General features: G+C 70.8%; 187 protein-coding genes and 5 pseudogenes (1 of these 192 running past the window's edge). 82 read left to right on the top strand and 110 right to left on the bottom strand.

Annotated elements, in window-relative coordinates; translation table 11 throughout:
- Positions 1–856 precede the first annotated feature (856 nt).
- Together ACZ6S6_RS30225 and ACZ6S6_RS30220 are read left to right on the top strand one after the other, a co-directional pair.
- The gene (locus tag ACZ6S6_RS30225) at positions 857–1,408 is read left to right on the top strand and encodes a peroxiredoxin (protein ID WP_362967228.1); all 552 of its coding nucleotides are present in this window, start codon (positions 857–859) and stop codon (positions 1,406–1,408) included.
- Positions 1,409–1,420: 12 nt separating this feature from the next.
- Complete coding sequence (locus ACZ6S6_RS30220; protein WP_362967226.1) at positions 1,421–1,954, top strand: alkyl hydroperoxide reductase; 534 nt, start codon at positions 1,421–1,423, stop codon at positions 1,952–1,954.
- Between the two features lie 90 nt (positions 1,955–2,044).
- Here ACZ6S6_RS30220 and ACZ6S6_RS30215 read toward each other — a convergent pair whose 3' ends face one another.
- The 4 genes from ACZ6S6_RS30215 to ACZ6S6_RS30200 all read right to left on the bottom strand — a co-directional run bounded on the left by ACZ6S6_RS30215 (position 2,045) and on the right by ACZ6S6_RS30200 (position 7,194).
- Positions 2,045–3,463 carry an AI-2E family transporter gene (locus ACZ6S6_RS30215; RefSeq protein ID WP_469707878.1) on the bottom strand — a complete coding sequence of 473 codons (1,419 nt, stop codon included), beginning with the start codon at positions 3,461–3,463 and terminating at the stop codon, positions 2,045–2,047.
- A gap of 140 nt (positions 3,464–3,603) precedes the next feature.
- The gene (locus ACZ6S6_RS30210; protein ID WP_362967222.1) at positions 3,604–4,314 is read right to left on the bottom strand and encodes an aggregation-promoting factor C-terminal-like domain-containing protein; all 711 of its coding nucleotides are present in this window, start codon (positions 4,312–4,314) and stop codon (positions 3,604–3,606) included.
- Positions 4,315–4,705: 391 nt separating this feature from the next.
- The gene (locus ACZ6S6_RS30205; RefSeq protein WP_362967220.1) at positions 4,706–6,028 is read right to left on the bottom strand and encodes a PhoH family protein; all 1,323 of its coding nucleotides are present in this window, start codon (positions 6,026–6,028) and stop codon (positions 4,706–4,708) included.
- Between the two features lie 404 nt (positions 6,029–6,432).
- Positions 6,433–7,194, bottom strand: coding sequence for an isoprenyl transferase (locus ACZ6S6_RS30200; RefSeq protein ID WP_362967218.1), 762 nt, complete (start codon positions 7,192–7,194; stop codon positions 6,433–6,435).
- A 190-nt stretch (positions 7,195–7,384) separates the two neighbouring features.
- Here ACZ6S6_RS30200 and mgrA point away from each other — a divergent pair, with 190 nt between their 5' ends.
- A complete protein-coding gene (mgrA, locus tag ACZ6S6_RS30195; RefSeq protein WP_469707874.1) occupies positions 7,385–8,425 on the top strand; it encodes an L-glyceraldehyde 3-phosphate reductase in 1,041 nt (346 codons plus the stop codon).
- A gap of 338 nt (positions 8,426–8,763) precedes the next feature.
- Here mgrA and ACZ6S6_RS30190 read toward each other — a convergent pair whose 3' ends face one another.
- The 3 genes from ACZ6S6_RS30190 to ACZ6S6_RS30180 form a co-directional block, all read right to left on the bottom strand.
- Positions 8,764–9,222: a hypothetical protein gene (locus tag ACZ6S6_RS30190; protein WP_362967213.1), complete on the bottom strand. Its 459-nt coding sequence runs from the start codon at positions 9,220–9,222 to the stop codon at positions 8,764–8,766.
- A 69-nt stretch (positions 9,223–9,291) separates the two neighbouring features.
- Positions 9,292–10,101: a class I SAM-dependent methyltransferase gene (locus tag ACZ6S6_RS30185; RefSeq protein ID WP_469707871.1), complete on the bottom strand. Its 810-nt coding sequence runs from the start codon at positions 10,099–10,101 to the stop codon at positions 9,292–9,294.
- A gap of 65 nt (positions 10,102–10,166) precedes the next feature.
- Entirely contained in the window at positions 10,167–11,054 is an 888-nt protein-coding gene (locus ACZ6S6_RS30180; protein WP_469707869.1) for a prepilin peptidase, read from the bottom strand.
- A 103-nt stretch (positions 11,055–11,157) separates the two neighbouring features.
- Here ACZ6S6_RS30180 and ACZ6S6_RS30175 point away from each other — a divergent pair, with 103 nt between their 5' ends.
- Positions 11,158–11,541 (top strand): DUF192 domain-containing protein, encoded by a 384-nt coding sequence (locus tag ACZ6S6_RS30175; RefSeq protein ID WP_469707867.1) that lies wholly within the window; start codon positions 11,158–11,160, stop codon positions 11,539–11,541.
- Between the two features lie 119 nt (positions 11,542–11,660).
- Here the strand turns inward: ACZ6S6_RS30175 and ACZ6S6_RS30170 are convergent, their stop codons facing one another.
- Entirely contained in the window at positions 11,661–12,866 is a 1,206-nt protein-coding gene (locus tag ACZ6S6_RS30170) for a hypothetical protein (protein WP_469707865.1), read from the bottom strand.
- A 76-nt stretch (positions 12,867–12,942) separates the two neighbouring features.
- On the bottom strand, positions 12,943–13,287 hold the full coding sequence (locus ACZ6S6_RS30165; RefSeq protein ID WP_469707863.1) for a hypothetical protein: 345 nt from the start codon (positions 13,285–13,287) through the stop codon (positions 12,943–12,945).
- Positions 13,288–13,487: 200 nt separating this feature from the next.
- On the opposite strand from ACZ6S6_RS30165, the gene ACZ6S6_RS30160 reads away from it, so the two are divergent.
- A complete protein-coding gene (locus ACZ6S6_RS30160) occupies positions 13,488–14,078 on the top strand; it encodes a hypothetical protein (protein WP_362967201.1) in 591 nt (196 codons plus the stop codon).
- A 58-nt stretch (positions 14,079–14,136) separates the two neighbouring features.
- On the opposite strand, the gene ACZ6S6_RS30155 is transcribed toward ACZ6S6_RS30160, so the two are convergent.
- Both ACZ6S6_RS30155 and ACZ6S6_RS30150 read right to left on the bottom strand, forming a co-directional pair.
- Positions 14,137–14,847, bottom strand: a complete 711-nt coding sequence (locus ACZ6S6_RS30155; protein WP_469707859.1) for an Imm52 family immunity protein — start codon at positions 14,845–14,847, stop codon at positions 14,137–14,139.
- A 17-nt stretch (positions 14,848–14,864) separates the two neighbouring features.
- Positions 14,865–15,458, bottom strand: a complete 594-nt coding sequence (locus tag ACZ6S6_RS30150; RefSeq protein ID WP_362967196.1) for a hypothetical protein — start codon at positions 15,456–15,458, stop codon at positions 14,865–14,867.
- A 362-nt stretch (positions 15,459–15,820) separates the two neighbouring features.
- On the opposite strand from ACZ6S6_RS30150, the gene ACZ6S6_RS30145 reads away from it, so the two are divergent.
- On the top strand, positions 15,821–16,324 hold the full coding sequence (locus tag ACZ6S6_RS30145; protein ID WP_362967193.1) for a DinB family protein: 504 nt from the start codon (positions 15,821–15,823) through the stop codon (positions 16,322–16,324).
- On the opposite strand, the gene ACZ6S6_RS30140 is transcribed toward ACZ6S6_RS30145, so the two are convergent.
- From ACZ6S6_RS30140 to ACZ6S6_RS30130, 3 genes are all read right to left on the bottom strand, one after another.
- A complete protein-coding gene (locus ACZ6S6_RS30140) occupies positions 16,321–17,250 on the bottom strand; it encodes a YihY/virulence factor BrkB family protein (protein ID WP_469707856.1) in 930 nt (309 codons plus the stop codon). The genes ACZ6S6_RS30145 and ACZ6S6_RS30140 overlap by 4 nt on opposite strands.
- A gap of 316 nt (positions 17,251–17,566) precedes the next feature.
- Positions 17,567–18,007, bottom strand: a complete 441-nt coding sequence (locus ACZ6S6_RS30135; RefSeq protein ID WP_469707854.1) for a cupin domain-containing protein — start codon at positions 18,005–18,007, stop codon at positions 17,567–17,569.
- The gene (locus tag ACZ6S6_RS30130; RefSeq protein WP_469707852.1) at positions 18,000–18,731 is read right to left on the bottom strand and encodes a DUF2249 domain-containing protein; all 732 of its coding nucleotides are present in this window, start codon (positions 18,729–18,731) and stop codon (positions 18,000–18,002) included. Before ACZ6S6_RS30130 ends, ACZ6S6_RS30135 begins: the two co-directional genes overlap by 8 nt.
- Before the next feature lie 117 nt (positions 18,732–18,848).
- On the opposite strand from ACZ6S6_RS30130, the gene ACZ6S6_RS30125 reads away from it, so the two are divergent.
- Positions 18,849–19,550 (top strand): helix-turn-helix transcriptional regulator, encoded by a 702-nt coding sequence (locus tag ACZ6S6_RS30125; protein WP_469707850.1) that lies wholly within the window; start codon positions 18,849–18,851, stop codon positions 19,548–19,550.
- The gene (locus ACZ6S6_RS30120) at positions 19,547–19,975 is read left to right on the top strand and encodes a hypothetical protein (protein WP_469707848.1); all 429 of its coding nucleotides are present in this window, start codon (positions 19,547–19,549) and stop codon (positions 19,973–19,975) included. Before ACZ6S6_RS30125 ends, ACZ6S6_RS30120 begins: the two co-directional genes overlap by 4 nt.
- Positions 19,976–20,071: 96 nt before the next feature.
- On the opposite strand, the gene ACZ6S6_RS30115 is transcribed toward ACZ6S6_RS30120, so the two are convergent.
- From ACZ6S6_RS30115 to ACZ6S6_RS30105, 3 genes are all read right to left on the bottom strand, one after another.
- Positions 20,072–21,217, bottom strand: coding sequence for a PP2C family protein-serine/threonine phosphatase (locus ACZ6S6_RS30115; protein WP_362965995.1), 1,146 nt, complete (start codon positions 21,215–21,217; stop codon positions 20,072–20,074).
- A gap of 436 nt (positions 21,218–21,653) precedes the next feature.
- Positions 21,654–22,166, bottom strand: a complete 513-nt coding sequence (locus ACZ6S6_RS30110) for an SRPBCC family protein (RefSeq protein WP_469707846.1) — start codon at positions 22,164–22,166, stop codon at positions 21,654–21,656.
- A 66-nt stretch (positions 22,167–22,232) separates the two neighbouring features.
- Positions 22,233–23,207 carry an SMP-30/gluconolactonase/LRE family protein gene (locus ACZ6S6_RS30105; protein ID WP_362965991.1) on the bottom strand — a complete coding sequence of 325 codons (975 nt, stop codon included), beginning with the start codon at positions 23,205–23,207 and terminating at the stop codon, positions 22,233–22,235.
- A 183-nt stretch (positions 23,208–23,390) separates the two neighbouring features.
- On the opposite strand from ACZ6S6_RS30105, the gene ACZ6S6_RS30100 reads away from it, so the two are divergent.
- Positions 23,391–24,323, top strand: coding sequence for a helix-turn-helix domain-containing protein (locus tag ACZ6S6_RS30100; RefSeq protein WP_469707843.1), 933 nt, complete (start codon positions 23,391–23,393; stop codon positions 24,321–24,323).
- Here the strand turns inward: ACZ6S6_RS30100 and ACZ6S6_RS30095 are convergent.
- Complete coding sequence (locus ACZ6S6_RS30095; protein ID WP_469707841.1) at positions 24,289–25,311, bottom strand: hypothetical protein; 1,023 nt, start codon at positions 25,309–25,311, stop codon at positions 24,289–24,291. The genes ACZ6S6_RS30100 and ACZ6S6_RS30095 overlap by 35 nt on opposite strands.
- A gap of 121 nt (positions 25,312–25,432) precedes the next feature.
- Here ACZ6S6_RS30095 and ACZ6S6_RS30090 point away from each other — a divergent pair, with 121 nt between their 5' ends.
- Entirely contained in the window at positions 25,433–26,059 is a 627-nt protein-coding gene (locus tag ACZ6S6_RS30090; RefSeq protein ID WP_362965985.1) for a TetR/AcrR family transcriptional regulator, read from the top strand.
- 24 nt (positions 26,060–26,083) lie between these two features.
- Here ACZ6S6_RS30090 and ACZ6S6_RS30085 read toward each other — a convergent pair whose 3' ends face one another.
- From ACZ6S6_RS30085 to ACZ6S6_RS30075, 3 genes are all read right to left on the bottom strand, one after another.
- On the bottom strand, positions 26,084–27,004 hold the full coding sequence (locus ACZ6S6_RS30085; protein ID WP_469707839.1) for a nitroreductase/quinone reductase family protein: 921 nt from the start codon (positions 27,002–27,004) through the stop codon (positions 26,084–26,086).
- Between the two features lie 743 nt (positions 27,005–27,747).
- Entirely contained in the window at positions 27,748–28,140 is a 393-nt protein-coding gene (locus tag ACZ6S6_RS30080; RefSeq protein WP_469707838.1) for a hypothetical protein, read from the bottom strand.
- 97 nt (positions 28,141–28,237) lie between these two features.
- Positions 28,238–28,750, bottom strand: coding sequence for an ATP-binding protein (locus ACZ6S6_RS30075; protein WP_469707836.1), 513 nt, complete (start codon positions 28,748–28,750; stop codon positions 28,238–28,240).
- 307 nt (positions 28,751–29,057) lie between these two features.
- Here ACZ6S6_RS30075 and ACZ6S6_RS30070 point away from each other — a divergent pair, with 307 nt between their 5' ends.
- The gene (locus ACZ6S6_RS30070) at positions 29,058–29,909 is read left to right on the top strand and encodes a helix-turn-helix domain-containing protein (RefSeq protein ID WP_469707834.1); all 852 of its coding nucleotides are present in this window, start codon (positions 29,058–29,060) and stop codon (positions 29,907–29,909) included.
- An 11-nt stretch (positions 29,910–29,920) separates the two neighbouring features.
- Positions 29,921–30,112, top strand: a complete 192-nt coding sequence (locus ACZ6S6_RS30065) for a hypothetical protein (RefSeq protein ID WP_469707832.1) — start codon at positions 29,921–29,923, stop codon at positions 30,110–30,112.
- Positions 30,113–30,184: 72 nt separating this feature from the next.
- On the opposite strand, the gene ACZ6S6_RS30060 is transcribed toward ACZ6S6_RS30065, so the two are convergent.
- Positions 30,185–31,654 carry an MFS transporter gene (locus ACZ6S6_RS30060; protein ID WP_469707830.1) on the bottom strand — a complete coding sequence of 490 codons (1,470 nt, stop codon included), beginning with the start codon at positions 31,652–31,654 and terminating at the stop codon, positions 30,185–30,187.
- Between the two features lie 141 nt (positions 31,655–31,795).
- Between ACZ6S6_RS30060 and ACZ6S6_RS30055 the strand changes: the two genes are divergently transcribed.
- Together ACZ6S6_RS30055 and ACZ6S6_RS30050 are read left to right on the top strand one after the other, a co-directional pair.
- Positions 31,796–32,749 carry a LysR family transcriptional regulator gene (locus ACZ6S6_RS30055; RefSeq protein WP_469707828.1) on the top strand — a complete coding sequence of 318 codons (954 nt, stop codon included), beginning with the start codon at positions 31,796–31,798 and terminating at the stop codon, positions 32,747–32,749.
- A 147-nt stretch (positions 32,750–32,896) separates the two neighbouring features.
- On the top strand, positions 32,897–34,426 hold the full coding sequence (locus ACZ6S6_RS30050; protein WP_469707826.1) for a S1 RNA-binding domain-containing protein: 1,530 nt from the start codon (positions 32,897–32,899) through the stop codon (positions 34,424–34,426).
- Between the two features lie 155 nt (positions 34,427–34,581).
- On the opposite strand, the gene ACZ6S6_RS30045 is transcribed toward ACZ6S6_RS30050, so the two are convergent.
- The 14 genes from ACZ6S6_RS30045 to ACZ6S6_RS29980 all read right to left on the bottom strand — a co-directional run bounded on the left by ACZ6S6_RS30045 (position 34,582) and on the right by ACZ6S6_RS29980 (position 46,605).
- Complete coding sequence (locus tag ACZ6S6_RS30045) at positions 34,582–35,232, bottom strand: OmpA family protein (RefSeq protein ID WP_469707824.1); 651 nt, start codon at positions 35,230–35,232, stop codon at positions 34,582–34,584.
- 8 nt (positions 35,233–35,240) lie between these two features.
- Positions 35,241–35,846 (bottom strand): hypothetical protein, encoded by a 606-nt coding sequence (locus tag ACZ6S6_RS30040; protein ID WP_469707822.1) that lies wholly within the window; start codon positions 35,844–35,846, stop codon positions 35,241–35,243.
- A gap of 31 nt (positions 35,847–35,877) precedes the next feature.
- Entirely contained in the window at positions 35,878–36,561 is a 684-nt protein-coding gene (locus ACZ6S6_RS30035) for a pilus assembly protein TadG-related protein (protein ID WP_469707820.1), read from the bottom strand.
- A complete protein-coding gene (locus ACZ6S6_RS30030; protein WP_469707818.1) occupies positions 36,561–36,791 on the bottom strand; it encodes a hypothetical protein in 231 nt (76 codons plus the stop codon). Before ACZ6S6_RS30030 ends, ACZ6S6_RS30035 begins: the two co-directional genes overlap by 1 nt.
- A gap of 252 nt (positions 36,792–37,043) precedes the next feature.
- Entirely contained in the window at positions 37,044–38,129 is a 1,086-nt protein-coding gene (locus ACZ6S6_RS30025; protein ID WP_469707816.1) for a response regulator, read from the bottom strand.
- 46 nt (positions 38,130–38,175) lie between these two features.
- Complete coding sequence (locus ACZ6S6_RS30020; RefSeq protein ID WP_362965958.1) at positions 38,176–39,492, bottom strand: sensor histidine kinase; 1,317 nt, start codon at positions 39,490–39,492, stop codon at positions 38,176–38,178.
- 51 nt (positions 39,493–39,543) lie between these two features.
- Entirely contained in the window at positions 39,544–40,428 is an 885-nt protein-coding gene (locus tag ACZ6S6_RS30015) for a DUF5936 domain-containing protein (RefSeq protein WP_362965956.1), read from the bottom strand.
- Positions 40,429–40,442: 14 nt separating this feature from the next.
- Positions 40,443–41,381 (bottom strand): type II secretion system F family protein, encoded by a 939-nt coding sequence (locus tag ACZ6S6_RS30010; RefSeq protein ID WP_362965954.1) that lies wholly within the window; start codon positions 41,379–41,381, stop codon positions 40,443–40,445.
- A gap of 10 nt (positions 41,382–41,391) precedes the next feature.
- Positions 41,392–42,729, bottom strand: a complete 1,338-nt coding sequence (locus ACZ6S6_RS30005) for a CpaF family protein (protein ID WP_362965952.1) — start codon at positions 42,727–42,729, stop codon at positions 41,392–41,394.
- Positions 42,730–42,781: 52 nt separating this feature from the next.
- Positions 42,782–43,162, bottom strand: a complete 381-nt coding sequence (locus tag ACZ6S6_RS30000; RefSeq protein WP_469707813.1) for a TadE/TadG family type IV pilus assembly protein — start codon at positions 43,160–43,162, stop codon at positions 42,782–42,784.
- A gap of 3 nt (positions 43,163–43,165) precedes the next feature.
- Positions 43,166–43,567, bottom strand: a complete 402-nt coding sequence (locus ACZ6S6_RS29995) for a TadE family protein (protein ID WP_469707811.1) — start codon at positions 43,565–43,567, stop codon at positions 43,166–43,168.
- A 16-nt stretch (positions 43,568–43,583) separates the two neighbouring features.
- Positions 43,584–44,855, bottom strand: a complete 1,272-nt coding sequence (locus tag ACZ6S6_RS29990; protein WP_362965947.1) for a CpaE/TadZ family protein — start codon at positions 44,853–44,855, stop codon at positions 43,584–43,586.
- Positions 44,856–44,862: 7 nt separating this feature from the next.
- Positions 44,863–45,570 (bottom strand): Flp pilus assembly protein CpaB, encoded by a 708-nt coding sequence (gene cpaB / locus ACZ6S6_RS29985; RefSeq protein WP_362965945.1) that lies wholly within the window; start codon positions 45,568–45,570, stop codon positions 44,863–44,865.
- Between the two features lie 168 nt (positions 45,571–45,738).
- The gene (locus ACZ6S6_RS29980) at positions 45,739–46,605 is read right to left on the bottom strand and encodes a hypothetical protein (protein ID WP_362966005.1); all 867 of its coding nucleotides are present in this window, start codon (positions 46,603–46,605) and stop codon (positions 45,739–45,741) included.
- A gap of 669 nt (positions 46,606–47,274) precedes the next feature.
- Between ACZ6S6_RS29980 and ACZ6S6_RS29975 the strand changes: the two genes are divergently transcribed.
- Positions 47,275–49,008: a chitinase gene (locus ACZ6S6_RS29975; RefSeq protein WP_362965942.1), complete on the top strand. Its 1,734-nt coding sequence runs from the start codon at positions 47,275–47,277 to the stop codon at positions 49,006–49,008.
- Between the two features lie 94 nt (positions 49,009–49,102).
- Here the strand turns inward: ACZ6S6_RS29975 and ACZ6S6_RS29970 are convergent, their stop codons facing one another.
- The 4 genes from ACZ6S6_RS29970 to ACZ6S6_RS29955 all read right to left on the bottom strand — a co-directional run bounded on the left by ACZ6S6_RS29970 (position 49,103) and on the right by ACZ6S6_RS29955 (position 52,943).
- Positions 49,103–50,578 (bottom strand): GntP family permease, encoded by a 1,476-nt coding sequence (locus ACZ6S6_RS29970; RefSeq protein WP_469707808.1) that lies wholly within the window; start codon positions 50,576–50,578, stop codon positions 49,103–49,105.
- Positions 50,579–50,709: 131 nt separating this feature from the next.
- Positions 50,710–51,120, bottom strand: a complete 411-nt coding sequence (locus ACZ6S6_RS29965) for a RidA family protein (protein WP_469707806.1) — start codon at positions 51,118–51,120, stop codon at positions 50,710–50,712.
- Positions 51,121–51,126: 6 nt separating this feature from the next.
- On the bottom strand, positions 51,127–51,885 hold the full coding sequence (locus tag ACZ6S6_RS29960; protein ID WP_362965936.1) for an IclR family transcriptional regulator: 759 nt from the start codon (positions 51,883–51,885) through the stop codon (positions 51,127–51,129).
- A complete protein-coding gene (locus tag ACZ6S6_RS29955) occupies positions 51,882–52,943 on the bottom strand; it encodes a sugar kinase (protein WP_469707804.1) in 1,062 nt (353 codons plus the stop codon). Before ACZ6S6_RS29955 ends, ACZ6S6_RS29960 begins: the two co-directional genes overlap by 4 nt.
- 209 nt (positions 52,944–53,152) lie before the next feature.
- Here ACZ6S6_RS29955 and ACZ6S6_RS29950 point away from each other — a divergent pair, with 209 nt between their 5' ends.
- Positions 53,153–54,451: an amino acid deaminase gene (locus ACZ6S6_RS29950; RefSeq protein ID WP_469707802.1), complete on the top strand. Its 1,299-nt coding sequence runs from the start codon at positions 53,153–53,155 to the stop codon at positions 54,449–54,451.
- Positions 54,452–54,536: 85 nt separating this feature from the next.
- The gene (locus tag ACZ6S6_RS29945; protein WP_362953823.1) at positions 54,537–56,156 is read left to right on the top strand and encodes an N-acyl-D-amino-acid deacylase family protein; all 1,620 of its coding nucleotides are present in this window, start codon (positions 54,537–54,539) and stop codon (positions 56,154–56,156) included.
- A gap of 34 nt (positions 56,157–56,190) precedes the next feature.
- Here the strand turns inward: ACZ6S6_RS29945 and ACZ6S6_RS29940 are convergent, their stop codons facing one another.
- Positions 56,191–57,027 carry a siderophore-interacting protein gene (locus tag ACZ6S6_RS29940; protein WP_469707895.1) on the bottom strand — a complete coding sequence of 279 codons (837 nt, stop codon included), beginning with the start codon at positions 57,025–57,027 and terminating at the stop codon, positions 56,191–56,193.
- A gap of 94 nt (positions 57,028–57,121) precedes the next feature.
- Between ACZ6S6_RS29940 and ACZ6S6_RS29935 the strand changes: the two genes are divergently transcribed.
- Positions 57,122–57,952 carry a TetR/AcrR family transcriptional regulator gene (locus ACZ6S6_RS29935; RefSeq protein WP_469707800.1) on the top strand — a complete coding sequence of 277 codons (831 nt, stop codon included), beginning with the start codon at positions 57,122–57,124 and terminating at the stop codon, positions 57,950–57,952.
- 10 nt (positions 57,953–57,962) lie between these two features.
- Here ACZ6S6_RS29935 and ACZ6S6_RS29930 read toward each other — a convergent pair whose 3' ends face one another.
- Positions 57,963–58,130, bottom strand: coding sequence for a hydrophobic protein (locus tag ACZ6S6_RS29930; RefSeq protein WP_362953826.1), 168 nt, complete (start codon positions 58,128–58,130; stop codon positions 57,963–57,965).
- A gap of 121 nt (positions 58,131–58,251) precedes the next feature.
- Here ACZ6S6_RS29930 and ACZ6S6_RS29925 point away from each other — a divergent pair, with 121 nt between their 5' ends.
- Positions 58,252–59,112 (top strand): DUF1206 domain-containing protein, encoded by an 861-nt coding sequence (locus ACZ6S6_RS29925; protein ID WP_469707798.1) that lies wholly within the window; start codon positions 58,252–58,254, stop codon positions 59,110–59,112.
- Between the two features lie 83 nt (positions 59,113–59,195).
- On the opposite strand, the gene ACZ6S6_RS29920 is transcribed toward ACZ6S6_RS29925, so the two are convergent.
- The 4 genes from ACZ6S6_RS29920 to ACZ6S6_RS29905 form a co-directional block, all read right to left on the bottom strand.
- Positions 59,196–60,089: a S1 family peptidase gene (locus ACZ6S6_RS29920; protein WP_469707796.1), complete on the bottom strand. Its 894-nt coding sequence runs from the start codon at positions 60,087–60,089 to the stop codon at positions 59,196–59,198.
- A gap of 156 nt (positions 60,090–60,245) precedes the next feature.
- Positions 60,246–60,905 (bottom strand): response regulator, encoded by a 660-nt coding sequence (locus ACZ6S6_RS29915; RefSeq protein ID WP_469707794.1) that lies wholly within the window; start codon positions 60,903–60,905, stop codon positions 60,246–60,248.
- Positions 60,902–62,056, bottom strand: coding sequence for a sensor histidine kinase (locus ACZ6S6_RS29910; RefSeq protein ID WP_469707792.1), 1,155 nt, complete (start codon positions 62,054–62,056; stop codon positions 60,902–60,904). The genes ACZ6S6_RS29915 and ACZ6S6_RS29910 overlap by 4 nt, the downstream gene beginning before the upstream one ends.
- Positions 62,053–62,895, bottom strand: coding sequence for a CPBP family intramembrane glutamic endopeptidase (locus ACZ6S6_RS29905; RefSeq protein WP_362953835.1), 843 nt, complete (start codon positions 62,893–62,895; stop codon positions 62,053–62,055). The genes ACZ6S6_RS29910 and ACZ6S6_RS29905 overlap by 4 nt, the downstream gene beginning before the upstream one ends.
- 238 nt (positions 62,896–63,133) lie before the next feature.
- Here ACZ6S6_RS29905 and ACZ6S6_RS29900 point away from each other — a divergent pair, with 238 nt between their 5' ends.
- The 5 genes and pseudogenes from ACZ6S6_RS29900 (at position 63,134) to ACZ6S6_RS29880 (ending at position 65,593) form a co-directional block, all read left to right on the top strand.
- Positions 63,134–63,346: a DUF4287 domain-containing protein gene (locus ACZ6S6_RS29900; protein WP_362953836.1), complete on the top strand. Its 213-nt coding sequence runs from the start codon at positions 63,134–63,136 to the stop codon at positions 63,344–63,346.
- Positions 63,347–63,349: 3 nt separating this feature from the next.
- A pseudogene (locus tag ACZ6S6_RS29895) lies at positions 63,350–63,463 on the top strand (arylamine N-acetyltransferase); the annotation flags it as partial.
- Positions 63,446–63,631: an arylamine N-acetyltransferase gene (locus tag ACZ6S6_RS29890; RefSeq protein WP_469707893.1), complete on the top strand. Its 186-nt coding sequence runs from the start codon at positions 63,446–63,448 to the stop codon at positions 63,629–63,631. The pseudogene ACZ6S6_RS29895 and the gene ACZ6S6_RS29890, both read left to right, overlap by 18 nt.
- Positions 63,632–63,856: 225 nt before the next feature.
- Entirely contained in the window at positions 63,857–65,068 is a 1,212-nt protein-coding gene (locus ACZ6S6_RS29885) for a pyridoxal phosphate-dependent aminotransferase (protein ID WP_362953838.1), read from the top strand.
- Positions 65,069–65,170: 102 nt separating this feature from the next.
- On the top strand, positions 65,171–65,593 hold the full coding sequence (locus ACZ6S6_RS29880) for an SCO4983 family protein (RefSeq protein WP_362953840.1): 423 nt from the start codon (positions 65,171–65,173) through the stop codon (positions 65,591–65,593).
- A gap of 106 nt (positions 65,594–65,699) precedes the next feature.
- Here ACZ6S6_RS29880 and ACZ6S6_RS29875 read toward each other — a convergent pair whose 3' ends face one another.
- A complete protein-coding gene (locus tag ACZ6S6_RS29875; protein ID WP_362953842.1) occupies positions 65,700–67,526 on the bottom strand; it encodes a phosphoenolpyruvate carboxykinase (GTP) in 1,827 nt (608 codons plus the stop codon).
- 213 nt (positions 67,527–67,739) lie between these two features.
- Here ACZ6S6_RS29875 and trhA point away from each other — a divergent pair, with 213 nt between their 5' ends.
- The 3 genes from trhA to ACZ6S6_RS29860 all read left to right on the top strand — a co-directional run bounded on the left by trhA (position 67,740) and on the right by ACZ6S6_RS29860 (position 70,798).
- Entirely contained in the window at positions 67,740–68,441 is a 702-nt protein-coding gene (gene trhA, locus ACZ6S6_RS29870) for a PAQR family membrane homeostasis protein TrhA (RefSeq protein ID WP_362953844.1), read from the top strand.
- A gap of 195 nt (positions 68,442–68,636) precedes the next feature.
- Positions 68,637–70,154: an MFS transporter gene (locus tag ACZ6S6_RS29865; RefSeq protein ID WP_469707788.1), complete on the top strand. Its 1,518-nt coding sequence runs from the start codon at positions 68,637–68,639 to the stop codon at positions 70,152–70,154.
- Positions 70,155–70,165: 11 nt separating this feature from the next.
- Positions 70,166–70,798 (top strand): TetR/AcrR family transcriptional regulator, encoded by a 633-nt coding sequence (locus ACZ6S6_RS29860; protein ID WP_469707786.1) that lies wholly within the window; start codon positions 70,166–70,168, stop codon positions 70,796–70,798.
- A gap of 6 nt (positions 70,799–70,804) precedes the next feature.
- Here the strand turns inward: ACZ6S6_RS29860 and ACZ6S6_RS29855 are convergent, their stop codons facing one another.
- Entirely contained in the window at positions 70,805–72,850 is a 2,046-nt protein-coding gene (locus tag ACZ6S6_RS29855) for a thioredoxin domain-containing protein (protein WP_469707784.1), read from the bottom strand.
- 192 nt (positions 72,851–73,042) lie between these two features.
- On the opposite strand from ACZ6S6_RS29855, the pseudogene ACZ6S6_RS29850 reads away from it, so the two are divergent.
- A pseudogene (locus ACZ6S6_RS29850) lies at positions 73,043–73,225 on the top strand (Uma2 family endonuclease); the annotation flags it as partial.
- A 152-nt stretch (positions 73,226–73,377) separates the two neighbouring features.
- Positions 73,378–76,638 carry a tetratricopeptide repeat protein gene (locus ACZ6S6_RS29845; protein WP_469707782.1) on the top strand — a complete coding sequence of 1,087 codons (3,261 nt, stop codon included), beginning with the start codon at positions 73,378–73,380 and terminating at the stop codon, positions 76,636–76,638.
- Between the two features lie 110 nt (positions 76,639–76,748).
- Here the strand turns inward: ACZ6S6_RS29845 and ACZ6S6_RS29840 are convergent, their stop codons facing one another.
- Complete coding sequence (locus tag ACZ6S6_RS29840) at positions 76,749–77,006, bottom strand: hypothetical protein (protein WP_362953853.1); 258 nt, start codon at positions 77,004–77,006, stop codon at positions 76,749–76,751.
- A gap of 1 nt (position 77,007) precedes the next feature.
- A complete protein-coding gene (mca, locus tag ACZ6S6_RS29835) occupies positions 77,008–77,889 on the bottom strand; it encodes a mycothiol conjugate amidase Mca (RefSeq protein WP_362953855.1) in 882 nt (293 codons plus the stop codon).
- A gap of 149 nt (positions 77,890–78,038) precedes the next feature.
- On the opposite strand from mca, the gene ACZ6S6_RS29830 reads away from it, so the two are divergent.
- The 3 genes from ACZ6S6_RS29830 (at position 78,039) to ACZ6S6_RS29820 (ending at position 80,265) form a co-directional block, all read left to right on the top strand.
- Positions 78,039–78,455, top strand: a complete 417-nt coding sequence (locus ACZ6S6_RS29830) for a DUF4307 domain-containing protein (protein ID WP_362953857.1) — start codon at positions 78,039–78,041, stop codon at positions 78,453–78,455.
- Positions 78,456–78,638: 183 nt separating this feature from the next.
- Positions 78,639–79,136 carry a transcription elongation factor GreA gene (greA, locus tag ACZ6S6_RS29825; RefSeq protein ID WP_362953859.1) on the top strand — a complete coding sequence of 166 codons (498 nt, stop codon included), beginning with the start codon at positions 78,639–78,641 and terminating at the stop codon, positions 79,134–79,136.
- A gap of 208 nt (positions 79,137–79,344) precedes the next feature.
- Positions 79,345–80,265, top strand: coding sequence for a pentapeptide repeat-containing protein (locus ACZ6S6_RS29820; protein ID WP_362953860.1), 921 nt, complete (start codon positions 79,345–79,347; stop codon positions 80,263–80,265).
- A gap of 207 nt (positions 80,266–80,472) precedes the next feature.
- On the opposite strand, the pseudogene ACZ6S6_RS29815 reads toward ACZ6S6_RS29820, so the two are convergent.
- A pseudogene (locus tag ACZ6S6_RS29815) lies at positions 80,473–80,782 on the bottom strand (ABC transporter permease); the annotation flags it as partial.
- Positions 80,783–80,981: 199 nt separating this feature from the next.
- Here ACZ6S6_RS29815 and ACZ6S6_RS29810 point away from each other — a divergent pair.
- The gene (locus ACZ6S6_RS29810) at positions 80,982–81,380 is read left to right on the top strand and encodes a hypothetical protein (RefSeq protein WP_362953862.1); all 399 of its coding nucleotides are present in this window, start codon (positions 80,982–80,984) and stop codon (positions 81,378–81,380) included.
- Between the two features lie 94 nt (positions 81,381–81,474).
- On the opposite strand, the gene ACZ6S6_RS29805 is transcribed toward ACZ6S6_RS29810, so the two are convergent.
- The 3 genes from ACZ6S6_RS29805 to ilvA all read right to left on the bottom strand — a co-directional run bounded on the left by ACZ6S6_RS29805 (position 81,475) and on the right by ilvA (position 84,746).
- On the bottom strand, positions 81,475–82,338 hold the full coding sequence (locus tag ACZ6S6_RS29805) for an ABC transporter permease (RefSeq protein ID WP_362953864.1): 864 nt from the start codon (positions 82,336–82,338) through the stop codon (positions 81,475–81,477).
- Positions 82,335–83,342, bottom strand: a complete 1,008-nt coding sequence (locus ACZ6S6_RS29800) for an ATP-binding cassette domain-containing protein (protein WP_362953866.1) — start codon at positions 83,340–83,342, stop codon at positions 82,335–82,337. The genes ACZ6S6_RS29805 and ACZ6S6_RS29800 overlap by 4 nt, the downstream gene beginning before the upstream one ends.
- A 174-nt stretch (positions 83,343–83,516) precedes the next feature.
- Positions 83,517–84,746, bottom strand: a complete 1,230-nt coding sequence (gene ilvA / locus ACZ6S6_RS29795; RefSeq protein ID WP_362953867.1) for a threonine ammonia-lyase — start codon at positions 84,744–84,746, stop codon at positions 83,517–83,519.
- 156 nt (positions 84,747–84,902) lie between these two features.
- Between ilvA and ACZ6S6_RS29790 the strand changes: the two genes are divergently transcribed.
- Positions 84,903–85,433: a MarR family winged helix-turn-helix transcriptional regulator gene (locus tag ACZ6S6_RS29790; RefSeq protein WP_469707777.1), complete on the top strand. Its 531-nt coding sequence runs from the start codon at positions 84,903–84,905 to the stop codon at positions 85,431–85,433.
- 42 nt (positions 85,434–85,475) lie between these two features.
- Here ACZ6S6_RS29790 and ACZ6S6_RS29785 read toward each other — a convergent pair whose 3' ends face one another.
- The 6 genes from ACZ6S6_RS29785 to ACZ6S6_RS29760 all read right to left on the bottom strand — a co-directional run bounded on the left by ACZ6S6_RS29785 (position 85,476) and on the right by ACZ6S6_RS29760 (position 95,039).
- Positions 85,476–87,383: an FAD/NAD(P)-binding protein gene (locus ACZ6S6_RS29785; RefSeq protein WP_469707775.1), complete on the bottom strand. Its 1,908-nt coding sequence runs from the start codon at positions 87,381–87,383 to the stop codon at positions 85,476–85,478.
- Positions 87,384–87,491: 108 nt separating this feature from the next.
- Positions 87,492–88,853 (bottom strand): lanthionine synthetase C family protein, encoded by a 1,362-nt coding sequence (locus ACZ6S6_RS29780; RefSeq protein ID WP_469707773.1) that lies wholly within the window; start codon positions 88,851–88,853, stop codon positions 87,492–87,494.
- 43 nt (positions 88,854–88,896) lie between these two features.
- Complete coding sequence (locus tag ACZ6S6_RS29775) at positions 88,897–92,064, bottom strand: lantibiotic dehydratase (protein WP_469707771.1); 3,168 nt, start codon at positions 92,062–92,064, stop codon at positions 88,897–88,899.
- 254 nt (positions 92,065–92,318) lie between these two features.
- On the bottom strand, positions 92,319–93,041 hold the full coding sequence (locus ACZ6S6_RS29770) for an ABC transporter permease (protein WP_469707769.1): 723 nt from the start codon (positions 93,039–93,041) through the stop codon (positions 92,319–92,321).
- A 281-nt stretch (positions 93,042–93,322) separates the two neighbouring features.
- Positions 93,323–94,501, bottom strand: coding sequence for an ATP-binding cassette domain-containing protein (locus ACZ6S6_RS29765; RefSeq protein WP_362953879.1), 1,179 nt, complete (start codon positions 94,499–94,501; stop codon positions 93,323–93,325).
- 352 nt (positions 94,502–94,853) lie between these two features.
- Positions 94,854–95,039 carry a hypothetical protein gene (locus tag ACZ6S6_RS29760; protein WP_362953881.1) on the bottom strand — a complete coding sequence of 62 codons (186 nt, stop codon included), beginning with the start codon at positions 95,037–95,039 and terminating at the stop codon, positions 94,854–94,856.
- 433 nt (positions 95,040–95,472) lie between these two features.
- On the opposite strand from ACZ6S6_RS29760, the gene ACZ6S6_RS29755 reads away from it, so the two are divergent.
- On the top strand, positions 95,473–95,949 hold the full coding sequence (locus ACZ6S6_RS29755; RefSeq protein ID WP_362953883.1) for a sigma factor-like helix-turn-helix DNA-binding protein: 477 nt from the start codon (positions 95,473–95,475) through the stop codon (positions 95,947–95,949).
- Complete coding sequence (locus ACZ6S6_RS29750) at positions 95,946–96,197, top strand: hypothetical protein (RefSeq protein ID WP_362953885.1); 252 nt, start codon at positions 95,946–95,948, stop codon at positions 96,195–96,197. Before ACZ6S6_RS29755 ends, ACZ6S6_RS29750 begins: the two co-directional genes overlap by 4 nt.
- Positions 96,198–96,427: 230 nt before the next feature.
- On the opposite strand, the gene ACZ6S6_RS29745 is transcribed toward ACZ6S6_RS29750, so the two are convergent.
- Complete coding sequence (locus ACZ6S6_RS29745) at positions 96,428–97,573, bottom strand: cystathionine gamma-synthase (RefSeq protein ID WP_362953887.1); 1,146 nt, start codon at positions 97,571–97,573, stop codon at positions 96,428–96,430.
- Positions 97,574–97,639: 66 nt separating this feature from the next.
- On the opposite strand from ACZ6S6_RS29745, the gene ACZ6S6_RS29740 reads away from it, so the two are divergent.
- The 6 genes from ACZ6S6_RS29740 to ACZ6S6_RS29715 all read left to right on the top strand — a co-directional run bounded on the left by ACZ6S6_RS29740 (position 97,640) and on the right by ACZ6S6_RS29715 (position 100,726).
- Entirely contained in the window at positions 97,640–98,743 is a 1,104-nt protein-coding gene (locus ACZ6S6_RS29740; RefSeq protein ID WP_469707766.1) for a hypothetical protein, read from the top strand.
- 84 nt (positions 98,744–98,827) lie between these two features.
- Positions 98,828–98,950, top strand: a complete 123-nt coding sequence (locus tag ACZ6S6_RS29735; RefSeq protein ID WP_362953891.1) for a hypothetical protein — start codon at positions 98,828–98,830, stop codon at positions 98,948–98,950.
- Between the two features lie 84 nt (positions 98,951–99,034).
- Positions 99,035–99,697, top strand: a complete 663-nt coding sequence (gene msrA / locus ACZ6S6_RS29730; protein WP_469707764.1) for a peptide-methionine (S)-S-oxide reductase MsrA — start codon at positions 99,035–99,037, stop codon at positions 99,695–99,697.
- Positions 99,698–100,009: 312 nt separating this feature from the next.
- Entirely contained in the window at positions 100,010–100,213 is a 204-nt protein-coding gene (locus tag ACZ6S6_RS29725; protein ID WP_469707762.1) for a hypothetical protein, read from the top strand.
- On the top strand, positions 100,203–100,436 hold the full coding sequence (locus ACZ6S6_RS29720; RefSeq protein WP_469707760.1) for a DUF6879 family protein: 234 nt from the start codon (positions 100,203–100,205) through the stop codon (positions 100,434–100,436). Before ACZ6S6_RS29725 ends, ACZ6S6_RS29720 begins: the two co-directional genes overlap by 11 nt.
- Positions 100,436–100,726, top strand: a complete 291-nt coding sequence (locus ACZ6S6_RS29715; protein ID WP_469707758.1) for a DUF6087 family protein — start codon at positions 100,436–100,438, stop codon at positions 100,724–100,726. Before ACZ6S6_RS29720 ends, ACZ6S6_RS29715 begins: the two co-directional genes overlap by 1 nt.
- 133 nt (positions 100,727–100,859) lie before the next feature.
- Here the strand turns inward: ACZ6S6_RS29715 and ACZ6S6_RS29710 are convergent, their stop codons facing one another.
- Positions 100,860–101,585, bottom strand: a complete 726-nt coding sequence (locus tag ACZ6S6_RS29710; protein WP_469707756.1) for a dienelactone hydrolase family protein — start codon at positions 101,583–101,585, stop codon at positions 100,860–100,862.
- A gap of 160 nt (positions 101,586–101,745) precedes the next feature.
- On the opposite strand from ACZ6S6_RS29710, the gene ACZ6S6_RS29705 reads away from it, so the two are divergent.
- Together ACZ6S6_RS29705 and ACZ6S6_RS29700 are read left to right on the top strand one after the other, a co-directional pair.
- The gene (locus ACZ6S6_RS29705; protein ID WP_469707755.1) at positions 101,746–102,267 is read left to right on the top strand and encodes a methyltransferase domain-containing protein; all 522 of its coding nucleotides are present in this window, start codon (positions 101,746–101,748) and stop codon (positions 102,265–102,267) included.
- Between the two features lie 16 nt (positions 102,268–102,283).
- Entirely contained in the window at positions 102,284–102,688 is a 405-nt protein-coding gene (locus tag ACZ6S6_RS29700; RefSeq protein ID WP_469707753.1) for a YrdB family protein, read from the top strand.
- An 85-nt stretch (positions 102,689–102,773) separates the two neighbouring features.
- On the opposite strand, the gene gdhA is transcribed toward ACZ6S6_RS29700, so the two are convergent.
- Positions 102,774–104,150 carry an NADP-specific glutamate dehydrogenase gene (gene gdhA / locus ACZ6S6_RS29695; protein ID WP_469707891.1) on the bottom strand — a complete coding sequence of 459 codons (1,377 nt, stop codon included), beginning with the start codon at positions 104,148–104,150 and terminating at the stop codon, positions 102,774–102,776.
- Between the two features lie 349 nt (positions 104,151–104,499).
- Positions 104,500–104,688 carry a hypothetical protein gene (locus ACZ6S6_RS29690; RefSeq protein WP_469707751.1) on the bottom strand — a complete coding sequence of 63 codons (189 nt, stop codon included), beginning with the start codon at positions 104,686–104,688 and terminating at the stop codon, positions 104,500–104,502.
- Between the two features lie 471 nt (positions 104,689–105,159).
- Between ACZ6S6_RS29690 and ACZ6S6_RS29685 the strand changes: the two genes are divergently transcribed.
- A complete protein-coding gene (locus tag ACZ6S6_RS29685) occupies positions 105,160–105,648 on the top strand; it encodes an RDD family protein (protein WP_469707889.1) in 489 nt (162 codons plus the stop codon).
- Positions 105,649–105,681: 33 nt separating this feature from the next.
- Here ACZ6S6_RS29685 and ACZ6S6_RS29680 read toward each other — a convergent pair whose 3' ends face one another.
- The 4 genes from ACZ6S6_RS29680 to ACZ6S6_RS29665 form a co-directional block, all read right to left on the bottom strand.
- A complete protein-coding gene (locus ACZ6S6_RS29680; protein ID WP_469707749.1) occupies positions 105,682–106,365 on the bottom strand; it encodes an ABC transporter ATP-binding protein in 684 nt (227 codons plus the stop codon).
- Between the two features lie 223 nt (positions 106,366–106,588).
- The gene (locus tag ACZ6S6_RS29675; protein ID WP_469707747.1) at positions 106,589–108,061 is read right to left on the bottom strand and encodes an ABC transporter permease; all 1,473 of its coding nucleotides are present in this window, start codon (positions 108,059–108,061) and stop codon (positions 106,589–106,591) included.
- 177 nt (positions 108,062–108,238) lie between these two features.
- On the bottom strand, positions 108,239–109,507 hold the full coding sequence (locus tag ACZ6S6_RS29670) for a L,D-transpeptidase (protein ID WP_362953913.1): 1,269 nt from the start codon (positions 109,505–109,507) through the stop codon (positions 108,239–108,241).
- 283 nt (positions 109,508–109,790) lie between these two features.
- Positions 109,791–110,204 carry a hypothetical protein gene (locus tag ACZ6S6_RS29665; protein WP_469707745.1) on the bottom strand — a complete coding sequence of 138 codons (414 nt, stop codon included), beginning with the start codon at positions 110,202–110,204 and terminating at the stop codon, positions 109,791–109,793.
- A 107-nt stretch (positions 110,205–110,311) separates the two neighbouring features.
- Here ACZ6S6_RS29665 and ACZ6S6_RS29660 point away from each other — a divergent pair, with 107 nt between their 5' ends.
- A complete protein-coding gene (locus ACZ6S6_RS29660) occupies positions 110,312–110,602 on the top strand; it encodes a hypothetical protein (RefSeq protein ID WP_469707743.1) in 291 nt (96 codons plus the stop codon).
- Between the two features lie 100 nt (positions 110,603–110,702).
- Here ACZ6S6_RS29660 and hutH read toward each other — a convergent pair whose 3' ends face one another.
- The 5 genes from hutH to ACZ6S6_RS29635 form a co-directional block, all read right to left on the bottom strand.
- Positions 110,703–112,253, bottom strand: coding sequence for a histidine ammonia-lyase (hutH, locus tag ACZ6S6_RS29655; RefSeq protein WP_469707741.1), 1,551 nt, complete (start codon positions 112,251–112,253; stop codon positions 110,703–110,705).
- A gap of 79 nt (positions 112,254–112,332) precedes the next feature.
- Positions 112,333–113,520, bottom strand: coding sequence for a GGDEF domain-containing protein (locus tag ACZ6S6_RS29650; protein ID WP_362953920.1), 1,188 nt, complete (start codon positions 113,518–113,520; stop codon positions 112,333–112,335).
- Between the two features lie 122 nt (positions 113,521–113,642).
- Entirely contained in the window at positions 113,643–114,455 is an 813-nt protein-coding gene (locus ACZ6S6_RS29645) for an enoyl-CoA hydratase/isomerase family protein (RefSeq protein ID WP_362953921.1), read from the bottom strand.
- An 88-nt stretch (positions 114,456–114,543) separates the two neighbouring features.
- A complete protein-coding gene (locus ACZ6S6_RS29640; protein ID WP_362953922.1) occupies positions 114,544–115,728 on the bottom strand; it encodes an adenylate/guanylate cyclase domain-containing protein in 1,185 nt (394 codons plus the stop codon).
- Between the two features lie 121 nt (positions 115,729–115,849).
- Positions 115,850–116,752 carry a biotin--[acetyl-CoA-carboxylase] ligase gene (locus ACZ6S6_RS29635; protein WP_469707738.1) on the bottom strand — a complete coding sequence of 301 codons (903 nt, stop codon included), beginning with the start codon at positions 116,750–116,752 and terminating at the stop codon, positions 115,850–115,852.
- Positions 116,753–116,885: 133 nt separating this feature from the next.
- On the opposite strand from ACZ6S6_RS29635, the gene ACZ6S6_RS29630 reads away from it, so the two are divergent.
- From ACZ6S6_RS29630 to ACZ6S6_RS29615, 4 genes are all read left to right on the top strand, one after another.
- A complete protein-coding gene (locus ACZ6S6_RS29630; RefSeq protein WP_469707736.1) occupies positions 116,886–118,478 on the top strand; it encodes an acyl-CoA carboxylase subunit beta in 1,593 nt (530 codons plus the stop codon).
- A gap of 14 nt (positions 118,479–118,492) precedes the next feature.
- Complete coding sequence (locus ACZ6S6_RS29625; protein ID WP_469707734.1) at positions 118,493–118,699, top strand: acyl-CoA carboxylase epsilon subunit; 207 nt, start codon at positions 118,493–118,495, stop codon at positions 118,697–118,699.
- A 76-nt stretch (positions 118,700–118,775) separates the two neighbouring features.
- Positions 118,776–118,904: a morphogenic membrane protein MmpB gene (mmpB, locus tag ACZ6S6_RS29620; protein WP_280118751.1), complete on the top strand. Its 129-nt coding sequence runs from the start codon at positions 118,776–118,778 to the stop codon at positions 118,902–118,904.
- A 31-nt stretch (positions 118,905–118,935) separates the two neighbouring features.
- Positions 118,936–119,553: a nucleoside triphosphate pyrophosphatase gene (locus ACZ6S6_RS29615; protein ID WP_362953930.1), complete on the top strand. Its 618-nt coding sequence runs from the start codon at positions 118,936–118,938 to the stop codon at positions 119,551–119,553.
- A 28-nt stretch (positions 119,554–119,581) separates the two neighbouring features.
- Here ACZ6S6_RS29615 and ACZ6S6_RS29610 read toward each other — a convergent pair whose 3' ends face one another.
- Positions 119,582–120,031 carry a hypothetical protein gene (locus tag ACZ6S6_RS29610; RefSeq protein ID WP_362954200.1) on the bottom strand — a complete coding sequence of 150 codons (450 nt, stop codon included), beginning with the start codon at positions 120,029–120,031 and terminating at the stop codon, positions 119,582–119,584.
- 398 nt (positions 120,032–120,429) lie between these two features.
- Between ACZ6S6_RS29610 and ACZ6S6_RS29605 the strand changes: the two genes are divergently transcribed.
- On the top strand, positions 120,430–122,184 hold the full coding sequence (locus ACZ6S6_RS29605; RefSeq protein WP_362953931.1) for an acetyl/propionyl/methylcrotonyl-CoA carboxylase subunit alpha: 1,755 nt from the start codon (positions 120,430–120,432) through the stop codon (positions 122,182–122,184).
- Between the two features lie 155 nt (positions 122,185–122,339).
- Entirely contained in the window at positions 122,340–122,924 is a 585-nt protein-coding gene (locus ACZ6S6_RS29600) for a TetR/AcrR family transcriptional regulator (RefSeq protein WP_469707731.1), read from the top strand.
- 56 nt (positions 122,925–122,980) lie between these two features.
- Here the strand turns inward: ACZ6S6_RS29600 and ACZ6S6_RS29595 are convergent, their stop codons facing one another.
- Both ACZ6S6_RS29595 and ACZ6S6_RS29590 read right to left on the bottom strand, forming a co-directional pair.
- A complete protein-coding gene (locus ACZ6S6_RS29595; RefSeq protein ID WP_469707729.1) occupies positions 122,981–123,937 on the bottom strand; it encodes a DeoR/GlpR family DNA-binding transcription regulator in 957 nt (318 codons plus the stop codon).
- 186 nt (positions 123,938–124,123) lie between these two features.
- Complete coding sequence (locus tag ACZ6S6_RS29590) at positions 124,124–125,563, bottom strand: NAD(P)H-quinone dehydrogenase (RefSeq protein ID WP_362953937.1); 1,440 nt, start codon at positions 125,561–125,563, stop codon at positions 124,124–124,126.
- A 249-nt stretch (positions 125,564–125,812) separates the two neighbouring features.
- On the opposite strand from ACZ6S6_RS29590, the gene ACZ6S6_RS29585 reads away from it, so the two are divergent.
- The 3 genes from ACZ6S6_RS29585 to ACZ6S6_RS29575 all read left to right on the top strand — a co-directional run bounded on the left by ACZ6S6_RS29585 (position 125,813) and on the right by ACZ6S6_RS29575 (position 129,066).
- On the top strand, positions 125,813–126,250 hold the full coding sequence (locus ACZ6S6_RS29585) for a gamma-glutamylcyclotransferase family protein (protein ID WP_024490113.1): 438 nt from the start codon (positions 125,813–125,815) through the stop codon (positions 126,248–126,250).
- Between the two features lie 136 nt (positions 126,251–126,386).
- Positions 126,387–127,211: a purine-nucleoside phosphorylase gene (locus ACZ6S6_RS29580; RefSeq protein ID WP_362953939.1), complete on the top strand. Its 825-nt coding sequence runs from the start codon at positions 126,387–126,389 to the stop codon at positions 127,209–127,211.
- Between the two features lie 214 nt (positions 127,212–127,425).
- Positions 127,426–129,066 carry a phospho-sugar mutase gene (locus tag ACZ6S6_RS29575; protein ID WP_469707726.1) on the top strand — a complete coding sequence of 547 codons (1,641 nt, stop codon included), beginning with the start codon at positions 127,426–127,428 and terminating at the stop codon, positions 129,064–129,066.
- Positions 129,067–129,188: 122 nt separating this feature from the next.
- Here ACZ6S6_RS29575 and ACZ6S6_RS29570 read toward each other — a convergent pair whose 3' ends face one another.
- Positions 129,189–130,601 carry an aminopeptidase P family protein gene (locus ACZ6S6_RS29570; protein ID WP_469707724.1) on the bottom strand — a complete coding sequence of 471 codons (1,413 nt, stop codon included), beginning with the start codon at positions 130,599–130,601 and terminating at the stop codon, positions 129,189–129,191.
- Between the two features lie 193 nt (positions 130,602–130,794).
- On the opposite strand from ACZ6S6_RS29570, the gene ACZ6S6_RS29565 reads away from it, so the two are divergent.
- On the top strand, positions 130,795–131,778 hold the full coding sequence (locus tag ACZ6S6_RS29565) for a LuxR family transcriptional regulator (RefSeq protein ID WP_362953943.1): 984 nt from the start codon (positions 130,795–130,797) through the stop codon (positions 131,776–131,778).
- 30 nt (positions 131,779–131,808) lie between these two features.
- On the opposite strand, the gene ACZ6S6_RS29560 is transcribed toward ACZ6S6_RS29565, so the two are convergent.
- Entirely contained in the window at positions 131,809–132,447 is a 639-nt protein-coding gene (locus tag ACZ6S6_RS29560) for a PH domain-containing protein (RefSeq protein ID WP_362953945.1), read from the bottom strand.
- A 146-nt stretch (positions 132,448–132,593) separates the two neighbouring features.
- Here ACZ6S6_RS29560 and deoC point away from each other — a divergent pair, with 146 nt between their 5' ends.
- From deoC to ACZ6S6_RS29545, 3 genes are read left to right on the top strand one after another with little or no spacing between them, the layout of a single operon-like run.
- Positions 132,594–133,541, top strand: coding sequence for a deoxyribose-phosphate aldolase (gene deoC, locus ACZ6S6_RS29555; protein ID WP_362954201.1), 948 nt, complete (start codon positions 132,594–132,596; stop codon positions 133,539–133,541).
- Between the two features lie 5 nt (positions 133,542–133,546).
- The gene (locus tag ACZ6S6_RS29550; RefSeq protein ID WP_469707721.1) at positions 133,547–134,983 is read left to right on the top strand and encodes an aldehyde dehydrogenase family protein; all 1,437 of its coding nucleotides are present in this window, start codon (positions 133,547–133,549) and stop codon (positions 134,981–134,983) included.
- Positions 134,976–135,872 carry an aldehyde dehydrogenase family protein gene (locus ACZ6S6_RS29545; RefSeq protein WP_469707719.1) on the top strand — a complete coding sequence of 299 codons (897 nt, stop codon included), beginning with the start codon at positions 134,976–134,978 and terminating at the stop codon, positions 135,870–135,872. The genes ACZ6S6_RS29550 and ACZ6S6_RS29545 overlap by 8 nt, the downstream gene beginning before the upstream one ends.
- 83 nt (positions 135,873–135,955) lie before the next feature.
- Here ACZ6S6_RS29545 and ACZ6S6_RS29540 read toward each other — a convergent pair whose 3' ends face one another.
- Positions 135,956–136,363 carry a hypothetical protein gene (locus ACZ6S6_RS29540; protein WP_469707718.1) on the bottom strand — a complete coding sequence of 136 codons (408 nt, stop codon included), beginning with the start codon at positions 136,361–136,363 and terminating at the stop codon, positions 135,956–135,958.
- Positions 136,364–136,474: 111 nt separating this feature from the next.
- On the opposite strand from ACZ6S6_RS29540, the gene ACZ6S6_RS29535 reads away from it, so the two are divergent.
- Positions 136,475–137,176, top strand: a complete 702-nt coding sequence (locus ACZ6S6_RS29535) for a uridine kinase (RefSeq protein ID WP_469707716.1) — start codon at positions 136,475–136,477, stop codon at positions 137,174–137,176.
- Between the two features lie 178 nt (positions 137,177–137,354).
- Here ACZ6S6_RS29535 and ACZ6S6_RS29530 read toward each other — a convergent pair whose 3' ends face one another.
- Positions 137,355–138,116: a SigE family RNA polymerase sigma factor gene (locus ACZ6S6_RS29530; protein ID WP_362953953.1), complete on the bottom strand. Its 762-nt coding sequence runs from the start codon at positions 138,114–138,116 to the stop codon at positions 137,355–137,357.
- Positions 138,117–138,308: 192 nt separating this feature from the next.
- Between ACZ6S6_RS29530 and afsQ1 the strand changes: the two genes are divergently transcribed.
- The 5 genes from afsQ1 (at position 138,309) to ACZ6S6_RS29505 (ending at position 142,169) form a co-directional block, all read left to right on the top strand.
- Positions 138,309–138,986 (top strand): two-component system response regulator AfsQ1, encoded by a 678-nt coding sequence (afsQ1, locus tag ACZ6S6_RS29525; RefSeq protein WP_026171255.1) that lies wholly within the window; start codon positions 138,309–138,311, stop codon positions 138,984–138,986.
- Positions 138,983–140,521 carry a HAMP domain-containing sensor histidine kinase gene (locus tag ACZ6S6_RS29520; protein WP_362953955.1) on the top strand — a complete coding sequence of 513 codons (1,539 nt, stop codon included), beginning with the start codon at positions 138,983–138,985 and terminating at the stop codon, positions 140,519–140,521. Before afsQ1 ends, ACZ6S6_RS29520 begins: the two co-directional genes overlap by 4 nt.
- Positions 140,521–141,135 carry a hypothetical protein gene (locus ACZ6S6_RS29515; protein ID WP_469707713.1) on the top strand — a complete coding sequence of 205 codons (615 nt, stop codon included), beginning with the start codon at positions 140,521–140,523 and terminating at the stop codon, positions 141,133–141,135. The genes ACZ6S6_RS29520 and ACZ6S6_RS29515 overlap by 1 nt, the downstream gene beginning before the upstream one ends.
- Positions 141,136–141,320: 185 nt before the next feature.
- A complete protein-coding gene (locus ACZ6S6_RS29510) occupies positions 141,321–141,869 on the top strand; it encodes a VanZ family protein (protein ID WP_362953958.1) in 549 nt (182 codons plus the stop codon).
- Positions 141,870–141,962: 93 nt separating this feature from the next.
- Positions 141,963–142,169 (top strand): PspC domain-containing protein, encoded by a 207-nt coding sequence (locus ACZ6S6_RS29505; RefSeq protein WP_362953960.1) that lies wholly within the window; start codon positions 141,963–141,965, stop codon positions 142,167–142,169.
- Between the two features lie 70 nt (positions 142,170–142,239).
- Here the strand turns inward: ACZ6S6_RS29505 and ACZ6S6_RS29500 are convergent, their stop codons facing one another.
- Both ACZ6S6_RS29500 and ACZ6S6_RS29495 read right to left on the bottom strand, forming a co-directional pair.
- On the bottom strand, positions 142,240–142,551 hold the full coding sequence (locus tag ACZ6S6_RS29500; RefSeq protein ID WP_362953962.1) for a hypothetical protein: 312 nt from the start codon (positions 142,549–142,551) through the stop codon (positions 142,240–142,242).
- A gap of 134 nt (positions 142,552–142,685) precedes the next feature.
- Complete coding sequence (locus ACZ6S6_RS29495) at positions 142,686–143,840, bottom strand: adenosine deaminase (RefSeq protein WP_469707710.1); 1,155 nt, start codon at positions 143,838–143,840, stop codon at positions 142,686–142,688.
- A gap of 197 nt (positions 143,841–144,037) precedes the next feature.
- Between ACZ6S6_RS29495 and ACZ6S6_RS29490 the strand changes: the two genes are divergently transcribed.
- From ACZ6S6_RS29490 to ACZ6S6_RS29475, 4 genes are all read left to right on the top strand, one after another.
- Positions 144,038–144,715, top strand: coding sequence for an alpha/beta hydrolase (locus tag ACZ6S6_RS29490; RefSeq protein WP_469707886.1), 678 nt, complete (start codon positions 144,038–144,040; stop codon positions 144,713–144,715).
- Between the two features lie 37 nt (positions 144,716–144,752).
- Positions 144,753–145,220, top strand: a complete 468-nt coding sequence (locus ACZ6S6_RS29485) for an NUDIX hydrolase (RefSeq protein WP_362953966.1) — start codon at positions 144,753–144,755, stop codon at positions 145,218–145,220.
- Positions 145,221–145,417: 197 nt separating this feature from the next.
- The gene (locus ACZ6S6_RS29480) at positions 145,418–147,073 is read left to right on the top strand and encodes a hypothetical protein (protein WP_469707707.1); all 1,656 of its coding nucleotides are present in this window, start codon (positions 145,418–145,420) and stop codon (positions 147,071–147,073) included.
- A gap of 244 nt (positions 147,074–147,317) precedes the next feature.
- Positions 147,318–148,955, top strand: coding sequence for a hypothetical protein (locus ACZ6S6_RS29475; protein ID WP_469707705.1), 1,638 nt, complete (start codon positions 147,318–147,320; stop codon positions 148,953–148,955).
- 803 nt (positions 148,956–149,758) lie between these two features.
- Here ACZ6S6_RS29475 and ACZ6S6_RS29470 read toward each other — a convergent pair.
- Positions 149,759–150,169 carry an ATP-binding protein gene (locus ACZ6S6_RS29470; protein ID WP_469707704.1) on the bottom strand — a complete coding sequence of 137 codons (411 nt, stop codon included), beginning with the start codon at positions 150,167–150,169 and terminating at the stop codon, positions 149,759–149,761.
- A 183-nt stretch (positions 150,170–150,352) separates the two neighbouring features.
- Here ACZ6S6_RS29470 and ACZ6S6_RS29465 point away from each other — a divergent pair, with 183 nt between their 5' ends.
- Together ACZ6S6_RS29465 and ACZ6S6_RS29460 are read left to right on the top strand one after the other, a co-directional pair.
- A complete protein-coding gene (locus ACZ6S6_RS29465; protein ID WP_362953972.1) occupies positions 150,353–151,201 on the top strand; it encodes a helix-turn-helix domain-containing protein in 849 nt (282 codons plus the stop codon).
- Positions 151,198–151,413 (top strand): DUF397 domain-containing protein, encoded by a 216-nt coding sequence (locus ACZ6S6_RS29460; protein ID WP_469707701.1) that lies wholly within the window; start codon positions 151,198–151,200, stop codon positions 151,411–151,413. The genes ACZ6S6_RS29465 and ACZ6S6_RS29460 overlap by 4 nt, the downstream gene beginning before the upstream one ends.
- An 18-nt stretch (positions 151,414–151,431) precedes the next feature.
- Here the strand turns inward: ACZ6S6_RS29460 and ACZ6S6_RS29455 are convergent, their stop codons facing one another.
- Positions 151,432–152,385 carry a LysR family transcriptional regulator gene (locus tag ACZ6S6_RS29455; protein ID WP_469707699.1) on the bottom strand — a complete coding sequence of 318 codons (954 nt, stop codon included), beginning with the start codon at positions 152,383–152,385 and terminating at the stop codon, positions 151,432–151,434.
- A gap of 63 nt (positions 152,386–152,448) precedes the next feature.
- Between ACZ6S6_RS29455 and ACZ6S6_RS29450 the strand changes: the two genes are divergently transcribed.
- From ACZ6S6_RS29450 to ACZ6S6_RS29440, 3 genes are all read left to right on the top strand, one after another.
- Positions 152,449–153,768, top strand: a complete 1,320-nt coding sequence (locus ACZ6S6_RS29450; RefSeq protein WP_469707697.1) for an MFS transporter — start codon at positions 152,449–152,451, stop codon at positions 153,766–153,768.
- A 189-nt stretch (positions 153,769–153,957) separates the two neighbouring features.
- Positions 153,958–154,641, top strand: a complete 684-nt coding sequence (locus tag ACZ6S6_RS29445; protein ID WP_362954205.1) for a L,D-transpeptidase family protein — start codon at positions 153,958–153,960, stop codon at positions 154,639–154,641.
- Positions 154,642–154,741: 100 nt separating this feature from the next.
- Positions 154,742–155,734, top strand: coding sequence for a sigma-70 family RNA polymerase sigma factor (locus tag ACZ6S6_RS29440; RefSeq protein ID WP_469707695.1), 993 nt, complete (start codon positions 154,742–154,744; stop codon positions 155,732–155,734).
- Between the two features lie 152 nt (positions 155,735–155,886).
- On the opposite strand, the pseudogene ACZ6S6_RS29435 reads toward ACZ6S6_RS29440, so the two are convergent.
- The 12 genes and pseudogenes from ACZ6S6_RS29435 to ACZ6S6_RS29380 form a co-directional block, all read right to left on the bottom strand.
- Positions 155,887–156,863, bottom strand: a pseudogene (locus ACZ6S6_RS29435) (peptidoglycan-binding protein).
- 256 nt (positions 156,864–157,119) lie between these two features.
- Positions 157,120–157,425, bottom strand: a complete 306-nt coding sequence (locus ACZ6S6_RS29430) for an STAS domain-containing protein (protein WP_362953984.1) — start codon at positions 157,423–157,425, stop codon at positions 157,120–157,122.
- A 73-nt stretch (positions 157,426–157,498) separates the two neighbouring features.
- Positions 157,499–157,660 (bottom strand): annotated as a pseudogene (locus ACZ6S6_RS29425) (Uma2 family endonuclease); the annotation flags it as partial.
- 101 nt (positions 157,661–157,761) lie between these two features.
- Complete coding sequence (locus tag ACZ6S6_RS29420; protein WP_469707693.1) at positions 157,762–159,039, bottom strand: thymidine phosphorylase; 1,278 nt, start codon at positions 159,037–159,039, stop codon at positions 157,762–157,764.
- A 127-nt stretch (positions 159,040–159,166) separates the two neighbouring features.
- A complete protein-coding gene (locus ACZ6S6_RS29415; protein ID WP_362953988.1) occupies positions 159,167–159,589 on the bottom strand; it encodes a cytidine deaminase in 423 nt (140 codons plus the stop codon).
- Entirely contained in the window at positions 159,586–160,875 is a 1,290-nt protein-coding gene (locus ACZ6S6_RS29410) for an ABC transporter permease (protein ID WP_469707689.1), read from the bottom strand. Before ACZ6S6_RS29410 ends, ACZ6S6_RS29415 begins: the two co-directional genes overlap by 4 nt.
- The gene (locus ACZ6S6_RS29405) at positions 160,872–161,987 is read right to left on the bottom strand and encodes an ABC transporter permease (protein ID WP_362953991.1); all 1,116 of its coding nucleotides are present in this window, start codon (positions 161,985–161,987) and stop codon (positions 160,872–160,874) included. Before ACZ6S6_RS29405 ends, ACZ6S6_RS29410 begins: the two co-directional genes overlap by 4 nt.
- The gene (locus ACZ6S6_RS29400) at positions 161,984–163,570 is read right to left on the bottom strand and encodes an ABC transporter ATP-binding protein (RefSeq protein ID WP_469707685.1); all 1,587 of its coding nucleotides are present in this window, start codon (positions 163,568–163,570) and stop codon (positions 161,984–161,986) included. Before ACZ6S6_RS29400 ends, ACZ6S6_RS29405 begins: the two co-directional genes overlap by 4 nt.
- Before the next feature lie 260 nt (positions 163,571–163,830).
- Entirely contained in the window at positions 163,831–164,871 is a 1,041-nt protein-coding gene (locus tag ACZ6S6_RS29395) for a BMP family lipoprotein (protein ID WP_362953995.1), read from the bottom strand.
- A gap of 138 nt (positions 164,872–165,009) precedes the next feature.
- Positions 165,010–166,248, bottom strand: a complete 1,239-nt coding sequence (locus ACZ6S6_RS29390) for an amidohydrolase (protein ID WP_469707683.1) — start codon at positions 166,246–166,248, stop codon at positions 165,010–165,012.
- A 282-nt stretch (positions 166,249–166,530) separates the two neighbouring features.
- The gene (locus tag ACZ6S6_RS29385; RefSeq protein WP_469707681.1) at positions 166,531–167,742 is read right to left on the bottom strand and encodes a helix-turn-helix domain-containing protein; all 1,212 of its coding nucleotides are present in this window, start codon (positions 167,740–167,742) and stop codon (positions 166,531–166,533) included.
- Between the two features lie 207 nt (positions 167,743–167,949).
- On the bottom strand, positions 167,950–168,558 hold the full coding sequence (locus tag ACZ6S6_RS29380) for a hypothetical protein (RefSeq protein ID WP_469707679.1): 609 nt from the start codon (positions 168,556–168,558) through the stop codon (positions 167,950–167,952).
- Between the two features lie 209 nt (positions 168,559–168,767).
- Here ACZ6S6_RS29380 and ACZ6S6_RS29375 point away from each other — a divergent pair, with 209 nt between their 5' ends.
- Both ACZ6S6_RS29375 and ACZ6S6_RS29370 read left to right on the top strand, forming a co-directional pair.
- Positions 168,768–169,013: a type II toxin-antitoxin system Phd/YefM family antitoxin gene (locus ACZ6S6_RS29375; RefSeq protein ID WP_469707678.1), complete on the top strand. Its 246-nt coding sequence runs from the start codon at positions 168,768–168,770 to the stop codon at positions 169,011–169,013.
- Entirely contained in the window at positions 169,010–169,384 is a 375-nt protein-coding gene (locus tag ACZ6S6_RS29370; RefSeq protein ID WP_469707676.1) for a type II toxin-antitoxin system VapC family toxin, read from the top strand. The genes ACZ6S6_RS29375 and ACZ6S6_RS29370 overlap by 4 nt, the downstream gene beginning before the upstream one ends.
- Before the next feature lie 33 nt (positions 169,385–169,417).
- On the opposite strand, the gene ACZ6S6_RS29365 is transcribed toward ACZ6S6_RS29370, so the two are convergent.
- From ACZ6S6_RS29365 to ACZ6S6_RS29350, 4 genes are all read right to left on the bottom strand, one after another.
- On the bottom strand, positions 169,418–170,476 hold the full coding sequence (locus ACZ6S6_RS29365; RefSeq protein WP_469707674.1) for a hypothetical protein: 1,059 nt from the start codon (positions 170,474–170,476) through the stop codon (positions 169,418–169,420).
- A gap of 11 nt (positions 170,477–170,487) precedes the next feature.
- Positions 170,488–171,423 carry an N-acetylneuraminate synthase family protein gene (locus tag ACZ6S6_RS29360; RefSeq protein ID WP_362954010.1) on the bottom strand — a complete coding sequence of 312 codons (936 nt, stop codon included), beginning with the start codon at positions 171,421–171,423 and terminating at the stop codon, positions 170,488–170,490.
- 10 nt (positions 171,424–171,433) lie between these two features.
- Positions 171,434–172,693, bottom strand: a complete 1,260-nt coding sequence (locus tag ACZ6S6_RS29355; RefSeq protein ID WP_362954012.1) for an acylneuraminate cytidylyltransferase — start codon at positions 172,691–172,693, stop codon at positions 171,434–171,436.
- Between the two features lie 65 nt (positions 172,694–172,758).
- On the bottom strand, positions 172,759–174,147 hold the full coding sequence (locus tag ACZ6S6_RS29350; protein WP_469707671.1) for a DUF6716 putative glycosyltransferase: 1,389 nt from the start codon (positions 174,145–174,147) through the stop codon (positions 172,759–172,761).
- A gap of 220 nt (positions 174,148–174,367) precedes the next feature.
- On the opposite strand from ACZ6S6_RS29350, the gene ACZ6S6_RS29345 reads away from it, so the two are divergent.
- A complete protein-coding gene (locus ACZ6S6_RS29345) occupies positions 174,368–175,348 on the top strand; it encodes a glycosyltransferase family 2 protein (RefSeq protein ID WP_469707669.1) in 981 nt (326 codons plus the stop codon).
- Positions 175,345–176,718, top strand: coding sequence for a polysialyltransferase family glycosyltransferase (locus tag ACZ6S6_RS29340; protein ID WP_469707667.1), 1,374 nt, complete (start codon positions 175,345–175,347; stop codon positions 176,716–176,718). Before ACZ6S6_RS29345 ends, ACZ6S6_RS29340 begins: the two co-directional genes overlap by 4 nt.
- 58 nt (positions 176,719–176,776) lie before the next feature.
- Here the strand turns inward: ACZ6S6_RS29340 and ACZ6S6_RS29335 are convergent, their stop codons facing one another.
- Together ACZ6S6_RS29335 and ACZ6S6_RS29330 are read right to left on the bottom strand one after the other, a co-directional pair.
- Entirely contained in the window at positions 176,777–179,146 is a 2,370-nt protein-coding gene (locus ACZ6S6_RS29335) for a glycosyltransferase (RefSeq protein ID WP_469707665.1), read from the bottom strand.
- Positions 179,143–180,696 carry a MalT transcriptional regulator family protein gene (locus ACZ6S6_RS29330; RefSeq protein WP_469707663.1) on the bottom strand — a complete coding sequence of 518 codons (1,554 nt, stop codon included), beginning with the start codon at positions 180,694–180,696 and terminating at the stop codon, positions 179,143–179,145. The genes ACZ6S6_RS29335 and ACZ6S6_RS29330 overlap by 4 nt, the downstream gene beginning before the upstream one ends.
- 282 nt (positions 180,697–180,978) lie before the next feature.
- On the opposite strand from ACZ6S6_RS29330, the gene ACZ6S6_RS29325 reads away from it, so the two are divergent.
- Positions 180,979–183,489, top strand: coding sequence for a YfhO family protein (locus ACZ6S6_RS29325; RefSeq protein WP_469707660.1), 2,511 nt, complete (start codon positions 180,979–180,981; stop codon positions 183,487–183,489).
- Positions 183,490–183,510: 21 nt separating this feature from the next.
- Here the strand turns inward: ACZ6S6_RS29325 and ACZ6S6_RS29320 are convergent, their stop codons facing one another.
- Positions 183,511–184,155, bottom strand: coding sequence for a TetR/AcrR family transcriptional regulator C-terminal domain-containing protein (locus ACZ6S6_RS29320; RefSeq protein WP_469707658.1), 645 nt, complete (start codon positions 184,153–184,155; stop codon positions 183,511–183,513).
- 61 nt (positions 184,156–184,216) lie between these two features.
- Here ACZ6S6_RS29320 and ACZ6S6_RS29315 point away from each other — a divergent pair, with 61 nt between their 5' ends.
- Entirely contained in the window at positions 184,217–185,638 is a 1,422-nt protein-coding gene (locus ACZ6S6_RS29315) for an FAD-dependent monooxygenase (protein WP_469707655.1), read from the top strand.
- Positions 185,639–185,704: 66 nt separating this feature from the next.
- The gene (locus ACZ6S6_RS29310; RefSeq protein ID WP_469707884.1) at positions 185,705–186,175 is read left to right on the top strand and encodes a MarR family winged helix-turn-helix transcriptional regulator; all 471 of its coding nucleotides are present in this window, start codon (positions 185,705–185,707) and stop codon (positions 186,173–186,175) included.
- A 24-nt stretch (positions 186,176–186,199) separates the two neighbouring features.
- Here the strand turns inward: ACZ6S6_RS29310 and leuE are convergent, their stop codons facing one another.
- The 4 genes from leuE to ACZ6S6_RS29290 form a co-directional block, all read right to left on the bottom strand.
- The gene (gene leuE, locus ACZ6S6_RS29305) at positions 186,200–186,868 is read right to left on the bottom strand and encodes a leucine efflux protein LeuE (RefSeq protein ID WP_469707653.1); all 669 of its coding nucleotides are present in this window, start codon (positions 186,866–186,868) and stop codon (positions 186,200–186,202) included.
- Positions 186,869–187,019: 151 nt separating this feature from the next.
- Positions 187,020–187,649 (bottom strand): class F sortase, encoded by a 630-nt coding sequence (locus ACZ6S6_RS29300; RefSeq protein WP_362954029.1) that lies wholly within the window; start codon positions 187,647–187,649, stop codon positions 187,020–187,022.
- 88 nt (positions 187,650–187,737) lie between these two features.
- Complete coding sequence (locus ACZ6S6_RS29295) at positions 187,738–188,805, bottom strand: hypothetical protein (RefSeq protein WP_469707651.1); 1,068 nt, start codon at positions 188,803–188,805, stop codon at positions 187,738–187,740.
- A 223-nt stretch (positions 188,806–189,028) separates the two neighbouring features.
- The gene (locus tag ACZ6S6_RS29290; protein WP_469707649.1) at positions 189,029–190,609 is read right to left on the bottom strand and encodes an acyl-CoA mutase large subunit family protein; all 1,581 of its coding nucleotides are present in this window, start codon (positions 190,607–190,609) and stop codon (positions 189,029–189,031) included.
- Between the two features lie 167 nt (positions 190,610–190,776).
- On the opposite strand from ACZ6S6_RS29290, the gene ACZ6S6_RS29285 reads away from it, so the two are divergent.
- Positions 190,777–191,733 (top strand): L,D-transpeptidase family protein, encoded by a 957-nt coding sequence (locus tag ACZ6S6_RS29285; RefSeq protein WP_469707647.1) that lies wholly within the window; start codon positions 190,777–190,779, stop codon positions 191,731–191,733.
- Positions 191,734–191,926: 193 nt separating this feature from the next.
- Here the strand turns inward: ACZ6S6_RS29285 and ACZ6S6_RS29280 are convergent, their stop codons facing one another.
- The 3 genes from ACZ6S6_RS29280 to ACZ6S6_RS29270 all read right to left on the bottom strand — a co-directional run.
- Positions 191,927–193,165 carry a hypothetical protein gene (locus tag ACZ6S6_RS29280; RefSeq protein ID WP_469707645.1) on the bottom strand — a complete coding sequence of 413 codons (1,239 nt, stop codon included), beginning with the start codon at positions 193,163–193,165 and terminating at the stop codon, positions 191,927–191,929.
- Entirely contained in the window at positions 193,165–194,052 is an 888-nt protein-coding gene (locus tag ACZ6S6_RS29275; protein WP_362954210.1) for an RNA polymerase sigma factor, read from the bottom strand. Before ACZ6S6_RS29275 ends, ACZ6S6_RS29280 begins: the two co-directional genes overlap by 1 nt.
- A gap of 340 nt (positions 194,053–194,392) precedes the next feature.
- Positions 194,393–194,446, bottom strand: partial view of a hypothetical protein gene (locus ACZ6S6_RS29270; RefSeq protein WP_362954039.1) — the final stretch only. Its footprint extends 492 nt past the window's final position; 54 of the gene's 546 nt are visible here — the last part of the coding sequence; its start codon lies beyond the right edge, outside the window; its stop codon occupies positions 194,393–194,395.

Below are 194,446 nucleotides of genomic sequence, written 5' to 3'. Positions count from 1 at the left end.
CACCCACGGCCCTCGCCGCCCTTCAGGCCCGGGTCCAGGCACAGACCAGCGAGGACAACAAGATCAAGACGACGTGTTAATGATCTGCAAGCCCTTAGCTGTCGCACCCGTTGGGGATCGTCTCCCGGGTGCGGCAGCGGTGGTGCACGAGCCAGCCGATCGGGTCGGTCTCGACTATGAAACCCGCCTGCACCGCTCCGAAGCCATGATCCGGCTTGAGGAGTACTTGCACCGTTCGCCAGAGGGCCAGAAGCTCGATCAGAACAGCGTCATTGCCTCACCGGTCTCCACGGACACTGCCTGTTACCCCTCGAGCTCCAACTGCCAAGCAGCAGCCTGCGCAAGCGGCACATGGGTCTCCGAACCGGCGCACAGCGTCAGCGACTTCCGCTCGCGTTTGTGGTCGACGACCGCACCGTGCCCCAGCCTCTTCGTGAGCATGAGGGCGACGGAACGACCGCAGGCGGGGCAGGAAGCTCGGGGCAGCGCCATATCACCAGGATGGCTTGCCCCGAGAGCGCGGCAGGCGACGGTGTGCGGCGGGCAGGCCACCTCAAACCCATACGCGACCAAAAGGGCGATCTTGCAGCGAGGGTGAACCGGAGAACAGGGCCCCGGAAATGGTGATGAACACAATTTCCCGCACCATGATCGAACCCGGCGGGACCGAAAAATGCGGCCCACTCTGTTCTCCTGGGCAGGGGCCTCAGAGCGGGCCGCTGAGCCGAGCATCCCACGCATAGCACTGATCCCCTACTCCTATCAATCCCTTCGGCGTGGCCGATTTCCGTGATCAATGGGGCATGTGGGACTGTGCTTAGGTCCAACCCCGAGCAACACAGGAGTGCCCCGAATCATGCTCACTGTCGGTGACCAGTTTCCCCAGTTCGAACTGACTGCTTGCGTCTCCCTGGAGAAGGGCAAGGAGTTCGAGACCATCACCCACAAGTCGTATGAGGGCTGGAAAGTGATTTTCGCGTGGCCGAAGGACTTCACCTTCGTGTGCCCCACCGAGATCGCCGCCTTCGGGAAGCTGAACGAGGAGTTCGCCGACCGCGACGCCCAGGTTCTCGGCTTCTCCGGTGACTCCGAGTTCGTGCACCACGCCTGGCGCAAGGACCACCCGGACCTGACCGACCTGCCGTTCCCGATGCTGGCCGACTCCAAGCACGAGCTCATGCGGGACCTCGGCATCGAGGGCGAGGACGGCTTCGCGCAGCGCGCCGTCTTCATCGTCGACCAGAACAACGAGATCCAGTTCACGATGGTGACCGCCGGTTCCGTGGGCCGTAACCCCAAGGAGGTCCTGCGGGTCCTCGACGCCCTGCAGACCGACGAGCTGTGCCCCTGTAACTGGACCAAGGGTGAGACCACCCTGGACCCGGTCGCGCTCCTCTCGGGCGAGTGAGCTGACACCGACATGGCACTCGACGAACTGAAGGCCGCTCTTCCGGACTTCGCCAAGGACCTGAAGCTGAACCTCGGTTCGGTCATCGGGAACAGCGAACTGCCGCAGCAGCAGCTCTGGGGCACCGTCCTCGCCTGCGCGATCGCCTCGCGCTCGCCGAAGGTGCTGCGCGAGCTGGAGCCGGAGGCGAAGGCCGCCCTCTCCGCGGAGGCGTACACCGCCGCGAAGTCGGCCGCCGCCATCATGGCGATGAACAACGTCTTCTACCGGACCCGGCACCTGCTGTCGGACCCCGAGTACGGGACGCTCCGTGCGGGCCTGCGGATGAACGTGATCGGCAAGCCGGGCGTGGAGAAGGTCGACTTCGAGCTGTGGTCGCTCGCCGTCTCCGCGATCAACGGCTGCGGCCAGTGCCTGGACTCCCACGAGCAGGTGCTGCGCCAGGCCGGCGTGGACCGTGAGACCATTCAGGAAGCCGTCAAGATCGCCTCGGTGATCCAGGCGGTCGGCGTGACGCTTGAGGCCGAGGCCGTCCTCGCCGAGTAACACCCGCAGTACCCCTGTACGAGAAGGGCCCCGAGGACGACCGACCGTCCACGGGGCCCTTCTTTCTGTGCCCGCTTCTTCTGTGCCTGTTCAGGGTTCCTTCGGCGCGTCCGCCACCGGCTCCTTGTCGCTGCGGTCGCCGTTCCCCTCCGGCGGCGATCCGGGCGCCGGGGTCGGCGCCACGTCCAGTGCGGTCGAGCCGTGCGGGGGCGGCGAATGGCGCCGGGACTCCTCCTGCCCGTACGCGCGCAGATAGCCGACCACGGTATTGGTGACCGCGACCAGCGGCACCGCGACGACAGCGCCCCCGATACCCGCGATCATGCCGCCCGCGGCGACCGAGAGCACCACGGCCAGCGGGTGCACGCGCACCGCGCGGCCCAGGATGAACGGCTGCAGGATGTGGCCCTCGATCTGCTGCACCGCCAGGACCACCACCAGCACCATCAGCGCGGTGAACACGCCCTCGGTGACCAGCGCCACCACCACGGCCAGCGCCCCGGAGACCACCGCTCCGACGAGCGGGATGAAAGCGAAGAGGAAGATGAAGACGGCCAGCGGTACGGCCATCGGCACCTTGAGGAAGTAGATCCCGAGGCCGATGAAGATCGCGTCGATCAGCGCGACTATGACCGTGCCCCGCACATACGCGGTCAGTGTGCGCCAGGCGCGCGGACCGGCGCCGGCGACGCCCGGCCGGGCCTGGGCGGGCACGAGCTTGAGCACCCAGTGCCAGATGCGTTTGCCGTCGTACAGCAGGAAGAGCGTGGAGAACATCGCCAGCAGCATCCCGGTGAGGAGCTCCACCATCACCGTGACGCCCTGGAGTCCGGCGGAGGTTATGGCCTCGGTGTTGGTGCCGACGGTGTCGCTGAGGTTCTTCGCGACGTCGTTGATCTGCTGGTCGGTGACATGGAACGGGCTGTCCAGCAGCCAGTTCTTCAGGTCCTCGATACCCGTGCGCACCTTGTCGGAGAGGGTGTCGATGTTGTCCATCACCTGCCAGACGACGAACCAGCCGACCAGGCCCATGATCACGAAGCCCAGGACCGCGGTGACCGCGGTGGCCAGTCCGCGCGGCAGCCCGTACCGCCTCAGCCGGGCGACCGTCGGCTGGAGCATCGCGGTGACGAGCAGCGCGGCGACGAAGGCCAGCACCACCAACTGCACGGCGCTGATGACCCGCATGAGCACCCAGAGGGTGCCCGCGAGCACGAGCAGCCGCCAGCCGGCCTCGGCGGCCACCCGCATCCCCCAGGGGATCGCGGCGACCGGATCGGGGCGAGCGGCGACCGAGGGGGCGTACGCGGGCGGCGGCGGCACATGGTCGACGGCGGCGGCGCCCTTCGCGAGCCCGTCCCCCGGCTCCGTGCCGGCCATCGCCGGTGAACCCTCGCGCGCCGCCTTGTCGTCCTCGTCATCGGCCTCGACGCGGCGTTCCTCCAGGCGCTCACCCAGCCTGCTCAGTTCAGCACCCAGTTGTCCGAGCCATCCCGGCAGTTTTGACATAACGGTTCCTCTACCCCCGTCCGTTCTCCCCACCGCTCCCCCCTGGAACGGTCCCGCACGACCGTACATGCGCGAAGCCCCCCACCGTAGGACGGCGAGGGGCTTCGTGCGGTTGAGACCGGAACGAACCGGCGAGGGCTCTAGTACGACTGGTGCTCCAGCCAGAAGGACCAGGCACCGCACGGGCTGCCGTAGCGGCCGTTCATGTAGCTGAGGCCCCACTTGATCTGCGTGGCCGGGTTGGTCTGCCAGTCGGCACCGGCGGACGCCATCTTCGAGCCGGGATACGCCTGGACGAGGCCGTAGGCGCCGGAAGACGGGTTGGTCGCCCGGTAGTTCCAGGTCGACTCGTGGTCCACGATGTTGCTGAAGCACTGGAACTGGTCGGCGGGCACGATCTGACGCGCGAGCGCCTGGATCTCGGCCACGCTGTACGAGCTCTGGGCGGTGAAGGAGGGGGAGGAGGCAGTGCGGACCTCGGAACGGCTGGCGCGTTCGGCTTCGTCCTTCTTGTCCTGCCGCTCCTTCGCCAGCTGGTCCTCGGCCGCCTGCTTCTTCGTCTTGGCGTCCTTGGCGGCCTGGATACGGGCCGACTCCTCGGCGGACTTCTTCGCCGTCGCGTCGGCCGCCGACGCCTGGGCGTCGGCCTGCTGCGTCAGAGAAGCGGTCTGCACCTGGGCCTGCTGGCCCGCGGGGATGTCGGCGAGCAGCGTGGTGTCGGCTGCGGTGGCCTCGAAGTTGTTGTCGTCGACAGCGGGAGTACTGCCCGCCGCAACTCCTACGACGGCGCCTACGGTGGTTACCGCTGTGGCAGATGCCACGGCGAACCCCCGGACCGAGATCCGGCTCACACGGTGTCCTTCCAGCATCGCCCGCTTAGGTGACCTCGCGGGCGCAATCGTGCCCCTGAACGCTGGCCTCCCTACTGCTTGGGTCACGGGAGACACGGGCCCGGTGGGCGACTCCCCGGAGGGAGCGCCGCGTGGTGCTCGCGGGCGGCATACGGACGGCGGTTGTTGAGTTGTGTGGTGCCTTGCACCTCGGGAGGTGCGGGGGTGCCGTATGCGGGGCCTGACGGAAGCAAGACTCTGCCGGAACGGGACGCCGTGAAGCAATTCTCTGTTGCGTGTGAAAGCTCACACCTCGTTTGGAGCATGTGAATTACGGAAATGGCACCGCAACACGATGCCGCCCGGCTAGGCTCCTTGGCTCGCCGGGCGGCACCAACTGTCCTATCCCGTGTCAGATCTGGCCTTCCTCCAGCATTTCGGTCACCAGCGCGGCGATGGGGGAACGCTCGGACCGGGTGAGCGTGATGTGCGCGAAGAGCGGATGGCCCTTCAGCTTCTCGACCACGGCGACCACTCCGTCGAACCGGCCGACCCGGAGGTTGTCCCGCTGGGCCACGTCATGCGTGAGCACCACCCGGGAATTAGCCCCGATCCGGGACAACACGGTCAGCAGCACGTTCCGTTCCAGCGACTGGGCCTCGTCCACGATCACGAAGGCGTCGTGGAGCGACCGGCCCCGGATGTGGGTGAGCGGCAGCACCTCCAGCATCCCCCGCCCCAGGACCTCTTCGATGACCTCGCGCCCGGCGACCGCCGAGAGCGTGTCGAAGACGGCCTGCGCCCAGGGACCCATCTTCTCGGCCTCGGAACCGGGCAGATAGCCGAGATCCTGCCCGCCGACCGCGTACAGCGGACGGAAGACCATCACCTTCTTGTGCTGCCCCCGCTCCAGCACTGCCTCCAGACCGGCGCAGAGCGCCAGGGCGGATTTGCCGGTGCCGGCCCGGCCGCCGAGCGAGACGATGCCGACTTCCTGGTCCAGCAGCAGATCCAGGGCGATGCGCTGTTCGGCGCTGCGGCCGTGGATGCCGAAGGCCTCCCGGTCGCCGCGGACGAGCCGGACATTGCCCTCCGGCGTCACCCGGCCGAGCGCCTTGCCGCGCTCGGACTGGAGGACCAGACCGGTGTGCACGGGCAGATCGGCGGCCTCGGGAACGTACAGCGTCTCCTCTCCGAAGAGCAGGTCCACCTGTTCGGCGGCGAGGGGCAGTTCGCCCATCCCCGTCCAGCCCGAGTCGGTGATGGCGAGTTCGGCGCGGTACTCCTCGGCCAGGAGGCCGACCGACGACGCCTTGATGCGCAGCGGCAGGTCCTTGGAGACGACCGTGACGTCGTACCCCTCGGCCTGGAGATTGCGCGCGACCGCGAGAATCCGTGAGTCGTTGTCCCCCAACCGGTAGCCGGCGGGCAGTACGCCGGGATCGGAATGGTTGAGTTCGACGCGCAGCGTCCCGCCGAGATCCCCGAGCGGGATCGGGGCATCCAGCCGGCCGTACCGGACCCGGAAGTCGTCCAGCAGGCGCAGGGCCTGCCGGGCGAAGTACCCCAGCTCAGGATGGTGCCGTTTGGCCTCCAGTTCCGTGACCACGACGATCGGGAGCACGACTTCGTGCTCGTCGAAGCGGGACATGGCGTTCGGATCGGCCAGCAGGACGCTGGTGTCGAGAACATAGGTGCGCCTGTCGGGCATGCGGCGCTTTGTGCTGGTCACCACGGAAGGACGTACCCCCTCGGACGAGGTTGGGGTGCGACGACGTCGCGGAGCATCCCAAAGGGAGAGGACGGACCGGGCTTCGGCCACCTTGCGCGGGCCGAGCGCCGGCCCTCGACGTCAGCCGCACTGTATGTACGGTCCTTCGTGTGCAAAGGGCCTCCCGGGCGAGCGGACTCGATGCCGCTCACTTGGTGACGACATCCGCCTGGTTCCTGACCGGACGTCGACCTGTCAGGGGTATTCCCTCGAACACGCGAAGCCATGCCGCCGGGGGCGGGCGGGGTGGGAGAGTGCACCGCCTACGGGGCCACCGGCCAAGAACACCACCCGAACGGTGGCTTCCGCTGCCGTCCCCGGCACACGCGGAACGGACCGGGCGGGGGCGGGCCGCCGGGAGAGTGGTGTCAGCCGCCGTAGCGGCGGTGACGGGCCGCGTAGTCACGCAGGGCCCGCAGGAAGTCGACCCGGCGGAAGGCCGGCCAGAAGACCTCGCAGAAGTAGTACTCCGAGTGCGCGCTCTGCCAGAGCATGAAGCCGGACAGGCGCTGCTCCCCGCTGGTCCGGATCACCAGGTCCGGGTCGGGCTGGCCACGGGTGTAGAGGTGCTCGGAGATCAGGTCGGTCGAGACGATCTCCGCCAGGTCCTCGAAGGAGGTGCCCTTCGAGGAGTGGTCGAGCAGCAGTGACCGCACCGCGTCCGCGATCTCCTGCCGGCCCCCGTAGCCGACGGCGACGTTGACCAGTATTCCGTCGACCCCGATCGTGTCCTGCTCGGCCTCTTTGAGGACCATCTGTGTGTGCGCGGGCAGCAGGTCGAGCGTGCCGACGTGGTGGACCCGCCAGCGGCCGTCCGCGACGAGGTCGCGCACGGTGTTCTCGATGATGCCGAGGAGCGGGATCAGCTCCGACTCGGGCCGGTCGAAGTTGTCCGTGGACAGCATCCAGAGGGTGACGACCTCGACGTCGGTCTCACTGCACCAGCCGAGGAGCTCCTTGATCTTGTCCGCGCCGGCCTGGTGGCCCTCGGCGGCCGTACCACCGGAGGCCTTCGCCCAGCGCCGGTTCCCGTCGAGGATGACACCGATGTGCTTGGGCACCTGGGTGTGATCGAGGCGGGCCTCCACCCGGCGGGCGTAGAGCCCGTACACCAGGTCGCGCAAGTTCACTGAGTCCACCTCTCGGTTCGGTGCGGGCCCGCCCGCCGCCTCGCCCGGGGCTGTCCCCCTGGGGATCGTCGCACCGGTAGGGGGCTGATCGCCCCGCCGTGCCGTGGCAGTCCCGAAGCCGCCACATTACTGCGCAGGCGTCGCACCGGCCCAACCCGGCCTGTCACAGGTCCGTGATAAAGAGGGAAACGTGACTGATTCCTCTTCCTCTTACCAGGCCGCCGGCACGCGCTACGACTCCATGGAGTACCGGCGCACCGGCCGCAGCGGCCTCAAGCTCCCGGCCGTCTCGCTCGGCCTCTGGCACAACTTCGGCGACGACCGCGCGCTCGACTCGCAGCGCGCCATCCTGCGCCGCGCCTTCGACCTCGGCGTGACCCATTTCGACCTGGCCAACAACTACGGACCGCCGCCCGGCTCGGCCGAGCTCAACTTCGGCAAGCTCTTCCGGCAGGACTTCGCCCCGTACCGCGACGAGCTGGTGATCTCCACCAAGGCCGGGTACGACATGCACCCCGGCCCCTACGGCGAGTGGGGCTCGCGCAAGTACCTGCTGTCGTCGCTCGACGCCTCCCTCGGGCGGATGGGCCTCGACCACGTCGACATCTTCTACTCGCACCGCTTCGACCCGGACACCCCGCTGGAGGAGACGATGGGGGCCCTGGCCTCCGCCGTGCGGCAGGGCAAGGCGCTGTACGTCGGGGTGTCCTCGTACAACTCCGGGCAGACCGCCGAGGCGGCCCGGCTGCTCAGGGAGATGGGCGTGCCGGCCCTGATCCACCAGCCGTCCTACTCGATGATCAACCGCTGGACCGAGGACGACGGACTGCTGGACACGCTGGAGGCGGCCGGCATGGGCTGCATCTCCTTCGTGCCGCTCGCCCAGGGGCTGCTGACCAACAAGTACCTGAAGGGCATCCCGGAGGGTTCGCGCGCCACCCAGGGCAAGTCCCTCGACCCGGACCTGCTCTCGGACGAGGTGGTGCGCCGGCTCAACGGGCTGAACGACATCGCACGGGGGCGCGGCCAGTCGCTGGCCCAGCTGGCCCTCAACTGGGTGCTGCGCGACAGCCGCATGACGTCGGCTCTGATCGGCGCGTCGAGCGTGAAGCAGCTGGAGGAGAACGTCGCGGCGCTGGCCGGTCCGGCTCTGTCCGCAGCGGAGTTGAAGGAGATCGACACCTTCGCCGTGGACACCGCGGGCACCAACATCTGGGCCGGACGGTCCTGACGGACCACACATCGGCGGGTGCCACGCGCCCCGTCTGCGCCGGAGCACAAAAAAACGGGCCGGTCCGTGGGGGGGGTTACGGACCGGCCCGAGGGGGGGTTTCCACCATAACCCTTCGTAAGTGATGCTGTGTGCATCGCCGCCGAATAATTACTCTCCGAATGTGCGGGACTCCGTTGTGAGCACGGAATACGGGGCTCCGGAGCCCTTGGACCTGCACGGACACCCGGGAGTGTCGCCTTGACGCCGGAACCGTCCACGAGACATGCACAGGACGTACACATTCCGGCTGCGCGCGGCGGCCGGCGAGGTCGGGGCCTCTCGTTTGGATCATGCCGTCAGGTCGCGGACGCCGCGCCCCGGTGGCCCCGGGTGAACCTGATTCCCACGGTGTCGCCGCCGATGACCACGAAGCGGCCGCCCTCGCAGCGGATGACGGCCTCGTGGACCTCGCCCCGCTCGTCCCGGCGCTCCTCGGTACTCAGCACCGTCCAGCCGCCGTCGGGCGGTTGCGGCAGGTTCGCCATCGTCGCGAACTCCCACTGCGCGGCCGGTACGCACCAGTCGGGCAGACGCGGCCAGGTACCGGCGCCGACGTGCAGGGTGCCGTCGGATGCACACGTCAGAAGCACCGACTGGCTGTCGGACAGCAGGAATTCAACGGCCTCCGGCTCACCCATCCGCCCCTCGGGGCGGTAGAAGACACCCAGGACACCGACGATCCGTGCGCCTCTGAGCCATTCGGAGTTCCCCTGCCGCGGGCTGCGCGTGGCTTCCTCGTCGCTGCCGACCCTCATGGCCTGCTCCTTCCCCGTGGGCTCAGCGACCAGAGTGCCATCCTTCGGGCGCCGGAAGGGAATACGGCCTCAGAGAAGCCGCCCCGGTTTGCGGGCCTCGATCAGAAAGCGGGTGGTGTGCGCGACGAACGGGCCCTCGTTCTCGATCTGCTGGTGCAGCGCGGCCAGTTGTGGCCGGTACCGCTCGACGGTGAAGCCCGGCACCATCCAGATCACCTTGCGCAGGAAGTAGACGACGGCGCCGATGTCGAAGAACTCGGTACGCAGTCGCTCGGGCCGCAGGGCGACGACTTCGAGACCGGCCGCCTCGGCGGCGGCGCGCGCCTGTTCCGGGTCGCGTGCGCCACGCACCCGCGGCGGCTGCGGGCCGAGGAAGTACTCGACGAGTTCGAAGACGCTGGCGGGGCCGACCTGCTGCGAGAAGTACGTGCCGCCGGGTGCCAGGACCCGGGCGATCTCGTCCCACCAGGTGGTCACAGGATGCCGGCTGACGACGAGGTCGAAGGCCGCGTCACCGAACGGCAGCGGCGGCTCGTCCGCGTCCGCGACGACGGCCGCGCCGAGCGGGTGCAGCAGGGCGGTGGCGCGGGCGATGTTCGGCGGCCAGGACTCGGTGGCGACGGTCAGCGGAGGCAGCTTCGGCGCGGAGGCGAGGACCTCGCCCCCGCCGGTCTGGATGTCGAGCGCGGCGCCCGCCCGGCCCAGCCGCTCCCCCATGGCACGGGCGTAACCCCAGGAGGGCCGTTCCTCGGTGGCCCGGCCGTCGAGCCAGGAGAAGTCCCATCCGGCCACGGAGACGGTGTCCGCCTCGGTGACCAGGGCGTCGAACCGGGCGCGGGCCGCCTCCGCCGCTTGCGTGTCTTCGGGTGTTCCGGGCATACGGCATGGTCCCAGCCGGGCACCGCCACACGCGACCGTAATAGGGCGGGGTCAGCCGGGCGGGCTCAGGCGGCCAGGCCGCCGACGAGGATTCCCAGCAGCGCTCCGGCGATCATGAACGGGCCGAACGGGATGCCCGTCTTGCGCCCGGCGCGGCGCATGAGCATCAGCCCGAGGCCGTACACCGCGCCGAACAGGAACCCGGCGAAGCCGCCGGCGAACACGACGGCCCAGCCGTACCAGCCGAGCGCCACGCCCAGCGACAGCGCGAGCTTCACGTCGCCGAAGCCCATTCCGCTCGGGTTGATGAGGAAGAGCAGGAAGTAGAACCCGCCGAGGGCGACGCCACCCAGCAGGGCGGACAGCCAGGAGCCGCCGTGTTCCGGGAGCAGTACGGCGACGCCCAGGAGGACGGCGGCGGCCCCGGCGGCCGGCAGCGTCAGCTCGTCCGGCAGCCGGTGGACGCGGCGGTCGATGGTCGCGAGGAGTACGGCGACGGGGGCGAGCAGCAGCCATACGGCGAGCTCGGGGCGGGCCCCGGTGGTCGCGGCGACGGCGGCGCAGCCGAGGGCGGAGACGACGGGGACGAGGCGGGCGGGCGCGTAGCGCGGGCCGCTCCGGTGCGGCGTGGTGCCGGCGGCACGCGTGTCCGTGTCCGGGCCGGTGTCCGTACGGGAGTCCGCGTCCGTAACAGCATCCGGCCCCGGACGGGCGGCCTCGGCCTCGGTCCTGGTGGCCGTGTGCACGGCGACGGCCGCCCCCACCTCCGCGCAGGTCACACAGCGCGTGGAGCCGAGCCAGCCGCGGCCCGGCCCGGTGAGGGCGTGGCCGGCCGGGCAGGCGTCACGCCACGCGTCCTCGGGTTCGACGGAGAACCGGTAGGCAGCGCGCGGAACCAGCAGTCCGGTCGCGGCACCCCAGAGGGCGGCGACCCCTATCAGGATGGCGTACACGTCACCGACCCTAGGCTCCGGGCACACAGCGGTCATGGGCCCTGGGGCCCATCGCACGCCGTTACGGGCCCAGAGGCCGTCACGTGGCGCTACCGTCATGGCCATGGCTCGATGGCGCAATGGCACAGGAACACTCACGATCACGGACCGAGAGGGGGAACGGGAGACAGCGATACCGCTGCGGATCGCGGCGTCGTACCGTCACCGGAGCCGTGGGCTGCTCGGACAGGACGGCATCGACGGCGCGCTGCTGATCACACCGTGCGGGAGTGTGCACTCCTTCCGCATGCGGTTCACGATCGATGTGGCCTATCTGGACCGGAAGTTGAATGTGGTGGCGGTCCACACGATGAAGCCGGGACGGCTGGGCCTCCCCCGGCTCCGGGCCCGGCACGTGATCGAGTCGGAGGCCGGCGCGATGGCGGAGTGGGGGCTGCGGCCGGGCGTGAAGGTGGGGATCGCCCAGAGCGACGGGCCGGTCGGCTGAACGACGGGACGCCCGGCTGAACGGCGGCCGCTGAGCCCGGAGATGGGGCCGGGGGCCCACGGCAATCGGGCGGCCCGGACCTTGGTGTCGAAAACATGTCGTGGGTCCGTGAGCCCAGCTCACGGCGGGCCGGAGCCGAGCAGCGTCCACGCCCCGTACGCCGCCGAGGCCGCGGCGAGCACCGCGAGGACCGTCGCCGCGCGGGCCGTGGAGCGCAGCCGCAGCAGTGCGACGGCGGGCGGCAGCAGGAGCGGGAACGCGGGCATCATCAGCCGGGGCCGGGAGCCGAAGTAGCCGGATCCGATCAGCGAGATGACGACGACGGCGATGCCGTAGACGAGTACGGGGAGCGGCTGGCGCTGCCGTACGCACAGGTACACCAGCCACCCCAGACCGGCCAGCGCCGCGCACAGCCCGAGCGCTCCGGGCAGCGGAAGGCCGACGATGAACGAGGCGAGGGCCGCGCCGCCGTCGATGCTGTTGCCCCACTGCGCCTGGACGTCGAAGTAGGCGAACGGGCTGCCTTCGCGCACGGCGACGAAGACCACGTAGGCAAGCCAGCCCAGCGGCGCCACGATCACCCCGGCCAGCATCCGGCCGTTGCGGCGGACGATGCCGTCGGTGGCGCCGGCCCGGTACTCGCGCACGAGGGTGGCGGCGGCGGTGATCGCGAGGGCGGCGATGAGCGCGGCGGCGGACGGCCGGGTCAGCCCGGCGAGTACGCACAGCGCACCGGCCACGATCCAGCGCCGGGTCAGCACGGCGTACAGCGACCAGGCGGCGAGCGCGGTGAACAGGGTCTCGGTGTACGCCATCGACTGGACGAACGCCGTCGGGTACACCCCCCACAGCGCGGCCAGCGCCACCCCGGCGCGGCGCCCGTACAGCCGCGCGCCGACGGCGAAGATCCCCCAGGCGGCCAGGAGACCCGCCACCCAGGCGACCAGCAGTCCGGCGCCCGCGAGACCGAGCGGGGTCACCTCCGCGATGCCCCGCTCCAACGCGGGCAGGAGCGGGAAGAAGGCCAGGTCGGAGTGGATGCCGCCGTCGGCGAGCGGGACGGTGTACCCGTAGCCGTTCTCGGCGACCCGCTGGTACCAGACGGAGTCCCAGCGCTCGGCGAGCAGATGGAAGGCGTCCTTCCCGGCGCCGGCCGCGGCCCCCCAGAAGACGACGAGCCCGATGGCACGCACGGCCGCGTAGGCGCCGAGCGCCGGGGCGGCCGAGGCGAGGGCGGCGGCGGCACGTCCGCGGACCGGCCGGTGCTCCGGGGGCCGCGGGTGCGCCCGGAAGCGGGTGGCCTGTGGGGAAGGTTCTGCGGACATACGGCCGATTATCACCGTGCCGGGGTCCTCGGCGGTGGCCGCCCCTGGCCGGGTGCCGGTCCCCGGTGGGCCCGGCTCACCGGCCCTGGCCGGCGGGCGGTGCGGCGAATCCGCGCCGGAGTCCGAGAGCGATCATCGCCGCATGGTCGCGGTAGTGGCCGGTCCGCTCCATGAAGGCCCGCTCCGACGGGATGAGCGCGAGCAGGGTGACCAGCAGGGTGTGCGCCGCGCGCAGCCCGTCCTCCGTCACCGGCAGGCCGGCATCGGCGGCCGCCACCGGATCCGCCGCGAAGAGGACCGGCAGGCTCTCGCCGCACTCCCCCAGCACGAACTCCCGCTGCTCACGGTCGGGCATCGCCGTGCGGAACGCCTCGGTGCACCGGCGCAGCAGCGCCAGCTGATCGGACCCCGGCCTCAGCACCCAGCCCGCCCCGTCGTCCGCCCGCCGGACCCGCGGTCGCGCCCACCACGCAACCCCGTCTCACGTATTTGGGCCCGACTTTGGGGCCAACGGCCCAGGTCACCCGGGCCCGTACGCCGTACGCTCGTGCCGCGCCCGGTGGTCGGGGCGTGCCAGGCACAGGCCGTGCGAGTGGATGTCGGAGAGTGAGAGGGAGAACCGTGAGCGGTGGCAGCGGCTGGGGAAGCGGCAGCACGGGGCAGGTACCTCCCGGGCGTGGTCGCGGCAGACCCGGTGGCAGCGGCTCGCTCCTTTCGCTGGCCCGTAGCTGGGCCGTGGGCGCCCTCGTCCACCTCATCGCCGGGTATCTGATCGCGCGCGGGCTCGTCGATCAGCTGGACACCGACGGGCGGCTCGACGTGTTCACCTGGCGCCTGGCCCTGGTGTACGTGCCCGCCGTCATCATCACCGCGCTGGCGGTTCTCGCCGCCGCCCGCGTCCTGCCCGACGAGCAGCGCTCGTCCCGTCTGCTGTACCCGCTCGCCTCGCTCGCCGTTCCGCTGGCCGCGCTCGGCTACGGATACACCGTTCCGTCGGAGGCCGTGGGGGTCGAGGGCGTGCTGCTGCCGGTCGTCACCCTGGTGACCGGTTCGGCCGTGGGCCTGGCCGTCGACCGGCTGATGGAGGACGAAGGGACGCAGTCGGCCGTTTCCGGCTCGTACTCCTGGCGCGACGACGGCGCCGCCGCCATGGGCTACCTGGGGATCATCCTGCTCGTCGTGACCACGGTCGGCGTCGGCAGCGGCATCTGACCCCGGCCGGGTGCGCCATCAGCGAGCAGCCGTCGAGGTCAGGCTCTCGCTCCGCGCGTCAGAACCTGTCGCGGTCGAAGGGTACGGGGAGCGGCTCAAGCGCACCGGCGGCGCGCAGCACGCGGTTGGCCTCGACGATCGACGCGAGGGATGGTTCCGCCGTACCGCCACGGGTGAGGTCGATGACGAGGCCGCCGGCAGCGGTGCGCGTGTACGTCCCCGGCAGCCCCTCGGGGGCGAGTGCCGCGCGGCCGGGCGAGAGGTACACGGACCGGCCACCGCGTGGAACCGTCACCGAGAGGCCGAACTCGTCGGCCACGGCGTCGTACTCGTCGTCGTCGTAGACCTCGCCCCAGTCGGCGTCCCAGCTCGCACCGACCGCGGCCATCACCTCTCCGGAGCGGCGCACCAGGTCCGCCGACTCGTCGAGCTCCTGCGAACGGAGCTTGACGACGCAGCTGTCAGGAACACGGCTGGCCGAACCTCCCGCGTTGATCCATGTCCCCACCTGGGGCCGGCCGGGGCCGCCGGCGGCCGTGCTCAGCGACGCCACCCGCCCGATGTAGTCCGCGTCGGGCTCGGGATTCCGCCGGTCGATGTACGCGGCGACGGCCGAGTCGGTGAGCTGAACGGCGGGCGGTGTCTCGTCGTATTCGGCCGCCTCGTGCCACTGGCCGCAGGTGTCGCCGTCGATCGCCGCCAGCGCGCGAAGCAGCACGAGCCATCGCTCCGCCAGCTGATCGGGGCTCTGCTCGCGAACACCCCACATGGCGTGAACTATTACCGTCACCGGCTGGGGACTTCGCTGCCGTAGACGACCCAGGGGGACTGCTCGAACGAGCTCACCCCGGACAACTGAGGCTGCATGGACGCGACTTCGGAGCGCACCGCGAGCGTGTCCGGCCAGCAGTCGAAGTACACCGCCCCCTTCACGATGAAGCCCCTCCAGTCGGTCGCCGCCGACGCGCCCTCCCGGTCGACGACGAAGCCGATACAGAGTACCGAGGCCCTGCCTATCGCCTCCCGGATCGCGCGGACGACCGTTTCCCGCTCGTCGCGGCTCAGCGCGCCGAGGGCGAACTGCAGCGCGACCGTCCCGTCGTCCGTCCGCCGGACCCGGGTGGGTATCTCGGCTCCGCTGCTCACCCAGAGCAGGAAGTCGACCTGGTCCAGCCGTTGCAGGCCGGCCAGCAGCACCAGTTGGTCCCTGGTCACCCACGACTGGGTGCCCGATGGTTCGGCGCCCGGACTGATGAGCGTGATGCGCCGAGTGGCCGGGTGCGCGGGACGGACGCCGGACGCCTCCAGGTCCCCGAGCAGCGACTCGGCATCGGGGCGGCTCCAGCCCACGTGGTACGAGTAGAAGAATCCGTCACTCATGACACCGCACCCCATAAAAGTGTGGGCACCCGCTTCGTCCGGACACGCCGGCCGAGAGGTGACCGCCCTGCAGATCAGGTAGAGCGTGAAGATCCCTGCGCACCGGAGCGCGCCTGATCGGCCCGCCTGGTGGCGGTGGCGTCGGACGGCTCGCAGTCGGTCACTCATGAGCGTAATCAGCCCTGCCGCCCGAGGCGTGGGCCCACGGGCCCACGCGTGGACCCCAAGGCAGCTCCCCGGTGGCGGGGGCCCGGCCCGGAGTGCTTCCGGCAGTTCACATCAGCCCCAGCAGTAACAAGGAAGGGCCGCCTCACGGGTTAAGCGGTGGACAGGCCGTCGGTGAGCCACGAGGGTGTACCGCGATGACACGCACCGATTCGCCTCCCGCCTGGGACGAGCGCACACAGCTGACCACTTTCCTCGACTACACCCGCGCGACCGCGCTGGCCAAGTGCGAGGGCCTCGCTCAGGAGGACGCGCGCAAGGCCCTGCTGCCGGGCTCGCCCCTGATGACGCTCGCGGGTGTGCTCAACCATCTCCGCTGGGTCGAGTACGCGTGGTTCGAGATCGACTTCCTCGGCGGGGAGGACGAGGGCCCGTGGACCGACGAGGATCCGGACCGCGAGATGCGCATCGCCGTCGACATGCCGCTCGCCGACGTGATGGCGGAGTACGAGGAGCAGTGCGCCCGCTACCGGGAGCTCGTCGCCGCCCATGACCTGGACACCCCGGCGAAGCGTCCGCGATCCGACGGCCACCACCCCGATCTGCGCTGGATCCTGCTGCACCTCATCGAGGAGACCGCCCGGCACAACGGCCACCTCGACATCATCCGGGAGCTCGTCGACGGCAGCACGGGGGCCTAGGGCCTCTCGTTTGGATCATGCTGGGCTCGCGGGGGCCGGCACCGCACCCGGCTCAGCTCCACGTTGAACTGGGCGCCCGTCAGCAGGGCCAGGTTGGTGAACCACACCCAGATCAGGAACACCACCAGCCCCGCCAGTGACCCGTACAGCCGGCTGTAGGAGCCGATGTACGTCGCGTACACCGCGAATCCCGCCGAGGCCACCAGCCACAGGAGCGCCGCCAGCACCCCGCCCGGCAGCGCCCGGCTCGAACCGCGCGCCGATGCCGGACCGGTCCGGAAGAGGACCGTGATCAGGCAGGCGACCAGACAGAGCAGCACGGGCCACTTCAGCACCGCCCACACCGCGTCCCCCAGATGCGCCAGGCCGATCCGGTGCCCGAGCCAGCGGGCCAGCGGGCCGGAGAGCACCAGGGCGAACGCACTGGTCATCAGGAGCAGCAGCAGCCCGATCGCCGTCGCCACGATGATGTGCGCCTTGCGCAGGGCGGGCCGGGTGTCCCGTACCCCGTGCATCGCGTGCAGCGCCCGCCGGAACACGGCCAGATAGCTGGACGCCGACCAGACCGCGCTGACGGTCCCGGTCGCGACCAGCAGCCAGACCGCGGTCCGCTGCTGCGTGGCCGCCTCCAGGGGCTGGCGCAGCGCGGCGCCGGACTCCGCCGGCGCGAAGGCGGTGATGTCGGCGATCAGGGCGTCCGTGGCCCGGGGATTGGCCAGCCCGATGACGGACACCGTCACCAGGAGCGCCGGGAGCAGCGCGAGGATGGCGTAGTACGTCAGGGCCGCCGCCCAGTCCGAGAGGTCGTCGTTCCACAGGGAGACGGGCGTCCGCCGCAGCGCGACGGACCAGCGCCGCGTGGGCCCGGGATGCCCGGCTGCCCGGCGCGGCGCCCCGGTGGCGGTGTCGCTGATCTTGCTGGACAAGGATGAGCCTCCGGGGACGTAGGGAGGTGGGCGAGCACAGTCGGACGCCTCCCGCCGCGTGGACGCGGGGGGACGCGGAAGACGCCCTGTGCCGTCTATCCTCTTCTGCTCCGGTTTGCCGACCGTACTCCGTGCGTCTCCGCTCCGGTTCTCCGGTACCCGGCCGGGTGCGCCGAGCGCCTGCCGAACCGTGCGTCGAGCCGCCGCACCGCCGGACGGCTCACCCGCGCGAACCGGTCGCCCGCCCCTGTCCAGGTCGTGTCCGCGAAGTCCCGCCGTACGCCGCGCGCCGGACGGGGCTTCGCGGACGGAACACCTAGGGCCGCTCCCGGCGCGAGCGGATGGTCATGCCGGGGCGCCGGCGGTGGACCGTGAGGTAGGACAGACCGTCCGCGCCTGCCGTGATGCGGCGCGTCGAACCGTGCGGCAGCCAGAACAGCCCACTCGCGGCGAGCTGTTCGGCACTGTCGGTCCCCTCCAGGGTGCCGCGACCGGCGACGACCAGCAGAAGTACGTCGAGATCGGGCTCGGTGTGCGTCTCGACCCGCTGACCGGGCGGCAGGTGAACGACGTTGGCGTCGAGCTGGCGCCCCGGCTCGGCAAGCCTCCACCGCGCACCCGCGGATGACGGACCTTCCCCGGGAAGCCCGGCGACTGCGGCGACGTCGCACAGCAGGCTCGGCGCCGGCCCGAGCGGGCTCCCCGCACCGGCTGCGCCGCCCGCCGGTCCCGGACGGCCGGGGTGTACGTCACGCATCCGCCGTCACCCTTCCGATCCGGACCCGCCAGACGTCGGGACCGGACTCGACGTAGTCCCAGGTGTGCGCGCCGGGGTGGGCGGCCTCGAACTCGCGGCGCAACGGCTTGGGGTCGTGGTTGTTGACCAGGGTGAAGGCCTCTCCCGGACCGAGCCGGCCGAAGCGGGCGAAGATCCGCGGGTGCCTGCGTCCGTGCGGGATCTCACGGACGTCGATGACCGCGGGGGTGTCCAGCCGGCCGCCGTCCAGCAGGGTGCGCAGGTCCGCGACGAGGGCCGGCAGGTCCGCGCCGGGCAGCGTGGCCAGCGCGGGCAGCAGAACCGACTCCTCGACCTCCAGATGCACCGCCAGTACGGCCTCGACCGCGCGTGCGAGCGGCACGGCGGCCGCGGCGTCGCCGGTGGCGGCGACTGCGTCGATACGGGCGTCGAGCGCGGCGAGGCCGCTGCGCAGGGCCCGTACGAGCAGGCGCGTATCAGCGGCCCCGGAGGCGGCGGCGTACAGCGTCCCGTCGGTGGCGGCCAGGTGGCGGCGCAGCTCGCCGGTGCAGAAGCCGGTCAGTTCCGCGTGTACGGAGTCCCCGTACCCCGCGGCCGGTTCGGGCCCGGTGAACGCGGCGAGTCCGGCGAGCAGTTCCCGGTGTCCGCGGTGGATCGCGGTCCGGGCACGGACAGCGGGGTCGGTCTCGGTGGCCTCGATGTGGATGTCGTCTGACGGTGCCATGGCTGAGTGCTCCTGTTCGCCTTCCGGAACTCGGTTCACGATTATTACATGTACAATTTGGAAAAATTCTTCCTCCGGCGGTGCGTCGCCTCCCCGGAGCCGGAAAGGGTGACCGACATGACCCGTGACGACACGGCTGCGCCGCAGACACCGCGGCGCCGGGCGGTCCTCGACGCGCTGCGCGCCTCCGACAGCCCGCTGGGCGTCACCGAGGTGGCCGGACAGCTCGGCGTCCACCCCAACACGGTGCGTTTCCACCTGGACGCCCTCGTGACGGAGGGTGCCGTCGAGTGCAGTCGGCGGGAGTCCTCCGGGCGGGGGCGTCCCCGTACGGTCTACGCGCCCCGGCCCGGAATGGACCGCGGCGGGATCCGGGGCTACCGCCTGCTCGCCCGGATGCTCGTCAGTGAGCTGGCCGCGTCCGGCGCGGACGCCGGGGTGAAGGCCACCCGGACCGGCCGCGCCTGGGGCAGGCACCTGATCGACCGGGTGCCCCCGTTTCACCGGCCGGCCCACGGCGAGTCCGTCGCCCGGCTGACCGCGATGCTCACCGACCTCGGTTTCGCCCCCGAGACATCGGGGGACGACGAGGCGGCGCCCGACCTGATCCGGCTGCGCCACTGCCCCTTCCTCGAACTCGCGGAGGAGTACGGGCCGATCGTCTGCCCGCTCCATCTCGGGCTGATGCAGGGTGCGTTGACGGAGCTGGACGCCCCCGTCCGGGCCACCCGGCTCGAACCGTTCGCCGAACCCGACGTCTGCCTGGCCCACCTCGCCCCGGCCGGCGCCGCACCCGAGGAAGCGGCATCGCCACGATGAACGCGGAAGCAGCGGCCACGGCAGGGGCCGTGACCTTCGTCTGGCTCGGGATGGTGCTGGCGATCTCGTTCATCGAGGCGCCACTGAAGTTCCGGGCGCCGGGGGTGACCGTCCCCATCGGGCTCGGCATCGGCCGGCTCGTCTTCCGTGCGCTCAACCTCGCCGAAGCCGCTCTGGCGCTGGTGCTGATCGCCGCGGTGGCCGTCGGCACGCCCACGGTGGCCGTCGTCGTCCTCACGGCGGTCGCCGTGTGCGTACTGGCCGGCCAGCTCGCGGTCGTCCGCCCCCGCCTGAACCGGCGCTCCGACCGCGTCCTGGCCGGCGAGGACCTTCCGCGCTCGACGACGCATCTGTACTACATCGCCCTTGAGGCCGCCAAGGTCCTCGCCCTGATCTCCCTCGGCGCCGTGCTCCTGACCGACTGACAGCCGGGGCAGCTCACTGAGAGTTGAGGGTGAGCGTGCGGACCGGGAGCGTGGGGGCAGCGCGTCAACTGACGGCGCGCCGAAGGGGGCCGGTCCTTACGGTGCCTGATGCGGGGCACGGCGTACCGCGAGAACCGCCAGGTCATCCTGCTGCACTCCGGCGGTGAAGTTCCGCACGTCGTCGACGAGTGAACCGATCAGCCGGCCGGCGGTGATGTCGACGCGGCCGCCGAGACGCGCCTCCAGCGGATAGAAGGCGCCGTCGCGCGAACGGGCCTCGGTCAGGCCGTCGGTGCACAGCAGCAGCGTGGCCCCGGCGGGGAAGGCGAACCATGCCACCGTGCGTGGTTCGTCGACCAGATCGTCCAGGCCCAGCGGTACGTGTTCCTCCCCTGTGCCGACGACGGTGACGACGCCCTCGTGCAGCAGGTAGGGCGGAATGTGGCCGCAGCCGACGACCTGGGTGTCGGTACCCGCGTCCACTCCCAGAACGAGGGCGGTGACGAACCGTTCGGGCTCACCGCGCTGTCCGGCGTAGTCGTTGTGCCGGACGACCGCCGCTTCCAGCGCGTCGACGAGCGCGGTCACCGTCGGCTCCCGGTGGGCGGCTTCCCGGAACGCCCCCACCACGTCGATGGCCATCCCGATGGCGGCCAGCCCCTTCCCCTGGACGTCACCGATGAGGACCCGGGTGCCCCACGCGGTGGCCGCCACGTCGTAGATGTCGCCCCCGACCAGCTTGTCCTCCTGCAAGGGCTCGTACACGCCGTCCACCAGGACATCGTCGGTGAGCAGCGGCAACGGCCGCAGGATCTGCCTCTGCATCGCCGCGGCGGTGGACCGCAGCCGCACCAGGGCGTCCTCACGCATGACGCGCGCCCGGGTGCCGTAGACGGCCAGCGCGCCGAAGCCGACGGCGAACACCGCCAGGATCACCCGGTTGAGGATCCGCTCCCCGGGCTGGAAGACCACCGGCGCGACGACGACGAGGCTCACCCAGGCGGAGACCAGCGCCGTCTGGCGCGGGCTGCACAGGGCGGCGGCGAACGCCGGCAGGAACACCAGCAGCCCGAGAAGGAGCACCGCGGTCCCGGTCAGCAGACCGAGGACGACCACAACGGCCGTCGTCGCCAAGGTCGCCAGGACGACATCGCGGGTGGCTGGTGTCCGGATGGCAGTGGTGTCGTCGTGGTCGGCCGGACCTGGTGCCGAGGACATCGCTGCACGCAGCGGACGGAACATGCGGGCACCCTCCAGCGGCGATGTGGTCGCGCATGCACGTGCCGCCCACGGCAGCGGACCCGGGGCATCGATCGTCCAATCCCGGCGGGGCGGCGTAGGGAGGCTGGCCGCCACCCCGGTGAAGTGCGCCCGTACGAGTGGCGCCCGGACCGCTCCCGCGACCGCCCGGCCGGAGGGTGTGGTGCGGATACCGCACGTCGCAGGCGCGGGTGATGGTCTGCGTGACCGCGTCGTGGTGGGAGTCGGTGAGACCGGCCTTCAGCATGACCTGGCCGAGCGGTACTGCTCGGCCAGCTTGGAGAACGCGGTCTCAGCCAGGTGCAGGGCGCTGGGGCGCCGCGCGCGGGGCCGGTCCGACGTCAGTCCGCGCGGACCGCCGCCCGCATCGAGCTCAACCCATTGGCAAGCCCACCGGGCGGCTGACCGAACGGCATTGTTAAAAGGCCGCGCCGTCACCGCCCTCCTCGGCGACCCAGCGTCCCAGGGCGACCAGTGTGGTCTCCGCACTGTCCGCCATGTGCGCGAGCAGCGCGTCCAGCTCCGCGCGGGTGGTGCCCAGCACCGGTTCCAGGCCCAGCAGCTGCCAGGACTGCTCCGCGACGGTGCCGGTTCCGAGCGGGCGGAAGGTCCAGCACCATTGGACGAGTCCCTCCACGACGAAGGCGAACGTCTCGCCGGGCTCGGCCCTCAGCACTTGTGAGCGGCTGGTCCACTCGCGGTCGCCGCGCCGGTTGCGTCCGCTGAACCAGGCCCCGGCACGAGGGCCGGCTCCGTCGTCGTAACTCACCTCGCTCGCGCTCGGACTCCAGGTGCCGATCATCGATACCTCGCTCACCAGGTCGTAGGCCCGCGAGGGGGTGGCCGCGATCCACGCCTTCCTGGTGAAGCGGAAGTCCTGGGGGTCGAGGTGTTCGAGTGCGGTGCGGTCCGGGGTGGTGGTGATGCTCATGGAATCTCCCTGGGCGGGGGTGCGGCAGGGGCGCGGCAGGCGCCGGCCGCCGACCGTGACGGTTCGTCAGTGGCGGTGGTGGATACGGGCGGTGAGCAGGTTGGGGTCCTCCTCGGTGAGGTAGGCGGCCGAGGTCACGTACACGGTGTCGCCGCGCACGGCGACGGCCGTGGGGTTCTGCAGGCCGTCCTGGGCGCTGAGCACGATGGTGTGGGTGCCGTCGGGCTCGATCAGGGCCACCTCGTCGGTCTGGTCGAGGGCGGCGAGGATCCGGTCGCTGCGCCCGACGAAGGCGAAGTCGTCGATTCCGGCGAGCTGTTCGGCCTTGATCCGGGCGGGGCCCGCCGTGCCGTTCCTCCTCACCTGGTAACGGACCACGGTGCCCTTGTCCAGGTTGGACACCCAGACTGCGCCGTTGTGCACCTTCAGGCCGTTGGCGCCGAGGAAGCCGGTCGAGGCGAGCTCGGGGCCGTCCGCCCAGACCTTCGCGGTGCCGCCGCCGGCCGGTACGCGCCAGATGACGCCGCGGACCGAGTCGGTGATGTAGAGCCGGCCGGAGTCCAGTGCCAGTCCGTTGGGCAGGCCGTCGGCCGGCAGTGCGGCGATCCGCTCCGGGGTGCCGCCGGGCCTGAGCCGCCAGACGCCGGTGAGGTCGGCGGTACCCGTGGCGTACAGGAAGTACAGCGTGCCGTGCGCGTCCCTGACCAGGCCGGTGACCAGGGGGAAGCCGAGCGCCGGGGTGTGCACGCCGTCGTCGGCCGGCGCGGGCAGGGTCGCCAGCACCCGTACCTTGCCGTTGCGGGTGACCTGGGCGATCTGTCGTGCGGCGGACAAGGACAGATCGACGCTGCCGTCGGGTTCCAGGACGATGTTCTCCGGCATCTGCTTGCCGTCCAGGTCGAAGTGCTGGGTGATGCGTGCGTGTGACAGCGGCGCCGTGGCAGCTGTTGCCGAACCGGGCAGGCCTACGGCGAGGGAGGCGGCGAGGGAGGCCGTCGCGATGGCGGCGACCAGTACGTTCCGTGCGAACTTCGCTGACACGTTGCTTCCTTGCGTAGTGCGTAGTGGACGGTGGTGCGGTGCGAGGCGGCCCTGTCGCTCGGCGACGGGGGTTCGCTCGTGGCCCCAACTCTGTGTCCGGTCGGCATGGGCAACCAGCCCCGGTTCTGCCTATCCCTGGCAGGGGCAGGCTGCGGGCGGGCCCGGCACTGGATACTCGGGGCCATGGACGCACACGGACAGCTCGGGGCCTTTCTGCAAGCGCGACGGGCCCAGTTGCAGCCCCGGGACGTCGGGCTGCCGACCTACGGGGACCGCCGGCGGGTTCCGGGGCTCCGGCGTGAGGAGCTGGCCCTGCTGGCGGGCGTCAGCGCCTCGTACTACACGCGTCTGGAGCAGGGCGCCTCCTGCCACGCCTCCACCGAGGTGCTGGACGCGATCTCCCGGGCCCTGTGCCTGGAGGAGACGGAGCGGCTGCACCTGCACGACCTGGCCACCGCCTGCCGGCACCGGGTCACGGCCCGCCGTCCCCCGGCCGAGCGGCCGGGCCCGGCCGTGCGCGAACTGGTGCGGTCGCTGGAGGAGGTGCCCGTCGTGGTGACCGGGCGGCGCAGCGACGTACTGGCCTGGAACACGGCGGGGCACGCGCTGCTGGCCGGGCACGTGGACGCGACGGGCCCGGAGCGCCCGGCCGACCGGCCGAACATGGCGCGGCTGGTCTTCCTGGACGCCCACATCCGGGAGCTCTACGTCGACTGGACGGCGAAGGCCCGAGCCGTGGTCGGCAATCTGCGTCTGGTCGCGGGGAGGCATCCGCAGGACGCCCGGCTGACCCAGCTCATCGGTGAACTGACGACCCGGAGCCCGGAGTTCGCGCGCATGTGGGCGGACCACCGGGTACGGGCGTGCGACACCGCCGAGTACGAGCTACGGCACCCGCTCGTCGGTTCCCTGACGGTCACGCAGCAGACGCTGACCGTGCCGTCCGAACCCGAGCAGTCCCTGGTCATGGTGACCGCCGCCCCCGGCTCGGCCTCCCAGGCCGCGCTGAAACTCCTCGTCCAGGCCACCGCGACCGGGGGCGGGGATGTGGACAGGGGGCGGCGCGCCGCCACGACGGACTTCAGCGCTCCCGGTACTGATCGGCGACGGCCGTGAACGCCGCCTTCGGCTCCCACGGCAGCCCGGGGAAGGTGACCCCGAGGCGGTCCTCGTACACCTTGACGATGCCGTAGCCGGCCCGGTCCAGGTCCTCCCGGGGGTCGCCGTCGGGGCGGTGCACATGGTCGTACAGGGCGAAGGTGAACACGAAGGCGCTGTCGACGCCTCCGGCCTCGAAGACCTCCAGCAGCTCACGCAGGTACGCGGCCTGACCGGCCTCGTCGCGGGCGTATTCACCGTTCAGCCGGACAGGGGCGCCATCCTCGCCGCACTCGACGATCTCCAGCCCCTCCGCGCCCCGGTCCCCCGCGCCCAGGTAGCCGGCCGAGCCGAACTCCGTGATCGCGACCGGCTTCCCCTGCGCTACGAGGTCACGGACTCCGTCGGCGAACCGGTCGGCGGTTTCAGCGGACCTGTAGAGGTCCATGGACACGATGTCGAAGGGCGCCCAGTCGACACGTTCGAACGGCACGGCGGCGTAGGTGACCTTGCCGCCGAAGCGCTCGCGGACGAGCGCCACGGCCTGGCCGAGGAAGTCGTTGACGTGTGCGCTCACCGCGCCCAGGTGCTCGCGCGCGAAGTCCGGCCGGCGGAGAGCGGCGACCCGTTCGCCGGTGCTGTCACCGGGCAGGAACCCCTTGTTCATCAGGCTCAGTTCGGCACCGCTGACGAACACGACCTCGGCTCCCCGCAGCCTGAGCCGCTCCGCCCGCTCGGCGCAGTCGGCGAAGAGCGCCAGCGTCTCGCCGGCGGTCAGTTCGAGCGGATAGGGGGAGAACCAGACCTCGATGCCGAGGTCGGCGGCGTACGTCGCCGCGAGTTCCACCCGGTCCGGGTCACCGCCCATGACACGGACCGCGTTGCAGTGCAGATCGTCACGGATGATGCGCAGCTCGCGCTCGACCTCCGCCGGGTCGAAGGACTTGCGGGACGTCGTCCCGTTGTTGACGAAACCGGTGTCGTAACTGATTCCCCTGGCTCGCATACGTCGCACCCTCTCCCGCCCATCCCGCACAATTACGGTACTGACCGTACCCTATTTGTGGCTGCGCGGGGCGGGCGAGCAAAATGGAAGGGTACGAGCGGTACCGCTAGCAGGAGGCGCCATGGCAGGGGACGCGACGGGGCAGCCGGCCGCCGCCGGGCAGACGCGGCGACGCGGAGCCGTCCTGGAGGAGGCGATCCTGCGCGCCGCCGTGGCCGAGCTCACCGAGTCCGGGTTCGCCGCCCTGACCATGGACAAGGTCGCCGCCCGCGCGGGCACCAACAAGAACGCCATCTACCGCCGCTGGCCGAACCGCCTCGCCCTCGGTATCGCCGCCTACCGGCAACTGGCCAGGACCGTCCAGCCCCCCGACACCGGCTCACTGCGCGGCGACGCCCTTGAGCTGCTGCGCCGGGCGAACCGCAACTGGAGCTCCCCCTTCGGCGCGATCCTGCGCGAGCTGCTCTCCGCGGCGGGCGGCGCGTCCGAGCTGCTGGCACAGCTCCAGGACCAGTCCGGCGACGCCGCGGCCGCCCCCTGGCTGACGATCCTGGGCCGCGCGGTCGCACGCGGCGAGGCCTCCCCGGAGGCGCTCCACCCCAGGGTCGCCACCGTGGCCATGGTCCTGCTGCGCAATGAATTCGTGGTGCGCGGGCTGCCTACCGCGCCCGACGACGTCCTCGTCGAGATCGTCGACGAGGTGTACCTGCCGCTGGTACGGCAACGGGACCCGGCGACGACGGACTGAGCCGGTGAACCCCCACCATCCCGGTCACCGGCCGGGGTTCACCGGCGGAACCGGCGGCCAGGGAACCTCGGCCAGGAGGGGGACGATCACCTCCTCCTCGTAGTCGAGATGCGCGTTCAGCTCGGCCGACATCCGCGCCAACTCGCCCCGGAAGCGCGCCGGTTCCGCGATCCCGATACCGGCGAGCAGCTCCACGAGCGCCGCCTGAATCCGTGCGACGGTGCGGTGCTCGTCCGTAAGCCGGGCGAAGGTGTCGCCCAGGTGCGGGTGGTAGCGGGCGATCCCGGGGAACAGGTGCCCGTCCTCGCTGGTGTGGTGGAACTCCAGGGCCTGGCAGAACGCCAGGCAGCGCTGCCGGATCTGCAGCCCGAGGCTGGGCGCCGGCGGCTCACCGGGCCCCTGATAAGCCGCGCGCTCGGCGAAGTGGACCTCCACCTCGGCCGCCACCTCACGCAGTTGGCCGCGCAGCCAGGTGTGAACCTCCATGACCTTGTCGGCCAGAGTGCGGACCTCGCCGGGTCCCTGCCACCCATCGGGATCGGCGCGCTCCAGCACGACGACGGGCAGGACCCGGGTGGTCCGGGCCTGGTAGTCGCCGTACCCGGGGGCGATCCGCACGGCGTGCGCGAACAGTTCGTCGCGCCTGTTCCCCTCGGCGGGGACCGCGAGGGCCTGGAAGGTGCGGGTCCCGATCTCCACCCGCACCACCGGGTGGGCGAGCAGGTTGTGGTACCAGCCGGGGTGGCTCGGGGCGCCGAGGCTGGACCCGACGAGCAGGAGCAGCCCGCCGTGGCGGACGTACCCGAGGGGCGTGGTCCGCTCGGCCCCCGACCTCGCGCCGGTGGTCGTCAGCAGGAGGAGATCGCCGCCCGCGAAGGGGCCACCGACCTTCCCCTCGTTGGCGCGGAACTCCTCGATGATCGTTTCATTGAAAGACGTGGGCATACGGATGCGTATCTCCGGGAGCTTCAGTGATTCCGCAGCGACTGCGGGTCATGGCGTGTGGTGACGTGCCCAGGACGAAGCGACCGCACGGCCTCGCGCCGGACACGGCGGCACGCGGGACGAAGGGGTGCGGTTGCGTTACGTCAGGTACAGGGCGCGGAGTATGAACTCATGACGGACCCTTGAGTGAAGGGTGCTCGCCCGATCACCGGCCGGCCCACTGCTCTTTGGCCAGCGTCACGCGACACCGCCGCCTATTACACGCACCCGCCGACCGCCTGTCAACGCGAGCTCACTCAGTACCGCGTCGACCTGGATGGCCGTGGCCGGGGAAGGCGGACGGAGCACCGCGGAAACACGCGGCCAGCACCATCACCCAGGGTTATCCACAAGCGCGTACGCCTCCGCGCCATCCGAGGAATCGTGGCTCCATGAACACAGCCGGCATCACCCCGCCGCCCCGGAGGCCGCGGGCGCAACAGCGAGCAGCCGACGTACGGGTGTTGGCGGATCTCGCACCGGACGGGGTCCTCTTCACCGCCAGGGCCGTCGCGGCGGGCTGGACGCGGCGGCAGCTCTCCCACCGGCTCCGGTACGAGCGGTGGCAGCCGATCCACCGAGGCGCCTGGGCCGCCCCGGAGCTCAGGGTCGACTGGTTCATCCGGGCCCGGGTCTTACAGAACCTCCAGCCGAACCTCGTGTGCAGTCACCGCACCGCAGCGGCTCTTCACCGCCTGGAGCTTCTACGCGACAGCCCAGACCGCGCCGCCGAGAACGAGTTCACCGACCCGCGCCCCGGCCCGTACCGCGGGCGTCCCGGAACCCGTATCCACCGGCTCCCCCTCTCCCCCGCCGACCGGACCGTTCGACGAGGGCTCCACGTCACGTCCCCGGTCCGCACGGTCGGTGACCTGATGCGGCACCTCCCCCGTGACGAGGCGGTCGTCCTCGCGGACTCCGCCCTCTCCGCACGCCGGGTCGGGGGAACCCGCCGCCCCGCACTCATCCGGCTCCGGGCGCTCCACGCCGAACTCGCGAGCCCCCGGAACGGCGCGGCTCGCGCCCGGAGCCTCCTCCCCCTCCTCGACCCCCGCTCCGGCTCCCCCGCCGAAACGGTCGCCCGCCTCCTGATCCACGACGCCGGACTCCACCCCGAGACACAGGCGACCCTCCGCCGCGCGCCTATACCTCTCCCGATTGGCCTTCCCCCGTTTTGCTCGACGACGACGCGGGTCAACGAGGCAGGGCCACCCAGGCTTTGGTGCCCTGCTGCGACTGCGGCGCCTCGCACACACCCCACTCGCCTCCCCAGTCGTCCACGACAGCGGCCAACAGCCAGAGCGCCCGCCGTCGCCGCTCTTCGCAGAGTGCGGCGAGGTCCGGTTCGACGTGGTGCGGGTGCTGGTCCCAGACGAGGAGGCGAACGGCGTCGTCGCGGTGCCGCAGGGATACGTAGAGCTCCCTGCCGGGGCTCATCCTGGCGGTCACCGCGATGAGTTCGGACGCGGCATGTGTGGTCGGCCAGGCGAACCGGACGAGCCCGTGCGCCTCCAGCGCGGCGGCGATCGCGGTGCGCCCGATGTACGCGCTGCGGATCTCGCCGGGGAGCGTGAAGCTCAACGTGAGCCCGCGCTCCCGCCCGCTCCCGGTGCGTACTTTCGGGCGCAGGTAGGGGTGCGGGCGTGGCGGTGTCCACGTCTCGGCGACGGCGGCCGGGCAGAGTGCGGTGAGCGGAGATGAGTGCATGGCTGACTCCCCTGATTCGGGTGGCGAGTTGGCGGATCTCTCTTTCGCGTCGATGCGCACAAGTGGCTCGCGTCGAGTCCGATGAGCAGTGGCCTGTCTCCCTGGCGCGGCACCCCCTCCCAGGGCAGGAGACAGCGGGCAGCACCGCGCGATGCACTTCCGGCTCATCGGAACGTGAGCTGTGCGTCACCGAATGTAGCCCAAGCGTGGCACTAGTGTCGTCCAGTCAGAGGCAATTGCCCCCAACTGGCTGGACTCACATGCCGGTACAGCGGCAGACTGGAGCCACCCGCGAGAAGAGAGACCCATGCCCAGCAGTTCCACGCCGACTGAACGACAGAGACGGCTCGGTGCCGAGCTGCGCAAGATGCGCCTGGCTGCCGAGGCCACCACGTCCTATGCGGCGGGCCTGTTGGGCATAGACCGAACCAAGATCTCCAACATGGAGTCCGGGGTCCGCCCGATCACACCGGCACGCGTGCGCACGCTTGCCTGCAACTTCGCTTGCGCGGATCGGCTGTACATCGATGCCCTCGTAGAGATGGCCGAGCAGCGGAAACGCGGCTGGTGGGAGGAGTACCGGGGCAAGCTGCCGTCAGGGCTGCTGGACATCGCCGAACTCGAATGGCATGCCGTCCACATCCGTACCGCGCAGACGGTCCATCTCCCCGGCCTGTTGCATACAGACGACTATGCCCGCGCAGTCTTCGGTGCCGTTTTGCCCGCGCTGTCGCGGCTGGAAGTCGAGTTGCGGGTAGCCCATCGCATGGACCGGCAACAGATCCTCGACCGTGAACCGGCGGTCGACTACGTCGGATACGTGCACGAGGCCGCGCTACGCATGCAGTTCGGCGGACGAAGCGTCGCCCGGGAGCAGTTGCTCCACCTCTGCCACGCATCCGAGCGCGAGCACATCGATGTCCGAGTGATTCCGGTCGAGCGAGGAGCATTCCCAGGGGCGGGACACGCGCTGCTCTACGCCCATGGCGTCGTGCCCCAACTCGACACCGTGCAACTGGATTCCGCCCATCGGCCCGAGTTCATGCACGCGGAAGCCCAACTCACCAAGTACCGGGCGCATCTGGACTGGATGGAAGCCGAATCGCTCTCCACCGCCGCCTCCCGGGATTTCATACACGCCATCTCACGACAACTCTAAGGACGTCCGGCATGAACGGGATCGACTGGGAAGCGCCCTTCTGCGGCGAGGGAAACAACTGCTTCAGGCTCGGGACGGACGCTGAAGGAAACAGCTACATCACCGTCCTCGGCTCCGAGGACCACTTCCTCACCGACACCCGCGAGGCGCTCCAGCAGCTCATCCTCGACATCAAGGCCGGCAAGGCCGACCACCTGCTGTGACACAGCACGCGGGCCTGGCACCGGTCACGGTGCCAGGCAGGGTCTCGCCGCTCGTGGCCGGAGAGCCCTGTCTCACGAACGCGTCGTTTCCCAGGGGGAGACAGGGGCGTCGATTCGCTCACCCGCAGCGTCCACCGCGGCGGACGGCGCGCCGCCCCGCCGAGAGAGCAGGCCGAAGGCGCTGATGACAGCTGCGACGACGGCTGCCGCGAACGGGACAAGCAGACCGGCCCGGTAGCCGTCCAGCAGGGCGGCAGGAGTCTCCCCGTGCGTGGCGGCCACGCTGACGGCGGTGACCGCGGCGAGTCCGAGGGCGGCGCCGAACTGGAAGGCGGTGTAGAGGAGGCCGCCCGCGAGCCCCTGCTCCTCCTCCGCGACCCCGTCCGTGGCAGCGATGGTGAGCGGGCCGTACGCCAGGGAGAACGCGAGACCGAGGATGAGCAGGCTCGGGAACATCGCCGCGTAACTCCAGTCCGCTCCCACCGGGAGGAACAGCCCGTAGGAAATCACCGCGAGCAGGAGACCCCCGAAGATCACCCTGGCGTTGCCGAAGCGATTGACCAGCCGTGGGGTGAGAGTCGGCGAAAGGACCGCGTCGACGCCGATGACCAGCATCGCGAAGCTCGTCTGCAATGTTGACCAGCCAAGCAACTCCTGGAGATACAGCACCACGAGGAACTGGAAACCGAAGAATCCGGCGGCGAACAGCATCGCCGCAAGGTTGGCCCGCACCAGGGAGCCGTTGCGGAAGATGCCCATGCGTACCAGGGGCTCGGCAGACCGCCGTTCGATGATGAGGAAGGCCGCGAGGAACACCAGTCCGGCCAGCAACGTGCCGGCGCTGGCGGTGATCCCCGCGTGGGCCGCACGCTCGACGCCGAGCACGATCAGCACCAGAGCAGCGGTGACGGTGAGCGCGCCGGCAGCGTCGACGCGCATGCCGGATCTGTCGGGGCGCGCCGACTTGGGGACGAACACGAGGGCCGCCACGAGGATGAGGGAGGAAAGCATGACCGGGGCGAAGAAGACCCACCGCCAGCCGACGGCAGTGAGCAGCCCGCCGGCGACCAGACCGATCGTGAAGCCCCCTGCGGCGGTGCCCGAGTAGATGAGCAGTGCCTTGTTCCGCTCCGGCCCCTCGGCAAAGCCTGTGGTGATGATGGAGAGACCTGCCGGAGTCATGAAGGCTGCGGCGACGCCGGTGATGAACCGCGCGGCAATCAGCATCCACCCCTCGGTGGCAAAGCCGCCGAGCCCGGAAAACAGCAGGAAGACAGTGAGCCAGAAGACGAACATCTGACGGCGTCCGAACAGATCGGCCGCCCGGCCGCCGAGGAGCATGAAGCCGCCGTAGCCGAGTACGTAGGCGCTCATGACCCACTGCAGCTCACCGGTGGAAAGTCCGAGGTCGGCGCGGATCGACGGCAGCGCCACATTGAGCATGGCCACATCGATGCCTTCGAGGAAGATCGCGCCGCACAGCACGAGCAGGATGCCCCACTTGTGTGTGCTCAGCCCGCCCGAAGTATTCAAGGCACTCATGCCGATGAACCCCTTACGGAGTGGTGTGTGTTGGTGGTGCCTCAAGCCTTCGCCACAACCCGGCCGGGAACAACGGCGGTGATCGCGACGTTCGGAAAGCCGGGCTTACCGATCCATGCCCGCGCGGATCCCGGAGACGTCGTGGACCAGAACGAACTCGACTGCTTTCTCGTACTCGCCGAAGAACTGCACTTCGGCCGCACCGCAACCCGCCTGCATCTCTCCCGCGCCCGGGTGAGTCAACTCATTCAGAAGCTGGAACGCCGCGTCGGAGCACCTCTGTTCACGCGCACGAGCCGACGTGTGGCCCTCACCGGCCTGGGCAGCCGCCTCCGTGACGACCTCGAACCGCACTACCGCGGCATCGAGAACGCCCTGGCGCGTGCCGTCGCCTCGGCGCGCGGCATCGAAGGAGTCCTGCACGTCGGCTTCTCCACATCCTTGGCCGGGGAGATGGTGATGAAGACGGCCGAGAAGCTGCGCACCACCCATCCCGAACTTGCCGTCGAGGCATGCGAGGTGCCGTTCTCCGACCCGTACGGGATGCTACGAAAAGGAGATTTCGACCTCCAGCTGACGGACTTCCCCGTGCACGAGGACGACCTGACCCGCGGCGCCACACTCCTGGCCGAGGGCAGGGTGCTGGCTGTCGCGGCCGGGCATCCCCTGGCCGGACGGAACACGGTGACGCTTGAGGACCTGGCCCGCGTGCCGTTGCTGACGATCGCGGGCGACATCCCGGAGTACTGGCTGGAGCATCAGCTGCCGACGCGCACACCCAGCGGCAGGCCGATCCGGCAGGGGCCGTCCGTCACCAACTTCCAGGAGGCACTGACGCTCGTCGCCGGCGGCAAGGGAGTCCTGCTTGCAGGGGCCCACATCGCCCTGTACCACGGCCGTCCCGGTATCTCCTACGTCCCGGTGGAGGAGGACAAGCCCCTCGGATACGGTCTGATGTGGCGGTCCGACGGCTGCAACCGGGCCATAGAACTCTTCGGTCGCACAGCACGCGAGATCGCACGGGACATGGCTCCGGCCGATCCCGGGACGCGCTCAGGCTCTCGCCGTGGATTGCGTCGAGCACCAACGGCGTAGGCGGTCCGGACGCTGCGATCGTCACGGCACCCGCTTAACCCGCGGGTCTCACGGCGGCGACATGAATGCCGCCGCCGTGCAGAGCTCGCTGAGATTGGGCAGCGACCGGTGAGGCCCTGCAACACTGCGCGTTGCCGCGTCCGAACCATGCTGGAAGATGGGGGCGTGCTGTCCTACGTCTATCGCGTCACCAAGTACGACCCCGCCGACCGTGATGAACACGGCTACTACACCGGCGCCGAGGACACGGTCAGCGACCACGGCCAGGTCGAGGGCGCCTACCTTCAAGCAATCGAGGCGTTCGCCGCGGACACCGGCATCGAGCGCCTGGCGGTGCGCGAGCCGCAGCTCCCGGTGCCATTCGTGAACTTCGGGCTGGAGCCACCGATGGACGGCTTCGGGCTGGACGGTCTCTTCCCGACCGGGCCGGACGGTTTCCACGATGGTGCGGAGGTCTCGGTCGGCACCGCGATGGATCTTGTACGGGTCATGCTGCGCGACGGTGGCGCCTGGTGTCGGCTGGAGGTGGAGGACACCTTCGCCGTGCACGTGGGCTGGGACCAGTACATGTACATCGGCAGCAGTCGGCCCTGCGAAACCGCGGTGGCCCGGACCCGCGCGCTCGGGTTGTTCCCAGAGCGGATCGACGCCTCGCCGTACGACTTCGAAGCCGAGGGCGAAGGCCCCCAGCGGCCGGCCGACGACGAGTTCTGGGCCCAGTTGCGCTGGTCGATGGCGGGGACCAACGCCAGGGTCCTGGAGGAGCGGTCCGCCTGCAACTCCGGGCGATGGCACCGTCTCACCCCCGACAACATCGACACGATCCGCGCCGGGCTCGTTCCCCGAGCCCGGCTGGCTATCTGGCCGGACCTGTCCTCCGACCTCGACGCGGTACTCGCCACGCTCCCCGCCGCGGGCCACGCCGAGTGTGTCTGGCAGGGCCGAGACGGGCGGATGCACAGCGCCACCGCCGACGAAGATGAGTTCCCGGAGCTGGCCGCCCGTCTCTCCAGCGCTTCCGCCGCGATGATCCTGTCCATGGATGCCGACGACCGCGTCCCGCTGCTCGCCGCCGTCATGCCCGACAGCGACGGAGTGGTGCGCGCCCGCTGGGAGATCGACCCCACCCCGAGCACCCGGAAATGGGCCTTCCTCAAGACCCTTCACCGAGGTGAGATCATCACCGGCCGGGTAACCCTGATCGCCGATTTCCTGGTCACTTTCGTGGACATCGGCGGCTTCGAAGCGATGATCAATATCCCCGAGCTGTCATGGCGCCCCGTCAACCATCCCTCCGAGGTCGTTGCCGTCGGCCAGGAGATCAGTGCCGAAATTCTCGACGTAGACCCGATCCGCGAACGCGTGTCGCTGTCGCTCAGGGCCCTGCACGAAGATCCGATGCCACTGCTCGCCGGGCAGATCGGCCAGACCATCGTCGGCCGCGTCACCAAGCTCGTGCCGTTCGGCGTGTTCGTACGCATCGAAGAGAAGGAGAACGGCTTCGAGGGGCTGGTACACAACGCCGAACTGGGCGACGGGCGACCAGACCATCCACAGTTGGCTGTCAACGTCGGCGACGCACTGCCAGTCAAGATCCTGGACTTCGACCCGGCCCAGCGCCGCATCTCCCTCTCGCACCGGCAAGCTATGCCAGCCGCCCCGGCCGAACGTGACTAAGCGACAGATCAGGGCGTCGGTGCTGCACTCAACGCCGGACGGGACGGGGTCTACTACCGCTCACGGCGGCGGCATAAATGCCGCCGCCGTGCAGAACTCGCTGAGATTGTGCAGCGAGCTCTGAGACCCCACAACAGGCCCTGATGCAGGTCGGGTCAGGAGGAACTGCCGCGCGGGAAGGAGACCTCCACGCGGCGGTTCTTCTTCCGGCCCTCTTCCGTGGCGTTGCTGGCGATCGGGTACTGCTCGCCGTAGCCGCGGATCTCGAACGTGATGTCTGAGCCTGTGGACTTCACCAGCACCGACTGCACGGCGTCGGCACGCTGCTTGGAGAGCACGTCGCCGTGTGCCGACGAGCCGAGGTTGTCGGTGAAGCCGAAGACGCGCACCTTCGAGGAGTTCTGCTTCTTGATCTCGGCGGCGATGGCCGCGATACGGGAGTTGGCGGCGGAGCTCAGCTTGGCGCTGTCCTTGCCGAAGAGCACTTCGGACTGGAGCGCGAACTTGATGTCCGCGTTCGTGTCCTCGCGCCGCTCTTCGCCGCCCTCGTCCTCGACGACCTGGATGATGTCGAGGACCTTGCCGGGCGCGAGGGTGCCGCCGTCCGGCATCTTGAGGTCCGGGTCGTTGCTGTCCAGCTTGACGGGCGGCTCGGACGAGGCTTCTGTGCCTGGAGGAACGCTCGGGCCGTCGTCTGCCAGGGCCGTTGTCGCACCGAATACCGTGGTGCCGGCGAGCAGTACCGCGACAGCGATGGCCCGGCCCGCGAGATGACCTGGCCTGTGCCGCGTGTGAATGCTGTTCATATCCGCCATCACCCGGAGATCTTCAGCGAGGTGGTGGCGAAGGTGGGCAGGGTGAAGTCGACCTCGGTCGTGGCCTCCGGAGGGGTCGGGAACTGCATGAAGACGGGCGTCGACTTGCCCGGCTGAATCGGCAGAATCCCTGTGGTGCAGAGGCAACGCGATTCCGTGTCGCGAAGGATGTAGTAACGCTTCTTACCAGCCTTGTCCACGAGCGTGGCTCCGGCGACAGAGTTCGGGTTGTTCGCCACAACAGCGTTCTCGGCACCTGCCCAGCCTGCGGTGTTCTTGGCCTGGTCACCCTCGTTCTTGATCTCGCCCTGAACCGTGATGAAGCCGCCGGAGTCACGCTTGACCTGATTGACGACGAGCGTCAGCCCGCCCTGCCCCTTGGCCTCGGCGAGCTTCGCATTCGAGTCCACGTTGTCCCCTGCGGCGGTGTCCTCACCGGCGGCCCCCTTGTCTCCGTCGGAGGGCTTGGCGGACGAGGAAGAGCCGGTGTCCTCGGTCTTCCCGCCGTCGTCGCCGCCGCAGCCGGTGACGATCAGGGCCAGGGCAGCCGCCATGGAGGCCGCTGCCACCACCCTTCGGGATTTCGTGGTGCGCCGAATGCTCATGGGTTCAGATTCCTTTACTCGTCGTTCGCTGTCAGTCGTCGATCAGGTGCACGGCAAAGATGGTCTTGGCCAGGGCATCCCACAACTCCGGATGGGCAGGGTCGACATCAAGACCGCCCCCGTGACAATCAAGAGTGGGGATCGGCAGCTCCGGCTTGTCGCCCGTGTCGTCCTTGTCGCCCTCGTCGTCGGAGCCGGGGTCAGCACTCGGCACGTCCTTGAGCTGCGGCGAACACCGGAACTCGATCACGGCAGTGGCCGTGGCCGTGGCGTGCTTGGTCTTCGTGCTGGGGATCACCGAGGAGCCCACCGTGTAACGGGTCTTGACGCTGACCGTGACCTTGTCCTGGAGGAATCCCTCGTCCCAGCGGCAACGAGGCCGGCCGACGGGGTCATCGGTGTAGAGGTCCGAACGATTGGCGGATGCCAGTTGCTGCGCGTCCGAACATCCGGCTCTGAAGTACCGATGATTCGCCAGGAACTCGGTGAGACCGTCCGGTGTCCGCAGAGCGTCGAGGAACGGTACTCCGAGGTCCTTCCGGGCTTCCTGAGCGGCAGCGAGCGCGGCGGCGTCCGCAGCACCCTGGGCGCCGTTACGCGTGGCGGAGGCCTGACCAACAGCAAAGAAAGCGAACGCGAGGAAGAGCAGGCCCGCCACCATCACAATGTAGATGGGGAAAGCCTGCCCTGCATCGCTGCGTCGGCGCGGTTCCACTAGCCGGCGGTGATGGAGCTCACCAGGCCGGTGATGCGGTCGGTGATCGCGCCGCCGATGCCCGCGGCCACCATGCCACCGATGATCGCGACGACCACCAGGATGATGCCGAGGTACTCGAAGGCCGTCTGGCCGCGGTCCGCGGTCTCGTAGCGCTTCTGGATCTTCGAGATGGCGGTGTTGGCCCAGCCGTTGACGCGGACGGCGGACTTCAGGGTGATGTTCGACATGGTGTTCCCCTCCAGATTCGGCCGACCGACTGCCGGCCGACTCGCACGTTCCTTCGTTGTCGCTCCCGTAACCGGCTTCCTCCTGGCCGGTGCCGTTTGCGATATGAGAAACATACGGCGGAACACCATGCCCACCAGAGGGCCCCAGGGCCCATTCCCGGGCCCAATCGAGCAGTTGGGCCCTGGGCTTCGCGGGCTGGGCCCTCTGGACCGAGCCCACCGCGTCTCGTTCACTCCCCCGGTCAGCCATGACTACCTGTCCCCCTGTGCGCCAGGACCCGCAGCCGGCGCCGTGCCGAGCCAGCGGGCGATGGCCTCGCTGCGGCTGCCGCTGTGCAGTTTGGTGAAGATGCGGTTGATGTGGTTCTTGACCGTCTTCTCGCTGATGAAGCACGTGGCGGCGATCTGCCGATTGCTCATGCCGGACGCGATCAGCTCCATGACCTCCACCTCCCGTGAACTCAGCCCGTACTGCTGCCTGTTAGGAGGCGCGCCGACACCCCCGGACAGTGAAGACTGTCCCACACCTGGTTGCAGATGCGAAAGACCCTGGGATTGTCCTACCGGTCGCGCCCCAGGTGGGGCCACTTCAGGAAAGGGCAAATGTGCATACGCATCGTATTGTTGCAACGGCCCGGGGCCGTGACCGTCGTATCCGGGCTGCTGGTAGGGAACGCCGGAGGTCAGCGCCGCGCCCAGGCCCTCCGGGAGCGGCCCACCCGGCGATCCGGGCCCCTGCCGCATGTGGGCCAGGAGTGCGTTCGCCGCTGTGGCGGTGAAGTGGGCCCGGCCGCTCTTCGTGTCACGTACGGCCTGTACGAGCTGGTCCGCCGTGAACTCCCCGTGGACCAGATAGCCGCCCGCGCCCAGCCGGAGCGCCTCGTGGACGATCTCGTTCTCGCGGCTGTAGGTCAGCATCATCACCGGCGCGACCCGGACCAGGTGGGGCAGGGCGGAGATGCCGTCGACACCCGGCATCCGGACGTCGAGCAGCACGACGTCCGGGCGGTGCCGCACGGCCATGTCGTAGGCCTCCCGGCCATCCGCGGCCTCTGCGACGACTTCGATGTCGTCGCGGCCGGAGAGCAGGACGCTCAGGCCCGCCCGGACCACGGGGTTGTCGTCGGCGACGACGACCCGCAGCGGGCCGGGGGCGGGAACGTCGGGGGCGGAGGGGAAGGCGGGCATGGCTCCGGATGCCGCGGTCTGCTGGGGGGCGGGGAACCCTGGGGAACTGGATTCGGAATTGATGGGCGTGGCATGCGGGGACGTGTGCTGGGAGGCGTGGTGCGTTGCGGCCCAGTTCTGGCCCGATGCGCGCGAGACGTCGTCCGGCATTCTGCGACCTCCTCTCAAGATCTGTGGGGGGACGGTGTGGAGCGGGTCAGTTGAACTGCTGTGCGGGTGGTGCTTGGGACAGGGCCGCCATCGGCAGCTCCAGGCGTACTTCGGTGCCCGTGGCCGCCTTGCCCTTGCCGATCCGGATGCGTGCCCCGATGGACGCGGCGCGTTCGACCATGCCGACGAGCCCGAAGTGGCCGGCCCGCTTGAGGTCGTCGAGCGTGGTGCCCGCGGGGAGGCCCCGCCCGTCGTCGTACACGCTGATCCGCAGGACCTCGCCCTTCACCCCCGCGAGGACGACGAGGTACGTGGGGTGGGCGTGGCGGCCGGCGTTCTCCATCGCCTCGGACGCGATGGTGAGCAGTTGCCGGGCCACCACCTGGGGAACGGGCGGGACCGGGGTCTCGTTGAGCAGCCGGAATCCGGCGGTGAGGCCGTGCCGGCGGGTGAAGTCGTCGGCACGGGCGCGGAGTTCCTCCACCACGTCCACGCCACCGTCGAGTCCCGAATCGCGTCGCAGGTCCGAGAGCAGCTCACGCGACTCCGCTGCCGCGCGGCGGGCGGACCGGGCGACCAGCTCGGCCTGGTGCTTGACGGTCAGCGGGTCCATCCGGTCGGAGGAGCCGGCCAGTCCGTCGGCGGCCAGTGCCAGACCGTGCAGGGTCTTGGCCACGGAGTCGTGCATCTCCCTGGCCAGCCGGGTGCGCTCCCTCTCCACCGCCTCGTTCACGGCCAGCCGTGCCCGGGTCTCGGTGAGAGCCTGGCTCGCTGTTCCGAAGCGGAGCAGCAGGTTGCGCAGGGTCACGCCGACCGCACCGGAGATCACGCAGAAACCGGGCAGGAGCAGCGCGGTGGCGGTGCCTGCCTCAAGCGTCGTGTCGGTGCCGTACACCCCGAAGATGATCAGCGTCTGTATCGCGGCGAAGACCGCCGCGCCCCGCCACCCGTAGACGAGCCCGGCGAGCAGCGGCGTGCAGACCGTGACGTACGCCAGGGTCGACTCCGGGGTTGCCGTGATCAGCAGCAGCGCGCCGAACAACGCGTCGACGCCGAGCAGCCAGCGGTGGCGCAGGAAGACCGGGCCGAAGCGCTCCCAGTCCCGGAACAGGACGTAGGAGCCCATGAACGTGACGAGGATGGCCGAACCGATCAGCCAGGTCGCGACGCCCGGTGCCGTGCGGGCGATGGCGAACGGTGTCGCCATCGCCGTCATCGCGAGACGGAACCCGAAGACCTGGCGGCACATGGCCTGGAGCGCGTTGAGCTGGATCGCGAAGGCCGGCTGGGCACCCGGATTGGCCAGCGCCTGGCGCACCTCGCTCGTCAGTCCCGGTTGTGAGTCGCTGAGTTGGAATGCCATGCGCCTGTCACCTCCCCCTGCTCGTGATGCTCATCATCCCCGTCATGCGTGTCATCCGCCGAGGAACGAGAAGTCGACGTCGGCCCCGTACACGAATCCGACCGTCAGCAGCAGCAGGGTGCCCGGAAGGAGGAAGGAGGTGACCGCGAAGGTCGCCTTCGGGACGGCCTTGGCCGCCTTCCGGCGGGCGTTCTGGGCATCCGTGCGGCGCATGTCGTTGGCGATCTGGATCAGCGTCTCGACGATCGGCGCACCCAGTTCCTCGCCCTGCTGGAGTGTCGTCACGAACATCGCCACCTGCTCCGAGTCGTTCCGCTTGCGGAGCTCCTCGAAGGCCTGACGGCGGCTGACGCCCATGTCCATCTGGCGCAGGGTGATGCGCAGTTCGTCGGCCCAGGGGCCCTCGTACTTCTCCGCGACGCGTTCCAGCGCCTGGCGGAAGCCGAGGCCCGCCGACACGACGACCGCGAGGACGTCGAGGAAGTCGGGGAGCGTGCGCTCGATGTGCTCCTTGCGGACCCGGATGGCCGACCAGATGCCGACCTCGACCCAGAAGGCGCCGAAGGCGAGCAGCAGGATGGCGAGGAAGAGCTGGCCGCGCATGAGCATCGACAGGGCGCCGAACGCGCCGAGCGCTCCGTAGACGGCCCGGCGGGCGGCGTACCGGTCGATGGTGAGCCCGCCGGGGTTACCAGCCATGTCGATCTGACGGCGCTTCTTGTTGACCGACTTGGGGCCCATCATCCTGAGCACCGCGGGGGCCCACCGCATGCCCATCCGGTCGATGCCGGAGCCGACCGCGCTGGTGCGGGTGGAGCCGACCTCCAGGGCGATGGCGAGATCGCCGGGGAGCTTGGCGTCGGCCCGGTACATCCGGATGCCGGCGATCACTCCATAAACAGCGAGACCTACAACGAGTGCGAGCAACAGGTCCATGTCCGCTCCTCCCCTCAGACGTCGATACGGGACAGGCGGCGGATCACTATGAACCCGATCGCGTACAGGATGAGCGAGACGATGACCGCGGCCTGGCCGACCAGGGCGCCGGTCATGCGGTCCAGTGCGCCCGGCATGACGGCGTTCATCAGGAGCATCGCGCCGAAGCCGAAGCCCGGAACGGCGTACGCCGTGACGGTCACCTGGGACAGCTGGGTCTTGACCTCGCGCCGGGTCTCCTTGCGCTCCTCCAGCGTCTCCGTGAGGTTGCGCAGGGAGCTGACGACCGTACCGCCGGCCCGGTTGGACAGGACGAGGGTCGTGACGAGGACGACGAGTTCGCGGGACGGCAGCCGCTGGGTCAGCTCGCTCAGGGCGTCGTCGAGCGACTCGCCGACGCCGAGGCGGCGGGCGACCCGGGCGAGTTCCTCACCGGCCGGGGCCTCCAGCTCGTCCGCGGCCATCGCCAGCGCGGTACGCAGGGCCAGTCCGGCCTGGGTGGCGTTGGCGAGGATGCGGGAGAGCTCGGGGAGCTGGTTGATGAAGCGGTCGGTGCGCTTGGTCCGCTGCCAGTTCAGGAAGGCGTTGGTGCCCCAGAGCCCGATCAGAGCGGCGATGGGGCCGAAGAAGGCGGCCAGGATCGACGAGGCCGTCAGCCAGAGTCCCGCCATGGCGACCAGGGCGTAGACGAAGAACTCGCCCGGCGTGATCTCCAGCCCGGTGGCCGCGAGCTTGAGCTCGATCCTGCGCCCCAGGCCGGTCTTGCGCAGCCTGCGGTCGATGCCCCGGAAGCGGCGGTGGCGTCCTGCGGTCTCTATCTGGCCGGTGTGCGAGAGGCGGTCGACGAGGGCGTCGCGGTCGGCCTTGCCACCGGAGTACGCGTGCAGGCCCATGACGCCGAGCACGCAGCAGATGAGCGTGACGCCGATCGTGAGAAGGGGGAGATTGGTCATGGCGCGGTACCTACTTGGCCTCTCGGGTGGCGAGCTGTTCGTCGGACGAGGCGACGCCGAACGCCTGGGGAATCGGCTGACTGGCCATGTAGAGGCGCTCGGCGATCTTGCGCGGGAGCGGAAGGTACTGGAACTGGCCGTAGATCCGCCCGTCGGCGGCCATCGGCTGAGGGATGAAGCGGGCCACGCTGACGATGCGGTAGTGGTCCCGGCCGTGCGAGTCGAGGATCGCGATCTCGGTGATCTTCCGACCACCGTCGGCGAACCGGGTGAGCTGGACGATCACGTCGACCGCGCTGTTGATCTGGTCGTGCAGTGCCTCGAAGGGGATCTTGATCTCGGACATCGAGGCGAGGGTCTGCAGACGCATCAGCGCGTCCTCGGCGTTGTTCGCGTGAACGGTCGCGAGGGACCCGTCGTGACCGGTCGACATCGCCTGGAGCATGTCGAGCGATTCACCGCCACGGACCTCACCGACGACGATGCGGTCGGGGCGCATACGCAGGGAGTTTCGGACCAGGTCGCGGATGCTGATCTGCCCCTTGCCCTCGACGTTCGCCGGGCGGGACTCCAGCCGGATGACGTGGTTCTGCTGGAGCTGGAGCTCGGCGGAGTCCTCGATGGTGACGATGCGCTCGTGGTTCGGGATCAGTCCGGACAGTGCGTTGAGCAGGGTCGTCTTGCCCGTGCCGGTGGCACCGGAGACGATGATGTTGAGCTTGGCCTGGACGAGGCCCGAGAGCAGGATCAGCATCTGCTCGTCCAGCGAGCCGAACTCGATCATCTCCTGGAGGGTGAAGGCCCTCGGGAACCGTCGGATGGTGAGGGTCGCGCCGGTCAGCGAGAGCGGCGGGATGATCACGTTGACACGCTCGCCGCTGGGGAGGCGGGCGTCCACCATCGGGTTCGCCTCGTCCACCCGCCGGTTGACGGTCGACACGATGCGCTCGATGGTCTGCATCAGCTGTTCGTGCGAGCCGAAGCGCATCGGGAGCTGTTCGACCTTGCCGCTGCGCTCGACGAAGATCTGGTCCGGTCCGTTCACCATGATCTCGGTGATGGACGCGTCTTCGAGAAGTGGTTCCAGGATGCCGAGGCCGAGGGCCTCGTCGACGACGCGGCGGATCAGCTGTGAGCGTTCGAGGGTCGAGAGGACCGGCCCCTCGCGGCTGATGATGTGCCCGAGTACGCGCTCCAGGCGGGCCCGCCGGTCGGCGGCGGCCAGCGAGGACATCTCCGCGAGGTCGATCTCCTCAAGCAGCTTGGCCCGGTAGGAGGCGACCATGTGGCCGTCCTCCCGCCCCCCACCGTGCTCCTCGGGGGCGGTGATGCGTGCCCGCAGGCTCATTTTGCTGACTCCTAGGTCCGGCGTGCCGGTGGTGCGGTGTGGGGGGACGCGGTCACTTGCGGGGCATGGTGGAGCTGCGCTCGGCGTAACCGAAGGCGTCCTGCATCCACGGGATGATCGAGGGGACCTTGACTCTGGCGGTGTAGGTCACCGTGCCGTCGCCGGGGTAGTGGCGGAAGGTGGTGTGGTTCTGCTTGGTGAGCCAGCTGCTCATGGCGGACCTGCCCGCCTGTTCCGGCCCCAGCTCCCGCTGGTCCTGGCTGGCTGTACGCGCTGCCGCGCGGGCACCGGTGCCCGCCTGGTTGGTGGCGTACGCGGCGATGCCCAGCTGGATGGCGCAGAGGCCGACCAGCAGCATCAGGGGGATGAACCCCATGTACTCGATGGCCACCTGGCCGCGGTCGCGAGCGGACCTTCGCTTGGTTCCGGTCATGGATCAGCCCTCCTTCGCCGAGGCGGCGTTGCCGGTGACGCTCGGGCCGAAGTCGAGGATGCCGGGCACGAGGACGGGTACGGCGAGTTCGACCCTGGCCCGGTAGAGGCCACGTTCAGGCGCGCACGTGATGTTGTCGGTCTGCCAGGCGTCGGGCAGGTCCTTCTTCGCCGCCCGTATGCAGGCAGCCTCCGAGCTCCGCTGCGCGCCGTTCCCCGCCCGTGCCGCCACGTCCGCCGCGTTGCCGGCCAGGCTGAACGTGTAGCCGATCAGGGCGCACTGCCAGAGCGCGACCAGCAGCAGGATGATCAGTGGCGTGACCCCGACGAATTCGATCGCGGTCTGTCCGCGGTCGCGGTCACGCCTCCTGCCTATGCCTGTTTCCGCCATCTCCATGGTTGCCATGGATCAACCTGCCCCCTCAGTCGGTCTTGCCACGGCCCGTGGAGTCGCCGCGCCTGCGCGGGCGGCCGATCGAGCCTCGGTCGTTTCGTTCCTTGGCCCCGCTCTCGGCCCGGTCCGGTGTCTTCACCAGACCGAGCTCGCCCGCCAGAGCCCAGAGTGCCTGCTTCACGACGCTCTTCGAGTCGAGTTCGTGCATGCGACCCGCATCGACGGCGCTCTGAAGTTCCTTGAAGTTAGCGGGAATTGCCGTACTCGCGATTTTGGTGCCGGTGATCTTCTGGATCAGCGGCGGCTGGATCTCGGTGTTGCGGTTGTACCGGTTGACGAGGGTCGTCGTCTCCTCCGCCTTGCGGATCTGGAGCCGGTCCCACATCCGTACGATGCGCTTCGCGCCGCGCACCGCGACCACGTCCGGGGTCGTGACCAGCAGCGCGGTGTCGGCCATCTCGATGGCGGCGGCGTTGGCACCGTTCATCTGGCCGCCGCAGTCGATGACCACGATCTCGTACCGCGAGCGCAGTGCGCTGACGATCTGCCGGGCCGCCCGGTCGCTGACCTCTTCGCCGCGCTCGCCCTCGCCCGGTGCGAGGAGCAGCGCGATTCCGGTGCTGTGGCTGAACACCGCGTCGGACAGGACGCGCGGCGAGATGTCGCTGATCGCCGCGAGGTCGACGATGGACCGGCGGAACTGCACGTCCAGGTACGAGGCGATGTCCCCGGACTGGAGGTCCATGTCGACCAGCGCGACGGTCCGGCCGGAGGCCTGGGCGGCGAGGGCCAGCTGCACGGCGGCCACCGTCGCGCCGACCCCGCCCTTGGCCCCGCTGACCGTCACCACCGTGCCGCCGGGCCCGGTGAAGACGTCCCCGCCGGCGCCGAGGTGCCGGCGTACGCCGACGGACCACTGGGCGGCGGACTGGACCCGGTTGACCAGTTCCTCGTAGCTCAGCGGCAGCGTGACCAGGCCACGGGCGCCGGAGTCCATCGCCGCGGAGAACAGCCCGGGGCTCGCGTCGGCGGTGATGAGCACGACCCCGACGGCGGGGAAGCGCAGGGATACCTCCCGGATCAGTTCCAGGGCCGGCACCGGACCGATCCGCTCGTGGACCAGCACGACCTCGGGCAGCTCGTCGAGCGACTCGCCCGCGAGGCGCGCGAGCGTGTCGATGAGCTGGGTCGAGTCACCGACCGGAGCGGCCGGCTCCGCGTCGGGGAGCTGGCTGAGCAGAGTGGTGACGGATCTGGCCGCGTCGGCGTCACCGACGGCCGGGAGGATCCTCGTGGTCATCCAATCCTCACTTGTCCTTGTCGAGCGTGTAGGTGCGGTCGCCCGGTCGGATGGAGCTGTCGCTGCCACTGGCGATGAGTGCGAGGCGTACGTGCATCGCGAACGACTCCGCGTACGCGATGCGCTGGGTGTCGAGCGTGTTCAGCGCGAAGGTGATCGGAACGGCTTCGGTGGCCTGGCTGCCCTTGCCGTCGCTGCTCGGGTCCAGGGCGGTCAGCTTGCCGACCTCCAGCACCTTCGCGTTGGAGACGATGACCTTGGACTGCGCACGGCCGTCCTGGCCCTCGCCCGCGAAGGTCGCGTAGACGTTGACCGTGGCGCCGGGGGTGATCTTGCCCGCGACGCCGGTGGCGGCGTCGATCATGATCGCGATCTCCTGCTCACCGGGCTGCAGGGCGGGGCGCGACTCCATCATGTCGGACTGGAGGAGCGAGCCCTCCTTGAGCGTGGTGAGGGCGATCTTGCCGTTGACCTCGGAGAGGTCGGTCACCGCGTTGGTCGAGAGCCACCGCTTCGGCATCGAGACCTTCTCGAACTTGTCCGGAGTCAAGTTGGTGAAGGGTGCGACGTTGCTCTTCAGCTTGTAGGCCGAGACCTCGGGGCCGACCTTCGAGTTGACGTCGCTGATCACCGAGAGCACTCCGGCGAAGGCGCCGAAGGCGCACAGGACCGAGAGGAGCAGGAGTATCACGCCGCGGCGCTGGCGGGAGTTCATGGGCCGGACAACCTCGTTCGGGTCGGATGCGTGGGGCAGCGGACAGAAGAATGCGCGGGGGGTGTTCGGGCTGTTCGGGCTGTTGTCTGGAGGGCGGACTGAGCCGGGTGTGCGGCACGGACGGCGTCCGGACCGCGAGGGCTTCCGCGGAGGAGGAATCCGCGGTTGCTACGACCGTGGCGGTGCGGGCGCTCCATGGTTCAGGACACCGGACGACGGCATTCGGTTCTCGGTGGCGGGAAGCGGTGAGGAACAGAACCCGCAACGATCGCCGATCAGCTCCATTCCGCACCAGTGACAGGTCTCTCGTCTTACTGAGGAAACGAGTTGGTACAGGACGGAGATATCCGGAAGATAAGCGGCGAATTCGATCAACTTCCCGGTTCCCCACCATCGGGAGGAATCAGCGGGAAGCGTCGCATCCTGAATCGCCTGCACCTTCCAGGCGGGCGCCAGGGTCTGCTGCACCCACTCGGACTGCAACTGCCCCTTGGCGACCAGCAGGTGCGTACCGAACTCCGGTCCCGCCAGGGGTTCCGCCGACGGGCCGATCTTGATGAGCTGGGGGTTCGGTCCCGCGAGTACGGCGAACTGGGAGCCGGGCACCCAGGACTTGGCGTGCGTCTTCAGGCTGACGGGGACGCGGTCGAGCTTGGTCACCGAGCTCATCAGGGCGCCCGCATGGATGTAATGGGACAGAAGCCGCGCGGAGGAGGCAACCACTCCGGGGCTGAAGTCGCAGATGGACAGCTGCCGCAACTGCCGCACCAGCACGGCGACGCCCAGTGGCGGCAGATCCACCTTGAGCAGCGCGATGCGATCGCTCTCCAGCACGGACCGAACGGCGTGAAGTCGCCGTTCGTGCGCGAGTGCGATGCCCGTCGGATACACGGCGATCACATACCCGTGCTGCTCCAGCATCACGTGCATGTCGCCGATCGCCAGGTCCATCGCCTGGGCGTCCGGCGCCTGCAGCAGGGCCGCTGTCGGCGTCTGCTGATCGGTCGGCGGTAGGACCAGATCAGCACTGGTCACTGCTATTGCGGTCGGCACGCTGTTCCCCGTTCGGCTCCGGCCGGCGTCGCCATGACGTCGGCCGCAATCGCTCCTGCTCCGTGCTTCTGCCTCAGCTTCTGCTCCAGCACTTTAACCGCGTCCTACACGGCAGAGAACACCCAGCGGAACCCGGTACGGCAACACCCCTGCATCAGCCACCCGACACCCCTGTACGAAATCAGACCAAACCGATAGTTGTTAACTTCTGTACCACTGCGGAGGGTTACCGTCAGGCATTCCCATTTCCCGTCCGTTGAAATTCATTTGCGCACGTCAATGCAGATTCTGACATGTTCGCGCCATGAATGGGTGGCCGAAAACCGTTACTGACAGGCCATGTTGCTCACGTCACCCGTGCGTGGACACCCACGCCGGGCCGGCGGTTGCCGTCCACGCACGCGCGACGCGTGCGCGCGCCGTGCAGACCCTGTGCAGATAGCGCGCAGACGGCGCACCGACCGTTCGCGCGCCGCCCGCGTGACGCGCTCGGGGCGAAGCCTCGTGTACCCGTCGCTGCCAGAGGTCTTGACAACTCGATTGGTCTGGACCAGTTTATCGGCCAGCGGTGGCCACCGTTCCTGGATTCCACACCCCCGACATCCCCGTGTCGCTCCCCCGCCATCATCAACTCCCCCACGGAGGCAGCAAGTGGAACGTTCCCCCGTCACCAGCCGCAGACGGCGCCGCACCCGCCAGGGACTGGGCGCCGCCGTGGCGGTCGTCGCCGCGGGCGCCCTGACCGTCACCGGCCTCGCCAGCAGCGCGCAGGCCGCCGACGTCAACGTAGCCAAGAACGCGGGCTTCGAGTCCGGCCTCGCCAACTGGACCTGTTCCGGCGGCTCCGGCTCCATCGTCTCCTCCCCCGTGCACGGCGGCGCCTCGGCACTCAAGGCGACCCCGGCCGGCCAGGACAACGCCCAGTGCACGCAGACCGTGGCCGTGAAGCCCAACTCGACCTACGCGCTCAGCTCCTGGGTCCAGGGCGGGTACGCCTACCTGGGCGTCAGCGGCACCGGCACCACCGACGTGTCCACCTGGACCCCCGACTCCAGCAGCTGGTCCCAGCTCTCGACCAGCTTCAAGACCGGGGCGAACACCACCTCGGTCACCGTGTACACGCACGGCTGGTACGGCCAGGCGGCCTACTTCGTCGACGACCTCTCGGTCAGCGGCCCCGACGGCGGCGGTGGCACCGACCCCGGCCCGTCGATCCCCGGCGCCCCGGCCGGTCTCGCGGTCGGCACGACCACGTCGTCCTCCGTCTCGCTGTCCTGGGGCGCGGTGTCCGGCGCGACCGGCTACACCGTCTACAAGGACGGCGCGAAGGCGACCACCGCCACCGGCAACTCGGCGACCGTCACCGGGCTCGCGGCCAACACCGCGTACCAGTTCACGGTGACCGCCACCAACGCGGCCGGTGAGTCCGTCAAGTCCCCGGCCGTCAGCGGCCGTACGGCCGTAGGCGGCGGCACCGACCCGGGTGGCCCGTCCACCTCGGTGCCCAAGCACGCGGTCACCGGCTACTGGCAGAACTTCAACAACGGCGCGACCGTGCAGAAGCTCAGCGACGTGCCCGCGAACTACGACATCATCGCGGTCTCCTTCGCCGACGCCACGACCACGCCCGGCGCGGTCACCTTCAACCTGGACTCGGCGGGCCTGAACGGCTACACGGTCGACCAGTTCAAGGCCGACATCAAGGCGAAGCAGGCGGCCGGGAAGAACGTCATCATCTCGGTCGGCGGCGAGAAGGGCTCGGTCTCGGTCAACAGCGACGCGTCCGCGACCAACTTCGCGAACTCCGTCTACTCGCTCATCCAGGAGTACGGCTTCAACGGTGTCGACATCGACCTGGAGAACGGCGTCAACTCCACCTACATGACGAAGGCGCTGCGCTCGCTGTCGCAGAAGGCGGGCTCCGGTCTCGTCATCACGATGGCACCGCAGACCATCGACATGCAGTCCACCGCCGGTGAGTACTTCAAGACGGCTCTCGGCATCAAGGACATCCTGACCGTCGTCAACATGCAGTACTACAACAGCGGTTCGATGCTCGGCTGCGACGGCAAGGTCTACTCGCAGGGTTCGGTGGACTTCCTCACCGCACTGGCCTGCATCCAGCTGGAGGGCGGCCTCGACCCGTCGCAGGTCGGCCTCGGCGTCCCCGCCTCCACCAGTGGCGCGGGCAGCGGTTACGTGTCCCCCTCGGTCGTGAACGCGGCCCTGGACTGCCTGGCCAAGGGCACCGGCTGCGGCAGCTTCAAGCCGTCGAAGACCTACCCCGGGGTGCGCGGCGCGATGACCTGGTCGACCAACTGGGACGCCAAGTCGGGCAACGCCTGGTCGAACGCGGTCGGCCCGCACGTGCACGGCCTGCCGTAACCGTCCACGGTCCGGCATCCGAGGACCAGCGTCCATGACCAGCAGCGCCGCCGCTCCCCCGGCGGCGCTGCTGCGTGTCAGGCCATAACCCGCCCTAGATCACCAGGCTCAGCAGCGCCGCGACGACGAACCCCGCCACCGACAGGACCGTCTCCAGCACCGTCCAGGACTTCAGGGTGTCGCGCTCCGAGATGCCGAAGTACTTCGACACCATCCAGAAGCCGCCGTCATTGACGTGCGAGGCGATGATCGAACCGGCCGAGATCGCCATGATGATCAGCGCCAGATGCGGCTGCGACATGCCCTGGCCCTCGACCAGCGGGACGACGATGCCCGCGGTGGTGACGATGGCGACCGTCGCGGAACCCTGGGCGATGCGCAGCACCGCGGAGATCAGCCAGGCCAGCAGGATGACCGGCAGGCCGACGTCGTTGAACGTGTCCGCGAGCGCGTCCGCGATCCCGCTGCTCTTGAGCACGGCGCCGAAGATCCCGCCCGCGCCGACGACCAGCAGGATGTTGCCGACCGGCTTGAGGGATGAGGTCGACACCGACTCCAGGGACTTGCGGGACCAGCCGCGCCGGATGCCGAGCAGGTAGTACGCGAGCAGCAGCGCGATCGTCAGGGCGACGAACGGGTTACCGAAGAACTCGACGACCGAGCGGAGCGTCGAGGGGTCCAGCGCGATGGAGGAGAACGTCGCGGCGAGGATCAGCACCAGCGGGGTGCCGATGATCGTGAGTACGGTGCCGAGCCCGACCGGGGCCTCGTGCGGGGTGACTCCGGCGGCGCGCTGCTCCGCGACGACCGCGGCCTTCGCCTCCGCGGCGGCCTCGACCATGTCCTGCGGGACCTCGACGAAGATCCGCTTTCCGATCCAGGCGGCGTATCCCCAGGCGGCCAGTACGGACGGGATGCCGACGACGGCGCCCATCAGGATGACCCAGCCGAGGGAGACGTGGAAGAGGCCGGCGGCGGCGACCGGGCCGGGGTGCGGCGGCAGGAACGCGTGGGTCATGGACAGACCCGCCAGCAGCGGCATCGCGTACAGCAGGATCGATTTGCCGGAGCCCTTGGCCGCGGCGTACACGATCGGTGCGAGGACGAAGATGCCGACGTCGAAGAAGACCGGGATACCGAAGATCAGACCGGTCAGGCCCATGGCGAGCGGGGCGCGCTTCTCACCGAAGAGGTTCAGCAGCCGGGCGCTCAGCACCTCGGCTCCGCCGGAGACTTCGAGGATCGCGCCGAGCATCGTGCCGAGGCCGATGATGATCGCGACATGGCCGAGGATGCCGCCCATGCCGGATTCGATGACGGAGACGGCGGCGGACTTCTGCACCGTGCCGAACAGCTCCGTGACGGAGAGTCCGGCGCCCAGGCCGACGGCTATGGAGACGGCGAGCAGCGCGACGAACGGCTGCAGCCTGATCTTGATGATCAGGAAGAGGAGGAGGGCGATTCCGAGTACGGCGACGGTCAGCAGACCGGCCGTGCCGTCTATCAGGAGGAGGAGTCCACCGGTGTGGGGTGGTGTCCCTACCGGTGGGGGGCTCGCGGCGAGCAGCATGGGTAACTCCGTTGTCGGCCATGGGGCTTCGGGCATGGGCTTCGGGCATGGGGGGAGCGCGACACGGCGCCCCGGTGGGGCGGGGCGCCGTGCCGTGGTGCAGGGTGCGGGGGGGGCGGCTAGGGCCGGTGTCAGCCGAGGACCGCGAGGGCGTCGATCTCGATGAGCAGGCCCTTGGGCAGTCCGACGTAGACCGTCGTACGGGCGGCGGGGGCGGCCTTGAGGTTCTGCTCGCCGAAGTAGGTGTTGTAGATCTCGTTCATCTCGGCGAAGTGGTCGACGTCGGTGAGGTAGACGCGCATCATCATCACGTCGTCCCAGCTCGCGCCGCCCTCCTCCAGGATCGCCTTGACGTTGGCGAAGGTCTGGAGGGTCTGCTCGCGCAGGGTGGGACCGGCGGGGGTCGGTGCCTGGCCCTCCGCGGCGGGCAGGAAGCCGACCTGGCCGGCGACCTGGAGGATGTTCCCCTTCTTCACTCCGTGCGAGAACTTCGCGGGCGGGGTGGTGTGGGTGCTCGGGGTGAGTGCGGTCTTGTCGGTCATCGCTGATCAGGCTCTCTTGGGTCGGGTGGTGCCGGAGTACTCCCGGCTGATGGTGTCGGCGGTGCGCCGGACCAGCGGGAGCAGGGTGAGGAGTTCCTCCGCCGTGACGACCACGTTCGGCGCGGAGACCGACATGGCGGCGACGACGCGCCCGTCGGCGCCGCGGATGGGGGCGCCGACGCAGTTGATGGACTCCTCGTGGCCGCCGAGGTCGGTGGCCCAGCCCTGTTCGCGTACGGCGGCGAGTTCCTTGAGGAACGCACCGGCGCCGGGGGTCGAACGGGACGTGTACATGGGGTAGTCGAGCTTCTCGGCGACGGCGCGCCGTTCCGGCTCGGTCAGGTCGGCGAGCAGCAGCTTGGCCACGGCGGCGACGGTGATCGCGACGGGTTTGCCGATCCGGGAGTACATCCGTACCGGGTAGCGGCTCTCGACCTTGTCGATGTAGAGGACCTCGTTCTCCTCGTACACCGCGAGATGGATGGTGTGTCCGCAGTTCCCGTTGAGTTCGGCGAGGTGCGGGTGGGCGATCTCCCGGACGTCGAGGTTCTCGACGGCCTCCTGGGCGAGCGCGAAGAGCCGCGCGCCGAGGCGGTAGCGCTGGTCCTGCTGGCGGTAGACCAGTCCGTGCTCGTGGAGCGTACGGAGCAGCCGCAGCGCGGTGGACTTGTGGACGCCGAGCCGCTCGGCCACCTGTCCGAGGTCGGCGGGTCCCTGCGCGAGCAGCGGCAGGATGCTCAGCGCCCGGTCGACTGTCTGACTCATGTACTGCGTACCTCCGTGTCGTCCCCCGTCCAGCCGGGGCCGAGACGCAGTCTCCCCCAGGCGGCGTCGTCCAGGGCCGCGAGGTGGTCGGCCCGGTCGCGGGCGGGCGGGTCTGTGAGGTCACCGGCGACGGTGAGGACGGCGGCGGCCATCAGGTGACCGTGCCGGGCGCGGTCGCGGACGGGCAGTCCGCGCAGGGTCGCGGAGAGGAATCCGGCCGCGAAGGCGTCACCGGCGCCGACGGGCGCGACGACGTCCACGCGCAGGGCGGGGACGTCGGTCACCACGTCAGTGCATCCGGCTTCGGGGCGGGAGAAGACCGTGGCCCCGTCCGCGCCCCGCTTCACGACGAGCACCGCCGGTTCCGGCAGGGCCTCGCGGATCGCCTCGGCCCCGGCCGTGATCCCCCAGGCCTCCTCCGCCTCGTCCTCCCCGACGAAGACGAGGTCCGCGCCGCGGGCGAGCTCCAGCAGGACGTCGGGGGTGGCGTCGCCGCCCCGCCACAGTCCCGGCCGGTGGTTGACGTCGAAGGAGACGAGCGGGCGGCCGGGCCGCGGGGCCGTCAGCTCGCGCAGCAGCGCCAGGCAGTCGGCGGAGAGCGCGGCCGTGATGCCGGACAGGTGCAGGACCCGGCCGGCGAGCAGGGCCTCGCGGGGGACGTTGGCGGGCGACATCGCGGAGGCCGCGGATCCGGCCCGGTAGTACGCCACCTCGTGGACGTCGGCCGCGCGGTCCGTCGCCGTGCGGAAGTAGATGCCGGTGGGCCGGGCGGGGTCGCGCCGCACCGCGGAGGTGTCGACCCCGTAGGCGGAGATCGCGTCGACGAGGTGGTCGCCGAAGCCGTCCGCCCCGACCCGGCTCACCCAGGCGGCCCGGTGCCCCGCCCTGGCGAGCGCGCAGGCGACGTTGGACTCGGCGCCCCCGATCCCCCGGCCGAAGGACGGTACGTCGGCGAGGCGTCCTGGCTGCGAGGGCAGGAACGTCACCATGGACTCGCCGAGGCACACGACATCAGCGGTCGCGGCGTCGGCGGCGGTCCTGGCCGGGGTTCCGGACACTCGGGGCTCCTCTTGGTCTGGGGCGGCACCGGTTCTCACCATTGACCGGGCATCGGCTCGGATGTTAGACAACCCTGAGCGATATACGCAATGGGTGTTGCATATGTTGCAACGCAATGCAGTACAGGCGGCTGACAGACGGCGGAACGACGACTGGCAGACGACTGACAGACGACTGAACACGACCTACTTCGATCGAGGAGGCACCCATGGCTGCCGACCGTCCCGTGGCCGGACTGGCCGGACTCGCCGATGAGCGGGTCGACCACCGGTTCAAGGCGCTCCCGCCCGACGCGGAGGGGCTGACCGTCGGTGCGCTGGCCGCCGAGCGGCGCAACCTCTTCACCGGCGGGTTCACCACCCCGGTGCTCGCCCTGTCGGCCGAGTCCGTCGAGCACAACCTCACCCTGCTGGAGACGTACGCGCAGCGCCACGGTCTCGCGTTCGCCCCGCACGGCAAGACGTCGATGTCCCCGCAGCTGTTCGCCCGCCAGCTGGAGCGCGGCGCGTGGGGCATCACCGCGGCGGTGCCCCATCAGGCGCGGGTCTACCGGGCGTACGGGATCCAGCGGATCTTCCTCGCCAACGAGCTCGTCGACGCCGCCGCGCTGCGGTGGCTCGCGGGCGAGCTGGACGCCGACCCCGGCTTCCGGTTCGTCTGTTACGTCGACTCGGTGCGCGGCGTCGAGCTGATGGACGAGGCCCTGCGGGCGGCCCGCGCCTCCCGCCCGGTCGACGTCGTCGTGGAGCTCGGCGCGGGCGAGGGCGCCCGCACCGGTGCCCGTACCGAGGCCGACTGCTCCGCGGTCGCCGACGCGGTGGCCTCGGCCGGGAGCCTGCGCCTGGTGGGCGTGGCCGGTTACGAGGGCGAGGTGCCGGAGGCGTCCGGCGAGCGGGTACGGGACTGGCTGCGCCGGCTCGTCGCGCTGGCCGTGGCCTTCGACGCGGAGGGACGGTTCGCGGCGCTGGACGCCGGTGAGCCGGTCGTGATCAGCGCGGGCGGCAGCGCGTGGTTCGACGCGGTGGCGGACGTGTTCGCGGAGATCCCGCAACTGTCGCACCCCGTACTCAAGTTGCTCCGCTCGGGGGCGTACGTCTCGCACGACGACGGCCACTACCGCGATGTGACGCCCTTCAACCGGGTCCCCGAGGAGGGCGCGCTGCAACCCGCCTTCCGGCTGTGGGCGCAGGTCGTCTCCCGCCCGGCCCCCGGGCAGGCGTTCCTCAACGCGGGCAAGCGGGACGCGGCGTACGACCTCGATCTGCCGGAGGCACAGGTCGTGCGGTCGGGGCGGGACGGCTCCGTACGGGAAGCCACGGGCATCGAGGTCACCAAGCTGTCGGACCAGCACGCGTGGGTGGAGACCGAGGAAGGGACCGGGCTGGAGATCGGGGACTGGGTCGGGATGGGCCTTTCGCACCCGTGCACCAGCTTCGACAAGTGGCAGCTCATCCCGCTGGTGAAGGCGGACGGCACGGTCACGGACTACATCCGCACGTTCTTCTGATCCCGCACCCCAGCCCCTCCGGCGATTGAGGAGCGGGTGTGGGGGGGCAGCGCCCCCGCACACCCGTCCCGAAAGGCACCCCCCCATGGACCTCGTCATCCGCGACGCCCGCGTCATCGACGGCACCGCCACCCCCTCCTACCGCGCCGACGTCGCCGTCCGCGACGGCCGCATCGCGGAGATCCACCCGGAGCACGCCCCGGGCCCGCGCCCCTCCGCCGCCCGCACGCTCGACGCCGACGGTCTCGCCCTCTCCCCCGGCTTCGTCGACATGCACGCCCACAGCGACCTCGCCCTGCTCCGCGACCCCGACCACAGCGCGAAGGCCGCGCAGGGCGTCACCCTCGAAGTCCTCGGCCAGGACGGGCTGTCGTACGCCCCCGTCGACGACCGCACCCTGGCCGAGGTCCGCCGGTCCATCACCGGCTGGAACGGTGACGGGAGCGACATCGACTTCGACTGGCGCACCGTCGGCGAGTACCTGGACCGGCTCGACCGCAACTTCGGCGGCCAGGGCATCGCCGTCAACGCCGCCTATCTGATCCCGCAGGGCACCGTCCGGATGTACGCGGTCGGCTGGGACGACCGGCCCGCCACCGACGCCGAGCTGACCCGGATGAAGGAACTCGTCGCCCGCTCCATGGCCGAGGGCGCCGTCGGCATGTCCTCCGGGCTCACCTACACCCCGGGCATGTACGCGGACGACGCCGAACTCACCGAACTCTGCCGGGTGGTGGCCGAGCACGGCGGCTACTACTGCCCGCACCACCGCTCCTACGGGGCGGGCGCACTGGCCGCGTACGAGGAGATGGTGCGGCTCACCCGCACCGCCGGCTGCGCCCTCCATCTCGCGCACGCCACCATGAACTTCGGGGTGAACGAGGGGAAGGCGCCGGAACTGCTCGGCCTCCTCGACCGGGCCCTGGACGCGGGCGCCGACATCTCCCTCGACACCTACCCGTACACCCCGGGCTGCACGACGCTGGTCGCCATGCTGCCGAGCTGGGCCAGCGAGGGCGGACCGGAGTCGATCCTGTCCCGCCTCGCCGACGACCCGACGGCCGCGAGGATCCGCCACGACATGGAGGTCGTCGGGGCGGACGGCTGCCACGGCGTGCCGATGGAGTGGGACACCATCGAGATCTCCGGCGTGAGCGTGCCCGGCCTCGACGCGTACGTCGGCCGTACGGTGGCCGAGTCCGCGCGGCTGCGCGGCGAGGAGCCCTGGGTGACCGCGCGGCGGCTGCTCCTCGACGACCGGTTGGGCACGACGATCCTCCAGCACGTGGGCCACGAGGAGAACGTCCGGCAGATCATGCGCCACCGCGTCCACACCGGCGGCAGCGACGGCATCCTCCAGGGCGACAAGCCGCATCCGCGCGCGTACGGCACCTTCCCGCAGTATCTCGGCCGGTACACGCGGGAGCTTGGCATCCTCTCGCTGGAGGAGTGCGTCGCCCACCTCACGTCCCGCCCGGCGGCCCGGCTGCGGCTGGCCGACCGCGGTCAGGTGCGTGAGGGGTACCGCGCCGACCTGGTGCTCTTCGACCCGTCGACGGTGGCCGCGGGCTCGACGTTCGACGCGCCGCGCACCCTGCCGTTCGGCATCCCGCACGTACTGATCGACGGCCGCTTCGTCATCGAGGACGGCAGGCGGACCCAGGTCCTGGCCGGCCGGTCGGTGCGCTCCGCGCCCCGCCGGTAGCGGCCGCTCCCCTCAGAGGGCACCCGGCCTACGCTCAGCCCCCGGCCGCCCGCTCCCGTGCCCACGCCAGGTCCTCCTCGGTGGGCGCGTCGTCCTGGGTGAGCGCCCGCCGCCAGTAGCCGCTGAACTCGACGGCGGACCTGGGCAGTCCGCGTTCCTCGACGAGGTGGCGGCGCAGCGCACGGACCGTGCCGGCCTCGCCCGCGAGCCAGGCGGCCGCGCTCTCCCCGGGCAGCGCGGCCGACCGGACGGCGTCCAGCAGCGATTCGCCCCGGTCCCGGTGCACCCAGCGCACGGTGAGTGCGGCCGCGGTGTCGAACCGCTGCTCCTCCGCGGCGTCGGCGACCTCGGCGCAGACCGTCGCCCGCGCGCCGGCCGGCAGCGATTCGAGGATCGTCCCGATCGCCGGGAGCGCCGACTCGTCGCCGGCCAGCAGCAGGTGCCCGGCCTCGGGCAGCGGCCGCGCGTACGCCGAGGACGGGCCGACCATGCCGGCCACGTCCCCGGGCCCGGCGGCGCGGGCCCAGCGGGTGGCGGGCCCTCCGTCGCCGTGGAGCACGAAGTCGACGGCCATGAGCCCGGAGCCGGGGTCGTACGCGCGGACGGTGAAGCTCCGCATGATCGGCCGCTCCGGTTCGGGGATCGCGAGGCAGGCCTCGTACCAGCGCATTCCGTAGGTGTCCTCGGCGTCCGGTTCCGGCAGCCGGGGCACGCGCTGCCCCTGCCTCGGGAAGCAGAGCTTCATCTGCTGGTCGGGCCGGTCCTCCATGAGCGACGCCAGCGCGTCCCCGGAGAAGGCGATCCGCAGCATCCGCGGGCTGATCCGCTCGACATCCGCGACCCGCACGTACGACACAGCCAAGGTCCGCACCACCACCGCGACACCACCCTCTCACCGGGGTTTGATACTTTACGCCATAAGGAGTTGCCGGACCGAAGTTACTTTATGGCGTAAGGAGTCGCAAGTGGTGGTCTATGCCGGGCAGGGCGATGCCCGACGGTCGATGTCCCTGCTGTGGCGCTCGGCCGTACCGGAGGAGCCGGGCCGCACCCCCGGTCCCGGCCCCAGGCCCGGACTGACGGTCGACGCGATCGTGGCCGCCGCGGTCGCCGTGGCCGACGAGGACGGCATGGCCGCGCTCTCGATGCGGGCGGTGGGCGAGCGGCTCGGGCGCACGGCGATGGCGCTCTACACCCATGTTCCCGGCAAGAGCGAACTGCTGGACCTGATGTACGACGCGGTGCACGCGGAACTCCCCGGCGCCCGCTCCGGAGCCGCCGACTGGCGTACGGATCTGACGCATTGGGCGCGGGACACGCTCGCGTTCTACCTGCGCCACCCCTGGGTGCTCCAGGTCTCCCGGGCCCGTCCGGTGCTCGGCCCGCACGAGTACGCCGCCCTGGACACACTCGTGCGCCGCCTCTACGGCACGGGGCTCGACGCCGGGGTCCTCAGGCGCCTGGTCGGGACCCTGTTCCACTTCGTACGGGGCGCCGCGCAGACCGTCGCCGACGCACGCGAGGCGGCGTCGGCGACGGGGCGGCCGGACGAGGAGTGGTGGTACGCCCGCTCGGCGGCGCTCGTCGAGCTGGTCCCGGATTTCGCGGACCGCTACCCGGAGTTGAGCCGGATGGAGCGGGAGTCGGCGCCCCCGGAGCCGGCCGGGGACGACACGGTCCCGTATCCGGAGCGGGAGGCGCGCGAGACGTTCGCCGCGGGCCTGGACGTGCTGCTGGACGGCATCGGGGCTGCGGTCCTGCGTAACCGGGGGTCAGGGCGTACGGACACGCCCTGACCCCCTCGGTTCACCAGCGGTACCACCGGCCGCGACTGGCTCCGGAACCCGAACGCATGAGAAAACCGAGCAGCCAGACGACGAGCACGATGCCCGCTATCCACCAGAGCAGATTGAGCGCGAAACCGGCACCGAACAGCACCAGGACGAGCAGAAGAACGACTATCAGGGGAACCATTTTTATCAACCTCCAGAAATTCGAGTTCCCGGACTCCGCCGATCCACACCTCTGAATAAGAACTCTTTCCGGACCCGGGCGAAAATGTTTCCCCTCCGTTTTCCGGGGCACCCGGGAGCGCATGAATATTTCTGCGACAGCCCGAAAAGGACACGGAAAGGCAAGACGCGCAGGAAATGGTTCAGCGGTCGAGGCGGGCGGCCGTGCGGGATTCGTGGCCCGTGGGGTGATCTACTTCCTGATCGGCGTCCTGGCGCTGCGCATAGCGTTCAGCGCCACCGGCGGTGACGGTGGCGGTGGCGGAAAGACGGCGGACCGGGGCGGGGCGCTCACCGAGATCGGGCAGAAGCCCTTCGGGTCCGTCCTGTTGTGGGTGCTGGGTGTCGCACTGGCGGGAATGGCCCTGTGGCGGCTGTCCGAGGCCGCGTTCGGGGCCGCGGGCGGCGACGGACAGAAGGCGGCCAAGCGGCTGGCATCGGCCGGGCGCGCCGTCTTCTACGGCTTCGTGTCCTACTCGGTCCTGATGTTCGCGGCGGGTGACAAGGGCAGCGGCAGCGGTGCCGGCGACGCGCGGTCGCGGGACGTCACGGCCAGGGTCCTGGAGATGCCGGGCGGCCGCTGGCTGGTGGGAGCGGGCGGTGTGGCCGTCGCGTGCGTGGGCCTGTGGATCGCCGGCCGGGCCGCGCTCCGCAAGTTCCACAAGCATCTGCGCACGGGCGAGATGTCACGCACCGAACGACGTGCCGTGGACATCACCGGCGTCTTCGGCGGGGTCTCGCGCGGGCTGGTCTTCACGGTGGCGGGCGGTTTCGCCGTGGCCGCCGCGGTGCGGGCCCGGTCCGGCGAGGCGAAGGGCATGGACGACACGCTGCGGTCCTTCACCACGACGCCGGCCGGCCCATGGCTGCTGGCTCTGATCGCGGTGGGGCTGGCGGCCTTCGGCCTCTTCTCCTGCGCGAACGCCCGGTGGCGCCGGATCTGAGGGGGCGGGGCGGACTGCGGGCGGGGCGGGCATGCGGGCGGGGCGGGAGTTCTCTCCCGCCCCGCCCGGCTGTGCTCCCGCCGTTACGGCTTGGGCAGTTCGCACCCGGCCGCGTCCAGGTCGAACACGTTGCCGGCCCCGATGCACGGCACGATTCCGTAGGTCTCCTGGGCGTAGTTGATGCCCTCGCGGACCGTCACCTGGCCGTTCTCATCGACCTCGCACGGGTTGTTGTCCGTGCACTCCTGCCCGTCCTCGTTACCGGTGTTGTTGACGGCGACGACCTTGCCGGTGGCGTTGTCGATCACCGGCGAGCCGGACGTGCCGCCGATGGTCTGGCAGGCGGAGGTGTAGCGGACCGAGTCCTTCCAGGTCCACTCCCCCTCCTTGAGGCGGTAGACGAACCCGTCGACGTTGCAGCTGTACGTGCGCTTCCAGTACCCGGACGCCACCGTGATCGCGGTGCCCTGCACCGGGTGCGCGGTGTTGAGCTCCAGCGCCTTGATGCCGTAGCTGCTCTCGATCTGGGCGTACGTGGAGGTGAGTTGGTACACCGATATATCGGTGTCCGTCATCGTCCCGTACGCGATCTTGCTCGCCCGCAGTGTGCCGACGCCGCTGCCCGCGTTGTTCAGCAGGGTGAAGGTGCGGGTGGACGGCTGGTCGCGCACGACCTCGCCGGGACCGGGGAAGCCGGACTCCATGCAGTGCCCGTTGGAGAGCACGAGCGCGGGATCGCCCGGCTGGGAGCCGGGCGTACGGACGACCGATCCCGAACAGTTGCTGAGCGCCACGGTCCCGGCGAAGCCGACGGCCTTGGGCCTGGCCTTCGCGCCGACTGCCGCGTGGCTCGATGATGCCGCCGCCTTGACCGTGCCGGGCGCTGCCGCGTCGTGGCTTGTGGCCGCGGTCGCGGGTGCGGTGCCGGCTCCCAGGAGCAGGACGGCGAAGAGCGCACCGACGAGAGGCTTCTTCATGTGGGGGTCCCCTCTAGTGACCTGTGCAGAGCGCGTGGGGCCTCTGCGACCGGAGTTCTTCCGGTTTTGACATGCGCATGGTGGCGTATCGGGGGGAGCCGCACAAGGGGCGGATTCCGGCCGCTCGGGCCGTCCGCCTCACCACGCCCGGCCCGCTCAGGTCACCAGGCCCTGGCGGTAGGCGTAGACGACCGCCTGGACCCGGTCACGGAGTCCGAGCTTGCTGAGGATGCGTGACACGAAGGTCTTGACGGTCTCGTGGCTGATCAGAAGGGTCACCGCGATCTCGCTGTTGGAGAAGCCGTCCGCGATGAGGCGGAGCACCTCCAGTTCGCGCGGGGTCAGCGGGATGTCGTTCGGGGCGCCGTCGGCGGGCCGGATCCGGGCGGCGTACCTGCCCACCAGCCGGCGGGTCACCTCGGGGTCCAGCAGCGCCGAGCCCGTCTCCACCGTTCGTATCCCGTGCAGCAGTTGGGCCGGCGGCGCGTCCTTGAGCAGAAACCCGCTCGCCCCGGCGCGCAGCGCCTCGTAGACGTACTCGTCCAGGTTGAACGTGGTCACCACGAGCACCTTGACGGGATGCGCCACCCCGGCGCCGGCCAGCAGCCGGGTGGCCTCGATGCCGTCGAGCACCGGCATGCGGATGTCCATGACGACGACGTCCGGGCTCAGTTCGCCCGCCATGTCGACCGCGGTCCGCCCGTCCCCGCACTCGCCCACCACCTCCAGGTCGGGCTGGGCGTCGATGATCGTGGCGAGACCGGTACGCACCAGGATCTGGTCGTCGCAGATCAGGACCCGGATCGGCGTGGTCACGAGGGGCTCCCGGCGGGTATGCGCGCCCGGACGACGAAGCCGCCGCCGGCGCGGGGGTCCGCGCTGAAGTCGCCGCCCAGGACGTCGACCCGGTCACGGAGACCGGCCAGGCCCCGCCCGCTGCCGCCGGGGACCTTCGCCCTCGATCCGGACCCGTCCGTGCTGACCTCCACCGTGATCTCTCTCTCGCTGTGCTGCACCTGGACCGAAGTCCGGCTGCCATGGGCGTACTTGAGGGCGTTCGTCAGGGCCTCCTGCACGACCCGGTAGGCCACGAGGTCGGCGCTGCCGGTCGATGCGGCCGGGGTGCCCTGCTCGGTGAACTCCACCGGCTGCCCGGCGCGGCGGGTCTGCTCCACGAGGGTGAGGACCCTGCCGACGGTCGGCGTCCTGGCCTCGGTGCCGTGGTCGGGGTTGAGCAGGTCGAGCAGGTGACGCAGATCGGTGATGGCCCGCCGGCCGGTGTCGGTGACCGTGGTCAGGGTCTGGTCGAGACGGTCGGGCGCGGCGGTCAGATAGCGTGCCGCCTCGGTCTGCACGACCATCGCCGTCACATGATGGGTCACCACGTCGTGCAGCTCACGGGCGATACGGGTGCGTTCGGCGACCCGGGTGTCCTCGGCGACGCGGCGGCGGCGTTCGGCCTCCAGGGTGCGGGTGTAGCGCAGCCACGAGCCGGCTCCCCAGGCGAGGGCGAGAGCCAGGTAGAACGCCACGTAGTCGGCCACGCTCTCGCCGGGCCCGATCCGGGCGAGCGCGACCGCCAGTGCCACGTACGCCCCGGAGAGCACGAGCACGACGGGGCGCCGGTGCCGTTCCAGATGGGACCCCGCGCTCAGCAGGGCGATGGGCAACACGGTGCCCGCAAGCAGGTGGTAGCCGCGGAGTTGGTCCAGGGCGAAGCCGAGCGGCACCAGCGCGAGGCAGACCATCGGCAGCCGCCGCCGCACGGCGAGCGGGAGGCTCTGGAGGGCGATGGCGAGGACGGCCAGCGCGTCGAAGGAACGCCCCGGCAGGCCGCCGATCTCCGTCCCGCGGTTGTGAAAGGCCGGCATGAACGACGCGCCGAAGAAGAGCAGCCCGAGGGGGAGATCGCGGACCGTGACGTCCAACCGGTGCCACAGCTCGGGGAACTTACGGAGACTGGTCACCGGGAGACTGTAGTGGCGTCGGCAGCGGCCTCGACAACACGCCGGCTGCGCCGGGGCACCAGGTTGCCGCGCCGGTGGGCCAGCCACATGAACGCGATCGTCAGCAGCACACCGAACAGCACGGAGTACACGCTCCCCTCGGGGCCGAAGTCACCGCCGGTGATCCACTTCGAGCCCGAGGTGGTGGAGTCGAGTATCCCCTTCGGGGTGTCGTTGCCCGAGACCTCCGTACTGAAGATGCCGGACGCGGCGAAGTTCCAGCCGAAGTGCAGGCCCATGGGCAGCCACAGCTTGCGGGTCGCGGCATACGCCGCGGCCAGCATGCCGCCGGCCTCGATGGCGATGGCGACGGCGCCCCACAGGCTGGCGTTCGGGTTGAGCAGATGCATCAGACCGAACAGCGCGCCGGTCAGCACCAGCGAGAGCCAGGTGCCGCCCCACTCCTCGACGAGCCGGAACAGGACGCCTCGGAACACCAGTTCCTCCGTCACGGCGGCGGCCGCCATGAAGCCGAACAGCCCCACCGCGCCGGTGACCGAGCCCAGGCCGTTGACCTCGTAGTCACCGGCGAAGGCCAGGTTGGTGATGACGGCCGCGAACAGGGCGACACCGATCAGCACGCCACGGCCGGTCGCCGGCCCGGCACCCTCTGCGGACAGCTCCGTGACCGCGCGGCGCTCGGTCCGCCCCACCACCCACTTGTACGTACCCACCGCGAGCACGACCGCCAGGAGGCCGACAACGAGCGTGAGCCACGGGTTCCCGTCCACCGCGGCGACGCAACGGCCACCGATCATCCAGGCGGCGACGACGGCCAAAAGCTGCCAGACGACTCTCATCAGAACTCCCTTTCCGGGCCGGCGGACCCCTCGCCGCGGCTTCGCTCGAACGCTACGGATCGGGGGGCCCGGAATCGTCACCGCACGGTGGACACCTGCGCGTAGCTCGCACGGGGGACAGCGCCCGCGTACGGCACCGCGGCGGGGGCCACGCGGCTGTCGGCTTTCCCGAGCTTTCCCCAGGCATTCGCCGGGCTTTCGCCGGGTGACTGTCAGACCTGCCTGCCAGACTTCCGTCATGACTGATGCAGTGAAGGGACCCGCCTCCTACTTCCCGTCGATCGAGCAGAAGTACGGCCGCCCGGTCGCGGAGTGGAAGGACCTCATCCGCGCCTCGCCGCTGACCAAGCACATGGAGATCGTGGCGTGGCTCAAGTCCGAGCACGCGATGGGGCACGGCCATGCCAACGCCCTGGTCGCTCACACGCTCGCCGAGGACAAGGGCGAGTAGGACATGCTCGACCTCGACGCCTATCTCGCCCGCATCGGCTGGAGCGGGGAGCGCCGGCCCACCGCGGCCGTGCTGCGCTCGGTGCACCGTGCGCACGCGCTGGGCATCCCCTTCGAGCGCACCACCGAGGACGCCCATCTGGCGCTCACCGGCCGCACCCTCGTGGTGACGTCGAACGGCGGCGGGCGCGAGGAGCGGGAGCTGACGGACGCGGCCGAGGTGGAGCGGGTCCTCGCGGACGCCTTCGCGATCCGGCTGCCGGAGGGGACCCGGCTGCCGGAGTGACGGTCCGCCCCGGCGCCCCGTGGCGCATCTCACCCGTGCTGGTCCGTCACGTCCCGCCCCCACCCCTTTCCAAGCCCGGCCCCCGTCCGCGCCCAGGGTTCCCACGGTGCGCGGGCGGTGGGCGCATGGGATGGAAGCCGGGGCGGGCGGGCCGGGCTACCCGGGTGGGTCAACCTGCGGGGAAAGGCCGGGCACCCCGCGAAACACAGTCGTAAGCTCGCAGACATGCAGGTCATCCAGTCCACGAAGCTCGCCAACGTCTGTTACGAAATCCGGGGCCCCGTGCTTGAGGAGGCCATGCGGCTGGAGGCAGCGGGCCATCGCATCCTCAAGCTGAACACCGGCAACCCCGCCGCGTTCGGTTTCGAGTGCCCGCCGGAGATCCTCGAGGACATCCTGCGCAACCTCTCCGGGGCGCACGGCTACGGCGACGCGAAGGGGCTGCTGTCCGCGCGGCGGGCGGTGATGCAGCACTACCAGACCAAGGGGATCGACCTCGACATCGAGGACATCTACCTGGGCAACGGCGTCTCGGAGCTGATCCAGATGTCGATGCAGGCGCTGCTCGACGACGGGGACGAGGTGCTCGTACCGGCTCCGGACTATCCGCTGTGGACCGCGTCGGTCTCGCTGGCCGGCGGGACGGCCGTGCACTACCGCTGCGACGAGCAGGCCGACTGGATGCCGGACCTCGCCGACATCGAGCGGAGGATCACCGACCGCACCAAGGCCATCGTGATCATCAACCCGAACAATCCGACGGGTGCGGTGTACGACGACGAGATGCTGCGCGGGCTGACGGAGATCGCCCGGCGCCACAACCTGGTCGTCTGCTCCGACGAGATCTACGACCGGATCCTGTACGACGGGGCGACCCACACCCCGACCGCCGCCATCGCGCCCGATCTGATGGTCCTCACCTTCAACGGGCTCTCCAAGAACTACCGGGTGGCCGGGTTCCGCTCCGGCTGGATGGCGGTCTGCGGGCCGAAGGCGCACGCCTCCTCGTACATCGAGGGGCTGACGATCCTGGCCAACATGCGGCTGTGCGCCAACATGCCCTCGCAGCACGCCGTGGCCACCGCGCTCGGCGGGCGGCAGTCGATCAACGAACTGGTGCTGCCGGGCGGCCGCATCCTGGAGCAGCGGGACGTGGCGTACGACCTGCTGACGCGGATCCCGGGCGTGACCTGTGTGAAGCCGAAGGGGGCGCTGTACCTCTTCCCGCGGCTCGACCCCAAGGTCTACAAGATCAAGGACGACCGGCAGATGGTCCTCGACCTGCTGCGGGCCGAGAAGATCATGGTGGTGCAGGGGACGGGGTTCAACTGGCCGGAGCCCGATCACTTCCGGGTCGTGACGCTTCCCACGACCGAGGATCTGACGGATGCGATCGACCGGATCGCCCGCTTCCTGGACGGGTACGGCCAGGTGTAAACCCGGTCCCTGCGATGGCCCCCATCGCCTGGCCGCGAATCTGGACAACTTTAGACTGAATCCAAGCTAGGATGGATCCACAGCATCACCAGGAGGCCATCCATGTACGAACCGATCCGCACCAAATCGGTCCACACACCGGCCGACCATGCCGACGACTTCCCGCGCCGCACCCGTGAGGAAGAGCTGGACATCCAGCTCGCCGGACATCTGGCCGCACTGCTCGCGGTCACCGACGAACTGGGACTCGGCGAGGCGGGCGACCACATCGCCGAACAGGTCGCACGGTTGCGCGGTACGCCGCCCACCCGGCACGCCGGTCTGACCGAAGCCCCCGCCCCCGCCCTGCACCGCCGCGCCCACGCCCTCGCGGGCCGCGCGCTGGTGGTGGCCGCGTCCCGCGCCGACACGGCCGTCGCGATCCTCTCGGCCGAGCGCATGGACGCCCACGCCGCAGCGGCCCCGGCCGCTGCCTCCGCCGCCGACTCCCCCGCGACCCCGTCGCACCTGATCGGCGCCCTCTGACGGCCCCGGTCCACGGGCCGTAGAGGCGCGTGGACCGGGTGCCACCTACCCGCGGCCGTGCCGCGGCCACCGCCGGCGCGGCGGCCCGGCGCCTGCGGCGTGAGGATCAGCCCAGCCGCTGGACCAGGGCGCGGTACTCGTCCCACAGTTCCTTCGGCGCGTGGTCACCGAAGGTGTTGAGGTGCTCGGGGACCAGCGCCGCCTCCTCGCGCCAGACCTCCTTGTCGACCTTGAGCAGGAAGTCCAGGTCCGACTCGGAGAGGTCCAGGCCCTCGGTGTCGATCGAGCCCTTGGCCGGCAGGATGCCGATCGGGGTCTCGACGCCCTCGGCCTTGCCCTCCAGGCGCTCCACGATCCACTTCAGGACGCGGCTGTTCTCGCCGAAGCCGGGCCAGACGAACTTGCCCGCCTCGTTCTTGCGGAACCAGTTCACGTAGTAGATCTTCGGAAGCTTCGACTGGTCCGGCTTGTCCGCGCCGACCTTGATCCAGTGCTTCATGTAGTCGCCCATGTTGTAGCCGCAGAACGGCAGCATGGCGAACGGGTCGCGGCGCAGCTCCCCGACCTTGCCCTCGGCGGCGGCGGTCTTCTCGGAGGCGACGTTGGCTCCGAGGAAGACACCGTGCTGCCAGGTGAAGGACTCGGTGACCAGCGGTACGGCCGAGGCGCGGCGTCCGCCGAAGAGGATGGCCGAGATCGGCACGCCCCTGGGGTCCTCCCACTCGGGCGCGATGATCGGGCACTGCCCGGCCGGGACGGTGAACCGGGCGTTGGGGTGGGCGGCGGGCGTACCGGACTCGGGGGTCCAGTCGTTGCCCTTCCAGTCCGTGAGGTGCTCGGGCAGCTCCTCGGTCATGCCCTCCCACCAGACGTCGCCGTCGTCGGTGAGGGCGACGTTGGTGAAGACGGAGTTGCCCCACATGGTCTTCATGGCGTTGGCGTTGGTGTGCTCGCCGGTGCCGGGTGCGACGCCGAAGAAGCCGGCCTCGGGGTTGATCGCGTAGAGCCGGCCGTCCTCGCCGAACCGCATCCAGGCGATGTCGTCGCCGATGGTCTCGACGGTCCAGCCGGAGATCGTGGGCTCCAGCATGGCGAGGTTCGTCTTGCCGCAGGCGCTCGGGAACGCCGCCGCGACGTACTTCGACTCACCGCGCGGCGGGGTGAGCTTGAGGATCAGCATGTGCTCGGCGAGCCAGCCCTCGTCGCGCGCCATGACGGAGGCGATGCGCAGCGCGTAGCACTTCTTGCCGAGCAGGGCGTTGCCGCCGTAGCCGGAGCCGTAGGACCAGATCTCGCGGTCCTCGGGGAAGTGCGAGATGTACTTGGTGGAGTTGCAGGGCCACGGGACGTCCTCCTGGCCCTCCGCCAGGGGGGCGCCCAGGGTGTGGACGGCCTTGACGAAGAATCCGTCGGTGCCCAGCTCGTCGAGGACGAGCTGCCCCATGCGCGTCATGGTGCGCATCGAGACGGCGACGTACGCGGAGTCGGTGATCTCCACACCGATCGCGGAGAGCGGCGAGCCGACGGGGCCCATGCAGAAGGGCACGACGTACATGGTGCGGCCGCGCATGGAGCCGCGGAAGACGCCCTTGTCCCCCACGAAGATCTCCCGCATCTCGGCGGGGTCCTTCCAGTGGTTCGTCGGACCGGCGTCCTCCTCCTTCTCGGAGCAGATGAACGTACGGGTCTCGACCCGCGCGACATCGCTCGGGTCGGAGGCGGCGTAGTAGGAGTTCGGGCGCTTGATCGCGTCGAGTTTGGTGAACGTGCCCTTGGCCACGAGCTCCCCGCACAGGCGCTCGTACTCGGCCTCGGAGCCGTCGCACCAGACCACCCGGTCCGGTTCGGTGAGGGCTGCGATCTCGTCGACCCAGGAGACGAGCTCCTGGTGGTTGGTGGGGACAGTGAGGGGAGCCGCGATGTCGCGCGCCACGATCGCTCCTTGATGAGGGTGTCTGTCTGGAAGGTGCCCCGTGGGGGCTGCGACCCGGATGCTTCTACCCCTTCGGATTACCCCTGGCGCTCATCCGGTGCCGACCGCACTCATTTGATCATCCGGCCGTTCCGCCCATATGTCCAGAGGGCCGCCCACGTGAGCATCACCACTCATATCTGCAACCTACGGTGGCGTAGGTACGATGCGGGAATGACTGCCGCTGCCGCCGCCGCACCCGAACCTGCCGGGCTGGAACCAGCCGGGACCCACGAAGCCGAGCTGAAACCGCGGATGCGCGGCTGGCTGCACGCCGGCATGTTCCCCGCGGTCGTCGTCGCGGGCATCGTGCTCATCGCGCTCACGGACACCACCCGCGGCCGGATCGCCTGCGGCGTCTACATCCTGACCGCGTGCCTGCTGTTCGGCGTGAGCGCCGTCTACCACCGCGGCACCTGGGGACCGCGCGGCGAGGCGGTGCTGCGCAGGCTCGACCACGCCAACATCTTCCTGATCATCGCGGGCACCTACACCCCGCTGACCCTGCTCCTGCTGCCCCGCTCCACCGGGACGCCACTCCTGTGGGCGGTCTGGGGCGCGGCGGTCGCGGGCATCGCCTTCCGGGTGTTCTGGGTCGGCGCCCCGCGCTGGCTCTACACGCCCTGCTACATCGCGATGGGCTGGGCGGCGGTCTTCTTCCTGCCGGACTTCATGCGGACCGGCGGGATCGCGGTGCTCGTGCTGGTGGTCGTCGGCGGACTGCTTTACAGCGCAGGCGGCGTCATCTACGGCATCAAGCGGCCGAACCCGTCACCGCGCTGGTTCGGATTCCACGAGGTCTTCCACTCCCTGACCCTGGCGGCGTTCGTCGTGCACTACGTCGGCATCTCCCTGGTGGCCTACAGCCAGAACTGAGCCCCGCCACCCCCTCACCCCGTCCCCCTCATGGCCGTGACTTCCGAGTCACGGCCATGACGCGTGTCCGGGCACATCCCCTGCCGCACCCACTCGCCACCCCGCCCACCGCCCTACCCACCCCACCCCCACATTGACACTCACAATCTTTTGAGAGTTACTGTCATTTGACTGACACTCTCAAAGGAGAACACCGTGAACCGACGCTGGTGGGCCCTGGGCGCGCTGGTGGCGAGCATGCTCGTCCTCGGCTTCGACATGACGATCCTCAACGTGGCGCTCCCGACCATGGCCGGTGAGCTGGGCGCCACCACCGGCCAGCAGCAGTGGATGGCCGACGCGTACGTCGTCGTGTTCGCCGCGCTGATGCTTCCGGCCGGACTGCTCGGCGACCGGTTCGGCCGCCGGCGGATGCTCATCACCGGCCTCGGCGTCTTCCTCGTCGGCTCGCTCATCGGAACGCTCGCCGATGACGTGCCGACCGTGATCGCCGCCCGCAGCGTGATGGGCGTCGGCGGTGCCCTCGTGATGCCGCTCGCCCTCGCCGTACTGCCCTCGCTGTTCGGCGAGCCGAAGGACCGGATGAAGGCCATCGGCATCGTCTCGGCCGCCTCCGCGCTCGGCATGCCGCTCGGCCCGATCCTGGGCGGCTGGCTGCTCGACCACTTCTGGTGGGGCTCGGTCTTCCTGGTCAACATCCCGATGGTGGGCATCGGCATCACCGCCTGCGTGTTCCTGCTCCCGGAGACCCGCGACCCGGCGGCCCCCAGGGTCGACATCGTCTCCACCGTGCTCACCGCGACCGGCCTCGGCGCCCTGATCTACGCGGTCATCGAGGCGCCGGGCCGCGGCTGGGGCGACCCGCTGGTGCTCGCCGTGCTGGCCGCGGGCGTGGCCCTGATCACCGCACTCGTCCTGCGCGAGCGCAGGGCCACCCGCCCGATGCTCGACATGTCCCTGCTCCGGCAGCGGACGTTCCTGCTCAGCACGCTCGCGGCGACGCTCGTGATGTTCGTCCTGGCGGGGCTGATGTTCATCCTGCCCGGGTACTTCCAGGCCGTGCTGGGCAACGACGCCTTCGGCACCGGGGTGCGGATGCTGCCGATGATGGGCGGGCTGATCCTCGCCACGCGGGCGGGCGGCCCGCTCAACGCACGCTTCGGGGCCCGCGCCACGATGTCGGCGGGACTCGTCGTACTCGCCTTCGCAGCGCTGCTCGGCAGCCGCACGACGGTCGACAGCGGCTACGGCTTCACCGCGCTGTGGCTCTCCGTCGCAGGGGTCGGCTTCGGCTTCGCCGTCGTCCCGGCCATGGACGCCGCGCTGGGCGCCCTGCCCCCGGACCGGGCCGGCAGTGGATCGGGGCTGCTGATGACCGTGCGCCAGACGGGCGGCGCCCTCGGGATCGCCCTGCTGGGCAGCCTGCTCGCCGGTGCCTACAGCGGGCGGCTCGACACCACGGGAGTGCCGGCCGCCGCCGCGGACACCGCCGGGGACTCGGTCGTCGCCGCCCACGCCGTCGCGGCCAGGCTCGGTGCGCAGCGGCTCGCGGACTCCGCCGACGCCGCCTATCTGCACGGCATGAGCCTGGTCATGCTGGTCATCGGCGCCACCGCACTGGTCAGCGCCCTGCTGGTCGGGGCCTTCATGACCGGCCCCGAGCAGAAGCGGAGCGAACCGGCCGACGTGGCCGCCACCCCCGTCGATGCCTGACAATGACGACCATGGCCGCCACCCCCCGTACCCCGTCCTCCACCGCACCCGGCGCGCAGCCCCCGATGGGGCTGCGCGAGCGCAAGAAGCTCAGGACCCGGGTCGCGATCCGGCAGGCGACCTACCGGCTGATCTCCGAGCAGGGGTACGACGCGACGACCATCGAGCAGATCGCGGAGGCGGCCGAGGTGTCTCCGAGCACGGTGTTCCGGTACTTCGCGACGAAGGAGGACATCGTCCTCACCGACGAGTACGACCCGCTCATGGCGGCCGTGCTCCGGAGCCGTCCGCTGGACGAACCTCCGCTGGAGTCCCTGCGGTTGATGATGCGGGAGGCGCTGTCGTCGTTCGCCATCGAGGAGGACGAGGAACTGCGTCAGCGCACCCGGCTGATGGTGGAGGTCCCCGCCATCCGGGCGCGGATGACGGAGACCATGTCGGACACGGCGAAGCTCCTCTCCGAGGTGCTCGCCGGCCGCGCCGGCCGCAGCCCGGACGACCTGCCGATCCGGGTCTTCGTCGCGGCGGTGCTGGGCGCACTGCGCGAGGTGACGCTGTACTGGGGCGAGCACGGCCTGGAGGGCGACCTCGTGGAGATGGTCGACGCGGCTCTGGACACGCTGGAGGGCGGCCTGCGGCTGTGACGCCGGTCAGGACGCGGCGCCCCCGAGTGCGTCCGCCAGCACCGCCGGGTCCGTCGTCGGCGCGTCGCAGACGAAGTGCCTGCACACGTACGCGGTCGGCGCGCCGTCCACCATCGGACGGTCCGCCAGCAGCGGGAACTCCGACCCCGCCGTCTCCCCCGCCGCGACCACCGCGCCGGGCGCCCGTCCCAGCAGCGCCGTACGGTGCAGCTCACCGCCGACCGGTCCGGCGACGGCCACCTCGCGCGGTCCGTCGAGCAGCGCCTCGGCCACCGCGAGCCCCCAGCCGATGAACCGCGGCGCCTTCGGCCCGAGCGCCTTCACCACGCCCAACGCGCCCTCGGCGGCGGTGCGGTGGGGCTCCGATCCGGTGTACGCGGCGTACGAGAGCAGCGCCCCCGCCGCCGCCGTCCAGCCGGCCGGGGTGGCGCTGTCGGTGGGGTCCTGCGGGCGGCGGATCAGCTGCTCGGCGTCGTCCGCGGTGTCGTACAGCTGACCGCCCTCGCGGGTGAAGTGCTGGAGCACGATGTCCAGCAGGAAGCCCGCGAACTCCAGCCAGACGCCCTCGCCGGTGACCGCGCCCAGCGCGAGGAAGCCCTCCGCCACATCGCCGTAGTCCTCCAGCACCCCGGCGTGCTCACCGGCCCTGCCGTCCCTGGAGGTACGGGCCAGCCGGGCGACCGGGCCCATGTGGAGCCGCACCAGCAGGTCCGCGGCCTCGGTGGCGCGCTCGATCAGGTCGGGGCGGTCGAAGTACGCGCCCACCTCGGCGAGCGCGGCGATGGCCAGCCCGTTCCACGCGGCGACCACCTTGTCGTCCCGCCCCGGCCGCTTGCGCAGCTCACGGGCGGCGAGCAGCCGGACCCGCACATCGGCGGCCCGCGCGTCGTCCACGACCTGGCCCGTCCGCGGCGGGTGGAGCGGGCCCTTCGGCGGGAGCCGGAGCACCGAGGAACCCTCCTCGAAGGTGCCCTCCTCGGTCACCCCGAAGTGCTCGGCCGCGAACACCGCGTCGTCCTCGCCCAGCACCTCGCGCAACTGCGCCGGCGTCCAGACGTAGTACGCGCCCTCGACGTGCCTGCCGTGGGCGTCCTCACTGTCCGCGTCGAGCGCCGAGGCGAAGCCGCCCTCGGTCGTACGCAGCTCCCGGACCATGAAGTCGGCGGTCTCCAGGGCCACCCGGCGGGCCAGCTCCGAACCGGTCGAACGCCACAGGTGGGCGTATACCCGGCAGAGCAGCGCGTTGTCGTAGAGCATCTTCTCGAAGTGCGGTACGACCCACTCCCGGTCCACCGAGTAGCGGGCGAAACCGCCGCCGAGCTGATCGTACATCCCGCCCCTGGCCATCGCCTCGCAGGTGTCGGCCGCCATCTGGAGCGCACCGTCCGCGCCGGTACGGGCGTGGTGGCGCAGCAGGAACTCGATCGTCATCGACGGCGGGAACTTGGGGGCGCCGCCGAAGCCGCGGTTCTTCTCGTCGTACTCACGGGTCAGCCCGAGCAGGGCCTGCGCCAGCTCCGACTCGGCGGGCAGCCCCTCGCCGCCGTGCGCGAGTGAGCGCTCCGACAGATCGCGGACGATGCGCCCGGCGACCTCGCCGACCTCGTCGCGCCGGTCGGTCCAGGCGGCCACGACACCTTCGAGCACCTGCCGGAAGGACGGCAGGCCGTGGCGGGACTCGGGCGGGAAGTACGTCCCGAAGTAGAAGGGTTCGGCGTCGGCGGTGAGGAAGACGGTCATCGGCCAGCCGCCCTGCCCGGTCGCCGCCTGCACGGCCTCCATATAGACGGCGTCGACATCGGGGCGCTCCTCGCGGTCGACCTTGACGGGCACGAAGTGCTCGTTCAGGTACGCCGCGACGTCCTCGTCCTCGAACGACTCATGAGCCATCACATGGCACCAGTGGCACGCGGAGTAGCCGACCGACAGCAGAACGGGGACATCGCGCCGCCGCGCCTCCTCGAAGGCGTCCTGCCCCCAGGGCCACCAGTCGACCGGATTGTCAGCGTGCTGCAGCAGATAAGGCGAGGTCACACCAGCCAGCCGGTTCATACTGCCCAGCCTCTCACAGTGCCCAATCGTGCCGCCGAAACCCGCGCGGCCCCGCCTCGCTTCTGCCGGTTCGCACGTGTGCGCCATCAGAGAAGAGGCAGAGGAGAGGCAGAAGAGAGGCGCCCGTCACGCTCTTCCGCATCAGGCGCCCCGGCAGCACGGGACAGTAGGCTGAAACCGGCAGCGCCGGGACAGTACGCCAAGGCCGGCATCCCCTTCTGCTGGCGGGTCGAACAGGCCGCCACCGGCGTCCCGATCGTCTATACGTACGTCCTCGACCCCGCCACCAAGGCCTACCGGGACGGCGAGATGTTCACCGGCGCGGTCAAGGCCGCCGTGCCCTTCTCCGTGACGGTCGACCTGGGTGCCCTCTGACGACGCCGGCCGGCGCCCTGCTCCCGCTCCCCCGTACCGCTTGTCGGCGCAGTCTCGCGGACGCCCTGTCGCACACCGGCCCGAGGCAGGAGACTGGTACTCCGTGCTGCCGGGTGCCGGTCCGGCCGACGGGCGGGAACCGAGGGGGACTCATGCGGATGCGGGACAGCCACCGGGCTGATGCCGAGAGGCTGTTGGTGCGGGCCGTGGAGGAAGAGGCGCGGCGCACCGGCGGGCGGACGGACTCCGGCGTGCTGATGACGCGTGCGCGGGGCGCCCTGGACACCATGGCGGCGGGTGCGGCCGAGGAGTACGCCTCGTACGTCCAGGCGCTCGACGCGGCGGCGGCCGGTCAGACGCCGCTGGCGGACCGGCTCAACCGGGCGACGCTCGGAACGCCGTTACTGGTCACCGGAGTTGCCGCGACCGCCGCCTTCGGCGCGGATCTGGCGCTCGGTACGGCGTCGGGCCTGGCGCTCGGCGCGGGGGCCGTCGTCGCGGTCGCGGGCGCCACCGCGACGGTCGCCAAGGTCACCGCTTCGCACTGGCCGGCCGCGTCCCGCCGGGCGGGCGCCCTCGGACAGCCGGGCGGTACCGAGCAGTTGCGGCTCCAGTGGCTGACGGCACTGGAGGTACGGGGCATCCGGCCGTTCCTCGACCAGCAGCGGATGCTGACCGCCTCGTCCCGTACCCCGGCGAAGAAGGCCGCCGCCGTACAGGCCCGCAAGGCCCCGGCCCTGCGCGGCGGGGACCGCAGCGCGGCAGCGCGGATGCGCTCGCTCCTTGAGCAGTCGTTCGGCCATCTCCCCTCGGCCGAGGCCCGGTTCGCGGGGCGCCGGGCCGAGCTGGCGCGGATCGCCCAGTGGGTGCACGCGGCACGCGCGTCGACGGAGACGAAGCCGACCGTGGTCGTGCTGCACGGCCCGCCGGGCGCCGGGCGCACCACCCTCGCGGTGCGGGCGGCGCACGATCTGAAGGACCAGTTCCGGGGCGCGTGCGTGGTGGACCTGCGCGGCGGCGCGGACGGCGAGCCGCCGCTGCCGACCCGTGACGCGCTGCTCCATCTGCTCAACCGGCTGGGGGCGCCCCGCGAGCAGCTGCTGTTCCGGGACGGGGGCTCCGCCGGCCGGTCGGCCGGGTCCTCCGCCGAGCAGCAGGTGCGCCGGCTCAGCGAGCTGTACCACCAGCACCTGACCGGGACGCCGGTGACGATCGTCCTCGACGACGCCAGTGACGTGGAGCAGGTCCGCACGCTGATCCCGGAGCGCTCCGACAGCCTCGTCCTGGTCACCGCCCGCGAGCCGCTCGACCTGCCCGGATCCCTCCCGGCATGGGTGCATCAGCTGGAGGTCGGGGCGCTGGACCCGGCCGGCGCGGAGGAGCTGCTGCGCGAGGCCTCCCCGGAGGAGGGGCAGGGCCTGTACGACTACCCGTCGAGCGAGGCGATCACCGAACTGTGCGGCGGGCTGCCGCTGGCCCTGCGGATCGCGGGTTCCTCGCTCGGGGCGCGTACCCCCGGCGCGCTGGCCGCCGATCTCGCCGCGTACGGCCCGGTGCCACCGGTCGAGCGGGCGCTGTGGCTGCGCTACACCGACCAGTCCGAGCAGGCCCGGCGGCTGCTGCGCCGGCTCGCGCTGGCCGGGCGGGCCAGTCTGGGCGCCGCGGCGGCCGCCGCGCTGCTGTCGGCCGACGAGCAGGAGGCCGGGCGGCTGCTGACCGACCTGTCCGGGGCGGGCCTGCTGGACCACGTACGCGGTTCGCGCTACCGGCTGCACGACCTCGTACGGGGCTTCGCCCTGGCCCGGCTGCTCGACGAGGAGGAGCCGGCCGAGCGCACGGCCGCGCAGGAGCGGCTGATCGTCAACTACGCGGAGCTGGCCGGTGCGGTGATCCGGATGGTGGACGGCAAGATGTCCACCCGGGCCGGGCAGTTCGGCTCGCACGGCTTCACCTCCCTGGACGCGGCGCTGCGCTGGCTGGACGAGGAGTCGAGCTTCATCACGTCCGCGCTGCGGCACGCCGAGGGCGTCGACCAGTCGGCGGTGCTCGATCTGCTGGGCGCGCTGTGCGACTACTGCCTGCTGCGCGGCGACCTCTACCGGCTGGGCGAGATCAGCGAGCTGACGCAGGCGGTCGACCAGGGGCTGCTGGAGCGGTCGGTGCAGTGGCGTACCGGGATCGCGGCCCGCCAGCTCGGCGAGCTGGACAAGGCCCGCACCACGCTGTCCTCCGTCGTCGGCCTGTACCGCGAGGCGCAGAACGACTCGGGTACGGCGCTGGCGCTCTGTTCGCTCGGCATCACCCTGCACCACCAGGGCAATCTGACGGAGGCGGCGGCGCGGCTGCGGGAGGCGCTCGAACTGCAGACCTCCGAGGACCAGGCCGAGGACCGGGCCTGGTCGCTGCACGCGCTGGCCGCGGTGGAGCGCGACCGGGCGCACCCGGCCGAGGCGCTGGCGCTCCTGGACACGGCACTGGTCCTGCACCGCGAGGGCGAGTCGCTGCACGGGGAGGCCTGGACGCAGTTCCAGCTGGGTCAGGTGCTGCTGCGGATGGGCGATGTGGAGCGGGCCGAGCTCGCGCTGCGTACGGCCCTGGATCTGTACGGGCGCACCCGCGACGAGCGCGGCGAGGCCTGGGCGCTGACCCAGCTGGCCCGTGCCAGGCTGCTGGACGGCGATCCGGCACCCGCGGTCGAGCAGCTGAACGCGGCGCTGTCCCGGCACCGCGACAACGAGGACGCGCGGGGCGAGGCGTGGACGCTCTACTACCTGGGCCAGGCCCTGGAGGAGACCGGCGACACCGATCAGGCGGTACGGCAGCTGGAGCGGTCCCGCACGATGTTCTCCCGGATGCGGGACGTGTACGGGCTTGCGTGCGCCCGGCACCACTCGGGCCGGGTCACCCGCGACCAGCGGGCCGCGCAGACGGGCAACCTGCGCAACTCCGGTTTCGCCCGCCAGCTCCTGGTGGACGCGCGGGCCGACTTCCGGCGCATCGGGGTCGCCCACGGGGAGGCGTGGACGTGTCTGGAGCTGGCCCTGATCGACGCGGGCAACCATCGCGCGCCGCAGGCGCTGGACCTGTGCGGTGAGGCGGCCGAGCTGTTCGACTCGTACGGCGACGCGCGCGGCGCGGACTGGGCCCGCTTCCTGCGCTGCACGCTGCTGCCGTACGCGTCACCGGGCGGCACCGAGGTGGGCACGGTGGTGGCGCAGCAGGAACTCGCCGACCTGATCGCGGCCGGCCACCCGACCCGGGACGGCAGGCTGGAGGACTGCGCGGAGGCGTTCCGGGTGGTCCTGAACCGCGGAGTGGACCTGGAGGACGGCTGGCAGGCCTGGCGCCTGGGCCTGACCCCGGCCCGTCACGCCCGGGAGATCATGGGCGTACCGATCCCGGCGAGGCCGTAGGGTCCTACGTTTGGATCAGGCCGGGCACCCGAGGGCGGAGCGGCCACCGGTCCCCCGGCGCCGCCCCGCCCGCCCCACTGCTTCACTGCTCCCGCTTCACTGCTCCCGCTTCACTGCTCCCGCTTCGCGGACCCCGCGGAACCCGGGGCCCCGGCCGCGGCCGGCACAGCCGCCGCATCGCCGGGCGCCTCCGGAGCCTCCTCGAAGTCGACCTTCCCCATGTGCCGGTTCATCGACTTCATCAGCAGCCACACGCCGATGGCGAGCGCGGCGAAAACAATGAAGCCGAGGACCCCGGGGGTCACCTTGTTCTTGTCCAGTTCCTCGGCGAGCGGGACGAGGTGCGTCAGTGCCTGAGTCGCGTACATATCAGGCATTGTCGCGGATGCCCGCGAAGAGGTCGCTCTCGGGGAGGGAGGTATCGACGAGGGACTTCGCCAGCTCGTACTCCTCGGTCGGCCAGACCTCCCGCTGGATGTCCATCGGAACCCGGAACCAGCCGCCCTCCGGATCGATCTGCGTCGCGTGCGCGATGAGCGCCTTGTCACGGATCTCGTAGAAGTCCGCGCACGGAACATGCGTGGTCAGCGTGCGTTCGGCGCGCTCGAACTCCTTCCAGCGCTCCAGCCAGTCCGCGTACGGGGACTCCATTCCACGGGCCAGCAGCGCCTCGTGCAGGGCGACCGTGCGCGGCTTGTTGAAGCCCTGGTTGTAGTAGAGCTTCCGCGGCGCCCAGACCGGGCCGAACTCCGCCTCGGGGAACCGCTCGGCGTCCGCCGCGCCCTCGAAGGCGATCATCGAGATCGTGTGGGTCATGATGTGGTCGGGGTGCGGGTAGCCCCCGTTCTCGTCGTACGTGGTGATGACCTGCGGCCGGAACGCACGGATCTTCGCGACGAGACGCCCCGCCGCCGTCTCCGCGTCCTCCAGCGCGAAGCAGCCCTCGGGCAGCGGCGGCAGCGGGTCGCCCTCGGGCAGCCCGGAGTCGACGAAGCCGAGCCACTCCTGCTTCACGCCCAGGATCTCCCGGGCCTCGTCCATCTCCTTCTTGCGGACCTCGTGGATGTTCTCCTCGATGTACGCGTCGCCCTGGAGTTTCGGATTGAGGATGGAGCCGCGCTCACCGCCCGTGCAGGTCACTACCAGCACGTCCACCCCCTCGGACACGTACTTGGCCATGGTGGCCGCGCCCTTGCTCGACTCGTCGTCGGGGTGGGCGTGCACGGCCATCAGTCGAAGCTGCTCAGTCAAGACTCGATCCTCAGTGATTGGTCGCCATCAGGGTGCCGTCCCGCAGGGACGTCGGTGTGGGGTGGCGGTCGGGTGGCGGGTGGAGGCTTCTATAGTGACCGAACCGGGGGGCGGAAAATTCCTCAATCCCCGGTACGGGAGGAACGATCATGACCGCGGTGCGCGAAGCGCCCTCCGAGAACCGCTACGGCCGCTCAGCGGACCAGCGTGCGGACCGCAAACTCAAGATCATCGGCTCGGCGCTCGGCATTGCTCTGCTCGGCGTGATCGGCTGGATCGGTTACGACTACATCGCAGGCCAGGGCGTCAGTGCCGAGGTGATCAAGTTCAAGGTCGTCTCGGACGACCGGGTCGAGGTGCACCTGGAGGTCCGCAAGGACCGGGACGCCAAGGGCTACTGCACGATCCGCTCGCAGCGCGAGGACGGCACCGACGTCGCCCGCAAGGACTTCCGCTTCGACGAGGACACCAGCCGGATCGACCGCGTCCTCTCCCTGCGTACGACGTCCAGGGCGACCAGCGTCGAGCTGCTGGGCTGCACGGACGACGGCGGGGCGTCGCATTGACCGCCGCACGCACCTTCTGACCCGCTATTGGCGGCGCTGACCTGCGGTTCGATACTCGCGGTCGGTTACCTTCTCCCCCTTTTCCTGGGGAATTGTTAGGCTCGTGGTTTCGCCCACCCGTGGAAGCGCATGCTTCGGGGTAGGGCGATGCTTTGTATTCCCAGTACCGACGAGGAGCACCCTGTGACCCAGACCAGCGAAAACGTCACCTGGCTCACGCAGGAGGCGTACAACCAGCTGAAGGCCGAGCTGGAGCACCTGTCTGGTCCCGCGCGCACGGAGATCGCCGTAAAGATCGCGGCGGCCCGTGAGGAGGGGGACCTGCGTGAGAACGGCGGGTACCACGCGGCCAAGGAGGAGCAGGGCAAGATGGAGCTCCGGGTGCGCCAGCTGACCCAGCTCCTGGAACACGCGAAGGTCGGCGAGCCGCCGGCGGACGACGGCGTGGTCGAGCCCGGCATGGTCGTGACGCTCGCCTTCGACGGCGATGACGACGACACGATGACCTTCCTCCTGGCCTCCCGTGAGTACGCGAGCGGCGACATCGAGACGTATTCCCCGCAGTCCCCGCTCGGCATGGGCGTGAACGGCAAGAAGATGGGCGAGACCGCGGACTACGAGCTGCCGAACGGCAAGACCGCGACGGTGAAGATCCTTTCGGCGAAGCCGTACACCGGCTGATCCCCGCACAGTGAAAGGAGCCTCCCGCCCGATGGGCGGGAGGCTTCGTCGTGCTGTGCGTCAGCTCCAGGTCAGCCGCTCGCCGTCCTCATCGGCGTGATGAGTCATCCGTCACGTCGAGGGTGAGCCGCGAGGCGCGGCGGACCGGGTGACGAAGCGAGGGATACGTCACGCGTACGGCCACTCCTGCGAGGACATGCTCCTGCGTATGAAATGGAGCCGAACGCGTGCCCTGGTGCTTGCTCTGCTGGCCGCCGCCTTCGTCGGCTACGCCCTGCTGTTGTGGCAGGGCCCGTGGTGGCTGGACGGCGATCGGCTCCGTCAACGGGATCTCCAACCTGCCGACGGTGTGGTGATCACGGGGTTCCGCACGACACTCGTCGCCCTCGGCGCCGGTGCGGTCGCCGGGGCAGGCCTCTACTACACCGACCGTACGCTGCGACACACTCGCAACCGGGACCGCGAGCAGGCCGAAATCGCCCGGGACGGCCAGGTGACTGCCCACTATGTGGAAGCCATCAAGCTGCTTGCGTCCCAGCGCACAGTCGAGCGCCTGGGCGGTATCTACGCTCTGGAGCGGATCATGCGGGAGTCCGCCAAGGACCACCTCACAGTGGTCGAGGTCCTCGCCGCGTTCGTCCGGGACCAGGCGCCGGTGGCGCCCGACACAGAGTCGGTCTCCTCTGCGAAGCCGGAGGAGACCGTCCAGGCCGCCTTGACGGTTCTGGGAAGACGGCCACCGCTGGATGAGCCGTTCCGCATAGACCTGCGGCGTACAAACCTACGCGGAGCGGACCTCCGGGGCGCCCGGCTGGAGCGCGTACGCCTCGCCGGTGCGCGCCTGGAGGGAGCCAACCTGACCGGCGCCCACCTGGAGAAGGCATGGCTGGGGGAGATCCGACTCGATGGCGCGTGGCTTGATCACGCCCACCTTGAAGGGGCCAGCCTGAAAGGTGCCGACCTACGCGGCGCCCATCTCAAGGAAGCTCATCTCAAGGGAACCGGCCTGTTCAGGGCAGACCTGTCAACAGCGATCAGCCTGACTCCGGATCAGGTGGGCGAGGCGGTGCTCGATGCGGGGACGAAGCTGCCCCTCGCGATGGAGAGCACGATTCGAGCAGCCCCGTGACACTCGATGTGGTGGTGCCCAGTGCTCGGGCGAGCATGTGAAGCACCTCGGCCTGGGCGTTCCCGCCCTGCTCGGCCTTGCGGACCACATCGACGGACAAACCGGCTTCCTCGGACAGCGACGACAGCGAGTCACCTCCTTGTCAGGGTATGCCCTTCCGGGTAACGACGAAGCCCCCACCGGGGGTTGCCTGATGGGGGCCTCAACTCACGGCGCTCGGTTGGCCGTCAGCCGGTACCTGCGGACCGCCGGCGTGCGGAAGGCCGCGATGATGACGACGGAGCCGGATCAGCGAGGCCCAGACGGGATGCCGCATCGGCCAGGCGTCGGAGTGGGAGACGCCCGGGTTCCCGAACAGCACGCGGCACGTCTGGACGGTGGCACTGAACGGGTTCCAGCCCGCGATCGGCTGGAGTCAGGAGGCCATCACGCTTGAGTCAACGAAGGCGTTCGAGATGAAGGAGACCGGAAACAGCCAGATCCGTCCGCCCGAGGTAGCGGCCTCTGGCGATTCCACTTATAACCACGCATGCTCGAACGGCTCAGGAGAACTTTACGATCAAAGCAGAGCAGTATTCGAACGCGCTCGAATACTCAACTCCTTCCACTTGACTCCGAATTCACCCATACCACTCTGTCCGGGGCCAGAAATCCTCTGTTCTCACCTGGCCACCCTCTATAGCGTCAGGGCCTGATCGAGCACAAAGAGGTCATCGATGCACGAGGGGTTGATCCTGATCAAAATATTGACGAAGGTGCTCGGAACGGGCGCGGCAGCGGCGACTCTGGTGATGGGCACGGCCTTCTCGGCCCAAGCCGGTGCCCAGGTGACCGCCCAGGCCAACGTCCCCTATCTGTCCGGCGGCAGGGTTTACGCCTCGGCGACCCTGTGGGGACCCAATCCGGTCGGCACAAAGCTCTGCGTCTACCTCAACACGCAGCACCCGTACTACCCCGACATCACGGTCGCGTCCGGATGCGAGTCTCTCAACGCCGGCACGTTCAGTGTTTCCACTCCGAAGCCGGCTTGCGGCAACATGACCACGTATGCCGCCGTGGTCTATGACGGGAAGAGCAAGTGGACGGGCAGCACCAAGTACAAGCTGTTCTGCTGACGCCACAGGCAGAAGGAGGCCCGGAGCTTGCTTGCCGTGCTCCGGGCCTCTTGCTGTTCTTCTGATTCGCGCCGGACGCGGCCTGGATTTGGGCTCAGTTCGCCGCCGAGCGGTACTTGCGCACCGCCAGCGCCCGGAAGACAGCGATGATCAGCACGGACCAGATGATCGAGGCCCAGATCGGGTGCTCCATCGGCCACGCACCGGTGACCGTCTTCGGGACGCCCGGCATCGTGTTCCCGAAGAGTTCACGGGCGCCCGCCACAGTGGCACTGAACGGGTTCCACTCGGCGACATGCTGAAGGAACGCCGGCATACCGGTGACCGGCACAAAGGCGTTCGAGATGAACGTCAGGGGGAACAGCCAGATGAGCCCGCCGGAGGTCGCCGCCTCCGGGGTCCGTACCGACAGGCCGATCAGGGCGCCGATCCAGGAGAACGCGTAGCCCAGCAGGAGCAGCAGCAGGAAGCCACAGAGCACCTTCCCGATGTTCTCGTGGGTCCGCCAGCCGACGATCAGGGCGACTCCCGCGAGGACGACGAGCGTGAGGCTGGTCTGCACGAGGTCGGCGAGCGTCCGTCCGGTGAGGACCGCGCCCCGGGCCATCGGCAACGACCGGAAGCGGTCGATGAGCCCCTTGTGCATGTCGTCGGCGATGCCCGCGCCGGCGCCCGCGGTGGCGAAGGTGACGGTCTGGGCGAAGATGCCCGCCATCAGGAATTCCTTGTACAGCTGCGGGTCGGTGGAGCCGCCGATGCTGATCGAGCCGCCGAAGACGTAGGTGAACAGCACCACGAACATAACTGGCTGGATGACCCCGAAAAGGAGCATCTCGGGAATCCTGGTCATCCGAATCAGGTTCCTGCGGGCGATGACCAGGGAGTCGCGTACGGCCTGGCCGATGCCGCCGCCGGACCGTGGGGCGGGGGCCGTCGCCGTCTCGGTGAGTGCGCTCACTTCTCCGCCTCCGTCCCGGCTGCGACGGACTGCGCCGCCGCCCCGTCCCCGTCGTTCTTCTGCTCTTCGGCCGCGTGGCCGGTGAGGGAGATGAACACGTCGTCGAGGGTGGGGCGGCGCAGCCCGATGTCGTCGATCTCCACCCCTCGGGCGTCGAGGTCGCGGATGATCTCGGCGAGGAGCTTGGCCCCGCCGTCGACCGGGACGGTCAGTTTGCGCATGTGCGGGACGACCGCGACCTCGCCCTTGCCCAGGTGGCCGAGGGCGGCGCGGGCCGGTTCGACCTGGTCGGGCTGGTGGACCACGACCTCGACGCGCTCGCCGCCGATGCGGGCCTTGAGCTGGTCGGAGGTGCCGCGGGCGATGACGAGGCCGTGGTCGATCACGCAGATGTCATGGGCGAGACGGTCGGCCTCCTCCAGGTACTGCGTGGTCAGCAGCAGCGTCGTACCGCCTGCCACGAGCTCCTCGATGACCTCCCAGAGCTGCTGCCGGTTGCGCGGGTCGAGGCCGGTGGTCGGCTCGTCCATGAACATGACCGGCGGGGCGACGACGAGGGCCGCCGCGAGGTCGAGACGGCGGCGCATGCCGCCGGAGTACGTCTTGGCGGGGCGGTCGGCCGCGTCGGCGAGGTGGAACCGATCCAGCAGCTCCCCCGCCCGGACCTTCGCGTCGCGCCGGCTCATCTGGTAGAGCTGGCCGACCATCTGGAGGTTCTCGCGGCCGGTCAGGTACTCGTCGACGGCGGCGAACTGGCCGGAGAGCCCGATCGAGCGCCGTACCTCGTTGGGTTTCTTCAGTACGTCGATGCCCGCGACGAAGGCGCTGCCGCTGTCGGGCATGAGCAGCGTCGTCAGGACACGCACGGCGGTCGTCTTGCCGGCGCCGTTGGGGCCGAGAAGTCCGAGGACGGTGCCCTCGGGCACGTCGAGGTCGACACCGCCGAGTGCGGTGACGTCGCCGAAGGTCTTCACCAGACCTTCGGCGTATATGGCGCCTGGCATATGGGGTTCCCCCAGTGCGTTTGGGTGGCTTCCTCACAGATCCTAGATTTGCCCGTCTTGCCTCGCCCGGCGAACACACGAAGCGAACGCGTGTACGCCATCGGGCCGGGCGATGGCACAGTAACGCGATACATCGCGACACACAAGGTTCGGTTCACAGGGCAGCGGAGTGGCTCAGTTCAACACCAGGTAGCCCGCGTCGCGGAGCGCCGCTGCGACCTCCGCGCAGTGCTCCGGGCCCTTCGTCTCCAGATGCAGCTCCACCTCGGCCTCGGTGAGGCCCAGCCGGGGATCGGTGCGCACATGGCTCACGTCCAGGACGTTGGCATCGGCCACCGAGAGCACGGCGAGCATCGTCGCCAGCGCGCCGGGGCGGTCCGTCAGCCGCAGCCGCAGGCTCAGATACCGGCCGGCCGCCGACATGCCGTGGGTCAGGATGCGCTGCATCAGCAGCGGGTCCACGTTGCCGCCGGACAGCAGCGCCACCACCGGCCCGCGGAACGACCTCGGGTCGCTCAGCAGGGCGGCCACCGGGCTCGCCCCGGCCGGCTCCACGACCATCTTCGCCCGCTCCAGGCAGAGCAGCAGCGCACTGGACAGCTCGTCCTCGGAGACCGTACGGATCTCGTCGACCAGATCCCTGATCAGGGGGAACGGTACGTCGCCCGGCCGCCCCACCTTCATGCCGTCCGCCATCGTCTGGAGCGAGCCGATCGACACCGGGTGGCCGGCGGCCAGCGAGGGCGGGTAGGCGGCCGCGCCCGCCGCCTGCACGCCGACGATCCGCACATCGGGGCGGACCGCCTTCACCGCCACGGCGATCCCCGCGGCGAGCCCCCCGCCGCCGATCCCGACGACGATGGTGCGCACCTCGGGGCACTGCTCCAGGATCTCCAGGCCCACCGTGCCCTGCCCGGCGATGATGTCCGGGTGGTCGAAGGGGTGGATGAAGACCGCGCCGGTCTCCCGCGCGTACTCCTGCGCCGCGGCCAGCGTCTCGTCGACGACATGGCCGTGCAGCCGCACCCGCGCCCCGTACTCACGCGTCGCGGCGACCTTCGGCAGCGGCGCCCCGACCGGCATGAAGACCGTCGCCCGTACGCCGAGCAGCGCAGACGCGAGCGCGACACCCTGCGCATGGTTTCCGGCGCTCGCGGCCACCACGCCCGCCGCCCGTTCCACCGGGGACAGCCCGGCGATCCGTACGTACGCGCCCCGCAGTTTGAACGAGCCGGTGCGCTGAAGGTTCTCGCACTTGAACCGGACGGGAGCGCCCACGAGGCCGGTCAGATGGCGGCTGCCCTCCATCGCGGTGACCCTGGAGACGCCGGCGAGCATCTTCTGCGCCCCCTTGATGTCATCGAGGATCAGCGGGGGAAACTGGGTGGGCGGCGGGAAGTTCATACCGCAAGTCTTGCAGCTGAAAGGGGTTGTGGCCGCCGCGAGCCGGGCCGTCCTGCGCCGATGTCCGCAGGTTTGTGCAGCGCTGGTACGCGTTGCCCCGGGGCCGCGTACTCTGTCCCCCACCCATCCGACACCGCACGAAGAGAGCCCCCGGCCATGCCCCCTCAGGACATGACGACTGCCGCGTCTCCCTCCGGGGGCGCCACCCCGGAAAATCCGGGTCACGACCACCTCCTCGACACTCTGCAGCACCAGGTGGCGGTCTTCGCCCGCCGTGCCGAGCAGACCCGCCTCGGCGGGGTCGGCCAGGTGCGCAATTCCATGGACCGGGCCGCGTATCTGCTGCTCAACCGGCTGGACCGGGAAGGACCCATGGGCGTCAAGGCGCTGGCCGCCGGGATGGGGATCGACTCCTCGACCGTGACCCGCCAGGTCGCACCGCTCGTGGACACCGGCCTGGTCAAGCGGACCTCGCACCCGGAGGACGGCCGGGCCGTCGTGCTCCAGCTGTCCCCGCGCGGACAGGCCCGGCTGGACGAGGTCCGGGCCTCGCGACGCGAGCTGATGTCGCAGGTGACGGGCGACTGGGACGAGGAGGAACGCGACACGTTCTGCGCGCTGCTCACCCGTTTCAACGCGGCACTGGCCGCCCGGCAGAGCGCGCACCAGCCGCCCGCCGCGGGATAGGGCCCGTCCGCGGCGGACCATGGCCGGGGCCACCCGCGCCACCTACGCAATCAGAAGTGCCAGGGCGGCTCGTGCGGCGGCGTCGTTCTGCCGGAACGCGGGGCCGCCCGAGTGCGGGGGCGCGAAGGCGCTGGTCCGGGCGGTGGTGAACGGTCCGAGGGCGAATCGGCGCGGGTGGCTGCCGCCGTGACGCGTCAGAAGGCGGCCATCGTCATGGCCGACCCGGACCAGCCCCGCGCCCGAGGCGGTGACGGCGCCCTCTTCGTACAGGTTCCGCAGCAACGGATTGCTGACACGCTCGGGGGGCGGGGTGGGCAGCCTGGCCTCCACCAGGGCCCGCGCCGTCACCTGCGCGCCGGGCACGCTGGGGCTCCCCGCCCGGAAGACGCCGCGCTCCTCGTCTGCCTCGACAGTCATCCCCGGACCGAGGAAGCGGACGACTCCGGCCCGCGAGAGAGCGAGCAGTTGGCGGAGCCGGGGCGGAGGAGGACCGCAGGCGAACGAGCTGAGCAGTCCGAACCAGCTGCCGTCCGGGTCGCCGGCTTCGCCGAGGCGCACGAGTTGCCGGGCGAGGGAGAGCAAACCCATGTAGACGGGGATGCCCGGGTTTCCCGCCGGGTCGTGTGTGCGGCCGAGATCCGCACGGATGTAGTCCCGCAGGTGGTCCTGAAGTGCGTCGTGCGAGGGGAGGCGCAGGCCGCTCAGCGGGCTGTCGAGGGCTTCGAGGCTGAACCGGTCGGCGGGGTCGGGGACGGCAGCGGCGAGCAGGGCCTCCATTTCCGGGCTGCCGGGGCCGGCCACCGCGTACCGGTGCTCAAAGCCGGTCCAGCCACCACGGGTGCGTTCGGGGCGGCGGGTGAAGAGGAAGTGGTAGTGGGCGAAGCCGAGTTCCTTGCCGATGAGTGGCCTGACGTCCCGCCGGTGGTCGGGCGGCGTCGGACGGTTCAGCAGCTCGTCCGCCTGTGCGGGCCCGAGGAAGCGGGGCAGTGGCGGCCACGCGCCGGTCAGGTCGTAGCCGGCCTTCGGGTGGTAGGGGACACCGCGCCGGGAACCGACGTGCAGGACCGGTTCCTTCCCGGAGGGGTGGTAGATGAGCTCGCCCTCGTCATCCTGGGCGCTGCCCGAGTAGTAACCGCCGCGTCCCTCTGTGAGGAGGGCCATCAGGTCGACGAAAGCGAGCCCGATGCCGCGAGCGATGACCGGTTCCCCCGCAGGCAGGCCGGAGAGATCGGTCTCCGCGGTGAAGTCGGGCGGCAGGAAGAACAGACCGTGCCTGTCCGCGAACGCGCGCAACTGTGCGTGTTCCGTGTCCAGTTCGCCCTCAAGATGACCCAGCGCCAGGACCAGGACGTCGGCGGGCAGCGGTTCGCGACGGCCGGCCAGCCGGACGCTCTGACGGCCCTGGCCCGGTTCCATGACACGCACGGCGGTCGTGGGATGCCAGTGCACGCTGATACCCGGCGGCATGGAGGCCACCACCTGTTCGTACACCCAGCGCAGGTAGGCGCCCTGCACGCGTCGGCCGGCGAAGTCCCGCGGGGCGAGCGTGCCCAGCTCGGTACGGAGTGTCCGGGCCACACCCGCGGACTCGGACCGTTCGATGCCGGCGGGGAGGCGCGCCCGGCCGCTGTGGATGTCACGTGCCCATTCGTAGAGCGTGGGTCCGTGCCGTACCGGCCCGTCCATGGGCACCGAGTCGTCGGTGTACATGGTGACGTCCTGAGCCACAGAGTTCATCCACAGCAGTGGGGACTGCGCACAGTGCCAGTTGCGGCCGCCGCCGGGCGGATACGGGTCGACCAGGTGGATGTCGAGCCGCCGGCCGCCGTAGAGGCCGGGCGCGTTGGCGGCCACGCGCTCCAGGAAGCCGGTGCCTCGGGGGCCCGCCCCCACCACGACGAGGGACGGGACCCGGGACGGCCCGCGGCAGTCGGCGTCGTAGGGCTCCAACGTGAGGCTCCGTGGTTCCGGGGTTCTGTGGTTCTGTGGTTCTGTGGTTCCGGGGTTCTGTGCGGTGCGTGTGGTGCGTGCGGTGCGTGTGGTGCGTCTTCCTGGTGTTCAGTTGAGGAGGAGCGCCGCGTCCCAGTTGCCCGGGGGCTCGCTGTCGGTGGCGTAGGTGTGCAGGGCCAGGACCGCTCCGCCGGCGCCTTCGAGGAAGCCGGCACGGTGCGGCGCCAGCCGAACGCCCGGTCGGGTCACGGGGCGTTCGTAGTAGAAGCCGAAGGGCAGCTCCGGGTCGTAGGCCGCGACGAGCGGCTGGGCGAGCTCCGTCAGACGCCGGGCGAGGCGTGCGTCTCCGCTGTCCCGGACCATCCGCCAGGTGACGTGGAGCAGTCCGGCCCACCCGTGGCACAGAGAACAGTCGGTGATACGGGCATGCCGGAAGTCGAGGGCCTCGTCCAGCGACCGCACAGCCGTCTCCCGCCAGTCCGGACGGTCGAGGGCGCGCCCGGCGAGGTAGAGCGCTCGGACCACGCCCGGCGTGCCGTAGCACCAGGCGAGGATGGTCTCCTTGGGGTCGCGCGGGGCGTCCGGTCCGGCAAGGAACTCCTCGAACCCCAGCGAGCTGGGCCACAGGCCGCCCCCCAGACGCCAGGCCACCAGGTGCTCGACGATGCCGGCGATGGCCTCCGCATGTCCCGGAACGCGAACGCCGGCCTCCCAGCCCAGGGCGAGCAGGGCGAGCGCGCCGGTAATGCCGTGCGAGAGACCGAGGTTGAAATGTCCGTGGGCGAATCGTGGATGGTCGTAGAGGCCGGGGGGCTGGGCATCCCACCAGCCGGGGACGGAATGGCCGTTGGCCTCGGTCGGCCGGGTGAGGCGCACCAGGTAGGAGAGCGTCTCCGCCAGCAGGTCCTGGTGGTGGGGGGCCCGTTCCATGAGGTAGCGCCCCAGCCCGCTGACCCCGCCGATGACGTCGAACACGCTCACGGAGACACCGGCGCGCCCGGCGTCGAGGCGTTCCCGCTCCTGAGCGAGCCGGCTCCGCAGATACGCGGTCACCCGTTCGTCGAGCCGGTCCACCAGCCCGGCATAGTCCTCGGGTGTTCGCCGGGCCACCAGTGCGGCGAAGGCAAGCGGCGTCGCCCCGCCGTACAGCGCCTCGCCTCTGCCCGCCGGGAGGTCCCGGGCCGCAGCGGTGAGGTAGGCGTGGGCTGTCGTGCGGAGTTCGGGCGCGGTGTGGGACAGCGCGCCGTACACCACGGCCAGCCCCGCGTGGCCCTCTCCGAGATTGAGCCCTGTCCAGGGGAGCGCTGCGGCGTGTCCGCCGGGATATACGTCACGGTTGCCGGCCGAATGGGCCACGCGGGACACCTCTTCGGGGTCTGCGAGCCGCTCGGCGAGGTCGGTCACGATGTTTCCCGCGCGTTCGCGCAGCGGGTCGGACACGGCGGTTGCCACGGTGGGGTAGGTCGTCATCACTGTCCCTCTTGCTTGGTGTTGACGGTCGTTCTGTACGGGGTCACGGGCTGACGCGGCCTGTCGCCGCTACGACAGGCCGGCTCCGTGGCCGATCGGCGTTGTGGCGCCGGTCCCGGTGTGCCTGCACAGCGCCGCGGGCGATGGCGAGCGAGGCGGCTTCGGTGTTCGGGTCGACGCCCAGCAGCCTGTTGTGGTGCATGTGGAACAGGGAGGGCCATACGTCTTCCGGCGCGGTCCAACTCCCTGCTCCCAGCCCCCGCAGAGTCCGGCCGTAGGCCGTCATCGCCGCGGACCGGCGTTCCCACACCGCCGCGAGGGCGTCCGCGCCCGGATACGAGGAGGGCCGGACCTGGTGGTCGTACGGGTTGATCACGTCGAGGGCCTGGCGGCGGCGGCTCTGGAACTCCCTGTGCTTCTCGCCCTTGGGGAAGGCCCGCAGCAGCCCGTCGATCCAGGACGGTTCGGCGCCGTCCCCGGTGTCGGCGCTGTCGTGGAAGCGGCGCAGGAGGTCGACGTAACCGAGCGCGGCGACGAGGACCGGTTCGAGTGTCAGCCGCCCGCTCTCCATGAGGGTCAGGACATCGATGGCCGCCTGGCTGTCGGCGTGGAAGGCGCGTTCGGCCGTGTCGATCGCGCCGGGCCCGCCGTACCGCGCCAGTTCCGGTTCGTAGGTGTCCAGCGAGAGCCGGCGGATGAGGCGGTGGGCGCGGAGATCGGCAGCCCAGGCGTGCAGGCCGGGCAGCACGGATTCCCGGAGCGCCTGCGAGGAACTGTGGAAACGCAGCCGCAGTACCGGGTCGGGATCGCGGTAGCGGATGAAGAACCAGCGATCGACCTCAGGGGGCAGAGCGGCGGTCAGCCGCGGCAGGTGGCTGATCAGCAGGTCGTTGTGCCGCTCGGTGGCGCAGTACACCGAGGCGTACAGCCACTCGCCGCCCGGCAGGTGCTCGGCCGGGCCCTGCGGGCGGTCGTCGCGGTTCCGGACCGTGCGCTCAGGATCCCGGGCCGGCGCGGGGGGCTGCCGCGTACGGCGTGCGAGCGGGAAGACGAGTTGGGCCCGGTGCGCGCCCCCGCTCCCATGCAGCCAGCCGTTGTCCGTTCCGGACGGGGCGAGCACCTCGGACAGTTCGCTCCGGGGGCGGCGGCCCAGCTGGTGGCGGAAGAGCCGCAGGTGCTGCGGCTGTGTGAGGTCCAGCTCCATCGCCTGGTCGGCGAAGGAGAGCATCAGGCGGTCCGGGACCCGGCTGCGCTCCCGCCACCGTGCGACCTCCCCGGCCCATCGCTCGAACGGGGCGTCCTCGTCGAGCACGGAGGCGGGGGCTCGCCAGCGGGCGGGGACCAGGATGCTGCGCCCGTAGCGCACACGGGGCGTGTGCGGCAGGTCAGAGGCGGCTCCCCAGTCCCACGGCTGCCAGGAGCGGTGTCCCCAGCCCCGGCCGGCGGCGCACAGGAAGCGAGCCGTGTTGGGCGCGTACGTGCGGACGTCGAGCCAGTGCAGGGAGGCGGGGAGGATCGTCGAACCGTCACTCAGCCGTACCAGCCACAGCTGTTCCAGGTCGGCGCGGACTCCGATGTCGTCCAGGTCGAGGATGCCGGACGCCGTGCGGTCGGCGTAGACGGCGACGGGGATCTCGTGATCGAGCAGCCGAGGTGTCTGTGCGACGTTGGCGCCGCGGCCCTTGCTCGTCCGGTACAGCACCTGGGCGCAGAGTTCCCGCCCGTCGGACGGCGTCGCGGCGAAGGCGGCCAGTGCCGAGCGGGTCCGGTCGGGAAGCAGGTGGGTGAACCGCCCGAACGTGGCCCCCCGCGAATAGCCGCCCTGCGACACCACGAGCCGGAAATCGCCCGCCTCCAGAGCGGCTTGTGAGTCGGCCAGCAATTCGGTGAACATCTCCAGGGACGCCGGAGGCGTGCCGGTGTCCTTGGCGAGGCCCGTGACGAGGGGGTGGTCGTCGTCGAGGACGGCTTCGGGCGCCCCGGACATCAGGGTGTCCTGAGCCAGTGCGAGCAGCAGACGGTTCCGCCCGACGTCGGGTTCCTGCCTCGGCGGGGAAGAGCGGTGGCTGGGCGGATGCCGGTATCCGTACGGTGCCCCCAGGCTGGCATCGGGGTCGAGTACCTCACGGACGGGGACGGCTTGGCTCGTTCCGAAACGCTCCAGGAACTCCCCGTGGTAGGCCACCTCCGCCGACTGGGCGGGCGCTTCGGGGGAGAGACGCCACAGCAGGTGCGCGACCCGTTCGGTCTCCGCGGCCACCGAGGGCGGCAGCCGCACATCGGCATCCAGCGACAGGTCGACCTGCACGAGACGGTCGTCCTTCCGCAGCCGCGCCATACGGCGGGTGACCTGGTCCCAGGCAGCGCGCCCCTCCCCTGCCGGGGTGGCCATGTAGGCGTCCAGATCCCTTGCCACGGCCTGTAGTTCAGCGAGCTCCGGGAGTACTGCCTGCGGCTCCGTACCGGCCAGCGTCCGCAGGACGTGCCCGAGGGGATCGGTGGCGTCCATGGGCGGTCGCAGCTCGGTCAGGAGGATCTCGCGCTCGACCAGCCCGACCAGCATGCGCTCGATGACCGCCCGGGTCGCCTGGGGGAAGGCGCGCATCAACGCGTCGCAGAGCTCCCCGCACCGCACGGGGGACTGGGCCCGTTTCACCGCTTCCCGCACCGGAGCGGTGTGCCGCACACTGACCTCGCCCGCGCCGGCATCGGCCTTCCCACCGGTATCGGCCTTCCCGCCGGCATCGGACGGGGCATGGCATACGTAAGGGAGGACGAGCCGCCCGCCGCGCGTGAAGCACAGGTTGTTGACCGTCACGCGCAACCCCCGCAGAACCTCCGGCCGGCGCTCCCACTCGGAGACAAGCGCCAGGAGCCACCCGAGCTCCGGCCGCGCCGCACGCCGGTGCCGGGTGCCGAAACGCGCCGTGGTCTCCTCCGGCTCGTCGGCGAACTCGGCCACCGCCACACCCGCCATCAGCCCGAACGGTGTGGGCCGCGTGGCCATCCGTAGCCGATAAGCCGTCAGGGACCGTGCTGTACGCCGCAGTTGTGTGATCCCGAAGGTCCGGGTGCCGGCGACGATGGCGTCCCACTGGCGCGCCAACGGCAGGCTGGAGACCGCGACCGCCTCACGCAGTTCGGAGTCGTCGGCCAGGCGGCACATGAACTCCACCAGCCGTTCCGGCTCCTCAGGGCTGCCGTCCCGCACATCGACGTGGGTATCCGCCGCCCGGCACGCCGCGTGCGCCGGCGCCCTGAGCAGAGCGAAGCCGGCGCTTGAGAAAGGAGACTCGTGCTCCACTGCCGCGCACCTTTCCAGATGAGGTGTCTCTGAATAAACGGGAGTCGCCGAGAGTCGCCGAGGGTCTTCGGGGCTCTGCGAGGTGAATGTCAGATGAATGTGAATCAGCCGTGGGACAGGGCGAGGTGGCTGCTTCCCGGCCGGGAAGGGGATGCCCGGGATCACTCCCGGTGGGCGAACCCGTGTGCTGCCCAGACCAGCGCGCCCATTCCCGCGGCGGCCAGCAGCCCCAGCTCCAGCGCTACGGGGGGCTGCCATCCGGCCCATTGAGGACCGCCGCCCGCGGCATGCCCGGGTACTTGAGAAGCAATGCAGCGCCGCAGCGCGTCGACGGCGTACGACAGCGGGTTCAACGAGGTCAGCGTGGCCAGCCAGCCCGGCAGGGCGCTGAGCGGAAAGAACGCGCCGGAGAGAAAGAACAGCGGCATCATGCTCAGGGTCAGCAGCATGTTGAAGGTCTCGATGGCGCGGATGTGGACCGCCAGCGCGAGCGTGAGGGCCGCGAAGGTGAAGGCCGTCACGATCATGCCGGCCAACAGCAGACACAGCAGCAACGGCTGGTACGGCAGGCCGACCACGCCTGCCAGCGAAAGCAGCACGGTGCCCTGCACGGTCGCCGTGACCGTGCCGCTCAGACAGTCCCCGTACAGCAGCGTCGAGCGGCGCACCGGCGCCATCAGCGTCTCGCGCAGATAACCGCTCTCCCGGTCGATGATCAGACGCACCCCGACGGACATGGCGGGCGCTTGAACGGTCAACGCCAGAACGCCGGGGAAGAGGAACGCGCGATAGTCACCGCCCACCGCGCTGTGGGGGATCAGAGCGGACAGCCCGCCGCCGAGCGCGAGCAGATACAGCGCCGGCTGGAACAGCATCACCACCACGTTCGTGCGCCTGCTGGTCAGCCGCAGCAGTCCGCGGTGTACCAGGGCGTGCACCGCGCGCAGCTCGCGCCGCAGGGCTGAGCCCGGAAGGGGGTCCCGTGGTGCCGGTACCGTGATTGCGGCCACGTGTGCGGGCGGGGTGGCGCCCGGAACGGCGACATCCGTGGTGCCGCTCTCGGGAGGGCCGCTGCGGGCGGACTGGTCGGCGGGTGAAGGATCTGCTGTGGGTGAAAGATCCGCGGTGCGGAAAGGGCCCGTTGCACGGGCGGCGGCGTCGGAGCTCATACGGACCGTCCCGCTTCGGCGTTGATGGTGCGGCCGGTGTGGTGGAAGAACACGTCGCCCAGGGTGGGCGGGGTCGCTGAGACCGCGTGCACCGTGACGCCCTGCTGTGCGAGCGCGGCACACAGCCGGGGAATCCACGCGCTGGTCTCACCGACACGCACGCTCACGCCGCCGGCATCCACGGTGACGTCGGAGATCGGAGGCAAATCGCTCCCGGCTCCCCAGGGCCCGGCCCCGTCGCACGATCCGTCCCCGGAACCGACACGCTCGGAACCGGCACGCTCGGGACCGGCACGCTCGCGGGCCGCCCGTAGCACCCCGGCCGCTGCCACGTCGTCGCTTGTCCGCAGCACGAGCCGGTCGTTGCCGATGCCGGCCTTGAGGGTCCGGGGGGTGCCCCGTGCCACGATGCGGCCCGCGTCGATGATGGCGAGCCGGTCGCAGTTCTCGGCCTCTTCGAGATAGTGCGTGGTGACGAACACCGTGGTGCGCCCGAGGTCCCGCAGTGTCCGCAGATGCTCCCAGGTCTGGGCGCGGGCGTGCGGATCAAGTCCGACCGTGGGCTCGTCCAGGAACAGCACACGGGGTGCGTGCAGCAGACCGCGCGCGATCTCCAGCCGGCGCCGCATACCCCCGGAATACGCCCGTACGACCTGCTGGGCCCGGTCGGACAGCCCGGCCAGCTCAAGCACCGCGGCGATCCGCTCGCGCAGATATCGGCGGGAGAGTCCGTACAGACGCCCGTGCACATACAGGTTCTGCCGGGCCGACAGGTCCAGGTCGAGCGCGCTGTGCTGGGAAAGGAGCCCGATGTTCCGCCGTACCTGCCGCGGCTGGACCAGCACGTCGGCCCCGGCCACCCGCGCCTGGCCCGCAGTCGGCCTGACCAGCGCGCTCAGCATGCCGATGACGGTGGACTTGCCCGCCCCGTTGGGCCCGAGAAAGCCGAAGGTCTCACCGGCGGGTACGTCCAGGTCGACGCCCCGGACTGCCTCGATCCGCGCGCCCTCGCGCTGACCGGCGGCACCCTTCGCCCCCGGGTAACTCTTGCTCAGTCCACGGGCCCGGATGGCGAGGCGGTCGTCGCGCTGTGCGGAAACGCTGGAACCAGTGACCGGTGCGGTGCCTCCGGCCGTCCCCGGCCGGTGCTGCGCGAACTGGTCTTCGCTGGGCATGAGCGCTCCTCGGCCAGGATCCATCCGGGCTCCCTCGGCTGCGGTGTGGGTGGGGTGGGCGCCTGCGCCCGGCTGCCGCACGAATTCACGGAGGCTGCCGTGCCGTACGGCCAGAAATGGTTTCCCATTCAATTTTGAACGCGCAAGAAATGACGGACCTGAAAGACCAGGCCTGAAAGACCGACCCTGAAGCCGGACCTGAAAGCCGGCCACGACTGGGCCTGATTGCCGCGCGAGCTCCGACCCGTGATCGGCGATCCACAACCGAATTTTTCCATACAGGAATTCGTATGGATTCCGGACTATTCCGTGGAGGTGACGTTCCCCCGGCGCCGGGGGAACGTCAGGATTCTCAGCAGCAACAGCCCACGCTGAGCGTGCAGGTCAGTTCGGTGCTACCGCCGTTACCGCACTGCCAGACGGCGGTGTTGTACTGGACCTCCGCAGGGCCCGCCGGATCCGTCGCCCCGATCTCCCGTACGTCGAGATCGAAGACGTCCTGCGGGGATTCCTGTGCCTCAAGCAGCTCAACAGGCATGAATGGGTTCCTTTCCCAATGGTTTCCGTTTACGACCAGAACCTGAGCACTCCGGCCTCTGCCAGAATGCCGGAGTCGCTCGCTCAGATGCAATTCAATTCACCCCAGAGGGTGGTTGCTTAATTTCAATCCAACTATTTTTGGCCAGAATGCGAAAAATACGTGCTCGTGGTGCGGGTAAGCCGGGGTAAGTATTGATATTTTCGTGCGATATCCCGATGGCCGACCGTCGGCGTCCGGGGACAGCTCCCTCGAAACGAGGAAGGGCCCTGTGGCGACAGGGCAGCCCCCCGCGGCACCGGACGACTCCTCCGCTCTCCGTGATCCAATCTCCGTGATCCAGACGAAGCTGCCTCGCCGCCGGACGGCCCCAGCCGGACCCCAGCCGGGCCCAGGCCTTGACCCGGGGCCCGCGGCGCGCTCGGATGACAGGGTGCGAGAGCGCCAGGCGGGCCGACAGCGGCGCCGCGCCCAGGAGTTCGAGGCCTTCGTGGCGGGCGCGGCCGGCCGGCTGCTGCACGCCGCCACCCTGCTCACCGCCGAACCCGCCCGGCCGCCGGGGGCCAACGAGCGCGCGCAGCGGCTGCTGACGGCCGCGCTGGCCCGTACGTACGCGGACTGGGACCGGCTGCACGGCGAGGATCCGTACAACCGCACCCGGCAGGACCTGGCAACCCGGTTCGCCAGGGAGGCCTGGCGCCACCACCACCCGCGCGGCGGGCTGCTGGAAGGGCTGACCCCGCAGGAACGGCTCGTCCTGGTGCTGCGGCTGCACGAGGGTGTCGCCGAGGAGCAGACCGCGGCGCTGCTCGGACTGCCCGTGGACCGGATCCGCGCGATCTGCAACCGCTCGGTGGCCACGGTGCGCGGGACCCGCGGCCCCACGGTCCGGCGGAGGGCCGCGCCATGAGCGGGACCGGCCGCAAGGAGGACGAGGTCCGGCGGATCCTGGAGGGGCCGCATCCGCAGGTGCCCGCCGATCTGGCGGAACGGGCGGCGGAGCTCGGCAGCAGGCTGCTGCGCCGGCGGCGGGCCCTGCGCCTGCTGGGGCTGCTGGGGCTGCTCGTCGCGGTGGCGGCGTTCACGGTGTGGGCGGTCACGGTCCAGCCCTGGCAGGCGCCGCCGGCCGAGACGACCCCGCCGCTGGGCGGCTGGTAGCCGCACGCGGTCGGGCCCGGACGGACCACCGTCATCAGGCCCGGACGGACCACCGTCAAACGGGCCGGGACGGATCACCGTCAATCGGACCCGGACGGACCACCGTTAAACGGCACGGCCGCCGGGGCGGTGCGTAGGGAGACCACGCACCGCCCCGGCGGCCGGTGTACGACAGCCTGTCTCAGTCCTCAGTCCTCAGTCCTCAGTCCTCAGCCCTCAGCCCTCAGTCCTCAGCCGAGCGCCTGCGTCAGGTCGGCCAGCAGGTCGTCGCCGTTCTCGATGCCGACGGAGAGCCTGACCAGGTCGGCGGGGACCTCCAGCGGCGATCCGGCCGCCGAGGCGTGCGTCATCCGGCCCGGGTGCTCCAGCAGCGACTCGACGCCGCCGAGGGACTCACCGAGCGTGAAGAGCTTCGCCCGGTTGCAGACCTCGACCGCCGCCTCCTCGCCGCCCGCGACGCGGAAGGAGACCATGCCGCCGAACGCCTTCATCTGCTTGGCGGCGATCTCGTGCCCCTGGTGCTCGGGCAGTCCCGGGTAGAGGACCTGGGTGACCTTGGGGTGCCGGGTCAGCAGGTCGGTGACCTTGGTGGCGTTCTCGCTGTGCCGGTCCATCCGGACGGCGAGGGTCTTGATGCCGCGCAGCACCAGCCAGGCGTCGAAGGGGCCGGCCACGGCACCCATCGCGTTCTGGTGGTACGCCAGCTCCTCGGAGAGCTCCGGGTCGTTGACGATCAGCGCGCCGCCGACGACGTCCGAGTGACCGCCCATGTACTTGGTGGTGGAGTGCACCACCACATCGGCGCCCAGGGCGAGGGGCTGCTGAAGGTAGGGACTGGCGAAGGTGTTGTCGACGACCAGCCGCGCACCCGCCGAGCGGGCGACACCGGCGATGGCCGCGATGTCGGTGATGCCGAGCAGCGGGTTGGAGGGCGTCTCCACCCAGATCGCCTTGGTTCGCGGCTGGATCGCGGCCCGTACCGCCGCCACGTCCGAGGTGTCGGCGACCGAGAACTCCACGCCCCAGCGCGAGGCGACCTTCGCGAACAGCCGGAACGTACCGCCGTAGGCGTCGTTCGGGATGACCACGTGGTCGCCGGGCGTCAGCAGCGTACGGAGCAGGCAGTCCTCGGCGGCCAGACCGGACGCGAAGGCGAGCCCGCGGCGGCCGCCCTCAAGGGCCGCCAGGTTCTCCTCCAGTGCGGTGCGCGTCGGGTTGGCGCTGCGGCTGTACTCGTAGCCGCCGCGCAGCCCGCCGACACCGTCCTGCTTGTACGTCGAGACTTGGTAAATGGGCGGAACAACAGCGCCGGTGAGGGGATCGGCGGTGTTTCCCGCGTGGATCGCGAGAGTTTCGAAGCTGTGCTGGTCGCTCATGGGGCCGAGCGTAGTTCGTCGCGAGGGCGCTCACGGAGCACCGGGGCCGTCCGGGACAATGGGTGCATGGAGATTCTCTGGTTCCTGCTCGCGCTGTGCATGCTCGCCGCGGTCGTCGGCCCCTTCGTGCTGCGGCGCCGCGGCGGTATCCGCCAGGTGGCGCCCGGCTCCCCCGACGCCGCCGACCCGGACACCTACGGCTTCGCCCGCCAGGAGGAACTGGACATCCGGATGCCGGGCCCCGACCAGGACCTCCTGGACGTACTCGATGTCGTCCAGGGCACCCAGGAGTGGCGGGCCGCCTCGCAGCTGCTGTCCGGGACGCCGAAGGAGGGCGAGGTGCGGTGGCAGCGGGTGCAGGCGTTCGCCGGTGCCGCCTCGCTGGAGCTGGCGCAGCGGCCGGGCGTCGGCGGTGCCTGGCTGCGCAAGTGGCGGGCCGAGTCCCCGAAGGACGCGGGCGGCGCGGCCGTGCACGCCGAGTTCCTGGTCCAGCAGGCCTGGCGTTCGTCCACCGTCGGCACGGACGACTTCCGGATCATCCTGGAGGAGGCCCGTACGGTCGTCGGCGAGGCGGCCCTGCTGGCACCGGGCGATCCGGTGCCGTACCTGGTGGAGCTGGCGGCGGCACGTGGGCTCGGCTACTCCCACGAGCAGTTCGACCAGCTCTGGGCGAAGATCATCGACCGGGCCCCCGCGCACATGGGCGCGCACATCGCGGCGCTGCACTTCTGGTGCGAGAAGTGGCACGGCTCCCGCGAGGAGGCCGACCGCTTCGCCACCGCGGCCGCCGCCCGCGCCCCGCAGGGGTCGCTGCTGGCCGCGCTGCCGCTCTTCGCGCTGTACGAGCACCTGCCCGAGGTCAACATGGTGCGGAGCTTCTACCAGAGCCAGGCGGTGACCAAGGCGGTCGAGGGCGCCCTGTTCGCGGTCCACGCGGCGCGCGCCGACGACCCGATGCTGGCCCATGTCCGCCATCTCCTGGTGCTGTTCCTGGTCCGGATGGAGCGCTGGTCGGAGGCGATGGGCCAGCTCGTCCACATCGACGGGCACGTGGGCGCGCTGCCGTGGACGGAGAGCTCCGACCCGGCCGCCGAGTACACCGTTTACCGGGCTCTCGCGGTCGCCGGCTACGAGGCGAACGGCGGCAGCCCGGCGACGCTGCTGCGGTAGCGGGGGCCTCCCCCGGCCTCGGCTGTGCGACCGTGGGAGCGCCCCACCCCTTCGCCCTCACCCACGACAAGGACCGGTGTTCCCGTGGCACGACTGATACCCCTGATCCTGATCGGCCTCGGCCTCTACTTCTGGTTCAAGGCCCGCAAGCGGGCCGCCGCCTACGTCGAGGACGCGGAGTCCGACGACGGCATGCCCCGCCGCTGACCGGGGCGACGGCACCGGCGGCGGAATCCACGGCGGTCCCGGTGCGTTGTACGGACAGCACGCCGACCCCACGAGGAGCCCCGCATGTTCCTGCACCGCCGCACCCCGCAGCTCCCCACTCCGCAGGAGGCGCTGCGCGGCCGCCCCACCCCGGAATTCACCGTCCCGTCCCGCCACACGGTCCTGGGCAACGCCCTGCTTGGCCCTTACCCGGAGGGTCTGGAGGTCGCGGACTTCGCGATGGGCTGTTTCTGGGGCGCCGAGCGTAAGTTCTGGCAGACGGAAGGCGTCTGGACGACGCTCGTCGGCTACCAGGGCGGCTCCACGGAGAACCCCGCCTACGAAGAGGTCTGCTCGGGCCTGACGGGCCACACGGAGGCCGTCCGCGTCGTGTACGACCCCCGCGTCGTCACGTACCCCGAGCTGCTGAAGCTCTTCTGGGAGTCGCACAACCCGACCCAGGGCTTCCGCCAGGGCAACGACGTCGGTACGCAGTACCGCTCGGCGGTCTACACCCACTCCCCCGAGCAGGAAGCGGCCGTGAAGGCGTCCCGCGAGGCCTACCAGAAGGTCCTCACCGGCTCCGGCCACGGCGAGATCACCACGGAGATCCTGCCCGCGGAGGGCCGCACGTTCTGGCCCGCGGAGGCGGCGCACCAGCAGTACCTGGACAAGAACCCGGCGGGCTACTGCGGAATCGGCGGAACGGGCGTCTCGTGCCCGATCGGCATCGCCGCAACCGAGTGACTCACGGCCCGGTACAGCGCCCCCTGCTCAGCTGAGCTGTACCGGGCAAGGATGGACTCGTACACCTCGTACACCTCACGGCAGTCGGCAGACGTCTGTCGCTGCGCGGCCTCGGTGAGCGGCCGGATCGTCCCGACGTCTTCAGGAACGCGCTCCTTGCTCATGTGCATGACGTGCTTGCTTGCTTGATTCCACCATTCACCGAGGCGCTTCCCGGCTTTCCTGTTATGGAAAGGATCAGCGCTTGACCTCGCCGCGACCGGCTCGGGAGCATCGGACGCGACAGGTGTGCGCCGACATGTGGGGGCAAGGATGCTGCGGAAGCTGTCCGGTGACCCGGAGTGCAGGAACGGAACGTGCCCAACGCTGTGGGGCTCGGAAAACGCCCAGGATTACGTGGTCCAGGGCTACGTCATCACCGACCCCGAGCGGCTGGCGCAGCTGGAGCTGCCAGCGGGCGAGGCCGCCGTCGTGGTTCCGGCCGCAGTGCTGGAGGAGTACTTCCGTGCTCAGTGATGAGGAGTTCGGGCGGCTCTTCGAGACCTTCAAGCGGACCGCCTTCCGGCTGGAGACGCTCTCCGCCTACAGAGTGGAGGAGGAGCGCGAGGAGTTTGAGCGCTTCCTGCTCGGCGCGAACATGGGTCCTGGCTGGGACGACAACCCGTGGGTGCGGTCGATGACCAACAAGGGAAAGCAGATCTCGCGCGTCCATGTGCTGAGGTCTCCGCTGACCGACTAATGGCCAAGCAGCGCCGACCCGGACCGCCCAACCAGCAGTCCCGCGCGGCCCCGCGCATCGACGCCGGTGACCCGCTCGCCGCGTACAACAAACGGCGTCGCCCTCCGATGGACATCTACCGCCGCCACCGGCCCGTCCACGGCGGCGCCAGCCACCTCCGCTCCGACGAGCCTCGCGTCCTGGAGGAGTGGGACGGCTTCGTATACCAGGTGATCGGCACCGCCCCGAGCCTTGCCGCGGCCCAGAGATGGGTAAACGAACTCCAGTTCGGCAACGGCCCGACCGCGTGATGAGAGAAGACGGCCGCGAAATACCACACCCCGCGAGTCGCCCTCGTCCCCGTGCCAGAGGCCCACAGCACCGATGGCTGGGGCCCCCTCGCACAGTTCGGATAGACGTCTGCCCGAGTCTGGACTGACCAGATCACTCCGTGACGGGCAGGCACTCGGCGAGCAGGTCGACGACGTCATGCCAGGCTCGCTGCGCGTGCCGCGGGTGGTATCCGACGCCGGGGCGCACGGTGTGGTCGACCGGCGGATGGTGGAAGGCGTGAAGGGCTCCGCCGTAGACCACGAGGCGCCAGTCGACGCCCGCGTCCTGCATCTCGGCCGTGAATGCCTCCCGTTGCGCGGGCGGCATGATCGGGTCTTCCGACCCGACCCCGGCCCACACCGGGCAGCGGATGCGCTCCGCCTCGTCCGGTCGGCCTGTGGTCAGTCCGTTGACGGTCCCGATCGCTCGCAGGTCGACGCCGTCGCGCCCGAGTTCCAGCGCGATCGCGCCGCCGGTGCCGTAGCCGACGGCGGCGATCCGGTCGGGGTCGGTCCGCGGTTCGGCGCGCAGCACATCGAGCGCCGCGTGACCGATGCCCCGCATCCGGTCGGGGTCGGCGAGCAACGGCATGCAACGGGCCAGCATCTCCTCGGGGTCGCCCAAATAGCGTCCGCCGTGGATGTCGAAGGCAAGCGCCACGTACCCAAGTTCGGCGAGGGTGTCGGCCCGGCGGCGCTCGACGTCGCTGAGCCCCGTGCCCTCTGGTCCAAGCAGCACTGCGGGCCGGCGATCGGTACCGGCCGGAAGCGCTAGGTGCCCGAGCATCGTCAGACCGTCGGCCAGGTACTCGACCGTGCGCGAGGTAATCGTCGTCATGAGACTGGACGGTAGTGATCGACGGGCACGGTCGGGCCGGGGTTCACCGCCGGCAGAACAGCGCGGGTGTCCCTCTGGCCGCGGGGACCACGCTCAGAGCGGGGATCGGGCGCACGGCCGCCCCACGTCGTCGGCCACGATGCCGAGTCTCGTTGTGCGCATGCTCCGCCATGGACGGCTGGGAAACGGGCTGTCGGTCTTGGACCTGGGTACCGGAAGTGGTGGGCTCACCGCCTACGCGGCCCGCCGCATCGAGGACCAGCACGTGACCAGCCTGGATGTGGACTCCCGCCTGACCGGTGCGGCCGGTGAACGACTGGCTCGGCTCGACATCCACTCCCACTTCGTCACCGCCGACGCGACAGAGCACGTACCTGGTGCGTACGACCGCATCGTGTCCGCGGTCGACCTGCCCGCCGGTCCGGGGCTGCGGCCGGTGCTGGCTGCGCCGGCACCTGGTGGACGCATCGCTACGACACTCGGGCGAACGTGCCTGATCATCACCGGATGGAAGCACGCCAACGGTGAGGTGGTGGGGCGAGCGGAAGGTGACATGGCGGGCTTCATGGTCACTCGCTCCGGCGACAACTACCCGCCGGCGCACACCGAACCCCGGGTACCCGCCGGCCAAGGGCTGACCGCAGCGCCGTCCGGGCCGGCCGCTACCCTCTCAGCAGCCTGAGGGGAGGGTGTGGATCATGGCGCATGAACACCGGACGGACGGCGGGGCCACTCCGTCGACAGCCGGGCGTCCCTGGTGGGGTGCCAACGAAGTGCTCGCGTTCGTCCTTGAACTGGTGGCGCTCGGCTGTCTGTTCGCGTGGGGTTACAGCCTCGGTGACGGGATAGCCGTCCAACTGCTCCTGGGCGTGGTGGTGTTGGCAGTCGCCATTGCCGTATGGGGGCTGTTCTGTGCGCCGCGGGCGCGGTTCCGGCTGCCACTGGCGGGCGTGCTGGCCTTCAAGGCCCTGGTGCTCGGCGGCAGTGCCGTCGCGCTGTACTCGATGGGGCACACCGTGGCGGGCGTGGTCCTGGGTGCCGTGATGGTGGTGAACACCGCCCTGGCGGAGTCCTTCCGCAGGAGGCCGCCCGCCGGGGGCTGATCGGAGGTCAGTCGCGACCCCGCACGGACCGCGGGCCCGGGGCGCATGCGCGTCCCGGGCCCGCGGCAGTACGTCTGGAACCCGGTCAGATCAGACCCTGCGCCAGCATCGCGTCCGCGACCAGCTCGAAGCCGGCGATGTTGGCGCCGACCACGTAGTTGCCGGGGCTGCCGTAGCGCTCCGCCGTGGTGTAGCAGGAGTCATGGATGTGCCGCATGATCTCCGCGAGGCGCTCCTCCGTGTGCGCGAACGTCCAGGAGTCGCGCGAGGCGTTCTGCTGCATCTCCAGGGCGCTGGTGGCGACACCGCCCGCGTTGGCCGCCTTGCCGGGGGCGAAGGCCACGCCCGCCTCCTGGAAGACGCGGACGGCCTCGGGGGTGGTGGGCATGTTGGCGCCCTCGGCGACCGCCTTCACGCCGTTGCGCACGAGGGTCAGCGCGTCGGCCTCGTGGAGTTCGTTCTGCGTGGCGCAGGGCAGCGCCACGTCGCAGGGGACGTCCCAGACGCCGCCGCCGGGCACGAACACGGCCTCGGTGCGGCGTTCCGCGTACTCGGAGACGCGGCCGCGGCCGGCCTCCTTGATCTCCTTGAGCAGGGCGAGGTCGATGCCCTTCTCGTCAACGACGTAGCCGTCGGAGTCGGAGCAGGTCACCACCGTGGCGCCGAGCTGCTGGGCCTTCTCGATCGCGTAGATCGCGACGTTGCCCGAGCCCGACACGACGATGCGCTGGCCTTCGAGGGACTCGCCCCGGCTGCGGAGCATCTCGGCGGTGAACAGGACGCAGCCGTAGCCGGTCGCCTCCGTACGCACCAGTGCGCCGCCCCAGCCGAGGCCCTTTCCGGTGAGGACACCGGACTCGAAGCGGTTGGTGATCCGCTTGTACTGGCCGAAGAGATAGCCGATCTCGCGGCCGCCCACGCCGATGTCGCCGGCGGGGACATCGGTGTACTCGCCCAGGTGACGGTGGAGCTCGGTCATGAACGACTGGCAGAACCGCATGATCTCGGCGTCCGAGCGGCCCTTCGGGTCGAAGTCCGAGCCGCCCTTGCCGCCGCCGATGGGCATGCCGGTGAGGGCGTTCTTGAAGATCTGCTCGAAGCCGAGGAACTTCACGATGCCGAGGTTGACCGAGGGGTGGAAGCGCAGCCCGCCCTTGTACGGGCCGAGCGAGCTGGAGAACTCGACCCGGAAGCCGCGGTTGACGTGGATGTCGCCCGCGTCGTCCGACCACGGCACCCGGAAGATGAGCTGGCGCTCCGGCTCGCATATGCGCTCGATGATCCGCGCGTCCACGAACTCCGGCCGCTGGGCCAACACCGGGCCGAGCGTTTCGAGGACTTCCCGTACCGCCTGGTGGAATTCCTTCTCGCCCCGGTTGCGGCGGAGGATCTCCGCGTAGAGCGGCTCGATGACGCGGTTCTCGGCGGCGTGCGGCATTGCGGAGTCAGGGGTGGCCGTCATCTGATCAAGACCTTCCATGGGTCGGCTCATCGCGAAGGTGCCCCCGTCCCGGAGGGCACCGGATCCCCCCTCCCCATTGAGGGCGTCGCCCGGATAGCGCGGGTACCGCGCTCACGACTGCGACGTACAGGACCGTTGTGGCCTACCGAGTGTCCCAGTGGGACCGCCGAATCCTCCATGGCATCCACATGGTGAATCCCGCCGGCCCGCCCAAGGGCAGGCCGTGGAAGCCTTGCCCCAGACCGGTTCCGGGCGGAACGACCGGGTTGGGGGGTATGCCCGGACACCCCCCGAAGTGGTGAACCTCACAGCGCGTCTGCCGTGACGGTGAGGCCGGAACGTGCGGTCCTCAGGACTCGCGCGGGCCGCGCAGCATCCACAGGCCCGCGGCCGACGCCAGGACGACCACTCCCGGCACGATGCTCAGGGCGATGTTCAGGCCGCTCTGCTCGACCAGGAAGTTGAGGGAGACGTTCGCGACGTTCGCGACGATCGCGGCGAGCAGCACGAACCAGAACAGCGGCTTCACGGGGTTCATCCACGGAGACGAAGACGGGGCGAGGGCGGGGCGGGGGCGGAGCCCGCCTGGGGATCGGGCTCGGACCCGGACCCGGACCCGAGCCCGGACTCGGACAAGGGCGGGTGACGCAGCCGGGTCGGCGTCCGGCCGTGTCCCCCATCCTTCCGGCCGAACGGACTCCCGCACGAGGGCGCCCGCCCCCGGAGCGGTGGTGTAGCGGGCTACACCACCGCTCCGGGCCGGAGCGCCCCGGCGCGCAGCGCGGCGGCGGACCGCCTGTGTGGACCGGGCGCGCGGTGACGGGCGATCAGACATGATGCCGTCATGAAGACTTCACGGGGGAACCGCGGCACGCAGGATCCTCATCGGCCTTACGGGTCAGCGCCGTTGGCCGGAAACGCGCTGCTCGGACACGGGCAGCCGAGGCCCTCGCACATACCCGGCCGGACCGGGCGGGCAGGGCACCGCACGCTGCCCCGGGCCGGGGAGATGCGCCGCTATCTCGCCGTGGGTCTCGACTGCTACCTCTGCCTGGTCACCGCTGGGTTACTGGCCCGGCCGCACGTGGACTCGACGCCCCTCTCCGGGGACGTCGCCCTGCTGCTCGGGCCCGTGCTCGTCATCTCCTTCCTCAATCACGTGGTGCTCACCGCCCTCGTCGGTGGCGGTGCCGGAAAGCTGATCATGGGCATCCGGGTGGTGAGCCTGCCGGACGGCGGACGTCCGGGGCCGGGGCAGCTGGTGCGGCGCTGGCTGCACGGCCTGTGCTGGCTGCCGCTCCAGCCCTGGTACGGGCTGCGCGCCCACCTCGCCCGTAAGGACGACGGCCCCGGCCCCGCTCCGCGCGGCTGCGAGGAGGGCGATCCGTACGCCGAGCCGTACGCCGACCCGGCCGGGGTGCGCCAGGTCCGCCGCAGCGATCTCGCGGCACACCGCCGGGCCGCCGCCGGACGGACCGCCGCCGGACGGACCGCCTGAAGCCGACCGGGACCGTGGGTGAACCCGGACCGCTCAGGCCGCCGCGTTCTCCGTGATGGTGACCTTGCCCTTGCGGATGGTCGCCAGCCGCGGGGCCCTGCGGGCGATCGCGCTGTCGTGGGTGACCATGATGAAGGTGAGCCCGTGCTCCTTCCACATGGTCTCCAGCACCTCCATGATCTCGTCGCGCATGGACTCGTCGAGGTTGCCGGTGGGCTCGTCGGCGAGCAGCACCTTGGGCTGCTTGACCAGGGCCCTGGCTATCGCCACCCGCTGCTGCTGGCCGCCGGACATCTCCCCGGGGAGATGTCCCAGCCGCTCGCCGAGGCCGACCGAGTCGAGCGCCTCAGCCGCCCGTCTGCGCCGCTCCGACGCCTTGCCGCCGAGGGGTACGAGGGCCGTCTCGACGTTCTCCTGGGCGGTGAGCGTCGGGATGAGGTTGAAGCTCTGGAAGACGAAGCCGATGTTCTCCGCGCGCACCTTGGTGAGCTTGGCCTCGCTGAGCTTCGCGAGGTCGACGCCGTCGAGTTCGACGCTGCCGGCCGTGGGGCGGTCCAGGCCGCCGAGCATCTGGAGCAGCGTGGACTTGCCGCCGCCGGTGGGGCCCTGGATGACCAGGCGGCCGCCGTCCTCGATGGTGAGATCGACGCCGGCGAGGGCGTCGACGGTGGACTTGCCGCGCGTGTAGCGCTTGGTGACGCCTTGAAGCGTGTACATGGGTCAGCTCCTGCTGGACGGTGATCGCGGGTGCCGGGGGAACGGGTACCGGGCGAACGGGTACCGAGCGAACGTGCCGGGCGAATGGGTACGGGCGAACGTGCCTGGCGAGCGGGTCCCGGATCACGGGGGACGGGGACGGGGACGGGGACGGGGACAGGGACAGGGACGGGGACAGGGACGGGGGCCGGGGACATCCGGGCGACGGGTATCCCGCGACGGGCTACTCGACGCGGCGCAGGGCGTCCGCGGGGCGCAGCCGGGAGGCGCGCCAGCCGCCGAAGGCGCCCGCGATCAGCCCGCCCGCCACGGCCAGGCCGACGGCGATCAGGATGATCGAGAGGGAGACGGGCGCGGTCAGCGCGATGTCGAGGGCCTTGGAGGCGCTCTGCCGGCCGGGGCCGCCGCCCATCATGCCGCCGCGCATCCCGCCGCCCCCGGAGCCGCCCGAGGAGCCGAGCTGCGCGGTCAGGGTGGGGCTGATCGCGGTGACGGCGTACGCGCCCGCCAGACCGACCGCGATGCCGAGGACGCCGCCCATCAGGCCGTTGACGAGGGCCTCACCGACGACCTGGCGGGTGACCCGGCCGCTCTTCCAGCCGAGCGCCTTGAGCGTGCCGAACTCCCGTACCCGGCGGCTGACCGCGGAGGAGGTGAGCAGGCCGGCCACGAGGAAGGCCGCGATCAGCACGGCGATGGAGAGCCACTTGCCGACGCTGGAGGCCAGGTCGGACGCGGTGGACAGGGAGCCGGAGACCGTGTCAGCGAGATCGGCGGAGGTGGTGACGGTGGTGCCGGGGATGTTCTTCTGGATCGTGGACTTGACGCCGTCGATCCGCTGCGAGTCCGCGGCCTTCACATAGACCGTGGTGACCTTGTTCTTCGCGTCGGCGAGGGTCTGCGCCTGCTGGAGCGGGATGTAGAGGTTGGCGGCCGCGTCGCCGCTGTCGGCCGCCGAGACGCCGACGATCGTGAACTCGGTGCCGTGGACGGTCACCGTCTTGCCGACGGTGAGCTTCTTCTCCTTGGCGTACGCGGCGTCGACGACGGCCACCTCGCCGTTGGTCTCGGTGGCCTTGAACGTCCGCCCCTTCGTGATCTTCGACGAGGTCAGCGGGCCCAGGTCCTGCTTGGTGACGTCGGTGCCGTAGACCGTGTAGGAGTTGACGTCGAAGGAGGCGCCGCCGCCCTTGACCTCGCCCTTGACCTCGCCCTGGGGCTGGCCGCCGCTCCCGAAGCCGCCACGGCCGCCCTGGGACGTACCGCCCTCCTGCTTGAACTCACCGCGCTTGAACTGGCCGTCCACCTTCATGACGGTCATGCTCAGTCCGCCGACGGCGTCGGCGACGCCGTCCTGCTTGTCCACCTTGTCCACCGTGGTGGAGGCCAGCGTCTGGAAGCCCTGGACCATGACCCGGTCCGTGCTCTGGGTCGAGTCGTCGCCGCTCTCCTTGGCGTCGAACTCGAACTTGGGCCGCTCCGCGCCGGAACCCGGAGCCGCGGCGGCCTTGGTGACGGTCATGTCGGTGCCGAGGCCGTACAGCGATTCCAGGACCTTGTCCTGGGCCTTGCTCATGCCCGAGGAGACCGAGCTGACGATGATGACCAGCGCAATGCCGAGGCCGAGCCCGGAGGCGACGACGAGCGCCGCCTTTCTGCGGCGGCGCAGCTCGCGCCGGAGGTAGGTGAAGAACATGGCGCGAGGTTATGGACCGGTTGTGATGGTGGGTTAAGGCCACCATGAGATCCGGATGAGAACGCCCCGGAACGCCGCAGGCGGCGGCACCGGGATCCGTGGGGATCCGGTGCCGCCGCCTGCGGTAGGGGACTTGGGGCCGATCGGGGTCCTGCCCGGAGCGGGGAGGACGTCGGATCAGGCCGCGGGAGCCGTCCACTGGGCCCAGCTCATGTTCCAGCCGTTGAGTCCGTTGTCGGGCTGGATGGTCTTGTCCGGGGAGTTCTTGATGATGACCACGTCACCGATCATGGAGTTGTTGTAGAACCACGCGCCGGGCGCGGCGGCGTCGCCCGCACCCTTCGTGTCGGGGAGGCCGACGCAGCCGTGGCTGGTGTTGGCACTGCCGAAGATCGACTTGGCGCCCCAGTAGTTGCCGTGGATGAAGGTGCCCGACGTGGACAGCCGCATGGCGTGCGGCACGTCCTTGATGTCGTACTCGCCCTTGCCGTCGTCGTCGGTGAAGCCGACCGTCGAACCGTCCATCCGGGTCTCCTTGAACTTCTCGGAGATCACCATCTGGCCGTTGTACGTCGGGTTCTCCGAGGAGCCGGCGGAGATCGGGATGGTCTTGATCGTCTTCCCGTTCTGGGTGACGGTCATCATGTGCGTCTTGGCGTCCACGGTCGAGACCTGGTTGCGGCCGATCTTGAAGGTGACCGTCTTCTGCTGCACGCCGTAGACGCCGTCCGCGCCCTCGACGCCGTCCAGCGCCAGCTTCAGCGTGACGGTGGAACCGCCCTGCCAGTAGTCCTCGGGGCGCAGGTCCAGGCGCTGCGCGTTGAACCAGTGGCCGACGACCTGCTGGCCGCTGCTGGACGTCACGGTGACGCCGTCCAGGACGGCCTTCTTGTCCGTGATCGCCTTGTTGAAGTTGATCGAGACGGGCATGCCGACGCCGACGGTGGAGCCGTCCTCGGGGGTGAAGTTCCCGATGAAGCTGTTGGCGGGCGACACGGTGGTGAAGGAGGAGTTCTCGTGCGCGTCGCGGCCCTTCGAGTCCTTCGCCGTGGCGCTGATCTTGTACGTGGTCGAGCGCTCCAGCTGGCCGTCCGGCTTCCAGCTGGTGCCGTCGGCGGAGAGGGTGCCCTTGACGCTCGCACCGGCCGCCGTGGTCATCGTGACGACCGTGAGCTTGCCCTTGGCGACGGAGACCTTCGCGTCGTTGTTGATGCTCGCGTTGGTCGCACCGTTCTTCGGCGAGATCGCTATCTGCGCCTCCGAGGCCTCCTCGGCCGCCGCCTTGTCGACCTCGGCCGCCTGTGACTTCTTCGAGCTGTCGGGGCTGGAACCGCCCTTGTCGCCGCCGTCGCTGCAGGCCGTGAGCACCAGCACGCCGCCGAGCAGTGCGGACGCGGCCATGAGACTCTTGCGCCGCTTGCTGTCCGTCATCACACGCTTCTCCATCGTTGCCGAATTCCCCAAAAACCCCGAGCCGGGCCGTTGACCGGCGATGCCCCGTCAATGTTCCAAGAACACCCTGACAGGGGTACCCGTTCCACATCTGCGGGAGATGTGGGGAACACCACTCATCGACGTGGTGATATCAGCGGTGGTTCCCGTGGTCCACCACGTAGGTGCCGCCGGTGTCCGACCCGTTGTTCAGCAGCTTCACGACCCGGTGCGCCGGCTGTCACGTACACCGGCCCCGGCCCGCCGGATGCGGGCCGGGGCCGGTGTTCTCCACCTGCTACGCCCGCCGCTCCGCACTGCCGTCGTCGTCGTTCTCCTCCCCATTGTGCGGGACGCCGGCGCCGCCTTCGTCCCCGTCCTCGTCGTCGTCGCCGTCGTCGAGGTCCCATCCGTCCGGGTCCTGCGGGTCGTAGGCGATGCTCTCGCTGTTCCACGAGGCCTGGGTCAGCTCGACCCCGGGCACCTCACTGACCAGGTCGAACGGGTCGATCAGCGAGGCGAGGGCCTCCGCGGCGTCTTCCCGGACCGCGGTCTCGGCATGCGTGCGTTCCTCGGCGGAATCGCCGCCGGGCTCACCGAACTCGGCCGCGAGGCTCTCCAGAGCGGTCCCGCTCAGGGCATCGGCGTCCGTGATCTCCAACACCATTTCCACCTGAAGTCGAACATAACGTGATGTCTCAGAAGTGCTCATGTGCCGGAGCGTAAGCTCCCGGCCGCCGCGCCTTTCCTGCGACCCGCTGCTTTCACTAGCATCGGTCGCAGGCCTAACTCACGGCTGTCACAAGGGGGATCGATTCTGTGGCCATCACCCGCCGCCCGCTCCTGACCGCCACCGCTGCGGGAACGCTGCTGTGCGCCCTCTGGTTCGTCCCGACGGCCAACGCGACCGGTGAAACCGGCGCCGCCGCGGGCGCACCGGGCCGGACGTCCGTCATCGACGCCACCGGCACGGACGGTACGACGCTCGCCGACACCGGCACCGGGATCGACACGACCCCGTACCTCATCGGGGGCATGGCGTTCCTGGGCATGGGAGCGGGCTTCGTCACCTATTCCGCCCGCCGCGCCGGCCCACTGCCGGCACGGTGACCGTCACGAGGAAGCGGCCACCGGATCCACCCGGCGGCCGCTTCCTCGTACGTCACGGCGGAATCAGCCGCTTCCCCGTACGTCACTGGAACGGGAGGTCCTAAGCGAGCCGCCCCGTCACCGGCTCCACCGCCGCGACCAGCTTCCCCGCGCGCACGAAGGCGTCCGCGGCGGCCAGGTCCGGCGACAGGAAGCGGTCCGGGCCCGGACCCTCCACGCCCGCCGCGCGCAGCGCCTCGACGGCCGCCAGCGAGGCGGGCGCCGGGGTGAGCCCCTGGGCGGCGCGCAGCTCGATCGCGCGGGTCGCCGCGTACAGCTCGACGGCGACGATCCGGGCGAGGTTCTCGACGGCGGTACGGAGCTTGCGCGCGGCCGACCAGCCCATCGAGACGTGGTCCTCCTGCATCGCGGAGGACGGGATCGAGTCCGCCGAGGCCGGGACGGCGAGCCGCTTCATCTCGCTGACCAGGGCCGCCTGGGTGTACTGGGCGATCATCAGGCCGGAGTCGACGCCGGCGTCGTCCGCCAGGAACGGCGGCAGCCCGTGCGAACGGTTCTTGTCCAGCAGCCGGTCGGTCCGGCGCTCGGTGATCGAGCCGAGGTCGGCCGCGACGATCGCCAGGAAGTCCAGGACGTACGCGACCGGGGCGCCGTGGAAGTTGCCGTTGGACTCGACCCGGCCGTCGGCGAGCACCACCGGGTTGTCCACGGCCGCGGCCAGTTCGCGGTCCGCGACGAGCCGGGCGTGGTCCAGGGTGTCGCGGCCCGCGCCGTTGACCTGCGGGGCGCACCGCACGGAGTAGGCGTCCTGGACGCGGGGGGCGTCGTCCTGGTGGTGGCCGGTGAGGCCCGATCCGGCGAGCACCCGCAGCATGTTGTCGGCACTGACGCCCTGGCCCGGGTGCGGGCGGATGGCGTGCAGATCGGGGGCGAGGACCTTGTCCGTGCCGAGCAGGGCCTCCAGGGAGAGGGCCGCGGTGATGTCCGCCGAGGTGTAGAGGTTCTGGAGGTCGGCGATGGCCATCACGAGCATGCCGAGCATCCCGTCGGTGCCGTTGAGGAGGGACAGGCCCTCCTTCTCGCGCAGCTCGACCGGGGTGATGCCGTGGGCGGCGAGGAGCTCGCCGGCAGGGCGCACGACGCCGTCGGGGCCCTCCGCGTCGCCCTCGCCCATCAGGGTCAGCGCGCAGTGCGAGAGCGGCGCCAGATCGCCGGAGCAGCCGAGCGAACCGTACTCGTGAACGACGGGTGTGATCCCCGCGTTCAGGACGTCGGCCATAGTCTGCGCGATCTGGGGCCGTACGCCCGTGTGGCCCGATGCGACCGTCTTCAGCCGGAGGAACATCAGCGCCCTGACGACCTCGCGCTCGACCCGCGGGCCCATGCCGGCGGCGTGCGAGCGGACGATGTTGCGCTGGAGCCGCCCGCGGAGTTCCGGGCTGATGTGGCGGCTGGCCAGGGCCCCGAATCCGGTGGAGACGCCGTAGACCGGCTCGGGTTTGGCGGCGAGCGCCTCGATGACCTCACGGGCCGCGGCGAGAGCGCCCACCGCGGCGGCGGAGAGCTCGACACGGGCGTTGCCCCGGGCCACGGCGATGACGTCCTGAGCGGTGGTACCGGACGTCCCCACCACGACTGTATGCATATCCATATTCAGAAGCGTACGGATTGAATCGCTTCATGTCACTAGCGGTCGCCGGGTTGACCCCTTACCGATCGGACCGCGCAGTTCAGGGCCGGTTTCCGCGCAGCCGGCGACGGTCGTGGGCAGGCTTGGGCGGGGAGTCCGCCAGCCGGATCACCTCGCCGTCGCGCCCCGCCACCACGGGCTCCAGCGACCGGGCCGCCTTCGCCCGGTACTGGGCCGCGTCCGCCAGCCGGAACAGCCGCCGCGCGGAGACCACCGGGCCGATCGGGTCACCGGTGGAGGCGATCCCGCAGGCGACCCCGTTGCCGAACTCCAGCTCGGCCGCCCGCTCGCACAGCTCGGTGGACACCGCGACCACCTCGTCCGCTCCGGGCCCCACGGCCAGCAGACAGAACTCGTCCCCGCCGAGCCGGGCCGACAGCGCGCCGGGCAGCATGGCGCCGCACCGGGACAGCACCGAGCCGAAACGTTCCAGCAGGCGGTCCCCGACCGCGTGGCCATGGGTGTCGTTGACCCACTTCAGCCCGTTGAGGTCGCAGACGACCAGGCTGACCACCGAACCGTCCACCCGGTGCCGCTCCACCGCCTCGTCCAGCCGCATGTCGACGGCCCGCCGGTTGGCGAGGCCGGTCAGCGGGTCGGTGAAGGCGAGCTTGCGCACCTCCTCCAGGCGCTCCGTCTGGGAGATCCCGGCGGCCACGACGGCGGCCAGCACGGTGGCGAAGTCCGCGTCCGCGCGCCCGAACACCGGCTCCCCCACCGGACGCGCCACATAGAGCTCGCCCCAGGCCCGGCCGTGCAGCACGATCGGCGCCACCACACAGCAGCCACGCCCGCGCCGGCGCAGGGCCGCCACCCGCTGATGGCAGTAGCCGTGCCCGTAACCGGGCGCACCCCCCGCCCCGGCCCCCCGCTCACCGTCAGCGGGCTCCGGCTCCACCGGGCCCTCGGCGGTCTCCACCCAGGCGTCCGGTTCACCGCCCCCGGCCCACCGTTCATGGAGGAACTCGGTGATCTCCGGGAACTGGTGCACCGGGTACGTCTCCTCGTCGGGGAACTCCTCCTCCCCCTCGGCCCGGTCGCCCGCGTTCACCAGGACCCGCAGCCGCCCGCGCCCGCGCTCCCACACCGACAGCGCGGCGAAGCTGCCGCCCAGCGCCCCGCACGCCCCCAGCGCGGCCGCTCGCCAGCACCCTCGCGGGGTGTGCGCCGCCGCCATCGCCTGTGCAAGCGAAACCACGGCCCGGAGCCGCGCATCATCACCACCCATCGCTACAGCTTATGTAGATTTGTGCAGATTTGATCAGTTTGCGGCCATGATCATGCGCGTTGCGTGGCCATGTGATCACTTACCGTCACGCATGCGTCACTCCCTGGGGAGTCACGCACGCATCACTCCCCGGGCCAGTTCGGCTTCCGCTTCTCGTTGAACGCGGCGACGCCCTCGGCGCGGTCTCCGGAGAAGGCCACCGACCGCCACGCGGAGTCCTCCACCTCCAGGCCGGCCCGCAGATCGAGCCCGTGCCCGAGCCGCAGCGCCCGCTTGGCCGCCCGCAGCCCCACCGGGGAGTTGCCCGCGATCCGGCCGGCGAGGGCCAGCGCCTCGGACCGGTCCTCGCCCTCCGCCACCAGCTCGTCGACCAGCCCCAGCTCGCGGGCCTCGGCCGCCTCCACCCGGCGGGCGGTGAAGATCAGCTCGGCGGCGCGCGCCGCCCCGATCCGGCGCGGCAGCAGCTGGGTGCCGCCGCCGCCCGGGATGACCCCGACCGAGACCTCGGGCAGGCCCACCAGGGCGGTCCGGTCGGCGACGATCAGATCGCAGGACAGGGCCAGCTCGAATCCGCCGCCGAGCGCGAACCCGTGCACCGCGGCGATCGTCGGCATGGGCAGTTCGAGGACCCCGGTGTAGGCGGCGCGTGCGGTGGGCCGCTGGCGCACCAGGTCGGCGTCGGTGAAGGAGTTCCGCTCCTTGAGGTCCGCCCCCACGCAGAAGGCCCGCTCATGGCTGGAGGTGAGGACGGTGACCCGGACGTCCGGGTCGGCGGCGAGCGCGGCGCAGGCGGCCCCGATCGAGCGGGCCATGTCCGTGGACACCGCGTTCATGGCCCGTGGCCGGTCGAGGACCAGCTCGGCGACGTGCTCCAGGCCCTCGTGACCCCGTACGACGACGAATTCCCCGAACCGCTGCTCGGACGTGACGGTCATGACTGCACCCCTGTCGGTTAACGAGCGTTACCGCAGGGATCCTAGAACGCTGCCGGGGCAGCGGGTCAGGGGCAGGGGCAGCGGCAGGTCAGAGAGTGCCGCGGCGGGCCAGCAGCCACGGTTCCACGACCCCGAGGCCGCGCACCGGGCGCTGCCACATCGGCTGCAGCCCGTAGCGGTACTTGGGCACGGGCTCCGGCTCCTCGCCGTCCGCGCCCTCCTTCTCGGCGCGCTCGGCGGCGGCCGCGGCGGCCTCGGCGGCCTGCGCCTCGGAGACGGGGGCGTCGCCGGTACGGGTCAGCTCCTCGGCGAACGCCCCGTCCACCAGGACGGCGTCCTTCGGCGCTATCGAGGTGAGCCGGCTGGCGAGGTTCACCGTGGTGCCGAACACATCGCCCATCCGGGTGGTGACCGTGCCGAACGCGATGCCGACGCGCAGCGCCGGCATCGTCTCGTCCAGGGCCATGGCCTCGACGAGGCGCAGCGCGATCTCGGCCGCGGTGCCCGCGTCGTCGGCGGCGAAGAGGACCTCGTCGCCGAGCGTCTTGATGAGCCGGCCGCCGTGCGCGGCGACCAGGTCGGCGCAGGTGGTCTCGAAGGACTCGACGAGCTCGCCGAGCTCCTCCTCCTCCAGGCGCCGGGTGAGCCGGGTGAACCCGACGAGGTCCGCGAAGCCGACGGCGAGGCGCCGGTCGACCATCTCGTCGTCGTCCGCGGCCTGCACGACCCGGCCGGTGGCGGCGGCGAGCTGGCGCCGCCACACGTAGACGAGGAACTCCTCCAGCTCCGGCAGGAGCAGCTCGACCAGGGGGTACGTCACCTCGGTACGGGTCATTCCGGGCTCGGGCGGCTCGGTCAGGCCCTCCAGGAACGAGTCGATCTGCCACTCGGCCAGCCGGGCGGTGGTCTGCCCGGTCGACCGGGCCACCTGGATCGCCATGGGCTCGCTGAGCAGCCCGGCCTCGACCAGACCGGACAGCCGCCGCAGCGCCAGCACGTCCGCCTCGGTCAGCGCCTTGGCCTGGCCGATGTCGGCGAAGCCCATGGCCCGCCAGAACCGGGACGCCAGGTCCATGGAGACGCCCGCGGTCCGGGCGGCCTGGAACGGGGTGTAGCGCCGGTCGGCGCCCAGGATCAGCGCTTCCAGCCTGATCGCGAGGGGGTCGTCGGTCGGCTCCGCCGTGTGGTCGACTTCGTGATGCGGTGTCGCGTGGACCGATGGGTCCGACGGGGGCTCCGCGCCATCGCCGGAGGTTGTGTCGTCGACGGTCACCAGCCGCCTCCTGCCCGTTCCCTGCGCACTGCCCTGCCGATCTGTCGGTGGATCGCCTCAACGATACGGCAGGTGTGCCCTACCTCACGTCCCCAGGTCACCCGGATGCGGGGCACGCCGCTCAGGTCAGACCGCCCCCGGCCCCCCGCAGGTGCACGACGTCGCCGGCCGACACCGGCTCCTGGAGGCCGTCGCCGGTCGACAGGACCAGCCGCCCGTCCCCGTCGATCGCCACCGCCTCCCCCGTGAGCGTGCGGCCGCCCGGCAGCTGGGCCCGTACCGTCCGCCCGAGCGTCGCGCAGCTCGCCGCGTACGCCTCCCGCAGGCCGCTCGCCGCCGCGTCGCCGTCCGCCGCGCGCCACTTCCCGTACCACTGCTCCAGCGAGCGCAGCACGCCCCTGAGCAGCGTCTCGCGGTCCGTGGAGACCGCTCCGGCCAGGGCGAGCGAGGCGGCCGTGGGGGAGGGCAGCTCGTCCGCGCGCAGGGAGACGTTGAGGCCGATGCCGACGACGACGCCGTCCCCGGCGCGTTCGGCCAGGATGCCGCCGGTCTTGCGCTCCTCGGTGGCCGGGGCCTCCCCCGGACGGGGTCCTCCGAGGTCCTTGGGGACGGTGACCAGGACGTCGTTGGGCCACTTCAGCGCGGTGTCGACGCCCGCCGACTTCGTCAGACCGGCCGCCACCGCGACCCCGGTGAGCAGCGGCAGCCATCCCCAGTGCCGTACCGGGATGTCGCCGGGGGTCAGGTAGACGGAGAAGAAGAGGCCCGAGCGGGCCGGGGCGGTCCAGGTCCGGTCGAGGCGTCCGCGTCCGGCGGTCTGTTCCTCGGCGACCAGGACGGCGCCCTCGGTGAGCCCGGCCGCCCGCCCCGCGAGGTCGGAGTTGGTGGACCCGGTGGTGTCCACGACGTCGAGGGAGCTCCACAGCCCGTCCGGCCGGAGGAGACCGCGCCGCAGCGCGGGAACGTTCAGGGGCGGCCGGTCCAGGTCCGACCAACGGCTGTGAGACGCATCCGAAGGTGTCATGCAAGCCACCCTAGGTGTGTCAAACGACGCACTGCCGAACCGTATCCGCGCCGATACGCTACGGGACAGTAGCTGTTCATCCGCTGATCAGCAGCACAGTCGTCCCCGTGACCAGGCAGGGAGCCGCAACCCGATGTCCGAGCCGGAAGAGACCGACGTCCACACCACCGCGGGCAAGCTCGCGGACCTGCAGCGCCGTACCCGGGAGGCGACCCACGCGGGTTCCGCGCGCGCGGTGGAAAAGCAGCACGCGAAGGGCAAGTTGACGGCGCGCGAGCGCGTCGCTCTGCTGCTCGACGAGGGCTCCTTCGTGGAGCTCGACGAATTCGCCCGGCACCGCTCGACGAACTTCGGGATCGAGAAGAACCGCCCGTACGGAGACGGTGTCATCACCGGGTACGGCACGGTCGACGGCCGCCCCGTCTGCGTGTACTCGCAGGACTTCACCATCTTCGGCGGCTCGCTCGGCGAGGTCTACGGTGAGAAGATCGTCAAGGTGATGGACTTCGCGCTGAAGACCGGCTGTCCGGTCATCGGCATCAACGACGGCGGCGGCGCCCGCATCCAGGAAGGCGTGGCGGCGCTGGGCCTCTTCGCGGAGATCTTCCGGCGCAACGTGCACGCCTCGGGTGTCATCCCGCAGATCTCGCTGATCGTCGGACCGTGCGCGGGCGGCGCGGTCTACTCCCCCGCGATCACCGACTTCACGGTCATGGTCGACCAGACCTCGCACATGTTCATCACCGGACCCGACGTCATCAAGACGGTCACCGGCGAGGACGTCGGCTTCGAGGAGCTCGGCGGCGCCCGCACCCACAACACCACCTCCGGTGTGGCGCACCACATGGCGGGCGACGAGAAGGACGCCATCGAGTACGTCAAGTCGCTGCTCTCCTACCTCCCGTCGAACAACCTCTCCGAGGCCCCGGCCTTCCCGGAGGAGGCGGACCTCGCGACCAGCGACGAGGACCGCGAGCTGGACACGCTCATCCCCGACTCGGCGAACCAGCCGTACGACATGCACACCGCGATCGAGCATGTGCTGGACGAGGGCGAATTCCTGGAGACCCAGGCCCTGTTCGCGCCGAACATCCTCACCGGCTTCGGCCGGGTGGAGGGCTATCCGGTCGGCATCGTCGCCAACCAGCCGATGCAGTTCGCCGGCTGCCTGGACATCAACGCGAGCGAGAAGGCCGCGCGCTTCGTGCGCACCTGCGACGCCTTCAACGTGCCCGTGCTGACCTTCGTGGACGTGCCCGGCTTCCTGCCCGGCGTCGACCAGGAGTACAGCGGCATCATCCGCCGGGGCGCCAAGCTGATCTACGCGTACGCGGAGGCGACGGTCCCGCTGATCACGGTGATCACCCGCAAGGCGTTCGGCGGCGCCTACGACGTCATGGGCTCCAAGCACCTGGGCGCCGACATCAACGTCGCCTGGCCGACCGCGCAGATCGCCGTCATGGGCGCGCAGGGCGCCGTCAACATCCTGCACCGCCGTACGATCGCCGCCGTGACGGACGCCGCCGAGAGGGACACCACCCGCGCCGGCCTGATCGCGGACTACGAGGACGCGCTGCTCAACCCGTACGTGGCGGCCGAGCGCGGTTACGTGGACGCGGTGATCATGCCGTCCGAGACCCGGGCCCACGTGGTCAAGGGACTGCGGCAGCTGCGGACCAAGCGGGAGTCGCTGCCCCCGAAGAAGCACGGCAACATCCCTCTCTAGAAAGGGCCCTGGCCATGATCAAGGTCATACGGGGCAACCCGACCCCGGAAGAGCTGGCAGCCGCGCTCGCGGTCGTGCGGGCACGCGCCGCCGCGGTGGCCGCCGTGTCGTCCGGTGCGCCGGAGCTGCCCGGCCAGTGGTCCGACCCTGGCCGGGTCGCCCGGCGCGGCCGTCATCTGCCGGGGCCGCGCGCCTGGGCGCGGACGTACTGGCCCGGGTAGCCGGCGGGAGGCTGCCGGGGGCGGTTGAGTACGCGTACTCAGGCGCCCGCGCGGCCCGCGCAGCAGGATCGGACGCATGCTGTGGTCGGACCCCGAGAACAAGCCGCCCAAGGAACTGCGCGACGCCCAGGACATGATGCGTCGCGTGGGTCTGGTGCTCGCGCTGGCCATGGTGGTCGCCATGTTCGTACTCGGAACACGGTGACCGCGCGGAGAGCGTGCGGCTGATTTGTACGATGGCGCGCATGACTGATCCCGCGCCCCGCCGTCTCGTGCTCGCCTCCGCCTCCCCCGCCCGCCTCGGTCTGCTCCGGCAGGCCGGGTTCGCTCCCGAGGTGATCGTCAGCGGGGTGGACGAGGACGCGCTGAGCGCCCCGACCCCCGCCGAGCTGGCGCTGGTACTCGCCGAGGCCAAGGCGGCGGCCGTGGCCGCCCTTGTGGAGGTCGCGGGCGCCCTGGTCATCGGGTGCGACTCGGTGCTCGAACTCGACGGCGAGGCGCTCGGCAAACCGGCCGACGCCGAGGACGCCACGGCCCGCTGGAAGTCCATGCGGGGCCGGTCGGGGGTGCTGCGGACGGGTCACAGCCTGACCGACACCGCGGCCGGGCGGACGGTCTCCGAGACCGCGTCCACGACGGTCCGCTTCGGTGAGCCGACGGACGCCGAGATCGCCGCCTACGTGGCCTCCGGCGAACCGCTCCACGTGGCGGGCGCCTTCACCCTCGACGGGCGCTCGGCGCCGTTCGTGGACTCCATCGACGGCGACCCGGGCAACGTCATCGGGCTCTCGCTGCCGCTGCTGCGGCGGCTGCTGGGCGAGCTGGGCATCCCGGTCACCGATCTCTGGGTCTGAGCGGGGCCCGTCCGGTCAGGCCGTCCGGTCAGGCCGGGGCCGGGGCCGCCGGCTGCTCGGTACCCGCCTCGGCGGCCGGCTCCTCGCGGTCCGCGCCGTACGCCACCAGCGTCAGCACGATCAGTCCGAGCACCACCATCATGAAGACGAACGCGGTCCAGCCGACCAGCCCCACCGTGAACGCGCCCAGCACCCCGTGGATGACGGCGCAGCAGATGAGGACGATCCGGGCGATCCGGCCCGGTGCCCGGTCGCGGATGCCGGTCAGCAGGAGCAGCACCCCGCACAGCAGCAGGAACAGTCCGAAGACCCCGCCCATCGCCCAGGTGCCGTTGGACATGGCGCCGGGGTCCATCCCCGCCAGGGACATGTCCTGGTTCTTCACGACCGTCGCCATGATGCCGTTGATGACCACGATGCCCACGGCTTCCGCGAACAGCACGATCGCGGCTATGAAAGCCACCGGCCTGCGCACCATGGCACTCACCCCCTGTTACCTGCAGTACGTGCGATAGCGCGGACCCTACTAATCGGTAATGCTCCCGACAAGGGTTTCGGCCGCCTTCGCGTCTCCGCGGCTCCGCGACGGGCTCCCGCCGGGCCGGCGGCCGGGCGGCGAGCAAAGAATCGCGCAGCCGTTAGTAGGAATCAGACAAAGAAATACGGGGCGTCGCTGCCCGTACCGACAGAGACCTGGACCACACCTCGTGGCTACTGTGCGGTTATGGATCCCGGCGTACCGTGGTGCCACAAGGGATTTCGCGACTTGAGCAAGCCTCGAACCACACTCTGTGTGGGCAAGCTCACCATTGGGGACGGGTCGTAGGGCCGTGTCGGTAGTCCCTAAACTCAGCTTGTTTCAAGGAGGGAGCCATCGTGCGCAAGGTGCTCATCGCCAACCGTGGCGAAATTGCTGTCCGTGTTGCCCGAGCTTGCCGGGACGCGGGAATCGGGAGCGTGGCCGTCTACGCGGACCCGGACCGCGACGCTCTGCACGTGCGTGCGGCCGACGAGGCATTCGCCCTGGGCGGTGACACCCCGGCCGCCAGTTACCTGGACATGGCCAAGGTGCTCCAGGCTGCCAAGGACTCCGGGGCGGACGCGATCCACCCGGGTTACGGATTCCTCTCGGAGAACGCCGAGTTCGCCCAGGCCGTGCTCGACGCCGGACTGACGTGGATCGGCCCGCCGCCGCAGGCGATCCGGGACCTCGGTGACAAGGTCGCCGCCCGCCACATCGCGCAGCGCGCGGGTGCCCCGCTCGTCGCGGGCACCCCGGACCCGGTCGAGGGTTCGGCCGAGGTCGTCGCCTTCGCCGAGGAGAACGGGCTGCCGATCGCGATCAAGGCCGCCTTCGGCGGTGGCGGGCGCGGGCTGAAGGTCGCCCGCACCCTGGAGGAGATCCCGGAGCTGTACGACTCCGCGGTCCGTGAGGCCGTGGCCGCGTTCGGGCGCGGGGAGTGCTTCGTGGAGCGCTACCTCGACAAGCCGCGGCACGTGGAGACCCAGTGCCTGGCCGACTCCCACGGCAACGTGGTCGTCGTCTCCACCCGTGACTGCTCGCTCCAGCGCCGGCACCAGAAGCTGGTCGAGGAGGCCCCGGCACCGTTCCTGTCCGAGGCGCAGAACGCCGAGCTGTACGCGGCGTCGAAGGCGATCCTGAAGGAGGCCGGCTACGTCGGCGCCGGCACGGTCGAGTTCCTCGTCGGCACGGACGGCACGATCTCCTTCCTGGAGGTCAACACCCGCCTCCAGGTCGAGCACCCGGTGACCGAGGAGGTCACCGGCCTCGACCTCGTACGCGAGATGTTCCGGATCGCCGACGGCGAGGAACTGGGCTACGACGACCCGGCCGTGCGCGGCCACTCCTTCGAGTTCCGGATCAACGGCGAGGACCCGGGCCGCGGCTTCCTGCCCGCTCCCGGCACCGTCACCCTGTTCGCCCCGCCGAGCGGCCCCGGTGTCCGCCTCGACGCGGGCGTGGAGTCCGGCTCGGTCATCGGCCCGGCCTGGGACTCGCTGCTGGCGAAGCTGATCGTGACCGGTGCGACGCGTGAGCAGGCGCTCCAGCGCGCGGCCCGTGCGCTGGCCGAGTTCACCGTCGAGGGCATGGCCACCGCCATCCCCTTCCACCGCGCGGTCGTCGCCGACCCGGCGTTCACCTCCGACCCGTTCCGGATCCACACCCGCTGGATCGAGACCGAGTTCGTCAACGAGATCCCGGCGTTCGCCGCTCCGGCCGACGCGGAGGCGGACGAGGAGTCCGGCCGCGAGACCGTGGTCGTCGAGGTCGGCGGCAAGCGTCTCGAGGTCTCGCTGCCCTCGTCGCTCGGCATGAGCCTGGCCCGCACCGGACTCGCGGCGGGCGCCAAGCCCAAGCGCCGCGCGGCGAAGAAGTCCGGCTCCGCGGCCTCCGGCGACACCCTCGCCTCCCCGATGCAGGGCACGATCGTGAAGATCGCCGTGGAGGAGGGCCAGGAGGTCAAGGAGGGCGACCTGATCGTCGTCCTGGAGGCCATGAAGATGGAGCAGCCGCTCAACGCGCACCGCGCCGGCACGGTCAAGGGCCTGGCCGCCGAGGTCGGCAGCTCGGTCTCGTCCGGTGCCGTCATCTGCGAGATCAAGGACTGACCCCCGCTCGCTCCGTTCCGCCGGCGCCCCCTGTCACCTCGTACGACGTGGCAGGGGCGCCGTTCGTGGGCCGGGGGAACGCCGCCCGAGGGGCACCGGCCCGGACGCGCGATGGCATCCTGGACCCCCGCGGCGGAATCAGGGAGGACTGCGCGATGGCGATGAGCACGGCAGGGACACCGGCCCGGCCCATGCGCGCCGACGCGCGCCGCAATTACGACCGGCTGCTGGCCGAGGCCCGTACCGCCTTCGCGGAGCACGGCACGGCGGCGTCCCTGGAGGATGTCGCGCGGTGCGCGGGGGTGGGGATCGGCACGCTGTACCGGCACTTCCCGACCCGGCACGCGCTGATGAGCGCCGTCTTCCAGGAGGCCGTGGCCGACCTGATCGCCCGCTCCCGCGAGTTGGCGGGGACGGAGCGGCCGTGCGACGGGCTGGTGGAGTGGCTGGGCGCGATCATCACTCATGCGGGTGAGTACCGCGGGCTTGCCCAGGCGCTCATGTCGACCTGCCGGGACGAGACTTCGGCGCTGTCCCCGTGCAATGTGCCGCTGCGCGAGGCGGGTTCGGTACTGCTGGCCCGTGCGCAGGCGGGCGGGGCGGTGCGGGCTGAGGTCTCCATCGACGATCTGATGCAGCTGACGAACGCGATCGCGCTGGCCGCGGAGCAGTCACCGGACGATCCGGGGCTGGCGGGGCGGCTGCTGACGCTGACGGTGCAGGGGTTGCGGGCGCCGTAGTCAGGCCCCTCCGGCGGTTCAGGGGCGGGGGCGCGGGGGCAGCGCCCCCGTCCGGATCACCGTCGGCGCAGGTCCGCGACTCGGGCCCGCTCCCCCTGCTCCGCCAGCACCGGCGCCGTGCCGCGCAACGGCTGCGGCCCGCCCCCGTGCGTCCGCCGCTGGCCCGGCAGGGGCATGTCGCGGCGGTTGGTCCGGCCGGGCGGCGCGGGGTCGGCCGGGGCCTGGGCACCTCCGGCGCCGGCCACCGCGATCTGCACCCCCTGGTCCGCCAGGGCCTGGAGCTCCGCCGCGGCCCGGTCGTCGTGCGCGGCCGGTTCGTCCGTCACGAGCCGGGTGATGAGGTCGGTCGGCACCGTCTGGAACATGGTGTCGGAGCCGAGCTTGGTGTGGTCCGCCAGGACCACCACCTCCCCCGCCGCCTGCACCAGCGCCCGGTCCACGCTCGCGGAGAGCATGTTGGACGTGGAGAGCCCGCGCTCGGCGGTGAGGCCGCTCCCGGACAGGAAGGCGCGCGAGACCCGCAGCCCCTGGAGCGACTGCTCGGCACCGCTGCCCACCAGGGCGTAGTTGGAACCGCGCAGGGTGCCCCCGGTCATCACCACTTCGACCCGGTTGGCATGGGCCAACGCCTGGGCGACCAGCAGCGAATTGGTGACCACGGTCAGACCGGGGACCCGCGCGAGCCGGCGGGCCAGCTCCTGCGTGGTCGTACCGGCGCCGACCACGATGGCCTCGCCCTCTTCGACGAGACCGGCGGCCAGATCGGCGATGGCCGTCTTCTCCGCGGTGGCGAGATGGGATTTCTGCGGAAAGCCGGACTCCCGCGTAAAACCGCCCGGCAAAACCGCACCGCCGTGCCGGCGGTCGAGGAGTCCTTCTGCCTCCAGTGCCCGCACGTCCCGCCGTACGGTCACTTCGGAGGTCTGGACGACGCGGGCGAGCTCACGGAGCGATACCGCCCCGTTGGCACGCACCATTTCGAGGATCAATTGACGACGTTCTGCAGCGAACACGAAACTGACAGTAACGCGATCACCCGAGAGTTTTCAGCAGTTTGCGCCGAATAGCAGAAGTTGTACACACAAGGGGCCGCCAAGTGGTATAGGCGGCCCCGTTGTTGTTCCCTACTGATCGCGGGCGGTCGCAGGACCGCCTGACTTGCCGGGAGTTGCCGGGAAATGCCGGGTCCCCGAGGCGTTCTACGCTTCGCCCGCCTGCTTACGGGTGTGCAACTGCCGGGCCACTTCCGCGATCGATCCCGACAGGGACGGATACACGGTGAAGGCGTTTGCGATCTGTTCTACCGTCAAATTGTTGTCGACCGCGATCGAGATGGGGTGGATCAGCTCGCTCGCCCGCGGTGCGACGACACAGCCGCCGACCACGATGCCGGTGCCGGGGCGGCAGAGTATTTTGACGAAACCGTCCCGGATGCCCTGCATCTTGGCGCGCGGGTTGCGCAGCAGCGGCAGCTTGACGACCCGGGCGTCGATCTTGCCCCCGTCGACATCGGACTGGCTGTAGCCGACCGTGGCGATCTCCGGGTCGGTGAAGACGTTCGAGGAGACCGTCTTCAGGTTCAGCGGTGTCACCGCGTCACCGAGGAAGTGGTACATCGCGATCCGGCCCTGCATCGCGGCGACCGAGGCGAGCGCGAAGATCCCGGTGACGTCACCGGCCGCGTAGACGCCCGGCGCGCTGGTGCGGGAGACCTTGTCGGTCCAGATGTGGCCCGAGTCCTTGAGCTTGACCCCGGCCTCCTCCAGGCCCATGCCCGCGCTGTTCGGGATCGCGCCGACCGCCATCAGGCAGTGCGAGCCGGAGATGACCCGGCCGTCGGCGAGGGTGACCTCGACGCGGTCACCGACGCGCTTGGCGGACTGGGCGCGGGAGCGGGCCATCACGTTCATGCCGCGGCGCCGGAACACGTCCTCCAGGACGGCGGCCGCGTCAGGGTCCTCGCCCGGCAGCACCCGGTCCCGGGACGAGACGAGGGTGACGCGGGAGCCGAGGGCCTGGTAGGCGCCGGCGAACTCCGCGCCCGTGACACCCGAGCCGACCACGATGAGCTCCTCGGGGAGCTCGTCGAGGTCGTAGACCTGGGTCCAGTTCAGGATCCGCTCGCCGTCGGGGAGCGCGTCCGGGATCTCCCGGGGGTGGCCGCCGGTCGCGATCAGCACGGCGTCGGCGGAGAGGGTCTCCTCCGTGCCGTCGGCCGCGGTCACCACGACCTGGCGGGAGCCGTCGGCGGCCTGGAGTCCCTCCAGCCGGCCGCGTCCGCGCATCACCCGCGCACCCGCACGGGTGACGGAGGCGGTGATGTCGTGGGACTGGGCGAGCGCCAGGCGCTTCACCCGTCGGTTGACCTTGCCCAGGTCGACGCCGACGACGCGCGCCGCCTGCTCCTTGTACGGGGTGTCGTCCGCGACGGTGATGCCCAGCTCCTCGTACGAGGAGTCGAAGGTGGTCATCACCTCTGCCGTCGCGATCAGGGTCTTGGAGGGCACGCAGTCGGTGAGCACGGACGCGCCGCCGAGGCCGTCGCAGTCGACGACGGTCACCTCCGCGCCGAGCTGGGCGCCCACCAATGCCGCCTCGTACCCGCCGGGTCCGCCGCCGATGATCACGATCCGGGTCACGAAAAGTCCGCCTCGCGTTTCGTCCCGCGGCCGTCTGCTGCCCCGGCCGGGGTCCAGGGGGTCGCCCCGGGTGAATGCAGTACGTACTTCATTGTCCCGCACGCGCCAAGGTGCTTCGCCCCGGGGCCCTCCATACGTGCACCGGCCCCCCGGGGCCCGGCTCGGACCGCAGGGCGGCGTACCCCCCGAGCGGGCGTCTTCCTCACCGGAATCGACCTCACCGGGGCCACCTCCCGTACCCTCGACCCCATGTCGCTCTACGCCGCATACGCCGGCAACCTCGACGCGCGGCTGATGACGCGCCGCGCACCGCACTCGCCGCTGCGCGGAACCGGCTGGCTGAACGGCTGGCGGCTGACGTTCGGCGGGGAGCAGATGGGCTGGGAGGGCGCGCTGGCCACGGTGGTCGAGGCGCCGCGCTCCCAGGTCTTCGTCGCCCTGTACGACCTGGCGCCGATGGACGAGGACTCCATGGACCGCTGGGAGGGTGTCGGCCTCGACATCTACCGGCGGATGCGGGTCCGGGTGCACACCCTGGACGGCGAGGAGCCGGCCTGGATGTACGTGCTGAACGGCTACGAGGGCGGGCTGCCCTCCGCCCGCTACCTCGGCGAGATCGCGGATGCCGCCGACTCCGCGGGCGCACCGCACGACTATGTGATGGAACTCCGCAAGCGCCCCTGCTGAGCCCCGGCAGCGCCCGCGAGCTGCCCTTTCCGCAAGATCACCGCCCCACCACTTGTGGGAACGCACGAAGTGCTGCTTTCAGACTCTGTACGGGAGCATCTACGCGCGTAGGGAATCAGCGGTTACGCTCATCCGCGTGAACGCATCAGTTATTCCGGACCACATCCAGGGCGACCCGCAGGCCGCCGCCGCCGACGCCGCCGCCCGCCTGCGCGAGCTGACCGGTGCCGAGACCCACGACGTCGCACTCGTGATGGGCTCCGGCTGGGCACCCGCGGGCGATGCGCTCGGCATTCCGGAGGCCGAGTTCCCGGTGACCGCCCTGCCGGGATTCCCGGCCCCCGCCGTCGAGGGCCACGGCGGCACGATCCGCTCGTACCGGATCGGCGAGAAGCGCGCCCTGGTCTTCCTCGGCCGCACGCACTTCTACGAGGGCCGCGGCGTCGCCGCCGTGGCGCACGGGGTGCGTACCGCGGTCGCGGCGGGCTGCAAGACCGTCGTGCTGACGAACGGCTGCGGCGGGCTGCGCGAGGGCATGCGCCCCGGACAGCCGGTCCTGATCAGCGACCACATCAACCTCACGGCGGCGTCGCCGATCATCGGCGCCAACTTCGTCGACCTGACCGACCTGTACTCGCCGCGGCTGCGGGCGCTGTGCAAGGAGGTCGACGAGACCCTCGAAGAGGGCGTGTACGTGCAGTTCCCCGGCCCGCACTACGAGACGCCGGCCGAGATCAACATGGTCCGGGTCATGGGCGGCGACCTGGTCGGCATGTCCACCGTGCTGGAGGCCATCGCGGCCCGCGAGGCCGGGGCGGAGGTCCTGGGCATCTCGCTGGTGACGAACCTGGCCGCCGGGCTGAGCGGGGAGCCGCTGAACCACGAAGAGGTGCTCCAGGCGGGGCGCGACTCGGCGACCCGGATGGGCTCGCTGCTGGCCCGCCTGCTCGACCGCATCTGACCCGGCTCGGGCCGTTCCGGGGGCGCTGACCCCGTACCCCCGCGCCTCAGAGGCCGGCGGGGCTTGAGGAGCGCAGTCCGGCCCCGCCGTCGTTTGAGGCGCGGGGTCCGGGGCGGAGCCCCGGTTACGGGAAGGGGCGGGGAGGGGAAGCGGCCCGCCGCAGGCGCACACCCCGCCCGGCAACCCCACCAAGACCACAAGGAAGGCGGACACCGTGCAGCAGGACCTCATCGCTCGGGCCAGGATCTGGCTCGCCGAGGACCCCGACCCCGAGACCCGCGACGAGCTGGCCAAGCTCATCGAGACCGAGGATCTCGACGAGCTCGCCAGCCGCTTCGCGGGCACCCTCCAGTTCGGCACCGCGGGCCTGCGCGGTGAGCTGGGCGCCGGTCCGACGCGGATGAACCGCGCCGTCGTCATCCGCGCCGCCGCCGGACTCGCCGCGTACCTCAAGGACCAGGGACAGGCCGGCGGCCTCGTCGTCATCGGCTACGACGCCCGCTACAAGTCCACCGACTTCGCCCGCGACACCGCGGCCGTGATGACCGGCGCCGGTCTGCGGGCGGCGGTACTCCCCCGCCCGCTCCCCACGCCCGTACTCGCGTACGCCATAAGGCATCTGGGCGCCGTCGCGGGCGTCGAGGTGACCGCGAGCCATAATCCGCCGCGCGACAACGGCTACAAGGTCTACCTCGGCGACGGCTCGCAGATCGTCCCCCCGGCGGACGGCGAGATCGCCGCCGCGATCGCCGCGGTCGGCCCGCTGGACACCGTGCCCCGCCCCGGCGACGGCTGGGAGACCCTCGGCGAAGAGGTGCTGGACGCCTATCTGGCGCGTACCGACACCGTGCTCGGCGCCGGATCGCCGCGTACCGCCCGCGTCGTGTACACGGCCCTGCACGGCGTCGGCACGTCCGTGCTCACCGCTGCCTTCGACCGGGCCGGCTTCCCCGCCCCGGTCCTGGTCGCGGAGCAGGCCGAGCCGGACCCCGCGTTCCCCACCGTCGCCTTCCCCAATCCGGAAGAGCCCGGCGCGATGGACCTCGCCTTCGCCACGGCACGCCGCTCGGACCCCGACCTCGTCATCGCCAACGACCCGGACGCCGACCGCTGCGCCGTCGCCGTCCCGGACCCGGCCGCCGACGGCGGCTGGCGGATGCTGAGCGGCGACGAGGTCGGCGCGCTGCTCGCCGCCCACCTCGTGCGGCGCGGTGTCACCGGCGTGTTCGCCGAGTCGATCGTGTCGTCGTCCCTCCTCGGCCGGATCGCCCGGAAGGCGGGCCTCGGCTACGAGGAGACGCTGACCGGCTTCAAGTGGATCGCCCGGGTGGACGGTCTGCGGTACGGCTACGAGGAGGCGCTCGGCTACTGCGTCGACCCGGACGGCGTCCGCGACAAGGACGGCGTCACGGCCGCGCTCCTCGTCGCCGAACTCGCCTCCGTGCTCAAGGAACAGGGCCGGACGCTGTCCGACCTGCTGGACGACCTCGCGGTCGAGCACGGGCTGCACGCCACCGACCAGCTGTCGGTCCGGGTCGAGGATCTGTCCGTCATCGCGGACGCCATGCGCCGCCTGCGCGAGCAGCCGCCGACCGCGCTCGCCGGCCTCGCCGTCACCTCGGCCGAGGATCTTCTCCACGGCACCGGCCTGCTGCCGCCCACCGACGGGCTCCGCTACCACCTGGAGGGCGCCCGGGTGATCGTCCGCCCGAGCGGCACCGAGCCGAAGCTCAAGTGCTATCTGGAGGTCGTGGTGCCGGTCGCCTCGGCCGACGAGCTGCCGGCGGCCCGCGCGAGGGGCGTGGAGCTGCTCACCGGCATCAAGCGGGACCTGGCGGCCGCGGCCGGGATCTGAGGCGGGCGGGGCTGCGGAAGGCCTCCCCTGCAGGCACAGAGGGAGGGCCCCGCTCCGGGCGGGTGCCCTCCCTCCGTGCCTGTTTCAGCACCGGCTCTGTGTCTGATTCAGCTCCGGCTCACTCAGCCCGCGAACCGCGCCATCCACGCCTCGACGTCGTCCGCCGACCGCGGCAGCCCATCCGACAGGTTCTCGTGGCCGTCATCGGTGACGACCAGGTCGTCCTCGATCCGGACGCCGATGCCGCGCCACTCCTCGGGCACCGTGAGGTCGTCCGGCTGGAAGTAGAGGCCGGGCTCGACGGTGAGCACCATGCCGGGCTCCAGTACGCCGTCGACGTACTCCTCGTTCCGGGCGTGTGCGCAGTCGTGGACGTCCAGACCGAGCATGTGCCCGGTGCCCGCCATGGTGAAGCGGCGCTGGAGGCCGAGTTCGTACGCGCGCTCGGCCGGGCCCTCGATGAAGCCCCACTCGACCAGCCGGACCGCGAGGTGGCGCTGGGACGCCTCGTGGAAGTCGCGGTACGCGGCGCCCGGCTTCACGGCGGCCATGCCCGCCTCCTGGGCCTCGTACACCGCGTCGTAGACCTTGCGCTGCAAGGGGGTGAAGGTGCCGTTGATCGGGAGCGTGCGGGTGACGTCGGCGGTGTAGAGGGTGTGGGTCTCCACGCCGGCGTCGAGCAGGAGCAGGTCGCCGGGGCGCACCGGGCCGTCGTTGTCCGTCCAGTGCATGATCGTGGCGTGCTCGCCCGCGGCGCAGATCGAGCCGTAGCCGACGGCGTTGCCCTCCAGGCGGGCGCGGCGGAAGAACGTGCCCTCGATCCAGCGCTCGGACGAGGCGACCGCGCGGGAGAGTTCACCGATCACGTCGGTGAATCCGCGGACGGTGGAGTCGACGGCCTTGCGGAGCTCGGTGATCTCCCAGTCGTCCTTGACGAGGCGGAGATCGCTGAGCGCCTCCTCCAGTTCGGCGTCGGCCTCCTCCCCGGTGGTGACGGCGTCCTCAAGGGACGGGTCGATACCTCGGACGATCCGGGTCGGCGCGCCGGAGCCGGCGGCCAGGGCGTCGGCCGCGGTGCGGACGTCGCGGCAGGGCAGGCCGAGTACGAGCTCCGACTCGGCGAGCGAGCGGCGCCGGCCCATCCACAGCTCCGCCGTGGGACCGGTCCAGAACTCGTCGTTGTCCCGGCTGTCGCGCGGCAGCTGGAAGCAGTAGGCGTCATGGCCGCCGTCCGCGCGGGGTTCGAGGACGAGAGCGCCGTCCCGGGCCCGGTCGCCGGTCATGTGCACATAGCCCGTGTAGGGCCGGAACGCGTAGCCGTCGTCGTTCGAGCGGATCTTGAGGTTCCCCGAGGGAATCACGAGGCGCTCGCCGGGGAAGCGCGCGGAGAGCGCGGCGCGGCGGCCGGCCGCGTACGGGGCCTGCTCGTTCAGCTGGAGGTCGTGCCGCTCGGTGTCCGCCCAGCCCGTCCGCATCAGCGCGGACAGTTCCTCGGAGATCCCTGGGTAGAGACGGTTCTTTCGGTCTTTCGCCACGTCGTACACCTGCTTCCGGGTGGGTTCCTCGGCGGCGAGGGGCGTGACTCCGGGGTACGGACCGGTTGCCCTCGCTGCCGCCGGTCGGCGGCGCCACCCGGACGGTATCCCGCACTGCGCGCGCCCGGTGCCAAGGAGTGCCACTGGCACAGATCGGCCACGCCGCTGTCGGGGGTCGTTGGATAATACGGACATGACGAACGCGAAACTCGGTGAGGCCCTCCGGCTCCTGGGGCTCGGTGACGCGGCGGGCCGGGTCTATCTGGCACTGCTCGATCTGGCTCCGGCGCCGCTGGCCGCGATCGGCGCGGCGGCCGGTCTGGAGGGGGCGGAGCTCGACGCGGCGTACGGCGCGCTGGTCGACGCCGGTCTGGCCAGCGCCGCCGGGGAGGGCGAGGACGTGGTGGCCCCGGTGCCGCCGGCCGCGGGCCTGGAGATCCTCGCCCGGCGCCGGGCGAGCGAGGTCGAGGAGTCGCGCATCGCCGTCGGGGGCGCGTTCGACTCGTTCCGGCGTCAGCGGCTCGCGGCGTACAACGACCATCTCGTCGAGGTCGTCACCGGCGACGCCGTCGGCCCCAGGATCCGCCAGGCCTGGGCGAGCGCCCGCGATCAGATCCGGCAGTTCGAGTCGCCGCCGTACTTCCCGCTGCCGGGCGCCACGGACGACGCACTGGCCACGCTCGCCCGCGGTGTGACGCAGCGCGTCGTGTACTCACGGGAGTCGCTGGAGCATCCGGGCCATCTGAGGGACGTCATCGAACCGTGTGTCAACGCCGGGGAGCAGGCCAGGGTGCTGCCGTCCGTGCCGGTCAAGCTCGTGATCATCGACGACGCGTACGCACTCGTGTCGCTGTCGATCAAAGAGGCCGATGTGCACAACACGATGCTGGTCGTGCAGCCGTGCGGGCTGCTGTCCGCGCTCATCGCGCTGTTCGAGCAGTCCTGGCTGAACGCCCTGCCGTTCCACGGCCGCACCACCCGTCCGGGTGGCCTGCCGCCCGCCGACCGCCGGCTGCTGTGGCTCCTGGCGGGCGGTGCGAGCGACGACGCCATCACCCGCGAGCTGGGCATCAGCCGCCGCACGCTGTTCCGCCGCCTCCAGGTCCTGATGGCCCGGCTGGGCGCCGCGAACCGCTTCCAGATGGCCTTGCAGGCGCAGCGCAGCGGCTGGCTGTGAGCGGCGACGCCCCTCCGGCCCCCGTCGCTCTCAGCCGGTCGCGCCCAGCACCACCAGCAGCACCGCGCCCACCACGGCCGGCGCGATCACCTCGTACGCCCAGCGCACCGACGCGACGACGTCCCCCGCCACGGGTGTCTCGCCCGCCCGCTCGGCGAGCTCACGCAGGTCCACCACGGCCTGGTCGGTGCCCGCGGTCATCGCCTTGGTGGCATGCACGTCGGCGGTCACCGACGTCCTGCCGTAGGGGTCGTCCATCGACTTGCGGGACTGCCGGCGGGCGGCCTTCTTGCGCTGCCGCAGCGAGACCGGCACCGCCCAGAGCTGGTACTTCGTGCCGTCCTGCGTGAACAGCTCGCTGGAGTAGCTCGCCCGCACGTTCGCGACGTCGGTCCACGGCAGCGTGATCGTGCGGAACGGGTTGCGGATCCGGATGCGCCGCTCGTTGGCGAACACCACGGGGCGCAGGGTGAAGGCGATCACCAGCGGGATCGCGGTGAGCAGCCCGGCCAGCGCCAGCCACGGCACCCGGCCCTCGCCCCGGATCGCGGCGTCCAGGCCGATCCAGAGGATGAGCAGGAGCAGCAGGGCGCCCCCGACCAGCCCGGCGGGCGACCGGAACGTCCGGTCGGCGTAGGTGGGCTCGGCGGGGGGCGTGGGGCTCGTCATGAGCCCGATTCTGCCTGACGGGCGCAAGGGATGCGGGGGCGGCTGCCCGTCCGCCGTTCGCCCGGCGTCGTGGAGCCGTGCGATACGCGAACGGCGTGGGCCCCTGTACAGGCCGCTACGCGCGTAGATATGCTCATCTGGTGACCATGCCCACCACTGCACCAGCATTCGCCGACGCGACGGCGTCCGACAGTGCGCTGCGCCGCTTCCTGCACGGGCTGCCCGGCGTCGACGCCGTCGGCCTCGAAGCGCGCGCCGCCTCGCTCGGAACCCGTTCGATCAAGACGACGGCCAAGGCGTACGCCATCGACCTCGCCATTTCGATGATCGACCTGACGACGCTGGAAGGCGCGGACACCCCGGGCAAGGTCCGGGCGCTCGCCGCCAAGGCCGTCAATCCCGATCCCACCGACCGCACGGCCCCGCGCACCGCCGCCGTCTGCGTCTATCCCGACATGGCGGCGACCGCGGTCGCCGCCCTGGCCGGCTCCGGCGTGAAGGTGGCGTCCGTCGCGACGGCCTTCCCGGCCGGCCGGGCCGCGCTCGACGTGAAGCTCGCGGACGTCCGCGACGCCGTCGCCGCCGGGGCCGACGAGATCGACATGGTGATCGACCGGGGTGCCTTCCTCTCCGGCCGCTATCTGAAGGTGTACGAGGAGATCCTCGCCGTGAAGGCCGAGTGCGGCCGGGCCCGGCTGAAGGTGATCTTCGAGACCGGCGAGCTGTCCACGTACGACAACATCCGGCGGGCCTCCTGGCTCGGGATGCTGGCGGGCGCGGACTTCATCAAGACGTCGACCGGCAAGGTCGGGGTCAACGCCACGCCCGCGAACACCCTGCTGATGCTGGAGGCAGTGCGCGACTTCCGTGCGCAGACCGGCGTCCAGATCGGTGTGAAGCCGGCCGGCGGCATCCGCACCTCCAAGGACGCCATCAAGTTCCTGGTCCTGGTGAACGAGACGGCGGGCGAGGACTGGCTGGACAACCACTGGTTCCGCTTCGGCGCCTCCAGCCTGCTGAACGACCTGCTGATGCAGCGCCAGAAGCTCAGCACCGGCCGTTACTCCGGCCCCGATTACGTGACGGTGGACTGATCCCCATGGCATCTGCATTCGAGTACGCACCCGCCCCCGAGTCGCGTTCGGTCGTCGACATCGCGCCCTCGTACGGCCTGTTCATCGACGGCGAGTTCACCGAGGCCGCCGACGGCAAGGTCTTCAAGACGCTCTCGCCGAGCAGCGAGGAGGTCCTCTCCGAGGTCGCCCGCGCCGGCACCGAGGACGTGGACCGGGCCGTGAAGGCGGCCCGCAGGGCGTTCGAGAAGTGGTCGGCGCTGCCCGGCTCCGAGCGCGCCAAGTACCTGTTCCGGATCGCCCGGATCATCCAGGAGCGCTCGCGCGAACTGGCCGTCCTGGAGACCCTGGACAACGGCAAGCCGATCAAGGAGACCCGTGACGCGGACCTCCCGCTGGTCGCCGCGCACTTCTTCTACTACGCGGGCTGGGCCGACAAGCTGGACCACGCGGGCTATGGCGCGAACCCGCGTCCGCTCGGCGTCGCGGGCCAGATCATCCCGTGGAACTTCCCGCTGCTGATGCTCGCGTGGAAGATCGCCCCGGCGCTCGCCACCGGCAACACCGTGGTCCTCAAGCCCGCCGAGACGACCCCGCTCTCCGCGCTCTTCTTCGCGGACATCTGCCGCCAGGCCGGGCTGCCCAGGGGTGTCGTCAACATCCTCACGGGCTACGGGGACGCGGGCCAGGCCCTCGTCGAGCACGGCGACATCGACAAGGTCGCGTTCACCGGCTCGACCGCCGTCGGCAAGGCCATCGCCCGGTCCATCGCGGGCACGGACAAGAAGGCCACCCTGGAGCTGGGCGGCAAGGGCGCCAACATCGTCTTCGACGACGCCCCCATCGACCAGGCCGTCGAGGGCATCGTCACCGGCATCTTCTTCAACCAGGGCCAGGTCTGCTGCGCGGGCTCACGGCTCCTCGTGCAGGAGTCGGTCCAGGACGAGGTGCTGGACGCCCTCAAGCGCCGGCTGACCACGCTGCGCCTGGGCGACCCGCTGGACAAGAACACCGACATCGGCGCGATCAACTCCGCGGAGCAGCTCTCCCGGATCACCGCGCTCGTCGAGACCGGCGAGGCCGAGGGCGCCGAGCGCTGGTCGGCCCCCTGCGAACTGCCCTCATCGGGCTACTGGTTCCCCCCGACGCTGTTCACCGACGTCACCCAGGCACACACCGTCGCCCGCGACGAGATCTTCGGCCCGGTGCTGTCGGTCCTGTCGTTCCGCACTCCGGACGAGGCGGTCGCCAAGGCCAACAACAGCCAGTACGGCCTCTCGGCCGGCATCTGGACGGAGAAGGGCTCCCGCATCCTCGCGGTGGCGAACAAGCTCCGGGCGGGCGTCGTCTGGGCCAACACGTTCAACAAGTTCGACCCGACCTCGCCGTTCGGCGGCTACAAGGAGTCGGGCTTCGGCCGCGAAGGCGGCCGCCACGGTCTGGAGGCCTACCTCGATGTCTGACGGACGACTGAGCGTCTTCAAGACCTACAAGCTGTACGTCGGGGGCAAGTTCCCCCGCTCCGAGAGCGGCCGGGTGTACGAGGTGTCCGACTCCAAGGGCAAGTGGCTGGCCAACGCGCCCCAGTCGTCCCGCAAGGACGCCCGCGACGCGGTCGTGGCCGCCCGCAAGGCGTTCGGCGGCTGGTCGGGCGCGACCGCGTACAACCGCGGCCAGGTCCTCTACCGCGTCGCGGAGATGCTGGAGGGCCGCCGGGAGCAGTTCGTACGGGAGGTGGCGGAGGCCGAGGGCCTCTCGAAGTCGAAGGCCGCCGCCGTCGTGGACGCGGCGGTGGACCGCTGGGTCTGGTACGCGGGCTGGACCGACAAGATCGGCCAGATCGCGGGCGCGGTGAACCCGGTCGCGGGCCCCTTCCTCAACCTCTCCACCTCCGAGCCGACCGGTGTGGTCACGGTCCTGGCCCCGCAGGCCTCGTCGTTCCTGGGCCTGGTCTCGGTGGTCGCCCCGGTGATCGCCACGGGCAACACCGCGGTCGTCGTCGCCTCGGCGGACGCCCCGCTGCCCGCCCTGTCGCTGGGCGAGGTGCTGGCCACCTCGGACCTGCCGGGGGGCGTGGTCAACATCCTCTCCGGGAAGACCGCGGAGATCGCCGCGCCGCTCGCCTCCCACCAGGACGTGAACGGCATCGACCTCACGGGCGCCGACGCGGATCTGGCGAAGGAGCTGGAGATCGCGGCGGCCGACAACCTGAAGCGGGTCCACCGTCCGAAGGCCGTGGACGGGACCGACTGGTCGGCCGATCCGGGTACGCACCGGCTCACCGCGTTCCTGGAGACCAAGACGGTCTGGCACCCGACGGGCGCACTGGGCGTGTCGGGCTCCTCGTACTGACGCATCCGCGGGCGTGGCCCGTCTGACGCACCCGTGAGTGTGGCCCGTGCCCCGGAGTCCCCGGGGCACGGGCCACCTCCGTGTCAGCTGTGCAGCAGCCCGGTGACCTGCCCCACCAGGGGCAGGTCCTTCAGCGCGCCGCCGCTGGTCACCGGGTCGGTGAGCTGGGCCGTGGAGACCGGCTTGAAGTCGGCGACCTGGGTCCCCACCGCGTTGTCCAGCGGGTCGGTGCCGGTGCCGGCCAGCGGGTCGAGCCGCAGATGCGTCACGGGCGCGATGCTGTTGTCGAGCGCCCCGGCCACCGCCCCGCCCGCGGCGTGGGTGGCCGCGCCGAGGCCGGTGCTGTCGGAGCCCGTGGCCGGAACGACGGGCAGCGGCGCCGCCTGGGCCGCCGCACCCCCCGCGCCGAGGGCGGCGCCCACCGCGGTGACGGTCAGGCCTGCCCGCAGCAGAGCGCGGCGCCGGGACTTGGAAAGTGCGTGACGTGCCATGGATTTCCCACCTGATCGGGCCGATCGAACCATCAATCGAGTAATCGTCTGGACGCACAGCGTAGTTGAGGTGTGCTGCCGGACACCAACACAGGTACCGGGGGATCCCCTGTGCGGGTCAATGCCTCACACTCGTGTCCTGTGAGTTCCCATGCGCTTTCGACCCGCGTCGTCCTGCTGACGGGCCCTTCCGGCTCCGGCAAGTCTTCCCTCGCCGCCCGCACCGGCCTTCCGGTGCTGCGGCTGGACGACTTCTACAAGGAGGCCGGCGACCCCACGCTGCCGCTCGTCCCCGGCAGCACGGACATCGACTGGGACTCCGCGCGGTCCTGGGACGCCGACGCCGCGGTCGCCGCGATCACCGCGCTGTGCCGCACCGGCCGCACCGATGTGCCGCTGTACGACATCGCCACCAGCTCCCGCACCGGGCACGAGGTCCTGCACATCGAGCGCGCCTCGCTCTTCGTGGCCGAGGGCATCTTCGCCGCGGACGTCGTCGAGCGGTGCCGGTCGCTGGGGGTGCTCGCGGACGCCCTGTGCCTGCGCGGCCGCCCGACGACGACGTTCCGCCGCCGGCTGCTGCGGGACCTGCGCGAGGGCCGCAAGTCCATGCCGTTCCTGCTGCGGCGGGGCTGGCGGCTGATGCGGGCCGAGCGGCGGATCGTGGCACGCCAGGCCGAACTGGGGGCGTACCCCTGCGGCAAGGAGGAGGCGCTGGGCCGGCTGGTCGCCGCCGCGGCGGGCCGCTGCCGTACCCCGTCAGCACTCGGAACAAGCCCCTCCGCCGCCACATCGAGCCCCTCCGGCGATTGAGGAGCGGGGGTACGGGGGCAGCGCCCCGGCCGGTACGCCCGGCAACGCCGACGGGGCCGGACAGGACCCCCCGGCCTGTCCGACCCCGTCGGCGTATTTCCCCCGTGCGCCGCCGCCTCCCCCGAAGCAGCGACCCCGTTTCCCCCGTTCCCCGTATCCCCCGTGTCCCCCCGTCGCCTCAGGCCACCAGCTCGCCGAAGGACTCCTCCTCGTCACGGCCGAAGCTGAGGACCTCGTCCTCACGCATCCGGCGGAGTGACCGCCAGATGCTGGACTTCACCGTGCCGACACTGATGTCGAGGATGGACGCGATCTCCGGGTCCGTACGGCCCTCGTAGTACCGCAGGACCAGCATCGTGCGCTGGAGCTCCGGCAGCCGCGCCAGCGCCTGCCAGAGCACGGCACGCAGCTCGGTACCGCGCATCGCGTCCGTGTCGCCCGCCGTCTCCGGCAGCTCCTCGGTCGGGTATTCGTTCAGCTTGCGCCTGCGCCAGGCGCTGATGTGCAGATTGGTCATGGTGCGGCGCAGATAGCCGCCGACCGCCGCCTTGTCACTGATCCGGTCCCATGCCCGGTACGTCGAGAAGAGGGCGCTCTGCAGCAGGTCCTCGGCCTCGAACCGGTCGCCGGTCAGGTGATAGGCGGTGGCGTACAGGGAGGCACGGCGTTCCCTGACGTAGGCCGTGAACACCGCTTCGGCGTCCTCGTCCCGCGCCGGGGCCTGCCGCTCCCCCATGGCCTCCCCGTACGTGCTTCCCCCGTTGCTCCCGCCCGTTGGGGCAGGTGCGTCGACCACCGTCATGTACGACGGGTGCTGACGCCCGGCGCCACGAACGCACCCCCGTCCGTTCAATGCGGCGCCGGACTTCTCGGCGGTCCGCCCGACGTCGTGGAGACGCGTGACAACTGCGCTTGCGGTGATGCTGTGAGTTGCGTTCATCTCGCGCCCCCCGTCGGTGGAGTCCGTCCGTTCCTTGTGTCAACGAGCTTGCCGGGGCAGTTTCATGGCGCTGTCCCCCGACTGTCACAGGCCTGTCACAGGGCCCGGCGTGAGTGCGATCCGGGGGTGCCGGATGCATAAGGGGGGACCAACTGTCGAACTAGGGCTCCCCCATGGGTCAGAATGACCAGCGTGCCTTTCCTGTTGCTGATCGAGGACGACGACGCCATCCGCACGGCCCTCGAACTCTCGCTGTCACGCCAGGGCCACCGTGTGGCCACCGCGGCGACGGGAGAGGACGGCCTCAACCTGCTGCGAGAACAGCGGCCCGACCTGGTCGTACTGGATGTGATGCTGCCCGGAATCGACGGATTCGAGGTGTGCCGGCGCATCCGGCGCACCGACCAGTTGCCGATCATTCTGCTCACCGCGCGCAGCGACGACATCGACGTCGTGGTCGGACTGGAGTCCGGTGCCGACGACTACGTGGTGAAACCCGTACAGGGCCGGGTGCTCGACGCCCGGATCCGCGCGGTGCTGCGCCGGGGCGAGCGCGAGTCCACGGACTCCGCGACGTTCGGGAACGTGGTGATCGACCGGTCCGCGATGACGGTCACCAAGAACGGGGAGGATCTGCAGCTCACGCCGACCGAGCTGCGCCTCCTGCTCGAACTGAGCCGCCGCCCCGGCCAGGCCCTGTCCCGGCAGCAGCTGCTGCGGCTGGTCTGGGAACACGACTATCTCGGCGACTCCCGGCTGGTGGACGCCTGCGTCCAGCGGCTGCGCGCGAAGGTGGAGGACGTGCCGTCCTCGCCGACCCTGATCCGTACCGTGCGGGGCGTGGGATACCGGCTGGACTCGCCGCAGTGAGCACGGCTGTGCGGCGGGGCCTGCTCGCCGGGCTCCGCTGGACCAGCCTGCGGTTGCGGCTCGTCGTCGTGTTCGCGCTGGTGGCGCTGACCGCCGCGGTGTCCGCGTCCGGGATCGCGTACTGGCTGAACCGCGAGGCGGTGCTGACCCGCACCCAGGACTCGGCGCTCGGGGACTTCCGCCAGGAGATGCAGAACCGGGCGGCCTCGCTGCCGACCAGCCCCACCAAGGACGATCTGGACCACGCCGCCGCGCAGATGGCGAGCAGCAGCCCCGGTTACAGCGTGCTGCTCATCGACGAGCGCGATCCGGGCAAGCCGATCGTCGGCAACTCCGACGTGGACACCTTCACCCGGGACAACGTGCCGCTGTCGCTCCAGGAGCAGGTCGCCAGGAAGCGGCCGGTCAAGGCGGGCAACAAGTACTCGTATCACCTGTTCTGGCAGCGGACCTCGATCCGCGGCACGCCGTATCTCGTCGGCGGTACGAAGATCATCGGCGGTGGCCCGACCGGCTACATGCTCAAGTCCCTCGACCAGGAGCGGCAGGATCTGAACTCCCTCGCCTGGTCACTGGGGATCGCCACCGCGCTCGCTCTCGTCGGCTCCGCCCTGCTCGCCCAGGCCGCCGCGACGACCGTGCTGCGTCCGGTGCAGCGCCTCGGCGACGCCGCCCGCAAGCTCGGCGAGGGCAAGCTCGACACCCGGCTCGTGGTGTCCGGGACCGATGAACTGGCCGATCTCTCCCGGACGTTCAACAGAACGGCGAGCTCCCTGGAGAAGAAGGTCGCGGACATGACCGCGCGGGAGGAGTCCAGCCGCCGCTTCGTTGCCGACATGTCGCACGAGCTGCGCACCCCGCTCACCGCGATCACCGCGGTCGCGGAGGTGCTGGAGGACGAGGCCGACAACCTCGACCCGATGATCGCGCCGGCCGTGCACCTGGTGGTCAGCGAGACCCGGCGGCTCAACGACCTGGTGGAGAACCTGATGGAGGTCACCCGCTTCGACGCGGGCACGGCCCGGCTGGTCCTGGACACCGTCGACGTCGCCGACCAGGTGACGGCCTGCATAGACGTCCGCGCCTGGCTGGACGCGGTGGATCTGGACGCCGAGCGCGGCATGATGGTCCGCCTCGATCCGCGCCGGCTCGACGTGATCCTGGCGAACCTGATCGGCAACGCGCTGAAGCACGGCGGTTCGCCGGTCCGGGTCGCGGTACGGACCGAGGGCGACGAGCTGGTCATCGAGGTCCGCGACCACGGTCCCGGTATCCCCGAGGACGTACTGCCCCATGTGTTCGACCGCTTCTACAAGGCCAGTGCCTCCCGGCCGCGGTCCGAGGGCAGCGGTCTCGGACTGTCGATCGCCATGGAGAACGCGCACATCCACGGCGGTGACATCACCGCCGCGAACTCGCCGGACGGCGACGGGGCGGTGTTCGTACTGCGCCTGCCGCGCGACGCGGAGGCGCTGAGCGGCACCGCCGAGGGCCCCGACGCGGAGATCCCGGACGAGGAGGACGACGCGACGTGATGCGCAGCGAACGCCGGGGCCGACGCCCCGTCGCGGCGGTGGCCGGAGCCGCGCTCTGCGCGGTACTGGTCGCGGGCTGCGGGATCAGGACGACATCGGTGCCGGTCGACGCGGGGCCCGCACCGTCCCGGGTGCCGTGCACGATGCCCGCGCCGGACGCCACCGCCGAGCCCCGGCTGAGCACCGCCGCGGAGATCTATCTCCTCTGCAACTCGCAGCTCGTCACGGTCGACCGCACGGTCCGGGTCCAGGAGGCGAAGTCCGACCCGGTCACTGTCGCCGTCGCCCTCCTGGACGAGCTGCGGAGGGAGCCCCCGGGCCCCGAGCGGCAGGCGGGCTTCTCCACGGAGGTCCCGTCGACGCTGCGGGTCGGCGGGCCGCGCGCGGGCGACCCGAAGGGCGCGCTGCGGCTCAGCGCGCAGCCGGAGGACCTGACACCCGAGGCGCTGGCCCAGATCGTCTGTACGTACGCGGAGAGCGAGCAGCTCGTCCGGGACGGCACGGTGATGCTCGGCGGCCCGGGGGCGTACGCGCCGCGCGACTATCTGTGCACCGCGGAGACGAAGGCCAGCCCGAAGGCGGTACCGGCCCTGGGCGTGTTCCGGCTGTCGTGAGCGCGTGCCGCTCGGGCGCGGCCGCCGGCGCGGTCCGGCTGTCGTGAGCGCGCACCGCTCAACCCCGGCCGCCGGCGCGGTCCGGCTGTCGTGAGCGCCCGCCGCCGGGCCCCGGCCCGCACGGTGAGCCAGGTCTCCCCCGCGGGAGCGGAACCGATCCTGCCGCTGCCCGCGTCTTGGGGAACGTGCGTCAAGGTTCGGGCGGCCAAGCCGTCATCCGCTTCCGCGCGGTCGGAGTGTTCCTCCTCCTCGCGCATCTGCTGCTCGTCGGGTGGCTGACTCTTCGCCCGCTGGACGTGCCGTGGATGACCGCCGCCAACCTCCAGCCGTTCGCCGGCATCAAGGCGGACCTGGCCATGGGCCCGGCCGCCGCCACCCGCCGGATCGGCGGGGGCCTCCTGCTGCTGGCGCCCCTGGGTGTACTGCTGCCGATGGCCGGGGGCCGGCTCTTCGTCTCGCCGTGGGCCTCGCTCGCCCGTACGGTCGCGGCCGGGTCACTGATCTCGCTGGGCATCGAACTGGGCCAGACCGGGGTGCCCGGCCAGGTCGTCGACGTCGACTCACTGATCCTGAACACGGTCGGCGTCGCGCTCGCCCACGTGCTGTTCGTCCCGGCGTGCCGGGCGCGGCTGCGCCACCGCAAGCAGCGCCGGATCCGGGTGCTGCCCTCGGCCGGCCATGAGGTCCCCCAAGGGGCGACCCCGACGATTCCCAGGGTCGGCGTCGCCCCGTAGACCGATGCATCGCACCTGCTCGGCGAGTCACCATGGATGTACCGGGAGTACAACGGACTCGCTCCCCGTCAACGGTTCGCGAAGGAGCCCACCATGGCCGCACTTGCCCGCCCCCGTGACGGACGCATGATCGGTGGAGTGTGCGCGGCGCTGGCACAGCGCTTCGGCACCTCCGCGGGGACCATGCGCGTCATCTTCGTCGTCTCGTGCCTGCTGCCGGGCCCGCAGTTCCTGCTGTACCTGGCGCTGTGGGTGCTGTTCCCCGAGGAGCGGTCGTCGTCCGCCACCGATGCCTGGTAGCCCCGTACACACGCTTGTGGGCGGGCACCCCGGCCGGGGTGCCCGCCCACAGGCGTGTGACGTACGGGTGTCAGCGGCCGAGCGGCAGGCCGTTGGCCGACAGGCCGCCGGTGTTCAGGCCGCCCGTGGGCAGACCGCCGAGGAGGCCCTTGGCGGGGGCGGTGACGTCCTTGACGACCTTCGTCTGGCTGGTGCCGAGGAGGTCCGTGGCGGTGTCTTGGACCGGCAGGGTCGAGGTGACGTTCGCCAGCGCGCCGGCGACGGGCAGGGCGCTCGCGGTGTCGAGCGGCAGTGCGGAGGCCGAAGCGGTGCCGGCGGCGGCAGCGGCGAAGGCGGCACCGACAGCGGCGACGCCGAGAGTCCTGACAGCAGACTGCTTCATGTGAATTTCATCCTTGGGGAAGGGGATGTGAGCGGCTCTGCAACGTAGCCATTTCCATGCCCGTCCCGCAAACATCGAGAAAACACGAAAACGGCCGGGATTCGCCTTCCCGGCCGTTTTCGCGGAGGGTCCGATCAGCCGGCGACGGAGGTGGAAACGCTGGTCGCAGCGGTCTGCTCGAAGAGCCATTCGGACTTCAGCTCGGCGTATCCGGGCTTGATGACGTCGCTGATCATCGCCAGACGTTCATCGAAAGGAATGAATGCTGATTTCATCGCATTGACTGTGAACCACTGCATGTCGTCGAGCGTGTATCCGAATGTCTCGGTCAGCTTCTCGAATTCCTGGCTCATGCTCGTACCGCTCATCAGCCGGTTGTCCGTGTTCACGGTGGCCCGGAAGTGCAGCCTGCGCAGCAGCCCGATGGGGTGCTCGGCGTACGAGGCGGCGGCGCCGGTCTGGAGGTTGGAGGTCGGGCACAGCTCCAGCGGGATGCGCTTGTCCCGTACGTAGGAGGCGAGGCGGCCCAGCTTCACGCTGCCGTCCTCGGCGACCTCGATGTCGTCGATGATGCGGACGCCGTGGCCGAGCCGGTCGGCGCCGCACCACTGGATGGCCTGCCAGATCGACGGCAGCCCGAAGGCCTCGCCCGCGTGGATGGTGAAGTGGTTGTTCTCGCGCTTCAGGTACTCGAAGGCGTCGAGGTGCCGGGTGGGCGGGAAGCCCGCCTCGGCGCCGGCGATGTCGAAGCCGACGACGCCCTGCTCCCGGTAGCTGTTGGCGAGTTCGGCGATCTCCAGCGAGCGGGCGGCGTGCCGCATCGCGGTGAGCAGGGCGCCCACCCGGATCCGGTTGCCGTCCCGGCGGGCCCGCAGCTCGCCCTCGCGGAAGCCCTCGTTGACCGCCTCGACGACCTCTTCGAGGGAGAGCCCGGCTTCCAGGTGCTGCTCGGGGGCGTACCGGATCTCGGCGTACACGACACCGTCCGCGGCCAGGTCCTCCGCGCACTCGGCGGCGACCCGGACCAGCGCGTCACGGGTCTGCATGACGGCGCAGGTGTGGGCGAACGTCTCCAGGTACCGCTCCAGCGACCCGGAGTCGGCGGCTTCCCGGAACCAGATGCCGAGCTTGTCGGGCTCGCTCTCCGGGAGTCCTTCGTATCCGTTCGCCGCGGCGAGGTCCACGATCGTCCCGGGGCGCAGTCCGCCGTCGAGGTGGTCGTGGAGAAGAACCTTGGGCGCACGCCGGATCTGATCCTGGCCGGGCACATTGAGGGTCGGGCTCATCATCCACGCACTCTAACGCCTACGCGCGTAGAGCGCTGCTGGGCGCCGCTCGTCGATGCGTAACAGTGACCGTGAATACGGGTGGTGTACACCTGTCCTTCTGAGACTGTTACGTCATGGCACAGCGCGCACTACCCCTGCCTGCTGCGAGGCTGGGACGGGCCGTCAGAACGGCCGGAGCACCGACCGCGGTCAGCGGTGTGGTTCTGCTGCTCCCGGACGGCGAGCCCGACTCGCACCGCCGCCCCTCCCCCCTCTCGTACGCCCTCCAGATCCCACTGGCCCGCACCCTGGCCCGCGCGGGCCGGGACGACGGCCTCACCGCGCACGTCGTCCGCTACGGCTGCCGCGGCTGGAACACGTCGGACGCGCGGCTCGCGGCGGACGCCGAGTGGGCGGTGGAGGAGGTGGTACGCCGCTACGGCGACGTCCCGGTCTGCCTGGCCGGCCACGGCATGGGCGGCCGCGCGGCCCTGCGCGCGGGCGGCCACCCGGCGGTCGGCGCGGTGCTCGCCCTGGCCCCCTGGCTGCCCGCCGACCCGGACGCCGAGCCGGAGCCGGTGAAACACCTGGTCGGCCGTCGGGTCCTGCTGGTGCACGGCACCAACGACGCCCGCGCCGACCCCGAACTCTCCTTCCGCCTCGCGGAGCGCGCCAAGAAGTCCAACCGCGACACCTGCCGCTTCGAGGTCCACTCGGACGGCCACGCCCTGCGCCAGCACCACAGCGAAGTGACCGCCCTGGCAGCGGACTTCATCCGCGGCTCGCTCTTCGCCCACGCCTACGCCCGCCCGGTCGCCGACGCCCTGGCGGCCCCGCCGCCACTGGGTCTGCGGATGCCGCTGGCGGCGGGGTTCGGGAAGTCACTGGGGCACTGACGGCGAGTTGGACAGGATCAGACAGGAGGTACGGGGGATGAGTCTCCGGCTGGCGGCGTACGCCGTGTGCGTCGAGGACGGACGGGTGCTGCTGGCCCGTCACGTATCGGCGAACGGTACGAGCACCTGGACCCTTCCGGGCGGCGGGGTCGAGCAGGGGGAGGATCCGTTCGACGCGGTGATCCGGGAGGTCGCGGAGGAGACCGGCTGCGACGCGGTGGTCGAACGCCTGCTGGGCGTGGACTCCCGGGTGATCCCGCCGGCCGAGGCGCGGACGGGGATCGAGCACCAGAACGTCGGCGTGTTCTACCGGGTCCGCATCACCGGCGGCCGGCTGCGGCCCGAGCCGGACGGCGAGATCGCCGAGTCCGTCTGGACCCCCGTCCCCGATGTCGCCTCCCTGCGCCGGTCATCGCTCATCGATGTCGGCCTCGACCTGGAACGAACCGCTCCGGCGACCGGCCACGTCGCGCCCGTACCGGTCGGTGGCCTGGTCCAGCACTGAGGCGAGTGCGGCGTCCGGCAGCAGGGTCGGCCCGCCGGGAAACGGGCGAACGCCCTGCCCGTCTGCACGGATCCGCGATTTGGGTCCTGATATGGGCCTTTGGGCACTGTCGGTGGGCCCCGGTGGCATCGCTACGGTTCGCGTCCCGGCGGGTGGATCGCCCCCGGTGACTCTGGCGAGCCACGACGAGGTGTCACGTGAACTGCAGAGAACGGGTACGCCACAGCACACGCACACGCGCGAGTACGGGGCAGACGGCGATCGAGTACCTGGCCCTGCTGGGGGTCGTCGTCGCCGTGGTCGGCGCGATCGTCGCCACCACCATCGGCGGCGACATCACCAGCTCCGCACACGTACAGATCTGCCGCCTCGCGGCAACGACGGGCGGCGGCGGCGAATGCGCCGATGACAACGCTGTCACCGACGGCGGCTCCGACTCCGGCGGCGAAGACCCCAGCGAACCCGTCGACTCCGGCGGCGTACCGGGCGGCAAGCCCGACGGGTCCGACGACGGGTCCGGCGAGACACCCGACGCCACACCCACCGACAAGCCCACCGACAAGCCCACCGACAACAAGGGGAACGCGCTCCCCAGCCTGTGCTCCGAGCCGCGTGAACGGTCAACGCACTCGTCGATATCCGTCGGGGCCAACTCGATCCTCGGCAAGACGGCCGCCTGGGGGTTCTCCACACTGCTCAACTTCATCGTCGACAAGATCAGCAACGAGAAGAACAAGGAGAAGCGCGTCAAGCAGGCGCTCGACGACCTCTCCTACTGCCTCCCCGACTACAACATCGTCATCGCGCAGCCCCACGAGGGAAACCTCCAGCAGATGGACGGCGCCGCGGTGATCGACACTGTCGAGATCAGCGGCACGACGTACCGCGTCTACGCCTTCAAGACCGGCAAGTTCACCTGGGCCGACAACGCCGAGCTGGGCTGGAAGAACCGCGCGTTCAAGGGCTACTACGACGTCAGCGAGGACAAGCACACCGTCACGTTCCAGGAACCGCCCCACCCCAAGCGGAAGAAGGACTGGAAGCCCGGCGACGAGGGCTGCCAGATCGAGGGCCAGGAACCGCCCGACCGCGACCGGTACTACAACACCTACTCCCCGCTGGACAACGACGGTTCGTCGGTGGCGGTGCGCAGACTGGTAAACGACATGCGGCGCTGCTACCCCGACTACAACGTGGTCGCGATGCACTCGGAGCAGTCGTCGCACTGGGTCGAGAAGCCGGACTCGTTCATCAACGAGAGCCGGTACCGGCTGAACTCCCCCGAATACCACAGTCAGGAAACCGGCGACGACATCGCCTCGGGCCGGGCCGTGTTCGATGTGTACGTCTTCGACAAGGGCAAGTTCAGCAACGACGGCGACGGCGGCTACACCAACTGGGCGTTCTACGGCGACTTCGACCGCGACGGCTCGGAGGTGACCTTCGAACAGCCGGAACCCGCCGACCTGGAGGCCGACTCCAACTCCTCGGGAACCGAGTCGGTCAACTTCAACGACGGGGCGCCGAAGTACAAGGACGACGACCGGCCGTACCCCGGTACCGACTACGCCGGCAAGGTACCCGGCGACGATTCCAAGCTCACCCAGTCCCTGATCGACGAGTACGGCCGGGCCTTCCCCGACACGAACATCATCGCGGTGAAGAACTTCAACGACTTCTCCTTCTCCGGGGTGTCGGGCCTCGAACACCTGGCGGTGGTGGACGGGGTCGACATCTTCTCCGTCAAGAACGGCACCGTCATCAACAACGGCGACGGCGGCTGGAAGAACTGGGGCTTCACCGGAACCTACGACCGCGACAAGGACTCCAACGAAGTGACCTTCAAGCGCTAGCGAGTGTCCACGAAGTCCCCCTCTCCCGTCCGGCCGCGCGACGCCCGGCACGGCCCGGGGTCCGGGGGCCGGGGTCCGCCGGGAAACGGGCGAACGCCCTGCCCGTTTGCACGCATCCGCGATTTGGGTCCCGGTATGGGCCTTTGGGCACTGTCGGTGGGCCCCGGTGCCGTCGTTACGGTTCGTGTCCCGGCAGGCGGACCCGCCCCCGGTGGCTCGGGGGCGAACCACGACGAGGTGACACGTGAAGCAGAGCGAACGCATACGCCGAGGCGTACGCACGAGCACGGGGCAGACGGCGATCGAGTACCTGGCCCTGCTGGGGGTCGTCGTCGCCGTGGTCGGCGCGATCGTCGCCACCACCATCGGCGGCGACATCACCAGCTCCGCACACGTACAGATCTGCCGCCTCGCGGCCACCACGGGCGGCGGCGGCGAATGCGCCGATGACAACGCTGTCACCGACGGCGGCTCCGATTCCGGCGGCGAAGACCCCACCGAACCCATCGAGTCCGTCAGCGCCCCCGACGACCAGCCCGGCGACTCCGGCGGCGTACCGGGCGGCAAGCCCGACGACGAGTCCGACAAGCCCGGCGGCAAGACCGACGGCAAGGGCAACGCGCTCCCCAGCCTGTGCTTCGAGCCGCGTGAACGGTCATCGAGCTCGAACATCTCCGTCCCGGGCAACGGCCCCACCAGCACGGCAGCCGCCTGGGGGTACTCGTACCTGGTCAACTTCATCGTCGACAAGGTCAACAACGAGAAGAACAAGGAGAAGCGCGTCAAGCTGGCGCTCGACGACCTCTCCTACTGTCTCCCCGACTACAACATCGTCATCGCGCAGCCCCACGAGGGAAACCTCCAGCAGATGGACGGCGCGGCGATGATCTCGACCGTGGAGATCAGCGGCACGACGTACCGCGTCTACGCGTTCAAGACCGGCAAGTTCACCTGGGCCGACGACGCCGACCTCGGCTGGAAGAACCGCGCGTTCAAGGGCTACTACGACATCAGCGACGACAAGCGCACGGTCACCTTCAACGAGCCGCCCCGCCCGAAGCGGAAGAAGGACTGGAAGCCCGGCGACGAGGGCTGCCAGATCGAGGGCGAGGAGCCACCGGACCGGAACCGGTACTACAACACATACTCCCCGCTGGACAACGAGGGTTCGGCGCAGGCGGTCCGGATGCTCGTGAACGACATGCGGCGCTGCTACCCGGACTACAACGTGGTCGCGATGCACTCGGAGCAGTCGTCGCACTGGGTCGAGAAGCCGGACTCGTTCATCAACGAGAGCCGGTACCGGCTGAACTCCCCCAAATACCACGACGAGGAGACCGGCGACGACATCGCCTCGGGCCGGGCCGTGTTCGACGTGTACGTCTTCGACAAGGGCAAGTTCAGCAACGACGGCGACGGCGGCTACACCAACTGGGCCTACTACGGCGACTCCACCCGCGACGGCTCGGAAGCCACGTTCAAGCAGCCGGAACCCGCTGACCTGGACGCCGACTCCACCTCCACCGGCACGGAGACGGTCAACTTCAACGACGGCGCACCGAAGTACACGGAGGGGACGTACCCCGGCACCGACTTCTCCGGCAAGAAGCCGGGCGACGACGCCGAGCTGAACCAGTCCCTCATCGACGAGTACAGCCGCGCCTTCCCCGACACGAACATCATCGCGGTGAAGAACTTCAACGACCTCTCCTTCTCCGGGGTTTCCGGCCTCGAACACATCGCGGTGGTGGACGGCGTCGACATCTTCTCCATCAAGAACGGCACCATCGTCAACAACGGCGACGGCGGCTGGAAGAACTGGGGCTTCGCCGGTACGTATGACCGCGAGAAGGACTCGAAGGAGGTGACCTTTAAGCGGTAGGGGGCGGGGGGTGGTGGCCGGCCGACCGGTCGTGGACCTTCGGTCGGCTGGCGCTCGGCGGTCGGACAGGCCTGTTCAGGGCTGCTGTCGCGGCCGGCCGGGGAGAGAGCTCGGGGCCATCAGGCCTGGGCCGGAGGTGGGAGCGCCTGCCTCACTCCGTTGTCATGTTTCGTGAGCACGGGAAACCCCGCCTGGCGCGGGACGATGGTGCGGCGAAGCTTGCGGAAATACGGGGTGCGTTCTCGCGTATGCGCCTCATGGGTGGTGGGCTGAGGCTAAGTTCTTGTCTTTGCGGCACTGTGATTCACCATCCGATTCGAGGCCTCATGGACGTTTTGCCGGATTCCCTGAAGCTGATGGGAAACTGCTGCCGCGTGCCGTAAACCCGCAGGTCGCGCAGTCTGCTCCCCGCGCGTGCGGGGATGGTCCCGACGAGCACATACTGACAAAGGTTGTCGCCCACTGCTCCCCGCGCGTGCGGGGATGGTCCCCTGGTCGCGTCCGGCGGCTGGTGTGCCCCGTCCTGCTCCCCGCGCGTGCGGGGATGGTCCCTTCGCCTGCACCATGTCGGCCCATGCAACGGGCTGCTCCCCGCACACGTGGGGATGGCCCCACGGGATCGGAGACGATCCGGCACGCCAGTCGCTGCTCCCCGCACGCGGGGATGGTCCCACGGTGTCGGTCGCGAACGTGCCGACTTCCAACTGCTCCCCGCACCCGCAGGGACCAGACAGGCATTCCGGCCGACAACCATGCCAGCAGCGGCAAGCGGACCTGTGAGGCGCCCGGCACATCGGACCGCCTCACAGCCCACCCGCACCCGCCTCCGCCCACACCGTCTTGCCCGGCCCCACCCGGTCACTCACGCCCCAGCGGGCGGCGATGGACTCCACGATGAGGAGGCCCCGGCCTCCATCGGCGTCCGGGTCGGGCTGTCGCGCCACCGAAGGGTTCGGGCGGGTCTCGTGGGTGTCCGACACCTCGATCCGTACGACCCCGGCCTCCTCGTACGGGTACATGAGCCGAAGCTCGAAGTCGCGGCCCGCCACCCGCCCGTGCAGGACCGCGTTGGCCGCCAGCTCCGCGACCAGGAGCGCCACCGTGTCGGAGAGCCGGGTGCCGTACGGGATCCCCCACGTGTCGAGCTTCCACACGGCGAGGCGCCGCGCCAGCGTCGCACCTCGGCGGGTGGCCGAGCACTTCTGGGCGAACACACGTACAGTTACGGGCGGTTGTACCTGGAGAGCCGTCATGTGCTCAGCGTTCCGCCTCGGTCACCCCCGCCAGTAGGAACAACACCCATACACGTTCACTTGTATGGGTTGGTTCTCTGGACAGGGCGGGTAACACTCCGTGATTCTGGCTGCGTTGATCCATGCGCGAAAGACGGGGCAGCGATGACGGCGAACCACGACAGCACCACAGCCCATGGCGAACCCGAGCTCTCCGACAGCCTGAAGACATTCGGGGCGGTCATGAAGGCCCTGCGCGAAGCGGCCGGCCTCACCCAGGAGGAGTTCGCACCCCGCGTGCGGTACTCGGCGGCCTACATCGCCAAGATCGAGCAGGGCAGGCGGTTCCCGCCCGAGGATCTCCCCGAGCGGGCTGCGGAAGCCCTCGGGCCGCTCGCGGGCAAGGTTCTCGCCGCTGCGGCGCGGAGCCTTCGGCGCAGGGCAGGTCTGGCGTCGTGGTTTCTCCAGTGGGCGGGGATCGAGGAGGAAGCGGTCACGCTGTACGCCTACGAGTGCCGGGGCATTCCGGGACTGCTCCAGAGCGAGGGGTACATCCGGGCCGTCTTCGACCGGCGGCTCCCCCCGCTCGCCGAGGAGCAGTTCGAGCAGCAGGTGGCCGCGCGCCTGATGCGACAGGAACTCCTGGCCGAACGCCCCAACACCTCCTTCTCGTTCATCATCGAACAGGCCGTCCTTGAGCGTCAGTTAGGAGGTGCGGACGTCACTGCCGCGCTCATCGACAACCTGTTGGTGCAGGGCGGTCGCCGGAACGTGGAGATCCTCGTCATGCCGCTCAAACAGCCGGATCACTCGGGCGTCGACGGGCAGTTGTATCTGGCGGAGACCCCGTGCAACTCCTGGTTCGGCTACGTCGAAGGCCATGACAGCAGCACTCTGCTCACTGACCCGAGATTGGTCAGTGCCATGCTCCAGCGCTATGGCAAGATGCGCTCACAGGCGCTGAGCCAAGAGGCCACCAGAGGCCTGCTGAAGCAGATGCGAGGAGCGCTATGAGCACCGAACTGGCCTGGTTCAAAAGCAGTTACAGCGGCAGTGGCGGCGACAACTGCATCGAAGTCGCCCTCCACAGCGAGGCCCTCCACGCCGAAGCCGTCCACGTCCGCGACTCCAAGGACACCGCCCGTCGCCCGTTCAGCGTCTCCGCCACCGCCTGGACGGACTTCACCGCGTACGCGGCGTACGCGTCGTCCACCGCACGGTCCTGACAGCCCCGCCGGCGCCGCTCACTCCGGCAGCAGGTGTCCCCGCCGCGACAGCAGGAACTTCTTGAACGCCGCCACCGGCGGGGTGTCCGGGTGCCCGTCCAGCCAGGCCACGCCGATCTCCCGAGCGGCCCGCGGTGCCGTCACCGTCAGCTCCACCACGCCGGGGCGGGCCACCGCCGGAGGCGGGAGCAGGGCCACGCCCAGGCCTGCCGCGACCAGGCCGCGCAGGGTTTCGGCCTCCTCGCCCTCGAAGGCGACGCGGGGGACGAAGCCCGCTTCCGCGCAGAGGTCGTCCGTGATGCGGCGCAGGCCGTAGCCGGGTTCCAGGGTGACGAAGGTTTCGTCGGCGGCCTCCACCAGGCGGATGCGGCGGCGGGTGGCCAGGCGGTGGTCGTCGGGGACGACCAGGCGCAGTCGCTGTTCGTCCAGGCGCCGGGCGACCAGGTCCGGGGCGTCCGGGACGGGTGAGGTGAGGCAGAGGTCGAGGCCGCCCGCGCGGAGGCGTTCGATCATGGCCTCGCCGTAGTTCTGGACGAGCTGGAAGCGGACCCGTGGGTGGTCGGCGCGGAAGGCGCGGATCAGGGCGGGGACGGTCTCCGAGCCCATCGTGTGGAGGAAGCCGAAGGCGACCTTGCCCGCGGTGGGGTCGGCGTCCGCCCGTACCGAGTCGGCGGCCTTCTCCACCTCGGCGAGCGCCCGTTCCGCCGAGCCGAGGAAGGTGCGGCCGGCGGGGGTGAGGGAGACGGTACGGCCCTTGCGGGCGAACAGGGCGACTCCCAGGTCCTGTTCCAGCCTGACCATGGCGCGCGAGAGCGTGGACTGCGGCACGCCCAGCTCGTGCGCGGCGCGGGTCACGTGTTCGTGCCGGGCCACCGCCTCGAAGTACGCGAGCCGTGGCGCGAGGACCGCGCGGATGTCTTCTTCGTAACTGCTTGGTGACAGCCGCGGCTGTGAGCTGTGCTGATGCGCCATGGGATTGATTATCGCCCGTTTGTGCATTGGACGCATGAAAGGTGTGCGGCCTACGTTCCTTGCATGCCTCCCGCCAGTACCGGGGCGTCCACCCTGACCGTGGCCGCCTCGACCCAGTCGTCCCCCGTAACCACCGTGACCGCCGCCGAGACCGCCACCGCGGACCGGCTCGAACCCGGTGGGCCCGGCTACCGCCGGATGAGTTTCGCGCTCTTCGCCGCCGGTGTCGCGACCTTCGCACTCCTCTACTCCACCCAGGCCCTGCTGCCCGCCGTCTCCGCCTCTTTCGGCGCCACGGCCGGACAGGCGAGCTGGACGGTCTCCGCGGCGACGGGTGCGCTGGCGCTCTTCGTCCTGCCGATGAGTGCGTTGTCCGAGCGGTTCGGGCGGCGGCAGATGATGACCGCCTCGCTGACGGTCGCGGTCGTGGTGGGGCTGTTCGTGCCGTTCGCGCCGTCGCTCGGCTGGCTGATCGCGCTGCGCGCCGTGCAGGGCGCCGCACTCGCCGGGCTGCCCGCGTCCGCGATGGCGTATCTCGCGGAGGAGGTACGGCCCAAGGCGCTGGTCGCGGCGATCGGACTGTTCGTGGCCGGCAACAGCATCGGCGGGATGAGCGGCCGCATCCTCACCGGCTGGGTCGCCCAGCTGTGGGGCTGGCGGGCCGCGCTCGGCTCGGTCGGTGTGCTGGCCGTGGCCTGCGCCGTCGTCTTCCACCTCATGATCCCCAGGGCCCGGCACTTCACCCCCGGTTCGCTGAACCCGAAGGCGCTCGCCCGGACCGTCGGCGGGCACCTCGCCGACCCGCTGCTGCGCAGGCTGTACGCGATCGGCGCGCTGTTCATGACGGTGTTCGGCGCGGTGTACACGGTGATCGGCTTCCGTCTCGTGGAGGCGCCGTTCAACCTTCCGCAGGGGATCGTCGGCTCGATCTTCCTGGTCTATCTCGTCGGTACGGTCTCCTCTGCGGCGGCGGGGAGGCTCGTCGCCCGGCTGGGGCGCCGGGGTGCGCTGTACCTCGCCGTCTCCACCACGGCCGCCGGTCTGCTGCTCTCGCTGGCCGACCGGCTGGCAGCCGTGCTCCTCGGTCTCGTCCTGATCACGGCGGGCTTCTTCGCGGGGCACGCGGTCGCCTCCTCCTCCGTCAGCCGTACGGCCACCAAGGGCCGGGCCCAGGCGTCGGCGCTGTACCAGTCGGCGTACTACCTCGGCTCCAGCGCGGGCGGCACGCTCGGCGCGGTCGCCTTCCACGCCGGCGGCTGGGCGGGCACGGTCGCGCTGGGACTGTTCGCGGTCCTCGGTGTCGTCTCGATCACGCTGTACGGAACGCGGGCCGCGCGCATCGAGCGGCGCCGGCCGGCCGTCATGGTGTCCGTCCGGAACTGAGACAGCCGGCCTCGGTTCCCTCCATACAGAACCGAGACATTCGGCGCACAACCAACCACTCCCCGACGCGCGTCTAGCAGGCGGAATCACCGCACCGCACGCGAAGGGGAGTTGGCGTACATGACAGTCACGGGGAGCATCACGAACGTCCGGGGCATACGGGGCATACGAGGTGCGCGAGGCGTGCGGATGCGGCGCGTCCTCGCACTGTCCGTCGCGGGGCTGACCGCGATACCGGCGCTCGTCCTCGGCAGCGGCACATCCGCGCAGGCGGCGTCCTGCACGACGTCCAAGGGGCCGTACCAGAAGCAGGTCGAGAAGTACCTGCACCTGAAGGTGGACGGCAAGCAGTCCGCAGCCGACTGCAAGGCGATCCGGTCGTTCCAGAGCACCTACGGGGTCACGCCCACCATCGGCTATGCCGGGCCCGTCACCTGGCGCACCATGCAGACGCTCACCGCCCAGAAGGCGGCCGGCAAGAACCCGAACAAGGCCAAGAAGTGCCCCACCAACAAGGGGCGGATCGCGTGCGTGGACCTGACCCGGCAGATCAGCTGGATCCAGGACGGCAAGAAGCTGAAGTTCGGGCCGGTGCCGGTGCGGACCGGGCGGGACGGGTACGAGACCCGTACCGGGGCGAAGAAGATCTACTGGCGCCACATCAACCACGTGTCGTCGATCTACCACGTGGCGATGCCGTACTCCCAGTTCTTCGACGGCGGGCAGGCGTTCCACGCGGTGGGCGTGAAGATGTGGAACCCGCCGGGGTCGCACGGCTGCGTCAACATGCGCACCGCCGACGCGAAGTCGTACTGGAAGCTGCTCAAGAACGGCGACGACGTCTTTGTGTACGGGCGCAAGCTCGGAACGTGACCGCTTTCCGCTCTTCCCGCCCCCGTTGTCAGTGCGCTGGGGTAGCTTCCGAAGTGCTGAAGTGAGCGGTGTCACGGCGCGACAGGGGTGGAACGACGCTATGGGTGATCTGACGGCGACGGCGGGCGATGTCGACAGCCGCCTCGAAGGACACCGGGTCGAGCTGACCGGGTACTGCTACCGGATGCTCGGCTCGGCCTTCGAGGCGGAGGACGCGGTCCAGGACACGCTGGTGCGTGCCTGGCGCAACTTCGACAAGTTCGAGGGCCGTTCCTCGCTGCGGTCCTGGCTGTACCGGATCGCGACGAACGTCTGTCTCGACATGCTGAACGCGGGCAACAAGCGCGCCAGGCCCGTCGATCTGTCCGGCCCGACGCCGCTCGCGCAGGCCGCGCTCAATCCGCTGCCGGAGAACACCTGGCTTGAGCCGATGCCGGACGGGCGGATCCTGCCGTCCGTCGCGGACCCGGCCGAGGCGGCCGTGGCGCGCGAGTCGGTGCGGCTCGCGTTCGTCGCCGCGCTGCAGCATCTGCCGCCCAAGCAGCGGGCCGTGCTGATCCTGCGCGAGGTGCTCGCGTGGAAGGCGAGCGAGGTCGCCGAGCTGCTCGACACCTCGGTCGCGTCGGTCAACAGCGCCCTCCAGCGGGCGCGGGCGACGATCAGCGAACACAAGGACACGCCCGCCGACGCCGCCGATCCGCTCGACGAGGAGCAGCGCAAGCTCCTGGAGCGGTATGTGGCGGCGTTCGAGGGCTACGACATGAAGGCGCTGACCGCGCTGCTCCACGAGGACGCCATCATGACGATGCCGCCGTTCGACCTCTGGCTCCAGGGGCACGACGACATCACGGGCTTCATGACCTCGATCGGTGCGTCCTGTGCGGGCTCCCGGCTGGTCGCGACGTCGGCGAACGGCACCCCGGCGTTCGCGCACTACAAGCCGAATCCGGACGGGCCCGGGTTCGTGCCCTGGGCGGTGCAGGTCATCGACATCTCGGACGGTGCGATCACCGGGATGCACTGCTTCCTGGACACCCCGCGCTGGTTCCCGCTGTTCGGGCTGCCCGATCACCTGGAGGCGGACGCGGCGTAAGGCCGTAGGTGGTGCGGGGGCCGGACGGATGGTGCGGGGGCAGGCCGGGTGGTCCGCCGGCCACCCGGTCTGCTCGCCCCACGCCCCGAGCCACGTGCCTGCCGTGCGCGATTCGCTGCGGTCGCCACGTGGCCCAGGGCGACGGCACACCGTCAGCCGACCAGTGCCTGCCAGGTCAGCGGGCCTGCCTCGCCGTCGACGACCAGCCGGTTGAGTCCCTGGTACGTGCGCACGGCGGACGTGCTGACCGCGCCGAACGTGCCGTCGACCGCCAGGCCGGCGCTGCGCTTGTTCAGCGCGGTCTGCAGGGCCCGGACGTGGGAGCCGCTGCTGCCCTGCCGCAGGGTGTAGACGAGATGCGGCCAGGTCGCCGGTCCCACCTGGCCGTCGGCCACCAGGCCCTTGGCCTTCTGGAAGGCCTTGACAGCGGTGGACGAGACCGAGCCGTACTGCCCGTCGGCGACCAGGCCGTATCCGCGCTTCGCCATCAGGTACTGAATGGCGACGACCGTCTTTCCGCTCGCACCGGGGTCGATCCTGGGCCAGCCGCCGCCCAGGTCCACGCCCCGTGCGGCCATGAAGGTGACCGGGTTGGTCGTGACGCCGAGCCCTCCCGAATGTGTCTCGAAGTGCAGGTGGGGCCCTGTCACATTGCCGGTGGCTCCCATGTCGGCGATGCGCTGGCCGGCGGCGACCGTGGCGTTGAGCGCGACCCGGTAGGCGCTGAGGTGACCGTAGTAGGTGTACTGGCCGCTGCCGTGCGAGATGACCAGGGCGTTGCCGGTCCGGCCGGTGAGGCCGCCACCCCACGCCCGGCGGACGACTGTGCCGGCCGCCGCCGCGTAGACCCCGGTACCCGTCGAATTCGAGACGTCCTGACCGGCGTGCGCGGCGCCGCCCCGTGAGGCGCCGTAGTGGCCGCCGGCCGGGAAGTGACCGAGAGCGGGGTTGGCCCACCGGCCGTTCTTCGCCGTGGCCGCGAAGGCCGCGGTGGCTCCGGTCCCCAGGCCCACCCCGGAAAGGCCGAGGCGAGACCCATCCCGGCGATCAGTCCGCGGCGGGACAGGCCGCCGCGCGGCTCCGGCCTCTCCGCCGTCGCCTCGATCGCCGTTGCGCAGGAATCGCACATGTTCGCTCCCTCAGATCTGCTGAATCGGGCACGGGTTGTCGACGTGGTCGCCTCGGAAAGCAGGCAGTTGAAGTGCGCACGTCACAATGTCTACTCGCATAGACGCTAAGGAGGTGACACCGATCCGGCCATAGGCCCGTGGGCCCGGTCCGGGCCCAATCACGGTCCGGGCATCAGGCCGGGCCCGTCGCACGCACTCAAAAGACCCCGTACCGGCCTTCGCCGCTCTTCCGCTCCGGGATTCCGCAGATCCGGTTCAGGAAGGCGTCTCCGCCAGCCCGACCACGTCCCCCAGCCCCAGCAGGTCGAGCAGCAGCCGGAGTTCGGGAGGTGTCCCGCGCAGCCGCAGCCGTCTGCCGCCCGCCCGGCGGGCGACCAGCGACAGTCGGGCGATCGCCTCGGCCAGGGCCAGATCGGGGTGCACGACCCCGCCCACGTCGCAGTCCACCACGGCGGCTTCCGAAGCGGCCAGTATCGTCTCCAGCTCCGCGCAGAGGCGTGGCGTACCGGCGCGCGTGACACGTCCGGAGAGGACGAGTACCGCCGGCGACAAGGGATCCATACCAGGGAGACCGGCGCCGCGGCGCAAACTCATCGCGGCGGCGCGGCATTTCTCAGCTGACGGGGAAGGCGCCAGTGGTGTTGTGGTCCTTGGACGGCGGTGGCGAGACAGTGACGATCGCCTCGATGATCTCCACCTTGCAGCCCTCGGGTGCGTCCGTCTCCTCCCAGATCCGGACGAGGTCGTCTCATTCCTGGCCGTGGCCCGGCGCGGGATCGACAGTGCGTGGGCTCATGACGGCGGTCTCCCCATATCGGTGCGTCACCGAGTCCAGCATGCCGAACGGGACCGGCGGCAGTCCACCGGTCCCGTTCACCCTTACGAGAAAACCGCAGGTCAGGCGATACGTTCCCGCACCACGGGGGTGGCGGTGAACGGCGTGCCCGACGGGGCGATGTCGTACGAGTCGGGCAGCGCCTTCAGCGCGTAGTCGAACTTCTCAGGGGTGTCCGTGTGCAGCGTCAGCAGCGGCTGGCCGGCCGTCACCGTGTCGCCGGGCTTGGCGTGCAGCTCGACGCCGGCGCCCGCCTGCACCGGCTCCTCCTTGCGGGCGCGGCCCGCGCCGAGGCGCCAGGCGGCGACGCCGATCTCGTACGCGTCCAGGCGGGTCAGTACTCCGGAGGACGGGGCCGTCACGACGTGCTGCTCGCGGGCGACCGGGAGGGTGGCGTCCGGGTCGCCGCCCTGGGCGGAGATCATCCGGCGCCAGACGTCCATCGCGGAGCCGTCCGCGAGGGCCTTCTCCGGGTCGGCGTCCTTGAGCCCGGCCGCGTCCAGCATCTCGCGGGCGAGGGCCAGGGTGAGGTCGACGACGTCCCTGGGGCCGCCGCCGGCCAGCACCTCGACCGACTCGCGGACCTCCAGGGCGTTGCCCGCGGTCAGGCCGAGCGGGGTGGACATGTCGGTGAGCAGCGCGACCGTCCGCACTCCGCTGTCGGTGCCCAGGGCGACCATGGTGGAGGCCAGTTCGCGGGCGTCCTCGATCGTCTTCATGAAGGCGCCGGAACCGACCTTGACGTCCAGGACGAGTGCGCCGGTGCCCTCGGCGATCTTCTTGGACATGATCGAGCTGGCGATCAGCGGGATGGCCTCGACGGTGCCGGTGACGTCGCGGAGCGCGTACAGCTTCTTGTCGGCGGGGGCGAGGCCGTCACCCGCCGCGCAGATGACCGCGCCGGTGGTGTCGAGGACGTGTCGCATCTCGGCGTTGGTGATGTGGGCGCGCCAGCCGGGGATGGACTCCAGCTTGTCGAGGGTGCCGCCGGTGTGGCCGAGGCCGCGTCCGCTGAGCTGCGGTACGGCGGCGCCGCAGGCGGCGACCAGCGGGGCGAGCGGCAGGGTGATCTTGTCGCCGACGCCGCCGGTGGAGTGCTTGTCGGTGGTGGGGCGGGAGAGCTCGGAGAAGTTCATCCGCTCGCCGGAGGCGATCATGGCGGCGGTCCAGCGGGCGATCTCCGTACGGTTCATGCCGTTCAGCAGGATCGCCATGGCCAGCGCGGACATCTGCTCGTCGGCGACCTCGCCGCGGGTGTACGCGTCGATGACCCAGTCGATCTGCTCGGGGGTCAGCTCGCCTCGGTCCCGCTTGGTGCGGATGACGGAGATGGCGTCCATGTCCTGGAGTCCTTCCGGCCGGTACGTACGCATGAGTCCCGTTGACTCTACGCGCATAGAGGATATGAGCACCGCCGGGCGGGCAGGTTTCCCGGCCCGCCCGGCGGCGGTGGTGGGGCGTGCGGCGCTATCCGAGGTGGGACGGCCCGAACGCCTGCGGGAGCATCTCGTCGAGGGTGCGGAAGCCGTCCGGGGTCTCCAGGACGAGTTCCGGCCCGCCGAACTCGTACAGCAGCTGTCTGCACCTGCCGCACGGCACCAGGATCTCGCCCGCCCCGTCCACGCAGGTGAAGTGGGTCAGCCGGCCGCCTCCGGTCGCGTGCAGCTGGGAGACCAGTCCGCACTCGGCGCAGAGACTGATGCCGTACGAGGCGTTCTCGACGTTGCAGCCGACGATCGTGCGGCCGTCGTCGACCAGGGCGGCGACGCCGACCGGGTAGCCCGAGTAGGGCGCGTACGCCCGGGACATGGCGTCCCGGGCCGCGGTCCGCAGGGCGTCCCAGTCGGCCCCCGCCACGGCGGTGGCGCCCGCTCCGGCGGTGGGCGTCACTTGCCCTGCCCCTTGCGGTAGCGCATGCCGTCCGCCTTCGGCATCCGCAGCCGCTGCGCGGAGAGCGAGAGGACGAGCAACGTGACGACGTACGGGGTCGCGCTCACGAACTCGGTGGGCACGGTGTCCGTAGCGAGGTACCAGACCAGTACGGCGGCGGCGATGACCGCGCTGACGACGCCCTGCACGAAGCTCTTGCGGTAGAGCTTCCAGGCCGCGAGGACGGCCAGCACGACCACGAGCAGCAGGAGCAGCGCGTGGACGGACTCGCCGCCGTTGCGCAGCTGGAGCGCGTCGGCGAAGCCGAACAGGCCCGCGCCCATGGCGAGTCCGCCGGGCCGCCAGTTACCGAAGATCATCGCGGCGAGACCGATGTATCCGCGGCCGCCGGTCTGTCCCTCGTTGTAGATGTGCGAGGTGACCAGGGAGAGGAAGGCGCCGCCGAGACCGGCCATGCCGCCGGAGATGATCACCGCGATGTACTTGTACGTGTAGACGTTGACGCCGAGCGACTCGGCGGCCACCGGGTTCTCGCCGCAGGAGCGCAGCCGAAGGCCGAAGGCGGTCTTCCACAGGACGAAGAACGTCACGACGAAGAGGAGCGCGGCGACGATCGTCAGCAGCGACAGGTTGGTGACCAGGCCGCCGAGGACGCCGGCCAGGTCGGAGACGAAGAACCAGTGGTGTTTCTCGACGGTGTGCAGCCAGTCGGAGAGGCCCGGGATCGTCACCGAGGTGATGTCGTCGGCCGGTGGGGACTGCTTGGGTGAGCCGCCCTTGACCGCCGCGTCGCCCGAGTTGAACCAGAGCTTGGCGAAGTAGGTGGTGAAGCCGAGCGCCAGGATGTTGATGGCGATGCCGGAGATGATGTGGTCGACGCCGAAGGTGACGGTCGCCACCGCGTGCAGCAGCCCGCCGAGCATTCCGCCGATGACACCGGCGAGCACGCCGAGCCAGGGGTTGGTCTGCCAGCCGGCCCAGGCACCGAAGAAGGTGCCCAGGATCATCATGCCTTCGAGGCCGATGTTGACCACGCCGGCCCGCTCGGCCCAGAGGCCGCCGAGACCGGCGAGGCCGATCGGCACGGCCATCGAGAGGGCCGCGCTGATCTGTCCGGCCGAGGTGACGTCCTGAGCGCCGGTGACGGCGCGCACGGCGGACAGCGCGAGCAGCCCGCCCGCGATGATCAGGAGGATGACGGGGAAGGAGAAGCGGGTGCGGCCGCCCTTGCCGCCGGAGACCTTGGGGGCCGCGGGGGGCGGGGTGGAAGTCGCCGTGACGGTCACGCCGACACCTCCTGCTGGTCGGAGTTACGGGCGGCCTGTGCGGCGAGTTCCGCGCCGACCTTGCTCTGCTGGCGCTTGAGTCCGTAGCGGCGGACGACTTCGTAGGCGATGACGACGCACAGGACGATGACGCCCTGGATCACGCCGACGATCTCCTTGTCGTACCCCTCGAACTCCAGCTTTCCGGTGCCGCGTTCCAGGAAGCCCCAGAGCAGCGCGCCGAGCGCGATGCCGACGGGGTGGTTGCGGCCGAGGAGGGCGATGGCGATACCGGTGAAGCCGATGCCGACCGGGAAGTCGCCGCTGTACTCGTAGCTGTCGTTGAGCAGCGTGGGCATGCCGATCAGGCCTGCCACGCCGCCCGAGATGAGCATCGAGGTGACGACCATCCTCTTGACGTTCACACCGCTGGCCTCGGCGGCGGAGCCGGACTGGCCGACGGTGCGCAGGTCGAAGCCGAAGCGGGTGCGCGAGAGCGTGAACCAGTAGGCGACGCCCGCGACGACCGCGACCACGATGAAGCCCCAGATGGGCGTCGGGGTGGTCGGGAACGTGAAGAAGTGCGAGGACTCCGGGAGCGGCTTGGTGGAGATCTTGGTGCCGGCCTCGTCGAGGTGGCCGAGGCGGTTCTGCTGGAGCAGGTAGCCGATGATCGCGGTCGCGATGGAGTTCAGCATGATCGTCGAGACGACCTCGCTGACGCCCCGGGTGACCTTGAGGAGACCGGCGATCCCGGCCCACATCGCGCCGACGATCATCGCGGTGAGGATGATCAGCGGGATCTGGAGGGCGCCGGGCAGGGTCAGCGCGCCGCCGACCGCCGCGGCGAAGAACGCGGCGAGGCGGTACTGGCCGTCGACGCCGATGTTGAAGAGGTTCATCCGGAAGCCGACGGCCACCGCGAGACCCGCGAGGTAGTACGTCGTCGCCTTGTTCAGGATGTAGACCTGGCTGTCCGACTTCACCCCGTAGTCGAACATGATGCCGAAGGCGCTGAACGGCTCCTTGCCGGTGGCGGCGAGCACGAGTGCCGTCACCAGGAAGGCGACCACGATCGCGAGTACGGGGGCCGCGATCCCCAGGAGCAGCCGCTCCTTGTCGATCTTCTTCATCGGTCCTCTCCCCCGTCCCGGGGGTCGGTGTCGTCCGTGGTGGGGGCGGCGGATCCGCCGTCGCCCTCGGGCGCTTCGAGGTGGCCCTCGGCCGCGCCCGTCATCGCCGAGCCGAGTTCTTCCGGGGTGACGGTCGCGGGGTCGGCGTCCGCGACGAGTGCGCCGCGGTACATGACGCGCAGGGTGTCGGAGAGCCCGATCAGCTCGTCCAGGTCGGCGGAGATCAGCAGCACGGCGAGTCCCTCGCGGCGTGCCTCGCGGATCTGGTCCCAGATCTGGGCCTGGGCGCCGACGTCCACGCCCCGGGTCGGGTGCGCGGCGATCAGCAGCTTGGGCGAGTGGCTCATCTCGCGGCCGACGATCAGCTTCTGCTGGTTGCCGCCGGAGAGCGAGGCCGCGGTGACCTCGATGCCGGGGGTGCGCACGTCGTACTCGCGCACGATCCGCTCGGTGTCGGCGCGGGCGGCCTTGAGGTCGAGGAAGACGCCCTTGCTGTTGGGGCGCTCGGTGACGTGGCCGAGGATGCGGTTCTCCCAGAGCGGGGCCTCCAGCAGCAGTCCGTGCCGGTGGCGGTCCTCGGGGATGACGGCCATGCCGTCCTCGCGGCGCTTGCGCGTCGGCGTGCGGGAGATGTCCGCGCCGTCCAGGGCGAGGGTGCCCGCGTCGAGGGTGCGCATGCCCATGATGGCGTCGACCAGTTCGGACTGGCCGTTGCCCTCGACGCCGGCGATGCCGAGCACCTCGCCCTTGTGGATGGTGAAGGTGATGCCGTCGAGCACGGCACGCACCACCCCGTCCGGGTCGGTGGCGGTCAGCCGCAGCCCGTCGACGGCCAGCATCGGCGTGTCGGTGACGGTCGACTCGCGGGTCTCCGGCGACGGCAGCTCACTGCCGACCATCAGCTCGGCGAGCTGCTTGGCCGTGGTGTGCTCCGGGTCGGCGGTGCCCACGGTCGTCCCGCGCCGGATGACGGTGATCTCGTCGGCCACCGACAGCACCTCGCCCAGCTTGTGCGAGATGAAGATGACGGTCAGGCCCTCGGCCTTGAGCTCGCGCAGGTTGTCGAAGAGCGCCTCGACCTCCTGCGGTACGAGGACGGCGGTGGGCTCGTCGAGGATCAGGGTGCGGGCGCCACGGTAGAGGACCTTGAGAATCTCCACGCGCTGGCGGTCGGCGACACCGAGGTCCTCGACCATGGCGTCGGGCCGGATGCCGAGACCGTACGAGTCGGAGATCTCCCTGATCCTGGCGCGGGCCCGGTCCCCGATGCCGTACAGCTTCTCGGAGCCGAGTACGACGTTCTCCAGGACGGTGAGGTAGTCGGCGAGCATGAAGTGCTGGTGCACCATGCCGATGCCGCGGTCGATGGCGTCGCCCGGGTTGGAGAACGTGGCCTGTTCGCCGTCCACCGCGATGGTGCCCTCGTCCGGCTTCTGCATGCCGTACAGGATCTTCATGAGCGTGGACTTGCCGGCGCCGTTCTCACCGATGAGGGCGTGGACGGTGCCGCGGCGCACGGTGATGTCGATGTCGTGGTTGGCCACGACCCCGGGGAACCGCTTGGTGATGCCGCGGAGCTCCACGGCATGAGGACTGCTGGACGCGTTGATGGCGCACTCTCCTTGACAGGAGCGGAGGGCGGAGGCGGTGGGGTGCCGATTGCGGGGGCGGAAAAAGGTACCGCGCCCGAGCGGGCGCTACGCGCGTAGCGCCCCCGAATCGTTGGCCACCTGTTCACAGGTGGCGTACCGGGGCCGGTGACCCCCGTCGCGGGGGTACGTGAATCGGGGGCCCGGACGAGCAGCCGAAGCCGCTCATCCGGGCCCCCGATCGACGGGCCGGATCAGGTCGTGGACTTGACCTTGATGGTGCCGTCGACGATCTTCTTCTTCGCGGCGTCCAGCTGGGCCTGGATGTCCTTGAGGTGGTCACCCGTGGTGGTCAGGCTGACGCCGCCCTTGGCCAGGGTGTACGTCTGCGTGCCGGTGATCGGCTTGCCGTCCTTGACGGACTTGACCAGGTCGAACACACCGGTGTCGACGTTCTTGACGACCGAGGTCAGGATCGTGTCCTTGTACTTCGCCAGCGCCGGGTCCAGGGCCTGGTCGGAGTCGACACCGATGGACCAGGCGCCCTTCTTGCCCGCGACGGCCTCGATCGAACCGGCACCCGAGCCGCCCGCGGCGGCGAAGATGACGTCGACGCCCTTGTCGAGCATGCCCTTGGCGGCTTCCTTGCCCTTGTCGGGGCTGCCGAAGCCGGACAGGTCCGAACCGGTGGACAGGTACTGGATCTGCACCTTGGCCTTGGGGTCCGTGTCGATGACGCCCTGCCGGAAGCCGGCGGCGAACTTCTTGATCAGCGGAAGGTCCACACCGCCGATGAAGCCGACCTGGCCGTCCTTGGACTTCAGCGCCGCGGCGACACCGGCGAGGTAGGAGCCCTGCTCCTCGGTGAAGACGATCGAGTCGACGTTCTTCACGTCGGAGACCGAGTCGACCAGGCCGAAGTTGACCTTCGGGTACTTGGGGGCGATCTTGTCGACCGCGTCCTTGTAGGCGAAGCCCACGGCGATGACCGGGTTGTAGCCGCCCTCGGCGAGCGACTGCAGGCGCTGCTCGCGGTCGGCCGGGGTCTCACCGTTCTTGGCGGTGAGCTCCTTCGTCTGGGCGTCGAACTCGGCCTTGGCCTTGTCCAGGCCGCGGGCCGCGGAGTCGTTGAACGAGTTGTCGCCCCGGCCGCCCACGTCGTAGGCCATGCCGATCTTCATCCCGCCCTTTTCGGAGCTGGTGTCCTCGTCGGACGAGCTGCCACACGCGGTGGCAGTGAGGGCGAGCGCCGCGGTAATGGCACACGCGGCGGTGATCTTGGATACCGGGCGCAAGGGAAGGCTCCTTCAAACCTGACCGAAGCGCCTCTTCCGGCGCTGGTTTCGCGGCGATCGTAACGCGCGTAGATGTCAGATAAAGCCCCGTACGGAAGCCGTTATCGGATCGTCGCGAACCGGGGGTGACCTGTCCGGTTACAGATGATTACCGTCCAGCAACGCAGAGGCGGTGAAGAGCTCCACGCCAACGGTGATCGCCTCCTCGTCCGCGTCGAAGTTGCCCCGGTGCAGGTCCAGACCACAGGTGTCGCCGGGGGTCCGCACTCCGAGCCGTGCCATCGCGCCCGGCACGTGCTCCAGGTACCAGGAGAAGTCCTCTCCGCCCAGGCTCTGTTCGGTGTCCTCGATCGCATACGATCCGCGGCGGGCGGTCATGGCCACGGTGAGCAGCTCGATCGCGGCGGCGTCATTGACCACGGGCGGGACGCCCCGGATGTAGTTGATCACCGTCTTGGCCCGGTGCATTCCGGCCACCTCGTCGATCGCGGCGTGCACCAGATCGGGGGCCGCCCGCCAGGCCGCCAGGTCCAGGCAGCGAACGGTGCCCGACAGCTCGGCGTGTTGCGGGATCACGTTGCAGGCGTGCCCGGTCTCCAGCCGCCCCCAGGTCACCGCGAGCCCGGCCCGCGCGTCGACCCGGCGGGCCAGCAGCGCGGGAACCTCGGTGGCCACCCTGGCGGCGGCGGTGACCAGGTCGGTGGTCAGGTGCGGGCGGGCGGTGTGGCCGCCGGGCCCGTCCAGGGACAGCTCCAGCCGGTCGCAGGCGGAGGTGATCGCCCCGATCCGCAGCCCGATCCGCCCCACGTCGACCTTCGGGTCGCAGTGCACCCCGATGATCCGGCCGACGCCCTCCAGCACCCCCGAATCGATCGCGTCGGGCGCCCCGCCGGGCAGCACCTCCTCGGCCGGCTGGAAGATCAGCCGCACCGGGTTGGGCAGCAGCCCCTGCCGGTCCAGCCCGGCGAGCACGAGGCCGGCGCCGAGCACGGTGGTGGTGTGGACGTCGTGCCCGCAGGCGTGCGCCCGGTCGGGCACGGTGGAGCGGTAGGGGACGCCCGTCTTGGTGTCCGGGATCGGCAGCGCGTCGATGTCGGCCCGCAGCGCCAGCATGGGCCGCGTGGCCTCGCTCCGTGTCCCCACGTCACACATGAGCCCGGTCCCGGAGGCGAGCACCCGGGGCTCAAGGCCTGCCAGCTCCAGCCGGGCCTTGATGGCCGCGGTGGTGCGGAACTCCTGGTTGCCGAGCTCGGGGTGCATGTGCAGATCGCGGCGGAAGGCGATCAGCTCGGCGCGCAGCGCTTCGGGCAGCGTGCCGGGCAGGGCCTCCGCTGCGGGCGGCTGGGCTTCACAAACGCTGGACGTCGAGTGGCTCACTGGTGAAGGGTACGGCGCCTCCCACGCCAACTGACCATGAAACAAGAAAAGTTCAGCCACATAGACGAATAAATGACTGGGTCGCGGCGTGTGGGCCAATGGCGAGATGGGTAAACTCGCGCGCTTCGCCCGGGGCCGGGCGGCAGGTTCCTTCCGGACCGAACTTCCTGTACACGCCACGGACTCGCGGCTTACGACCTGGTGCGCGATAGGGAGCCCGCAGAACATCACCAGGGACACCTCGTGCGACTTCTCGGTACACCTGGGACAGGGCGTCCTACGTCAGCCCTCAAGGCCCAGCCGACCCGCGAGATCCGACACCGGGGAGACCCGCCGTCGCTCTCCGCCTCGCAGATCGGACACGAGGCGTCGGCTCGTCGAGTGGTATCGCATCCACTCCGGTGCGATCCGCTCGGCCGTCAGCAGCGCGCGCACAGCGCCGTCCGCGTTGTTCAGCTCCGCGTGCGCCAGTGCCCGGTCGACGTGAAATCGTGCGAGCCAGGTCGGCGGGAGGGAGCGCAGATCGGGGACGGCACGGGCGGTACGGAGCGCCTCGGCACTGTCCTCCATTTCGACCAGGAAGTTGACCTTGGCCACACCCACGTTCGTCGGCCCGAACGGAGTCGCGTAGTCGAGTCGGTCCGTGCCGATACGGGCAGCCGCCGCGCTCACCAGGGTCAGCAGTTCGCGCACGGTGTCGTGCCGGCCGGCGCGCACCGCTGCCGTCGCCGCCCGGAGCAGGAGAATCCCCCAGAGCGACAGTTCGACCGGCTGGGACCGGAACGTCGGCTCGACGCGCTCAGCGGTGACCGTGGCGATCCGTTCGGCATCCGCCAGCCTGCCCTGCCGGGTGAACACCCAGGCGAGGCTGGAAATCCCCACGGTCTCCAGGTGTGGATCGTCCCCCTTGCGCGCGGCCTCCGTCGCCCGCTCCAGCGCGGTGAAGCCCGCGTCCTCCTTGCCGAGTGCGGTCAGTGTGGTGGCGGCAACCTGATACGCCTCGGCCAGCACCGAGTACGCTGCCGCCGCATCCGCGCCGCTGTGCGCGCGTACGGCCGCTCTCGCATCGCGGACAAGCTGCGGCAGCAGCAGACCGATCTCACCGATGCGTCCCTCCCGCCGGACGAGCTCCGTGGACCGCAGCGCCGCCCGTAACTGCGTAAGCGTGGGCGGCTCCTCGGGGTCGGACTCCTCCCCCAGCAGATCGGCGACCGGCGAGAGCATCTGCCGCAGGGCCAGCACCGAGGGCTGGTCCTGTTCGCCGCGCACCTCGAATGTGGAGGGCTGCCCGACGAGTACGGGCTCTACGTCCAGGGCGCGGGCCAGGGCGTTGAGGGTCGTGAGCCGTGCAGTGCTGCGTACGCCCTGTTCGAGTTTGCGGACGACGTCGACCGAGACTCCCGCACGCTCGGCCAGCCTCTCCTGCGTCAGCTTTCGCCGCAGCCGCAGCCGGGCGATCCGGTCACCGATACCGGGCTCCTCGTGGAACTCCATGGCCACCACCCGCGAAACTGGTCCGAGTCCGACTCACCACGATACGCCCGGGGTTGAGCCGTGGCCGGGCACCGAAGTCCGAATCGACGCCGGGACCTCGCTCAAGCCGTACGAGCGGCTGATCGCGAAGGCACTTCAGGAGTGCGGCACGGTATCTGCGAGTCGGGGCGGTCGAGCCGCCGTCGTCGTGGGAGTCCGAGACCGCCGTCAGTCCGGCAGCCCGCGGCGCACCGGGAAGAGGGCCAGTCCGATGCACAGTGCTCCCGCTGTCAGCAGGTCCAGGCTCACGGCCATCATGACGGTCCCGGCCAGCACCAGCAGCGGGGACCGGGCCGGGACCTCGTCCCGGCGGAAGAACGCGAGCAGGGTGACGAGCGTCAGCAGCCCGAGCCAGAACAGCATCGGCACCACCGTGTAGACCACCGGCATCACACCGGGCACGTCCTGCACCTTCTCGAACATGTCACTCATGGCCCGGTCGTCCGCCGCGACGAACCCGACCGCCAGGTCGATCACCGCCTGCACCGCCACCGCGGCCACCCCCAGCAGCCCGGCCCCGGCCGCCACCCGGACTCCGGCCCGTCTGCCGCCACGCACACCGTCCGGCATCCGCAGGCCCCGGAAGACCGGAACGAACGCGAGCGCACCGGCCAGGAACAGCATGTGCGCCACCGACCACCACACCCCGGGCCCGTAGTCACCCACCGCCCGGCCGGCCAGCCGCACCAGTCCGTAGCCGGCCATCAGGGCGGGGGCCACGAGGAACGCCCTTGCGGTGGAGTTGTCCTGACGTTGCGTCATTTCCGTCGTCTGCATGCTTCGATGATCGCCTCGGTGCGCCCCTGGCCGCCATCGGGGATGACCCCGGGCCGACCCTGGTCCGGATGCCCGCGGCACCTGAGGGTGGACTCGGGATCGGCCCCGGATCGAGGCGGCGGAAACGTCGTCGCGACAGGGAGCCGGATGGCGATATAGGGTTAGTCCAGCGGTTAGTCCACCTATCGATCCGGCCCTGTGAGGCAGCCATGGAAGCAGCGCGTCAGTACAACGTCCATGAGGCCAAGACGCACCTCTCGCGCATCCTGGAGCAGGTGGCCACCGGCGAGGAAGTGGTGATCTCCAAAGCCGGGGAACCGGTGGCCAAGGTCGTGCCGCTCCGGGCGCGGGTGAACCGGACCGGGCGCGGGTCACTGCGGGGACAGATCCGCATCGGGGACGACTTCGACGAGCTGCCGGACGACATCGCCAACGCCTTCGGGATGAACGAATGAAGATGCTGCTCGACGCCCACGTCGTCCTGTGGTGGCTCGACGACTCCGCCGAGCTGTCCGACGAGGTCAAACGCATGCTGGACACGGAGCCCTCGGTCTTCGTCAGCGCGGTCAGCCCGTGGGAGATCGCGATCAAGCAGTCCCTCGGGAAGCTCGAAGGGCCGCAGGACCTCGCGGAACGGGTGCGGGACAGCCAGTTCCTCTCGCTTCCGATCACCGCGGGACACAGTGTTCGGGCGGGCAGGCTGCCGGAACACCACCGCGATCCCTTCGACCGGATACTGATCGCGCAGGCTCAGACCGAGGGGATGACCATCCTGACCCGGGACAAGTGGATCCCCTCCTACGACGTGCAGGTCATGCCCGTCTGACCCCGCCCGGACGGCCGGGCGCGTCCGCCCGGCTCACGCCTCCCCGACCACCGCCGTCGCCCGCCAGGGCGCCAGCCGCTGGACGTCGCGGGCCGTCTCCGTGACACCGGCCAGGAAGCCCTGCGCCCGTGGGGACGCCGTTTCGCGGAGCCACTCCGGGGCGATGTCGCAGACCGCGACCTTCACCTCGGTGCCGACCAGGGCCAGGGGCAGGGTGTGGACCACCGTGGAGGGGAAGCTCAGGACCGTGCGGCCGATCGGGCCGCGGCGGGCGATGAGTTCCAGCGGGAGGTCGGGGCGGACGATCTCCAGGCCGGTGGCGGCTTCCAGGGCGTGGAGCTTCTCGGTGGATTCGCGGCGGTGGGCGAAGTAGCGGGTGGCGCCGTGGGTGCGGGCCAGTTCGGCGACCGCCTCCAGGTACGGGGCGCGGTCGACCACGCCCGTCTCCACCAGGGAGGTGCCGACCAGGTCCGCGCCCTTGGTGAGCAGCGGCGGGCCGAAGCGGGAGCGGGTCCAGGAGAAGGTGTTGGGGATGAGGGTGATGCCGGGCGGCGGGATCACCGGCATCGCGGTGAAGAGTTCGACCTCGCGGGCCGCGGACGGGGTGAAGCGGCGGCGGGCGGTGGCGGTGACCGGGGCCAGGGCCAGGTCGCGGGGGCTCGATCCGCCGCGGCGGTGCCAGCGGGTGAGGCGTTCGCCGCGGGTCATCTGGGCGACGAACTCCATGGTGGCGGTGCCATCGTCGACCACGGTGAGGCGGCGGGGCCTGACCAGGGTGAGCAGCAGCTGTACGTAGCGGGAGAACGGGTCCCCGATGACGATGTGGTCGGCGTTGCGGACGAGCCTGGTCAGGGCGCGCAGCGACTTCAGGGGGGTGCCCGAGTCGCCGCGCGCCTCCTGCCAGCGCACGGTGACGCCCTCGTCGCGGGCCAGCTCCGCCATCCGGCGCAGCTGACCGCGCGACATCGGGTCGACCGGGGGGAGGACGACGACGGTGACGTCCGCGAGGACGCGGCCGCCGCCTCCCTCTGTGTAGGCCCACTCCAGGACGTTCAGGAGCTGGACCGGGCTCTCGACGAAGGCGAGGTTCACCGGTCTGCCCGTCAGACCGCGAGCGGCTCGGCGGCCTGGGCCGTCTCACCGCTCTCCGCGACGACACCCGGGACCCGGCGGAGCTTCTTCATCGGGCCGAGCTCCGACTCGTACACCTTCTTGACGCCGTCACCGAGGGACGCCTCGATGGTGCGGATGTCGCGGACGAGGCGGGTGAGGCCCTGCGGCTCGACGGACGCGGCCTGGTCGGAGCCCCACATGGCGCGGTCGAGGGTGATGTGGCGCTCGACAAAGGCGGCGCCGAGTGCGACGGCCGCGAGGGTGGTCTGCAGGCCCGTCTCGTGGCCGCTGTAGCCGATCGGGACGTTGGGGTACTCCTGCTGAAGGGTGTTGATGACCCGGAGGTTCAGCTCCTCGGCCTTCGCCGGGTACGTCGAAGTGGCGTGGCAGAGAAGGATGTTGTCGGAGCCGAGCACCTCGACCGCGTGGCGGATCTGGCGCGGGGTCGACATGCCGGTGGAGAGGATCACCGTGCGGCCGGTGGCCCGCAGCGAGCGCAGCAGCTCGTCGTCGGTGAGCGATGCGGAGGCCACCTTGTGGGCGGGGACGTCGAACTTCTCCAGGAACGTGACGGCCTCGGTGTCCCACGGGGAGGCGAACCAGTCGATGCCGCGCTCGGCGCAGTGCTCGGAGATGGCCCGGTACTCGGTCTCGCCGAACTCCACGCGGTGGCGGTAGTCGATGTACGTCATCCGGCCCCAGGGGGTGTCGCGCTCGATGTCCCACTGGTCGCGCGGGGTGCAGATCTCCGGGGTGCGCTTCTGGAACTTGACGGCGTCGCAGCCGGCCTCGGCGGCCGCGTCGATCAGCGCGATGGCGTTGTCGAGGTCGCCGTTGTGGTTGATGCCGATCTCACCCGTGACGTACACGGGGTGGCCGGGGCCCGCGGTGCGGGTGCCGAGGGTGCGCAGTCGGGAGGTGTTCATGGTGCGTTCCTTACTTGGGGAGGGGGGTGTTGACGGAACGAGTGGTGAGGGTGGGGCCCAGCAGCCAGGCCGCGATCTCGCGGATGGCGCCGAAGCCGCCGGGGGTGACCGTCACGGCGCGCGCCGCGGCGCGTACCGAGTCATGGGCGCTCGCGACGGCGACGGGCCAGCCGGCGAGTGCGAAGCAGGGGAGGTCGTTGACGTCGTTGCCGACGTACATGACGCGTTCGGGGGCGATGGACTGCTCGTCGCACCACTGCTTGAGCGCGAGGTCCTTGCGGTCGATGCCGTGCAGGACGGGCACGCGGAGCTTGTGGGCGCGGGCGGCGACGACCGGGTTCTGTTCCGTGGAGAGGATCAGGAGGGGCAGGCCCGCCCTGCGCAGCGCGGCGATGCCGAGTCCGTCGCCCCGGTGGACGGCGACCGTTTCGCGGCCGTCGGCGTCGATGAGGACCCGGTCGTCGGTCTGGGTGCCGTCGAAGTCCAGGACGACCGCGTCGATGTCCTCGCGGGTGGGCAGCGGCGCCGGGTCCAGAAGTGGGGCCAGGGCGCGGGCGCGGGCCAGGTCGTGCGGGTCGTCGATCTCCAGCACCCGCGCCGGGTCGGTGCGCACCAGTGCGGTGTGGCCGAAGAAGCGGTGGCGGTGGGTGCGGAAGCCGGCCGCGTCCATCGCGTAGGCGGCGCCGGTTTCGAGGAGGTCCTCGGGGCGGTCCTGGCGGCGGGGGCGCACGGACTTGTCGTGGTTGACGCCGTAGTTGTGGTCCTCGACCGCGCTGCCGTCGCGCCACAGGAAGCCGTGGAACGGGGCGACGGTGACGGCCGTGTCGGCGCCGTCCCGGGAGACCGCCGCGGCGACGCCGTCGATGTCCTCGCGGGCGACGAAGGGGCTGGTGCACTGGACGAGGAGGACGACGTCCACGCGCCGGCCGTGCTCGGCCTCGTAGCTGTCCATCGCGTGCAGCACGGCGGCCTCGCTGGTCGCGGTGTCCCCCGCGATGGCCTCGGGGCGCCGCACGCAGTGCGTCCGGGCGGACTCGCCGAGCGCTTCGGCGGCGGCGCGGACGGCCTCGGCGACGGCCGGGGCGTCGGTCGTCACGACGACGTCCGTCACCTCGGCCGACGCCAGGCAGGCGCGGACCGCGCGGACGACCAGTGGTACGCCGCCGACCTGGGCGAGGTTCTTGGCCGGTACGCCCTTGGATCCGCCGCGGGCGGGTATCACGGCGAGCACGGTGGGCGGTGTGGTGGCCGGTGTGGTGGGCTGCGTCATCGCTGCTCCCAGGGGTGTCTTGGTAGTGGTGTTCACAGCTCGCAGGGATGCCCTGGCAGGGGTGTTCACAGCTCGCCCATCCGCCGGATGACCGGGGCGACCCGCTGGACGCCGTGGCGGTACGCGCCCCGCGCCGCGTCCCGGACCGCCTCGCGCACCGCTCCCCTGACCCGGCCGGTCTCCCCGGTCGCGGGGGCGCCCGGCAGCGGGTGGCCGTCGGGGGCCAGGTGGTGGCGGGCGAGGATGGCGGGGAGGTAGCCGGGGGCGGTGGCGGGCGTGTAGTAGGGCGCCGGGCCGGGCAGCCGGTCCGTGGCCAGGAGGGCGGCGACCCGGGCCCGTGCGGTGTCGTAGGCGGCGTCGTAGCCGCCGTAGGCGGCGACGCCCTGGCCGGCCAGCCAGCGCCGGTCCGGCTCGGGGTGGGCGCCGCCGTCCAGGTGGTCCCAGGAGGTGAGGAGGCCGGAGCCGATGAAGTGGTGGTTGCCGAGGGTCTCGCGCACCCCGAGGTCGGTGAGGACGGCGGTGGGGATGCGGCGGTGCAGGGATTCCAGGGCGGCGGTCGAGGAGACGGTGACCAGCAGGTCGGTGCGGTCCAGGACCTCGCCCATGTGCCCGTACACCAGGCGGAAGTTGGGCGGGAGTCCGCCGGGCAGCCGCTCGGCGAGCCGCTGGTAGGGGAGTTCCTCGATGTGTGTGGTGTGCTCGCCCGGCCTGGAGCGCAGCTTCAGCAGCACCTCGCGCCCCGGATGCAGCCTGGCGTGCTCGACGAGCCTGCGCAGCAGGTACGTACGGTCGGCGCGGGAGGCCGGCACGGAGGGCTGGGCGGCGAACACGACGGTGTCGCGGCCCTGTTCGCGGCGGTACGGCTCGCCGCCGAGGAAGGGCAGGGCGGCCTCCGTGACGGCCGAGGGGTCGGCGCCCACTCCCTCGTACACCGCGCGGAAACGCTCCGCGTCGTGGCGGGAGTTGGCGAGGACGACGTCGGCGCCGTGCCGCAGCAGCAGCCCGTCCGCGAGCTTCTCGTAGACGACGCCGACGTAGCCGGTGACGACGACGGGCCTGGCGCGCAGCCGGAGTGCGGCGAGGCCGTGCAGCATCGCCTGGACGGCGCCGCCGACCAGCGCGAGGACCACCAGGTCGTATCCCTCGTCGCGCACGGTGTGCAGGAATTCGACCGCCGTCACCTCGCGCACCCGGTCGGTGGCGATGCCGACGTCCCCGACCTCGGCGAGCTGGCGCGGGGTCGGGGTCGCCCGGCCGCGCAGCAGCAGTCCGCTGATCTCCGCCCGAGGCGCGCCCGCAGGGCCGTCGCCCGAGGTCAGCCGGCGCGCGGTGAGCGCGCCCCACTTCCATCGGGTGTCGGAGTCGGCGAGCACGGCCACCCGGAGCGCCGGGGGCGGCGCGTCCGTGGATTCCGGTTCTGCCGGAGAAGCGGAATTGCTGTTACTAAGGGGCACGTCCAAGAAGGTAGGAAGGCCCGGGGGTGCGCAGCCCAACGTGACAGCAACAAAGGGTTAACAGCCCACCGACGATTGCCCAACCTGCCGCCGGGCTGCTCGAACGGGCCGGAAAAGCACCCATGGGTGCTTACCGGTTCATCATTTCGACGGGTGCCGTTCACCCCGCGTCCGTACGGCCGCAAGGGCGAATGCGCGGCCCGGAACTAGCGTGACGCGGGTGGTTAAGCTCTCCGTCATCGTGCCGTTCTACAACGTGCAGACATACGCCCCCGACACCCTGAGAAGCCTGCGGGCGAACGCCCGCGAGGACTTCGAGTTCATTCTCGTCGACGACTGCTCGACCGACGGGACCGCGGACATGCTGCGCCGCGCGCAGGACGAGATTCCGGGGGTGGTCGTCCGCAGACACGAACAGAACGGCGGACTGGCCACCGCCCGGAACACCGGTCTGGACGCGGCCCGCGGCGAGTACCTCGCCTTCCTGGACGGCGACGACTGGCTCGCCCCCGGTTTCTACGCCGAACTCCTGGCCAGGACCGAGGCGTTGGGCTGCGACTTCGTCCGTACCGACCATGTGCAGGCCGACGGCAGGACCCGTACCGTCCAGCGCGTCCCGCACGGCCCCAGGGGAGAGGTGACGGCGCCCCGGGACGCGATCCTGCCCGCCGGGCGCAGCACCTCGGTCGACTACGCGTACGCCTGGGCGGGCCTCTACCACCGCCGGCTGCTGGACCGCGGGCTGCTGCACTTCACGGACGGGCTGCGCACCGCGGAGGACCGGCCGTGGATCTGGCGGCTGCACCGCGAGGCGGATTCCTTCGCGGTGCTGGGACTTCTCGGAATCTTCTACCGACGCGGCGTCGCCTCGTCGCTCACCCAGATCGGTGACATGCGCCAGCTCGATTTCATCCGCTCGTTCGACCAGGTCGTACGGGAGACAGCGGCGGACCGCGATGCGTCGGAACTCCTGCCGAAAGCGGTCCGCAACTATTGCGCGATCATTTCCCATCACATGGGTTCGATCGAAAGGTTCGAACCCGCTGTGGCGCGTGCGCTGAAATCGATGAGCGCCGGCGCTCTCGGGCGAATGCCGCAGGATGTGCTGGACGAGGCCCTCGACTCGATGGACGTCAAGCGCGCGACCCTGCTGCGCCGGCTGCGCCGCCGGTCCGCCGCGAAGGAGGTGGCGGTCGCGTGAGCAGCAGCCGGGCCCGTACGACGCAGATCTTCTTCGCCTCCACCCTCTACGGCACGGCCACGCTCGCCGCCGCCCTGGACGCGGGTCTCTTCGCGGACGCCGGCCGGCGCGTCCTGCTCGTCTCGGACAACGCGGCGATCCCGGAGACGGCGACCGCTCTCGACGCGATGCCCGGGTTCGACGTGCTGCGCGGCCGGTTCGACGACGTCGTGTCGTGGAACGATACGATCGCCCCGCACCATCCGGGCGGCTGGTCGCCGCGCCCGGACGACGTACCGCTGTGGGAACGGCATCTGCGGCTCGCCTGGGGACTCGGCGACGACGCCATCGAGATCGCCGTGGAGTCGATCCAGGTCGACCCGGCCATGGCGATCGCCCAGATCTTCACCGGCGTCCCGATCGACGTGTACGCGGACGGGCTGATGAGCTACGGCCCGACCAGGAACAAGATCGACCCGCTGGTCGGCACCCGGGTGCGGCGGCTGCTCCATCTCGACCTGGTGCCGGGGCTGCGTCCGCTGCTGCTCACGGAGTTCGGCGTGGCGCCGCGGATCGTGCCGACCGAGGCCTTCCTCAAGGTGCTCGGTGAGCTGGGCGAGGCGCCCGACGTCGCGGCGGGCGTGCCGTCCGTGGAGGCGCCCGCGCTGCTGCTCGGCCAGTACCTCTCCGCGCTCGGCCTGATCAGCGCGGCGGAGGAGGAGGAGCTGCATCTGCGGATGATGCGCGGCGCGGTCCGCCTCGGCCACACCCGGCTGGTGTTCAAGCCGCATCCGACGGCCCCGGCCCAGTGGTCGCGGGGGATGGAGGCGGAGGCGGAGCGGCTCGGCGCGGAGCTGACCGTGCTGGACGCGGGGATGCTCACCGCCCCGGTCCTCGCCGAGGTGCTGTACCAGCGGATGCGGCCCGCCCTGGTCGTCGGCTGCTTCTCGACGGCACTGCTCACGGCGTCCGCGTTCTACGGGCTGCCGGTGGCGCGGGTCGGCACGCAGACGCTGCTCGACCGGCTGACCCCGTTCGAGAACAGCAACCGGATTCCGGTCACGCTGGTGGACGCGCTGGTGCCGGACCTGGAGGACCGGGACGCGGTCCCGGCCCGCCCTGCGGTGGCACCGGACGGGTTGAACGATCTGGTGAGGGCGGTCGGCTTCGCCATGCAGCCGAAGATCTATCCGGGGCTCCGCCCGGTCGCGGAGCGGTATCTCGCCGGCCGTCCCGCCGCCGCGACCCGGCGGTACTTCAAGCGCCGGCGGCTGACCGCGCTCGCGCTGCCGGGCGGGGTGCCCGAGCAGCTCGCGTTCCTGCCGCGGAGCGCGGCGGTGCGCCGGGTGGCGCGGCGGGCGAAGGCACTGCGGCCGGGCGCGCGGCGGTAGGAGCGACGAGAGGGGCGGGGCGCCGGCCGGCGCCCCGCCCCTCTCGCCCGTCGTGGCCTCAGACGCGCACGCCGGCCTGGATCAGCTGAAGGTCGGCGGCGTTCGCCTCGGTGACCTTCCACAGTTCCCGCTGGCGCCCGTGCACATCGGCCACCGCCGCCGCGTGGTCGTCCAGCAGTCCGGCCGCCCGCTCCACCAGCCGCGCCCCGAGGTGCCGGTCGTGGACGGAGATGCCCCACTCGGGCCGCTCGATGTCGGCGAGGAAGTACGCCATCTTCGGGTGCGAGATCAGGCTGATGACGGGGGTGCCGCAGCCGAACGGGATCATGCCCGCGTGCCCGCGCATCCCGATGACCAGCCTGGTCCTGGCGTAGGTGTCCCGGATCTCGTCGTTGCCGAAGTCGTACATCGGGATCACGGGCAGCGCGATACCGTGCTCGCGCCGCAGGTCGAACGCGATCCGCTCGTCGTCCAGCGAGTGGGCCACGCACTTCACCTCGGCGTGCTCGCCCAGCCCCTTCACGGCGGTGGCCATCTCGGCGAGGAAGTGCCCGTAGTCGTGGCCGAAGCGGAGCCCGGAGCGGTCGTACGCGGCGTTGATCAGCACGGTGTCCTCGCGCCGCGCGGGATCGGTCCAGCCGTCCACCAGGTGCCGGGTGACGGTGGTCGGGCAGGGCTGGAAGCGGACCTTGTCGTGCAGCGAGGCCGGCAGCAGCTCGCGGACCTTGCGAATCGAGCCGTGGTTGCGGAGTCCGAAGAACGCGGAGCGCTCGACCAGCTTGCGCAGTGAGGAGAGGAAGCGTTCCCGGCCGTGGCCGTACGCCTGGCCGTCGAAGGCGTTGAAGCCGACCGCGTACACCATGACGGGTACGTCGATCCGCTCCAGCAGTTCGTCGGGGACGTTCCACTGCCAGCCGCTGTTGCCGTTCGGGGCGGTGTCCGGGATGAAGAGGCCGCCGCCGCCGATGACCAGTCCGCGGCGGGCGTTGACCCGTTCCAGCGCGGCCTCGTCGAACAGCCGGTGGGCGTGGACGGAGTGCCAGCGGGCCGGTCCTGTGTCGCGGCCGAAGGCGAGACGGACGCTCTCGGGGAGCAGCTTGTCCCCGGCGTTGCCCTGCCGGTCCATGTAGAAGGCGACGTGTGCGAGCTGGTCGGCGGCCGGTCCCTCGTCGGGGGTCTCCGCGTCTCTGGTGCGCTTGTACATCAGCCGGTTCGCCCGGTGGGTGGGGTCGACGCCGAGCCCTTCGATGGCGTACCGCGCCGCGCCGGTGTCGTCGCCGTGGATCCAGGCGATCTGGGCGAGGCGCGAGAAGGCGGTGGCGGCCCGGTTGGGGGCGGCGGCGGCCAGCAGGAGCTGGGCGCGGGCCTCCTCGTAGCGCGAGACGCTCATCAGGGCGTGGCCGAGCACCTCGTGCGGCCAGGCCTCGTCGACGGGGATCGGGACCGAGCCGAGGAGTTCGGCGGCCTCCTGGTACTCACCGGCGGCGATGTGCGCGGTGGCGACCCGGCGGGCGCTGTCGGGGTCGGCGGTGCGGCGGACGTGCGGGGTGCCGTAGTGCACCAGCAGGTCGTGGTGCTTGGCGCCGGGCAGGGCCAGGTAAGCGGCGTGGAACTCGGCGTCGGACAGCTCGGACTCGCGCCAGCGGTCCTCCGCGAGACCGTACCCGGCCTCGCCGCCCTGCCAGGGCTTGTGCCGGCCGGTGAAGTGCAGGATCGCGGTGGTTTCGGGCACCGGGAGGTCGCCGGAGAGCCGCCGCTTGACGTAGTTGTAGCGGGAGTCGAGCTGTACGAAGTCGCCGTCGAGCACGGCGTTCAGGATGCCCTGGTCGTGCTTGTCCAGCTCGTAGTCGCCGCTACGGCCGGCCTCGTCGATCCGTGCGCAGAACGCGTCGCTCAGGTACTCGCGCTGGATGACCAGCAGCCCGCTGTTGAGCTTGTGCTGCCCGTAGAAGAACTGCGGAACGGCGGCGAGTCCCTCGCGCAGCCGCAGCAGTTCGTCCAGCTCACCGAGGACCACCATGTCGGTGTCCAGGGTGATCACGGTGTCGTAGTCGCGCACCCGGAAGACGTCCAGGATGAAGTAGGCCTTGCGCACCAGGTAGTTGTCCTGGTCGCCCTTGGCGTACGTGTCGTAGTGCGCGGCGTCGACCCGGCGGAAGTCGACGCGGGGGTGCAGTTCCCGGATGCGGGCGACGGACGCGGGGCGCAGCCCGTCGTGCAGGACGATGAAGTCCTCGCAGACCGCCGGGTTGGACAGGGCCAGGCTGCGCAGCAGGGCGAGGAAGCCGGGCAGGTAGTTCTCGTCCACGAAGCTCGCGAAGGCGACCCGGCGCTTGCCGGTGAGCGCGTTGGCGGGCTGTGCGGGGGCTGCCTGCACGGGGGCGGGTGTCTCGGCGGGGAGTATCTCGGCGGGGGGCGTCGTCGTCATCGCAGTCGGATCCTCGTATCGGTGACGCTCTGGGCGCGTTCCATGACCCACGCCTTCTCGCTGGTGTACTCGTGCACGGAGGTGATCGGCATCTTCATCGCGGCGGGCAGCCGGTAGGCGCCGCTCTCGTAGAAGTCGAAGCCGATCAGGTCGAGTCGCGGGCTGACGTCCAGGTGGTCCAGCAGCCACAGCATGTTGAACCCGCTGGTGGGGATGGCCGGCCAGACGTCCGTGCCGACCTTGCCGATGTCGCGCAGCGGCCAGCGCAGCGACTCGTCCCCGAGGTACCGCTGGGCGCCCGGCACCAGCCGGTTGCGCAGCGAGTACTTCCAGTCGCCGGAGAGCCCGCCGAACACCAGCCGGGTGTGGACCTCTCGGTCCCAGTTGAAGCCGTGCTTGTGGATGGTGGCGTGGATGTCGGTACGGCTGCCGGTGGCGGCCGGGTCGATCCGGTACGAGTTGAAGCGGACGACCAGGTCGTACGCGTCGATCTCGGCGCCCATCGAACCGGCGCCGACCCGCTGGGAGTTGGCGATCAGGCAGATCGACCTGCCCGCGATGTGGTTGCGGAACTCCCCGAGCGTGACCCATTCGACCCCGCCGAAGGTGGGGTCGGCGACCGGGCCGCGCATCCGGCTCCGTCGCTGCCCGGCGTAGAGCGCGATCAGCTCCGTCAGGTGGCCGGTGCCGTCGCTGCCCGAGGCGGTACGGGGGGCGGCGCCGCTGCCCGGCGCCCCGGCCGCCTCCAGGGCGAGGCCGAGGTACTGGGCGAGGGCCTCCTGGATCTCCGGCACCGGCGCCCCGGACCGCTCCTGGGCCAGGAGTGCGCCGATCAGCCGGGACCGCGCCCGGTTCCGGTCCCCGCGCGCGTGCAGCGCCAGGCCCTCGGCCCAGGTGTCGGTGACCGGCTCTCCGGCGAAGCCCGCGGCCTCGGGGCAGTCCCGCTCCAGCATCCGCAGCAGTTCGCCCTGGCGCTCCGCCCCGGCCCGCAGCCCGGCCGTCCTCGCCGCGACCCCGAAGCCGTCGTCGTCGGTGAGGGCGAGGTAGCGCTCGTACGCCTGGACGGCGTCGGTCTCGGCGCCCATCGCCTCCAGGACGCGGGCCCGCAGCCGCCAGGCCGCGCGGGAGCGTGTGCGCTGGGTCAGCACGGTGTCCGTGACGAGGACCGCGAGCTTCAGCTCGTCCTCGTAACCGCAGTCCAGCGCCTTGTTGCCGACCGCGAGCAGCGGGTCGAGCAGCTGGTCGCCGAGGACCAGGGCGGTACCGGTGCCGCTCTTGGAGGTGCGCCGCAGCAGGGGCGCCGGGGAGGCGGCGGCGGGCGTCTGCTCCATGGTGGCGTGGGTGGCCAGCAGGTGGCGCAGGGCCTCCGCGAGCGCCGTGCGCCGCCGGTCGAGCCCGGCGACCAGCTTCCCGCTGTGGGCGGCGCAGGCGCGCAGGCAGGTCTCCAGCTCCGTCGGACGGACGGCGGCGAGGGACCCGGCGCCGTCCTCGGACGGGCCCGGCTCCTGCGCGTCACGCTGCCGTGGCCAGCGGGTGCGGGCTTTCGTCATGGCGCTCCAAAGCGTCTGATGCCCGTAGGGGAAGGGGCGTAGGGAGGAGGGACGGATGTTCGTCAACCGTTCGGGGTTCCACGGCACGCTAGGAAACCTGAACGGCCGCAGGATGAACTCGCCCTGTCGGCGGGGGAAACTGCTGCCTCCCGCCCGTTCCCGGCGCGTGCGGCGGGCCGGATGACCTGGCGGGGGCCGTCGTGTGAAGGGCGGCGGGCCATCAGGTGAACCACCCTTCCCCGCAAGGGATTTCACGATGTTCGATGACATATTCGACCCACCATGAGGACTCCGCCGATTCTCCGATCGCCGCGCGCCCCGGCCACCGCCCTGGCCGCCGTGCTCACCGTCGCCACCGTCTGCGCCGGCGACGCGGTGGCCCGCGGCTACCCCTTTGGCCCGCGCACCCGCAGCGTGAACGACCTGGGCAACCAGTTCGTACCGTTCCACGCCCACCTCTGGGACCTGCTGCACGGCAGGGCGGACGGCGGGCTCCTGCTGAACTGGCGGTCCGGCTTCGGCACCAGCTTCCTGCCCGACCTCGGTACGTATCTGAGCAGCCCGTTCGCCCTGCTCGTCGGGGTCTTCCCGAGGGACCGGATCGACCTGGCCGTCTACGTGGTCACGCTGGTGAAGACGGGCGTGGCGGCGGCGGCGATGACCTGGCTGCTCACCGCGTTGCGCCGGGGGCGCGGCCGGGAGTGGGCGGCGGCCGTGCTCGGCGCCTCGTACGCGCTGTGCGGCTGGTCGGTCGCCGAGGCCGCGTACAACCCGATGTGGCTGGACGGGCTGATCGCCTTCCCGCTGCTCTGCCTCGCCGGCGAGTGGGCGCGGACCGCGCGGCGGCCGGTCCTGGGAACGCTCCTGGTGACGCTCGCCTGGGTCTCCAACTTCTACACCGCGTACATGGCCACGCTCGGGGCCGCGCTGGTGCTGGTGGTACGGCTGCTGCTGGAGGACGGGACGTCACGGGAGCGGGTGCGGGGGCTGGTGCGCGCGGTGCGGACGGTGCTGCTCGGCATCGGGCTGGCCATGCCGGTCCTGCTGCCGGTCTTCCTCGGCACCGAGCACGCCTATCCGGGCTGGACCCGCGAGTTCGCCCCGGCCGCCTGGCCGGATGTCGCGGCCCGGCTGCTGCCGGCCACGTACGGCTTCTTCAGTCCGGCGGTCTTCCTCGGCACGGCCGCCCTGCTGCCGGCCTGCGCGCTGGCCTTCCACCGGGCCGTTCCGCGCGCCGAGCGGTGGGTGTGGCCGGGGCTGGTGGCGGTGGTCGCGCTGTCGATGCAGTGGGGGCCCACCCATCTGCTCTGGCACGCCTTCGCGACGCCGAACGGCAGCCCGTTCCGGCAGACGTTCGTGCTCAGCGGCCTCCTGGTGATCGCCGCCTGGACCTCGGTCGCCCGCGCCTGGCCGGACCGGCGGGCGCTGCTGGGCGGCGGCGGGGTGCTGCTGCTGATCGCGGCCTCGGCCGCGCCCAGCGCACTGGTCACCCGGTGGACGTATCCGCTGTTCGCCGCTGGCCTGGTGGCGGCGCTCTGCGCTCTCGCGCTGGTGCGCGGCGGCAGGTTCCTGGCGCTCGCGGCACTGCTGCTGGTCGGGGCGCAGGCCGGGCAGGCCGCCGCGACCACCGCGTACGCCGACCGGCAGCGGCTGAAGCAACTGGACGACTACGCGCCCTGGGGCGAGCGCCAGCGCCTCCAGGCCGACGCGGTGGCCCGCGCCGACGGCTGGCCGCGCTACCGCACCGATCCGGGCCGGGAACAGACCACCGCCAACGACCCGCTGGTCGTCGGCGGCCAGGGCGGGGCCTACTACAGCAGCCACACGCCCGACGTGACGACCCGCACCCTCCTCGCGCTGGGCGGCGGCTGGACCTCGCGCGGGCGCGCCGTGCAGAGCCTGGACAACCCGGTGACCGACGCGGTGTTCTCGGTCGGCGCCCGAGTCCATGTGCCGCGCGATCCGCATCAGGTCTGGAACCGCCCCGACGACCGGCCGGTGACCGTGACCCGGCAGGACGTCCCGCCGCTGGTGACGGTCCGGCCCTCCGGGTCCGGGGGTGCGGCTGTCTGGGGGCGTTCGCCGTTCCGCAACCAGGAGAGGCTGCTCGGCGCCTCGGTGTACACGTTGCCGGCGACCGCGCTGCGGTCGGCGGACGGCGTGGCCGCCGCGGACCGGAATGCGTCCGCGTACGAGGTGCGGCCCGGCACGTACACCCTGAGTGCGAGCTGTCCGGCCGGCAGCCGGGTGTTCCTGTGGGCGCCCGACCTGTTCGGCACCGCCCGGCTGGGGGCCGCCGGTGAACCGGCCGATCTGCGGGGCGACCTGCCCACGCGCCGGGCCGCGATGCTGCCGCTGGGTCCGGGCGCGGGCCGGATCGCCGTGACACTGCGGGCGGAGCGGGACGGGACCGTTCCGCACGAGGCCGTCGGCTGCCTGGATCCGGGGCGGCTGGCCTCGGCGGTGGCGGGGCTGAAGCGGACCGGCGCGACGCGGGTCACCGTCTCCGGCAGCGGGGTGCGCGCCGAACTCCCGCCGCACACCGAGGGAGTCGCGGTACTGGCCGCGCCCCGGATCGCGGGCTGGAGCTGCGACGGGCGTCCGGCCGGCTCGTATCTCGGCCTCGTCGCGGTGCCGGTCGGCAGTGGCCGGACGACGGTGGACTGTTCGTTCCGGCCGCCGGGGCTGCGGGCCGGGACGCTCGCCGGGGCCGCCGCGCTGGCGGGCCTGCTGGCCACGGCGTTCGCACCGGCGGCCGTGGCCCGCCTACGGCGGCGGCGCGCCCGCCCGTAGCCGCCTGCCGGCCGGGAGACCTCAGCGCACCCCGTACCGCGCCTCGACGCCCGCGACGATCAGCCGCAGGCCGTCCTCGAAGCGTTCGTCGTAGTTGGCGAAGATCTCGGCGCCGGCCGCCGCGGCGAGCGGGTAGCGGGCCAGCCGCTGCGCACGTTCACCGACGTCGAAACCCTCGCGCCGCTGGTCCGGCATCGGGCGGACGCCCTGCTCCTCGCTGACGAAGCCCATCGTGTACGAGTACGCGGTGGTGCCCGCCCGGACCGCCTGCCACAGCTCGAAGCCCGCGTCGACCATGGTGCGCAGATGGCCTTCGAGCCCGTCCGCGTGGTCGGTGCCGGTGAACTTCGCGCCCCCGTAGACCTTCGCCCCGTCGCGGTAGCGCAGCAGCCCGGCGCGCAGCCCGCTGTTGTACGCGACGAGCTGGTCCTGCCAGCGCTGCGGCGTCGGCCCCGGCAGGCCCTCGTCGAGCATCCGGCGGTACATCACCGTGGCCATCTCGTCGAGCAGCGCCTGCTTGTCCTTGAAGTGCCAGTAGAGAGCGGGCGCCTTGACATCCAGCTCCCTGGCGATGGCGCGCAGGCTGAGCCCGTCCAGGCCCACCTCGTTCAGCAGCCGCAGTGCCGTGTCGGCCACGCGGGACCGGTCGATCTTCGTCGTACCCACCTCGTCAAGTTAACAGCCCCCACCTTGACAACTTAACAGCGTTAAGCGCAGACTCCGGACCATGGAACTTAACAGCGTTAAGGAACCCGGCGTTCTCATCGTCGGCGCCGGCCCCTCCGGTCTCGCCCTCGCCTGCGACCTGGCCCGCCGGGGCGTGCCCGCCCTCCTCGTGGAGCAGGCACCCACGCTCTTCCCCGGCTCGCGCGGCAAGGGCATCCAGCCCCGCACCCGGGAGGTCCTGGACGATCTCGGGGTCGGTGACGCGGTCCGCGAGCACGGCGGTCCGGCGCCGGTCGGGATGGCCTGGCAGAACGGCGAGCGGACGGGCGAGCACCGCATGTTCCGGGTGGCGGCCGCGACGGACGCCGAGCCGTACGGGGAGCCGTGGATGATGCCGCAGTGGCGGACCCAGGAGATCCTGCTGACCCGGCTGCGCGAACTGGGCGGCGACGTCACGTTCTCGACCGCGCTGACCGGCCTTGGCCAGGACGCCGACGGGGTCACCGCCCAGCTGTCCACCGGCCCGGTCCGCGCCTCCTACCTGGTCGCGGCGGACGGCGGGCGCTCCACGGTGCGGCGGGCGCTGGGCATCGCGATGACCGGCGAGACGGTGGACCCGGCACCGATGCTGGTGGCCGACGTACGGGTCGCCGAGGACGCGCTCGACCGGCTCAACTGGCACATGCTGAACACCGACTCCGGGTTCATCACCCTCTGCCCGCTGCCCGGCACGGCGGACTTCCAGCTGGTCGCCCAGTACAAGGACGGCGAGCCCGACACCTCGGCGGACGGGGTGCGCGCGGTCGTCGCGGAACGCACCCACCTGGACGCCGAGGACGTCACCGAGGTGCTCTGGGCCTCCGACTTCCGGCCGCGCGCCGCGCTGGCCGACCGGTTCCGCGAGGGGCGGGTCTTCCTGGCCGGGGACGCCGCCCACATCCACTCCCCCGCGGGCGGGCAAGGTCTCAACACGAGCGTGCAGGACGCGTACAACCTCGGCTGGAAGCTCGGCCAGGTGCTGAACCACGCAGCGCCCGCCGCCCTGCTCGACACCTACGAACAGGAGCGCCGCCCGGTCGCCGCCGAGGTGCTCGGCCTGTCCACCCGTATCCACCGCGGACAGCAGGAACGCGGCGCCGCCACCCAGCAGTTGGGCCTCGGCTACCGCGGCGGCCCGCTGTCGGCGGGCCGGGCGGGCGTACTGGAGGCCGGCGACCGGGCCCCCGACGGGCCCACCGGCGACCGGCGGCTGTTCGACGTGTTCCGGGGTCCGCACTTCACGCTGCTGGCGGTGGGCACCGACGCGGAGCTGCCGGAGTTCACCGGCGCGGCGGTCCGGGTGCACCGCACGGAGACGTACAAGGCGTACGGCAAGGGGCTGTTCCTGGTCCGGCCGGACGGCTACATCGGCTGGGCGGGCGAGAACACCGACGGCCTCGCCGCGTACCTCGCGCCGATGGGCCTTGACCTCAAGCGCGGTTGAGCTCCTACGTTCGTCGTCATGGACCACTCGATGAACGGCTCGATGAACGACTCGACGAACCACTCGATGAACGACTCAACGGACTACTCACACGACGACGAAGGGCTCGCCAAGCAGCCGATCGGCTACTGGAGCTGGGCCGCACACACCGCGACCGTGGGCCACATCCGGTCCGCCCTGGCCGAGCACGGCCTGACGCAGCCCCGCTGGTGGGTACTGAACCAGCTGGCCGACGCCGACGAAACGGGCCGCCCCCGGGCGGAGGTCGTCACCATGCTCCGCGGTTACCTCGGTGTCGGGGACGGCCTGGAACCCGAGATCGACACCCTGATCGACCAGGCCCTCATCACTCAGGACGCCGGCACCCGGCTGCGGCTGACCTCCTCGGGCCACGAGCTGCGCACCCGGGCGTACGCAGGCGTCACGCGGGCGAGCGAGGAGATCCACGACGGCATCCCGCCCGAGGAGTTCGTCCGCACCCTCAAGGTGCTCCAGCGCATGATCCACAACGTCGGCGGCGAGGCCTGGCACCACTGACGTGGCGCTTGCCGGCCCGCCCGGTCACACGTTGCTGAGCGAGAGTTTCGCGGCGAAGCCGAGGAACAGCACGCCCGCCGCCGAAGTGGCTCCCGCCGAGAGCCGCTTACGGCGGCGGAACACGGCGGACAGCCGGGTGCCGCCGAAGATCAGCGCCGTCAGGTAAAGGAAGCTGGCGGCCTGGAGCAGGGTGCCCAGCAGCAGGAAGGAGAGCGCCGGGTAGGCGTACCCCGGATCGACGAACTGCACGAAGAACGAGATCAGGAACAGGATCGCCTTCGGGTTGAACAGACTGACCACCAGCGCCCGGCGGTACGGCCGCTCCATGCTGCCGGCGGCCTCGCCCCCGTCCGCCGTCTCGCCCGTCAGCTCGGCCACCCGCCGGTGCCGCTCGCGCCACATGGACACCGCGGCCCGCAGCATCCCGAAGGCCAGCCAGGTCAGATAGCCCGCACCGGCGAACTTCACCACGGCGAAGAGCACCGGCGTCGTCCGCAGCAGCGACGAGGCCCCCAGCGCGGACAGCGTCATCAGCACGGTGTCCCCGGTCCACACTCCGGCGGCGGCCACATAACCGGTGCGCACCCCGCGCCGGGCGGCGACGGACAGCACGTACAGCGAATTCGGCCCCGGCAGCAGAACGATCAGCACGAGGCCGGCGAGATAGGTCGGAAGGTCGGTGACACCCAGCATGAGACGGAGTGTCGCACGCGGATACGACACTCCGGGGGCGGATTTCAGGTCATTGGACGACGTTCTCCGTCAGTCCTCGTCGCAGCGACCCTCAGCCCGCCCCATGTGGTCTCAGCCCGCGCCATGTGATCTCAGCACGCGCCATGTGGTCTCAGCTCACCAGATCCGCGAAGGCGATGATGTTGTCCGGCCGGTGACCGCCGCGCAGCTCTCCGCCGCAGGTGATCAGCCGGAGCTCGGGGCCGGCCGTGTTTCCGTAGACGTCGTCGGTCGGGAAGGCGCCCTTGTCGACCTGCTGGAGTCTCCGTACGGCGAACACCGCGTCGGATCCGTCGGCCCTCGTGACGGTGATCCGGTCGCCGACCCGGATCTTCGCGACGTTCTTCAGTACGGCCGGGCCCTCGGCGGTGTCGAAGTGGCCGATGAGTACGGCGGGGCCGGTCTCCCCCGGGGTGACACCCTTGGTGTACCAGCCGATGCGGTCCGCCTGGGCCACGGTCGGGACCTCGACGGTGCCGTCGGCGGCCAGCCCCAGGCTCAGGACCGGCCCCGTGTCGACGCCGGCCGAGGGGATGCGGACCCGGACCGGCTCGGAGGCCGGCATCGGGGTGGCGGCGCCGGACTCAACGGCCGGAGCCGACGGGGCCGGTGAGGTGGCGATGTGAGCGGGCGGAGTGGCGGGGGCGTCGTCGGAGGCGCAGCCCGTCAGTACGGCCATGGCGGCGAGGGTGAAGGCGACGAGCGAGGCCGCCACGGGACGGCGCGCGAGCGGTGTGTTCATACGGGACTCCCGGCAGGCAGAACGGGGAGGGGCAGCCGCAGTGCGCGACTGCCCCTCCCCCGACGTGTGACGACCGTGTCCGACCGGTTCAGCGGCCGGCCGCTGCCGTGCGGCGGCGCAGGGCGACGAAGCCGACGCCCGCCGCGCCCACCGCTGCCGCCGCCCCGCCGGCCGCGATCAGAACGGGGTGGCCGCCGCCCTGCTCCAGCTCCGCACCGGCCGCGACGCTGCCCTTCGGGACGACCGAGGTCTGGGAGGAGTGCGTGTCCTTGCCGTCGCCCGTCCCCGACCCCGTGCCGTACAGGAAGCTGCATCCCTTGGGCAGCTTCGGGAAGTCGGTGTAGCCCGCCGGGTTTCCGCCGCCCTGCATGTTGAACTTCAAGCGCGGGGCGGTGCTGTTCGGGTTGATGATCTCGCCGACGAATCCGGCGCTCGCGGGCAGCTTCGGGTGCAGGCGGTCGAGCGGGCCGACGTCGAGGATGGTGCCGTACCCCGCGTCCTTGAAGAAGACGGACGGCCCCGAAGGACTGATGGTGAGCACGGCCCCGGTGCCGCCTCCGACGCTCGTCGTGACGGAGACGGTGCACTTCCCGGAGTACACCGGTCCCTCGCCGCCGCCGCCGTTCACCGAGGTGATGCGGCCGTCCGCGTAGAGCGTGACGGAGATCCCGCGGTAGGTCCTGGTGTCCCTGGAGACGTAACCCGGACCCGCGGTGAGGGCGCCGAGCGGGCCGCTGTGCTCAAGGATGACGGCGGTGTAGTAGACGTGCGCGTCGCCGTGCTTGTACACCCTGGCGGTCAGCCCGCCCTTGAGCACGTCCTTGTGGACCAGGGTGCCGTCGTCGGTGTACTCGTCCCCCTCGGGCGCGGAGGTGGTCGGTGCCGGACTCGCCGGTGCCGAGGTGGTCGGTGCCGGACTGCTCGGGGCCGGACTCGCCGGCGCCGAGGTGGTCGGTGCCGGGGTTACCGGTACCGAAGTCGCCGGGGCCGGACTGCTGGGGGCCGGGCTGCTCGGGGTGGTGTCGGCGAAGGCGCCGGCGGCCGGTAGGAGTACGCCGCCGGCGAGGGCTGCCGTGGCGATGGCGGACCGCAGTGCGATGCGGCGGTGTGCGGTACGACGGTGTGCGGTACGACGGTGTGCGGTACGGAAAGACATGAACGACTCCGTGGAGAAAGGGCCTTGTGGGCCGGGTGGCGTGGGGGAGTCGCATGCCGCTTCCTCTGTGGGTGGGGCCGTGAGGTAGGGCGGGCTGCTTCTACGAATGTAGGCAGCCCACGCGGCGGAGTCGTCCACTCCCTGTAACGGAACTGTGACAGAGCCTCCCCGATCCGCCTCTTCGCCCGGACGTCTTCCGATGCGGGCGAGGCCCTCCCCCGCCTCAGAAGACGTCCGACGGCTCGTACGCCCCCCACACCTCACGGAGCGCGTCGCAGACCTCGCCCACGGTGGCGCGGGCCCTCAGCGCCTCCTTCATCGGGTACAGCACGTTGTCCGTGCCCCGCGCCGCTTCCCGCAGCGCGGCCAGGGCCGTGTCCACCGCACCCCGGTCCCGTCCGGCACGGAGCGCCGCCAGCCGGGCCGCCTGCCGGGCCTCGATCGCCGGGTCGACGCGGAGCGGCTCGTACGGCTCCTCCTCGTCGAGCCGGAAGCGGTTGACGCCGACGACGACCCGCTCGGCGCTGTCCGTCTCCAGGGCGATGCGGTAGGCGCTGCGCTCGATCTCGCTCTTCTGGAAGCCGCGCTCGATCGCGCTGACGGCGCCGCCCATGTCCTCGACCCTGAGCATCAGCTCCAGGGCCGCGGCCTCGACGTCGTCCGTCATCCGTTCGACGGCGTAGGAGCCCGCGAACGGGTCGACGGTGGCCGTCACGTCCGTCTCGTACGCCAGGACCTGCTGGGTGCGCAGCGCGAGCCGGGCCGACTTGTCGGTGGGCAGCGCGATGGCCTCGTCGAAGGAGTTGGTGTGCAGGGACTGGGTGCCACCCAGGACGGCGGCCAGGCCCTGCACGGCGACGCGCACCAGGTTGACCTCGGGCTGCTGGGCGGTGAGCTGGACGCCCGCGGTCTGGGTGTGGAAGCGCAGCATCAGCGACTTCGGGTTCTTGGCGCCGAACTCCTCCTTCATCACCTTCGCCCAGATCCGGCGGGCGGCACGGAACTTGGCGACCTCCTCCAGGATCGTCGTACGGGCGACGAAGAAAAAGGACAGCCGGGGCCCGAAGTCGTCGACGTCCATACCGGCCGCGACTGCGGTACGGACGTACTCGATGCCGTCCGCGAGAGTGAAGGCGATCTCCTGCGCGGGCGAGGCCCCGGCCTCCGCCATGTGGTAGCCGGAGATCGAGATCGTGTTCCACTTCGGCATCTCGGCCCGGCAGTAGCCGAAGATGTCGGCGGTCAGCCGCAGCGAGGGGCCCGGCGGAAAGATGTACGTGCCGCGGGCGATGTACTCCTTGAGCACATCGTTCTGCACGGTGCCGGTCAGCTGCCGCCCGGACACCCCCTGCTCCTCGGCCACCAGCTGGTACATCAGCAGGAGCAGGGCGGCCGGGGAGTTGATCGTCATCGAGGTGGAGACCCGGTCCAGCGGGATCCCGTCGAACAGCACCCGCATGTCGTCGACCGAGTCGACGGCCACGCCGACCTTGCCGACCTCGCCGGACGCGAGGGCCGCGTCGGAGTCGTGGCCCATCTGGGTGGGCAGGTCGAAGGCGACGGACAGGCCGGTGGTGCCGTTGGCGATGAGCTGCTTGTACCGGGCGTTGGACTCGGCGGCCGTGCCGAAGCCCGCGTACTGGCGCATCGTCCACGGGCGGCCGGTGTACATCGACGGGTACACGCCGCGGGTGAACGGGTAGCCGCCCGGCTCCCCCAGTCTCTCCGCGGGGTCCCAGCCGTCGAGCGCGTCCGGCCCGTAGACCGGCTCGATGGGCAGTCCCGACTCCGACTCGCGCGTCATCCGCTCCGCCTCCCGCTGGTCACCGATGCGGAACCTGGGGCCGTAGGGCCGGTCTGACGACAGGCTCTACGGTGCCCGCTAACGATTTCCCCATCATCCGCAGGATTCGGCAACCGGGCGGAGCGGGAATCCGTCCCATGGGATACCGGAGACCCGAGGGGGCCGAGATGATACGCACCAGAAGGACCGGGCGCGGCCACGCGCCCAGGCGCGGCAGGGGAGCCGCGGCGGCGACCGCGGCCGTCGCCGTACTCGCGCTGACCGCGGTGACCGCCGGGTGCGAGCCGCAGGCGGCGGGCAGCACGCCGGCCGCTCCGGCGCCCGCGCCGACGAGCGGCACGCCCACCGACGACGCCAAGCCCGGCACGGACAAGCCGGGGACGGCGACGGCGACGCCGCCCGCGAGCGCGGAGCCGAGCACGAAACCGAGCACGAAACCGAGCGCGAAGCCGAGCGCACCGCCGAAGTCCGCGCCCGCGCCCGACCCGCAGGGCAAGGTGCTGATGGCGAGCGGCGCGCAGGGCGAGCAGGTGCGCGAGCTCCAGGCCCGGCTGCGCCAGATCGGCCACTTCGACCGCAGCCCCACGGGCTACTACGGCACCGTCACGGTCGCCTCCGTGCAGTCGTTCCAGGGCAAGCGCGGGCTGTCCCGTACGGGGAAGGCGGACACGCTCACCTGGCAGAAGCTGCTCGGCATGACGCACGAGCCGACGGCGGCGGAGCTGAACCCGCCGACCACCCGTCCGGTCGCGAAGCCGGACAAGCGCTGTATGACGGGCCGGGTGATCTGCATCAGCAAGAACAGCCGGTCGCTGTCCTGGATGATCGACGGCAAGGTCCTCTCGTCGATGGATGTGCGGTTCGGCTCGCAGTACACGCCGACCCGCGAGGGCACCTTCTCCGTCTACTGGAAGTCCCGGCACCACGTGTCGACGCTCTACGACTCCCCGATGCCGTACGCGATGTTCTTCAGCGGCGGCCAAGCGGTGCACTACTCGTCGGACTTCGCGGCCCGCGGCTACAACGGCGCCTCGCACGGCTGCGTCAACGTCCGGGACGAGGGGAAGATCGCCTCACTGTTCGCCCAGGTCCACAACGGCGACAAGGTCGTCGTCTACAGCTGAGCACCGGGCGGGGCCGGAGGACCGGGGGTGTGAGGGGCGCGGGCGGGACCGGGGGAACGTGTCCCGCCCGCGCCATTTGCGCCGAGCCGTAGGTACGGGGGGAACCCCGGCTCAGGGCGCTGCCGATGACCAGTCGGCTCACTCTGTACTGCGTCCGTGCCCCGAAAAACGTCACACCGGGTGGCGGACGGGGTCAGCGGGCCGCGACGGGAGTGCCCGGCGCTGCCGTCTGCGAGGCGGTGGCGTCGGCCACGGGCTCGTGTCCCGGGTCCGGTCCGGGGCCGGTTGCCGGGTCGGACACCGGCTCCGTTACCGGGTCGGTTCCGGCGAAGGCGGTCGACGGCTGCGGGGACACCGGGGTGAACCCGATCGACGGGAGGGAGCCGGAACCGCCGGGCGGCGAGTCGCCGTCCGAATCGCCGCCGTCGCCGTTCTGGCTGTTGCCCTGGTCATTGCCCTGGTTGCCGCCGGCCTTGTCGAGCATCCGGTCGCAGAACCGGTCCAGGTTGCGGGCGCCCTTGGCCAACGCTTCGAGGCGGCGTCTGCGGTCGTCGTCGAGCTTGCCGTCTTGGTAGTCGCGGCAGGCCTTCAGGGTCTTGGCGTACCAGGCGCCCGATGTGTCGTCGGGGGAGGTGTCGGGCTTCCCGGCACCGTCACCGTCCGTGCCCCCGGCGCTGTCCGAGGAACCGTTGGCCGGGCCGTCGTGCGGTCCGGTTCCGGTCTCACCGTCGGTGGCGGGGGCGGTGGGGCCGCTGCTGCCGGGGCCGGCGGTGCTCTTTCCGCCGGGGCCGGCCGAGTCCGGGGTTTCCGGTGGCACGCTCTCCGTACTCGCTGAGCCGGACGGCGGCTCGGGCGTCCCGTCGTCGGTGGTGAGGCCGGAGCCGAGCTCCTCGGGCGAGGCGGCGGCCGACACCGAGGTCGCCGGCGAGGGGGCGTGCCGGCCGAAGGGGCCGGGCAGCACCCCGGTCCCGGCGGCCACCGCCACCCCGCCGATCGCGCAGCACGCGAGGGAGGCGACCAGACCGAAGCGGATGGGCCGGCTCCAGTGCGACGGGCGGGCGCCACGGAAACCCGCGGAGCCGGACCCGCTGCCGGAGACGGCCCGGCCTATGTGCACGGGTGCGAGCATCCCGGTCTCGCCTGTCCCGTCCAGCCCGGCGGCGGTCCCCCGGCCCGCCCGCGCGGACGCGGAGCGGGTACCGGACGCGGAGCGGGAAGAGGCGCGGGGGGCGGCGCGGAAGGCGGCCAACGCGGCGGCCTCGCCCGGAAGTTCACCGGTGGCCGGACGGGCGGACCGGGCCGCGGCGTCCAGCGCGGCCGCGAGCCTCTCGGCCTCCTGTTCCGACTGGCCGTCGGCAGGATCGACCGGTTCGCCGCGGAGCAATCTCTCCGCCGCTTCCTTGTCAAGCCATTCGTACTGCTCGTCGGCCATCACATGTCCTTCTGCGTCCACAGACGCGAATGCGTCACACCGGCGGGCGCCACCAGCCCGGTGTGGGAGGGGCGCTGCGCGGGCACGGCGCCGAGTTCCGCCGTCCGGCCCGCCGCGCTGCCCTGCGGGGACTGTGCGGGGGCCGACGCGTCAACCGGCCCCCTGGGGACACCGACCCCGCCGGCCGGGGCGCCGCCGTGCGGACGGCCGTCCTCCGCGTGGTCCGCGGCCGCCGGACCTCCGCCGGCCCCCGGATACCCCGTGCCGCCGGGGCTACCGGTACCGCCGGGACTGCCCCCGCCGTCCGCACTACCCACGCTCTCCGCACTCTCCGCGCTGTCCGCCCGCAGCAGTTCGGCGAGCCGCTTCAGCCCGCGGTGGGAGGCGGTGCGTACCGCGCCCGGCCGCTTGCCCAGCGTCAGCGCCGCGCTCTTCGCGTCGAGACCGACCACCACGCGCAGCACCACGGCCTCGGCCTGGTCCTGCGGCAGCTGGGCGATGAGCGACATGGTGCGGCCGGTGGCCAGAGCCTCGATCGCCTCGGCGGCGGTGTCGGACTCGGCGGGCTTCTCGGACAGTTCCGTCTCGTCGCCGCCGGCCGAGGGCCGTCTGCCGCGCATCCGCAGATGATCCAGGGCACGGTTACGCGCTATCCGCGCCGCCCAGCCCCGGAACCGGTCCGCGTCACCGCTGAACCGGTCCAGGTCACGCGCTATCTGGAGCCAGGACTCGGACGCCACGTCCTCGGCGTCCGGCTCCCCCACCAGCGTCCTTATGTAGCCCAGCAACCGCGGCTGCACAGCGCGGTACACAGTACGGAAGGCGTCCTCGTCCCCGTCCTGTGCCGCGAGCACCGCGGCAGTAAGCCCCGCGTCGTCCCCCAGCACTCCCTCAACCTGCCCTGCTGTCCTGAATCGCAGCTGGTCACCACTGCCGCGCCACCCTGCGCGACTCAGCACGCTACGTCCTTCGCGGGCATCACGTCCATGACTTGTACAACCCGCAACATTCTGCGTCCGGCCCACGGTGTGACAGAAAACGCAGTCACGACGCTGAGATGAGTACGGGGTCGTCCTGCGGCCCCGCGGAAGACGACCGGGGCCTCTCCTGTGGGGGGTGGCGGCCCCGGTCGTCGTTCCACTTACCCCTCCGACCAGGCGAAACGTGGGCGGTCGGACCGCTGGATGACCAGCGCGGCGCGCACCAGGCCGGCGGCGGCTTCGACTTTTAGTGCCCCTTGGCGAGGTAGTAGGTATCCCGTACGTCAGGGTCCGATGTCAG

The organism is Streptomyces sp. NPDC048671, assembly GCF_055587045.1.
The sequence above is the reverse complement of the archived record's forward strand: the minus strand, read 5'-3'. Positions and strand labels throughout refer to the sequence as shown.

Coding starts and splice junctions, on each gene's coding strand:
- ACZ6S6_RS30225 (WP_362967228.1), top strand. CDS start 857: ATGCTCACTGTCGGTGACCAGTTTCCCCAGTTCGAACTGACTGCTTGC.
- ACZ6S6_RS30220 (WP_362967226.1), top strand. CDS start 1,421: ATGGCACTCGACGAACTGAAGGCCGCTCTTCCGGACTTCGCCAAGGAC.
- ACZ6S6_RS30215 (WP_469707878.1), bottom strand. CDS start 3,463: ATGTCAAAACTGCCGGGATGGCTCGGACAACTGGGTGCTGAACTGAGC.
- ACZ6S6_RS30190 (WP_362967213.1), bottom strand. CDS start 9,222: ATGAGGGTCGGCAGCGACGAGGAAGCCACGCGCAGCCCGCGGCAGGGG.
- ACZ6S6_RS30185 (WP_469707871.1), bottom strand. CDS start 10,101: ATGCCCGGAACACCCGAAGACACGCAAGCGGCGGAGGCGGCCCGCGCC.
- ACZ6S6_RS30175 (WP_469707867.1), top strand. CDS start 11,158: ATGGCTCGATGGCGCAATGGCACAGGAACACTCACGATCACGGACCGA.
- ACZ6S6_RS30170 (WP_469707865.1), bottom strand. CDS start 12,866: ATGTCCGCAGAACCTTCCCCACAGGCCACCCGCTTCCGGGCGCACCCG.
- ACZ6S6_RS30155 (WP_469707859.1), bottom strand. CDS start 14,847: ATGTGGGGTGTTCGCGAGCAGAGCCCCGATCAGCTGGCGGAGCGATGG.
- ACZ6S6_RS30150 (WP_362967196.1), bottom strand. CDS start 15,458: ATGAGTGACGGATTCTTCTACTCGTACCACGTGGGCTGGAGCCGCCCC.
- ACZ6S6_RS30145 (WP_362967193.1), top strand. CDS start 15,821: ATGACACGCACCGATTCGCCTCCCGCCTGGGACGAGCGCACACAGCTG.
- ACZ6S6_RS30135 (WP_469707854.1), bottom strand. CDS start 18,007: ATGCGTGACGTACACCCCGGCCGTCCGGGACCGGCGGGCGGCGCAGCC.
- ACZ6S6_RS30130 (WP_469707852.1), bottom strand. CDS start 18,731: ATGGCACCGTCAGACGACATCCACATCGAGGCCACCGAGACCGACCCC.
- ACZ6S6_RS30125 (WP_469707850.1), top strand. CDS start 18,849: ATGACCCGTGACGACACGGCTGCGCCGCAGACACCGCGGCGCCGGGCG.
- ACZ6S6_RS30120 (WP_469707848.1), top strand. CDS start 19,547: ATGAACGCGGAAGCAGCGGCCACGGCAGGGGCCGTGACCTTCGTCTGG.
- ACZ6S6_RS30115 (WP_362965995.1), bottom strand. CDS start 21,217: ATGTTCCGTCCGCTGCGTGCAGCGATGTCCTCGGCACCAGGTCCGGCC.
- ACZ6S6_RS30110 (WP_469707846.1), bottom strand. CDS start 22,166: ATGAGCATCACCACCACCCCGGACCGCACCGCACTCGAACACCTCGAC.
- ACZ6S6_RS30100 (WP_469707843.1), top strand. CDS start 23,391: ATGGACGCACACGGACAGCTCGGGGCCTTTCTGCAAGCGCGACGGGCC.
- ACZ6S6_RS30095 (WP_469707841.1), bottom strand. CDS start 25,311: ATGCGAGCCAGGGGAATCAGTTACGACACCGGTTTCGTCAACAACGGG.
- ACZ6S6_RS30090 (WP_362965985.1), top strand. CDS start 25,433: ATGGCAGGGGACGCGACGGGGCAGCCGGCCGCCGCCGGGCAGACGCGG.
- ACZ6S6_RS30085 (WP_469707839.1), bottom strand. CDS start 27,004: ATGCCCACGTCTTTCAATGAAACGATCATCGAGGAGTTCCGCGCCAAC.
- ACZ6S6_RS30075 (WP_469707836.1), bottom strand. CDS start 28,750: ATGCACTCATCTCCGCTCACCGCACTCTGCCCGGCCGCCGTCGCCGAG.
- ACZ6S6_RS30070 (WP_469707834.1), top strand. CDS start 29,058: ATGCCCAGCAGTTCCACGCCGACTGAACGACAGAGACGGCTCGGTGCC.
- ACZ6S6_RS30065 (WP_469707832.1), top strand. CDS start 29,921: ATGAACGGGATCGACTGGGAAGCGCCCTTCTGCGGCGAGGGAAACAAC.
- ACZ6S6_RS30060 (WP_469707830.1), bottom strand. CDS start 31,654: ATGAGTGCCTTGAATACTTCGGGCGGGCTGAGCACACACAAGTGGGGC.
- ACZ6S6_RS30050 (WP_469707826.1), top strand. CDS start 32,897: ATGCTGGAAGATGGGGGCGTGCTGTCCTACGTCTATCGCGTCACCAAG.
- ACZ6S6_RS30045 (WP_469707824.1), bottom strand. CDS start 35,232: ATGAACAGCATTCACACGCGGCACAGGCCAGGTCATCTCGCGGGCCGG.
- ACZ6S6_RS30040 (WP_469707822.1), bottom strand. CDS start 35,846: ATGAGCATTCGGCGCACCACGAAATCCCGAAGGGTGGTGGCAGCGGCC.
- ACZ6S6_RS30030 (WP_469707818.1), bottom strand. CDS start 36,791: ATGTCGAACATCACCCTGAAGTCCGCCGTCCGCGTCAACGGCTGGGCC.
- ACZ6S6_RS30025 (WP_469707816.1), bottom strand. CDS start 38,129: ATGCCGGACGACGTCTCGCGCGCATCGGGCCAGAACTGGGCCGCAACG.
- ACZ6S6_RS30020 (WP_362965958.1), bottom strand. CDS start 39,492: ATGGCATTCCAACTCAGCGACTCACAACCGGGACTGACGAGCGAGGTG.
- ACZ6S6_RS30015 (WP_362965956.1), bottom strand. CDS start 40,428: ATGGACCTGTTGCTCGCACTCGTTGTAGGTCTCGCTGTTTATGGAGTG.
- ACZ6S6_RS30010 (WP_362965954.1), bottom strand. CDS start 41,381: ATGACCAATCTCCCCCTTCTCACGATCGGCGTCACGCTCATCTGCTGC.
- ACZ6S6_RS30005 (WP_362965952.1), bottom strand. CDS start 42,729: ATGAGCCTGCGGGCACGCATCACCGCCCCCGAGGAGCACGGTGGGGGG.
- ACZ6S6_RS30000 (WP_469707813.1), bottom strand. CDS start 43,162: ATGACCGGAACCAAGCGAAGGTCCGCTCGCGACCGCGGCCAGGTGGCC.
- ACZ6S6_RS29995 (WP_469707811.1), bottom strand. CDS start 43,567: ATGGCAACCATGGAGATGGCGGAAACAGGCATAGGCAGGAGGCGTGAC.
- ACZ6S6_RS29990 (WP_362965947.1), bottom strand. CDS start 44,855: ATGACCACGAGGATCCTCCCGGCCGTCGGTGACGCCGACGCGGCCAGA.
- cpaB (WP_362965945.1), bottom strand. CDS start 45,570: ATGAACTCCCGCCAGCGCCGCGGCGTGATACTCCTGCTCCTCTCGGTC.
- ACZ6S6_RS29970 (WP_469707808.1), bottom strand. CDS start 50,578: ATGCTGCTCGCCGCGAGCCCCCCACCGGTAGGGACACCACCCCACACC.
- ACZ6S6_RS29965 (WP_469707806.1), bottom strand. CDS start 51,120: ATGACCGACAAGACCGCACTCACCCCGAGCACCCACACCACCCCGCCC.
- ACZ6S6_RS29960 (WP_362965936.1), bottom strand. CDS start 51,885: ATGAGTCAGACAGTCGACCGGGCGCTGAGCATCCTGCCGCTGCTCGCG.
- ACZ6S6_RS29950 (WP_469707802.1), top strand. CDS start 53,153: ATGGCTGCCGACCGTCCCGTGGCCGGACTGGCCGGACTCGCCGATGAG.
- ACZ6S6_RS29945 (WP_362953823.1), top strand. CDS start 54,537: ATGGACCTCGTCATCCGCGACGCCCGCGTCATCGACGGCACCGCCACC.
- ACZ6S6_RS29930 (WP_362953826.1), bottom strand. CDS start 58,130: ATGGTTCCCCTGATAGTCGTTCTTCTGCTCGTCCTGGTGCTGTTCGGT.
- ACZ6S6_RS29925 (WP_469707798.1), top strand. CDS start 58,252: ATGAATATTTCTGCGACAGCCCGAAAAGGACACGGAAAGGCAAGACGC.
- ACZ6S6_RS29920 (WP_469707796.1), bottom strand. CDS start 60,089: ATGAAGAAGCCTCTCGTCGGTGCGCTCTTCGCCGTCCTGCTCCTGGGA.
- ACZ6S6_RS29905 (WP_362953835.1), bottom strand. CDS start 62,895: ATGAGAGTCGTCTGGCAGCTTTTGGCCGTCGTCGCCGCCTGGATGATC.
- ACZ6S6_RS29900 (WP_362953836.1), top strand. CDS start 63,134: ATGACTGATGCAGTGAAGGGACCCGCCTCCTACTTCCCGTCGATCGAG.
- ACZ6S6_RS29885 (WP_362953838.1), top strand. CDS start 63,857: ATGCAGGTCATCCAGTCCACGAAGCTCGCCAACGTCTGTTACGAAATC.
- ACZ6S6_RS29880 (WP_362953840.1), top strand. CDS start 65,171: ATGTACGAACCGATCCGCACCAAATCGGTCCACACACCGGCCGACCAT.
- trhA (WP_362953844.1), top strand. CDS start 67,740: ATGACTGCCGCTGCCGCCGCCGCACCCGAACCTGCCGGGCTGGAACCA.
- ACZ6S6_RS29860 (WP_469707786.1), top strand. CDS start 70,166: ATGGCCGCCACCCCCCGTACCCCGTCCTCCACCGCACCCGGCGCGCAG.
- ACZ6S6_RS29855 (WP_469707784.1), bottom strand. CDS start 72,850: ATGAACCGGCTGGCTGGTGTGACCTCGCCTTATCTGCTGCAGCACGCT.
- ACZ6S6_RS29845 (WP_469707782.1), top strand. CDS start 73,378: ATGCGGATGCGGGACAGCCACCGGGCTGATGCCGAGAGGCTGTTGGTG.
- ACZ6S6_RS29840 (WP_362953853.1), bottom strand. CDS start 77,006: ATGTACGCGACTCAGGCACTGACGCACCTCGTCCCGCTCGCCGAGGAA.
- ACZ6S6_RS29830 (WP_362953857.1), top strand. CDS start 78,039: ATGACCGCGGTGCGCGAAGCGCCCTCCGAGAACCGCTACGGCCGCTCA.
- ACZ6S6_RS29820 (WP_362953860.1), top strand. CDS start 79,345: ATGAAATGGAGCCGAACGCGTGCCCTGGTGCTTGCTCTGCTGGCCGCC.
- ACZ6S6_RS29810 (WP_362953862.1), top strand. CDS start 80,982: ATGCACGAGGGGTTGATCCTGATCAAAATATTGACGAAGGTGCTCGGA.
- ACZ6S6_RS29800 (WP_362953866.1), bottom strand. CDS start 83,342: ATGCCAGGCGCCATATACGCCGAAGGTCTGGTGAAGACCTTCGGCGAC.
- ilvA (WP_362953867.1), bottom strand. CDS start 84,746: ATGAACTTCCCGCCGCCCACCCAGTTTCCCCCGCTGATCCTCGATGAC.
- ACZ6S6_RS29790 (WP_469707777.1), top strand. CDS start 84,903: ATGCCCCCTCAGGACATGACGACTGCCGCGTCTCCCTCCGGGGGCGCC.
- ACZ6S6_RS29780 (WP_469707773.1), bottom strand. CDS start 88,853: ATGACGACCTACCCCACCGTGGCAACCGCCGTGTCCGACCCGCTGCGC.
- ACZ6S6_RS29765 (WP_362953879.1), bottom strand. CDS start 94,501: ATGCCCAGCGAAGACCAGTTCGCGCAGCACCGGCCGGGGACGGCCGGA.
- ACZ6S6_RS29760 (WP_362953881.1), bottom strand. CDS start 95,039: ATGCCTGTTGAGCTGCTTGAGGCACAGGAATCCCCGCAGGACGTCTTC.
- ACZ6S6_RS29750 (WP_362953885.1), top strand. CDS start 95,946: ATGAGCGGGACCGGCCGCAAGGAGGACGAGGTCCGGCGGATCCTGGAG.
- ACZ6S6_RS29745 (WP_362953887.1), bottom strand. CDS start 97,573: ATGAGCGACCAGCACAGCTTCGAAACTCTCGCGATCCACGCGGGAAAC.
- ACZ6S6_RS29740 (WP_469707766.1), top strand. CDS start 97,640: ATGGAGATTCTCTGGTTCCTGCTCGCGCTGTGCATGCTCGCCGCGGTC.
- msrA (WP_469707764.1), top strand. CDS start 99,035: ATGTTCCTGCACCGCCGCACCCCGCAGCTCCCCACTCCGCAGGAGGCG.
- ACZ6S6_RS29725 (WP_469707762.1), top strand. CDS start 100,010: ATGCTGCGGAAGCTGTCCGGTGACCCGGAGTGCAGGAACGGAACGTGC.
- ACZ6S6_RS29715 (WP_469707758.1), top strand. CDS start 100,436: ATGGCCAAGCAGCGCCGACCCGGACCGCCCAACCAGCAGTCCCGCGCG.
- ACZ6S6_RS29710 (WP_469707756.1), bottom strand. CDS start 101,585: ATGACGACGATTACCTCGCGCACGGTCGAGTACCTGGCCGACGGTCTG.
- ACZ6S6_RS29705 (WP_469707755.1), top strand. CDS start 101,746: ATGCTCCGCCATGGACGGCTGGGAAACGGGCTGTCGGTCTTGGACCTG.
- ACZ6S6_RS29700 (WP_469707753.1), top strand. CDS start 102,284: ATGGCGCATGAACACCGGACGGACGGCGGGGCCACTCCGTCGACAGCC.
- gdhA (WP_469707891.1), bottom strand. CDS start 104,150: ATGACGGCCACCCCTGACTCCGCAATGCCGCACGCCGCCGAGAACCGC.
- ACZ6S6_RS29690 (WP_469707751.1), bottom strand. CDS start 104,688: ATGAACCCCGTGAAGCCGCTGTTCTGGTTCGTGCTGCTCGCCGCGATC.
- ACZ6S6_RS29685 (WP_469707889.1), top strand. CDS start 105,160: ATGCGCCGCTATCTCGCCGTGGGTCTCGACTGCTACCTCTGCCTGGTC.
- ACZ6S6_RS29680 (WP_469707749.1), bottom strand. CDS start 106,365: ATGTACACGCTTCAAGGCGTCACCAAGCGCTACACGCGCGGCAAGTCC.
- ACZ6S6_RS29675 (WP_469707747.1), bottom strand. CDS start 108,061: ATGTTCTTCACCTACCTCCGGCGCGAGCTGCGCCGCCGCAGAAAGGCG.
- ACZ6S6_RS29670 (WP_362953913.1), bottom strand. CDS start 109,507: ATGGAGAAGCGTGTGATGACGGACAGCAAGCGGCGCAAGAGTCTCATG.
- ACZ6S6_RS29665 (WP_469707745.1), bottom strand. CDS start 110,204: ATGAGCACTTCTGAGACATCACGTTATGTTCGACTTCAGGTGGAAATG.
- hutH (WP_469707741.1), bottom strand. CDS start 112,253: ATGGATATGCATACAGTCGTGGTGGGGACGTCCGGTACCACCGCTCAG.
- ACZ6S6_RS29650 (WP_362953920.1), bottom strand. CDS start 113,520: ATGGGTGGTGATGATGCGCGGCTCCGGGCCGTGGTTTCGCTTGCACAG.
- ACZ6S6_RS29645 (WP_362953921.1), bottom strand. CDS start 114,455: ATGACCGTCACGTCCGAGCAGCGGTTCGGGGAATTCGTCGTCGTACGG.
- ACZ6S6_RS29635 (WP_469707738.1), bottom strand. CDS start 116,752: ATGACACCTTCGGATGCGTCTCACAGCCGTTGGTCGGACCTGGACCGG.
- ACZ6S6_RS29630 (WP_469707736.1), top strand. CDS start 116,886: ATGTCCGAGCCGGAAGAGACCGACGTCCACACCACCGCGGGCAAGCTC.
- ACZ6S6_RS29625 (WP_469707734.1), top strand. CDS start 118,493: ATGATCAAGGTCATACGGGGCAACCCGACCCCGGAAGAGCTGGCAGCC.
- mmpB (WP_280118751.1), top strand. CDS start 118,776: ATGCTGTGGTCGGACCCCGAGAACAAGCCGCCCAAGGAACTGCGCGAC.
- ACZ6S6_RS29615 (WP_362953930.1), top strand. CDS start 118,936: ATGGCGCGCATGACTGATCCCGCGCCCCGCCGTCTCGTGCTCGCCTCC.
- ACZ6S6_RS29610 (WP_362954200.1), bottom strand. CDS start 120,031: ATGGTGCGCAGGCCGGTGGCTTTCATAGCCGCGATCGTGCTGTTCGCG.
- ACZ6S6_RS29600 (WP_469707731.1), top strand. CDS start 122,340: ATGGCGATGAGCACGGCAGGGACACCGGCCCGGCCCATGCGCGCCGAC.
- ACZ6S6_RS29585 (WP_024490113.1), top strand. CDS start 125,813: ATGTCGCTCTACGCCGCATACGCCGGCAACCTCGACGCGCGGCTGATG.
- ACZ6S6_RS29565 (WP_362953943.1), top strand. CDS start 130,795: ATGACGAACGCGAAACTCGGTGAGGCCCTCCGGCTCCTGGGGCTCGGT.
- ACZ6S6_RS29560 (WP_362953945.1), bottom strand. CDS start 132,447: ATGACGAGCCCCACGCCCCCCGCCGAGCCCACCTACGCCGACCGGACG.
- deoC (WP_362954201.1), top strand. CDS start 132,594: ATGCCCACCACTGCACCAGCATTCGCCGACGCGACGGCGTCCGACAGT.
- ACZ6S6_RS29550 (WP_469707721.1), top strand. CDS start 133,547: ATGGCATCTGCATTCGAGTACGCACCCGCCCCCGAGTCGCGTTCGGTC.
- ACZ6S6_RS29545 (WP_469707719.1), top strand. CDS start 134,976: ATGTCTGACGGACGACTGAGCGTCTTCAAGACCTACAAGCTGTACGTC.
- ACZ6S6_RS29540 (WP_469707718.1), bottom strand. CDS start 136,363: ATGGCACGTCACGCACTTTCCAAGTCCCGGCGCCGCGCTCTGCTGCGG.
- ACZ6S6_RS29530 (WP_362953953.1), bottom strand. CDS start 138,116: ATGAACGCAACTCACAGCATCACCGCAAGCGCAGTTGTCACGCGTCTC.
- ACZ6S6_RS29515 (WP_469707713.1), top strand. CDS start 140,521: ATGCGCAGCGAACGCCGGGGCCGACGCCCCGTCGCGGCGGTGGCCGGA.
- ACZ6S6_RS29505 (WP_362953960.1), top strand. CDS start 141,963: ATGGCCGCACTTGCCCGCCCCCGTGACGGACGCATGATCGGTGGAGTG.
- ACZ6S6_RS29500 (WP_362953962.1), bottom strand. CDS start 142,551: ATGAAGCAGTCTGCTGTCAGGACTCTCGGCGTCGCCGCTGTCGGTGCC.
- ACZ6S6_RS29495 (WP_469707710.1), bottom strand. CDS start 143,840: ATGATGAGCCCGACCCTCAATGTGCCCGGCCAGGATCAGATCCGGCGT.
- ACZ6S6_RS29485 (WP_362953966.1), top strand. CDS start 144,753: ATGAGTCTCCGGCTGGCGGCGTACGCCGTGTGCGTCGAGGACGGACGG.
- ACZ6S6_RS29465 (WP_362953972.1), top strand. CDS start 150,353: ATGACGGCGAACCACGACAGCACCACAGCCCATGGCGAACCCGAGCTC.
- ACZ6S6_RS29460 (WP_469707701.1), top strand. CDS start 151,198: ATGAGCACCGAACTGGCCTGGTTCAAAAGCAGTTACAGCGGCAGTGGC.
- ACZ6S6_RS29455 (WP_469707699.1), bottom strand. CDS start 152,385: ATGGCGCATCAGCACAGCTCACAGCCGCGGCTGTCACCAAGCAGTTAC.
- ACZ6S6_RS29450 (WP_469707697.1), top strand. CDS start 152,449: ATGCCTCCCGCCAGTACCGGGGCGTCCACCCTGACCGTGGCCGCCTCG.
- ACZ6S6_RS29445 (WP_362954205.1), top strand. CDS start 153,958: ATGCGGCGCGTCCTCGCACTGTCCGTCGCGGGGCTGACCGCGATACCG.
- ACZ6S6_RS29440 (WP_469707695.1), top strand. CDS start 154,742: ATGGGTGATCTGACGGCGACGGCGGGCGATGTCGACAGCCGCCTCGAA.
- ACZ6S6_RS29430 (WP_362953984.1), bottom strand. CDS start 157,425: ATGGATCCCTTGTCGCCGGCGGTACTCGTCCTCTCCGGACGTGTCACG.
- ACZ6S6_RS29420 (WP_469707693.1), bottom strand. CDS start 159,039: ATGGACGCCATCTCCGTCATCCGCACCAAGCGGGACCGAGGCGAGCTG.
- ACZ6S6_RS29405 (WP_362953991.1), bottom strand. CDS start 161,987: ATGAAGAAGATCGACAAGGAGCGGCTGCTCCTGGGGATCGCGGCCCCC.
- ACZ6S6_RS29385 (WP_469707681.1), bottom strand. CDS start 167,742: ATGGAGTTCCACGAGGAGCCCGGTATCGGTGACCGGATCGCCCGGCTG.
- ACZ6S6_RS29380 (WP_469707679.1), bottom strand. CDS start 168,558: ATGCAGACGACGGAAATGACGCAACGTCAGGACAACTCCACCGCAAGG.
- ACZ6S6_RS29375 (WP_469707678.1), top strand. CDS start 168,768: ATGGAAGCAGCGCGTCAGTACAACGTCCATGAGGCCAAGACGCACCTC.
- ACZ6S6_RS29370 (WP_469707676.1), top strand. CDS start 169,010: ATGAAGATGCTGCTCGACGCCCACGTCGTCCTGTGGTGGCTCGACGAC.
- ACZ6S6_RS29360 (WP_362954010.1), bottom strand. CDS start 171,423: ATGAACACCTCCCGACTGCGCACCCTCGGCACCCGCACCGCGGGCCCC.
- ACZ6S6_RS29355 (WP_362954012.1), bottom strand. CDS start 172,693: ATGACGCAGCCCACCACACCGGCCACCACACCGCCCACCGTGCTCGCC.
- ACZ6S6_RS29335 (WP_469707665.1), bottom strand. CDS start 179,146: ATGACGACGACGCCCCCCGCCGAGATACTCCCCGCCGAGACACCCGCC.
- ACZ6S6_RS29330 (WP_469707663.1), bottom strand. CDS start 180,696: ATGACGAAAGCCCGCACCCGCTGGCCACGGCAGCGTGACGCGCAGGAG.
- ACZ6S6_RS29325 (WP_469707660.1), top strand. CDS start 180,979: ATGAGGACTCCGCCGATTCTCCGATCGCCGCGCGCCCCGGCCACCGCC.
- ACZ6S6_RS29315 (WP_469707655.1), top strand. CDS start 184,217: ATGGAACTTAACAGCGTTAAGGAACCCGGCGTTCTCATCGTCGGCGCC.
- ACZ6S6_RS29310 (WP_469707884.1), top strand. CDS start 185,705: ATGAACGACTCAACGGACTACTCACACGACGACGAAGGGCTCGCCAAG.
- leuE (WP_469707653.1), bottom strand. CDS start 186,868: ATGCTGGGTGTCACCGACCTTCCGACCTATCTCGCCGGCCTCGTGCTG.
- ACZ6S6_RS29300 (WP_362954029.1), bottom strand. CDS start 187,649: ATGAACACACCGCTCGCGCGCCGTCCCGTGGCGGCCTCGCTCGTCGCC.
- ACZ6S6_RS29295 (WP_469707651.1), bottom strand. CDS start 188,805: ATGTCTTTCCGTACCGCACACCGTCGTACCGCACACCGTCGTACCGCA.
- ACZ6S6_RS29290 (WP_469707649.1), bottom strand. CDS start 190,609: ATGACGCGCGAGTCGGAGTCGGGACTGCCCATCGAGCCGGTCTACGGG.
- ACZ6S6_RS29285 (WP_469707647.1), top strand. CDS start 190,777: ATGATACGCACCAGAAGGACCGGGCGCGGCCACGCGCCCAGGCGCGGC.
- ACZ6S6_RS29280 (WP_469707645.1), bottom strand. CDS start 193,165: ATGGCCGACGAGCAGTACGAATGGCTTGACAAGGAAGCGGCGGAGAGA.